Source organism: Erwinia sp. HR93, from assembly GCF_034555055.1.
GTDB classification, from domain to species: domain Bacteria; phylum Pseudomonadota; class Gammaproteobacteria; order Enterobacterales; family Enterobacteriaceae; genus Apirhabdus; species Apirhabdus apintestini.
Genome location: NZ_JAXUDP010000001.1, coordinates 112,735 through 343,420, shown reverse-complemented (window position 1 = coordinate 343,420; position 230,686 = coordinate 112,735). Strand labels below are relative to the sequence as shown.

Here is a 230,686-nt window from a genome sequence, read left to right as displayed (position 1 = left end):
CACGCTGCAGGAGAAAGGGCGCGGGAATGTGAAATGGCGGACTATGCTGGAAGAGATGCTGCGTCGCGGTGGCCCGCGTTTGTATCAAAAGCCAGCGGTAATGCGCAATGGGCGAGTGCATCATCGTGAAATTATGTGCCGGATTTTTGATGGCGAGCAGGAAGTCGTCTCCGCTGAATACATGCCCCTTGTTCAGCAGTTTGGACTGGCAGAGCAGTACGATAGACTAATGGTCTCGCGCGTAATAGCGCTATTGCAATATTGGCCTGAAGAGACGCTGGCTATCCCGATAACGGTAGAATCGCTGATTCGCCAGCCTTTTCAGCGCTGGTTGCGCGATACGCTAATGCAGTGTGAGAAATCGATACGCCAGCGAATTCTTTTTGAACTTGCAGAGGCGGATGTTTGTCAACATATCGGTCGTTTACAATCGACCGTACGTTTGATCAAGGTGCTTGGGGCCAGAGTGGCGGTGACGCAGGCGGGATTAACCGTAGTCAGCACCTCCTATATTCACATTCTGGACGTCGAATTGGTCAAATTACATCCCGGCCTGGTGCGTAATATTGATAAGCGTACAGAAAATCAGCTATTTGTTGAAAGTCTGGTTGCTGCGTGCAGCGGCTCCCGGGCGCAAGTTTTTGCGACCGGTACGCGAACCCGCGGCGAATGGCAGACATTAATTGAGAAAGGTGTTGCGGGCGCGCAAGGTGATTTTTTCGTAGGATCGCGCCCTCTGGACAGTAATGTGAAAAAATATTCGCAAAGATATCCGGTTTAACCTGTCGTTTAGCTGGTTTTTACGTAGAATATCGCGCGCTGCTTTCCGGAAGTATCGCATCAGTGCGGGCCGGGAAAAGCAGTACATTAACGCCAGTTTAGTCATTACATGAATCGTTGCAGCGTAATAATTCACCTTCAGTACATTTAGCGCGAGCTTTTCGCCAGATGTGCCAAACTGTTAATGGTGAAACGAACTGCATTATTTTTCACCGAAGCAGAACGTTTTTTGTGCCTTGTCGCTGCTTCATGTGGTTGGTAAAGTAAGCGGATTTTGTTTTCCGCCCCAGCTTTCAGGATTATCCCTTAGTTATGTTGAAAAAATTTCGCGGCATGTTTTCCAATGACCTGTCCATTGACCTGGGTACTGCGAATACCCTTATTTATGTAAAAGGACAAGGCATCGTACTGAATGAGCCCTCCGTTGTGGCCATTCGCCAGGATCGTGCTGGTTCTCCAAAAAGCGTTGCGGCTGTGGGCCATGATGCTAAGCAGATGCTTGGCCGTACGCCTGGCAATATTGCGGCCATTCGCCCAATGAAAGACGGCGTTATTGCCGACTTTTTTGTGACGGAGAAAATGCTGCAGCACTTTATTAAACAAGTGCATAGCAACAGTTTTATGCGTCCCAGCCCGCGCGTGCTGGTTTGCGTGCCGGTAGGCGCGACCCAGGTCGAACGTCGCGCTATCCGCGAATCGGCCCAGGGCGCAGGCGCCCGCGAGGTATTTCTTATTGAAGAACCTATGGCGGCAGCGATTGGTGCAGGCCTGCCTGTTTCTGAAGCCACCGGTTCAATGGTGGTCGATATTGGCGGTGGTACTACGGAAGTTGCCGTCATTTCGCTTAACGGCGTCGTATATTCTTCTTCTGTGCGTATTGGGGGCGATCGCTTCGATGAGGCCATTATCAACTATGTGCGTCGTAACTACGGTTCTCTGATTGGTGAAGCGACGGCTGAGCGCATCAAGCATGAAATCGGTTCCGCTTATCCTGGCGATGAGGTTCGCGAAATCGAAGTGCGCGGGCGTAATCTGGCGGAAGGCGTTCCGCGCGGCTTCACGTTGAATTCCAATGAGATACTGGAAGCGCTGCAGGAACCTCTTACCGGCATCGTTAGCGCTGTAATGGTGGCGCTTGAGCAATGTCCGCCTGAGCTTGCGTCTGATATCTCCGAGCGCGGCATGGTATTGACGGGCGGTGGCGCGCTGCTGTGTAATCTCGATCGCCTGCTTATGGAAGAGACGGGCATTCCGGTTGTTGTTGCTGAAGATCCGTTAACCTGCGTGGCCCGCGGTGGCGGTAAGGCGCTGGAAATGATTGATATGCACGGCGGCGATTTGTTCAGCGAAGAGTAATTCGCAACAGAAAAGGGGCGTCAGCCCCTTTTCCGGAGCCGGGATATGCATAATCTATGAAGCCTATTTTTAGCCGAGGCCCGTCGCTGCAGATCCGCCTGATTTTGGCGGTAATAGTGGCGCTTGGCGTGATTATTGCTGACAGCCGTTTAGGTGCGTTTAGCCAAATCCGGACCTATATGGATACCGCCGTCAGCCCATTCTATTTTATTTCCAATGGCCCTCGTGAATTGCTCGACAGCGTGTCTCAGTCGCTCTCTTCCCGCGATCGTCTGGAAAAAGAAAACCGCACGCTACGTCATGAGTTGCTCATGAAAAATAGCGATTTAATGCTGCTTGGGCAATACAAGCAGGAAAACGCGCGCCTGCGTGAGCTGCTGGGCTCTCCGCTGCGGCAAGATGAACAAAAAATGGTCACGCAGGTCATTTCTACGGTTAACGATCCGTATAGCGATCAGATTGTCATCGATAAAGGCAGCGTAAATGGCGTGTATGAAGGCCAGCCGGTCATTAGCGATAAAGGCGTCGTTGGGCAGGTTATTGCCGTTGCGAAACTGACCAGCCGGGTATTAATGATTTGTGACGCCACACATGCGCTGCCGGTACAAGTGCTGCGCAACGACATTCGGGTGATTGCGGCAGGCAGTGGATGTACCGACGATCTTCAACTGGAGAATCTGCCGGCGAATACTGATATCCGCGTTGGCGATGTCCTGGTGACATCCGGTCTTGGCGGTCGTTTTCCTGAAGGTTATCCGGTCGGCGTGGTTTCCTCGGTTCGCGTGGATAACCAGCGGGCCTATACGGTTATTAAGGCGCGCTCAACCGCCGGGCTGCAGCGGTTACGCTATTTGCTATTACTCTGGGGCGCCGATCGCAATGGGCTAAATCCTATGACTCCGGAAGAGGTTCATCGCGTTGCTAATGAACGCTTAATGCAAATGATGCCGCAAGTGTTGCCTGCTCCGACAACTATGGGACCGCCCGCTCCGCTTCCTGCACCGACCACCGGCGACGCCTCTCCCTCTAATAGTGCTGCGCCGTACCCCCAGGCATCACCGCCGCAGGGGAATTCGCCCTCGTCAGTCAACCGCCCGCCAGCGTCGATGGCACCAGGAGGTCGTTAGTGGGCAGCTATCGTAGCCAGGGGCGCCTTATCATTTGGTCTTCTTTCCTGATTGCGCTACTGCTACAGGTGATGCCATGGCCGGATAACCTTATGGTATACCGGCCAAATTGGGTATTGCTAATCCTGATATACTGGATACTTGCGCTGCCGCATCGGGTTAACGTTGGTTCCGGCTTTATATTGGGCGTAGTGCTGGATTTGATAGGCGGTTCGATTTTGGGCGTACGCGCGCTGGCTATCAGTGTGGTTGCTTATTTAGTTGCGCTGAAGTTCCAGCTGTTACGTAACCTGGCGCTCTGGCAGCAGGCGCTGGTCATTATGCTGCTTTCGCTGGCGGTTGACGTTATCGTGTTCTGGTCAGAATTTCTGGTAATTGATGTCGCGTTCCGCCCGGAAGTGTTCTGGAGCAGCGTTGTCAGCGGCGTTCTCTGGCCGTGGCTGTTTTTGCTCATGCGAAAAATCCGCCATCAGTTTTCCGTGCAATAAGGTAATTCATGAATCCAATTTGGCTGGCATCGGGATCGCCGCGCCGCCAGGAACTCCTGGCGCAACTGGGTATTCCATTCGAGCGTATTGTGCCGAATATTGAAGAAGTCCGCCGTTACGATGAAGATGCCCGGACCTATGTTCGCCGGCTAGCGCAGGAAAAAGCGCGCGCAGGAGTAGCGCTGGCTCCCCGAGATTTGCCGGTGCTGGGAGCGGACACTATCGTTGTGCTGCACGGTGAGATTCTGGAAAAACCGCGCGACGCGGAGCACGCCGCACAAATGCTGGGGCAGCTTTCCGGGCAGACGCATCAAGTTATCACCGCTGTCGCCGTTGCAGACAAGTGGCATATGCTGGATTGCATTGTGGCGACGCAGGTGAGTTTCTGTACGCTGTCGCCGCAGGATATTGCGGATTATGTCGCCAGTGGCGAACCGATGGATAAAGCAGGCGCCTACGGCATTCAGGGCGGCGGCGGTTGCTTCGTCAGAAAAATAGATGGCAGTTATTATGCCGTGATGGGCCTGCCGCTGGTTGAAACGCGCGAATTGCTCAGCAACTTTACTGCGTTACGGGATGAACGAGGGCAACATGACGGCTGAACTTCTGGTAAATATGACTCCATCGGAGACGCGGGTTGCGTATATCGATGGCGGTATTCTTCAGGAAATCCATATTGAGCGAGATGCGCGCCGGGGAATTGTAGGAAATATCTACAAGGGTCGAATTAGTCGCGTGCTGCCGGGCATGCAGGCGGCTTTTGTAGATATTGGCCTGGAAAAAGCGGCTTTTCTGCACGCTTCAGACATTATGCCGCATACGGAGTGCGTTGCCGGGGACGAACAGAAGAATTTCACCGTGCGGGATATCTCCCAACTGGTACGCCAGGGGCAGGATTTAATGGTGCAGGTGGTGAAAGACCCGCTCGGGACGAAGGGCGCACGTTTAACCACCGATATCACACTGCCATCGCGCTATCTGGTTTTTATGCCCGGGGCGTCTCATGTCGGCGTTTCCCAGCGTATTGAGAGCGAGGAAGAGCGCGAGCGGCTAAAACGCATTGTCGCTGACTATTGCGACGATCAGGGAGGATTTATTATTCGCACCGCGGCGGAAGGCGTGCGCGATAACGCCCTTGCTGCCGATGCCGCTTATCTCAAGCGCGTGTGGAATAAGGTCATGGAGCGCAAAAAGCGCCAGCAAACCCGCTGTAAACTGTATGGAGAGTTGGCGCTGGCGCAGCGCGTACTGCGCGATTTTGCCGACGCAGCGCTCGATCGTATTCGCGTGGACTCGCGGCTTACTTATGAGAGGCTGCTTGAGTTTACCGGCGAATATATTCCTGAAATGGCCAGCAAACTGGAACATTACAGCGGGCGTCAGCCGATTTTCGATCTGTTTGACGTAGAAAATGAAATTCAGCGCGCGCTGGAGCGCAAAGTGGAACTGAAGTCTGGCGGTTACCTGATTATCGATCAAACCGAGGCGATGACGACGGTGGATATTAACACCGGCGCTTTTGTCGGGCATCGCAACCTGGACGATACGATTTTTAACACTAACATTGAAGCTACGCAGGCGATAGCGCGCCAGCTTCGGCTGCGCAATTTGGGTGGGATTATCATCATCGATTTTATCGATATGAACAGTGACGATCACCGTCGGCGCGTACTGCATTCCCTTGAGCAGGCGCTTAGCAAGGATCGCGTAAAAACCAGTATTAACGGATTTTCACAACTGGGGCTGGTAGAAATGACGCGCAAGCGCACGCGTGAAAGCCTGGAACACGTACTGTGCTTTGATTGTCCTACCTGCCAGGGGCGTGGAACGGTAAAAACCGTCGAAACCGTGTGTTATGAAATCCTGCGTGAGATTGTGCGTGTGCATCACGCTTATGACTCCGATCGTTTTTTGGTGTATGCGTCCCAAACCGTGGCAGATGCGCTTAAAAGCGAAGAGTCTCACTCGCTGGCCGAAGTGGAGATCTTTGTCGGTAAGCAGGTGAAAGTTCAGGTAGAACCGCTCTATAACCAGGAGCAGTTTGACGTTGTGATGATGTAATGTGGCCTGCGCCGCATACTGGCATCCGCTGCGGCGGTTAACAAGGAGTCAAGAGTGAGGCGACTGCCGGGCATTTTGCTACTCACGGGCGCAACGCTTATCGTTATTGTCGCACTGATAGTGAGTGGTTTGCGTCTGGCGCTGCCGCATCTGGACCGCTGGCGCCCTGCGATACTCACGCAGATTGAGCGCGCCACCGGTACTCCTGTTTCGCTACAGCACATCCGGGCCAAATGGCGCAATTTCGGGCCGCAGATTGAGATGCGCGACCTGAATATTGGGCTTGAAGACGGCGGGCATCTGAACGCATCCCGCGTCACGCTGGCGCTGGATGTCTGGCAAAGCCTGCTGCATATGCGCTGGCAGTTTCGCGACCTCACCTTTTATCAGCTATATCTACGCTTAAATCAGCCGATTGCTCAGCGCAGCGGAAAAGGGATTTCCTCCGATCGCGCAACCGATCTCTTTCTAAATCAATTCGACCATTTTACTTTGCGCGATAGCCGCGTGAGCTTTCTTACGCCCTCCGGGCAGCGCGCGGAAATCGCTGTCCCTCAGCTTACCTGGCTGAATACTTCCGGGCGCCACCGCGCGGAAGGGCAAATTAGTATGACGAGCTTTACCGGCCAGCACGGCGTGGTACAAATGCGCATGGATCTCAGGGATAACGGCGGCTTATTAAGCCACGGCCGCGTATGGATGCAGGCGGATGACGTTGATGTAAAGCCGTGGCTTAGCCACTGGTTGAATGAAAAAATCGATTTGCATGAAGCGCGCTTTAGCCTGCAGGCGTGGATGCAAATTAAAGACGGGCTTCCCACCGGTGGCGATTTGTTTTTGCGCCAGGGCGGGGCCGCCTGGGCCGGAGAGCAGGATAGCCTGCATCGCCTTAACGTCGATGGGCTAACGGCGCACGTCAATGCGCTGCAAAACGGATGGCAAATAAGCATTCCAGATACCCGGATTGACATTGACGGGCGGCGCTGGCCCGCCGGAGCGCTCAGCCTGGCGTGGCTTCCTGAACAAAGCGTGGGTGGTATAAACAACGAGCGTAGCGCGGAACTGCGGGTACGCGCGGGGAATCTGCGGCTGGAAGATCTTCTTCCTTTACGCACCATCGCGCAGAAATTTGCGCCGACGTTGAGTGACGTCTGGAAAAACCTGCGCCCGCAGGGACATTTACAAAAACTGGCGCTGGATATCCCGCTGCAGCAGCCGGAGAAGACGCGTTTGCAGGGGCGCTGGCGCGATCTGAGCTGGCAGCAGTGGAAACTGCTGCCCGGCGCGCAGCATGTATCCGGAGATGTTGCAGGCAGTCTTGAAGACGGCCTGCTTCATCTCAATTTGCACGATGCCGTGATGCCTTATAGCGGCGTTTTCAAAGCGCCGCTTGAGATAGTGCACGGGGCGGGTGCGTTCCACTGGCGGCACAGTGCGGATGGGTTTTCCCTGCTCGGCCAGCAACTGGACGTGCAGGCAAAAGCGCTGCGCGCGCGCGGTGATTTTCGCTATAGCCAACTTAATAATGACGCTCCGTGGCTTGGCATTGTTGCAGGCATTAGTACTACCGATGCCGGGCAGGCGTGGCGATATTTCCCGCATAATCTGATGGGGAACAAACTGGCGGACTATCTCTCCGGTGCGATTCAGGGAGGAAAAGTAGATAACGCAACGCTGGTGTACGGGGGAAACCCACGTCTGTTTCCCTACAAACACAATGAAGGGCAATTTGAAGTACTGGTACCGCTGCGCGGTGCCACGTTTGCTTTCCAGCCAGGCTGGCCTGCACTACAAAATCTCGATATGGAACTGGATTTTATTAACGACGGTTTATGGATGAAGGCACCGCAGGTGAAACTGGGCGGCGTGACCGGGCGAAATTTACGGGCGACTATCCCGGATTATTCGCGCAGCAAATTGTTAATAGATGCAGATATCAGTGGGCCTGGTGAGGCGGTGGGCCCTTATTTCCAGCAAACGCCGCTGAAGAGTTCGTTGGGCGCGACGCTGGAACAATTGCAGCTTAGCGGCGATGTAAAAGCGCGGCTAAATCTTGATATTCCGCTCGACGGGGAAACGGTGCTGGCAAAAGGTGATGTGCAGCTACGTAATAACCGCCTATTTATCAAGCCGCTCGATTGTGAACTGGACAGCCTGAGCGGTGATTTTCATTTTGCGAATGGTTATCTAACAAGCCAGCCGCTTAACGCCCGCTGGTTTCATCAGCCGGTTGCTCTGCGCTTTGAAACGCGGGAAGGGGCGAAAGAGTATCAGGTCGGCATTAATCTGAATGGGCGCTGGAATCCGGTCGCGATGGGCATACTACCGAAACAGTTAGATGACGTCGTAGCCGGCGTCGTGCCCTGGCAAGGCGACGTGGCAATTACATTACCCTATCGCGGCGGTGCCCGGTATCAGGTTAATCTTGCGGGGGATTTAAAAGAAGTAAGTAGTCACTTACCATCGCCGTTAGATAAGTCCGCAGGCGAGCCTTTACCGGTAAAAGTTAACGCTAATGGCGATCTTACGCATTTTGACCTCAACGCCAGCGCCGGCGGGCAAAGTCACTTTGCCAGCCGTTGGTTATTAGGCAATACCCTGGAGCTGGAGCGCGGGATTGTTACCACTAAGACGACCAAAAGCCCGGCATTGCCTTCAGCGGCGGGACTGGAGTTGAATCTGCCAGCGCTTAACGGCGAGGCGTGGCTGGCGCTGTTTCAACGCAAACCGGCGCCGTCGACGACAGCGAAGCTGCGTCTGCCGGAGGTTACTCGCCTGTCGACGCCGGCCTTGACGCTGGGAGGGCAGCAGTGGCGGAACCTTCAACTAAACGCTCAGCCTTTTTCTGATGGCATGCGCGTCACCGCCCGTGCCAGAGAACTGGATGGCGATTTGACCATGAGTAACGGAGCCCCCTGGCAGGCGCAAATTCGCTATCTTTACTATAATCCGCAGCAAAAAAGGCGCGCCGCAGATGATAAAACTGCGCCTGCGCCGCTGGCTGATACGCCTGAGCATATTGATTTCCACGGCTGGCCGGACATTGCTTTGCGCTGCGCGGAGTGCTGGCTGTGGGGACAAAAATATGGCCGCATTGACGGTGATTTTGCCGTGAAGGGAAGTACGTTAACGCTGCGTAATGGGCTGGTTGACGCCGGGTTTGCCCGACTGACTGTCAATGGTGAATGGATAAACCAAGCCGACGCGCCGCGCACCTCGCTAAAAGGCGAGCTGGTGGGCAAAAAAATAGATGCTGCTCTTGGTTTTTTTGGGCTGACAACGCCGGTGAAGGGGGCGCCGTTCGATGCAAAATATGATTTGCACTGGCGCGATGCGCCTTGGCGGCTGGATGAACGGTCGCTAAACGGCATTATTCATAGTCGGCTTGGGAAAGGGCAGATTGATGATTTTGGCGCGGGCCATGCGGGGCAGCTTCTGCGGTTAATCAGTTTTGATGCGCTGCTGCGTAAACTGAAACTGGATTTCAGCGATACCTTCGGCCAGGGATTCTATTTTGACTCCGTGCGCAGTACTGCGTGGATAAAAGATGGTGTACTGCATACCGATGATATGCTGGTTGATGGGCTGGAGGCCGATATTGCGATGAAAGGTCGCGTGGATTTCGTGCGGCGAGAGCTAAATCTCGACGCAACGGTAACGCCTGCGGTCTCTGCGACAGTCGGCGTTGCGACCGCTTTTGCGGTTAACCCGATAATCGGTGCCGCCGTGTTTGCCGCAAGCCAGGTGTTAAGCCCGCTGTGGAATAAAATTTCAGTTCTGCGCTATCACATTTCCGGCCCCATCGATAAGCCGCAAATAAACGAAGTGCTAAGGCAGCCGCGGCGCGAAAAAGCGCAATGATTGACGCGCGCCGGGAATTGCCTCAAGCTCACTGAATAAACCCGTATGCGCCGGACAGCCGGCGCGGAACGCATGAGTAATCATCAATGACCCTTAATCTTGTCAGTGAGCAGTTACTTGCTGCTCATGGTCTGAGCCATCAGCATCTGTTTTCTATCCTTGAACAGCTATCCGAGCGCCGTCTTGATTACGGCGACCTTTATTTTCAGTCCAGCTACCATGAGTCGTGGGTACTGGAAGATAAAATTATTAAAGACGGTTCCTGGAATATTGACCAGGGCCTCGGCGTGCGTGCGGTAAGCGGCGAGAAAACCGGCTTTGCCTATGCAGACCAGATAAACCTGCTATCGCTGGAGCAAAGCGCGCAGGCTGCGCGCAGTATTGTGCGGGAACAGGGAAATGGAAAAGCCCGAGCGCTGGTAGGGGGTGAACATAAACCTTTATATATGGCGATCGATCCGCTTCAAAGTATGACGCGTGAAGAAAAATTGAATATTCTGCGCCGGGTGGATGCGGTGGCGCGGGCAGAAGATACGCGCGTTCAGGAAGTGAACGCCAGCCTGAGCGGCGTCTATGAACTGATTCTGGTCGCCGCCACGGACGGTACGCTGGCGGCGGATGTTCGCCCGCTGGTGCGTTTGTCCGTGAGTGTCCAGGTTGAGGAAGATGGTAAGCGTGAACGCGGTTCAAGCGGCGGCGGTGGACGCTTCGGCTATGAATGGTTTTTGGCACCGGTAAACGGTGAGGTGCGCGCTGAAGCCTGGGCGAAAGAGGCGGTACGTATGGCGCTGGTCAATCTTTCCGCCGTCGCGGCACCGGCCGGAACATTGCCCGTGGTTCTCGGCGCCGGCTGGCCTGGCGTTTTACTGCATGAGGCGGTTGGCCATGGGCTGGAAGGTGATTTTAATCGCCGGGGGACGTCGGTATTTAGCGGGCAGATGGGCGAGCTGGTGGCTTCACCGCTGTGCACCGTTGTTGATGATGGCACAATGACCAATCGTCGCGGTTCACTCGCCATCGACGATGAAGGGGTTCCCGGCCAGTATAATGTGCTGATTGAAAATGGCATCCTGAAAGGTTTCATGCAGGATAAGCTAAATGCGCGCCTGATGGGTTTGCAGCCTACGGGTAACGGGCGTCGTGAGTCTTACGCGCATCTGCCAATGCCGCGAATGACCAATACGTATATGCTGGCAGGTGAATCCACGCCGCAGGAAATTATTGAATCCGTTGACTACGGCCTGTACGCACCTAATTTCGGCGGTGGGCAAGTGGATATTACCTCCGGGAAATTTGTCTTTTCAACCTCAGAAGCCTATCTGATTGAGAAAGGGAAAGTGACGCGCGCGGTGAAAGGCGCGACGCTGATTGGCTCCGGAATCGAAGCCATGCAGCAGATATCCATGGTGGGAAATGACTTAGCGCTGGATAACGGCGTGGGCGTTTGTGGTAAAGAGGGGCAAAGTGTGCCTGTCGGCGTGGGCCAGCCTACGCTAAAAGTCGATAAACTGACCGTCGGCGGTACGGCATAAACTTTCTTCCGGCGGGGCGGGAAGTTAGCGCTCGCTTCGCCTGCCACTGCTGCCTCTGCGCATATCCTGATAAAGCTGCGCGACTTTCACGAAATAATCGCTCAGATAGTTGATACAAACCTGCACTTTAAGCGGCAGCTTGTCTTTTTCGGTATAGAGCGCGTAAACCGGTCTGGGTGCAGACTGATAGCGCGGGAGCAAAACTTCCAGTTCACCGCTGTTTACACCGTTAATTACCCACATCAGCGGCACATATGCGATGCCCGCGCCGACGGAAATCCAGCGCGTCAGCGTCATCGGGTCATTCGTGACAAACCGGCCTTTTGGCGTCAGCCGCGTTGAAATTCCTTCCGGAGCGACCAGCTCGAACTCATTGTCAGGGCGAACGCTATAGGCTATCCAGGAATGATTGACTAAGTCCGTCGGTTTTTCCGGCGTGCCATATTGGGCTAAATAGCCCCGCGAGGCACAAACCACCATGGGCATTGCGCCCAGTTTACGTGAGAACAGGCTGGAGTCTTGCAGTGATCCAACGCGGATAACCAGATCCAAACCATCGGCAATCAGATCCGGTGCGGGGATGCCGGTCACTAAATTGACCGTGAGGCCCGGATATTCTCGCAGCATATCGGCGGTCATACTCGCCAGGATATTTTGCGCCATCGTTGAAGAACTGCCGATGCGTAACGTGCCGGTAGGCGTGTTATTAAATGCATAAAGCTGTTCATGAACCGCGTGCGCTTCCTGTAGCATTTTTCGGCAGCCCTGATAATAGATTTTCCCGGCTTCTGTCAGGCCAATGCTGCGCGTACTGCGGTTAAGCAGTTTAACCTGTAGCTCGTTTTCCAGTTGAGATATGGTCTGACTAATTGAGGATACGCTCATTTGTAGCTGGCGCGCGGCTGCGGTAAACGAGCCAAATTCCACAACGCTTGCAAACACGGACATGTGTTTTAATCGATTCATTATTCACTCTGGCTTAAAAGTGATTTAGATCACAAGTAATAGATAACAGGTTAACAGTTACGTTAATATACTATTTTTAACAAAACCAACGGCGCGATTTCTCCCTCGCACCTTCCGCCATTCTCTTCGTGGCGCCGCTGGTAAACAATAAACGGTCACCTGCTTGTACTTCCAGGATTAACATGAGTTTATTTCCGGTTATCGTGGTTTTCGGACTTTCGTTTCCACCGATATTCGTTGAGCTGCTTCTTTCACTGGCGATTTTTTGGCTGGTGCGGCGCGTGCTTACCCCTACGGGGATCTATGATTTTGTCTGGCACCCGGCGCTGTTTAATACGGCCCTGTACTGCTGCCTGTTTTGGTTGATATCGCGCTTGTTTGTTTGAGGTTGATGTGAAAACGCTAACAAGAAAATTGCTCCGCACCGGCGTGACGCTGGTGCTGGTTCTTATTGCCATCATTGCTATTTTCCGTATCTGGAGCTTTTATACGGAGTCGCCATGGACGCGCGACGCGCGTTTTACCGCCGATGTTGTCGCTATTGCCCCCGATGTTGCAGGGCTGATAACGGACGTACAGGTTCATGATAATCAACCGGTGCGAAAAGGGCAGATATTATTCACCGTGGATAAACCGCGCTACCAGCAGGCGCTGGCGCAGGCTGAGGCGGACGTCGGCTATTATGAAGCGCTGGTGAATGAAAAGCGGCGCGAAGCCGGGCGACGTAATCGCTTAGGCATCCAGGCCATGTCTCGCGAAGAGATAGAACAATCGAATAATGGTTTGCAGACTTCGCTGCATCAGTTAGCTAAGGCCCAGGCGACGCGCGATTTGGCAAAGCTGGACTTAGAACGCACGACCGTTCGCGCGCCGTCTGACGGATGGATAACCAATCTTAATGTTTACGTCGGCGAGTTTATTACGCGCGGCTCCACCGCAGTTGCGTTAGTAAAAAAAGACTCATTTTATATTCTGGCTTATATGGAAGAGACTAAGCTTCATGGGATTAGGCCGGGCTATCGTGCAGAGATCACGCCGCTCGGTAGCAACCGCGTATTGAAAGGCACCGTTGAAAGTATCTCCGCCGGGGTGACTAATGCCAGCAGTAAAAATGACAGTAAAGGCATGGCGACGGTGGACTCCAATCTGGAGTGGGTTCGCCTGGCACAGCGTGTTCCGGTGCGTATCCGCCTGGATGAGCGGGTCGGTAATTTGTTCCCTGCTGGCACTACGGCGACTATCGTGATAACCGGCGCCCGCGATCGTCGTGAACAGCAGCACTCTCCCTTCATGCGGTTACTGCATCGTCTGCGTGAGTTTGGCTAAGCGGGTATGGGCTTTCTGACGATTTCACACCTGCATTTACGCTTTGCGGTCAAGCTGGCCACGGCCGTATTGCTGGCGCTTTTTATCGGTTTCCATTTCCAACTGGTCACGCCGCGCTGGGCGGCGCTAACTGCGGCGATAGTCGCTGCCGGACCAGCGTTTGCTGCAGGTGGAGAGCCATACTCCGGCGCAATCCGCTATCGCGGTATGTTAAGGATTGCCGGTACTTTTATTGGCTGTATCGCCGCGCTGGTTATTATCACATCGCTGATCCGCGCGCCGGTAGTGATGCTGCTGGTGGGCTGTATCTGGGCAGGATTTTGTACCTGGATCTCTTCACTGGTGCGCATTGAGAACTCTTATGCCTGGGGGCTATCCGGCTATACGGCGCTGATTATTATCATTAGCATCGAACATGCGCCACTGACCGCGCCGCAGCTTGCTATTGAGCGCTGTAGTGAGATTGTCATCGGGATTATCTGCGCCATAGTGGCTGATTTGCTGTTTTCCCCGCGCTCTATTAAGCAGGAAATCGATCGCGAGCTTGATGGATTATTAGTCGATCAGTACAAACTGATGCAGCTTTGCCTCGCCCATGAAGACGCTGAAGCGGTAGACAATGCGTGGAGCAGCCTGGTACGGCGTACCACCGCATTAGATGGAATGCGCAGCAATTTGAATATAGAGTCGTCGCGCTGGCGGCGCGCCAATCGCCGTTTGCAGGTGATTAACACACTGTCGCTGACGATGATCACTCAGGCCTGTGAAAGTTTTTTGATTCAAAATACCCGCCCTCAGGCTTTCCCTCATGAGTATAAGGCGCTTTTTTCACAGCCGGCGGAAACCGCGCTGGAAGTCCATAACCGGCTGAAGGCGGCTCGCCAGGTTTTTGCCGGCGCCGGACAAAAAGATATTCCGGTGACGCTCTATAGCTGGGTCAGTAGCGCGACGCGCTATCTGCTGTTAAAACGCGGCGTGCAGGGGAATACGCGCATCAGCGCTATCGAGAATGGAGTACTGACTGGTGAAACAATTATTAAACCGGTTTCTGCCGAGCGGCATCATGCGATGGTCAATTTCTGGCGTACAACCTTGGCCAGCGCGCTGGGGACACTGTTTTGGCTATGGACCGGCTGGACATCGGGCAGTTCGGCAATGGTGATGATCGCTGTTGTAACCTCTCTGGCGATGCGTCTGCCTAACCCTAAGATGGTCGCAATCGATTTTCTATACGGCATGATTGCCGCGTTGCCCATTGGAGCATTCTACTTTCTGGTGGTGCTGCCTTCGACGCAGCAAAGCATGCTGTTGCTATGCCTGAGTATGGGGCTATTTGCGTTTTTTATCGGTATTGAAGTGCAAAAACGCAGGCTGGGAACTCTTGGCGCGATGGCCGGAACGATTAACACGCTGGTGTTAAGCAACCCAATGACTTTTCAGTTCAATATGTTCCTGGATAGCGCGCTGGGGCAACTGGTCGGCGTGGCGCTGGCGCTGCTCGTCATTTTGCTGGTACGCGATAATTCCCGGGAATATACCGGGCGCACCCTGTTAAATCAGTTTGTTTCTGCGGCCGTGTCGGCGCTAACCACCAATAAAGCGCGCCGCAGAGAAAACCATTTGCCTGCGCTTTATCAGCAGCTTTTCCTGCTGCTTAACAAGTTCCCCGGGGATATCGCAAAATTTCGGCTGGCGCTGACGTTGATTATTGCGCATCAGCGCCTGCGAAACGCGCCGATTCCAGAGAATGACGATCTATCAGCTTTCCACCGGATACTCAGGCAAACGGCGGATCGCGTTATTTCGGCATCCAGTGATGCAAAGCGCGCGCTCTACTTTCACCAGCTTCAGGAAGAACTTGAAATTTATCAGGATAAGCTGCGGTTCTGGGAAGCACCGCTGCAGGTAACGGAGCCGGTGCGACGATTAGCTTATATTCTGAATAAATATCAGCACGTGCTTACAGAAAGCTAACCCGGCGGCATTCCGTGGTTGATAGCGGGGTGCGCCAAATACCCGCCTGACTAAATTAGTTGCGATAGATTTCTCCAGCCGGCCGCTTTGCGCCGGCTTTTCTATACTTACCTCTTTGATGTGAATACAGGAGGTGAATATGACCGGGACGGCAATAACGGAACATGAACTGTTCCGCCACGGATATTTTGTGGGTGGCAAATGGCTATCGCTAGCTGACACTTTTGATGTGCTTAATCCCGCGACCGGCGAGGTGATAGCGCAAGTGGCGAAAGCGGGACGTCGTGAGACTGAGGCAGCCATTGCTGCTGCATCTGACGCTTTTCCTCAGTGGCGGGCGCAAACGGCGAAAGCGCGGAGTGAAATTCTTTATCGCTGGTATCACCTGATAATCAGCCATAAAGCGTGGCTGGCGCGTCTGATGACGGCGGAACAGGGCAAACCGTTAAAAGAGGCGGAAGGAGAGGTCGAATACGCCGCCAGTTTCATCCAATGGTTTGCAGAACAGGCCAAGCGCGCAAACGGCGAAATTATTCCCCCGGCGCAGGCGGGGACGCGGATTTTGGCGACCCGGGAACCCGTTGGCGTTGTGGCTGCGATTACCCCATGGAATTTCCCGGTGGCGATGCTAACCCGCAAACTTGGTCCGGCGCTGGCGGCCGGCTGTACGGGCATCATCAAACCTGCGAATAATACCCCGCTGAGCGCCTTTGCGCTGCTAGCGCTGGCGCAAAAAGCGGGGGTGCCGGAGGGGGTGCTGAACGCCGTGGCTGGTGACACTTCTTCAATCAGTGATGCAATCATGGAAAGCCCGGTAGTACGCAAAATCTCTTTTACCGGCTCAACGCGCGTCGGAAAAATGTTGATGCGTCGCTCGTCGGAAACGCTAAAAAAAATCTCGCTGGAACTCGGTGGTAATGCGCCTTATATCGTATTTGATGATGCGGATATTGACGCTGCCGTTGCCGGCGCAGTTGCCAATAAATTCCGGAATGCCGGGCAGGTGTGCGTTAGCGTAAACCGATTTTTTATTCAGTCAGGCATTTATGATGACTTTACCAAACGCCTTGCGCAGGCCGTGGCTAAGTTAAATGTGGGCGATGGAATGGAAGAAGGCGTTGTGGTTGGCCCGCTGATAGAACCTGCGGCGCTGGAGAAAGTAAAGGAACACATTGATGATGCGGTTAATAAAGGCGCTCGCGTGCTCACCGGAGGAAAACCGCACTCGAAAGGGGGGAATTTCTGGGCGCCAACGGTATTGGCGGACGCCAGCGATGATATGGCGCTGGCTCAAGAGGAAACCTTTGGTCCCGTAGCCGCCTGCTTTCGATTTACCAGTGAGGAAGAAGTCATTAAGCGTGCCAATAATACGCCCTATGGCCTTGCCGCCTATTTTTACACTCAGGACATATCGCGGATTTTCCGCGTTTCCGGGCAGTTAGAAAGTGGGATGGTCGGAATTAACGCCTGCACGGTCTCGACGGAGCTCGCTCCTTTTGGGGGAGTGAAGGCGTCCGGATTGGGGCGTGAAGGATCGGTGCTGGGGCTTGAAGAATATATGGAGGTGAAAGCACTGCACTGGGGAGGCCTTTCGTAGCGCTTCTCTGGTTAAATTTACCTGAGGTCAGAGAGGCATAAAAAAGCCCCCGCGGATGCGGGGGCAAGTCGTCGGACACGACGACGAGGGTTTATTTGTAAAGCTGTGCAGTTGCGTGCCAGTTACTGCCTTGATGTAATTCAGTGATAAGGTAGCCGTTAGCGCCTTCCTTTTCGGCTTTATGCGCCAGTTCGCTGCGAATAGCCATCGGTGAACCGCCCACGTGGGAAACCGATACGCTGCCCATGGCCTGCATTTGTTGCGCATCCTGATTACTTATGTTTTTTACCGCGGCATTAGCGCCAAAAGACAGGGCAAATGTGGTTGCCAGCCCGAAAGCGGCGAGCGTGAGTATTATATTTCTCATTATCTCTACCCCTGAAACAAAAGGCACAGCGCAACCCATCGAGGGTTAGCGCTGGTGCCTAAAACCAATTTGGTCAAACGGCATTATTTATAAAGCTCTGCTGTCGCATGCCAGCTCCCGCCCGTACGAGCTTCGATAATTCGATAGGCAGATGCGCCCTGCTCATCCGCTTTTTTGCTCAGTTGCTGATTCATATCCATTGGCGTGCTACCTATTTGACTCACTGAAACAGTCCCTATTGTCTGGCGTTCTTGCGCTTGATCGGCATTAATAGAAGTAGCTGCGAAAGAGCCAAATGACAGCATAGATAATAGGCTAAGAGCGACAATATTAGTTTTAGTATTCATTATTTCACCTCGTCGAATTCTTTTGTTTTGGGTCACGATGTGTGACCTTCATCACGAAAACGAGTATACACTAATAACTGTAAAAATTAATACCACGCTAACTATAATCAATGAAACTTTATGCTAATGAAATGGTTTTTTTATTCCATTGAGTTATTAAAAATTCGTATTTATTGTGAAAGGAGATTGGTTTGCTTTTTAAATCAATATGATAAGTCAATTTAACTATTTATGCGTTTGTTTTAGGTATTAAAAGCCATTAATGGAATTAATGATGGTGCTTTTATCTGGTCAGAGTGGTTTCAATAGTGTTGTATTGGGTGGTGGGCGCAGGGCGCACCCGCGCATGACCGGAATAGGGGATTATTGGGTAAAGATGAGTCAGGGTCGCTAACAATGGATTAAAAAGATAAGTCTGACGGTGAGTAGTGTTAGCGTCCTGCAGGTTTATAGCTCCTGATCGAACAGGACCAGAATAGCTTCGTGGAGTTGTTGCACTGTAAAACCGCGAGATGGCGTGGTGAAAATAGTATCGTCACCGGCAATCGTACCGAGAATGCCTTCCGCTTTCCCCAAAGAATCAAGAAGGCGAGCGATAAGCTGTGCTGCGCCAGGGCTGGTGTGAATCACTACCACCGCGTCGTTGTAGTCGATATCTAAAACCAGGTTTTTTAAGGGACTTGAGGTAGTGGGGACGCCTAATTCAGCCGGAAGGCAATATACCATCTCCATTTTGGCATTGCGTGTACGCACGGCGCCAAATTTGGTGAGCATGCGAGATATTTTTGATTGATTGATATTTTCAAAACCCTGCTCCTGCAGTGCCTGAACTATCTCGCCCTGAGAGCTGAATTTTTCTTCTTTAAGCAGCGCTTTAAACGCTTTTACTAATTCTTCTTGTTTAGCAGAAGTGCGCATAAATGGTCACCTGTCTGGCTGTCATGCAGGATAATACTATGCATTTAAGTGAATTTTTATGCAAATTAAATGCTGTGGCCAAATTTAAAATTATTTTATAAAAGCGCGTAATTCTATCAGAAATTGTTATCGAGAAACATGTCTATATCACAGCATATAAATATCCTTAAAAGTAAAATATATGTTATCAAAATGATGTTGTTTGGTTGGTTGTGTGGGTGTAATGTAGCTACCTGTCATTATTGATTGCGGGTAGCTCCGGCATGACTGAGCGGAATATAAAGAGGCGATTGCATATCTAAGCTATTGGATATGTTTACATAATAATTATGGAGTGATTGTAATTTTCGGCATCCTGAATTATGGTCGCCCGCTACGCAAAACCCGCATAACTTCGCTAACTATAATTAAGGAGTTTAGGATGAAAGTTGCAGTCCTCGGTGCGGCTGGCGGTATTGGTCAGGCGCTGGCGCTTTTATTAAAGACCCAATTGCCTTCAGGTTCAGAACTCTCACTTTATGATATCGCGCCCGTAACTCCAGGCGTGGCGGTGGATTTAAGTCATATCCCTACCGATGTTAAAATTCAGGGTTTTTCCGGCGAAGATGCGTCTCCCGCGCTGCAGGACGCTGATATTGTCCTGATCTCTGCAGGCGTCGCCCGGAAGCCGGGCATGGATCGCTCTGATTTATTCAATGTGAACGCGGGCATCGTAAAAAATCTTATTGAGCAGGTTGCAAAAACCTGTCCAAAAGCCTGTATTGGCATTATTACCAACCCCGTAAATACCACCGTGGCCATTGCTGCAGAAGTGCTGAAAAAGGCCGGTGTGTATGACAAAAACAAATTGTTCGGCATTACCACGCTGGACATCATCCGCTCTAATACCTTTGTTGCCGAACTGAAAGGTAAACAGGCGTCTGAGGTTAATGTCCCCGTTATTGGCGGGCATTCGGGCGTGACGATTTTGCCTTTACTGTCTCAAGTTGCGGGCGTCACGTTTAGTGAACAGGAAGCGATAGATTTAACTAAACGAATCCAGAACGCGGGAACGGAAGTGGTTGAGGCGAAAGCCGGAGGAGGCTCTGCTACGCTATCAATGGGACAAGCGGCGGCACGTTTTGGTCTGGCGCTTGTGCGAGCATTGCAAGGGGAAGCGAATGTGGTTGAGTACGCTTATGTAGAAGGCGATGGCAAATATGCCCGCTTTTTCTCTCAGCCTTTGTTATTGGGTAAGAACGGTATCGAAGAGCGCCGCGCTATCGGCGCACTAAGCGCTTTTGAGCACCAGGCGCTGGAAGGCATGCTGGATACGCTAAAGAAAGATATTGCGCTGGGTGAAGACTTCGTCAAATAAGTGATTAAACCCGCGGTTAACCATAATTATTAGGGAAGGCGTCAGCCTTCCTTTTTTTGCGTATCGGAATATCACTTCCGTAGCGGTGCTTAGCAATACCGGCATATTACTTGGGGTTAACATCAAACCGACAGAAGGTGATTTTTAACCCGCTTCGGGAAAAAATAATACGCCTTGTCATGCGGCTTTTTATTATCAGAGCCTGAATGGCATACTTACCGTTTCCGCGTAAGCGTTAATTCTCCGGCGTATGCGCGCTATTCACCCGCCTGGCCGTTTTATCTTATATGAGGTTAGGGAGCGCCGCCGAAGTGCATAATCACTGCGGCGAAACGCTTAGTTTGTGACGGGGTATTCCTGCACCGTCACCTGGAAGGTAAGTTTACGCTCATCGCGCATAACTTCGACGGGAACCACGGAACCGGGGCGAATCTCAGCAACCTGGTCCATCGTTTCCAGCGCAGAAATGGCCGGTTTACCGTTGACGGAAGTAATAACATCGTTTGGCTGAATCCCCGCCCGTGCTGCCGGTCCGTCAGGCGCGACGTCATTCACGATAATTCCCTGAATCTGATCTAATCCCGAGGCGGGGCCGTGCGAGGAGGGGCGCCCTGTTATGCCAATATAACCGCGAATAACGCGCCCGTCGCGAATGAGTTTGTCCATAATCCGGTTAGCCAGTTGCACTGGTATGGCAAAACTTATGCCTTCCGGAGTTTCACCATCGTTACTTTTATCAAAAGATAGCGTATTAATGCCCATCAGTTCGCCCAGTGAATTGACCAGCGCTCCGCCGGAATTGCCGTGGTTGATGGATGCGTCGGTTTGCAGGAAACTTTGCCGGCCTGTCGGGTTCAGGCCGATACGCCCGGTCGCGCTGATTATGCCCTGAGTGATGGTTTGCCCGAGGTTATAGGGATTGCCAATCGCCATTACGACATCACCGATATGCGGCGTGCGCCTATCGTTAATAGGGATAACGGGCAAATTAATGGCATTAATTTTTAGTACCGCAAGATCGGTAAGCGCGTCAGAGCCGACCAATAGCGCTTCAAAAATTCGCCCATCTTGCAGCGCGACGATAATCTGATCTGCATTATTTACAACGTGCTTGTTGGTGATGATATAACCGCGCTTATCCATAATAACGCCAGAGCCGACGGTGCGAATTTCTAGCTGATTATGTGAAGAAGCACTGGCACTGCGATTGTAGACATTCACCACGGCGGGAGCCGCCCGTCGCACGGCCTGGTTGTAGCTTACGGGAGCGTCGTCTGCGCTATCCAGCCTGGGCGCCGGAAAAGGGTTATGCTGCCGCAGCGACGGTATAAACGCCAGCAGCAATATGGCGACAATTAATCCCAATAAGATGGGACGTAACATTCTCAGCAACATGGATGCGCAATAACCCAACAGGAAAACGCAGGAAGGATAACATGAGTTAAACGGACATCCCATGCGGGATACCCGTTGAAGTTTGTTTTATCGCAATAGCAGGTAAATATTTCCCGTCCCGCGTACCACATTGAGCGCGATAATGGCCGGTTCAGAGGCCAAAAATTTACGCATCTCCGCGATAGAGCGCACGCGTTCGCGGTTTACTCCAATGATAATGTCGCCCTTTTGTAGCCCTGACTGAGCCGCAAGGCTGCCTTTTTCAATATCGTTGACCTGAATACCCTTCGTTACGCCGTCTTTCAGCGTACCGTCACTGAGATTAGCGCCGCGTAGCGCCGGAGAAATAAGCTCGGCGTTGGCGGCTGATGAGGTATTTTTATCCAGCGTCACTTCGACATCCATCTGTTTGCCGTTACGCAGTAGCCCCAATCTTACTTTAGCGCCGGGCTCTGTGGTAGCGACGCGCGTGCGTAGCTCTGCAAAACTATTTAGCGGCCTGCCGTTCATTGAGGTAATAATATCCCCTGCCTTAATGCCGGCTTTAGCCGATCCTGAATTAGGGAGGACTTCGCTGACGAATGCGCCGCGCTGGGTATTCAGATGAAACGCTTTTGCGATATCGGCGCTCATTTCGGTGCCTTTAATGCCGAGTAGACCGCGCTTGATTTCACCAAACTGAATTAATTGTTTTGCCAACGCTTGCGCCATATTGCCCGGAATTGCGAACCCGATACCGACATTACCGCCTCCGGGAGCAAGGATAGCCGTATTAATGCCGATTAATTCGCCACGTAAATTCACCAGCGCACCGCCTGAGTTTCCGCGATTAATCGAGGCATCCGTCTGAATAAAGTTTTCGAGGCCTTCAATGTTCAGGCCGCTGCGTCCCAGCGCTGAAATAATCCCGGAGGTTGCGGTCTGGCCAAGCCCAAAAGGGTTACCCACGGCGACGGCAAAATCGCCCACTTTTAGGTTATCTGAGTCAGCGAATATTATTTCGGTTAATTTACTGGCATTTTGAAGCTGCAATAAGGCGATGTCGCTTTGTGTATCGCTACCAACGAGCTTTGCGGTAAATTCACGCCCATCATCTAGCTGTACGGCGATTTTATCTGCCTGATTAATAACGTGATTATTAGTCAGAACATAGCCTTTCTCAGCATTGATGATGACCCCGGAACCCAGCCCTTCAAAAGGCCGTGATTGTTGCTTCGGCAGCCTGTTACCAAAATATCGTTTTAACTCTTCCGGAAGCCGTGGTGTTTGCGCTGCGCTGCCCTGAACTTTGATACTCACGACGGCGGGAAGGACTTTCTCCAGCATTGGAGCCAAACTTGGAGTCGACGGCTGGCCGGGAACCTGCGCTGGCAGGGCAGCGTTGGCTGTAAAAAACGTCGGGAGGGTAAGCCCAATGCTCAGTGCTAATGCGCTCAACAGCAGTTGTGGTTTTTTCATCGGTGCTGGCTCTCGCAACAAAAAAGTGAAAGTAAATATTAAAGGAATAGATAGTATTGAATTCCGGGGCAAGGCTCAATGGTGCATCGGGGCGCCATCCGGAAGCGAAAGGATCCAGAGAAAAATGGAGCGCCGGGCGCTCCGAAATGGCTCACTCTTAGTTTCGTTTGCTGCGGTCTGCGCGTAACAGGCCGGAAGCACTCTCAGAATAATCGCGTGGCATTTGTACCGGTGCCTGATCGTTCCCGGCCTCAGATTCACCCAGCCGATTACGGAATGGATTAGTTTGCTCTGACATTTCCGGCAGCAGGCTGCTGGAGCTTTGCGCCATATGCTGATAAAGCTGGCGATAATCCGTCGCCATGTTATCCAGCAGCTCAGCGCTGCGGGCAAAATGGCTGACTAACTCTTCACGCCATGTTTCAAGCTCGGTTTTTTTCTGCTCAAGTTCGTATTGCAGAGCCTGCTGTTGGCGCAATTTGCGGTTGCCAAAACGCATCGCGACGGCGCCGATGATAATACCGACGACTAACCCAATAATCGCGTATTCCCAGGTCATGAACGACTCCCGTTATCTTGTGATTCCGTAGGGGGTTAATGGCGCGGGTTTTTCACGCTGTTCGCGCCCACGCTGTGAGGCCAATATTGTTTTCAATGCGTAAATGATACGCAGAAAGAAAGCGGCCCGCTGCCACTATAACCGTTAATTCAGCAGAAGTGGAATCCTGTGCACGCATCGCGTAATGTAGACCGCGCTTTTTTTCATCACCTGTGTATCACAATCATAAAATAAACGATTATTATGCAAATCCTTTCTCCCGCATTACGTTATCAGCAGGCTCTGAGCGAGAGCGGCTATCAGCCCGATGTCATACAACAAGAAACCATATTCAGACTGGATGCTATCTGGCGAGAATTTTGCGCGCATCAATCTGGGGCGGTTGAAAACCGAGGGATGTTTACCCGGTTTAAGCAGTTTCTCGGTAAACCCCGGGTTACAGAAACCGTGCGCGGGTTATATATGTGGGGCGGCGTTGGACGCGGTAAGACCTGGCTAATGGATCTCTTTTTTGAAAGTATTCCCGGCGAACGTAAACTGCGGCTGCATTTTCATCGCTTTATGATGAAAGTACATGAAGCGCTGGCTGCGCTTGAAGGTCAAAGCGACCCACTGCTGCGCGTGGCAGATGATTTTAAGGCACGCACGGATATCATATGTTTCGATGAGTTTTTTGTTTCTGATATCACGGATGCAATGCTGTTAGGTAACCTGATGCAGGCCCTATTCGAGCGCGGAATTACGCTGGTTGCCACGTCGAATATCCCACCGGATGAGCTTTATCGTAATGGTCTACAGCGGGCTCGTTTTTTACCGGCAATTGACGCTATTAAGCGCCATTGCGATGTAATTAACGTCGATGCGGGTATTGATTATCGGTTACGCACGCTTGTACAGGCGCATTTATGGTTGTCGCCGCTTAGCGATGAGACAGAAAAGCAAATGCTCCGGTTATGGCAGTCACTAACCGGCGGTGAAGCTCAGAAACAGCAAACGCTGGAGGTTAATCACCGCCCGTTGCTGGCAATCGGCTGCGCTCATCAAACGCTGGCGGTAACTTTTCATACGCTATGCGCGCAGGCGCGCAGTCAGGTTGACTATGTTGCACTGACCCGGGATTACCATACGGTGTTGCTTTATCATGTTCCCGTTATGGGGCCGCGCAATGAAAGCGAGGCGCGGCGGTTTATTGCTCTGATTGATGAATTTTATGAGCGCCGCGTCAAACTTATCGTCAGTGCAGAAGCGCCATTACTGAACATTTACTGTGGTGAGCGCCTGACATTTGAGTTTCAGCGCTGCCTGTCTCGCTTGCAGGAGATGCAAAGTGAAGAATATTTACACCAGTCGTATATGCCTTAGATACGTTTATCATCCATGATAAACGCGCGAGCGTGGCCGTAATATTCAAAATTAGCAAATACTCTGCCTTCCTCCAGATTGCCCCTTTTGCCTGTAAAAAGGGGTCGACCTTTGCCCCTGACTTCTCTATAATCCTGTGACCCCACGTTACAACGAAGTTTTTTTCCCGAAACTTTGTATGCCGGTGAAACATATCCGAGGGGGTAGGTTTACTGGACAATGTCGCGTGAACCTCAACTGATTTTAAGCGTTTGGGTGTTCACCAACGTGTAACTATTTATTTGGGTAAGCTTTTAATGAAAACTTTTACAGCTAAACCAGAAACCGTAAAACGCGACTGGTACGTTGTTGACGCGACCGGTAAAACTCTGGGCCGTCTGGCTACCGAACTGGCTCGTCGCCTGCGCGGTAAGCACAAAGCGGAATATACTCCGCACGTTGATACTGGTGATTACATCATCGTCCTGAATGCAGAAAAAGTTACCGTTACCGGTAAAAAGCGTTCTGACAAAGTGTACTACCACCACACTGGCCACATCGGTGGTATCAAAGAAGCGACCTTTGAAGAGATGATTGCCCGCCGTCCTGAGCGTGTAATTGAAATCGCGGTTAAAGGCATGCTGCCGAAGGGCCCGCTGGGTCGTGCAATGGCGCGCAAACTGAAAGTTTACGCGGGCAATGAGCACAACCACGCGGCACAGCAACCGCAAGTTCTGGACATCTAATCGGGATTATAGGCAATGGCTGAAAATCAATACTACGGCACTGGTCGCCGCAAAAGTTCCGCTGCTCGCGTGTTTATCAAACCGGGCAACGGCAAAATCGTTATCAACCAGCGTTCTTTGGAACAATACTTCGGTCGCGAAACCGCTCGCATGGTCGTTCGCCAGCCGCTGGAATTGGTTGATATGGTTGAAAAACTGGATCTGTACATCACCGTTAAAGGTGGTGGTATCTCTGGTCAGGCAGGGGCTATCCGTCATGGGATCACCCGCGCTCTGATGGAGTACGATGAGTCTCTGCGCGCCGAACTGCGTAAAGCTGGCTTCGTCACTCGTGACGCTCGTCAGGTTGAACGTAAAAAAGTGGGTCTGCGCAAAGCACGTCGTCGTCCGCAGTTCTCCAAACGTTAATTGTTTTATACAATTTTCGAAAACCCGGCTTACAGGCCGGGTTTTTTATGCGTATCGATGCAGCAGGCCTGATGGCATTTTACGGATTATGTGAAATCCGTAAAACGCCTCACCACAAGTAGGATAAAATCTGCTAAACTGGCATCCACTTTTCTGCCCAATTTGCGGGCGCTACGCAAGGTGTAAGCAAAGGCTTCATCGGGCATGCGTCAGCGGGAAGGGCGACTCATCATGTCGGCCATGGTTGCGGCTGACAGCAGTATTTTTCTGAATATACCTGGAGGTTTCCATGGCTGTCGCCGCCAACAAACGTTCGGTAATGACGCTGTTTTCTGGTCCTGTTGATATCTATAGCCATCAGGTACGTATCGTTTTGGCCGAGAAAGGCGTCAGCTTTGAGATTGAACACGTCGAAGCGGATAACCTGCCACAGGATCTTATCGATCTGAATCCGAATCAGAGTGTACCGACCCTGGTCGATCGGGAGCTTACGCTGTGGGAATCCCGCATCATCATGGAATATCTTGATGAACGTTTTCCTCATCCGCCGCTGATGCCGGTATATCCGGTTGCACGTGGCGAAAGCCGACTTTATATGCAGCGTATCGAAAAAGACTGGTATTCACTAATGAATGCCATTCAGAAAGGTAGCGCTCAGGAAGCCGATGCTGCGCGCAAACAATTACGTGAGGAGCTGCTGGCAATCGCTCCGGTCTTTACGCAGAAGCCTTACTTTTTGAGCGATGAATTCAGTCTTGTGGATTGCTATTTAGCTCCGCTGCTCTGGCGTTTACCGCAATTGGGCATTGAGCTGAATGGTGCAGGTTCTAAAGAGCTGAAAGGCTACATGACTCGCGTATTTGAGCGCGATTCTTTCCTTGCGTCTCTGACAGAACCTGAGCGTGAAATGCGTTTGCAGGGTCGTATCTGATGGATACCGCTCAATTAACGCCGCGTCGCCCTTATTTACTACGGGCGTTTTATGACTGGCTGCTCGATAATCAGCTTACACCACATCTGGTGGTGGATGTCACGCTGGCGGGCGTTAATGTGCCAATGGAATATGCCCGTGACGGGCAAATTGTCCTGAATATCGCGCCGCGAGCGGTTGGAAATCTGGAATTAGGTAGCGATGAAGTGCGTTTTAACGCGCGCTTTGGCGGTGTGCCTCGTCAGGTATATGTTCCAATGGCCGCCGTGCTGGCGATTTATGCACGTGAAAACGGTGCGGGCACAATGTTTGAGGCCGAGCCAGCGTATGACGGCTATGAGCCATCAGATGATGCCAAATTGGAGGACAACGCGGCATCTCCGTCACCGGAGGTTAATCGCAGCATGATGTCGGTTATTGATGGTGATTGCCCTGATAAACCAGAAGGCGATGACGATCCGGATGATACTCCGCCTCCTGCTCGTGGGAAGCGACCCGCGCTGCGAGTGGTAAAATAATAAAAAAGGCGTCCCAGACGCCTTTTTTATTTATATATAGCCACTGCCATCTGTTAGTACAGATATTTGGACTCGCAAACGCTGTGATCTCCCTTTCGAACAGATAACCTTGTCTTTGGGATAAAATTTATACCCTAATATTCTGTTTCTGCATCCTGACCGCGGTCCTCTATTATTCGCGATGCCTGATGCTAATTTATTCGCAGGACTAGGTTAAAGGCATCTTATGAACGTGCCAATATCTACTATTCATTTTTTTCTGTGTCAGAGCAGAGGCAATAAATATACCCTTGTAGAATAGGATGTTAGTTGAAATCGATGTGTTTTCTATTGAGGGTATAGCAAAGTAGAAATCAAAGGGTGTAATAATAAATATGATGATAGTAAATGATGATTGATAAGGAAATATGAGGCGAGACTAAGGCCTGAGAGAATAATAAAGAGTATCTTATTAGCCACTACAGTTTAGTTTCTTATATTTATTCGATTAAGGAAGACGATTCATGCGAAGCTTAAACAGTAATGAAGTTGAACAGGTATCTGGCGCTGGTTTCCTCAGCTCAATTCTATCCCCTAAATCATCAGGCGCGGCAGCTTCAACTCCGTGTGATGATTTTACTGACGCATTGAATAATTTGCTTTCAGCCGTAGGCTCTGCATTTAATAAAGTTGCTGATATTCTGAATCAATACACTAATATGTTCTCTGGTTCTTCCAAAAAAGGTTAATCTCTCTTTTTCTTTGTTCCGTATTTTTCTTTTCCGTGGCTGTCACCGTGGCCACGGTTTTTTTGATATATTGATTTTCCGCTGATAGAATAAAAAATTCCTTCATGAGCCACCAGCAAAATTCACTTTTTCGCCAGGAAGCCGTCGATAACAATCGCAATAGCTGGACGGGGAGTGTGACGCTTTTTTCGCGCATGCCTGCCTTTATTGTCGCTCTTACTGTTATAACGCTCTTAACTCTCTTTATCTCTCTAATAACATTTGGGCACTATACGCGGCGTATTAATGTTGGTGGGGAAGTCATCATTTATCCTCATCCTGTTGATATTTTTGCAGGTGCGCCAGGTATTGTAGAGCAGCGCTTTGTGGACGTCGGCCAGCGGGTTGATAAAGATACACCTTTGTATCAAATATCGGCTTCACAGGTGACGCAATTTGGTGATGTTAATAAGAAAAAAATAGCCAGCGTTAGGCTGCAGTTAGTAAAAAGTGACAAAATAATTCGGGCGCTGAAGAAGAACAGAGAAAGCATACTGAATAATATTCAGCAACAGATTGGAACATATAATGATGCGCTTAAGCAGTCAAAGATTATGATGACAGACTCTTTGACATTAACGAAAGAGATGCAGCGTGCGCTTAATGAGTATCAACAATATAGCCGATCGCATTTAATTACGAAAGATCAATTGAATAACCAGCGTTATATGTATCAGCAGCAAAAAAGTACTTATAGTAATTTATATTTCCAGAATTTGAGTAATGTGCTTCAACTCGTTAATTTACGCAGCGATTTAGAAATAAAATCTGCAGAGTTTGATGAGCAAATTCTAAAAGCTGAAGCGCAACATGAAAATTTGCAGCGCGAACTGGCTGAGGCTGAGATCAAAGACCGTTTTCTAGTGTTATCGCCTATGGCCGGGCAGGTAGAAAGCCTGGTAGTAACAGAAGGGCAAATGGTTAAAAGCGGCGATACGCTTGCCCAGGTAGCGAATAACAGTGAGCAGGCAGTGTATTCAGTATTTTGGCTGCCGGATCGCGCTCGCCCGTTTGTGAAAAATGGCGATCGCGTTAACGTACGCTTTGAGTCTTTTCCCTATGAAAAATATGGTCAATTTTCGGGCGAAATCATTTCCGTTTCCACTGTTCCGGCGTCGCTTCAGGAACTGGCAAACTATAAAAATAGTCCGGTGAATGGCGAGTCGTCGCACGTGGCGGCGTACTATAAAACCGTTGTCAAATTCGCGCGGGCAAAGCCGTTCTTTCAGGCACACAAACTGTATATTACCGGTGGAATGAAAACGTCTGCCGTTTTCTTCCTTGAGAGACGCCCTTTATACCAGTGGATGTTCTCTCCGCTGTATAAGATACAGGATAGCGTTGCGGAGCACGTCCATGAATAACCCTGCCGCTCTAGTATCTCGGCTGGCGCTTCGCTGGCGCCGGAAGGTTCCGCAAATTATTCAGTCAGAGGTTTCTGAATGTGGGCTTGCCTGCCTTGCGATGATTTCCGGCTATTATCGCCAGCAAATTGATATGACCTCTCTGCGTCGGCGGTTTGGGCTTTCAACGCAGGGCGTGAATCTTAAGCAACTTATGTCGATTGCGACGGCGATGAATTTGCGCTGCCGCCCCCTGCGCCTGGAGCTTGAAGAACTCCCCCAGCTCAAAACACCGTGCATTTTACACTGGGATTTATGCCATTTTGTGGTGCTATTGCGGGCGGGTAAACGTTCGATCACCATTCAGGACCCCGCGATGGGTGAGCGGACGCTAAGTTTATCGACGGTTTCCCGGCATTTTACCGGCGTTGCTCTTGAATTATGGCCGGGTGAGGATTTTACGCGCCAGAAGATGTCGCGCACCTTTCGGCTGCGAGGATTACTTAAAAACATTACCGGATTTCGCGGCTTTTTAGCCAAATTGCTCGCGCTATCCCTGTTGATTGAAGGGATTAACTTATTATTGCCGGTGGGAACGCAGCTCATCATGGATCATGTGATTATCGCGCGAGACAGGCCGCTATTGACGCTCATTTGCTGTGGGCTATTGGCGTTTATTTTACTGCGTACCTTTTCAGGTTTCTGCCGTAGTTGGGTAACACTTGCCGCGAATGCGATGATTGATATTCAATGGCATGAACGCCTGTTCTCTCACCTGCTGCGCCTTCCCTATACCTGGTTTGAAAAGCGCAGACTGGGCGATATCCAGTCGCGATTCACGTCGCTGAGTACCATCCGTAATGTATTAACCACCCAGCTAACCAGCCTTGTTATTGATAGCGTTGTCGCACTGGGTGTGTTAGCGATGATGATCTTTTACGGCGGCTGGCTGGTATGGGTGGTGGTGGCTTTCATGGTTATTTATGTGGCCATGCGGCTGCTGACGTGGCCTCACTATCGACAAATCGCCGAAGAGCAGATTGTGAATGAGGCCCGTGCAAGCTCGCATTTTATGGAAACGCTGCACGGAATGGCGACGATTAAGGCGCTGAGCCTGTCCCATCTGCGTGGAATGCAGTGGTTAACATTAAAGGTGGATGCAATTAACAGCGGTATCCGCATCAGCCGCTTCGATATGGCATTTAGCGGCGCCAGTACGCTGATAGCGACGCTCGACCAGGTGGCTATTCTATGGCTCGGTGCTGGCATGGTCATCGACGGGCATTTATCGCTGGGCATGTTTGTCGCGTTTAATGCTTATCGCGGTGAGTTTTCAATGCGGGTAGCGGATTTAACCAATACCGTACTGCAGCTGCGTATGCTTAATCTGCACATCGAGAGGGTGGCGGATATTGCCGATGAAGATGCGGAGCCAGCCGGCGAAACACTGCCAACGCCTGCTGGAGGGCAGCCCGTCGCCCTGAGCGCGCGTGGGTTACGCTTTCGTTACGATAAACTCTCTGAGCCGGTATTCGATAAACTCGATATTAACGTGGCCGCAGGTGAGTGCGTGGCGTTAACGGGGGCTTCTGGCTGCGGGAAAACGACGCTGATGAAAATCCTGGCGGGTTTAGTGGAGCCAGAGCGCGGCCAGATTATGGCTGACGGCGTGGATATTTATAAAGCGGGCGTAGAAGGTTACCGGGCGCGCATTGCCTGTGTACTACAGGATGACAAACTGTTTGCCGGATCCATTGAGGAAAATATTGCAGGCTTTGATGAGGCGCTGGACAGAGCGCGCGTTGTTGAGTGTGCGAAATTAAGCTGCATTGATGAAGAAATAGCCCGCATGCCAATGGGATATCAAACCCTATTGAGCGAGCTGGGCAGCAGTGTGTCCGGCGGTCAGCGTCAGCGCTTATTAATCGCTCGGGCGCTTTATCGGCAGCCGCATATTTTATTTATGGACGAAGCTACCAGTCACTTGGATTTGGGCAATGAGTCTCGCATTAACGCCGCGATTGCCAGTCTTAACGTGACGCGAATTATTGTTGCGCACAGGCCGTCTACTATCGCTAGCGCCGATCGCATTATTGAGATTGGAGCGCTTATTGAGAAGGAGAAGCGTAGAGAATAAATCCGCTAATGGATGCGGATGCGTTGAATCGTCGGAGATGCGTGGCACCCGCTATGCGCACGCGTCGCTGCGGGCTGGCCAAAATGAAGGTCGGTATATATATCATGATGAGTAAACAACTGAAGTGATGAATCGTAGCGTTTGCCCGCGCACGCCTCGCTGACCCAGATGAAGGCCGGTATATATCATGATGAGTAAACAACCGAAGCGTTGAATCGTAGCGTTTGCCCGCGCACGCGTCGCGGTGGGCTGGCCCAAATGAAGGCCGGTATATATTGTGATGGGTAAAAGTATCCCTCTTTACTGTCCCTGTCCCTAAACCACTTCCTGAATAAGTCGTTATCGATTCTGTAAGGCCATAGCCTGAAGAATGCTGATGCTGGAATATCTCTGCTGACTCTAAAAAGCCACCTTCTGAGAAGGTGGCTTTTGACTTATAACCGGCTCAAAATACCTACACCCGCGCGAGAGGTGGCTTAAACCTCAAGATAGTTCATGATGCCTTCCGCGGCTTTACGACCTTCAGCGATTGCGGTTACCACCAGATCGGACCCGCGCACGGCATCGCCACCGGCGAAGATTTTTGGGTTACTGGTTTGAAACGCATTATCGTTGAACGCAGGCGCGATAATGCGACCTTGTTGGTCCAATTCGACGCTGTGTTCTTCAAGCCAGTGCATCGCGTGAGGCCGGAAACCGAACGCCATAATTACGGCATCGGCAGAAATAATATGCTCAGAGCCTGGAACAATTTCCGCACGCTGGCGGCCGTGCCGATCCGGCTCGCCCATGCGAGTTTGCGCGGCCAAAACACCGCTAACGCCGCCGTGTGCGTTGAGCTCAATGCCCAGCGGCTGCACGTTAAACTGAAATTCAACGCCTTCCTCGCGCGCATTTTTTACCTCGCGCTTTGAACCCGGCATATTTTCTTCATCGCGGCGATAAGCGCAGATAACGTGGCTGGCCCCTTGACGAATCGCGGTGCGTACGCAATCCATTGCCGTGTCGCCGCCGCCCAGCACAACGACACGTTTGCCTTGCAGGTTAACGTAGGGCGCGGCATCGTCGTTGAATCCCATCAGTTGCTTTGTATTAGCAACCAGGAAAGGCAGTGCGTCGTAAACGCCCGCGGCGTCTTCATTATCCAGCCCGCCGCGCATAGACTGATAGGTGCCGACGCCTAAAAATACGGCGTCATATTCCGCCAGCAGTGCGTCAAAAGCGACATCGCGGCCGACGTCAGTATTCAGCTGGAATTCGATTCCCATTGCGGAAAATATTTCTCGCCGCCGTACCATGACCTCTTTTTCTAATTTGAATGACGGAATACCGAATGTGAGTAATCCGCCAATTTCAGGGTGTCTATCGTAGACGACGGCTTTTACGCCAGCGCGGGTGAGGACATCCGCACAGGCAAGGCCCGCCGGCCCGGCGCCGATAACCGCCACGCGCTTACCCGTTGGCTGGACGCCGCTTACATCGGGCCGCCAGCCCATTTCAAAGGCTTTATCGTTAATGTAGCGTTCGATATTACCAATAGTTACGGCACCGAACTCATCATTAAGCGTGCAGGCACCTTCACACAATCTGTCTTGTGGGCAGACACGCCCACAAACTTCCGGCAGCGTGTTCGTCTGATGCGAAAGCTCTGCCGCCTCAATAATTCGCCCCTCATTGGCAAGCTTCAGCCAGTTAGGAATGTAGTTATGAACCGGACATTTCCATTCGCAATAAGGATTCCCGCAGGCGAGACAGCGATCCGCCTGCGCTTTTACCTGCCCGTCGGAAAAGGGTTCATAGATTTCAACGAACTCGATTTTCCGCAGTTTAAGCGGTTTTTTAGGCGGATCGACGCGCTGCAGATCGATAAATTGATATACATTTTGGCTCATAGTCGCCTCCTCCTCACTGCGCCAGTACCCGCAGCTCGGCTGCGGAACGGCTGCGATGGCCCAGTAGCGCGTTGACATCGCTGGACTTTGGTTTTACCAGGGCAAATCGCGCAGCGAAGGCCGGCCAGTTTGCCAGGATCTCTTCGCCGCGCTGGGAGCCAGTGTAATGTACGTGTTCGGTGATAAGCCCGCGCAGGTGCTCTTCATGGATAGCCAGGTCTGCCGCCTGAAGCACCTCAACCAGTTCACTATTAACGCGTTTGCGGAATTCGCCGTCTTCATCCAGCACATAGGCGAAGCCGCCCGTCATCCCGGCGCCGAAATTCACGCCGGTGCGGCCAATAACGCAGACAATGCCGCCGGTCATATACTCACAGCCATTGTCGCCGATACCTTCAACGACGGTGATAGCGCCAGAGTTACGAACGGCAAAGCGTTCACCTGCACAACCAGCGGCGTATAAACGCCCGCCGGTAGCACCATAAAGACAAGTATTGCCGATTATGCTGGCTTCATTAGTACGGAATGCAGAGCCAATTGGTGGTCGTAATGTGATAAGACCGCCGGCCATGCCTTTGCCCACATAGTCATTTGCATCGCCGGTAAGGTGCAGTTCGACGCCGCCGGCATTCCAGACGCCGAAGCTTTGCCCAGCCGTCCCTGAAAAATGCGCTTTAACGGGCGTGCCTGCCAGACCCTGATCGCCGTAATGTTGTGCAATATAACCAGAAAGCGCGGCGCCGACCGCGCGATCGGTATTTCGAATATCAAACCAGAAAGTTTTACTTTGTTGAGCATCGATGAAGGGACGGGCCTGCTCAAGGAGCCGGGCGTTAAGTTCGCCTTTGTCAAAGGGTGGGTTGGTTTCCGTACAATACGGCGCTTTGCCGGACAGCGGTTCAACCGTTTCCAGGAGCGGTGACAGATCGAGCTTTTGCTGCCTGGCCGTATAACCATCAAGGAGCGTTAATAAATCGGTTCGCCCAATCAGGTCGACAAGCCGCTTAACGCCAAGCTGCGCCATTAGTTCGCGCGTTTCCTGAGCGATAAACTGAAAATAGTTGGTCACTTTAAAGGGCAGCCCGTGAAAATGATTTTTGCGCAGCTTTTCATCCTGAGTGGCTACGCCGGTTGCGCAGTTGTTGAGATGGCAGATGCGTAGGTATTTGCACCCGAGCGCGACCATCGGACCGGTGCCGAAACCAAAGCTTTCCGCCCCAAGGATTGCGGCTTTGATAATATCCAGCCCGGTTTTTAAACCACCATCCACCTGCAGGCGGATTTTATGACGTAACCCGTTTGAAACCAGCGCCTGCTGCGTTTCTACCAGCCCCAGTTCCCATGGACAGCCTGCGTATTTGACCGACGTTAACGGGCTGGCGCCGGTGCCTCCGTCGTAACCTGCGATGGTAATGAGATCGGCATACGCTTTAGCAACGCCCGTTGCAATAGTGCCGACGCCCGGTTCCGATACCAGTTTGACGGAAATCATGGCCCGCGGATTGACCTGCTTCAGGTCGAAAATAAGCTGAGCCAAATCTTCAATCGAATAGATGTCGTGATGCGGTGGCGGCGAGATTAACGTGACTCCCGGTACGGAATAGCGCAATTTCGCGATATAAGGCGTGACTTTATCTCCGGGAAGCTGGCCGCCTTCGCCGGGCTTGGCTCCCTGCGCCACTTTAATCTGGATAACATCCGCGCTGGCCAGATAGGAGGGCGTGACGCCAAAGCGACCCGAAGCGACCTGTTTTATCCGGGATACTTTATGAGTGCCATAACGGGCGGGGTCTTCGCCCCCTTCCCCTGAATTGGAGAACCCCCCCAGGTTGTTCATCGCTTCCGCCAGCGATTCATGCGCCTCGGGGCTTAGGGCGCCGATGGACATGGCTGCAGTATCAAAACGCGTGAATAATGCGCTGGATGGCTCTACATCGTCGGAAGAGACGCCTTCTTCTGGCGGAGATAACGCCAAAAGATCGCGCAGCGTAGCCGCAGGCCGCTGGTTCACCAGGCGCGCATAGGCCTTATAGTCCTGATAATCACCGCTTTGTACCGCCTTTTGCAGTGACTGTACGACATCAGGATTGTAAGCGTGGTATTCGCCATTATGGACATATTTTAATAGACCGCCCTGGTCAAGCGGCTTACGTGCCAGCCAGGCGCGCTTCGATAAATTAAGCAAGTCTTGCTGGAAATCGCTGAAGCAGGCGCCGCCTATTCTGCTGACTACGCCAGCGAAGCAGAGATCGCTAACGCTGCGCGACAGTCCAACCGCCTCGAAGAGTTTTGCGCACCGGTAAGAGGCTATTGTCGAGATGCCCATCTTCGACATGATTTTATAAAGCCCTTTATTTATGCCGTTGCGGTAATTGAGCATAACGGTGCGGTAAGGCTTATTAATTGCGCCGCTATCTGCCATCTGGGCCAACGTCTCGTAAGCGAGATAGGGATAGACCGCCGTAGCGCCAAAGCCCAGCAAAACAGCGAAATGGTGCGGGTCGCGACAGCTAGCGGTTTCAACAATAATGTTTGCGTCACAGCGCAGATTTTTGTCAACCAGCCGGGTTTGAATCGCACCAACCGCCATCGGTGCCGGGACGGGTAAACGGTTGGGGGCAATATTGCGATCGGAAAGTACCAGCAGCACGGTACCGTGGTGAACCATGCGCTCTGCTTCATCACAGAGCGCGGTTATCGCTGTGGCAAGAGAGGCTTGTGAGCTATCAAAGGTGATATCCAGCGTATCTGCGCGATAGTGGGTTTCATCCAGAGTGACGAGCTGATGAAAATCTGAGTAGAGGAGTACGGGCGATTTAAAGCTCAGGCGGTGAGCCTGGCCCTCTGCTTCGCAAAAGACGTTCATTTCGCGGCCGATATTTGTCGCAAGCGACATGACATGCGCTTCACGCAGCGGGTCTATCGGTGGGTTAGTTACCTGGGCGAATTGCTGGCGAAAGTAGTCATAGATGATTCGCGGCTGGCTGGAAAGCACGGCAAATGGGGTATCGTCACCCATTGATCCCACGGCTTCCTGACCATTCTCGCCAAGGACGCGAAGGATACTTTCTAATTCTTCGCTGCTGTAATTGAACTGTTTTTGAAAACTTGCCAGGCGATTGTCGTTCATTTCCCGGGCGCCGACGCGATCGTCCGGTAACTCTTCAAAAGGCACCAGCCGACGAACGTTTTTCTCCATCCATGTTTGATAGGGATGGCGGCTTTTTAAGTCGTTATCCGTTTCTGCTGAGTGGAGAATATGACCGGCACGGGTATCGATAACCATCAGTTCGCCGGGACCGACGCGCCCTTTTTCTACCACCTCATCGGGCTGGTAATCCCAGATGCCCACTTCAGAAGCGCAGGTGAGCAATTTATCTTTCGTAATCACATAGCGCGCGGGGCGCAGGCCATTGCGATCTAAGCTACACGCGGCGAAGCGGCCGTCTGAAAGCACAATGCCTGCAGGGCCATCCCAGGGCTCCATATGCATGGAGTTAAAATCAAAGAAGGCGCGCAGTTCTGGGTCCATGTTGGGATTATTCTGCCAGGCCGGTGGTACCAGAAGGCGCATGGCGCGCACGATATCCATTCCGCCGCTAAGCAGCAGCTCCAGCATATTATCCAGCGAGCTGGAGTCCGATCCGGTTTCATTAACGAACGGCGCGGCGTCCTGAAGGTCGGGAATAAGCGGGGTTTTAAATTTATATGTGCGCGCTTTTGCCCACTGGCGGTTGCCGGTAATCGTATTAATTTCGCCGTTATGCGCCAGATAGCGGAATGGCTGCGCCAGCGGCCAGCGCGGCACAGTATTAGTGGAAAAACGCTGATGGAACAGGCAGATGGCCGATTCTAGCCTCAAATCGCCGAGGTCGAGATAGAAGCGCGGCAGGTCTGCTGGCATGCACAGGCCTTTGTAAATATTGACCAGGTTAGACAGGCTGCAGACATAGAAGTCTTTATCATCAATACGTTTTTCAATGCGTCGGCGGGCGATAAACAGGCGCCGCTCCATATCACGCGGGCGCCACCCTGCAGGCGCGTTAACATAGATTTGGGCGATATGGGGAAGTGATGAAAGCGCAATGGTACCCAGCACATCGGTATTCACCGGCACCTCGCGCCAGCCGACGATGGATAGCGTTTCGCGCTGAAGCTCTTCTTCGACAATTTGACGGCACGCCTGTGCAATGGTGTGATCCTGGCTTAGGAATAGCATTCCAACAGCATAGTTTTTCGCCAATCGCCAGCCGTGTTCTTCCGCAATCAGACGAAAAAAACGGTCGGGTTTTTGTAACAGCAAGCCGCAGCCATCGCCGGTTTTACCATCGGCCAAAATCGCGCCCCGATGCTGCATACGAGCAAGGGCGTGAATCGCGGTACGGACAACTTTATGGCTTGGTTCGCCTTCTATATGGGTTATCAACCCAAAGCCACAGTTATCTCTTTCGAGAGACTTATCGTACAACATTGCGGTGAACCTCCCCAGGCTCTGCGGATCTCCGGTGGTGCAGGCAGATGGATGTCTCGGCAGAGCGACAAATAAGCGTGGAGATTGACGCTGATGCTGTCGCTCTGCCTGAGATCATCGCTGCGAGATACAAGCGTTGAGGACTTGTTCCGGGTGATCGAGACTACTGCATAAATATGATGGAGTCGTTTCCCATCTGAATTGCTTCCAGTGAGATCTCAACTTATCGATAAAGCCAATTCAGGTCAAATGGCGTACAGATAAAGCGATGGAAAACATTAATCGCATTAATCTTTTGTTTTTAAATAGGTTTATCCATCTTGGCAGGCTATTTTTTCTTAGGGAACGATGCGGGAGAGTGTGATCGCTCTCACTGTTTAACGGGGGAGTAATTTTATTATCGTGCTGATATTTTCATTAGTAATGGCGGATTATGCTGTTTGTAGCGAACTGATTGTTTTTTGTCTCTGTTTTTAGCGATTACAGAAAATCTTAATGGCGTGAGATGAAGATTAAAAAAAATCATAGTGCATTGTGCATATATAAGCATTTATTTGAGATTTAAATTCATATGGATGTGCGCAGGCTGACGAATATGATCCACGTCATCGCCGATAAAATGAGAAGATGGCAGGCTGGCCCCCCGTTTTACAGGCCAGCGACCAGATTATGCAGTTACAGAAATTAGTCAATATGTTTGGCGGCGATCTCCAGCGGCGCTATGGAGAAAAGGTCCATAAACTGACCCTGCACGGTGGATTTTCGTGCCCAAACCGGGACGGCACGTTAGGGCGAGGAGGATGTACATTTTGCAATGTCGCCTCGTTCGCCGATGAGGCCCAGCAATACCGCTCCATTAGCGACCAACTGGCGTACCAGGCGAGCCGCGTTAATCGCGCCAGGCGCTATCTCGCCTATTTTCAGGCCTATACCAGTACTTTTGCCGAAGTTGAAGTACTACGTGCAATGTATCAGGAAGCCATCGGTCAGGCCGATATTGTGGGGTTATGCGTCGGTACGCGTCCCGATTGCGTGCCCGATAGCGTGCTCGGTTTACTCTCTGATTATCGCGAGCAAGGTTATGAGGTCTGGCTGGAGTTGGGTTTGCAAAGCGCGCAGGATAAAACGCTGCACCGTATTAATCGCGGGCATACCTTTGCCTGTTATCAGGAGGCAACCCGGCGTGCCCGGGCGCGCGGAATAAAAGTGTGTACGCATCTGATTGTCGGTTTACCCGGGGAGCAGCGCCAGCATTGCCTGGAGACGCTGCAGAAAGTGGTTGATACCGGCGTAGACGGTATCAAACTGCACCCGCTACACATCGTTACGGGAAGTATTATGGCTAAGGCCTGGCTAGCCGGGCGTTTACAGGCTATTTCGCTGGATGAGTATACACAGGCGGCGGGAGAAATGATCCGCGCGACGCCCGTTGATGTGGTGTATCACCGGATTTCTGCCAGCGCCAGGCGACCAACGCTACTGGCGCCGCTCTGGTGCGAGAATCGCTGGACCGGTATGGTGGCGCTTGATGCCTGGCTACGTGAGCATGGGGTTCAGGGCGCTGCGCTGGGACAGCCGTGGCGTTTGCCATAAACCATAAATAGTCGGACCATCTCGGATAAGGCGTTGCGTTATGCACTTTAGCTATCTTTAACAGGCAGAGATAGCCGAAATCTGCCGGTTCATGTGTGGGGAATGATTGCAAATCTCTGATTTCGTGATTTCAGCCACCCCTCTATTTTTACCTTTCTGCAACTCCTGCCGATTTCAGTATATGATTGAACTCTGATCGCGGCGCAGGAGCCTTCCATGAAGCAAATACGGAAACTGGCACAATATTATGTGGACCTAATGATGAAATTGGGGCTGGTCCGCTTCTCTTTATTACTGGCCCTGGTGCTGGTAATGCTGGCGATGGTCGTACAAATGGCTGTCACGATGCTGCTTCGGGGGCAAGTTGAAAGCATTGATGTCATACGATCTATTTTCTTTGGATTGCTGATTACGCCCTGGGCCGTTTATTTTTTGTCCATTGTGGTTGAGCAGCTTGAAGAATCACGTCAGCGTCTGTCGCGACTGGTAGAGAAGCTGGAAGAAATGCGTGAACGCGATCTCCGATTAAATGTTCAGTTAAAAGACAATATTACCCAGCTTAATCAAGAGATTAGTGAGCGAGAAAGGGCTGAGGCCGAACGGCATAAGATGTTGGAGCAGTTGCAAGTTGAAATGACGGAGCGTAAAGAAACGCAGATACGCCTTGAACAACAATTCTCTTTTTTACGCTCCTTTTTAGATGCCTCTCCTGATTTAGTCTTTTATCGGAATGAAGATAAGGAATTTTCTGGCTGCAACCGCGCAATGGAGTTGCTGACAGGGAAAAGCGAAAGGCAGCTCATCGGCCTGAAACCGCATGAAGTCTATACGGACGAAGCCGCGGTGAAGGTGATTGAAACGGACGAAAAAGTATTTCGCCATAATGTGTCACTCACTTACGAACAATGGCTGGATTATCCGGATGGCCGTAAGGCTTGTTTCGAAATTCGTAAAGTTCCCTATTACGATCGGGTAGGTAAACGCCACGGATTAATGGGGTTTGGGCGTGATATTACCGAACGCAAACGGTATCAGGATGCTTTAGAGCGCGCCAGCCGCGATAAGACAACGTTCATTTCTACGATTAGCCATGAACTGAGAACGCCGCTAAACGGAATCGTTGGATTAAGCCGCATTCTGATGGATACCGATCTCACGTCTGAGCAGGAAAAGTACCTGAAAACTATCCACGTTTCCGCCGTAACGTTAGGCAATATCTTTAATGATATTATCGACATGGATAAAATTGAACGGCGTAAAGTCCAACTTGATAATCAGCCCGTCGATTTTACCGGTTTTCTGGCGGATCTCGAAAATCTTTCGGGGTTGCAGGCGCAGCAAAAGGGGCTGCGCTTTATTTTGGAAGCTTCCCAGCCGTTGCCGCATAAAATTCTGACGGATGGCACCCGATTGCGTCAGATCCTCTGGAACTTAATCAGCAATGCCGTGAAATTTACCCAGCAGGGCCAGGTTATCGTACGTGTCCGATACGAAAGTAACGGTATTTTGCACTTTGATGTTGAAGATTCTGGTATTGGTATTCCTCAGGAAGAACAGGACAAAATTTTTGCGATGTATTACCAGGTGCACGGTAGTAGCGGTGGAAAACCTGCTACAGGTACGGGAATCGGGCTTGCCGTATCGCGGCGTCTCGCGAAAAGTATGGGCGGGGATATTTTAGTACACAGCCAGCCCGGTCATGGCGCGACGTTTAGTCTTACCGTGCAGGCGCCTCAGATTGCAGAAGATGTCGATGACATGCTGATGGATGACGATATGCCATTACCCGCTCTGCACGTGCTTTTGGTCGAGGATATTGAATTAAATGTGATAGTGGCGCGCTCGGTTCTTGAGAAACTGGGCAATAGCGTTGAGGTTGCTATGACCGGCAGCGCAGCGCTGGATATGTTTACGCCCGGTGAGTTTGACCTTGTACTGTTGGATATTCAGCTACCTGATATGACCGGCCTGGATATTTCACGCGAGCTGCATCAGCGTTATGCCAGTGATGAGCTGCCGCCGCTGGTGGCTTTGACGGCTAATGTACTCAAAGATAAAAAAGAGTATCTCGATGCCGGGATGGATGATGTGTTAAGCAAACCGTTAGCGGTGCCAGCATTGACAGCGATGATTAAAAAATTCTGGGATGTTCAGGCGGAAGCTGCTGAATCAGTTGAAAAATTTCAGGCGCAGTCTGTGGGTGAAAAGCCACAATCACTGCTGGATTTGCCGATGCTGGAGCAATATATAGAATTAGTAGGTCCAAAGTTGATATACGATGGCTTAGAGATGTTTGAAAAAATGATGCCGGGCTATTTAAGCGTTCTGGAATCTAACCTTACAGCGCGCGACCAAAAGGGCATTGTAGAGGAAGGGCACAAAATTAAAGGCGCTGCCGGTTCTATTGGGCTACGTCATTTACAGCAGTTGGCGCAACAGATCCAATCTCCTGATTTGCCAGCATGGTGGGACAAGGTGGGTGATTGGGTTGATGAGTTAAAGCAGGAATGGACGCATGATGTGGCGGTATTGAAACAGTGGGTGGCGGGGGCTGATAAAAAATGACCCCGGCGAGGCCGGGGTGCGCGAATATTGCGCCAACACCAGGGAAATCTTGGCGCTGCTGTTTTATACATTATGGTGTAAGAGTAGCAACGCCTTCACAAGGGGGCTGTCATCCAGCCCATAAGATAGCAGATTCTGAGCGACTTGTTACCCGAATCAGTAAAATATGTGAAGTATAACATCCTAATTAAAAATTTTTATCCGCCTTTTTTTGGTTAGGAAAAGAGGATAAATGTATATCCAGAGTAACGTATTCTACCGCGAAACTCTCTCATATGGCAGCTATTAAGCAGCAAAAAGCAATAAATACTCAAAGAGCAGTCTTTTCTATTCATCTGGGTTAATAGACGCGATCTTTACTGAAACTAAAGGTGGGCTAATCAATTAACTCTAACGGTTCTCATATCTCGAAACCATAACGCCGTGTAGTAAGGTGCTTACGTCAATATTACCCATGTTTTTCTTAACCCAGCCTCATGCGAATAATTTAGATGCGCTAATTATCCGCAATCAGCAAAAACTACTAAGAATCCTAGTCTTTTTGGTGCTGCCGACAGCGAGTGTACCGTAGAACGTCCGCGGGGGGAACCAATTCACATCTTCATCACATAGAAAATCACTAACCAGCTAAGCCCGCTATGAGCAACGGTATTACACATTCCTTGCATGTTGTGCGTCTGATTTTCATGCAAAATAACGCAGGTGGATAATGAAGTATCGGATAATATTGCTATAAAGTAGCACGGTGGGATGGTAGTTGTAGGCCAACCGTGTAGTGCGGAGTAAGAGCATCAGAGGATAGGATAACAGGCCACAATAATGAAGAGACGGCGCGGGGGAGCATATTCCCGTCTAAAGAAGGGTGTTATTTATATATTGCTAAGCATTATTTTGCTTTGGGGGGTCTGTATTGCTGCATTTAGCCTGCTTCCCGTTCCTTTTTCGGCGGTTATGCTACAGAAGCAATTTAGTGCCTGGTTTTCAGGAAATTTTCAATACGTTGCCCATTCCAAATGGGTTGAGATGGATAAAATCTCTCCCTGGATGCCTTTGGCTGTTATTGCCGCTGAGGATCAGTCTTTTCCCTCTCACTGGGGGTTTGATGTTGCTTCAATTCAACGCGTTATAAAAGGCGCTGATGAAGAAAAACGCCTGCGCGGTGCTTCTACACTTTCTCAGCAAACGGCGAAAAATTTAATGTTATGGAACGGACGAAGCTGGGTGCGTAAAGGACTGGAAGCTGGTCTAACTTGTGGTATTGAGCTAGCCTGGACTAAGCGTCGAATCCTAACCGTATATCTTAATATCGCAGAGTTTGGCGAGGGGGTTTTTGGGGTGCAGGCGGCGTCCATGCATTATTTTCATAAGCCTGCAAGCCGCCTGACTCAACCTGAAGCTGCGTTACTGGCGGCGGTATTACCTAATCCGCTGCGCTTTAAAGTTAACCGCCCTTCGGGATATGTACTGCAGCGGCAGCAATGGATTTTACGACAAATGCGCCAGCTAGGCGGGCGGGTTTTCTTAACGCGCAACCGGCTCTGAATATAGCCGGTTGGTGTGTATTATTGCCGTATTAGTTCATGAGGCCGCTGGTGTGAGGAACGTTATCCACTGGCATGGGATTTGAGGCTCCAGGTATAGAAGCCGCATCTCTCAATAGCGGTTCCTTAATAAAACGCTGCCACTGGCGCGCCTGCTTCTTCCTGCAAAACCATCCGGACCAAGTGGCCAGAGGAATAAGCGTCGCTTCACCAATGTTATCAACGACGACGGGAATGATTTCTTTTTCACTGACCCGGCGGCACAGGATATTTTGAGATTTCAGATTCATTGTGACAATGCGATTGCGGGACAGCCAGTATTTCAGCGCGAAGAGTACATTACGTAATGTCCGCGTATCGCCTGTTTCTCGGCACTCCCGGGCAAAGTCGGTCAGAGAAATCGATGGTTTTCCATCATAATCGCGAACAATGTCGTAGACATAACCCGTGCCCAGATCTGTTTCAACGCTACCATGATAAGCAGGAATACCGGACCAGTCTTTAAGCTGTTGCGCCAGACGAGCATAGTATTTGAGTTCGCGCAGTAGTTCTTTGTCTCCTCCACTTTCCTGGTTGTAAACTATCTTGATACAACTCGTGGGATCGGTTGGATGGAGATAGCATTTTCGGTGCCGTCCAGTGCCCAATGGCGTATGGTTTGAGAGTAGGATCATGGTTGCCTTCCTGTCACAATACGTTACAAACTGCTGCGTAATATTCAGTATGGCAAGGGAACTTCAATGGCGGTTCAACGGTCGTGAGGTAGTGAGTGTAAAGGCGCGTTGGGTAGCAAAACCGCACTTTTTCACCAAAATTACTAGCATTTAATGCAAAAAGTGGAGATTTAGAGGCTATTTAATCTTCATCAAATCCCGCATCAAAGAGTGCGATGACGGCTTCCATAACTTCTTGCTCCTGAGGGCCACTGGCTTCAATTTCAATTTGCCCTCCCTGCGCAGAATCCAGCATTAAAAGAGCAATAACACTACTGGCTTCGGCTTCTGTGCCGGCTTCATTGCGTAGAAGAACATTTGCATCATAAGTTTGAACCAATTCAAAGAGTTTCATAGCTGGCCGCGCATGCATGCCAAGGCGGTTAGTAATTTTAACGGTTTTTCTCAAAGTCATGATTTACGTTTTTCCAGTGTACGATGCCGTGATTGTACATTCTTGCCGCGCGATCGGAAGTAATCAGCGAGCTGCTCCGCAATGTAAACAGAGCGATGCTTACCTCCCGTGCAGCCAATGGCGACGGTTAGGTAACTGCGGTTGTTGGTTTCCAGCATTGGGAGCCACAGTTCGAGGTAACTGCGGGTTTGATAGATAAAGTTGTGTACTTCGGTATGACGATCGAGAAAGGCCGCAACGGGTTTATCCAGGCCAGTCATTGGACGTAATTTAGGATCCCAGTGTGGGTTAGGGAGAAAGCGGACATCAAATACATAGTCGGCGTCAATGGGAATGCCGTGCTTAAAGCCAAACGATTCAAAAACCATCGTTAGTTCGCGTTCACGCTTGCCCAGCAGGCGCGTACGCAGCATCTCCGCCAGCTCGTGGACGGACATCTCTGAGGTATCCACGATAAGGTCGGCGCGGGAGCGCAGGGGCTCCAGCAGATCGCTTTCCCTGTCGATTGCACTTTCCAGAGAGAGGTTTTTACTGGATAGGGGATGCAGACGCCGTGTGTCGCTGTAGCGACGAATCAGGGTATTACGATCTGCGTCCAGAAACAGAAGCTGCGGCGAAAATCCTGGGGGCAGATGGCCCATTGCCTGTTCAAATATTTCGGGTGATTCCGGCATATTACGCACATCAATACTGACTGCCGCAGAAATTTCTCGGGTGGCGAGTTCCTGCGCCAGAGCGGGTAGAAGTACGACCGGCAAATTGTCTACGCAGTAAAACCCCATATCCTCCAGCGCGCGTAAAGCCACAGATTTGCCTGAGCCAGAGCGACCGCTGACAATCATCAGCACCATGTGCAATTTCTCCCCAAATGGCCGTCCATCGTATAACCAATACGAATGACAACCTTAACTTAATTCACCGTCATTAATATTATGAATATCTTCAGTAATAATTTGGTATAGCTCTTCATCGCTTTGCGCTGCGCGCAGCCGCTTGCAAATAGCTTTATCTGCCAGACGTTTTGCAACCAGAGAAAGCGTATGCAAATGCGTTTTGGTCTGATCCGCAGGCACCAGTAAAGCAAATAGCAGATCGACAGGCTGATTGTCGATAGCATCGAATGCGATGGGTGTTTCCAATTTAATGAATACCCCGACAGCGCGCAGCGTATCTTCTTCCAGTTTTCCGTGAGGAATGGCGATACCGTTACCGATACCCGTACTGCCCATACGTTCGCGGGTGAGCACTGCATCAAAAACGATTTGAGGCGCCAGCCCAAGCTGTTTTGCCGCCAAATCGCTAACGATTTCCAGCGCGCGTTTCTTACTTTGGCACTGGACATTGTTGCGGGTACATTCCTGGTTAAGGACACTACTCAATTGCAGAGTTAAATCATTGTTTGTCATAATTTCACCTAAGCTTTCTGCGTCTGCGGCCCGTCAGTTTATTCTGACGGGCCGCAGAAGAAGAGATGCCCGGACAATTTAATGTTGTTTTAGTTTATCTTTATGTTTATTTAGCTGGCGCGCCAGCTTATCCAACAAGCCATCCAGTGCGGCGTACATATCCTGCCCTTCCGCGCTGGCATGCAACTCCCCGCCGTTTACGTGTAGCGTTGCGTCAGCAAGGTGCGCCACCTTCTCGACCTTCAACACTATATAAACCTGGTTTATCCGTTCAAAATACTGCTCCAGTTTGCTGAACTTCGTATTAATGAAGCTGCGCAAGGCATCGGTGATTTCGACGTTTTGTCCAGTGATGTTGAGTTGCATAGCGCCTTCCTTATCAGGTTGAGGTCAAACCAGTTGTTTACGCTGGTTGGACGGAGGAATTGATAAAGACTCTCGGTATTTAGCGACGGTGCGACGCGCCACAATGATTCCTTGTTCAGAAAGCATAGCGGTAAGTTTACTATCGCTCAGCGGTCTGGCTGGATTTTCCGCAGCAATAAGTTTTTTTACCAGTGCGCGAATAGCGGTTGACGAAGCCTCACCGCCATTTTCTGTATTCACATGGCTTGAGAAAAAATATTTAAGTTCAAAGATGCCCCTCGGGCTGTGAAGATATTTTTGCGTAGTCACCCGGGAGATGGTCGATTCATGCATATCCACCGCTTGCGCGATATCCGCGAGTACCATGGGCTTCATATGTTCCTCGCCGTGTTCAAAAAAGGCCTGCTGTTGGGCGACGATACATCGGCTTACGCGCAGCAGCGTATCATTAAGGCTTTCCAGGCTTTTTATGAGCCAGCGCGCTTCCTGTAAATTGCTACGGATAAACTGATTATCGCTGGCGTTATGTGAGCTATTACACATTGCGGCATAGTGCTGATTAATGCTTAAGCGGGGCAGGCTATCGTCATTGAGCTCCACCACCCATGCGCCCTGAATTTTGCGCACCAGCACATCGGGAATGACATATTCGGGTTCTGCGGTTTGAATCGACAGCCCTGGACGCGGGTCTAATGCTTGAATGAAATCGACCGCATTTTTGAGCACATCTTCTTTCAGCCGGGTTGCACGCATTAGCGCACGGAAGTCATGGTTTGCCAGTAAAGAAAGGTATTCATCAACGATATGATGGGCTTCTGGCAGATAAGGAGTTTCCGGGCTAAATTGCGATAATTGTACTAACAGGCAGTCACGCAGGTCGCGGGCAGCAACGCCGACGGGATCAAAACGCTGAATTCGCTTAAGAACGGCGGTTACTTCTTCCAGCGTTATTTCGTCGTCACCAATACTGTCGCGAATATCTTCGAGTGAGATAGTGAGATAACCTGTGTCATCTACGGCGTCGACAATGGATGTTGCGATTGCCGCATCCGTTTCAGAAAACGGCGTCAGTGAAACTTGCCACATCAGGTAATCCTGCAGGCTTTGCGTTGTTTCACCCTGATAAATAGGAAGCTCGTCGTCACTGTAGTCGGCGCCTGCACCGGCAGGGGCACCGGCGGTATAAATTTCTTCCCAACTGGTATCCAGGGGGAGTTCATCTGGCATGTCTTTTTGCTCAAGCGCATCAAGGCTATCCAGCGGTTCTTCTTCTTCGCGCGGTTCCTGAATATCTACTTCGCCATTAGGCTCAGATTGCTCCAGAAGCGGGTTGCTTTCCAGCGCCTGCTGAAGCTCTTGCTGTAACTCCAGCGTTGAAAGCTGCAGCAGGCGTATGGCCTGTTGCAACTGTGGCGTCATAGCAAGCTGTTGGCTCAGTTTGAGCTGCAAACCCTGCTTCATATTCAGAGCGAATGTCCTCAGGTTAATGTGTCGTTACGTTAGTCCCTGAAGTCACACCCCCATACTGCACATCGGCGGGGGGATTTGTGAGCGCGTAGAACAGGAACATCTTTGTTACAGTCTGAATTCTTCTCCCAGATAGACGCGTTTGACCTGCTCGTCTTCCAAAATCTCAGCGGGAGTACCGTGCGCAATCAGATGCCCCTGGCTGACGATGTAGGCTCGCTCGCAAACCGCCAGCGTTTCCCTGACATTATGATCGGTAATGAGCACGCCCAGGCCGCTGTCACGCAAGTGTTCGATAATACGCTTTATATCGATAACAGAGATGGGATCCACGCCCGCAAATGGTTCATCAAGCAGTATAAATTTGGGATTAGCCGCTAAAGCCCGGGCGATTTCTACGCGGCGACGCTCGCCGCCGGAAAGTGATTGCCCAATGCTGTTACGGAGATGCTCAATATGGAACTCTTCCATCAATTCTTCCGCGCGGTCAGCTCGCTGCTCTGCGGTAAGATCGTCTCGGATCTGCAGCACGGCCATCAGGTTATCGTAGACGCTCAGGCGGCGAAATATTGAGGCCTCCTGTGGGAGATAACCGATGCCGCGACGCGCGCGCGCGTGTAGCGGTAGCAGGCTAATATCTTCATCATCAATAATAATATTGCCCGCATCGCGGGACACAATCCCGACAACCATATAGAATGTGGTGGTTTTCCCGGCGCCGTTAGGCCCTAACAGCCCAACAATCTCGCCGGACTGTACGGTTAAACTTACATCCTCGACCACTTTACGGCCTTTGTAGGCTTTGGCGAGGTTTTTTGCTGTCAGAGTTGCCATACGCGATCAGTTGCTCTTTTTCTGGGCGGATTTATTTTTGTCCTGGAGCTGAGAAGGTACCAGTACCGTTGTGACGCGTTTGCCTTTTTCACTTGAGGCTTGCATCTTTTGCTCTTTCACCAGGTAGGTGATTTTGTCGCCAGTAATATTGCTATCGAGTTGTTCCAGATAAGCTTTCCCCGTCAGCGTTACGAAATCATTTTGTAATTCGTAACGCATTTTGCTGGCGTGGCCTTTCACCGGTTTGCCATTGTCCTGCATCTGATAGAACGTTGCGGGGTTACCGTATCCTTCGATAACTTCTTTGCCTTGCTCGCCGCCCGGGCGCGTGATGACAACTTTATCTGCATTGATTTTTATACTGCCTTGGGTCGCGATTACGTTTCCCGTAAAGGTCACCACGTTTCCTTCCATATCTAACGACTGTTGATCGGATTCAATATGGATGGGCTTATCCGTATCACCGGTCATAGCGAATACGGGGAGCGAGGCAGCAAAAAGCGCGCTGGCCAGGATGAAGTTAAGGCTGCGTTTGTTTATTCTGTATTTCATAAGAAGTTCTAACCTTTTCAATCAGCTGGGCAGTTTTGCTGCGTAAGTTGCCACGCATTTTCAGGCCGCTGGAATTAAACGTCGTTCCGTAAAGCGTAACCAGGTCGTTAGATGTAACATCCTGTGTCACAAGATTAATTTGAGCGTTATCCGTTGTGATTTTCCGAAGCTGGGCGTCGGCCGTCAGCGCATTAACCTCAACGTGCCCATAGAGATAGAGCATACGATCATTGGTCAGTTTGGCGCGATCCGCGCGGATTGACCAGGTTTCGATTTTGTCCTTGTCATACATAGTCATCACCGGCAGAGTAAACCATGAGATAGCCGGTTCGGAAAAGTATTCGACATGCTGCGCTATCAGGCGATAGTTCAACCCGCCCTGAGGATTGTACACCAGGGTCGTTGAGTGCTCGCTCTTATAAGTAGGTTCGTTATTATCTACCTTTGCAGGCGTATCGCCATCGCGACTGGTAAGGTTCACGCCTATCAGGATCAGTGCGGCCAGCGCCAGTAGGATAATGACCCAACGTCTGGTTTTACTCATATAGATTGTCCTCTGGCGTCATCTAGCTTGCCCCGAGCCAGTAATAAAAGATCGCAAACTTCTCGCACCGCGCCGCGTCCGCCTAAAATATGGGTAATATAATCGGCTCGGGGAAGCAGCAGCGGATGAGCGTCTGCGACGGCAACGCTAAGGCCAACCTGCGCCATAACGGGCCAGTCAATTAGGTCATCACCCATATAAGCAACGTTATCTGGAGATACGGACAGGGTGCTTAGCAACGTTTTAAAAGCGACCGTTTTATCTGATTGCCCTTGATAAAGATGGGTAATGCCCAGGGTTGCGCAGCGGTCTTCCAGCAGTTTTGCCTTACGTCCGGTAATGATAGCGACTTCAATTCCGGACGTGAGCGCGCAGCGAATACCGTAGCCATCGCGGACATTAAAGGCTTTCAGTTCTTCGCCGCTATTGCTCATATAAATGAGGCCATCAGACATTACGCCGTCGACGTCGAGAATCAACAGGCGTATCGCTTTTGCCTTAGCCATAACCTGGGCGCTTACCGGGCCATAACAGGTAGTTAGCATTGCTTCCTGATTGCTCATTAGCGCTTTGTCCTTAACTTATACTACGCCTGCGCGCAGTAAATCGTGCATATGTACAATGCCTAACAGATGATTCCCATCGGCGACCAGTACAGAAGTAATATTGTGTGACTGCATGATATTGAGCGCATCGACCGCCAGGGTGCCTGATTTTACCCGTATGCCGCCGGATGTCATCACGTCAGCGATAGGAAGATTGTTCAAATCGGTTTGCATATCAAAGACGCGGCGCAGGTCGCCGTCGGTAAAAATCCCGGCGATATTCATATCGTCATCGCAGATGACCGTCATACCCAAGTTTTTCCGCGTGATTTCCAGTAGAACGTCGCGCAGCATCGCATCTTTGCCGACGCGGGGAATGTCTTCCCCGCTGTGCATAATATCGTTTACGCGCAGCAATAGTTTCCGGCCTAGCGCGCCACCGGGATGAGAAAGCGCGAAGTCTTCTGCTGTAAAGCCACGCGCTTTCAGTAGTGCCACCGCCAGCGCGTCTCCCATCACTAAGGTGACCGTGGTGCTGGTGGTTGGGGCAAGTCCCAATGGGCAGGCTTCTTGAGGAACGCTGATGCATAAATGAATATCGCTGGCGCGCCCCATCGCGCTGTCCGGGCGCGCAGTAATACAAATCAGAGGTACGCGAAGACGCTTTAGAACGGGGATAAGCGCCAGAATCTCGCTGGATTCGCCCGAGTTAGAAATGGCAATAACGATATCGTTTGACGTCACCATGCCTAAATCGCCGTGGCTGGCTTCCCCCGGATGCACGAAAAAAGCAGGGGTGCCGGTGCTGGCGAAGGTAGCCGCCATTTTACGCCCAATATGGCCAGATTTACCCATTCCCATTACGATGACTTTGCCAACGCACTGAAAAATGGCTTCGCAGGCGCGAGAAAAATCATTGTTAATGTAACGGTCAAGCTGAGCCAGACCCGCACGCTCAATTTCAAGGACTTCTTTCCCCGCCTGCTGAAAGTCAAACCCCGGGGGCACCGTAATCTGCGACATACTTTTTTCCTGATTATCCAATGAGATGAGGCGCCGTGGTACACAGCACAATCATCCATAAAACAAAGCCGCAGATGAACGCCTTCCCGATTCCAGTACCGATACATCGGGGGCGGCGCCAGCAAACAACGGCAAACACTGCGCTAACGAACACCATAATGCCATAATCTCGCGTTGCGGCGAGCGGATCGAACGCGCCGGGCGTCAAGAGCGCCGGCAGGCCCAGCACAATAGCAATATTGAAGATACTGGAGCCTATAATGTTCCCGATAGCAATATCGTCTTCGCCTTTACGCGCACCGGCGATGGCCGTAGCCAGCTCCGGCAGGCTGGTGCCAATGGCAACAATGGTTAGCCCCGGCAGTAACTCGCTAACGCCAAATGCGTTTGCCAGAACGGTAGCGTTATCAACCACCATGCGCGTAGCCACGGGTATTATTAGCAGAGCAACGCCCAGCCATAAAAAAGCAACCGGTAGGCTTCCGCCCTGGGCTACCTCACCTAATTGTTCCCGGGTAAAGGTGTCTTGCCCGTGGCGTTCTGCGGATCGGGCGATTTTAACGATAAATAACAAATAAAGCACGGCGGAGACGAGCAATATGGCGCCATCGCTGCGGCTGAGTTCGCCATCATAAAGTAAAATGCCGCTTAACAGGCACAGGATTAACATTACGGGTAATTCAATGCGCAGGATATCGGAATGTACGGTAAAAGGATGTAAAAGTGCGGCCAGACCGGCGATCAGCAAGATGTTGGTAATATTGGAGCCGAGTGCGGTTCCTACGGCGAGATCGAGCTGGCCGCTAAGCCCGGCCGTGACGGACACGATAATTTCAGGCAAAGATGTGCCAATGCTGACAACCGTAAGCCCTATCACTAAAGGGGGAATTCCGATCGTGCGACATAATATAGAGGCGGCAAAGACGAGGCGATCCGAGCCATAAACCACTAGAAGTAAACCGATTACTAACAAAGCCGTAGCTAAAAGCATGCAGAGTCCTTTAGTCAGGTATAATCACCGGTCCACTGGCCTGAAAGCAGCGGGAGCGCATGCGATTCTGCACTAATGCGTTGAATGCTTAATTTTGACTTTAAGCGCAGAAAAAGTAAAACAAATGCCAGCTTTCGCTAACAGGTCAGCGCTATATTCTGCAAAAATGCCGGGTTTATAGCCCGTTTATGCGCCATGCTGGCGCTTATGTGCGAGTAAAAGGGCGTAACCGACAATGCGTACACAGGAAGTCTATCAATGAACCAGACGCCGATGAATCTGGTCGAAGTGCGAAATGTCACGTTCTCAAGAGGGGGACGGTGCATCTTCGACAACCTCTCTCTATCGGTCCCACAGGGGAAAATTACGGCGATAATGGGGCCGTCCGGCATCGGTAAAACGACGCTATTACGCCTAATTGGTGGCCAGATCGCGCCGGAAAGTGGCGAGATTTTATTCGATGGTGAAAATATTCCCGCGATGTCACGTTCGCGGCTATTTACCGTGCGTAAACGTATGAGCATGCTGTTTCAATCAGGCGCGCTGTTTACCGATCTCACCGTTTTTGAAAATGTTGCCTGGCCGCTGCGGGAGCATACAAAACTGCCAGAGCCTTTGCTGCACAGCACCGTAATGATGAAGCTTGAAGCCGTGGGGCTGCGCGGCGCGGCGCAGCTAATGCCTTCTGAGCTTTCTGGCGGCATGGCGCGGCGGGCCGCACTGGCTCGCGCCATTGCGCTTGAGCCGGAGCTTATTATGTTTGATGAGCCTTTTGTGGGGCAAGATCCCATCACCATGGGGGTGCTCGTTAAATTAATTTCTGAGCTGAATGCTTCCCTGGGCGTAACGTGCGTTGTTGTTTCGCATGATGTGCCGGAAGTATTGAGTATTGCCGATTACGCCTATATCGTTGCCGATCGGTGCGCGATCGCTGAAGGATCGCCGCAGGCGCTGGAGAGTAATCGAGATCCTCGGGTACGGCAGTTTCTGGACGGCGTTGCCGATGGCCCCGTGCCGTTTCGTTATCCCGCCGGGGATTACCGGTATGATCTAACAGGAACAGGGAGTTGAGTCACTCATGCTTTTAAATGCACTGGCGGCATTGGGAAGACGCGGGATTGCTACCTGCGCGTCTTTTGGGCGCGCCGGATTAATGCTGTTTAATGCCCTATTTGGCCGCCCGGAGTTTCATAAGCACGCGCCTTTACTGTTACGTCAATTGTATAACGTTGGCGTGCTTTCAATGCTGATAATCCTTGTGTCAGGCTTATTCATCGGCATGGTGCTGGGGTTACAGGGCTATTTGGTGCTAACCACTTATAGCGCCGAAACCAGCCTGGGCATGCTCGTGGCGCTCTCTTTGCTGCGCGAGCTTGGGCCTGTGGTTTCCGCTTTACTTTTTGCCGGACGCGCCGGTTCCGCGTTGACCGCTGAGATTGGCTTAATGAAAGCGACTGAGCAGCTTTCAAGTATGGAAATGATGGCGGTCGATCCACTGCGCCGCGTTGTGTCTCCACGCTTTTGGGCCGGCGTTATCTCGCTACCGCTGCTTTCTCTCATTTTTGTCGCCGTGGGGATTATTGGAGGAGCGCTGGTTGGCGTTGGCTGGAAGGGAATAGATGCCGGATTCTTTTGGTCTGCAATGCAAAATGCGGTGGACTGGAAGCTGGATTTAGTTAACTGCGTAATCAAAAGCGTTGTTTTTGCCATTACGGTAACCTGGATTGCGCTATTTAACGGCTACGATGCGGTGCCGACGTCTGAAGGCATTAGCAGAGCGACGACGCGCACCGTGGTACATGCCTCACTGGCAGTGTTGGGGCTGGATTTTGTGCTAACTGCACTGATGTTCGGGAATTGAATGCATGCAAACGAAGAAAATTGAAATCTGGGTTGGCGCATTTTTGCTCATTGCGCTAGCCTCCATCGTGTTTCTCTGCCTGAAGGTTGCCAATGTCAGCGCATTGAGCAGCGAGCCGACCTACCGACTATACGCGACATTTGACAATATCGGTGGTCTGAAAGCGCATTCGCCGATACGCGTTGGTGGCGTGGTTATTGGGCGCGTGAACGATATATCGCTGGATACAAAAACGTATTCACCACGCGTTAGCATGGATATTGAGCAGCGTTATAACCAGATACCGGATACCAGTTCGCTGGCTATCCGCACCTCCGGTCTTTTAGGGGAGCAGTATCTGGCGTTAAATGTCGGATTTGAAGATCCCGAGCTGGGAACCGCTATTCTTAAAGACGGCGATACGATTCAGGACACAAAATCGGCGATGGTGTTGGAGGATCTGATTGGTCAGTTTCTTTATAAGAGCAACGGCGATAGCAAAACTCAGAATCAAGGCGATAGCGCGCCGGCTGCTTCAGACAATAATGAAGCGCAAACCGGCACTGAAGTAACGCACTAAATTTCAGGAGAAGAATTATGTTTAAGCGCTTATTAATGATTGCAGTTCTGGCGATTGCCCCGCTGCTCACAGGCACAGCGACCGCGGCGGATCAATCAAATCCTTATCAGCTAATGAATGAAGCGGCGCAAAAAACGTTCGATCGCCTGAAGAACGAGCAGCCGAAAATCCGTCGCGATCCGAACTATTTAAGGGATATCGTTGAGCAGGAGTTATTGCCTTATGTGCAGGTGAAGTATGCAGGTGCGTTAGTATTGGGGCGGTATTATAAAGAAGCGACTCCGGCTCAGCGTGAGGCCTATTTCGCCGCTTTTCGCGAATATTTGAAACAGGCGTATGGGCAGGCGCTGGCAATGTATCATGGTCAGTCGTATCAAATCGCACCGGAGCAACCGCTAGGGAATAACAATATTATTGCGATTCGTGTCACGATAACTGACCCTAATGGCCGTCCGCCTGTTCGGCTTGATTTTCAGTGGCGTAAGAATAGCCAAACCGGCAACTGGCAGGCTTATGACATGATTGCGGAAGGCGTTAGCATGATTACTACTAAGCAAAGTGAATGGAGCGATCTTTTACGCACTAAAGGCGTTGATGGCCTGACGGCGCAGCTGAAATCAATATCCAGCCAGCCAATTACGCTGGACGAGAAAAAATAATGAACGCCGCGCTGAACTGGCGACGCGAGCAGGATACGCTTTACCTGCAGGGCGCGCTGGAAAGCAATACGCTGCTGCCCCTGTGGGAGCAGCGTCGGGCAGTGACCGACAAGCTTTCTATAATTAATATCAAAGCGATAACACGTGTGGATACGGCAGGTCTGGCGCTCCTGATTCAGTTAGTTGCAGATGCGCATCGGCAAGGTGGACAGGCTGTTTTGACTGGAGTAGGGCATAGCGTAAAAACGCTGGCTCAACTCTATAACCTCCCGCATGCCATATTTCCGCTTGAAAATTAAACCTGCTGCATTTTCAGCGTGTTAATCACCTGGCCCTGAAGATTCGTGATTCAGGGCTGTTTTCTTATTTATGCCGACGCCCCTTTCCTCTAAGATGTGGGGCTGTTTGAACAATAACCTGCGTGTAGATCCCATGGAAAATCATGAAATTCAGTCGGCGCTTATGAATGCGCTGCCCCTTCAGGAAGTTCACGTCTCCGGTGACGGTAGCCATTTTCAAGTGATTGCTATCGGAGAGATGTTTGAGGCTCTGAGCCGCGTTAAGCAGCAGCAGGCGGTGTATGCTCCATTAAAGGAATATATTGCTGATAACCGTATTCATGCCGTCTCAATTAAAGCCTACACCCCCCAGCAATGGGATCGGGATCGCAAGTTAAACGGTTTTTAAGCTACCGGCACGTTGCCCGTGGCGACAATAATTATTAGAGAGCTGTTGAATGGATAAATTTCGTGTACAGGGCCCCACCCGTCTTAGCGGGGAAGTCACTATCTCTGGGGCGAAAAACGCCGCTTTGCCTATCTTATTTGCTGCTTTATTGGCAGAAGAACCCGTTGAGATCCGCAATGTTCCCGAATTAAAAGATATTGATACAACTATGAAGCTGTTAAGTCAGCTCGGGACAAAAGTAGAGCGTAATGGCTCCGTATGGATTGATGCTAGTAACGTGAACGTTTACTGCGCACCTTACGAGCTGGTGAAAACTATGCGCGCGTCTATATGGGCGCTGGGTCCGCTGGTTGCGCGTTTTGGCCAGGGGCAGGTTTCGTTGCCCGGTGGCTGCGCGATTGGCGCTCGCCCTGTGGATTTACATATTAGCGGTCTGGAACAGCTTGGCGCTGAAATCACGCTGGAAGAGGGCTATGTTAAAGCTTCTGTCACTGGTCGCCTGAAAGGGGCGCATATAGTAATGGACAAAGTTAGCGTTGGCGCAACTGTTACGGTAATGACCGCAGCGACGTTAGCTGAAGGTACAACGGTAATTGAGAATGCCGCGCGTGAGCCGGAAATCGTTGATACTGCGCTTTTTTTAAATACGCTGGGTGCAAAAATCACCGGTATGGGCAGCGATCGCATTACTATTGAGGGCGTTAAGCGACTGGGAGGTGGCGTATATCGCGTTCTACCCGATCGTATTGAAACGGGAACCTTCCTGGTCGCTGCTGCAGTTTCTGGCGGGAAAGTCGTGTGTCGACATGCGGCCCCGGATACGCTGGATGCAGTGCTGGCTAAATTGCGTGAGGCCGGTGCGGATATTGAAACCGGTGAAGACTGGATAAGTCTGGATATGCACGGCGCGCGTCCTAAAGCCGTAAATATTCGCACTGCGCCGCATCCCGGCTTCCCTACGGATATGCAGGCGCAATTTTCATTGCTGAACCTGGTAGCGGAAGGCACGGGCATCATTACCGAAACTATCTTTGAAAACCGTTTTATGCATGTGCCAGAATTGATTCGAATGGGCGCACACGCTGAAATTGAAGGTAATACGGCGATTTGCCACGGTGTGGAAAAGCTTTCCGGCGCTCAGGTGATGGCGACTGACTTACGTGCGTCTGCGAGTCTGGTTTTGGCTGGATGTATCGCTGAAGGCACAACGTATGTTGATCGTATCTACCATATCGATCGCGGCTATGAGCGTATTGAGGATAAACTTCAGGCACTGGGCGCGAATATCGAACGTATCAAGGGTGAATAATACGGACGCTATCGTACGGTGATAAAGACGCCAGTCTCGCGCCAACACCCCTCAGCCCCATCAAATCTTTGATGGGGCTTTTTTATTCTTAACTAAAAACCACGTCCTGTGGGCGTGGTTATCGGCTTTTTGGCTCTGCTAATAAGGCTACTCATGGGAAAATCCGAATCTGTTATCCCCATTACTGATAAGGGTTTAACCCTGAGTAGGTTCGAAAAAGCATCGCATGTGCTATAGCATTGACAATGCCATATAGACTGGACACCCAAGTGTCGATTTCGAATGCTGAAGAGCAGTGTAGGCGAAGAGATTTTCAGTAAAATCAGGTTATTAAGCCAATAACTTCATATTGAAATAGTGGAGCTAAATATCCAGCTGGATCATGTCCATTTGCCGGTAAAAACCCTACTAAAGCTGTCAGTATCGAAAATGTTGGGTCATCCAGAAAGGCAGAACAGCGATACGACTCTTTAATAAATTTCCATACCTCAGGAAGCATAATTATGGGGAGTCACTTTTGGGCGAAAGGGTATTGTGTGGATACGTAGGAGTGAGTGCAGAAACGATCCGTAGATATGTAAAATATCAGGAGAAACATGAGCATGAAGAAACCCGACTGAGCCTGAATGGAATGTGAGGCGAGGTCCCAACGGGTTAGAACTTAGTACGCCCCTCCGGCGCGCCAAAGCAATGCACCTTCTACGAAGGCGGATTTTTATTTGCGCATAGATAACATTGCCTGAAAGGTAAAAGCGCAGCGTAAATAGGTGGGGTTCGCCTATTGCTATGCTAGTAGACCCCAGCAAACAGGCGTGCTTAACCTTTTAAGAAGCAATGAAACCTGCGTTTTATATGATTACCGATTTATCGCCAGCGGCTGACGCTCGGTGTGAGAATTTTATGTTTACCCAAATTCAAAGAATGGCGGAGCGTTGAGCTATTAGCAAAAGGTGGTTAATGGCGATCTCTGAAATTGTTGGCATAAAAATCCTTGCCATTAATGATATCGATGCCGCTTCCAACAACGGGCGGCATCTGAAAGCGATTTCCTCTACAGATGAGGTATCGGAACTGAGACGAGAGAGGGACTGTTATCAGCGCATTTCCTTTGGAAGATGCAATCGATAGTTATCGCGATCGGATAAGCTGGGTTCTATCGATGAATTCATGAGTTATGGGATCGTGATATCGCGAAGGCCAAATAATCCAGGGGTCGGTTCCCAGTGCACTCGCGATAAGCCATTCCCCTTTTGGCCATGGGCGAGTAAGGGCATTGGCGAGTGTAGAAGAACTAAGACCGGCCTGGCGTGAAACCGCAGCCAAAGAAGTTCCCCGTTTACGCAGTGCGGCGATAATGTCTGCGGGGTGCCAGTCGGCAAATTGACGTTCCATGCGTTCTCCCTGTCAGCAACCTATACGGTAATAATCCTGTTATATTTACCCGCCTTTTATAGCACAAAAAGTTTCATAAACGCTCCAGTTGTTTCGTAAACGATTGCGAAATGTGGCTTACGACACAAAGGATATGTAATTGATGAAAAGGAACAGAAGAAGTGGCCGCTCACAGACCGGGTGAACGGCATAAAGATTAATGATTGCGCTGTACTGCGAGATGAGCCAGCCCGATGAGCGCCTCTTTCCAGTCGCTATCCTGCAGCGGCGCCAGAGCGGCAATGGCTTTATCGGCTTCCTGTTCAGCGCGCTGGCGGGTCCATGTCAGTGAACCACATGCCGCCATCGTTTCCAAAACAGATTCCAGTAAATGACGCCCGTTGCCCTGTTCAATCGCCTGACGAATCAATGCGGCCTGAGCCGGCGTGCCGTGGTGCATGGCATGCAGCAGTGGGAGCGTAGGTTTACCCTCGTTGAGGTCGTCACCCACGTTTTTTCCAAGCGTTTCGCCATCAGCGCTGTAATCTAAGAGATCGTCAATTAGCTGGAACGCAGTGCCCAGATAACGCCCGTAGTCTTGTAGCGCTTGTTCCTGTTCCGGCGTTGCTCCCGCAAGGATTGCAGAACACTGGGATGCAGCTTCAAAAAGACGCGCCGTTTTACTGTAAATTACGCGCAAATAATTTTCTTCGGTGATATTCGGATCGTTAACATTCATTAACTGGAGCACTTCTCCTTCCGCGATGACGTTAACGGCTTCAGACATCACTTCCAGTACTTTTAACGAGCCAAGACTCGTCATCATCTGAAAAGCGCGCGTATAGATAAAATCGCCGACCAGCACGCTTGCGGCATTGCCAAAAGCTGCGTTGGCCGTAGCTTTCCCCCGGCGCATATCGGATTCATCTACGACATCATCATGAAGAAGCGTGGCGGTGTGTATAAATTCAATCAGCGCGGCCAGCGAGATATGGGCATTCCCCTGATAATTAAGCGCGCGCGCCGAAAGCACGGCTATCATAGGGCGAATACGTTTTCCCCCACTGCTCACGATGTAATATCCCAACTGATTAATAAGCTGCACGTCAGAACTGAGCTGCTCGAGAATCGCTGCGTTGACACCCGCCATGTCTTGTGCGGTTAACTGGTTTATATTTTCTAAATTCATCGCAAAGTCTGGCTATCGTCCTGTTTGACCACACATCCGTATGGGATAACGAGAGGGGTTGAACTGATAATGTAGTACAGATTGTACCGGAAAAATGCGTCAGATAAACGGCGTCGTTACGGCTGCGTTTTTTTTCAACGGGGAATGACAATCGGGCTTGTCAAAGCGTTGCGATTTGCGTAATATTCGCGCCCTATTGTGAATATTTATAGCGCGGCCTGCATTGTGATCACGGCATGCGCGGAAGCGGAGTTTTATATGTACGCGGTTTTCCAAAGTGGTGGTAAACAACACCGAGTAAGCGAAGGTCAGACCGTTCGCCTGGAAAAGCTGGACATCGCAACGGGTGAATCCGTTGAATTCAACCAGGTGCTGATGATTGCTAACGGTGAAGATGTCAAAATCGGCATTCCTTTCGTTGATGGCGGTCTCATCAAAGCTGAAGTCGTTGCGCATGGTCGTGGCGAAAAAATTAAAATTGTTAAGTTTCGTCGTCGTAAACACCACCGTAAGCAGCAGGGCCACCGTCAGTGGTTCACTGATGTTAAAATTACTGGCATCAGCGCTTAATACAAGGGGAGCGAATTTAAATGGCACACAAAAAGGCTGGCGGCTCAACTCGTAACGGTCGCGATTCTGAAGCAAAACGTCTGGGCGTTAAGCGCTTTGGCGGTGAAGCAGTTCTGGCTGGTAGCATCATCGTTCGTCAGCGTGGTACTAAATTCCATGCTGGTAACAACGTAGGTTGTGGCCGCGATCATACTCTGTTCGCTTTGGCTGACGGTAAAGTCAAGTTCGAAGTGAAAGGTCCGAAGAACCGTAAGTTTATCAGCATCGAAGCTGAATAAGTTTTACGCATTCCGGATACGGATGGAGCCCCGCAACATGTTGCGGGGCTTTTTATATTCTGCTTCTGGGCTTTTTTATCGATGGCATTAGCTCTGAATAAACCCCCATTCTGGCTATGATGCTGAGGGTGAGTAAGCCATAATTACCGGCATGAATGATGTAAGAATAGGGCGGTTGCCTTATGGGAAGCAGCGCTGATATAGCCATTTTGGTTATGAAACAAGCTGAAACCAGACTAATGCATATCTGTTATATCTTTTAAAGCAAGCCTAACCTGCAGTGTTATAGAAACTGTGCGAGAGATAATCAAACATTAGAGTGCTATAAAGAAAGCCAGGGCTGAGGCGCAACGAACTGTAGTTATGTTGTACACTTTATATACGGCAGCCTGCCTGCACAAAATAAACGTGTGTCATGCTTTGAATGCCCAATGATGCCTAATTGCAGGCTTTAAGGCGTGATAATGAGTGCGATAACACATTAAATTCCGGCATCGTGCCATTAATTAGCACTTAATACCGTTTCCAGAGCAATATATCAGACCATAGCCTTTGACTGGAGCGACAGACGGTAGCGGTTGTTCAGCGCTCGGGCGAATGATTTACGGAGAAGTACAATGAAGTTTGTAGATGAGGCGACAATTTTGGTTGTGGCTGGTGACGGTGGAAATGGTTGCGTGAGTTTTCGCCGTGAGAAGTACATTCCTAGAGGTGGCCCGGACGGCGGTGATGGCGGCGACGGCGGCGACGTATGGCTGGAAGCCGATGAAAACCTGAATACGCTCATTGATTACCGTTTTGAAAAATCATTTCGCGCCGAGCGGGGTCAGAACGGCCAAAGCCGTGATTGTACCGGCAAACGTGGTAAAGATGTCTCAATTAAGGTCCCTGTCGGTACTCGGGTTATCGACCAGGGAACAGGCGAAGTCATGGGCGACATGACGCGGCACGGCCAGCGGCTAATGGTAGCGAAAGGCGGCTGGCACGGATTAGGGAATACGCGTTTTAAATCCTCTGTAAACCGTACCCCACGCCAAAAGACAAACGGTACGCCCGGCGATAAACGCGATTTACAACTGGAATTAATGCTACTGGCGGATGTAGGGATGCTAGGGCTGCCGAATGCGGGGAAATCGACCTTTATTCGGGCTGTTTCAGCGGCAAAACCCAAAGTGGCTGATTATCCTTTTACTACGCTGGTGCCGAGCCTTGGCGTCGTACGGATGGATAATGAGAAAAGCTTTGTCGTTGCGGATATTCCTGGCCTTATTGAGGGAGCCTCTGAAGGGGCCGGTTTAGGGATCCGTTTTCTGAAGCATCTTGAACGCTGCCGGGTGCTATTGCATCTTATCGATCTGGCACCGATAGACGGCACCGATCCGGTTGATAATGCGCTTATTATCGTTGGTGAACTGGAAAAATACAGCGCTAACCTGGCAGAAAAACCGCGCTGGCTGGTATTTAACAAAGTTGATTTGATGGATAAGACAGAGGCAGCAGCAAAAGCGAAGGAAATTGCTGCGGCGCTCGGCTGGGAAGACAATTATTATTTGATTTCGGCCGCCAGCCATGAGGGTGTCAATGCCCTATGCTGGGATGTGATGAATTTCATCATCGAAAACCCGCTGGTCAAGGAAGCAGAGCAGGCCCAGCCGGAAAAAGTTGAATTCATGTGGGATGATTATCATCGCCAGCAGCTTGAAGACGCCGAAGTGGACGACGACCTTCTGGATGATGACTGGGATGAAGATGACGAGGAAGGCATTGAATTCATCTATAAACACTAGCGTTTTTAGTGGTGTTTAGTAGTCTTTTGGAGAAATGCGCTGTAAACGCTGCTGCTAGTTTTTGTTGAGGTCCGGCTTAGCCCGGACCTCAATTTTTTACGCGCCGTGAAACTTACTGAAGCTTTTATCCCGCAGACTAATTATTTTGATAAAGCGCTTTATATAACCGGCTTTCGAAGCGGGCAAGCGGTACGCGGCGGTTTCGTTGTTCGGCTGGTTCAACGGCATATCCGGATAAATACTGGACGAAGGCCAGCCGTTGCCCACTGGCGGCGGTAAGAAAGCCCGCCAAATTATACACGCCCTGCAGCGAGCCAGTTTTCGCAGAAACTTTCCCGTCGACGCCGGCGAGATGCAGGCCAGCACGGTAGCGTAGTGAGCCATCATGACCAGCAAGAGGCAGCATAGAGATAAAATCTAGTTCGCTATCGTGAGCGGCGATGTATTGCAATACCTGCATCATTGTCGCTGGGGAGATCAGGTTGTGACGGGAAAGGCCGGAACCGTCAACTATGAGAGTATTTCCTAAATCGATATTTGCTTTTTGACGCAGCAATTGGCGCACCGCATCTGCACCCGCTCTCCAGGTTCCCTGAACGCCAAAATACTGGCGGCCAATGGTTCGGAATACAGTATCTGCAATCATGTTGTCTGATTTTTTTAACATTGTATGCAGAAGTGCATGCAACGGGGGCGATTGTACACTGGCAATGATCGTACCCGGTGTGGAAGGCTGGGTTTCACGCAAAAGCGTACCGGTGACACGGATCCCGGCTTTTTTAAGTTCTTCCCTGATAATGGCACCCGCATATCCTGCGCCGTCCTGAATAGCGAAGGCAAGCGGTAGCGGATCGCTGCGCTGAGGCAGGCAGCCCGTAAGCGTATAACGATTTAAATCACCGGGTACTACGTCCAGTTCACAGTAGCGCGCTTCCGGCGAGCCTTTAGCCAGCGTTTTGACCTGGCTAAAGACAGTGACTGGATAATAAGATGCAATACGCACAAAGGCGGGTTTATTAGCTTCTGGCGCGCTATAGAGAGATACAGAAAAACAATTACGATCGATAATTGCGGCGGAAGGCGGGGCGCTAAAGCATTGCGTCATATCGTTCCACGGCCAGCCTGGCGCTTTGTCGTGACTGGCAAAAACTGAGGTATCAATAAGAACATTGCCTTTTATTTCACGTACCCCGGTTTTCTTAAGCGCAGCAACAAGGTTAAGAATGCTCTGTCTTTTTAACGTGGGATCGCCGTCAAAACGCGCGATTAAATCCCCGTTGAGAATATCGCCGTTAATATTACCGCGTCGCTCCAGTGTGGTAGTGAACCGATATTCCGGCCCCAACTGGAGCAATGCCGCCAGAGCGGTAATCACCTTTTGAGTGCTGGCAGGCAGGGCCATTTGCTGCCCGTGATAATCGAGCACCGGATTTCCGGCACCGGTCTTTTGGACTAACAGCGCCAGGTTTGAACCGGGCGGCAGTTGCTGCGCGTATTCCTCAATGCTGATAGCCTGAGCGTTCAGTGTAAAGATGCTGGTCAATCCGATGATAAAACTGGAAAATCGCATAAATCTCGCAATGACGGCCTGGAAACGAATAGCCATACTATGGCGCATTGTGCTGAAAAGTAAACGATGACCCCCGATGAACTTCGGGATAAAATGTGCATCAAAATGAAAAATTGTTGCTGGCCTGGGTAACTTCCCGGGTTGGTTTTCTTTTGTTCTCAGTCGGTGGAGGATTGCCACCGAATATAGCGTTGACGCTAGCTGCGATGCGCAATCTCAACAGGACAGTATGAAGAGGTATAACAAATGCAACCTATTCCGATGACCTTACGCGGTGCAGATAAACTTCGTGAAGAGCTGGAACATCTGAAGTCTGTTCGTCGGCCTGAAATTATTGCAGCGATCGCCGAAGCGCGTGAGCACGGCGACTTGAAAGAAAATGCGGAGTATCACGCGGCGCGTGAACAACAAGGCTTTTGTGAAGGCCGCATCAAAGACATTGAAGCTAAATTATCGAATGCCCAGATTATCGATGTGACGAAGATGCCAAATAATGGGCGGGTGATATTTGGTGCGAGCGTGGCGGTTTTAAACCTCGATACCGATGAAGAACAGAACTACCGCATAGTGGGTGACGATGAAGCCGATTTTAAACAAAATCTGATTTCAGTGAATTCCCCTATAGCGCGCGGGCTTATTGGCAAGGAGAAAGACGACGTTGTGGTAATTAAAACTCCGGGCGGTGAAGTTGAGTATGAAATTTTGAAGGTAGAATACCTCTGATTTCTGCTACTCTGAACGCCAGTCACTTTTGTAAAGATAAGAAAAGGCCGCAATGCGGCCTTTTAACGACAATAGGGGCGTGGCATGTTGCTCACGCCCCTGTAGAATAAGCGCCTGGCAATACTGGCATCTATGGTGTCGGTGGCGTATTCAGCGCGGCAGTGAAATTTTACGCTCTTTGGTTGGACGATATAAAATAAGCGTCTTTCCAATAATCTGCACGTTACAGGCTTTGGTTTCTCGCACAATTGCATCTGCAATCAGGATTTTAGTCTCACGATCTTCCGTGGCGATTTTTACCTTGATAAGCTCATGATGTTCAAGCGCTTGTTCAATCTCGGCCAGCACGCCTTCGGTCAAACCATTATTGCCAAGCTGCACGACAGGCTTGAGTGGATGAGCCAGACTTTTCAGGTGCTGTTTTTGTTTAGTACTCAGATTCATTATGTTTTTGCTTAAGTTGGGATTGAAAACGGGGCATTCTACCGCCATCTCTTAACTATAGCCAAGGCGACATCATTTGGCGGCTGCGCGCGATGAATTCAGATGGAATAAAAGATGACAGGTAAAAAGCGTTCTGCCAGCTCCAGTCGCTGGCTACAGGAACACTTTAGCGATAAATATGTCCAGGAGGCGCAGAAAAAAGGGTTTCGTTCCCGCGCCTGGTTTAAACTGGATGAAATACAGAAAAGCGATAAGCTTTTCAAACCGGGGATGACCGTTGTCGATCTCGGCGCGGCGCCCGGTGGATGGTCTCAATACGTCGTAACACAGATTGGTGGTAAAGGGCGTATTATCGCATGCGATCTTTTACCTATGGATCCAATCGTCGGCGTAGACTTCCTTCAGGGCGATTTTCGTGATGAATTAGTGATGAAAGCGCTGCTGGAACGCGTGGGAGATAATAAAGTTCAGGTCGTCATGTCTGACATGGCACCTAATATGAGTGGTACACCCGCAGTGGATATCCCGCGGGCCATGTATCTGGTAGAACTGGCGTTGGAAATGAGTCGTGATGTTCTGGCGCCGGGCGGCAGTTTTGTAGTGAAAGTTTTCCAGGGCGAAGGTTTCGATGAATATCTGCGGGAAATTCGCTCCCTGTTTACGAAGGTGAAAGTTCGTAAGCCGGACTCTTCGCGTGCCCGTTCGCGTGAAGTGTATATTGTAGCGACCGGGCGTAAAGTATAACCGGTGAATTTCGGGCGGCGGTATAGCAATCGTATGGATTCTGAAGGCGTATAACTTTATGCCGAGGGAAGAGGCCAGCGCTGAAGGCACATATCGCAGCTTGAAAGACATTGGATATATAGTATCCTGACGCTGTTTTTAACACAGTTGTAATATGAGGTTAATCCCTTGAGTGACATGGCGAAAAACCTAATACTCTGGCTAGTCATCGCAGTTGTGCTGATGTCGGTGTTCCAGAGCTTTGGGCCCAGCGAGTCGAATGGCCGTAGGGTGGATTACTCTACCTTCCTGCAAGAGGTCAATCAGGATCAGGTTCGCGAAGCGCGTATCAACGGACGTGAAATCAACGTTACCAAGAAAGATAGTAACCGATACACGACTTATATCCCGGTTAACGATCCCAAGCTTCTTGATAATCTCATTACTAAGAATGTCAAGGTTGTTGGCGAACCCCCTGAAGAGCCCAGCCTGTTGGCTTCTATCTTCATTTCCTGGTTCCCAATGCTATTACTGATTGGGGTGTGGATCTTCTTTATGCGCCAAATGCAAGGCGGCGGTGGTAAAGGCGCAATGTCGTTTGGCAAAAGCAAAGCGCGGATGCTAACGGAAGATCAAATTAAAACGACTTTTGCCGATGTCGCAGGGTGCGATGAAGCAAAAGAAGAAGTGGCTGAACTGGTTGAATATCTGCGTGAACCCAGCCGTTTCCAGAAGTTGGGTGGTAAAATTCCCAAAGGTGTTTTGATGGTGGGCCCGCCTGGTACTGGTAAAACGCTGCTGGCGAAGGCGATTGCCGGTGAGGCAAAAGTGCCATTTTTTACCATTTCCGGCTCTGATTTCGTTGAAATGTTCGTTGGCGTAGGTGCATCTCGCGTCCGCGATATGTTTGAACAAGCGAAAAAAGCTGCGCCATGCATCATCTTTATCGATGAAATCGACGCGGTCGGCCGTCAGCGTGGCGCCGGGCTTGGCGGTGGTCATGACGAGCGTGAGCAGACGTTGAACCAAATGCTGGTCGAAATGGATGGGTTTGAAGGCAATGAAGGCATTATTGTTATTGCTGCGACTAACCGCCCCGATGTTTTAGATCCGGCGCTATTGCGTCCTGGTCGTTTTGACCGCCAGGTTGTCGTGGGGCTTCCGGATGTTCGTGGTCGTGAACAAATTTTAAAAGTCCACATGCGCCGTGTACCGCTGTCGCCAGATATTGATGCTGCTATCATTGCTCGTGGCACCCCGGGTTTTTCCGGTGCCGATCTGGCGAACTTGGTTAACGAAGCCGCGTTGTTTGCCGCTCGCGGTAATAAGCGCGTGGTCTCCATGGTTGAGTTCGAAAAGGCGAAAGATAAAATCATGATGGGAGCGGAACGCCGTTCCATGGTGATGACTGAAGCGCAAAAAGAATCCACCGCATATCACGAAGCCGGTCACGCTATTATTGGGCGCATCGTGCCAGAACACGACCCTGTACATAAAGTGACCATTATTCCGCGAGGCCGCGCGCTAGGCGTTACATTCTTCCTGCCTGAAGGTGATGCGATCAGCGCCAGCCGCCAAAAGCTTGAGAGTCAAATCTCAACCCTTTACGGTGGGCGCCTTGCTGAAGAAATTATCTACGGTGTAGAGCATGTTTCGACCGGTGCATCGAATGATATTAAAGTTGCGACAAACCTGGCACGTAACATGGTAACCCAATGGGGCTTCTCTGAGAAACTTGGGCCTTTACTGTATGCGGAAGAGGAAGGCGAAGTATTCCTTGGTCGCAGCGTCGCAAAAGCGAAGCATATGTCTGACGAGACGGCACGTATTATCGATCAGGAAGTAAAAGCGTTAATTGAACGCAATTACAACCGCGCGCGCCAGATCCTGAATGACAATATGGATATTTTACATGCGATGAAAGACGCGCTTATGAAATATGAAACCATTGATGCTCCGCAAATCGACGATTTGATGGCCCGTCGTGAAGTTCGTCCGCCTGCTGGCTGGGAAGAGGCTGCATCATCTGATAATACTGATGATAACGGTAAGCCTCAGGCTCCACGTCCAGTCGATGAACCTCGGACGCCAAACCCAGGTAACACCATGTCTGAGCAGTTCAACGATAAATAAAACCATTTGTCGTAAGCGTTAAATAAAACCCCGGAATTCCGGGGTTTTGCTTTTTCCAATCCTTAACTTATGTCTGAAGCTATTGTTTGGCACCGGCGCGAAATATGGCGTATTCATATTCCATGAGGTATTCGTTTGAAAAGCGTGTTTTCTGTAAGAGAAGCATTGGGCTGCGCTATTTTGCAATAACACATAAAATGGCCAGTTAACGTGCCGTGATATTCCAAAACTATCCTTTCAACGAAAAGAGAATTTCCATGAAACTGCATGCTCAGGGATCTTCACTGGATCTCACCTATCCTCACGTTATGGGGATATTGAATGTTACGCCTGATTCGTTTTCTGATGGAGGACGGCATAACACTCTGGTGGAGGCTATCCGCCATGCGAATGAGATGATCAACGCCGGTGCGACCATTATTGATGTCGGCGGAGAATCGACTCGCCCGGGGGCTACAGAAGTCAGTGCGGAAGAAGAATTGGAACGAGTTGTTCCGGTAATTGAAGCTATAGCCCAGCGCTTTGAGGTGTGGATTTCTGTTGATACCTCAAAGCCGGAAGTCATTACGGAAAGCGCGCAGGCCGGCGTGCATATCATTAATGATATTCGTTCTTTAAGCGAACCTGGGGCTCTGGAGGCCGCGGCGGAATCTGAGCTTCCAGTATGTTTAATGCATATGCAGGGGACGCCCGGGACAATGCAGGAAGCGCCGTCTTATCTGGATGTATGTCAGGATGTCGGTGATTTTTTTACTTACCAAATTGCCCGCTGTGAAGCGGCAGGAATAACAAAAGAGAAATTGTTGCTCGACCCGGGCTTTGGTTTCGGTAAAAATCTAACGCATAACTATCAGCTTCTTGCCAAACTCTCTACATTCCATCGCTTTAATCTGCCGTTATTAGTAGGAATGTCACGGAAATCAATGATAGGGCAGCTTTTAAATGTGGGGCCTGGCCAGCGTTTGAGTGGCAGCCTGGCATGTGCGGTGGTTGCGGCTATGCAGGGTGCACATATACTACGCGTGCACGATGTAAAAGAGACGGTAGAAGCGCTGCGCGTAGTAGAAGCTACGCTCTCAGAGAAGGAAAATAATCATTATGAGTAAGCGGAAATTTTTTGGTACCGATGGTATTCGCGGGCGGGTAGGAGATTCACCGATCACACCAGATTTTGTGCTGAAATTAGGCTGGGCTGCAGGGAAGGTACTGGCGCGTCACGGTTCACGTAAAGTTATTATTGGAAAAGATACGCGAATTTCGGGCTATATGCTGGAATCCGCGCTGGAAGCAGGGCTCTCGGCGGCAGGGTTATCTGCTTCATTTACCGGTCCAATGCCCACACCGGCGATTGCTTATTTGACGCGTACCTTTCGCGCAGAGGCAGGTATTGTAATATCCGCTTCTCATAATCCTTATTACGATAACGGTATTAAGTTCTTTTCCATCGATGGAACAAAATTGCCGGATAACGTGGAAGAAGCCATTGAGGCCGAACTAGAAAAAGAAATTAACTGCGTTGACTCGGCTGAGCTGGGTAAAGCCAGCCGCATAGTCGATGCCGCTGGTCGTTATATCGAATTTTGTAAAGCGACGTTTCCAAACGAGTTAAGCCTGAATGGCCTGAAAATCGTAGTGGATTGTGCAAACGGGGCTACTTATCATATTGCACCAAATGTACTGCGTGAGCTGGGTGCTACGGTGGTGACAATTGGCTGTGAGCCTAATGGCGTTAATATTAACGACCAATGCGGAGCCACGGACGTCCGTATGCTGCAAAACTGCGTTTTGACCGAAAAGGCTGATTTAGGTATCGCGTTTGATGGCGACGGCGATCGCGTAATTATGGTCGACCATGCGGGGAATAAAGTAGATGGCGACCAGATTCTTTATGTTATTGCCAGAGAAGGCCTGCGTCAGGGAGCGTTACGCGGCGGCGCGGTTGGCACGCTAATGAGCAATATGGGGCTTGAGGTTGCATTAAAGCAGTTAGGTATTCCCTTCGAGCGAGCGAAGGTAGGCGATCGTTACGTTCTTGAGAAATTACAGGAGAAAGGGTGGCGTATCGGTGCGGAAAACTCCGGACATGTGATTCTACTCGATCAAACTACGACCGGTGACGGCATTGTCGCTGCCCTGCAGGTGTTAAGCGCAATGGCGCGTAACGCCATGACGTTACATGATTTATGCAGCGGTATGACGCTGTTCCCGCAGGTGCTGGTAAATGTAAGGTATACCGCAGGTAGCCGCGATCCGCTGGAAACTGAAGCGGTTAAACAGGTCGCGAAGGAAGTTGAAGATAATCTTGGTGCTCGCGGCCGCGTTTTACTGCGCAAATCAGGAACAGAACCGCTGATTCGTGTAATGGTGGAAGGCGAGGATGAAGCACAGGTCATCGAGTTTGCTAACCGGATAGCAGATGCGGTTAAAAGCGTTTAGGGGATTCAAACAGTAATCGCGCCTTCGTATGAAGACGCGATTACTTTTATTCTGCAAGATTCATTAAAGCATGGCTTTGCTTGCTTATCAGGATCGCAGAATCTGGGAAAAGTTGGTTACAGCCTTTGGTAATAAAGAGCGTAAGATTCCACTAATGGTTCATCGGACGCTGCTTTTTTCCTCAGTCGGCATCATCATGTAAAATTGCCCTTGCGCGCGGCTACTGCTTTGGTTAGTATTCACACCCGCTTCTGTGGGGAATGAAAAACGTCTTCACAATTATTTGGTTGAAGCAATATAGTGTGCGGAGATCCGCAAGGAACAGGTCAATTATGTACGAAGCTCTTTTAGTTATTTTCCTTATTGTAGCCGTGGCCCTCGTCGGTCTAATTATGCTGCAACAGGGTAAAGGCGCTGATATGGGAGCCTCTTTTGGCGCTGGTGCATCTGCTACGCTGTTTGGTTCAGGCGGTTCCGGGAATTTTATGACCCGCATGACTGCTATATTAGCTACGCTGTTTTTTATCATCAGCCTTGTGCTGGGGAACATAAACAGCAATAAAACCAATAAAGGAAGCGAATGGGATAATTTGACTCAGCCGAAGTCCGAGCAGACTCAACCCGCAGCGCCGGCAAAGCCGTCCAGCGATATCCCTAACTAACAGCTTTGGTTGTTCGTTAAATCCGGGTAATCGTAAATCCGGATATCTTAGTGCCGAGGTGGTGGAATTGGTAGACACGCTACCTTGAGGTGGTAGTGCCCAATAGGGCTTACGGGTTCAAGTCCCGTCCTCGGTACCAATCCTCGTTAAAATTTGCATTTTTAACGCAGCTTGTGTAGCATACGCCACGTTTTCTGACGCGGGGTGGAGCAGCCTGGTAGCTCGTCGGGCTCATAACCCGAAGGTCGTCGGTTCAAATCCGGCCCCCGCAACCACTTTCCTTAAGAGTTCTTTTTCAAATATACTGTAGAGACCGGCAGGTGCCTTTACGAGGTTTTGAAAAAAAATTCTCCTAGAAGGTTATACAGGGTTCAGTTATATAAAGCCCCGATTTATCGGGGTTTTTTGTTATCTGACGAGCAATAACTGGGCTATATGCCCTTTTTTTATGTCCCGGGGGTGGAATTGTCCACATTAGAGCAGAAATTAACAGAACTGGTGGCGGCGCCGGTAGAGGCACTAGGCTACGAGTTAGTCGGCATTGAATTTATCCGCAGCCGCACGTCTACGCTGCGCATCTATATTGATAGTGAGAATGGTATCAATGTTGATGATTGCGCTGATGTGAGTCACCAGGTCAGCGCGGTGCTGGATGTAGAAGATCCTATCAGCGTGGCTTATAACCTGGAAGTTTCCTCGCCGGGGCTAGATCGCCCGCTATTTAACGCCGAGCATTATCGCCGTTTCCTCGGCGAAGAAGTCAGTCTTGTATTACGCATGGCTGTTCAAAATCGCCGTAAATGGCAGGGCATCATCAAAGCCGTTGATGGCGAAATGATTACGCTTACCGTTGAGGGTAGCGATGACGTGTTCGCGCTGAGCAATATTCAGAAGGCGAATTTGGTTCCCCATTTTTAACAGTCTGGATTGAGGCGAAGCCCCTGATGAACAAAGAAATTTTGGCTGTTGTTGAAGCGGTTTCTAATGAGAAAGCTGTTCCGCGCGAGAAAATTTTTGAAGCGCTGGAAAGTGCTCTAGCAACGGCGACCAAGAAAAAATATGAGCAAGAGATCGATGTTCGGGTCAGCATCGATCGCAAAAGCGGCGATTTTGATACGTTTCGCCGCTGGCTGGTTGTTGATGAAGTTACTATGCCTACGCGTGAAATTACGCTTGAAGCAGCACGTTACGATGAACCAGAACTAAACTTGGGCGATTACGTTGAAGACCAGATAGAGTCTGTAACCTTTGACCGTATCACCACGCAAACGGCGAAACAGGTAATTGTTCAGAAAGTGCGTGAAGCCGAACGTGCAATGGTTGTGGAGCAGTTCCGCGACCGCGAAGGTGAAATTATTACCGGCGTTGTTAAGAAAGTGAATCGCGAGAATATCTCGCTTGATCTGGGAAATAACGCGGAAGCCGTGATATTGCGTGAAGATATGCTGCCACGCGAAAATTTCCGCCCTGGCGACCGCGTGCGCGGAGTTTTGTATTCCGTGCGTCCGGAAGCCCGTGGAGCGCAGCTATTTGTTACACGCTCCAAGCCTGAAATGCTGATTGAATTATTCCGCATTGAAGTGCCTGAGATTGGTGAAGAAGTTATTGAAATCAAAGCGGCAGCCCGCGATCCGGGTTCACGCGCAAAAATTGCCGTAAAAACCAATGATAAGCGTATCGATCCTGTAGGCGCCTGTGTAGGTATGCGGGGCGCGCGGGTTCAGGCTGTATCGACAGAACTCGGCGGTGAGCGTATTGATATCGTGCTGTGGGATGACAACCCGGCGCAGTTTGTTATCAACGCGATGGCGCCGGCTGATGTTGCTTCTATCGTAGTGGACGAAGATAAACATACGATGGATATCGCCGTTGAAGCTGGCAATCTGGCGCAGGCGATCGGGCGCAATGGGCAGAATGTGCGTCTGGCATCGCAGTTATCCACTTGGGACCTTAACGTCATGACGATTGAGGATCTGCAGGAGAAACACCAGGCAGAAGCGCACGCTGCGATCGAAACCTTCACAAAGTATCTCGATATTGATGAAGACTTTGCCACGGTGTTAGTGGAAGAAGGCTTCTCTAGCCTCGAAGAATTGGCTTACGTGCCGATGAAAGAGCTACTGGAGATTGATGGCCTTGATGAAACGACCATTGAAGCATTACGTGAGCGCGCGAAAAACGCGCTGACCACGATGGCGCTGGCCCAGGAAGAGAGTCTCGGGGATCAAAAACCGTCGGAAGACTTGCTTAACCTGGAGGGTATGGAGCGCTCGCTGGCCTTTAAACTGGCCGCGCGTGGGATTTGTTCGCTGGAAGATCTTGCCGATCAGGGTATCGACGACTTAGCCGATATCGAAGATCTCACCGATGAGAAAGCCGGTGAGCTGATCATGGCGGCCCGCAATATTTGCTGGTTCGGCGACGAGGCGTAATCAACTGTAGCAGGAAGGAACAGCATGACCGATGTAACCGTAAAAGCGCTGGCCGCTGAGATTCAGACCTCTGTGGATCGCCTGGTACAGCAATTTGCTGATGCAGGGATTCCGAAGTCTGCTGGAGACTCTGTAACGGCGCAAGAGAAACAAACGCTACTGGCCCACTTAAACCGTGAACACGGTTCCGGGCCGGATAAATTAACGCTACAGCGCAAAACGCGCAGTACTCTGAGCATCCCGGGTACCGGTGGTAAGAATAAATCGGTACAGATTGAAGTCCGTAAAAAGCGCACCTTTGTAAAACGCGATCCGCAAGAAGCCGAACGTCTTGCCGCGGAAGAACAGGCTAAGCGTGAAGCGGAAGAGGCAGCCCAGCGCGAGGCGGAAGCAGCCGCTAAACGTGAGGCAGAAGAAAAAGCGAAACGTGAAGCTGAAGAACAGGCCAGGCGCGAAGCCGCTGAAAAAGCAAAACGTGAAGCGGCGGAAAAAGACAAAGTGAGCAATAAACCAACTGACGAAGCGGCAAAAGCCGCACAGTCCGAAAAAGCGCGCAGAGAAGCTGAAGCGGCTGAACTGAAACGCAAAGCGGAAGAAGAAGCGCGTCGTAAACTTGAAGAAGAGGCGCGTCGCGCGGTGGAAGAGGCACGACGCATGGCAGAAAGCCAGAATTGGGATAACAAAGAAACGCCGGCTCCCGTTGAGGAAGATAGTGATTATCATCTCACGACTTCTCAACACGCACGTCAGGCGGAAGACGATAGCGACCGTGAAGTTGAAGGCGGTCGCGGACGCGGGCGTAATGCCAAAGTTACACGTCCGAAAAAAGGCAATAAACATTCTGAAACCAAAGCGGATCGTGAAGAGGCTCGCGCCGCCGTTCGCGGTGGCAAAGGCGGTAAGCATCGCCGCGGCAGTATGCTGCAACAGGGCTTTCAGAAACCTGCGCAGGCAGTTAACCGCGACGTGATTATCGGTGAAACTATTACTGTCGCCGAGCTGGCTAACAAAATGGCGGTTAAAGGCTCGCAGGTAATTAAAGCGATGATGAAGATGGGCGCGATGGCGACCATTAATCAGGTAATCGATCAGGAAACCGCGCAGCTCGTTGCCGAAGAAATGGGGCACAAAGTCACTCTTCGCCGCGAGAATGAGCTGGAAGAGGCGGTAATGAGCGATCGCGACACGGGCGCGAAAGCTGAGCCGCGTGCGCCTGTAGTGACAATCATGGGCCACGTCGATCATGGTAAAACGTCGCTGCTGGACTACATTCGCTCAACGAAAATTGCGTCAGGTGAAGCAGGCGGTATTACCCAACACATTGGTGCGTATCACGTTCAAACGGATAACGGTAGCATTACGTTCTTGGATACCCCGGGGCACGCCGCGTTCACCGCAATGCGCGCGCGCGGCGCTCAGGCGACGGATATTGTTGTGCTGGTTGTTGCCGCGGACGATGGCGTGATGCCGCAGACAATTGAAGCCGTGCAGCATGCTAAAGCCGCTCAGGTGCCGGTTGTTGTGGCCGTCAATAAAATTGATAAACCGGAGGCCGATCCGGATCGCGTTAAAAATGAGCTGGCTCAGTACGGTATCATCCCAGAAGAGTGGGGCGGAGAAAGCCAGTTCGTGCATGTTTCTGCGAAAGCGGGAACCGGCGTTGACGAGCTGCTGGATGCAATTCTGTTGCAGTCAGAAGTGCTCGAACTGAAAGCCGTGCGCAACGGTATGGCCAGCGGTGCGGTTATTGAGTCATTCCTGGATAAAGGCCGTGGGCCGGTTGCTACGGTGCTGGTGCGTGAAGGGACTCTGCATAAGGGCGACATCGTACTGTGCGGCTTTGAATATGGTCGCGTACGCGCTATGCGTAACGAACTGGGTCAGGAAGTGACTGAAGCCGGTCCGTCGATCCCGGTGGAAATTCTTGGTCTGTCAGGCGTTCCGGCAGCAGGTGATGAAGCGACCGTAGTACGCGATGAGAAAAAAGCGCGTGAAGTCGCCCTGTACCGTCAGGGCAAATTCCGTGAAGTGAAACTCGCGCGTCAGCAGAAAGCGAAGCTGGAAAACATGTTCGCTAATATGACAGAAGGCGAAGTGTCCGAAGTCAATATTGTCCTGAAAGCAGACGTTCAGGGTTCTGTCGAAGCCATTTGTGATTCGCTGCTGAAGCTGTCTACCGATGAAGTGAAAGTGAAAATTGTCGGTTCCGGCGTTGGTGGGATTACGGAAACCGACGCCACGCTCGCGGCGGCGTCGAACGCTATTATCGTTGGCTTTAACGTGCGTGCGGATGCTTCTGCGCGTCGGGTTATCGATGCGGAAAGCTTGGATCTGCGCTACTACTCCGTTATCTATCACCTGATAGACGAAGTGAAGCAGGCGATGAGCGGTATGCTGGCGCCTGAGTATAAGCAGCAGATTATCGGGCTTGCTGAAGTTCGCGATGTATTTAAGTCACCGAAATTTGGCGCTATCGCTGGATGTATGGTGACGGAAGGAACGGTGAAGCGCCACAATCCTATCCGCGTTCTGCGTGATAACGTTGTTATCTATGAAGGCGAGCTGGAATCCCTGCGCCGCTTTAAAGATGATGTGAATGAAGTACGTAACGGTATGGAATGTGGCATCGGCGTGAAGAACTATAACGATGTTCGCACCGGCGATATGATTGAGGTCTTCGAGGTTATCGAGATCCAGCGTACTATTAGCTAATCGTTCATCGACATAATTTCGGGGGGCTGCGGCCCCCCTCTTTGTCTGGAGAATTTATTATGGCTAAAGAGTTTGGCCGCCCGCAGCGCGTGGCGCAGGAGATGCAAAAAGAGATTGCCATCATCCTGCAGCGCGAAATTAAAGATCCCCGTCTTGGACTAATGACCACCGTTTCTGGCGTAGAGGTTTCTCGCGATTTAGCTTATGCGAAAGTCTTTGTTACCTTCCTTAATGATGATGATGAAGAGGCCGTTAAGTCAGGGCTTAAAGCCCTGCATGATGCCTCAGGTTTTATTCGTTCACTTTTAGGTAAGGCGATGCGTTTGCGTATTGTACCGGAATTGACCTTCTTCTATGACAACTCACTGGTTGAGGGAATGAGGATGTCAAATCTGGTGTCAAATGTCGTGAAGCGCGATGAGGCGCGCCGCGCGGATAGCGACGATAGCGACAAGGAGGAATAATGAGTCGTCCCCGTCGTCGCGGTCGCGATGTACATGGTGTTTTGCTATTGGATAAACCTCAAGGGGCATCTTCAAACGATGTCCTGCAAAAAGTAAAACGCTTATTTCAGGCTAACCGGGCTGGCCATACCGGCGCTTTAGATCCCTTAGCAACCGGGATGCTCCCTATTTGTCTTGGTGAGGCGACAAAGTTTTCACAGTATTTGTTAGATGCGGACAAGCGCTATCGCGTTATCGCCCGGTTGGGGAAACGGACTGACACGTCGGATGCGGATGGGCAGATAGTTCAGGAGCGGGAAGTTAACTTTACGCCCGCCGAACTTGCCGCTGCACTTGACCGGTTTCGTGGAGAGACGCAGCAGGTTCCCTCAATGTTTTCAGCGTTGAAACACCAGGGGCGCCCTCTATATGAGTACGCGCGCCAGGGGATTGAGGTGGCACGAGAGGCGCGTCCTATCGTCGTGTATGAGTTGCTATTTTTGCGCCATGAGGGCGATGAGCTGGAGCTTGAGATCCACTGCTCAAAAGGCACTTATATCCGCACAATTATTGATGATTTAGGTGAAGTGCTGGGCTGTGGCGCGCATGTTTCTATGCTAAGGCGCCTGGCTGTAAGCCGCTATCCCGTAGAGCGTATGGTGACGCTGGCACAGCTTACTGAGCTGGTTGCGGACGCCGAGCGCCAGAGCGTTCCCTCGTCCACACTGCTGGATCCCTTGCTATTACCGATGGATAGCCCGGCGGCCGATTTTCCGGTGGTGAATTTACTGACATCCGTCGCCAGTTATTTCAGGCAAGGCCAGCCGGTGCGCGCTGCGAATGCGCCATTTGAGGGGCTTGTGCGGGTGACCGAAGGCGAGGAGCAGCGGTTTATCGGTATGGGTATCATCGATGATGAAGGGCGCGTCGCGCCGCGTCGCCTGGTTGTGGAGTATCCGCTGTAAGCTATGTGGTCTCCTTGCGATAACCCGTATAGCCAGTTAGAATAGCTCGGTTTTATCTGGGGGTGGCTGAATTAGAGATCGGCACCCTATATTTTTAATATCTACAGTTGTCTGGAGTAAAGAATGTCTCTAAGCGTTGAAGCTAAAGCAAAAATCGTTTCTGAGTTTGGTCGTGATGCTAACGACAGCGGTTCTACTGAAGTACAGGTAGCGCTGCTGACTGCGCAGATCAACCATCTGCAGGGTCACTTTTCGGAGCACAAAAAAGATCACCACAGCCGTCGTGGTCTGCTGCGTATGGTTTCTCAGCGTCGTAAACTGCTCGACTACCTGAAACGTAAAGATGTTGCGCGATACACTAGCCTGATTGAACGTCTGGGCCTGCGTCGCTAATCATTGCGAGTTTCATAAAAAGGGGCCTTTATGGCCCCTTTTTTCAGTAGGGCAGCAGCAATTAACGATAAACTCATGTATTGTTGCTGTTGGACTGGCAGCATATCAGGATTGTCGTAACCTATTACTGGCAACAGTTTTTGCTGTAACAGCATGACCTGTTCATTTGACGTATTAGTACAGCATTCTGAATGTTTAAGAGCGATCTTACTGCAGAGGTTCGCGCGGCTAATGAGAGGCTTTATCCGTAATTACGGGTTAAGGTTGTCATTAGTCGCGAGGATGCGGATAAGATCGGAGTAAAACGCTGCTCGCGCTGTGGGCGGCTATTGTTAAATAAGTAAGGATATAATTTTGCTTAATCCGATCGTTCAAAAATTCCAATATGGTCAGCATACATTAACGCTGGAAACCGGCATGATGGCTCGCCAGGCAACGGCAGCCGTAATGGCCAGCATGGATGACACGGCCGTGTTCGTGACCGTTGTGGGCGCTAAAAAAGCGAAGCCGGGTCAGGACTTCTTTCCGCTGACCGTCAATTATCAAGAGCGTACCTACGCAGCTGGTCGTATTCCGGGGAGCTTTTTCCGCCGTGAAGGCCGTCCTAGCGAAGGTGAAACGCTAACGGCTCGCCTGATTGACCGTCCCATTCGTCCATTATTTCCTGAAGGTTTTGTTAATGAGGTTCAGGTTATCGCAACCGTAGTTTCCGTTAACCCTCAGGTAAACCCGGATATTGTTGCGATGATTGGCGCCTCTGCCGCTCTGTCTTTATCTGGTCTGCCGTTTAATGGCCCCATTGGCGCAGCCCGTGTCGGTTATATCAACGATCAGTATGTATTAAACCCGACGGCAGATGAGTTGAAAAACAGCCGGTTGGATTTAGTGGTTGCTGGTACCGAAGGCGCGGTGCTGATGGTTGAATCTGAAGCCGAGCTTCTGAGCGAAGAACAAATGCTTGGCGCCGTTGTGTTTGGGCATGACCAGCAGCAGGTCGTTATCCAGAATATTAAAGAACTGGTTGCGAAAGCGGGTAAACCGCGTTGGGACTGGCAGCCAGAAGCGGTTGATGAAGCCTTGAACGCACGCGTTGCCGCACTTGCGCAAGCGCGCCTTAGCGACGCCTACCGCATTACAGACAAGCAGGAGCGCTATGCTCAGGTTGACGCTATCAAAGCGGAAACTATTGCTGCACTGCAGGCTGAACAGCCGGAAGATGCGCAACTGGATGAAAATGAGCTGGGTGATATTCTGCACGCGATTGAAAAAAATGTGGTGCGTTCTCGCGTATTGGCTGGTGAACCGCGCATCGATGGCCGTGAAAAAGATATGATTCGCGGTCTGGATGTACGCACCGGCGTACTGCCGCGTACACACGGTTCGGCGCTGTTTACCCGCGGTGAAACGCAGGCGCTGGTAACCGCAACTCTGGGTACCGCGCGCGATGCACAGACACTGGATGAATTAATGGGTGAGCGTACTGATAGCTTCCTGTTCCACTATAACTTCCCTCCGTATTCTGTAGGGGAAACGGGTATGGTTGGTTCGCCTAAGCGTCGTGAAATTGGTCATGGTCGCCTGGCGAAGCGCGGCGTACTTGCCGTGATGCCGGATGCCGATCGCTTCCCGTATACGGTGCGCGTGGTCTCTGAAATTACCGAATCTAACGGTTCGTCATCTATGGCTTCTGTTTGCGGTGCCTCTCTGGCGCTGATGGACGCAGGTGTGCCAATTAAAGCGGCCGTTGCTGGTATCGCCATGGGGCTGGTAAAAGAAGGCGACAATTATGTGGTTCTGTCCGATATTCTGGGTGATGAAGACCACTTAGGCGATATGGACTTTAAAGTTGCCGGTTCCCGCGATGGTATCTCTGCGCTGCAGATGGATATCAAGATAGAAGGCATCACGCGTGAAATTATGCAGGTGGCTTTGAACCAGGCAAAAGGTGCTCGTTTGCATATTCTGGGCGTGATGGAGCAGGCTATCAATGCGCCGCGTGGGGATATCTCCGAATTCGCGCCGCGCATCCACACTATCAAGATTAACCCTGATAAGATCAAAGACGTTATCGGTAAAGGCGGTTCTGTCATCCGTGCCCTGACTGAAGAAACCGGTACGACAATTGAAATTGAAGATGACGGTACTGTGAAGATTGCAGCGACCGACGGAGAAAAAGCGAAATTCGCGATTCGTCGTATCGAAGAGATCACCGCTGAAGTTGAAGTCGGGCGTATCTATAATGGTAAAGTCACTCGCATCGTAGACTTTGGCGCATTTGTTGCTATTGGCGGCGGCAAAGAAGGCTTGGTGCATATTTCTCAGATTGCGGATAAGCGCGTTGAGAAGGTCACTGACTACTTGCAGTTAGGCCAGGAAACGCCGGTTAAGGTGCTGGAAGTTGACCGTCAGGGACGTATCCGTTTGAGTATCAAGGAAGCGGTGGAGTCAGCTCCTGCTGCAGCGCCTGCTGAGCCTGAAGCTGAGTAACACGTTGACGAAGACTTCCCTTTGCGGGAAGTCTTTCTACGTCAGCTTAATACTCTTATCGCAACCGGTGACAGGACGTCATTCAATCGTTGTCTTCGGGAGTAGGAAATGAAGCCTTTTTTGCGCTGGTGTCTCGTTGCGACGGCACTGACGTTGGCAGGATGCGGCAACTCTGCATGGCGTAAGAATGAAGTTCTGGCCGTACCATTGCAGCCGACCCTCCAGCAGGAGGTGATTCTGGCGCGTATGGAACAGATTCTCGCCAGTCGGGCTTTAACCGATGATGAACGCGCTCAGCTTTTATATGAGCGCGGAGTGTTGTATGATAGTCTTGGTTTGCGAGCACTGGCGCGAAATGATTTTTCACAAGCGCTGGCGATTCGCCCAGATATGCCTGAGGTTTTCAATTACTTAGGCATTTATTTAACGCAGGCAGGCAACTTTGATGCTGCCTATGAAGCGTTTGATTCTGTACTTGAGCTTGATCCAACTTATAACTACGCGCATTTAAATCGCGGTATCGCTCTCTATTACGGAGGCCGTTACCGGTTAGCGCAAGATGATCTGCTGGCGTTTTATCAAGACGATCTCAATGATCCTTTCCGATGCCTGTGGCTCTGGCTTGCTGAAAGCAAGCTAAATGAGAAACAGGCGAAGATGCTGCTTCAGCAGCGTTATGACAAATCGGATAAGTCGCAGTGGGGATGGAACATCGTCGAATTCTACCTTGGCCATATCAGCGAAAACACGCTGATGGATCGCCTGAAGGCAGACGCAACGGATAACACTTCGCTCGCTGAACATCTCAGTGAAACCAACTTCTATTTAGGTAAGTACTACCTAAGTCTGGGGGATAAGAACAGTGCTACGGCGCTGTTTAAGTTAGCGGTCGCCAACAACGTACATAACTTCGTTGAGCACCGTTATGCATTGTTGGAGTTAGCGCTCTTGGGCCAGGGGCAAGATGACCTGGCAGAATCGGACCAGCAATAGCTGACGAACATTTTCAGCCCATAACTTTTGTAAGTCATCATCTTTACGGGTGAGGGCGTTTTTGTTTGTTAATCCATCTAATTTGAGCCGGTTCACACTTTTTAATGAAAATTGCCGAATATTTTCATATTGAGTTATGTAGACTGGCCGCCAAGAATATTGAGGCACACGTACTACATGGCTGATATCGAAACCACTTTCGCCGATCTGGGTCTGAAAACCTCCATCCTTACCGCTCTGAATGATTTGGGCTATGAAAAGCCCTCTCCGATTCAGGCCGCCTGTATTCCACATTTACTGGAAGGGCGAGATGTACTGGGTATGGCACAGACCGGTAGTGGCAAAACGGCGGCGTTCTCTTTGCCGCTGCTGAATAATATCGACCCGGATCTGCGCGCACCGCAGCTTCTGGTGCTGGCGCCGACGCGTGAACTAGCCGTTCAGGTCGCTGAGGCGTGCAACGATTTCTCTAAACATATGCGCGGTGTACAGGTGGTGGCGCTTTATGGCGGCCAGCGTTATGACGTACAGCTACGCGCGCTGCGTCAGGGTCCACAAATCGTTGTGGGAACACCGGGTCGTCTGCTTGATCATCTGAAACGCGGAACGCTGGATCTCTCTAATCTGAGCGGTCTGGTATTGGATGAAGCCGATGAAATGCTGCGCATGGGCTTCATTGAAGATGTTGAAAACATCATGGCGCAAATCCCTGAGGGGCATCAAACTGCGCTATTTTCCGCAACGATGCCGGAAGCTATCCGCCGTATCACTCGTCGCTTTATGAAGGATCCGCAAGAAGTGCGCATCCAGACGAGTATCAATACGCGCCCTGATATCAGCCAGAGTTACTGGACTGTCTGGGGAATGCGTAAAAATGAAGCGCTGGTGCGTTTCCTCGAAGCAGAAGATTTTGATGCGGCAATTATTTTTGTGCGCACTAAAAACGCGACGCTGGAAGTGGCGGAAGCGCTGGAACGTAATGGTTACAACAGCGCCGCATTAAACGGCTATATGAACCAGGCGCTGCGTGAGCAGACGCTGGAACGCTTAAAAAATGGGCGTCTGGATATTCTGATTGCTACCGATGTTGCTGCACGCGGCCTGGATGTTGATCGCATCAGCCTGGTCGTTAACTACGATATCCCGATGGATGCCGAATCCTACGTTCACCGTATTGGGCGTACCGGCCGTGCGGGGCGCGCCGGGCGTGCACTTCTGTTCGTCGAGAACCGTGAGCGCCGGCTGCTGCGCAATATCGAGCGTACAATGAAGCTAACCATCCCTGAGGTCGAGCTGCCAAACGCAGAACTGCTGAGTCAGCGCCGTCTGGCAAAATTTGCCGGTCGCGTCCAGCAGCAGCTTGAAAGCAGCGATCTGGAGCAATATCGCGCTCTGCTGGCGAAGATCCAGCCAGAAGGCGAGTCTGAAATGGAGATGCTGGCTGCCGCGCTGCTGAAAATGGCGCAGGGCGAACGCACTCTTATTCTGCCGCCGGATCCGGTAGTTGAGCGTCGTCCGCGCCGTGAGTTCCGCGAGCGTGATGAGAGCCAGAATCGCAGCGAGCGCCCGCGTCGTGAGCGTCGCAGCGCTGGTGAAATGGAATTGTACCGTATTGAAGTAGGTCGCGATGATGGCGTGGAAGTTCGCCACATCGTTGGCGCCATCGCCAACGAAGGGGATATCAGCAGCCGTTACATTGGTAATATCAAGCTGTTTGCTTCCCATTCGACAATCGAGCTACCGAAAGGTATGCCAGGCGATGTGTTACAGCATTTCACTCGTACGCGTATTCTGAATAAACCGATGAATATGCAACTATTGGGTGATGCACAGCCGCGTGGCGAACGTCGCAGCGGTGGGGGACGTAACTTCAGTAATAACGAGCGTCGCGGCGGCGGTGAAGGTCGTCGTTTTTCCGGTGAGCGCCGCGAAGGCGGCCGTGGTCCGCGTCGGGACGATAACAGCACCGGCCGTCGACGTTTTGGCGATGCCTAATCGGTTGTAACGTTTATGGTACAAAACCCCGATCGTTGATTGGGGTTTTTTTTATCCCTTTTGTACTCATGTACTGGTACAATATTGCACTTCGCCCAATTATTATTACTTTAAGGATATTTGTTTATGTCAGCTTACTGCGTGCCTCGTCCTAATCCTTCGATATTAGGGGGCGTAATGATTATCGGTGGAACCATCATTGGGGCAGGAATGTTCTCTTTACCGGTCGTCATGTCAGGCGCGTGGTTTTTTTGGTCTCTGGCTGCCCTGATTTTCACGTGGTTTTGCATGTTGCATTCCGGTTTAATGATTCTGGAAGCGAATTTAAATTATACGCCGGGCGCCAGTTTTGACACGATGACGCGCGATCTGCTAGGGCGTAACTGGAATGTCATTAACGGCATTTCGATCGCATTTGTGCTGTATATTCTTACCTATGCTTATATTTCAGCCAGCGGCTCTATTTTGCATCACACCCTGCATGAGCTGGCATTTGGTATCCCTGCTCGTCTTGCTGGAACCCTGTTTGCGCTGTTAGTGGCCATCATTGTCTGGATTAGCACCAAAGCCGTAAGCCGCATGACTGCGGTTGTTCTTGGCGCGAAGGTGATTACATTTTTTCTAACCTTTGGCAGCCTGCTAAGTCATGTGAAACCTGCCACGCTATTTAACCTCACTGAAGTAAATCCACAGTACTCTCCCTATCTCCTGATGACGCTGCCTTTTTGCCTGGCGTCTTTTGGCTATCACGGCAATGTACCTAGCCTGATGAAGTATTATGGCCGCGAGCCGCGTACCATTATCCGCTGCCTGTTTTGGGGGACACTCATGGCGCTGGGGCTCTATATCATCTGGTTGCTGGGCACAATGGGAAACCTGCCGCGCCGTGATTTTATTGCCATAGCCCAAAAGGGCGGCAATATCGATGTGTTGGTGCAGTCGCTCAGCGGCGTCCTACACAGCCGATCGCTTAATGTGCTGCTAATTGTTTTTTCGAACTTTGCCGTCGCCAGTTCGTTCCTGGGTGTAACGCTCGGGTTATTTGATTACCTTGCCGATCTGTTTGGCTTTGATGATTCTGCTCTGGGGCGCCTGAAAACCGCGTCTATCACTTTTCTCCCGCCGGTAATTGGCGGGCTACTGTGGCCTAACGGCTTCCTCTATGCGATTGGTTATGCCGGGTTAGCCGCCACAGTGTGGGCCGCAATAGTTCCTGCGCTATTAGCCCGGGCTTCCCGTCGCCGTTTTGGCAGCCCGCGCTATCGGGTATGGGGTGGAAAAGGGATGCTGCTACTAATTCTCATCTTTGGCATTGGCAATGCATTGGTGCACGTGCTGTCCAGCCTGAATATGCTGCCTGTTTATCAATAATGGAACACTCGCAGTAACTTTCAGCGGTAAGGGTAATCGGCGGTCGGTGTGTGAGCTTATCCGGGAAACGAAGCGTTATGGGCAGGGATGCTTTCAGGCAAACCGCGGGATTAACTTACCGCGTGCGGCATGTAATAAATAAGTAAAGCGTTTACACTGCGGGAGAACAATCTGAATAAAAGAGGGGATTCCCGCAGGGTGTACCGTACGCGCCGGAGCCAGTTCCAGGTAGAGAACATCAGTGTAAATGGTGAATTACCTGATTGCTGCTGCCGCGCCAGATAAGTGAGGGATTTTTTAGATCCTGCATAAACTTCCCGTCTATGAGGACATTGATGTACTCCAGAACCTGTAATTGTTCTGAATTAAGTTCATCCAGACGATAGCCTGTCCATACCCAAATATCTTTACCAACGCATTCCGCGCGTACGCGCTGCACCAATCGCAAAATAGCGGGAACGTTTTGCGGATGCAGCGGATCGCCACCGGATAAGGATAATCCCTGGCGTTTGATGCGCGTATCATTCAAATCGGCAATGATCCGATCTGCCACTGCGTCGGTAAAAGGTTTGCCTGAATTAACTCGCCAGGTGCTTTTGTTGTAGCATCCTGGGCATTCGTGAACACAGCCCGAGACAAACAGCGTACAGCGGGTTCCCGGCCCATTGATAACGTCGACCGGATAATATTGATGATAGTTCATATTCGCTCCTTTCCCTTTCTCACAAAGCGTCGGGACGATTTAGCAGCCTGCTCCCGGTGGTATATCCTAAGCCCGAGAGCCTGCTTTTTATCGGGAGGGTTATCCCAGTTGCCCGTTATCCATGTGCTTCACGCGACGCTTAACTTCTTCTTGTTTACCTGCGTTAAAAGGCCGGGCATCCGGGCTACCGAGATAGCCGCACACGCGGCGCGTGACTGAAACACGCGAAGCATCGTGATTACCGCACTTAGGGCAGGTGAAACCTTTACTGGTACATTCGAATTCGCCGGTAAAACCGCACTCGTAGCATTCATCAATAGGCGTATTGGTTCCGTAATACGGCACGTGCTGATAGCTATAGTCCCAAACATCTTCCAGCGCTTTGAGGTTATGCTGGAGATTAGGATATTCGCCGTAACAGATAAAACCGCCATTCGCGAGTGGAGGATAGGACGCCTCAAAATCCAGCTTATCGTAAGGGTTCACCTTTTTCTCAACGTCCAAATGGAAGCTGTTAGTGTAGTAGCCTTTTTCGGTTACGCCGGGAATAACGCCGAACTCTGAGGTATCAAGGCGACAGAAACGATCGCACAGATTTTCGCTGGGCGTGCTGTAAAGGCTGAAACCGTAACCGGTTTCCTCTTTCCAGGCTTCAACTGCATCACGCAATCGTTTGACGATAGCCAGCGCTTTATTGCGCAGCGTCGCGTTATCGAAAACGTGCTGCCCGCCATAAAGGGCATTGATAGTTTCATGAATGCCAATATAGCCCAGAGAGATAGACGCTCTGCCATTCTTAAAAATATCCGCTATGTTATCATCAGGTTGTAGCCGCACGCCGCAGGCACCTTCCATATACAGGATCGGCGCTACGCGCGCTTTTACGCCTTCCAGCCTTGCGATACGCGTCATCAATGCTTTTTTCGCCAGGCGTAAACGTTCATCCAGCAGCGTATAAAACCGTTGTTCATCGCCTTTAGATTCTATCGCGATGCGCGGCAAATTAAGGCTAATCACACCGATATTGTTACGCCCATCGTGGATTTGCTCGCCGTTTTCCTCATATACACCCAGGAAGCTTCGACAGCCCATCGGGGTTTTAAACGATCCCGTCACTTTTACAACCTGGTCATAATTCAGGATATCCGGGTACATACGCTTACTGGCGCATTCCAGGGCCAGTTGCTTGATATCGTAATTTGGATCGCCCAGTTTATGATTCAGGCCATCCCGAATAGCGAATACCAGCTTGGGGAAAACGGCGGTTTTACGGTTTTTCCCAAGCCCTGCGATGCGATTCCGTAAAATAGAGGTTTGAATGAGGCGCGATTCCCAGCTGGTACCCAGCCCAAATCCAAACGTTACGAACGGCGTTTGGCCATTCGCGGTGTGCAGCGTATTGACTTCGTACTCCAGTGACTGAAAAGCGTCGTAGCACTCTTTTTCTGTACGCGAGCGCGCATACTCTTCTGCGTTAGGAATTTCCCATTGGGCAGCGATCTCCCGATGTTTGTTAAAGCTCGCGCTCACGAAGGGCGCCAGAACTTCATCAATACGGTTGATAGTCGTGCCGCCATATATATGGCTTGCTACCTGAGCGATAATTTGCGCGGTAACCGCCGTCGCCGTTGAGATAGATTTTGGCGGCTCAATTTCTGCATTGCCCATTTTGAAGCCGTGGGTAAGCATCCCTTTTAAATCAATAAGCATGCAGTTAAACATGGGGAAGAACGGCGCGTAATCGAGATCGTGATAATGGATCTCTCCGCGTTCGTGCGCCTGCACGACGTCACGCGGCAGCATATGCTGGCGTGCATAGTGCTTGGCGACGATACCGGCTAGCAGATCGCGCTGCGTGGGAATCACTTTACTATCTTTATTGGCGTTTTCATTGAGTAACGCGGCATTTGTTTGCTCAACCAGACCGCGGATTTCCTGATTCAGACGCCCGCGTTTTTCGCGCGCAAGGTCTCTGTCGTGGCGATATTCAATATAAGCGCGCGCCAGGTTTTTGTACGGGCCAGCCATAAGCTGGTTTTCAACGGCGATTTGGATATCGTTGATATCTACCTGTTCCTTGTCCTGCATTTGGCTGCTGACGATTTCCGAGACGGTCGCACAGTAATCGGCATCCTCGATACCTGCGGCTTTAGCGGCGCGAAGTATCGCTTCTTTAATGCGCTCAGGAGCGAAAAACACTTTACATCCGTCCCGTTTCATCACGTGCGGCGTCATAATTTCTCCGTTAAATACAGATTATTTACAGCGGGCCAAATCTGCCTTCGTACATTTACTAAGTGCAATTAGTCACTTACTTACGCTAACGCAGGTTATCTACGTCTCATTCCTGGGTAAGTAACGCGATACGGCAGAGCAACGCTGATAAGTACAATATGTTGGGTTTTTATATATTCTAGTGTCTACATATAGTGATTGCCATCAAAGATGTTTACTGTTTTTTTGATTCAGAACAAAGTAAATCCTGTGTGCCTTAAGCGACGGGGGCTGAATAAAAAGATTAGAAAATACTGAAAAAACTGACCGGTTATTTTTTAAAATTTTCGAGTAAAAAGTCGACAAAGACGCGGGTGCGCGGTGCCAGTTTATGCCCCGCGTATTTCACCCACATTGTTCGCGGGGCGGCCCAGTAATTTTGCAAAACGGGCGTCATTGCCTCCTGGCGAAACAACGATTCCAGATACCAGTCGGATAAGCACACAATTCCCATGCCATTGAGCGCAGCGTCGAGTAGAGCGTCAGGATGGTTACTGATAAGCCAGGGCTCGGGTAGTTCATCTTCCGTTTCCCGGCTCAGCCAGGGTTGGAGCCGCCCGGTATCGGCGTTACGAAATCTCAGGCAGCGGTGCTTCGCTAAATCGGCTGGCGTTTGCGGAGCGCCATATTGCGCTAAATAGGCCGGCGAGGCGGCGATGAGCATACGCGTCGACTGAATTTCACGCATGACAATACGGTTTCCGCTGGAGGTCTGCATGCCAATGGCAACATCGATACGATCGCCTGGCAGGTTTACCGGGCGAGGTTCCAGCGACAAATCCAGACGCACCAGCGGCCAGCGGCGCTGGAACTCATTAAGGAGAGGCAAAAGGCGATATCGAGCGAAACCGGGGATTACGCTCACGCGAACTACGCCAGTGGGTACCGTATCGTGTGGATTTTCCAGCGTCTGTTCCAGTGCCCGCCAGAGCGGCGCGATTTGATCGCGCAGGCGCATGCCCTCCTCGGTCAGAACGACATAGTGCGTATTACGTCGAAACAGCACCATATTGAGGCGTTGTTCCAGCCGGCGCACATTTTTACTCACGGCGGCGGGCGTAATGCCAAGCTGGCGCGCCGCGGCGGAAAAATTTTGGCAGTCTGCCGCAGCTAAAAATGTAGGAAGCAGCCGGTGGAAATCCGTTGTCGTAAACATGCTTTAACTCTTAGTTGAAACAGATGTAACAATGCTGATACTACAGGTTGGCCTTGGAAAGTGGAATGATAAGCACATCGTTTATCGACAATAATGGAGTTTTTTATGAATCGTATTCTGGTGTTATCTGGCCATCAGGACCTTGCGCATTCCCACATTAGCGCTGCCGCTATCGAAGCATTTCGGGGGCTAGAGAATGTGCACGTTCACGAACTAGCGCGTGAGTATCCGGATTTCTCCATTGATGTGAAACGTGAGCAACGTTTGCTGACAGAACACGATATTGTTGTGATGCTATTTCCGTTCTGGTGGTATAGCACGCCTGCAATCCTTAAAGAATGGCAGGACAAAGTACTGGAGCACGGCTTTGCCTACGGCAGCACGGGAGACCGGCTTCACGGGAAACCTTTTATGTTGATGATCTCGACAGGGGGAGATGAACAGGCTTATTCGGCGTCGGGATATAACCACTGGCCGATTGAGGATTTTTTCCTGCCGTTTAAAGCGATGGTGAACCTGACTGGCATGGTGTGGCAACACCCTTCGCTTATCCAGGGGGCCAATCATTTGACCGATGAAAAATTATCTGGAGGAATTGCTCAGTGGATGGCGCGTTTACAGCAACTTAGTACGCTGGCGCTGCCGGTAATAGAATGCGCTAACGTGTGATCGCTATCGCGCCCTTAAGGATAGACCGCCAGATTCGGTGCAGGATGTGCGTTTACACTTGCTCTGTTTTTTTTCTCATGTTAACCAAGGGAGCTTTTATCTCCGCTTGCCGTTTTACAGAAGGAAATTGGAATGAGAAAAACAGCGCGCTGTATCGTTCTGGGGGCAGGGCTAATCGTCAGCCTGTCAGTTCAGGCCGCGCCCGCCGGAGATTTACCGTTAATGCCATGGCCGCAGCGCGTTGAGCGCCTCTCCGGTGAAGGATATCTGCCGCTTAGCAATGAAATCTCAATCAGGGTGCAGGGCGACAGAATGCCCGATACGCTTGATTTGTGGCGTGAGCGTATCGCCAGGCAAACGGGATGGGTATTAAAACCGCAGTCGGATGAGCCGCAGCGGCCCACAATAAACATCATTATTGAACAAAAAGTGGATGCGTTACCGCAGCCTGACAGCGATGAGAGCTACCGTCTTAGCGTTACGGCAGAAGGCGTAAAGTTACAGGCGAAAACCCGCTTCGGCGCTATACGCGGTATGGAAACGCTGTTGCAACTGATCCGGGCCGATGCGCAGCAGGTAGCGATACCTTTTGTCTCTATCGAAGATGCGCCTCGGTTTTCATGGCGCGGGTTACTCCTTGATTCTGCACGCCATTTTATTCCGGTTGATGATATCTTACGCCAGATTGATGGGATGGCGGCGGCAAAGCTCAATGTCCTTCACTGGCATCTGACTGACGATCAGGGATGGCGTTTCGCTTCGACACATTATCCTCGCCTTCAGCACGCGGCGAGCGATGAGCAGTTTTATACCCAGGCGCAAATGCGCGAGGTTGTCCGCTACGCGGCCCAGCGCGGTATTCGCGTTGTGCCAGAAATCGATATGCCCGGCCACGCCTCGGCGATAGCCGTGGCCTATCCCGAAATTATGAGCGCGCCAGGGCCTTATTCAATGGCACGCGAATGGGGCGTACTGAAACCCGTACTTGATCCTACGCGTCAGGTGACCTGGGAGTTCGTCAATGTGTTGATTGAAGAGGTCACTTCTATTTTTCCCGATCCGTGGATCCATATCGGCGGTGATGAAGTGGATACTACGCAGTGGGACACTAACCCGAACATTCAGGCATTTATGCACCAGCATAAACTCAAAAACGGTAAAGCGTTACAGGCCTGGTTTAATCAGCGTCTGGAAAAAGTGCTGGAAAAGCATCAGCGTCGGATGATGGGGTGGGATGAAATACTCAATCCGTCATTACCGAAAACCATCCTCATACAGTCATGGCAAGGGCAGGATACTCTGGGAAAAATAGTGGGGGCTGGCTATCAGGGAATTCTTTCCGCTGGGTTCTATGTGGATCAACCGCAATCAACGGCGTACCACTATCGGAATGAGGTTTTACCTACAACTCAGCCGGACACATCCCCGCCCGGGAAAGCGGAAAGCGCGCAAAGTTGGCATTTTACTATGCCGAGGCTCAAGGGCGACCCGATTGAGGGAAGCTTTACGCTGATTGCCGGGCGTAACGGCCAATGGCGCGGGTTTATTGATTTTCAGGGGAAACCGCGCCGCGCTGTGCGAGATATTCGCTGGTTGGATAGCCGGCAGGTGACATTTAGCGTAGATACCTGGATGGGCGACACCCGACCGGTCGTCTCTGTGAAAAGCAGCGAATTAAGCGGTTACTTTTTAGTAGGCAATACGCGTTATCCCGTTAGCGGCAAAAAGTTGTCGAAAGTGCCGGCAGCGCTAAAAGTAGCGGAGCCGGGTAAAAACAGTGAACGCCAGATACTGGGAGGGGAAGCGGCGCTGTGGTCGGAAAATGTAGTGGCGCCGCTGATGGATATTAAACTGTGGCCGCGCATGTTTGCCGTTGCCGAGCGGCTATGGTCAGCTCAGGATGTCAATGATGTCGACAATATGTATCAGCGGCTGGACAGCGTAGACGCTTGGTCTACCTATTCCGTTGGCTTGCAGCAGCATATGCAGAGCCTGGGGCAAATGATGCGCCTGGCGGGAAGCAGTGAGGTGTTGCCGCTGCAAATATTCTCTCAGGCGCTGGAGCCTGCGCAATATTACACGCGCCAGCACTTAAAATACCGCGCCGGCAATTATCATCAGTTCGAACCGCTTAACCGTCTGGCCGATGTGCTGCCGGCGGAAAGCCTCACGGTACGTCAGATGGATAAATGGGTTGATGCGCTAATAGCCTCTCCAAAAGAGGGGCAAAACGCCGCTGAATTACACCATCTGTTTCGTCGCTGGCAGCGAAATACGGAAGATGTGCTGTCGATAATTGATGGCAACTATCGTCTTAAAGCGTTAAGACCGGTAGCTGAAGACGTGGAGTGGCTGGCGGAATTAGGTATTCGTCTTACCGAGCTAGTGGCGAAGCAAGGGAAGCTAAGCGACACAGAGCGCCAAAACTGGCAGAAAAAACTGGATGACGCCGCACTCGTGCGGGATGAAGTTGTCATTACCGCAGTGTATCCGCTGGAAAAATTGCTGCGCGCCAGCGCTCGCTAACGCGCAGGCGTTGCGCAATGCGCCGCGGCGACATAGCCGCGGCGAGGTCGCTAGCGGCGTACAGCAATAGCTTCTATTTCGATTTTGACATCTTTTGGCAGGCGTGCGACTTCAACGCACGAGCGTGCAGGGAATGCGGCCTGATGCTCAGTGAAGAAGGCTTCATACGTCGCGTTAACGGCTGCGAAGTCATTAAGATCTTTCACAAAAACGGTGGTTTTAACAATATCACTCACCTTCAGGCCGGAGGCTTCAATTACGGCTTTTACATTTTCCAGCGACTGGCGCGCCTGAGCGGTGACGTCTTCTGCGACGCTACCTGTTTTTGGGCATACAGGGATTTGGCCTGAGGTCATCACGATATTGCCAAGATCGACGCCCTGGACATAAGGGCCAATGGCGGCAGGGGCGCGTTCCGTTTTGATTTCGCGAGACATAATTTCTCCTGAAGTTTAATTAATAGCGATAGATGTTATTTGCCATTATAAGGCGGCTCTGTTGCATTGCCAGCGGCTTAGCCGGCAAGAACCACATGATGTGCAAACTCTTTTTCGCAGTATTTGCACTTCAGCACAACCGTGTCCGATCGCATTCTGATATTAAAACTGGATGCAACGGGCTCATTGCGGCTAATACAATTTCCATTTGGGCACGTAAGTACGCCGTCAATACGCTCGGGCAACGCAGGGCGGCTTTTCGCGACAACTTCATAATTATCAATGTGATTAACCGTCGCCTGTGGCGCATAAAGTGCCAGTTGATTCACCTGGGGTTCGGTTAAAAACGTATTTTCGAGTTTTATGAGATCTTTACGCCCCAGCTCTGCAGAGGGCAAGTTAAGGCCTATCGTAATGCGGTTTTGAGTTTCAGTAAGGCGAAAGCGCGTCAGTAGCGTGAAACCCGTATGAGCGGGAATATGATCGATGACGGTACCGCGCTTAATTGCTTCTACCTGGAGTTTCGTTTCATGTGTCATTGGACCGCTCCTTCCTGTAGCGCCGACTCCGGCGTAAGAATAAGGGCCAGCAGCGCCTGGCGCGCATAGATACCGTTTCCTGCCTGTTGAAAGTACCAGGCATGCGGCGTGGCATCGACATCGGTGGTGATTTCATCGATGCGGGGCAGAGGGTGCAGAATCTTCATATTGTGGCGGGCGCCGGTTAAGTTTGCCGCACGTAAAATGAATTGCGCCTTCACGCTGGCGTACTCCGAGGGATCGAGGCGCTCTTTCTGTACCCGGGTCATGTATAAAATATCCAGCTCGGGGAGAACGGACTCAATATTGTTATGCAGGCTCCAGGCTATGCCTTTCTCATCCAGCATATCCAGAATATAGGACGGCATAGCCAGCGCATCCGGGGCGATAAACCAGAAGCGATTCCCGGGGAATTTCGCCAGCGCCTGAACCAGTGAGTGCACGGTTCGCCCATATTTTAAATCGCCGACTACGGCAATATTCAGGTTTTCCAGGCGGCCTTGCGTTTCATAAATAGTAAATAGGTCAAGCAGCGTCTGGGTAGGATGCTGATTGGCGCCATCGCCGGCATTAATAACCGGGATGCCGCCGGAAAACTCTGCGGCCAGCCGGGCGGCGCCTTCCTGAGGATGGCGCATCACGATGGCGTCAACATAAGTACCGATAACCGACATGGTATCCGCCAGTGTCTCCCCCTTTTTCCCAAGAGATGTATTACTACTGTCAGAAAATCCCACGACGGCTGCTCCCAGACGATGGATTGCCGTTTCAAAAGAAAGGCGGGTGCGGGTCGATGCCTCAAAAAAGCAGCTGGCGATGACTTTGTGTTTGAGCAACTCCGGGCGCGGGTTGGCTTTTAGCATCGTGGCCGTCTTTAACACCAGTTCGAGCGTGCTGCGATCGAGATCGTTTATCGAAATCATATGTTGCCGATAAAGGGGGTTAGCCATTGCGTTCTCCTGTTTCGGGCGGTTGGAAAGTGAGAGGCAAAAAAAAGCCCCTCATTGAGGGGCTTTCTAAAAAAAGGGGGGATGCATAACGGGAGAAAAAAGAGCGCTTGCCGCTGCGATGCGGGCCAATACAGACACTGCATGTTTCGTGGTTACCTAACATGATTCCTCCCGGCAAAACGTTCGGCATTATACGGATGCCCGGGGTGGTTACAAGAGATTATTGTCTAATTTTAGCGCTATAATCGGGCTTACGAGAAAACAGAGTACTGCGCGCGGCGAGGAATTTCGCTTTGTTGTTTCACTTATAGCGGCGTAAGCGTCGCGACCATAACGGCTTTAATAGTGTGCATTCGATTTTCCGCCTGATCGAACACAATACTCTGGGGCGATTCGAAAACCTCGTTAGTGACTTCTATGCCGTCAGGAAAGTGATACTCGTCGGCGATTTGTTGGCCCAGTGTAGTTTCAGCATCATGAAAAGCAGGCAGTGCAGGAATTTTACCTCTGGGTTTCCCGTTAACGTGAGCATGGCCTTATTGACCTGATAAGGACGCAATAATGCGATGCGCTCGGCCCAAACGGTTTTCGCTTCGCCCATCGATACCCACACGTCCGTATACAAAAAGTCTGCGCCTTTTACGCCCTCGCTGATATCTTCCGTCAGCGTGATTTTAGCGCCGCGGCGCGCGCCGATTTCCCGGCACTGTTCGACCAGCGCTGCTTCCGGCCAGCAGGCTTTTGGCGCGACCAGACGTAAATCCAGCCCAGCGAGCGCTGCGGCCTCAAGCATAGAGTTGCCCATATTGTTGCGTGCATCGCCCACATACGCCAGCGTCATGCTGTGCAGCGGTTTATCCGGTAAGTGTTCCTGCATGGTGAGCAGATCGGCTAAAAGCTGCGTAGGATGAAATTCATTTGTCAGGCCGTTCCACACCGGCACACCCGCATAGCGTGCGAGGGTTTCAACGATGGTCTGGCTATAGCCCCGATACTGAATACCGTCGTACATCCGGCCCAAAACGCGTGCGGTATCTTTAATCGATTCTTTATGGCCAATTTGACTGCCAGATGGCCCTATCCAGGTGACGCTAGCTCCCTGGTCTGCTGCGGCGACCTCGAAGGCGCAGCGGGTGCGAGTCGAGTCTTTCTCGAAAATCAGGGCGATATTCTTTCCGCGCAGACGCTGAGTTTCCGCGCCGGATTTTTTTTCCTGTTTTAAATTGGCCGCCAGGCCCAGCATTGTATGCAGTTGATCTGATGTGGAATCGAGCAGTCTCAGGAAGTGCCTTTGATAGAGCGCCATCTTCTCTCTCTCGCAGTAAAGTTGAATGAATTAAAATTCAATTTATACGTCTAATTATTCATTTTCAAGGCGGAAAATCTTTTTCTGCGGGAGTGGAGGCAATTCCGGCGCTGTGTGAAAATGAAGATAACTGCCACACACTGAGGAATGCATCATGGCGAACCCTGAATTACTGGAAGAACAGCGTGAAGAAACGCGCCTGATTATCGAAGAACTACTCGAAGACGGCAGCGATCCTGACGCGCTCTATACAATTGAGCATCATCTTTCTGCCGATGATTTTGAGTCACTGGAAAAGGTGGCCGTTGAAGTCTTCAAGCTAGGTTATGAAGTAACGGAGCCTGAAGAACTGGAAGTGGAAGAGGGTGACGTCGTTATCTGCTGTGATGCGCTGAGCGAATGTGCGCTGAATGCGGAACTGATTGACGCACAGGTTGAGCAGCTTATGACTCTCGCTGAGAAATTTGGCGTGGAGTATGACGGCTGGGGCACCTACTTTGAAGGGGACGATGAAGATGGCGATGAAGAAAACGAGGATGATATCGACGAAGACGATAACGGCGTTCGTCATTAAGTTACGCGAATAGTATCAAGCGGCGGCGGTGTGAACCGCTGCCCTGCAAGGATTGCCATCAATGAATTATCAACAGCTACTTGCGCCTGCGCGCCAGTTTTTACACTGCGCCACGCCGCAGACGTGGATTGATGAGGCGCGTCGACCAGAAAATCTTGCGCTATTGCTAACGGATCACATGGTATGTGAGTTAAAAGCTGCCCAGACGGCAATGTTACTGATCCGCAAATACGTGGCGGATGAACGAAGCGCTCAGGCGCTATTAGATGGCCTGAAGCCGTATGAAGATTTTACCTTTCGATCCGGTCCCGAACCAGACTTCGCGGCGCTCCACAAACAGATATCTAAAAGCGCGATGCCGCGCACGAAAGCCCTGTGGGAACAGGCGCTTATCGATAAAATGGTGCCACTGATTAAAGAAGAGTTGCACCATTTCTGGCAGGTTAGAGAAATCATGCTCGCCCGCGATATCCCGTATATCAAAATTACCGCCAGTCGCTATGCGCGCGGTTTATTAACGCAATTACGCACCTGGGAGCCGGCGGCGCTGGTAGATAAACTGATTTGCGGAGCCTATATCGAAGCGCGTTCTTGCGAGCGCTTTGCCGCGCTGGCACCCTATCTTGATGCACAGCTTGAAGCGTTTTATTTATCGTTATTGCGATCGGAAGCGCGCCATTATCAGGATTATCTGGCGCTGGCGCGGTTGATTTCGCCACAGCAAGTGGACGAACGCATAAGTATGATTGGGGCCGCTGAAGCCCGGCTTATTTCAACGCCGGATCCCCTTTTTCGTTTTCATAGCGGCATTCCGACATAAGTTGCCGGTGCGCACGGCGGTAATATTGAATTCAGGCGCGTTGTACGCGATATCCACACCATAGGGAATGTAATGAACGGTCTGTTAAGTATCTACTGCGTCGCCGTATTGCTACTGGCATTCTGGATATGGCGTAAAGGCCATCAGGCGGGAAAGTGGCTGGCGCCATGTTTTATTGCACTGGCCGTGGTGGTGTGGCCGCTGTTAAATGTTTCTCGTTTCCTGCCCATCAGTGAGGGCGGCGATCCGCAGCATCAAGAGGCGCCGTTTGACGTTCTGGTATCGAAAGCGCCGCTATTACAGGCGATTAGAGAAAAGGAACCGGCTATTTTTGCCGCCTTACGCCAGCAGGCGCTGGCACTGGGCAAGCAGGGGAAATCTCAGCGAGCGGTGATAGAAACGCTACAGCCGACCATTCAGGGACTATTGACGGAGCGTTTGCAAAGGGCGCCGGATATCAATGTAGTGCGCTTCATGCAGGCCAGCCTGGAGCAGACGGCGCAGATTGAAAAGTTGGGAGCAGACGCCTGCTTTCGCTTTTTGTTTCCTGCGGTAAAAGGAGGGTTTAACCCTAAAGCGCTGCCTGAGGCAGTGTCTCAGCGTCGAATGGCGGCAGATGCTGAAATGCTGCGCGCGTCATACGGCCCCGGGCAACACACGCCCGCATTGAATGAACAGGCGCGGGCATATCGTGATTTGCAGCCGATTATGGAGGAGCTGGAACAACGCTACGGTAATGCGCTAACGCTAATAACGGCGCCGCAGGAAGCAAAGGGTAAAGAGGCGCAGGTATGTGACATGACGCAGGTTATGTGGCAGCAGGTGCTGAAGCTGCCACAGGAACGGGCTGCGGGGATAATTCGAACATTAGTGGCGATGGGGCATTCGCAGTCAAAGGCGCCTTAAAGATATCCCCGTCTGGCGAATAGCCCCGCTCCACCGCGGTTGGGGCATGCACAGGGCGTAGCAGGAAAAGATAAACGGGGGAGCGGCGCCGTGCGTTTTATCGCTGTCCGGCCATTCACCGCTAGCACAGTCTGTCCGCTCGCCCTGGAAGAGCATTCTGCCTGGCGCTAAATGATTGAAAAACATCTTGGCACCGCTTTGCCGAAGCCGCTGAGCTTCCCGTTGCGGATACTGCCTTTATTTTTCATACCGTCCAGGGCGCTTTCGTACTGTAAATTCATGCCATTTTTGCGAGCCAGCGTTTCTGTGTATCTCGGTCACATCTCACGATGTTTAATCTGCAGAACGCGGGATTACATCATCAAAGAGCGATGCGGATTGCGAGTGCTCAAGAGTGCCAGAAAGCCCGTCACAGCGTTTTCAGCATTCTCACCTCACAGTCCGTATGCCCCGTTTGCCCTAACGGTGTATCTATAAAGTCGAATCCTAATCGCTGATAGAGCGCGATAGCCTGAACCAGCGCGGCGGTAGTCTCCAGGTAGCAGCGCGTAAACCCTTGTTCACGGGCATAATCCAGCGCCGTTAACGCCAGCTTTTTTGCCAGCCCCATACCGCGCGCCTGCGGTAAAAAGTACATTTTCTGCAGTTCGCAAATATCGTCTTTACCACCCGCCAGTGGCGCAATACCGCCGCCGCCGATAACCTGCTGGTGCTGTTCTATCACCCAGTAAGCGTGGCGCGGGCGCTGGTACTGTGTATACAAAATATCGAGATTAGGGTCGGCGACGGTGTAGCCTTTATCGGCGGTAAGCCCAAACTCTGCGGAGACATTGCGGATAACCCGCGCGATAGCGGCATTATCATCGGCGCGCAGCCGACGCATGTGTAATTGAGTGGAGAGATCAACGGAAAGCGTCATACGATTTGGTGTGAGGGTTAGTGTGTCAGTAACGCAACTAATAACACCCGCGACGTGCAGGTGCAAGATATGAACTGAGTGGGAAAGTGGCTTTCCAGAGAGAAATACTCTGGCGGTGAAAATCGAGGTCTCTGGACTGAAGGTGAATGATATTGTTAAAACTACCGTTTTCGTTAAAGATCTTAATGACTCTGCTATCGTTAAGGCAGCGAAAGAGAAAGGGCGCTATTGCGCCCTTTTCGTTACATGCGGCCTTGCAAAAGGGAACGGGTAAATACTTCGCCCGTTCCCCGGAGGATGATGCATTAAAGCGCGGCGATGATCGCCTGCTGCTCGAGTAGTTTCGCTTTTGCTTCTATGTAGCCGTTAAGTTTCTCGCGCTCTTTGGCAATAACGGCTTGTGGCGCACGGGCGACAAAGCCTTCATTAGATAGCTTGCCTTCGATGCGGCTTATTTCCGTCTCAATCTTGACGACTTCTTTTGCCAGCCTGGCCAGTTCTGTTTCTTTATCAATCAGGTCCGCCATCGGGATCAGCAGTTCGGCGCCGTCGATAATTTTCGTCACGGAAACGGGGCCTTTATCATCGGCAGGCAGTAACCTAATGCTTTCCAGGCGCGCCAGCGTTTGCAGGAAGCTGGTATTTTCATTAACCCGGCGAGCGGCGTCGCTGCTGCAGCCGCGCAGTAATAACTCCAGCGGTTTGCCCGGCGCGATATTCATTTCCGCACGAATATTGCGCACGGCAATGATGGCCTGCTTGAGCCATTCGGTATCGGAAACGGCGGCATCGTCAGTCAGCGTGGCGTCATATTCCGGGAACGGCTGCAGCATGATGGTATCTGCCGTAATGCCTTTCAGCACTTTTACGCGCTGCCAGATGGTTTCCGTAATAAACGGAATAATAGGATGGGCCAGGCGCAGCAGGCCTTCCAGAACATTAACCAGCGTATTGCGCGTACCGCGCAGCTCGGATTCACTTCCGCCATTCATTACCGGTTTAGTCAGCTCCAGATACCAGTCACAGAACTGATTCCAGGTAAACTCATACAGAATATTGGCAGCAATATCGAAGCGATAGTTATCCAGCGCCTCGCGGTAGGCTTTAACGGTGCGGTTAAACTCAGCGCGGATCCAGCGATCCGCCAGCGACAGCGTCATATCGCCACCGTTGAATCCACAGTCCTGATTTTCGGTATTCATCAGCACAAAGCGGCTGGCGTTCCACAATTTATTACAAAAGTTACGATAGCCTTCCAGGCGCTTCATATCCCAGTTAATATCGCGGCCGGTTGAAGCTAGCGCAGCCAGCGTGAAGCGCAGCGCATCGGTACCGTGCGGTTCAATACCGTTCGGGAACTGTTTCTCCGTGCGCTTGCGAATTTTCTCTGCCAGCTGCGGCTGCATCATATTACCCGTACGTTTTTCCATCAGGGCTTCCAGCTCGATACCGTCCACCATATCCAGCGGATCGATAACGTTGCCCTTGGACTTGGACATCTTCTGCCCTTCGTCGTCGCGGATAAGCCCGGTCATATAGACAGTATGGAAAGGCACCTGTGGTTTGCCGTTTTCATCTTTGATGAAATGCATGGTCAGCATGATCATGCGGGCTATCCAGAAGAAGATAATATCGAAACCGGACACGATGACGCTGCTCGGGTGGAACTGACGCAGCGCTTCGGTATCTTCCGGCCAGCCGAGCGTGGAGAAGGTCCACAGCCCGGAGGAGAACCAGGTATCCAGCACGTCTTCGTCCTGGCGCAGAGCTACATCGGCGCTCAACTGATTTTCCTGACGAACTTCTGCTTCGCTGCGCCCAACGTAAACATTGCCTTCGCTGTCATACCACGCCGGTATGCGGTGGCCCCACCAAAGCTGGCGCGAAATACACCAGTCCTGAATATCGCGCATCCAGGAGAAATACATGTTCTCATACTGTTTAGGTACGAACTGAATGTCGCCGTTTTCCACTGCTTCAACGGCCGGTTTCGCCAGTACGGCGGCGCGCACGTACCACTGATCGGTCAGCATCGGTTCAATTACCACGCCGCCGCGATCGCCATAGGGCACGGTCAGGTCGTGGGGTTTGATTTGATCCAGCAGACCTAATTCGTCGAATTTTGCAACAATGGCTTTGCGTGCGGCAAAGCGCTCCAGCTTCTGGAATTCATCCGGAATATCGCTGCTATAAACGGTGGATTCTTCCCCGTTAGTGTCGAAGACTTCCGCCGCCGTGCGGATATCGCCGTCAAAGGTCAAGATATTGATCATCGGCAACTTATGACGTTTACCGACTTCATAGTCGTTAAAGTCATGGGCAGGCGTAATTTTTACGCAGCCAGTGCCTTTTTCCATATCGGCGTGCTCATCGCCAACGATCGGAATGCGGCGATTAACGAGGGGCAGTATAACAAATTTGCCGATCAGGTCTTTATAGCGCGGATCCTCTGGGTTGACGGCCACGCCGGTATCACCAAGAACCGTTTCCGGGCGAGTGGTCGCAACTATCAAATAGTCTTTACCGTCGGCGGTTTTTGCGCCGTCGGCCAGAGGATAGCGCAGGTGCCACATGGAGCCTTTAGATTCGCGGTTTTCCACTTCCAAATCGGAGATGGCGGTGCGCAGCTTAGGATCCCAGTTTACCAGGCGTTTGCCGCGATAGATTAGGTCTTCTTTAAATAGCCGAACGAATACTTCTTTAACGGCATTAGACAGGCCGTCATCCATCGTGAAACGCTCGCGTTCCCAGTCGACAGAGTTACCCAGACGGCGCATTTGGCGAGTAATGGTGCCACCAGATTCGGTTTTCCACTGCCAGATTTTATCAATGAACGCTTCGCGGCCATAATCATGCCGTGTTTTGCCTTCTTCAGCGGCGATTTTCCGCTCTACTACCATTTGTGTTGCGATGCCGGCGTGGTCTGTACCGACCTGCCACAGGGTATTTTTCCCCTGCATGCGCTGATAGCGAATCATGGTATCCATGATAGTTTGCTGGAAGGCGTGCCCCATATGCAGGCTGCCGGTGACATTAGGCGGCGGGATCATGATGCAGAAGCTTTCCTGACTCTTATCGCCGTTGGGTTTAAAGTAGCCTTGCTGTTCCCAGTGCTCATAGAGCGGCTGTTCAATATCTTGCGGGTTATATGTCTTTTCCATTTCTGCTGTCATTCCGGGGCCGCCCAGGTGGCCGTAGTCAGATGAAAACCGGCGATGCGATAGGCTTTATAGCGTTCTCGGGCCAGCGGTTTCAGGGATTCGTCGTTAGGTACAAAGTCTATCACTTCATAGAAAGCGGTGGCAAAGTCTGCAAAATCCGGCAATAAACTGATTAGCAGATCGCGCGGTGCGCTATTGCGTTTCTGCGGCCACGCCAGTTCAACCGGCGCCCCGCCGCGTGGACCTTCACCGGCCAGGTTATGCGGGACAAAGCTGTGCGGATCGCGTTCCCACAGCGCTTCGTCCAGGCGGATCGCCTGCGGTTCGTCCTCGCAGGCAATAAGTATGCGCTTACCTGCACGCCAGCGTTCGGCGGCCAGTTCACAGACCAGTTGTTCAACGGCATTCAGGCCGGACGACTGCTCGCTGCTATCCAGAAGGTAGAACGTGGCATTTTTCATGATGATGTGCGCTGATGTCTAACAAGGCTATGGTATAACGGCGCTGATTTCCCGCCTGACGCAATGCGCCGGCGGGTATAAAGGCCGCATACCGTGAAAAAAAGATAATACCAGATGTGCGGCGCTTCGGGGGAGTTATCGCGGGGAGTGGGCGGCGTCAGGCGTCGATGTTTTTGAGCTGTGCCAGAGTATCCTGCAAAATCGCAGCGACCCGGCGCTGGACATCTTCATTACTGTGGTGATGTTCATGAATTTGCGCGCGCAGTGCATGAACGGCTTCCATGAGTTCTGGCGTAAACGGCTGACGCTCTTCTCGCATAGCCTGCGCCACGGAGTCCATTTGGCGGGCGAATTTTTCCAGGCGTTCGATCAGGGCGTCGACAAATGACCGATTGGCCGTGAGATGGGCCGCACCTTCTGGCGCCAGCGCATAGCGTTTACGAGAGCCTTCTGGTTGTACGGTAACGTAGCCGACATCTTCAAGCCATGTCAGCGCCGGATAAATCACGCCCGGGCTGGGCTTATAAAAACCGCCGCTTTTTTCTTCCAGCCGTTTAATTAGCTCATAGCCGTAGCTGTCATTTTCTTTAAGCAGATCGAGTAGCAGTAACTGAAGCTCGTCTGCGCTGAATTTACGTCCGCGCAGAAAAGGCGGTCGCCCCCGATGCCCGGAGAATCCGTCTTCACTCTGTGAATTGCCAAACATTCCACGGCCACGACGGCCTATCATGCGCATCATTGCGTGAACTCCTCGATTACGATGGCCTGGCATATGCATCATCGCAGGGTGATGGAATGCGTGACGATCGTTTTCATCACAGGGTGAATGGCGCATATCGCCGTTATACTGATCCATCATCCCGTGATGATGGAAAGCGAAATGAGCGTCTTCTTCACACAAAAGAGTATGCATATTGTCGTCGTATCGCTCCCGCATTTGCTTCATAAAGTACCGGCAATGCGCATCTCTGTCATGGTGGTCATGATGGTGGCAATGATGATGAGAGTGACGTTTACGTTTTGAGTTGTACATAACGTTTTCCTTATAGGGTAGTTCATTTTTTATATCTTAAGATGCTGTCTTACGATGCATTGCATGCTATATCTTAAGATATAGATGGTCAACAGATATTGTTTCGAAACTTAGGAGAGGAAGAGATTTTTAATATGGCTGCTTCAATAAAAGCTTTTACCAGATGGTTAACCAAGGGTGTGTTATGACGATTTCTTCATCCCATAATGGGCATTATGGCGCTGGATAAGCCTGGGCCTGATTAGCATTCTGGAGTATGTGGTTATTCAGGAGGAAAAGGGGATAACGCGTTTTCTACAATGGGTGGATTTTGAGACGGGGGCTATGCAAATGACGGCGTGAAAAGGGATATATGCGTAGAGAGGGGGTTGTTTTATAACGCGAGTATCGAGATTGGTTTTTTATGTAATAAAAATTAGGGGGCGTATGTTTATATTGGTCGAGGTGAGCGGCAGCGACGGAATTGAAAGACATCCCGCCGCTAGTCAAGAACGACTTATTCTTCGTGCGTGAAACCTGCGCGGTTCAGTAAAAACTGAGATAACAGAGCCACTGGTCGGCCCGTTGCGCCTTTTGCCTTGCCGGAACGCCAGGCCGTGCCCGCGATATCCAGGTGCGCCCAGTTATATTTGCGCGTAAAGCGTGCCAGGAAGCAGCCGGCGGTAATCGCGCCGCCGGGGCGGCCGCCAATATTCGCCATATCTGCGAAGTTTGATTCCAGTTGTTCCTGATATTCATCGCCTAACGGAAGCCGCCAGGCGCGATCGCCCGCCTGTTCAGAGGCGCTAATTAATTCGTGGGCCAGCGGATTATGGTTGGCCATCAAACCGGTAATATGGTGGCCAAGCGCAATAACACAGGCTCCGGTTAACGTTGCGATATCAATAACCACTTCAGGCTCGAAACGCTCGGCGTAGGTTAACACGTCGCATAAAACCAGGCGGCCTTCCGCATCGGTATTCAGCACCTCGACCGTTTGACCGGACATTGTGGTCAATACATCGCCGGGGCGATAAGCGCGCCCGCCGGGCATATTTTCGCAGCCCGCCAGGATGCCGGTAACATTAAGCGGCAGTTGAAGTTCTGCCACCATACGCATTACCCCGTAGACGGCGGCGGCACCGCACATATCGTATTTCATTTCATCCATGCCTTCCGCGGGTTTTAGTGAAATACCGCCGGCATCGAACGTTAACCCCTTGCCTACCAGCACGATTGGGCGCGCATCGGGGTCATTACTGCCGCGATATTCAATCACGGACATAAGCGATTCATTTTGTGAGCCCTGGCCTACGGCGAGGTAGGCATGCATACCCAGCTCTTTCATTTGTTGCTCGCCAATCACGCGGGTAGCAACATTCTGGCTAAATGCATCAGCAAGCTGGCGTGCCTGCGAGGCGAGATAGGCGGCATTACAAATATTCGGCGGCATATTGCTAAGATCTTTGGCAGCCCGAATGCCTGAAGAAATCGCCAGCCCGTGCTGAATGGCGCGTTCGCCGCTGGTTAGTTCGCGGCGGGTAGGGACATTAAACACCATTTTACGCAGCGGACGGCGCGGTTCGCTTTTAATCGTTTTAAGCTGATCGAAGCAATAAAGGGACTCCTTTGCTGTTTCAACGGCCTGCCGCACTTTCCAGTAGGTATTGCGTCCCTTAACATGCAGTTCTGTCAAAAAACAGACTGCTTCCATTGAGCCGGTGTCGTTTAGGGTGTTGATCGTTTTTTGAATAACGTGTTTATACTGGCGTTCGTCGAGTTCGCGCTCTTTGCCGCAGCCAATCAGGAGAATGCGCTCTGACAGGACATTGGGCACGTGATGGAGTAGCAGGGTCTGACCCACTTTTCCTTCCAGCTCCCCACGGCGCAGAAGAGCGCTGATATAGCCGTCGCTGATTTTGTCGAGCTGTTCGGCTACCGGGGACAGGCGACGCGGTTCAAAAACGCCGACAACGACGCAGGCGCTCCGCTGTTTCTCGGGGCTACCGCTCTTTACACTGAACTCCATGCACTACTCTCCTGAATCTTAAAGACAACAGCGGAGGCCGCAGTATAGAATTGTCGACTTACGTGACGCATTTGTCCGCTGTTGTGATGACTTCGTGTTAATCTTGACGAATGTTATAACGGTTTCGGCACGTCAGAACTGTACGGGGCGAAACGGCTAAGTATAGATATCTTAGCGAGGTTTTCGACGATCCATGAGAATAAATGACGTATAAGCGATGAAACAAGTAATTTTCCTGCAAAAAGACTCGTTTTCACAGGCGTATTTAGTGTGATAATCATAAGATATCTTGTCCGGGAGACGCTCAAAAGCCAACTGGCTATCCTTTTTATCCTGTTGCTGATCTTTTTTTGTCAGAAACTTGTCAGGATATTAGGCGCTGCCGTTGACGGCGAAATCCCTACCAACCTGGTCCTTTCACTGCTGGGCCTTGGCGTACCCGAAATGGCTCAGCTTATTTTACCGCTCAGCCTTTTTTTAGGGTTATTGATGACGTTCGGTAAGCTCTATACCGAGAGTGAAATTACCGTTATGCACGCGTGCGGGCTTAGCCGCATTGTACTGGTAAAAGCGGCGATGATTCTGGCGCTTTTTACCGGCATTCTTGCCGCGGTCAACGTCATGTGGGCTGGCCCCTGGTCTTCCCGTCATCAGGATGAAGTACTGGCAGAGGCGAAAGCGAATCCCGGCATGGCAACGCTGGCGCAAGGGCAGTTTCAGCAAACGAAAAACGGCAGCGCCGTTTTGTTCATTGAAAGCGTCTCAGGGAGCCGTTTCCACGATGTGTTCATGGCGCAGCTTCGCCCTAAAGGTAATGCCCGGCCGTCCGTCGTGGTGGCTGATTCCGGTGAACTTTCACTGCGCAAAGATGGTTCTCAGGTGGTAACGCTCAATAAAGGCACGCGCTTTGAAGGCACGGCGATGCTGCGTGACTTTCGCATTACTGATTTTCAGGATTACCAGGCTATTGTCGGCCATCAGGCTGTGACGCTGGATCCTGATGATACCGATCAAATGGATATGTATACGCTTTGGCGTACGGATAACGATAAGGCGCGCGCAGAATTAACCTGGCGAATTACGCTGGTTTTTGCTGTGGTGATGATGGCGCTGATGGTAGTGCCGCTGAGCGTAGTGAATCCGCGCCAGGGGCGCGTTTTATCGATGCTGCCCGCGATGCTGCTATACCTTATTTTCTTCTTACTGCAAACGTCGCTTAAATCCAACGGTGGGAAAGGAAAACTCGATCCCATGATATGGATGTGGGTAGTTAACCTTTCCTACCTTGCGCTGGCTGTGTTGTTGAATGTGTGGGATACGGTGCCAATGCGCAGATTTCGCGCGCGCTTTTTAAAAGGAGCAGCGTAATGTTTGGATTTGGCGTACTCGATCGTTATATCGGGAAAACCATCTTTAATACCATCATGATGACATTATTCATGCTGGTATCGCTGTCCGGCATTATAAAATTTGTCGATCAGTTAAAAAAAGCAGGTCAGGGCGGTTATACGGCGCTGGGGGCAGGTATGTATACGCTGCTGAGCGTGCCGAAAGATATTCAGATCTTTTTCCCAATGGCTGCGCTGCTAGGCGCGCTGCTCGGTTTAGGCATGCTGGCGCAGCGCAGTGAGCTGGTGGTGATGCAGGCGTCTGGCTTTACGCGCATGCAGGTGGCCGCATCCGTGATGAAAACGGCTATTCCACTGGTTTTGTTCACTATGGCTATCGGTGAATGGGTGGCGCCGCAGGGCGAACAAATGGCGCGCAATTATCGCGCACAGATGATGTACGGTGGGTCCCTGCTTTCCACCCAGCAGGGCATGTGGGCGAAGGACGGCACCAATTATGTCTACATCGAGCGCGTGAAGAAGAATAATGAGCTATCTGGCATTAGCATTTATAGCTTTAATAAAGCGCGCCGGCTGGAGTCAGTGCGTTACGCCGCGGCGGCCAAATTTGATGCGCAGGAGAAGGTGTGGAAGCTGTCTCAGGTAGATGAATCCAACCTGCGCGACGGTAAGCAAATTAGCGGTAGCCAAACAATTAGCGGCATTTGGAAGACAAATCTGACGCCGGATAAATTGGGGGTTGTCGCTCTGGATCCGGATGCGCTTTCCATCAGCGGGCTGCACAATTATGTGACCTATCTGAAATCCAGCGGTCAGGACGCAGACCGCTATCGGCTAAATATGTGGGGCAAAATATTCCAGCCGATTTCCGTCGCTGTAATGATGCTGATGGCTCTGTCATTTATCTTCGGGCCGCTGCGCAGCGTGCCAATGGGTGTGCGCGTAGTAACAGGCATTAGCTGCGGGTTTGTGTTCTATGTGTTGGATCAGATTTTCGGGCCGCTCAGCCTGGTGTATCACATCCCGCCGTTACTGGGAGCGATATTGCCAAGCGCGACTTTCCTGCTGATAAGTCTTTGGCTCATGATGAAGCGCGCCTGATGTACTTCTTCCTGAGCGAAAATAACAGCCGGCCAGTAGGCCGGCTTTTTTACGCCCGCCAAACGCCTGTGCGATAAGCTAAATTATTGGCGCTTACAGGGTGCCGTGATGTAAGGAACGCAGCCTGGTGGCATGATGAACTCTGGGATTTATCCAGCTGCGAGGCTGAACAACGCGTATTACCGGCAGTGTTTTTCAGTGGTTGGATATTATTCATCGGGCAGGCGTGCCGTGCGGACGTAAAGACGACAAAGCCGTGGCGTTAGCTAGCCTTTGCCCCTGAAAGCCTGAGCCAAATTATTTATAAACAAGGCGGGTGGGCGTACAGGTAGGATGCAAGCGGTAAAAAAGCAGCTCCGAAGAGCTGCTTAAACAAACTATTGGCGCACGCGGCTGAGCGTATTACGTAGCAGGCGCCACGTACTCCAGACTCCAACGCCGCGTTTACTCCAGCGCATCAGGAAACGAGGGTGGCGTACGCTCCAGATGGCCATTACTCCGCTGCCAGCAACCAGCCAGGCGCGAAGATTCAAGACGCGTTTCCAACCGCGATCGTAAGGCGACATCAGGGCCAGCCAGTCCTGACAGCCTGCGTTAAAATCGAGACGCTGTTGCTGTATACGACTTAACAGCTCTGCGGTGTGCTGCTGGCGTTCTCGTCGGCTACTGCTCACTCCTTTTCCTCCAGAAGTTCGCGATCGTTCTTCAGTTCGTTTCGGGTGTGACGTAACAGCGTGGAGCGGCGAGCTTTACGCAGCGTCCAGATCCCAAGGATCAACGCCAGTAACAGCAGTAGGCCCGTAGTGCCGGCCATAACATATAGCCGGTACTGGGGATCTACGGCCCAGATGATGAGCACCATTAGGCACATAAGGCCAAAAGCGGTGAAAATCATCGTTAGGCCAAGCATCAGCATAATCTGGAGGAGGTTTGACTTTTCTTCCTCCAGCTCCACGACCGCCAGCCTCAGGCGCGTCTCCACCATTCTGACCAAAACGGTCAGAATTCGCTGCCCGGCGCCAAGTACGCTTTTACCTGGGCCGTTTTGTTGGCTGTGGTCAATCATATTAACGGCGCGCCAGCAATACGCCGAGGACAACGCCGACAGCAGCGCCAATGCCTACGCCTGTCCACGGTTTTTCGCGCACATAGTCGTCAGCGCGGGATGCCGCTTCGCGCGTATGGCGGGCGATAGCTTCCCCGGTTTCGCCCAGACGGCGGCGGCTCTCTTTCAGCGCGCGCTCGGCTTTGTTGCGCAGTTTATCCATCTCCTCCTTGGATTTTTCACCGGAAGTGTTCAGCACTTCTTCCAGAGTATCGGCAAGGGTCTGAAGCTCGGCGCGTAAATATTCATTATCTTTAGACATATTCCTCTCCTGTTGGTAATGGTCCTTGTGTTAATAATCCTGTGCTTCTAGCGCTTTGAGTTCACTTTCCGCTTCAGCAAGTTTTTGCTCGCGCTTCGCGATTTTTTTAGTATCGCCTTTGCGATGGGCTTCCGCCAGTTCGTCTTTACGTTCGGCAATTTTCTCACGCTGATGGGCCAATTTTTTCTGGTGATCGGCGAGCACTGTGCTGTTATCACAGTGATCCTGCACTTCTTTTAGTGCCGTTTGTAGCCCGGAAATGCGGTGTGAGTTGTTATGTTGTTTAGCGTAGTCGATTTCACGCTGGATACTCTGTGCCTTATCCTGGCAGGGAGAAGTTGCAGCCTGTGCTGCCACGCCGGTAAGCGAGATGAGCGTTAAGGCGAGTGCGATACGACATTTCATAATAGGAGGCCTTCCATTGTGTATCAGTGCAAAAGATGCCGTAAGATCCTGTCAAAGCAGGGCGACGGTAATGCTGCCGACGCAGCTTAAGCATAGCCAGATTCTTAAAAAAACAAAAGGCGATGGGGATAGGCTGGGTGGGTGGGTTAGCCGAGATCGTGCTGGGGCGAGCGGAAACGCGCCATGAGAGAATGGGCGATACTGTTTTTTTCCGTTTGCGCAATGATATAGCCGCGCGGCAGCGTGCGATTAAGCACTTTTCTGGCCGCCATACTTTGCGCGCTGGAGTCAAAGGTAATGACCAGACCATTATCGACAGGAGTAATACTTTTAAACGCGATGCCATTTGCATCAAGATGGTGCCACACGGAGAAACCGTCTGGCGTGCTGATACCTGCCTGCTGTGCGCGTATTTCCAGAGTGGCTTCCGGCCGGGGGGTTGTTGACCAGGCCAAAAACACCGTTACGGTTAGCAGAGTCGCTAACAAAATAAATCGCAGGTAATGAGTATGACTCCGCATGTAATTACCTTATTCCTGATGATGGGCGCGTTTTTTCTTCCACAGCACCACCAGTGAACCAATAAAGCCGAATACCAGAAGCGCTACCGGTAAAATCATCAGACCCGCCATTAGCTCATCTTCATATTTAAGAAATACCGGCGTTTTCCCCAGCATATAGCCCAGTGATGTGAGGATGACAATCCACAGTAACCCACTAATCCAGTTAAAGATTTGAAAACGGGTACTGTTCAGGCCAGAAAGCCCGGCCATTGTCGGCAGAAGCGTTCGGACAAAGGCGATAAAACGCCCCACCAGCAGTGCGGAAAGCCCGTGTTTATGAAATAAATGGTGTGCACGCTGGTGGTAGTGGGTGGGTAAATGAGAGAGCCATTTTTGAACGATGCGCGTATTGCCAAGCCACCGTCCCTGAATATAACTGAGCCAGCAGCCCAGACTGGCCGCGGTGGTAAGCAGTACGATGGTTTGCGGAAAACCGAGCGCGCCTTTAGCGATTAAAACGCCAACCAGCACCAGCAGGCTGTCACCGGGAAGAAATGCGGCGGGCAGCAGACCATTCTCAAGGAACAAAATAATAAATAGAACGCAGTAAAGCATGCCAATCATGCCGGGATTGGCAAGGGTTTCGAAATCCTGACTCCACAGAGCGCTGAGTAATTGCGTCAATAGTTCCATTCATTTTTTCCTGGGCACTTCTGATAAATCTCTGCGGGACGCAGCAAGCAATAAGGGCATGACGTTGCCAGACTGCTACCTGGGGCGGAGGACGTCGAGATAAGATATGCCGAAAGGCCTCTTTGTCATCCGGTATTAATCGGCAATATTTGCGTCTAATTGTAACAAAGGCGCTCGCCCTGCGTCACAATATTTCGCATTTGTTGAGGATTGATTTTGCTTAGCGGGAAGCAATGTGGCGAGGGCTTTTACAAACGCTGACATTATTCAGGATTTTCCGCCAACCTCGCCGTGACATTGCGCTACTTATTGGGCGGTGCCAGCGCCGTGAGATGAACGACAGGATTGTCATTAAACAGATAGCGATCGGCATTAAATTCAAAATCATCGCTGGTTTCATTAAAAAGCATTTGCCGGGTATTTTCTAAATGCTGCCACATGGCAAGCTTCGCGCCGTGCGGATCTTTACGGATCAGCGCCTTTAAAATCTCGTCGTGATCGGCGCACCAGTGATCGGCGGCGTGGCGGTCAATATGTTCATGGAGCTTCTGCCAATACGGATTATGCGCGCGCTGAGTCCACATTTTTTCTACGATAGCGGCCAGGGCGCTATTCTGAGTCGCCAGCGCGACCTGTACGTGAAATTGCAAATCCCACTCTGAATCCCGAAAACACTTTTCACTGCGGGCTTTTTCCTGAATCTCCATCAGCTTAATAATATCTGGCTTGGTAACCTGCGTAGCGGCAAACTCGGCAATATTGCTTTCAATAAGCTGGCGCGCCTGAAGCAATTCGAAAGGGCCGAAATTTGCAAATTCAAGCCGCTCGTCCGGCTGGCTGCCGTTTCGTGCCTGATTAGCAATCACGTGAATACCAGAGCCTTTACGTACTTCCACGTAGCCTTCTACTTCCAGCATAATAATGGCCTCGCGCACTACGGTGCGGCTGACATTACGCTCTTCAGCGATAAATCGCTCCGCAGGAAGTTTGTCGCCGACCTGATATGTGCCAGTCTCAATACGCTGCTTTAGTTCAGTGGCAAGTTGCTGATACAGGCGGCGAGGCCCGGTTGTTTCCATATTGGCTCCAGAATAAACAGTAAGAACAGCGTTACCTGTTATACCACTTTTCACCGAAAGGCACTACAGAGCGCGGCGCCGTGCGGCCGCCTGAAGCGGCCGTGAAAGATTATAATTGCGTTACGGCATTTGCAGGGTGTTTATCATCTATCTCGCTGGCTGGCTGACTTTTTAGCAGCGTCCAGATAACCACGGCACCGAGAAGATCAAACACGGCAAGTGCGGCAAATAGCGGGCTAAAGCCCAGCGTGTCTGCCAGCGCGCCGACTATAAGTGCGAATAGCGTGCTGGCGGTCCATGCAGCCATGCCGGTTAATCCGTTGGCCGTCGCCACCTCATTGCGGCCGAATACGTCTGAAGAAAGCGTAATGAGTGCGCCGGACAGCGCCTGATGAGCAAAGCCGCCGACACAAAGTAGCGCAATTGCGGTATAAGGGCTGCTAAATAATCCGATGGTGCCAGGGCCTATCATTAATACCGCGCCGAGTGTCACCACGAGCTTGCGTGAAACGATGAGATTAACGCCGAACAGGCGCTGGAATAGCGGCGGCAGATAACCACCGACGACGCAGCCTAAATCCGCAAATAGCATCGGCATCCATGCGAACATCGCGATTTCTTTCAAATTAAAGCCGTAAGCTTTAAACATGAATAGCGGGATCCAGGCATTGAACGTTCCCCAGGCGGGTTCGGCGAGAAAGCGCGGCAGGGCAATCCCCCAGAACTGGCGGTTGCGCAGAATCTGCCCGGCGGTCATTTTTTCTTTATTATTGGTTTGATGATGCGCTTCCTGGCCGGAAAGAATATAGCCGCGCTCTTCCGGCGTCAGGTGTTTTTGATCTTTAGGATGTTTATACAGCCAGAGCCAAAGCATGGCCCAAATAAAGCTTAATACGCCGGTAATAACAAACGCCATTTCCCAGCTATGCCAAACGATAGCCCAAACTACCAGCGGTGGGGCTATCATGGCGCCAATAGAGGATCCGACATTAAAATAGCCGACGGCGATGGAACGCTCTTTTGCCGGAAACCATTCCGAGCTGGCCTTCAGGCCTGCCGGGATCATGGCGGCCTCGGCGGCGCCTACCGCGCCGCGCGCAATAGCCAGCCCTCCCCAGCTCCCTGCCAGTGCGGTAGCACCGCAAAAACCGGCCCATAGCACGGCAAATAGCGCATAGCCCAGCTTGGTACCTAATACATCCAGCACATAACCGGCGACAGGCTGCATGATGGTATAGGCCGCCGAATAAGCAGCGATAATATAAGAGTACTGCTGTGTCGTGATGTGTAGTTGTTCTTGAAGCGTCGGTGCAGCGACGGCGACGGTATTACGCGTGAGGTAGCCAAGTACTGTACCCAGGGTAACCAGCGCTATCATGTACCATCGTAGACCTTTTATTTTTCGCATATCAAAACCTCTATTCGGTGATGCAATGCAACAGGAACAGACCGGAATAAGTGACGCGTCATGCAGTGTCAGGCGCTGCCCGAATACTGCTTAACAATGAATATGATGCCGGTCATGGCAACGTATTGGGGGTAAACGGATAACGACGGCGACACGATAACTTGTCATACAACTTTAAAGGGTGCGGAGTATCACAAAAGTGGTTGTATAGTGAGCTATGCGCTAGTTATGCATATAGTTTTGATATATATGGATTTTTTGTTTTTTAGGCATTGAGGGAGGATAATCTTTGTCTATGTTTTGTGAGCGCTGGCGCAAAATTTCTCATCAGTAGTCATAATTGGTGTGATAACTTTTATTCATCTGACCACGTTGTCATTGATTAATCCCCAACAGGATGATGTCTGATGAATCGTTTTATGACGGAAGATTTTTTATTAGATACTGAATATGCGCAGCGTCTGTATCACGAGCACGCTGAAGCACAGCCTATCTTTGACTACCACTGCCACTTACCCCCGCAGCAGATAGCCGATAACTATCGCTTCACTAACCTGTATGACATATGGCTGAAAGGCGATCACTATAAATGGCGGGCAATGCGCTCCAATGGCGTTCCGGAGCGGCTATGTACCGGCGATGCCGGGGATCGTGAGAAATTTAACGCCTGGGCGGCGACCGTGCCGCATACACTCGGCAACCCGCTGTATCACTGGACGCATCTGGAGCTACGCCGGCCGTTTGGCGTTGTCGGCACGCTACTGTCTCCCGCTACCGCAGATGAAATTTGGAATACGTGTAATGCATTACTGGCGCAGGACGATTTTTCAGCCCGAGGGATTATGCGGCAGATGAATGTCAAAATGGTGGGGACGACCGACGATCCGATTGATTCTCTGAGCCACCATGCGCGTATTGCCGCTGATGAAAGCTTTGATGTTACGGTGCTGCCGAGCTGGCGGCCTGATAAATCGTTTAATATTGGGCAGTCCGGGTTTGCGGCGTATATCGAATCCTTAGGGGGGACGGCGGACGTGCATATTCGCCGCTTTAGCGATTTGCAGGCGGCGCTGGAACGTCGTCTGGACCATTTTGCCGCCCACGGCTGTAAGATTGCCGACCATGGGCTGGACAGCGTGGTGTATGCGCAGGCCAGTTAGGCGGAGCTTGATGCTATCCTGGCGCGCCGGCTGGCGGGAGAAGTGCTGGAACCGAGTGAAATTGCGCAGTTTAAAACCGCCGTGCTGGTATGGCTGGGCGCCCAATACGCTCGCCGCGGCTGGGTGCAGCAATACCATATCGGTGCGCTGCGCAACAATAATCACCGGCTGTTTACCCGTCTGGGGGCTGATATCGGCTGTGACTCCATTAATGATAGTCCCATCGCCGCAGCGCTTTCCCGCTTACTGGATGAACAGGATCGCGCGGGGAATCTACCCAAAACTATTCTGTATTGCCTGAATCCTGGCGATAACGAAGTACTGGCAACCATGATTGGCAATTTTCAGCAGGAAGGTGTGCCTGGAAAAATGCAATTTGGCTCCGGCTGGTGGTTTAACGATCAAAAAGAAGGCATGGAGCGCCAAATGACCCAGTTGGCGCAGCTAGGCCTGTTAAGCCGCTTCGTGGGTATGCTGACGGATAGCCGCAGCTTTTTATCCTACACCCGCCATGAGTATTTCCGCCGCCTGTTATGCCGCATGGTAGGGCGCTGGGTTGAAAACGGTGAAGCACCGGCGGATATGTCGCTACTGGGGCCGATGATTGAGAACATTTGTTTCAATAATGCGCGGGATTATTTCGGGATTACGCTGAAATAGAAGGAAACATAATGTCGGTACCCTGGATTCAGATCCATCCGCAGGATACCGTTGCAGTGGCGCTGGCGCCGCTGGCGGAAGGAATGCCCGTCGCTGCGGGCATCCACTCTTTTCGACTGGGCCAGAACATTGAACAAGGGCATAAATTTGCGTTATGCCCGATTCCAGCCGGAGAAAGTGTTCTGAAATATGGCCTGCCGATTGGGCATGCGCGCTGCGATATTGCCCCGGGTAACCACGTTCACAGCCATAATTTAGCCACTAATCTGCAGGAGAGCGAAACTTATCGCTACCAACCGGCCAGGGTACCCTATCAGCTACGGCTGCCAGATCGCGATATTGCGGTTTACCGGCGCGCATTGGGCGCCGTCGGCATTCGCAACGAACTCTGGATCCTGCCCGGCGTTGGCTGCGTGAATGGTATTTGCCAGCAAATCCGCCAGCGTTTTTTAGCCGCGCACCCGGACCTGACGGACATAGACGGCGTGTATCTATTTACGCATCCCTTTGGCTGTTCGCAACTGGGGGACGACCATCACAACACGCGCACGATGCTGCAAAACATGGTGCGGCATCCGAACGCCGGCGGCGTGCTGGTTGTTGGGTTGGGCTGCGAAAATAACCAAATAGAAGCGTTTCGCGAAACTCTCGGCGCATACGATCCGGCGCGCGTGCGCTTTATGGTGAGTCAACAGTATGACGATGAGGTTGCGGCGGGTGTTGCGCTGCTAGAGCAACTTTACGCAGCCATGCGCCACGATAGCCGGGAGCCGGGTAAGCTCAGCGAACTGCGCTTCGGCCTGGAGTGCGGCGGCTCGGACGGCCTGTCAGGCATCACGGCAAACCCTTTACTGGGACGTTTTTCCGATTATGTTACGGCGCACGGAGGCACAACGGTACTCACCGAAGTCCCTGAAATGTTCGGCGCGGAGACGCTGCTCATGCGCCAGTGCCGCGATATCCAAACCTTTGATAAAACCGTGGCGATGATCGCGTCATTTAAAGCGTATTTCCTGGCGCACGGCCAGCCTGTCTATGAAAACCCTTCGCCGGGAAATAAAGCCGGAGGTATCACTACGCTGGAAGAAAAATCGCTGGGATGCACTCAGAAAGCGGGGCGGGGATACATTATTGATGTTCTGCGCTATGGTGAACGCGTTTCACATCCCGGGGTCAATTTACTCAGCGCTCCGGGCAACGATGCGGTAGCGACCAGCGCACTGGCGGGAGCGGGCTGTCACATGGTGTTATTCACCACCGGACGAGGAACGCCTTATGGCGGGTTTGTTCCTACGGTAAAAATTGCCACCAACAGCGCGCTGGCGGCGCGAAAACCGCACTGGATAGATATTAACGCCGGGGTACTGGTGGAGGGAGTAACCATCGAGGCGCTGCTGGCGCAATTTATTACGGATATTGCGGAAATCGCCAGCGGACGTAAGACGTGTAATGAACGCAATGACTTTCGTGAACTGGCGCTGTTTAAAAGCGGAGTTACACTATAAGCGCGGGCGCGCTGCGTTATCTACGGCGCCCGGTAGCGCCATTGGTGGCTAATCGAACGGGCCACGTCCTGGCTGGCCCGTGCAGGAATAGCGTTAACCGGCGCGGCGCTTGTTTACCCAGAGGTTTATTATCAGGGTCAGGCCCAATATTGCGCCGACCACGCTCAGGGATATCGCGACGGGAATATGATAAAACTCCACGATCAGCATTTTTACACCAATGAAGACAAGAATTGCCGCTAACCCGTATTTTAACAGGCTGAAGCGTTCTGCCACGCCGGCCAGCAGAAAATACATGGCGCGTAGCCCCAGAATTGCGAACAGATTAGAGGTCAGTACAATAAAGGGATCGGTCGTGACGGCAAAAATCGCTGGTATACTATCGACGGCGAAAATCACGTCGCTGATTTCCACTAAAATGAGTACCAGCAGCAGCGGCGTGGCGTAGCGCAACCCGTTCCGGTAGACAAAAAATCTCTCGCCGTCGATAGTTTCCGTCATGCGAAGGTGGCGACGTATCCAGCGGACCAGCGGTTTATCGCCAATATCCGAATCATCTTCTCGCGCCAGCGCCATTTTAACGCCGGTAAACAGTAGAAAGGCGCCAAATACCCACAGCAGCCATTCAAATTGCGAAATGAGCCAACTGCCGGCAAAGATCATCACAGTACGCAGGATAATCGCGCCCAGCACGCCGTAAACCAGCACCCGTCGCTGAAGCGCGGCGGGGACGGAAAAATAGCTGAATAACATCAACCATACGAAAACGTTATCTACCGCGAGCGCTTTTTCAATCAGGTAGCCGGTTAAAAACGCCAGCGCCTGTGGACTGGCGACGGCCCGCCCCTGAGTCTGAGCAAGATACCACCAGAGCGCGGCGCTAAAGAGTAAAGACAGCGCCACCCATAAAACCGACCAGCCGGCGGCCTGCTTCATCGTCATTGCGTGGGCTCCACGCCGCCCCTGAAGCAGCAGATCGATTGCTAACATAACTACCACAACGGCGGCGAACGCGCCCCACAGCAAAGGGGTTCCAACACTATTCATACTCGCACTCCTTATCAACAAAAACGGCCGGTGTCGGAAGACGCCAGCCGTTTTGCTGCGCTAAGGGCATACCTCGCCTTCCGGCAAGGTCTCACTTACGGCATCAGCGCACGCTGTGTGCTGTGTAATGCCGCCCGGCAACCGGAAGCGAGTCGCTTCGTCATGACGATCCACCGGCGGAAAAGTTACTCCCCTTTGCATTACACAAAATAGTTGGGCGCGATGGGTTGGTCAATGCGCTTACGCAGCTTTACGTATTTCCCACCTCTGCGGTATCCGCAGGAAAGATAACGCCGGTTTGGCGCCGAATCTCATCTAATAGCCGGGCGGTGGTTAAGCTAACGTCAAGCGCCGAATGCGTAACCGCCTGCGATGCCACGAGATGCGCGAAATGTTCCGCCTCATAACACATTGTATTGGGCGCCTGCGTCTGATTGAGATCCTGTGCCTCACCGCCGCGCGGAACAAAACGTATCCCCTGACATTGGGAGATTTTGTCGATAAGCAGCGAACCCTGTTCGCCCTGTATTTCACTGGGGATCAGGGAATCACTGACTTTAGAGTGCAGGATGACGACGTCGAAATCGCCGTAATCCATAATCACGCTGCCGTGAGCGTCAACTCCTGACGCCAGTAGTGTTGCTGAGGCTTTAAGCGCGCGCGGTGCGCCCCAGAGTGCCACCGCCGTCGCCAGGCAATAGAAGCCGATATCCATAATTGAGCCATTGGAAAAGCGGGGATTAAAAGTATTAGGATTATCGCCTTTTAGATAAGCCGGGTAGCGAGAGGAATACTGACAATAATTCAATACTACCTTACGCAGTTTACCGACGGCGGGCAGTGCGTCCCGCAGTGCGATAAAGTTGGGCAGACAGGCGGTTTTAAACGCTTCGAAAAGCACCACCTGCTGCTGACGGGCCAGACTGATTGCGGCCTGCGCTTCAGCCAGCGTAGAGGCAAGAGGTTTTTCACAGATAACGTGTTTGCGATGCTGTAAAAAAAGCCGCGTTTGTGAAAAATGCATTGCGTTAGGGCTGGCGATATACACGGCGTCACAGGCGTCGCTTTGCGCCAGCGCTTCGAGAGAGATGAACAGGTGCTCGACGGGATAATCCCTGGCAAATTGCTGGGCCTGCTCAAGGGTGCGGGAATAAACCGCAGTCAGGCGGTATTTCCCGGTCGCACAGGCGGCGTCAATAAACTGCCGCGTTATCCAGTTAGTGCCGACGACGGCAAAGCGAATCATGCATTAATCCTCTGCTAGATGGGCAGTAACGCCCGCACGGCGTTTGTATCCTGCGGGCGTGTCTGAAAATCAGGCGACCCGATTTAGAATTTCCCTGCGTTGCCAGCCGTCAAGGTTGGCGCTCAGGCCGGCTATCAGATTTTTTACGCTATGGGCGCTTGCCCAGCCGATGTGAGGCGTAACTATCAGATTGGGCAGGGTGGAGTCCAGCAGCGGGCTGCCGGCGCGCGGCGGTTCTTCACTCAAAACATCTACCGCTACGCCGCCAAGCGCCTGCTGGCGCAGCGCCTGCGCGACGGCGTGTTCGTCCAGCAGCGGACCGCGCGCGGTGTTAATCAGCAGCGCGCCGGGTTTCATTTTCTGTAGCGACGCTTCATCGATGAGATGACGCGTACTCTCCGTTAACGGGCAGTGCAGCGTCAGAATATCGCTGTGAGCGAGAACATCATCAAAAGGCGTATAGCCCGCGCGCACGGCGGTGGCATGCTTATGCTCGGCGTACAGTACTTTCATCCCCAGCGCCTGAGCGCGAACGGCTACCGCGCTGCCGATATCCCCTTTCCCGATAATCCCGAGCGTGGAGCCATGGATATCCTGGATTGCACTGCCGTGAATACAAAAGTGCGGTGCGTTTACCCATTCCGTCACGGCTTTGTGATGATATTCCAGAAGATGGCGGCGCAGCGCAAAAAGGTAGCCAATCACGGTTTCCGCCACGCCCGTGGTGGAATAACCGGGAACATTACTGACGGCAATACCCAGCTCGCGACATACATCAATATCCACGCAGTCATACCCCGTTGCGGCGACGCAAATATAGCGCAGTGACGGTAGCTGGCGCAGCGTCTCGGCGCGAAGTTTCACTTTATTGGTAATTGCAACTTCCGCGCCCTGCAGCATGGAAACGACCTCATCCGGCGAAGTGGCTCCGCGATAAACCCAGTCGCTGCAAAAGTAGGGCTGTGGGAGAGGAAGAGGTAGGGTATCAGCGTCCAGCGTCACTATTTTCATCATAATTCCTGCGTTGTGGATAAACGGCTGTCGGTCATTAAGCGACCGGAACTGTTTCTACAGCATAAAATAAATGTGAACAGGATGAAAAAGCGTTTTGTTAAATTATGCGCGCCCGGTCGCCAGTGTCTGAGATTGCAGCCACAGACGCGTATCGAATTCCAGCTGATGGTAATCCGGTGCCATATGACAGCAAAGTTGATAGAACGCTTTGTCGTGCGCCTTTTCTTTCAGGTGCGCCAGTTCATGAACCACAATCATGCGTAAAAATGGCTCAGGCGCGTCCCTAAAGACGGTAGCGACGCGAATTTCTGCTTTTGCCTTGAGTCGCGCACCCTGAATGCGCGAGACGCTGGTGTGTAGCCCCAGCGCGTGTTTCATCACGTGAATTTTATTATCGTAAACCACCTTGCTCACCGGCGCTGCGCTGCGCATATAGCGATTTTTCAGGGACTGGGCGTAGCTCCACAGTGCGCTATCGGTGATGATTTGATGGCGGTCTGGATAGCGTGCGGACAGCCAGGCATCGAGACGCCCCTGAGCGATCAGCGTTCTGACCTGCGCCAGCAGCGATTCCGGATAACCCTGTAAATAAGTCAGCGTTGGCATAGTAGTCCGAAAAAAAGGTTTACTGTTATGCGTAATTAAGGGATAAAACGCGCGGATTTTAGCACTCCGGAGGGTGAATGAGCCAGGTTGAATTAGGTGGTCGTGAACTGACGCTACAGCGTTTCCCTGCCACCGATAACGCATCGCCGCTGCAGGCGTGGGACGCGGCAGATGAGTATATATTGCAGCAGGCGTCGCAGCCGGAAGGGCCGGTGTTAGTGTTTAATGACGCTTTCGGCGCATTAACCTGCGCGCTGGCCGATGCTCACCCTGTTACGATAGGTGATTCATATATCGCTCACCAGGCAACGCGGCGCAATTTGCGGCTTAATGGGCTGGATGAATCTGGGGTAGTGTTTCAGGACACGCTGGCGCCTTTGCCGTCGGCTCCCGGCCTGGTGCTGATTAAGATACCGAAGCAGTTAGCGCTGTTAGAGCAGCAGCTTCAGGCTCTGCGCCGCGTCGCGACGCCGCAAACGCGGATCATCGCCGGCGGGAAAACCCGAGATATCCATAATTCAACGCTGGCGCTTTTTGAAAAGATCCTCGGGCCGACGCAAACCACGCTGGCATGGAAAAAATCGCGACTGATTCACTGTACATTCGACGCGCCGCCGCTCGCTGAAACTGCGCCGACGCTGATCTGGCCGCTGGAAGGCACGCCGTGGGAAATCCATAATCACGCCAATGTATTTTCCCGCAGCGGACTGGATATCGGCGCGCGTTTGTTCCTGAAACATTTGCCTGCAGAGATGGACGGCGAGCTGGTGGATTTAGGCTGTGGCAACGGTGTGATTGGCTTAATGCTGCTGGCGCAGAATCCACAGGCCAATATCACCTTTGTGGATGAATCCGCAATGGCGGTGACATCGAGCCGAATGAACGTTGAGGTGAACCTTCCCGAAGCTATCGCGCGCTGCCGCTTTCAGATAAACGATGCGCTGGCGGGCGAAAGCGCTGAATTTTATGATGCCGTACTGTGTAACCCACCGTTCCATCAGCAAAGCGCCGTGACCGATCATATTGCATGGCAAATGTTTCAGGATGCCAGACGCTGCCTGAAATTCGGCGGTGAGCTGCGTATTGTCGGTAATCGTCACCTGGATTATCACCGTAAGCTGAAAAAGATTTTTGGCAACTGCGAGATAGTGGGGAGTAATGCGAAGTTTGTGGTGCTGCGCGCCGTGAAATTACGCAAATCTCGTGCGCGCTAATGCCAGCCTAATATTCCCGGTCAGCCAGCTCTGCCAGCGTGAAGGCGCGCCGGGCGCTGCATCCTGCAGTGCCCTCTCAGCCGTGAAAAATAGTGTAATTCCGCGTACTAATACTCGACCTAAATACTCATTCCCAGTCGGGTTCCCTGAGCGATGGCGCGCCGGGCATCCAGTTCTGCGGCGACGTCGCAGCCGCCGATAAGGTGCAGCGGGCGGCCACATTCGGATAACTCTTGCATCAACGTTTTGCGTGGCTCCTGGCCTGCGCAAATAATAATGTTATCCACTTCCAGGCATTGGGAAACGCCGTCGACGAGAAGATGCAATCCTGCGTCATCAATATACTGATACTGGATGCCAGACAGCATGTTGACGCCGCGCGCCTGTAGCGTGGCGCGGTGGATCCAGCCGGTGGTTTTCCCCAGGTCGGCACCGGGTTTACCCGGTTTGCGCTGCAGCATCGTTATCTGGCGCTCGCTTGACTGCGGTCGGGCGCCTGTGGGGAACAGGCCGCCCGGGAAGCGAAGCTGCGTATCGATTCCCCACTCTTTGCAGAAGGTGGAAATGTTCTGGCTATCAGCGCCGGGCGGCTGGCTCAGATACATGGCGGTGTCGAAGCCGATGCCGCCGCAGCCGATGATAGCGACGCGATTGCCTACGGATTTTTTATCTCTTAACACCGCTAAGTAGCTTAATACGCTGGGATGATCGATGCCGGGAATGGCGGGCAGGCGCGGTTGAATACCGCATGCCAGTATGATTTCATCAAAATCGCCAAGCATCTGCGGCGTCACGAGGGTATTGAACCGTAGTTGAACGCCGGTAAGCGTAAGCTGAACGCGAAAGTAGCGCAGCGTTTCATTGAACTCTTCTTTACCCGGTATTTGGCGGGCGAGGAGAAATTGGCCACCGGCCTCGGACTGGGCGTCAAAAAGGGTCACGCTGTGCCCGCGTTGCGCGGCCTCAAGGGAGAATGCCATTCCGGCAGGTCCGGCACCAACCACCGCCAGACGTTTTGCGTGCGTTGCAGCTGACGGAACATAAAGGGTTTCATGGCAGGCGCGGGGATTGACCAGACAGGAGGTGACTTTGCCCGCGAAAATCCGATCCAGACAGGCCTGATTACAGCCGATACAGGTGTTAATTTCCGCTGCCTTCCCTTGTGCAGCCTTACGGATAAGCGCCGGATCGGCGAGGAACGGGCGAGCCATTGAAATCATGTCCGCATCGCCGGCGGCAACAATCGCTTCGGCAACCTCAGGATCGTTGATTCTGTTCGTCGCGATAACCGGCAGGGAGACCTGCGATTTTAGACGCCGGGTCGCCCAGCTAAAGGCGGCGCGCGGCACCGAGGTAGCGATAGTGGGAATGCGCGCCTCGTGCCAGCCAATCCCAGAATTAAAAAGAGTGATGCCGACGTTTTCCAGCGCGTGCGCCAGGTTTATTGCCTGGTCAAAAGTGGAACCCTCTTCGACAAGGTCCAGCAGTGACAGGCGCCAGATGATGATGAAATCATGGCCCACGCGCTGGCGCACGGCGCGCGCTACTTCCACCGCAAAGCGCATGCGGTTTTCCGCACTTCCCCCCCCAGTCGTCACTGCGTTGATTGGTGCGGGGAGCAAGAAACTGATTAATGAGATAGCCTTCCGAGCCCATGATTTCGACGCCGTCGTAGCCGCTCTCCCGGGCAAGAAGCGCGCAGTGGGCGAAATCCTCAATCAGCGAGTGGATTTGCTGGCGACTTAACGCCTGCGGGACAAAGGGATTGATAGGCGCCCGGAGCGCGGAAGGGGCGACCAGATTGGGTTGATAGCTATAGCGCCCGGTGTGCAGTATCTGCAGCGCGATTTTTCCTCCTTCCCGATGTACTGCATCCGTTACCTGCCGGTGTATGACGATCTGGCTTTTATGATTAAGTACGGCCCCGCCTGCGGTTGTGACTCCGCCGGGAGTAGGTGCTATACCGCCAGTCACAATCAGGGCGACATCATTACGCGCACGCTCGGCATAAAATGCGGCCAGGCGCAGTGGCCCATCCGGATGCTCCTCCAGCCCGGTATGCATGGAACCCATCAATACGCGGTTTTTTAATTGGGTAAATCCCAAATCCAATGGTGAAAGAAGCGATGGATAGCGCATTAGCGTGCTCCAGTAAGTTTTGTCGCGTGGTCCGATGAGTTAACTGTAGTGAGGATTCATTAAACGCGCAGAAAAGGGGCGGGGGTTTGTGATGTATTTCACGGGCCGGTGCTCCGCAGGTGCCCTGAAATGTAGGGTGTCGAAAGATCTTGCACGGTACTATGTAATGTTTTGCTTGTGCAGTGCGTTAATTCAGATTTATTTATCGCATACTGCCACTGTGCGATTCCTCTAGAGTTAGGGTAAAACAGCAGGCTGTAGCATCTGAAGAAAACGCGCATATCATGGCGTGATTGTTATAGTTGATTAACCAGAACGGTGATTCCGTTAAGGGTATGAGTGCGCTATTCAATAGGATGGATACCGCTAATGCCTCTTCATGCCGCCGCCTGATGGGGTACAGAAAACATTAAATAAGATAAGTTCCTACGTCACCAGGGGGCGCAGGCCGGTTGAATGCGTGTCCAGGCAGCGCCCCTGAGGTCTGTTACTCAATTGATAACGGATAATGTCCTTTGTTTACAGGTATAGGCCATGGGGGATTCTCGGCTACGGGCAACGCTCTTGTATTCAAGACTGAAGATTTACTCGCGCTTATTTTCATCTCTTCCTCATTAACATTAGATACTACCCTTTTGCGATTAGAATGGGAAATACAATTATTATTTTATTTTTAATTGGTAATAACTTTTATCTGTGCAGCGATATATCTACTTATATCACCCTTAGAAATTAATTTGTTTATGGTATTAAATAAAGTGAGTCTAAAGATATCACTCAAAGTGAAGAAATTAATTCATAATATTTTCGATCGAATAGTGACCAATAATGTTTTTTTTGTACCTATTTTACAAAAGGTGCGGCCTTAAATAGGTTGATTATCCTTGATTTTTCTGCTTTATTGATCTTTTGTCCTGGTGAGTTTTCTTTGTGTAGACTAAAAAACCAATCCTTGCGTCTGAGTGTAGTTATATATTATTGTGTCTAATTATATGCTTTTGTTGTGTGATGTTTATTATTTAGGAGGGTTTTACGCTAATATATCGCCGAAAATTACGATGTCAGTACTGAGTTTTAATTAATCAGCATGCGATATCTGGGGGATATAAGACGATATAAATATCAGGAAAAAGTACATCCTTGTGGGCATATAGGCGTTTTCCATGTATATGATTTTTATACAGGCGTCTGGTATGAGGAATTGGTATACACCGATATCAATGCCGTCATTGCCTTTTCTAAGAGAATGTAATGATAATTGATGTCGTTATATGGAAGTTGTGACTATGTTGAAGATATCTATTATTACCGATAACGCTTTTTTTAGGTTAGGTATCTGTGCCCTCATTAAAGAGGGGGTATATATTGTGAACAAAAAGGAAGAGTGTGAGTTTACTGAAAAAGTAGATCTAGAGCATAGTGATTTGATTGTAACGCAGTGTCGCCATGGTGCCGAAGCCGTTGTCGTTAATGCGCTTCAGCTTGGTGGTAAGCAGCAGGCTTTTGTATTTCTAGAAAAGCGAGACATTAGAAAGCGTTACTTAGGTGGAGCGCAGTGGCAGTATCAATGCTTTATGATGGATGATCCCGTCCACAAATTTGTGAAGTCATTCACTCTATATCTTCGGCAGAGAAGATATAAGCGTTTGGGTAATGAAATGCCCAGAACATGTGGTTTACTGACCGAGCGTGAGTGGAATTTTATTCATCTATATTGTAGTGGTATTTCATTACAAAGAGTGGGTAAGAATATGGGGTTCTCAGATAAATATGCCAGTCATATAAAAAGAAATATCATGAAGAAACTCCATTTAAGACATGATTCTTTTTTGATTTCTTTTTATCGTGAATATAGACGGCATTACGGCGAAGCAAATTCATTACAATAATATAATGTAGTATCATTTAGATTAAAATTTTAGAACCACCGGGGAATATCGTTAGTTTATATTATTTCGCAATAGATTATCGTAAATTTAGAAGTAACGAGTATAAGAGTATAAGAGTATAAGAGTATAGTAAACATGAAATTATCATAGAAAAAACCACGCCTTACCACGTGGTTTTATTAGTGCTGTGTTTCTTTGCCCGGAATTATGCCATCTGAGATTTAGTTATAACATTGGCTAATTTAATTAACTGAATTCCAGTTGCCATATCACTGATTGTTTTGTTCAGGCGGAATGGATTAAAAATATTATCAATAATCCCACCAATCCCTTGTCCCAAAATAGTACCTGCTGCAATAGTCACTCCATCAGGGTCTTGAATTCCTTTCATAGCATGTTCATTTGCCACCACATTCGCGATTGTTCCGCCAATCTTACTCCCGATGAAAGAGAATAAACCTGCACCAGATACTGTCTGTAATTCATTGCTGTTTAAAGTACGCATAGAAAATTCCTTTTGTAATAAAATAAATAACTTCTTATTCATGGCTTAGGAAGTAGCCATGGAAAGGAATATAGTTCAATGCAGAATATCCTTACAATAGCAATTTTGCTAAAAATGCGTATTCTATTTATCTATAACTTTTTTAAATAAAAGATAACTTAAAATGCCTATGATGCCTGTTAGTGTTATAAGCGAAATAAAGTCAGGATACATATCATTTAATGTATACCCTTTTAGCATAATGCCGCGAACCAGGCGTAGAAAGTATGTTAAAGGAAGCATTTTCCCTAAAAGCTGGGACCAGGCAGGCATTCCAAAAAAGGGATTCATGAATCCTGAAAGCATTGTTGAAAGCAGGAAATAGAATGATGCCAGTTGCATTGTTTGTAACTGACTTTTGGTGATAGTTGAGAATATTATACCGGTGGCAAGGCATAATATTATAAATATACTTAATAATATGCTTAAAGATACCAGGGAGCCTACAATAGGAACCCCCATTGCGTAAATCGAAATTAATAATATCAGGATAGTTTGTACAATACCGATAATGAAGTAAGGAATAATTTTCCCTAACATGATTTCATACGGTAATGCGGGGGATGTAACTATGTGAATGATAGATCCTTTCTCTCTTTCCCTAATGATAGACAGACTTGTCATTAAAATAAGAATGATGGATAACACCACGCCCGCCAGTCCCGGAACAACATTGAGTTTAGTTATCGCTTCTGGGTTATACATTTTATGCAGTACGAGATCGACGAGTTGATTATTATATTTTTTCAACCCGGGAATGTTTTTTATATCGTTGATAAAGACCGTGTTTAACAACGTCATTAATGCCTGTGTCGCATTAGCCGTTGCCGCCGGGTCGGTTGCATCGGTTTGTATGAGAAGCTGCGGTTTTTTTTCTGAAATCATATCCCGGGCGAAATTCGCCGGTATGATAACGACAATTTGCACTTTGCCTTCACGGAAAAGTTTATCTGCTGCTCTTTCACTCTCTATCTTTTCAAGACTGAAGTAACCGGTATTTGCCATCCCGACCATTAATGTTCGGCTCATCGGTGTACTGTCATAATCAATAATTGCCGTGCGTACATATTTGGGATCGGCATTAACCGAAAAACCCAAAATACATAGATTGATAAGAGGAATGGCCAGTATCATCAGCAGGCTGGCACGATCGCGCCGCAGCTCCGAAAATTCTTTAATAATGATGGCCATGATATGCCCGTAAAACTGTTTAAATGTCCTCATACCGGGATGGCCTTTTTCATCAGGTGCGCAAAAGAATCCTCAAGGGTAGTACTGGCTTTCTCAGTGGTATAAACACCAGGAAGTGCGCCGACTAATGTGGTGAGTTTGTCCCTGCATTGCCCGGTAACGTATAGCGTGTTGCTGAAAATAACGGTCTGTTCTACCGCATCGGTTTCATTGAATCGATATTCTAATTCGATAAGATCGGGGCCTTTTATTGCATAGGTTGTCAGGCCCTGGGATTGAATTATATTTTCTGCAGTGCCAGAAGCGAGTAGTTTCCCGTAGGACATCCAGGCAAGGTGATGGCAGCGTTCAGCTTCATCCATATAGTGTGTGCTAACCAAAATCGTGACGCCTTCGCCGGATAAATAATGCAATATTTTCCAGAATTCTCTTCGCGCATAAGGGTCGACGCCAGCCGTAGGTTCGTCCAGTAATATAATTTTAGGGCGATGTAAAATGCTTGCTGCCAAAGAGACGCGCTGCTTCCAGCCGCCGGAAAGGTGCAGCGTTAAAATATGACGGAATCGCTGCAAATCAAATTCGCCGATGAGTTCATCAACGCGACGTTCCGCATCGGGAATGCTACGTAATCGGGCAAGGAATAATAGGTTTTCTGCAACAGTCAGGTTTTCCCATAGCGTAAAGCTCTGGGTCATATAACCGATTAACGGTTTAATTTTGTTCCTCTGTTGGAATATATCGTAATTGAAACATTGCCCTGATCCGGTGTCTGGCCGCAGTAGCCCGCACATCATTCTCATGGACGTTGTTTTTCCGCTACCGTTTGGGCCGAGAAAACCGGTTATTTTTCCGGTAGGAATACGGATTGTAAGATCTTTAACGACGTGTTTGCCGCCAAAATGTTTATTAACATTATTAAGTTCGATGCAGTGGTCCATTATAAACTGACCTCAACGGGCAACCCTAACTTTAATGCTGGCTGTGGTTTCAGTGGAACAGCCTCTATCATGAAAACCATGCGTTTTTTCTGTGCGCTGGTATAGATAACCGGCGGGGTATACTCCGCTTTAGGCGAAATAAAGCGAATCCGTGCCGATATTGATTGTTTTATTCCTTCAACTTTTACGTTGATTTTTTGCTCAAGACGGTAGCGAGGGAGCTGTTCTGCCGGAACGAAAAAGCGGATTTTTACCGCACTATTGGGCAAAAGCGAAAGAATTGGAGTGCCTGGTGACACTACTTCGCCTGGATGATACATCACATCATAAACCTCGGCGGCGCTTGCACTTTTAAGCTGCAATTTATTTAACGTTATTTGGCTTTGTTCTAGTTGCAATTGGGAAGCGGCCGCTTTTTCACGCTGAGCGTCGATTTTGTCTGCGCGCGAAGGGAGTTTTTGACTGGCGAGCTGTGAAGTGAGTTCACGAACGCGTTCTTGTTTAAGATGGTTATCGGTTTGAGCCTGCTCCAACTCGAAATCAGAAACATAGCCTTTAGTTTTGAGCTGCTGATAGCGGCGTAACTTTGATTGAGAAAGCTTTGCATCGCTTTCTGCCTGGGCAATTTGCGCCGCAGTAATATTTAATTCTGTATGACGGCTACCCTTAGTTAAATCATTCAGCGTAGCGATTTCGCTGCTCATATTTTTATTAGCAATTTCATACTGTTTTTTCTCGGTGTTATTATCAAGAATAACCAATGTTTGTCCGGTGCTAACTTGTTGTCCACGGTTAACTAAAACCTGCTCTATTCTGGAGGTGGTTTGTGCGGATATATAGATGAAATCACCCTCAATATAACCCTGGGTTACTTGATTATCATCGTTACGGCAGCCTGACAGGAGAAATATAACAAATAGACCTAAAGGGATGAATATACGTTTTAGTGAGCTTTCCATGTTTATTATCAATATCATCTATGATTGTACGGGTATCGAATGGGTATTGCGTTAAGGCCGTGTAATTACGGGGTTATAATTTCCAAACGAAACACCTCCTGAGCAGAATTATGCGAAGTGCTTAAAGATGCAATTATCTTTTTTTTACAGTAAGGCTCAAGTTAAATAATGTGATTTTACAGCCAAATAGCTGTCTGCTTAGGCTATAATAAATACTTGGTTGTAACCGATTTTTATAAGGTCGTATTAGCCTTAGATTAATAATGGAAAATTACCTGGTATTTTTTACTATTCTTTTCCGTGTTAAATACGAGGAAATAAAAGAGGTTATACGCAATAAAGAGCTCTTAATGGCAGCGCTACCGGTATCAGAATGAATATCTTTTTCTGACATCGGTACGTAGGGAGTCGAGTGATTATTTGTATGTTGTTGTTCATTTTGAATAAGCAGGATATAGCCAACGCCCCTGGCGTTCAGTAACAGGCGATGTGGCTTATCTTTATCATTAAGATAGCTTCTTAGGTTAAAAATAACCTGCCGAATGCTATTTTCTGTGACAAATTTATTTTTCCATACCACCTCCATAATCATGTCTTTTGTAACGACATTACCTTTATTTTCCAGCAATAACATAAGCATGCGGGACTCAGTGCCTCTTAATGAGGCTTCTGAAATTAAATCGCCCGGCTCGCCATTCTTATCAACATTATGTGTTGCAATGGTCGTGAATCCCTGAGCGTGCGTTATTATAAATAAATGGTATTTATTTATAATATGGAAAACCATCTTATCCATGATTGAGCTCCCTTCCATTGGAAACGTAAGTTTGATTGAAGAGGAATAATGACTAGTTTTTTATATTACTCATAACCTATTCCTTTAATCTAAGTCAATCCTTCAGTTAGGGCTATGAACATTTTTGAGTTTATTACCCTAGTAAATGCACGATAAATTAAAAGTCCTCTACCGTGAAGGTGATAATAAATTGGCGATAACCACTTGTAATATCTATTTTTCATGGAGGTATTTACCGACTCGTAAAAAGCAGAATAATCCCTGTTTTGGGTGTTTTTTGTGCTTATTTAGCTCAAAAAGTGGTCGTAATTGCTATGAAATAAGAATTTTCATAGAGACAATGTTTGTCTTTTAGGAATTACAATCAGCCCGGTGAGTTAAGAGAATTAGCTATTTGAATAAGATAACACACTTCAGATGTTCCATGACATACAGTTAATGACTTTATGGCATGCCATGCGAAAGAATCGGTTAATAACGTAGGTTTGTACAGACGCTATACGCTGCCTGGTAGCGACTATTCTGCATTTTATATCGTGCGAGACCCTTAACTGAAGAGCGAAGGTCTGAGCGATTTTAGAACGTCAATAACACGTTGACCAGATAGAGAGATTGGAACGTGAAGGTTTTTAGCATTGGCACCCAAACTGTAATTATAAAGCTGCCGATCGGGTTTTTTGGCTGGCCACGAAATAATTTATCAATTATGGGGATAGTAATAATTTCGGCCAGCCAGCCAGCCTGCCTGCCAGGGCAGAAAGGGTTATGTAGTCTTTGTAACACTCTTTAATGACATTAAAAAATACTCTAAGTCTCTTCTCCCCCCCAGAAGAATGATTCTCTTGTGCACTGGGCTTCTTAATTTTTCCTTTAAGGAATAGTAAGTATCGCTATTAAGAATTACTGGGATTAAGGTGGCGCAGTCTGTTTTTATATTAGGTGTCGACGTTGCATGTTGGTATCAGTGATGTGGAGGAAATCATTGAAAATCAAGGTTAGAAATAATCCTTATTTCCCTGGGTTATGATAAGTATGAATAACAATTGAATAACGTGAGGTGAGTTATTATTGCTCTGTGCTTTTATTATGAATCTGGCTTCATTGCTATTTAACAATCAGGAAATAAAAATTCACTTTGGAATTTTAGGGGTCGTATTTATACTTCGTAAAAAGTCAGGACGGCTACCGTTAGAAAAGCGGTCTTTTCGTTTAACTATACGATTATTTCATGGAATGAGTTTATGCAAACTATGCCTATTGCAATAATGCATCCTTATCCTTTAGTGTTGGGCGCATTATCTTCCTTATTTAATGCCTCAGATAAGTTTAGGGTTGTTCACATTTGCCTTGATTACGAGCAATTGATCAGTGCCGTTGGAATCAGCCACGTTGATTTCGCTATTTTGGATATTGATGCATATGTTCTTGATGAACATGTCCAGAACATGATTCGACGCCTTATTTTTATTCGCCCCAGAATAAAAGTCGTGCTTTATACCGATAAAGTGATGGGCGATGTTATCAATGTGCTAAAGCAGGTTGGTGTCGCGGCCATTGTCAGTAAGAAAGATATGCCAGAGGAGCTTTTATGCGCCTGTGAACAGATTCTGCTGACCAATGAGTTTTATCTTTCGGCGAATATCAAAGAGGCTGAGTCTGCCGCCGGAGATGTGACATTTGGCCTTTCCAACAAAGAGTTTGAAATCATAAAGCTTGTGGTTTCCGGTTATACCCTCGCGGAAATCGCTGAGTTAAAGAATCGTTCTTTAAGCACTATTTCTACGCACAAATATAACGCAATGCGTAAGTTAGGGTTGAATTCTAATACGGAGCTATTGAAATTCGCCTACGAGAACAATTTTTTTCAGAGCATCATTTCTGAATAATATATGTACAAAGGATTGTTCATTCATGAGATACCACCATCTTGGTTTAGCCCTGCTCATGCTACCGGGCTTTGCTAAAGCGGATACATTGCTGGATGCCGTAAAGCACGCTGGGGCAACGAATGCAGAAATGCAGGCTGCAATTTATCAGCAGTTGTCTTCATCGGAAAAAGAGTGGCAAGGCATTGCCGGTTTCCTGCCATCTTTACAGCTTACCGGTTCTTACACCGAGCAGGATCAGCCGAAAGCCGCCTATGCGGCGAAAGTCACCCGGCATGACTGGGGGCTTTCTTTAACCCAGCCGCTATTTGATGTATCAAAATATGCGGATTATCTGCGTGGCAAAGCCATGTCGCAGAGCGGTGAGATCCAGCTATTAAAGACACAGCAAAAAATTATTAATGATGTTTCGGATGCTTACGCGCGCGTGCTTTACCTCCGGGATGTGCTTCATTCCGCGCAGGTGGCCAGTAAGACCTATGAGAAACAGTTAGCACAGGCCCGGGCGGCCATGGATATGGGAGATGTGACGCGCATCGATGTTGATGAAGCTCAGGCAAACCTGGACGTTTCACGTGCGAAAGAGATAGAGGCTGAAAACGAATTAAGCGCAGCGGGTGCGCGATATACACGCCTGACGGGTTTAAGTTATCGGCAAGTTGAACCTATCGCTGCGCAGTGTCTCGTTGCCCGGAAGTCTTTTCAGCGCAACTCGGAAAAGTTATTACTGAATCGCGCTCTCGCTCAAAACGTAGATGTCAGGCTTGCTGAAACGCAAATGGATATCGCGCATAGCGATGTTGTAGCAGCGACCAGCGGCCACCTGCCCGTTGCTCGCCTACAGGCATCCTACGGTACTAACTGGAGTCGGGGGGAAGGTGAGAACCCTCTTGATTCACTGTTTGGAACGACCTCAAAAACGACGAATTCCTACATTGGCGTGCAGGTTACAGTACCTATTTTTAACGGTGGCCTTGCTTTATCTCAGTCCCGTGAAGCCGCCTATAAAAAGGAAGAAGCTCGCTATCAACTCATTGATACCCGACATAAAATTGAAGAGGATTTACATACCGCCCTATTAAATATCAATAATAGTGTGGCGCTGGTTACCTCAACGCAGCGCGTTATTACGTCAGAGAAAAGCAAGGTCGACTCTACGTCACTTGGAAAAGATATGGGCTTGAGAACACAGATTGATGAACTTAATGCTCAGCAGCGTTATTACGAGGCGATAAAAAATAATGCAGAAGCGCGTTTTAAATTATTAAGCGCCAAAATAAACCTTTCTCGCATTATGGGCGATCTTGGTTATAACGTTCTTTCTGACATTACATGCACTAATTAATTTTACTATCATTCTATTTCGGACTTTATTATGACTGACTCTCTTTTCCGTCAGGAAGCACTGGACGCTCAAAAAAATAAGATGATGGGCTCAGTTTCGCTTTATTGCCCCCCTTATCGCTGGTTAGTTATTTTATTAGTTTCTTTTTTTACCATATTAATTATGGGATTTCTTTTCTTTGGGCATTATACAAAGAGAGAAACAGCCAGCGGCCAATTATTGCCAAAAGATGGGGTATATAATGTGACGGCGCCGTCTACCGGCACCGTTACTCGCATGCTGGTAAAAGAAGGCAGTAAAGTAGAAAAGGGAATGCCATTACTGGAGATTTCTTCGGAAATATCAACCTCAATGGGGCAAACCCGTGAGTTTGTTCGCAGCCAGCTCATCATGCAGCAAGCCCGCCTTAAGGCCCAGCTTGAAGGCGTTCAGGAACTGGCTCAGGAAACTTCTCACGGTCTTAAAAACCAACTGACAACATTGGATAGCCAGGTTGGGTTATTGAAGCAGCAGCAATCCCAGCGTCGTCAGCAGCTAACGCTGGCGCAGCGGCAGTTAGAGAAATTGACTGCGATGCGCAATGAAGGTTTCGCCTCTAATCATCAGATAGATGAACAGACCAGCAATGTTCTGGAATCGAATGCGCGCCTGCAGGAGGTTAATCGCCAATCCATGGAGCTGGAGCAGCGAATTTTCTCACTGAAACAGCAGCTTCGTGAACAGCCTTTAAATACTCTGAATCAACAGCGTGAAATTGAACGCAAGCTGGCTGATGTTGAACAATCTCTGGCCGAAAATGAATCTCATCGCGCCATTATTATTCCTGCGACTAGCGCCGGAGTCGTTGGCACCATGCTGGCAAAAACCGGGCAGGTGGTAAATACCGGGCAACCGCTGCTGTATTTACTACCGGAGAATAGCACGCTGCAGGCAAAACTTATGGTCAGCAGCCGGGCGATTGGTTTTATTAACCCAGGCCAGGAAGTTATTTTAAGGTATGAGGCTTATCCCTATCAGAAATTTGGCGTTCAGCGCGGCAAGGTGGCAGAAGTTTCTACCGCAACGCTTTCACCTCAAGAGGTAATGTCATTAACGGGCAATAATAATGTTCAGGAAAAACTGTATCAGGTCACCGTTAATTTAGACAGACAGGATATTTCGCTATATGGAAAAACGGAGCCATTACGTTCAGGTATTAAGCTTGAAGCCGATTTCCTAATTGAGAAACGCCGCATTATTGAGTGGGCATTTGAACCGCTATACGCCCTTGGAAAGCGCCTGTAAATACGCCCGTTTATTACGTAATCATGGAGTTAAATCCAAATGGATTTTTTGAAATCGCTAAATTTTAGCTTTCGCCGACGTTTGCCGGTAATACAGCAATCCCAGGCCGCTGAATGTGGTCTCGCCTGTGTAACGATGATAGTTAATTATTATAATTACCGTATCGACATGGTGACTATGCGCCAGCGTTTCTCGACGTCGCTTAAAGGTGCAACCCTTGGCGATATTATGCTGGTTGCCGGCCATTTGGGAATGACCGGGCGGGCGCTTCGGCTTGAAGTCGAAGAGATGTCAAAACTGAGAACGCCCTGCGTGCTGCACTGGAATATGAACCATTTTGTGGTGCTTAAAAGCGTCTCGAAAACGGGGATTACTATCCACGATCCGGCTCAGGGGCTGCGCGTCGTTCCTTTTGCCGAGGTCTCGCGCTGTTTCTCCGGCGTAGCGCTGGAGCTATTGCCCTCTGCAGAATTTAAGCCAGCCGAATCTCGTCAGTCGATTTCAATGTATCGCCTGATTGGCAGCGTCCACGGGATCCGCTCTGCGCTCAGTCAGGTATTAATTCTGTCGATAGCGCTAGAGCTTTTTGGGATCATTTCCCCTTTTTATATGCAGTGGGTAATGGACCAGGTGTTGGTGTCGGCCGATAGGGACTTGCTGACGCTTTTAAGCGTGGGCTTTATTTTTGTTCTGCTGATGCAAAATGCCATTACCGCGCTTCGTTCCTGGGTTACAACCTGGTTTTCCAGTCTGCTTAACGTACAGTGGACAGCGAATGTCTGCTCACATTTATTAGGACTCCCACTCTCCTTTTTCGAATCGCGTCACGTGGGCGATATTATTTCGCGCTTTGGCTCGATTAACACTATCCAAAGCACGCTGACTTCTCGCTTTATCAGCTCGGTACTGGATGGCGTCATGGCGGTAATTACGCTGGGAATGCTCTTCACTTACAGCGCCACCCTGAGCTGGGTTGTGATGCTGCAATTTGCGCTTTACGGCATTATTCGTTTTACCGCCTATCGTCCTTTCCGCCGGGCTAATGAAGATCAGATTGTCACGGCCGCGCGTGCGGAGACGATTTTGCTGGAGTCGGTGCGTGGGGCAAAAGCGCTGAAGCTTAACAATAAGCAAGATGTCCGGGTGGGAACATATGCGAATGCATTAGTAGAGACCACCAATAAAAACATTGTTATTCAGCGTTTATCCATTGCCTTTAGTACGGTTCACGGCGTTATTTCCGGCGTCGGGCGTATTATTTTAGTCTGGATGGCGGCAACGCAGGTATTAGATGGCCACTTCTCTGCAGGTATGCTGATTGCATTTATGTCGTTTGCCGATCAGTTTATCTCGCGTGGCTCTGGATTAATCGATGCCATGATTGATTTTAAGATGTTAAAACTTCACGGTGAGCGTTTAGCCGATATTGTTCTGACGGAAAGAGAAAAAGACGGGAATCACGAAAAAGTAATTCGGAATACCGCGCTGAGTAATGAACATGCTCCGCGTATTACAATCAAAGATCTTTCATTTCGTTATGCGGAAACAGAGCCACTGGTTTTAAATAATTGTTCTTTTGAGATTAATTCAGGAGAGTCTGTTGCCATAATTGGCCCGTCTGGGCAGGGTAAAACGACGCTGGCAAAACTATTGCTAGGACTTTTAACTCCTGAAAATGGAAGTATTATGATTGACGGTGTTGATATTCAGCAATTAGGATTATACCAATACCGGGAAAGAATAGGTTGCGTAATGCAGGACGATATTCTTTTCGCAGGTTCAATATCAGATAATATTTGTTTTTTTGACGCTGAGCCAGATCAGGAGCGAATTGAAAATGTCGCCAAACTCGCTCAGATACATGATGAAATTATGCGTATGCCAATGGGTTATCAAAGCCTAGTTGGTGATATGGGGTCATCTTTATCTGGCGGGCAGAATCAGCGTGTTTTATTAGCAAGAGCGCTTTACCGTAACCCATCTATTTTGGTTCTTGATGAAGCATCAAGCCATTTGGATGTGGAAAAAGAAATGTTAATTAATAACGCCGTTAGGCAGATGAAAATAACACGTATTATTATTGCACATCGACCGGAAACTATTCGGAGTGCTGACCGTGTTATTGCTCTTAATAATGGTGCTATTCAAGAAATTTATCCTGATATGCTTCCTGGAAGCGTAACTGGTGATAAATAAGTCATAGTTTTATGACTTTGGAACAGTAAATAATCAAAAAATGTAAAGGAATTATCAATGCGTGAACTTAGCATTCATGAAGTAGACGTTGTTGCAGGCGCAAGTTTTGCTTCTCGCCTCGGTGCTGCTGGATTAGGGGCTTTGGTTGGATTATCTTCCGGTACTATGCGCGGCGGCGTAGCTGGCGGTTCTGTGGGCGGGATCTTGGGTTTCGGCCTTATCTCCTCTCTGGTTACCATGGTCTGGGGCGGCGCTTTGGCAACCGTTCACGGCGCTGTTTATGGCCTGGTTAATGACTGGGATAAAACGCTGGAAACCTTTAATAACTATTCAGATCAGTTTGCCGATCTGACTGTTACTACGCCTAAAGTCTAATTCTTCCACGTGTAATACAATATAAAAAAGGAATATTACCATGCGCGAATTAAAAAATAGCGAAATCAATCATGTTTCTGGTGGTAAATTAGATCTGTCTGGTTTCTTCGACGGTTCTTTTGCTAAAGAAGTCAGCGATTTTCTGAATAATACTATCGCTCCGATCTTCAAAAATACTTTCGACGGTATTTCTAAGCTTCTGACTGATGGTTTTGATAACCTGAAAAATACTATTACCGGTATCATCGGTGGTGGTAAAAAAGCATAATCATTGCTGACAAAACGCCGGTATTCTAATGCCGGCGTTTTACTCTATGGAGATTATTATGCGTGAGTTAAACTCCTCTGAACTGCAGGCCGTTTCCGGCGGCGAACTCCCCGCATGGACATCAATTAAAGATTGGTTTGATAAGCTTATAACTTCTGCAAAAGATGTTAATGAGCATATCACATGGGGCGTAAGCGTTAGCGTAGCAGGTTCAATATTAAATATTGCCAAATTCTTTCTAGGGCGCTTCTTACACTAAGCGAATAGGAATTGTAGAATGAAACAATTAAACGAAAATCAACTTTCACAAGTTAGCGGCGGCCTGTCTGTGTCCGGACTTCTCGATTTTATTCGGGGAATAGGCCATTCACGCGATGAAGGTAAAGTAGATTGGACTAATCCGAATACTCAACCTTCAAATGGTTATGGGCTTGGTGACATTGCCGGTGGCGCCGTTGTTGCAATTATTGGTGCGGCTGTTGCTGGTATTAATTATCTTGTTAAATCCAGTCGCGCTAAATAAATAAAATAAAGTTTATACCAAAATATCTAATTCTATTTGGATATATTACGATTGAGACCCTGTCAGGCGGGAAAATATAATTCTACCTGAGATAGTATTTCCATTATCTCACCCCGCCAGAAAGTTCTGGAAAATAACGCTGTAAGAAGAATAAAACTTACAGAGTATTTAAAAAAGGAGTTTTTAAGAATGAAAGCGATTTTCTCTGTTGTTGCTGCATCTCTGCTGATGGCCGGCATTTCTACGGCTAATGCATCTGATGGCACCATCGTTTTTAACGGTGAACTGACTGATGCGACCTGTGACGTTACCGTAAACGGCGGTTCAAACGACGCGACTGTAACGCTGCCGACCCTGTCTGCAACTATGCTGGCTGCCGCTGACGCAACTGCAGGTGATACCGATTTCGTTATCAACCTGAAAAACTGTAACCCGGCAACCGGTAAAGTGCGTGCTTTCTTTGAAGCGGGCAACACCGTAGATATGACTAACGGTCGCCTGAAAAACATGCAGGCTCAGGGCGCAGCTGGCAACGTACAGCTTGAGCTGCTGAACGAAGGTGGTACTTCACTGAAAGTAGGTGATACCGGGCAGCGCGCTAATGCCGCTACTGACCTGAATGCAGGCACTGCCGATCTGCCGTACATCGTTCGTTATCACGCAACAGATAAAACTAGCGCGGGTAAAGTAACTTCTTCTGTTACTTACTCTATCGATTACGAGTAATCCGCCCTAGCTGAGCAGAGGCGACCTCGCGTCGCCTCTTTTCATATCTTTCCGGGGAAGTAATAAAGGGACTTAATTATTATGAGAAAAACAATCGGAATTTTAACGGCAGCGATTCTTTCTTTATGTTTTACGGTTACCACTCAGGCAAGTATTGTAATTAACGGTACCCGAGTTGTTTATCCTTTAGATCAGAAAGATATTTCCGTGCATTTTGATAATCGTGGCAATATTCCGTCGCTCACGCAGGTATGGATCGACGATGGCAATCGTGATACTCCGATTGATAAGCTCAATGTACCCTTTATTATTACTCCGGCTATGTCCCGGGTTGAGCCGGGAAAAGGTCAGACGATAAGAATTATTTATACCGGCAGTGGCACAGCCAAAAATGAAGAAAGTATTTATTGGTTGAATGTCCTGGATATTCCTGGTCTGGCAAAAAAAGCGGTGCCAGATAATTATCTACAGATGGCTATTCGTAGCCGCATCAAACTTTTTTTACGTCCCGCTGGCCTGTCAGCTGATGGATTAATTAAAGCCTCAGAGAAAATTAGCTGGAAGATCGTTAATACCGGTGGAAAGGCACAATTGCGCGCCACCAATAGCTCACCCTATCACGTCACTATTACCGGCATCACTCTGACCAGCACCGGCGGGAAAACTATTGAGATGACGCACGGCGGAATGGCGTATCCCAATAGTACGCTTGATATTGATTTGCCGAAGGCCGCAGGGCAGGTCTCGAAGATTAACTATACCTCTCTCAGCGATAGCGGTGCCGCCCTTAAATTTGAATCTGCTCTGAAGTAATGGGGGGTGTCACGATGCAAAAGAAAAATGCTGCACCCCCGCTATTTTCGCTAAAGCCGATTGCCTTTTCCGTAGGCTGTGCGTTATTTACGGTTCATGGTTACGCGTGGGCCGAGGAGAGTAGCACTGAGACAGCGGCCAGGCAGGAAACCCGTACAGCCGATGACGGTATGCAGGAAGTAGAATTTAACCCGTCGTTTTTATCGGCTTTCCCCGGCAGCCAGCAAACGCTCTCCCAATATAGCCGCGGCAATCCGCTGGTCGTAGGGCGCTATCCTTCGATTATTAGCGTTAACGATCGCAAGCTCGGCAAGCGGGAGATCCGCATTGAGAAGGTTAACGGCAAACCCGCCGTGTGTATTACTTCGCAGATTTTGACGGACTCTGGGATAAACCAGGAAAAGCTGTCGTCGGCAGAGCTAAAGCATTTACAGGACCCGGCCGCCTGCGTGCCCTTTAGCGCTTTAACGCAGGAAGGCCGCGCTTATTATGATATGTCCAGCCTGACGCTGAATTTTGCCATGCCGCAGGCGATGCTATATACCCAGGGACGCGGCTATGTCAGCCCGGAATTATGGGATGGCGGCCAGACGGCGCTGTTATTTAATTACAATACCAACTATTACAACGCGGTCTCACACGGGAAATCGTGGCAGTCTGCCTATGCCGGGCTGAACGTTGGGTTAAACTTTGAAAGCTGGATGTTTCGCCACACCGGGAACCTAAACTGGCGCGATGACTCGGGTTCTAACTATAAATCTAACCGTACCTACGTGCAGCGTGATATCAATGCGTTACGTTCACGTTTAACTATTGGGCGCAATTTTACCAGCGGTGAGCTGTTTGATAGTTTCGGCTATCGCGGGGCTGAACTTGCCTCTGTTGACCAAATGCTGCCGGACTCACTGCGCGATTATGCCCCTATTGTGCAAGGCACGGCGGATACTAATGCGAAGGTCAGCGTGCGCCAGAACGGCGTGACGCTCTATGAGACCGTGGTGCCGCCTGGCCCCTTTGCCATTAACGATCTCTACCCGACCGGCTATGGCGGTGATATTGACGTAACGGTACAGGAATCTGACGGACGGGTTAAAACGTTCAGCGTACCGTTCTCCTCGGTAGCCCAGTTGCTGCGTGCGGGAATGACGCGCTACAGCCTGCTGGCCGGGGAAGTCGATATTCAGAACAACTCCTGGCATCCTAAAATCGCGCACGGCACTATCCAGCACGGTTTCAATAACGTGTTCACCGGCTATGCGGGTGGGCTGACGACGGATGACTACAGCGCCCTGCTGTTAGGCGGTGCGGTGAATACGGGAGTGGGTGCGCTGGCGCTGGATATCACCGGCGCGAAAACACAGCTCAATAACTTCTCGCACACCGGGAGCAGTACGCGGCTTACTTATAGCAAGAGAATAGCTGAGACGCGCAGCAGCATCAGTCTGGCAGCTTATCGTTATTCTTCTTCCGGCTACCTGGATTTAAATAACGCCATGTCGCTGGCTGAATGGCAGCACAACGGCGGCAGCAGTACCAATAACAGTTATAGCTGGCGCCAGCGCAGCCGGTTCTCTGTCACCCTGAACCAGTATTTACAGGACGGCTATGGTCAGTTTTATTTGACGGGCTATAACCAGAACTATTGGGGGCGCTCCGGGAATGATACTCAGTATCAGCTTGGCTACAGTAACAACTGGCGCAGTTTGACCTATAGCCTGGCCGTAAGCCGCCAGCGCAACGCGACCGGTGACAACCAGAATCAGTTCACGCTGACGCTCACAATGCCGCTTGGCCAGGTAAGCGCGCACACGCCGTATCTGTCAATGAGCACCGGCTGGGATTCTGATAATAAGTTGACGAACCAGACCAGCGTTAGCGGGCAGCTCGGTGAATATAATCAGGCCAACTACAGCGTGGGCTACAGCCATACGAAAGACGATGATGCCGGCAACTTATCTGCAGGCTATCGTACGCCGTGGACAATGGTGACCGGTAGTTACGCGCAGGGGAAAAACTACCATTCTTCCTCAGCGGGGCTGACAGGCGCGCTATTGCTACATAAGGGCGGTCTTGTCGCCAGCCCTTATACCGCTAATACCATGGCGCTGGTACATGCGCCGGATGCGGCCGGAGCGCAAATCCTGAGCTACCCGGATATCCATCTGGACAGCCAGGGTTATGCATTGGTGCCTAACCTGCGCCCATATCGGCTTAATGATATTACGCTGGATCCGAAAGGGCTCTCTACTGACGTTGAACTGCTCTCCACTAAAGAGCAGGCGGTCCCCCGTGATGGCGCGGTGGTTGCCGTTAACTTTATGACGGACGTCGGGCGTTCCGTGCTGATTAAGGCGCAGGATAAACATAATAATCCGCTGCCCTTCGGTGCCTCGGTTATCGATCAGGATAATAACCTGGTGGGATATGTCGGGCAGGGCGGAATGGCATTAGTGCGTCTGAAGCAGGATAACTCGCGCTTAAAAGTGATGCTTAACAATAATGCCCTGTGTGCAATGTCGGTGAATTTACCTGCGGCAGAAAAAAATCAATCGCGTCGCTTTGAGAATATAAGCGCGACGTGTGAGTAAAGGATTATTCTATGGTTTTCATGAATAAATATATTTATCTCAAAAGAGAGACAGGGGTTTTATTTTTATTATTGATAAGTTCCTTGTTATTTTCTTTTGCCGCGCGGGCTGATTTACGCTGTGAGGCTGAAGGTGCGACAACCGTAGCTGATATCGGTAATACCGATGCTATTACGGTTTCACGATCGACGCCTATTGGGACCGTCATTTTTTCAAAAACAATGACGGGCTTAAAAGTCAAATGCACCAGTTCGGCATTAACCAAGTCGGATAATCTGTATTTTGTGCGTAAGAACCTAAAAAATATTTTAGGTGCCGGCAGTGGTTTAAGCATGTTTGTCACTTACAAAGGCAACCGTGGCGATACGCCGGTAAATATCCTGCAGGCATCAGATGTCGGTTATTTCGGGCCGCCGGGCACCAGTTTTAACTGGCCCGAGTTTAATCTGTCCGATGTGACCGTTGAAATCGTTAAAACGGGGGAGATGATGGATAAAGTTTCCGTTCCCTCGAATTTAATTACGGTATTTCAGCTCGACAGCTCGCCTTCAGGCGGTAATCCGGCGTCTTTTTTTGTGAAGAATGCGCCAAATATTAACTTTGTGACGGAAACCTGCCGTCCGCTTAACCAGTCGGTAGAGGTACTTATTCCACCTGAGCCGATTAAACCCGGCGGTTTTGGCTCTGGCCCTGGTACTACGTCCGTCAGTAATAAGCCTTTTAATCTGGAGTTCTTCTGTGATGTCAGCGTTTCGGGGAAATTTGATGTTTCGCTGCAAATCGATGGCGTTTCGGCTACGGCAGATCCCGCGCAGGGCGTGCTGAAGCTTGATGAAACCGGACCGGGGAAAGCGACCGGAGCGGGGGTTCAGGTGCTGCATGGCGATACTAACCTACCGGTTAAGTTAGGCACGCCGTGGAAAATCGCCAGTTATCCGAATGCGGCGGACTGCCGACTCACGGTTCCGCTTATCGCGCGCTATTACCAGACGGAAGGCACTGCGACCGGAGGCAAGGTTCACAGTACCGCAACCTTCACGCTGACGTATGAATAATTAAATGCTGTATCGCCCCTCTCCCGGATACGGGGGAGGGGCAGTTTTGTCGTTTTTGTTGCGACGACACCGGTGGTCTCTATAAGGAAATAGGTTATGAAAATATATTCCATTACGCAGTTTTCATGGCGGCATCTGACGGTGCCCGTCGCGTTTAGCATCAACCTCCTTCCTGCGGTCGCGCTGGCGGCGTCGCCCTGGCAGGTTGACGACGGCTCACAGGTCGCAGTGACAAAAGGATATCAAAGCTCAGAAGCGAACGATGTCGCGCTGAAGGCCAGCGGGCAGGGCAGTACGCTGGAGACCAGTCCCGCTATCACATTTAACCTGGCGGGTGATTCCGTACAGGGGGCGAATGCCAGCAACGGCGCTACCATCACGCTGAATAAAAGCCAGACGTTTGCCAAAGGTGCCAACAGCCGCGGCGCTTACGTTGATGGCGCGACGCTCAACGTTAACGGCGGCGCGATGACGGCGGAAGGGAAAAGCGGTATGGCGCTGCAGGGCGTCAAAGGGGCGGTGATTACCCTTAATGACACCACGCTGAATGCAGCGGGGGGCACAGCGTATGGCGCCTCTATGAATAATTCCACGCTCAATATGAATCACAGCGATTTCAATATTCTCTCCGCCACCAACGGCATCAACCTGGTGAGCGACAGCGAAATGAATGTGCTGGACTCTTCGATAACGATTACGGACAGTAATGCGACAGCCGGTATTTTAGTGCGTAAAGCGACGCTGAATGCCGACCAGCTTATTTTGAACTCGCTAGCGAAAAACGGGCTGCGTTTATACGGCTATAGCGATGCGATGATGGCGCAGGCTAATATCAAAAATAGCAACATCATCAGCAGCGGCGAGAGTGCGGTTCTTGCCATGCACGGTAACGGCGTATTCGATAATGTCACTATTTCGAATACTCTCGGTATGGGCATTAACGCCAACGTCAATTCACATCTTGATTTAAACGGCGTGAGGATCGAAACGCTCGGGGATGCGCTGTGGGTTGCCGATGACGCCGCGACGGTAACGGCGACGGGCAGTGAATTTACCACCACGGGTGATAAGGCGCACGCGGTGAGCGCGCAATTTGGTCAGACGCACCTTACGGACTCCACCCTTTCTACCACCGGCGCGGCGGGCTACGGCCTGTATTCCGAAGCATTGGTTGACGCCAATAATGTCCAGGTCACAACGAATGGCGATAAATCGGCGGGCGCTTTCGCCGCGCGCGGCGGTACCATTACTATGACCGACAGCACCGTGCAGACGCACGGCGCGGCCTCTTCCGGGTTAATGACCTACGCTGGCTCCACGCTCAACGCTAACGGTGTTCGCGTTATTACAGACGGCGATAATGCTGCTGCCGCTATGGCCAATGGTGGCACCCAGAATATCACCAATAGCGATTTACACGCCGCAGGGACCGGGCCGATTCTGGCTGCGACTATGGATAACGGCACGATTAATGTGGTTGGTTCCACGTTGACCAGTGATAAAGGCAGCGCGATTCAGGTGAACGGCGCAACGCTCAATGTAGATATGAGCGGCGGGACGACGCTCAACGCCGGAAATAACCTGCTACTGGATGTCATGCAAAACCAGGCGCAGCAGCCAGGCGTAGCTAACGTTGCGGCTCACGGGATGACGCTGCAGGGTGATATCCAGGCGGATAGCGTCAGTGATGCAAACCTGGCGCTGTATGAGCAGTCTATCTGGACCGGCTCGACGCAGTCAGGTGGTCAAATCTTGCTGAACGATAGCCAATGGACGCTGGAGCAAAGCTCCCGCGTGAAAGGTCTGTCGATGGCAAATGGTCATGCGGATCTTTCAAAAACCACGGGATGGAGCACGCTCACAGTGGACGGTAATTTGACCGGCGACGGCCAGTTTACCGTGAAAACCGAACTGGGCGATGACAGCTCCCCGACGGATAAAGTGCTGGTTAAAGGCAGCGCCGACGGCCAGTACCAGGTTGCCGTGGTAAACCAGGGCGGGCGCGGTGCGCAGACGGTTAACGGTATTAACGTAGTGGATGTTCAAGGTGATAGCAGCAAAGCGAACTTTGAGCAGAGCGGGCGTATTGTTGCCGGCCAGTACGAATACAACCTGGTGCGCGGCGCTGCCGCAGATAACGGGCGCTGGTATTTGGTGAGTTCGACGGATGATCCAGCCCCCGACAACGGCGGCGATGATAACGGCAGCGGCGGCACTGATAACGGCAGCGGCGGCACTGATAGCGGCAGCGGCGGCACCGATAACGGTAGCGGCGGCACCGATAACGGTAATAACGGTAACGGCGGCGGCACAATTAAACCGTTCTCACCGCGTTTGCGCCCTGAAGGTGCCAGCTACATCGCCAATATGGAAGCTGCCAATACAATGTTTGTGACGCGTATGCACGATCGTATTGGCGAACCGCAGTTTGATGCGAAGGATAGGCAAAGCAGCCTTTGGTTACGCCAGGTCGGCGGACACAACCGCTGGTATGACGGCAGCGGCCAGTTGCGCACTACCTCTAATCGCTATGTGGTTCAGTTAGGCGGTGATGTTGCGCAGTGGCAGTTTGCGGAGTCCGCGCTGAAACTTGGCGTGATGGCCGGCTACGGCCACAACAAAAGCCATACGACCTCCGGGATTTCTGGCTGGAGTTCTGAAGGGCAGGTAAATGGCTACAGCGGCGGATTGTATGCAACCTGGTTTGCCAACGACGACACGCGTGAAGGGCTATATGTGGATAGCTGGTTGTTGTACAGCCACTTTAAGAACAGCGTTAAAGGTCAGAACCTGGCGGAGGAAACCTATGATTCTCACGGTCTGACCGCGTCTCTGGAATCAGGATATACGCTGCCGCTTGGCGCCTTTACCGGCAGCAAAGGCACCGCGTATCAGGCCTGGTTACAGCCTCAGGCGCAGTTGGTATGGATGGGCGTTCGGGCGCCGGGTCACCGTGAAGATAACGGCACGCGTATGGCGAGTTCCGGCGATGGCAATATTATGAGCCGCGTTGGATTGCGCGCTGCGCTTTCCGGTCACGATGCGTCGGATAACGGAGGCGAAAAAGTGTTCCAGCCGTTCATTGAGGCTAACTGGATCCATAATACGCGTCAGTTTGAAAGCACCGGTGACGGTGTGAAGCTCTCGCAGGCCGGCGCGCTCAACGTTGCCGAGGTGAAAGTCGGCGTGGAGGCGAAATTAACGCGTTCGTTTACCATGTGGGGGAACACGGCGGTGCAGGTCGGCACGCGGGGTTATAACGACGCCAGCGCAATTATGGGGCTGAAATACGCCTTCTAATCGCCAAATCCGGAGCGTGTAGCTAACGCTCCGGATTCGCGCGGTCATCGCGGTCATAAAGGAAAAATAGTGGAATTCATGATGGCGTGAGCCGGAGAAAGCAGGTATTTCATGCAGCTTGCAACGTGCGGCAATTGCCGCGCGGTGGTAATACCGCCCGTGAAAACAGGTTGTCGAACCTGGAATTAATCGGCAATGAAATCATGCTGATTCGCAGGGCCGCGGCCGTTATTTTCACGAGCGACGCTATCCTGACCACGGGGTTTAACCGCCACGCCTGACGCGAATGAAATTACTGACGGCGGTGCAAGACGTTAAATATTGATATTTAGACGGTTGAAATTGGCGCCGGCCTGCGACTGCCCGTTTTCACCGTAGACCATTTGCCCGAGGCTGGTACGGGAGATGACTTTACGAATATCGTTAACGATAGCCATCTGCTGTTCCATTAATTCGCCGTTTTGCATATTCAGCGCTTTCAGCTCCAGCGTAAGCTGGACTATACCCTGCCACAGCTCGCCAAAGTCGGCGTTTTCAGCGTAGGGGGCGATGAGGCGTAAGCGTTTTTCCTCATCCAGACGCAGTTTGTCGTAATAATTCAGCGCGGCCAGCAGGCTATTTTTCTCATCGGTAATTGCCTGCAATACCAGCGGATCGCGCTGAATAACCTGCAACGCATCGTATTCCGCAAGTAACACGACTTTCAGTTTTAGCAGATCTTGCTGGATGCCGCCGAGCGTCTGGGCAAAGTTTTCCATTTAATTTATCGGGCTTGTTCAGTCTGAATGATGAATATTGCTCAACATGGCGTCCGCGATTTTTCCCGCGTCTAAGGTTAATTCGCCACGGCTAAGCGCGTGTTTAATCTGGGCAACGCGATCGGTGTCGATGTCTGCGCTGTCTTCATTTAAATAATCGGCGGCGCGGCTCAGGGTCACCTGGGCGCTGCTTTGTGCAAACGTAGCGTTAGCGTGCTCAGGCGTTTTTTGTGCCGGCGCTTTGGTGACGTTAGCGATATTCTGAGTATCAGTCAGCGGATTAATAGATTTTGCAGTATCAATGCTCATGGATATTGCTCCAGTTCCGGTGCTTGTAAACATAGTATCGGCCAGTTATCTGATAACTTGAATCGAAAAACTACATTGCTATGTAAATAGCGCCGTCCTCACCGACGGTGCCTTTAACCAGCTTTCCTGAAGCGGTACGAACCATGATGCTATCCTGCACGCTGCCGTTACTTAACGCCTCACCCATACTGTGAATACGAAACCCGCTGCCCTGCGCGATAAGCGTGACGCGCTGACGATTACGCACCCGCCAGGGCTTGCGAATTGCCCGATGAATCACCGGCGCGTTTGCAGCTATACGATGTTGCAGCACGTAACCGACGATATCCTCATTTTTGAAGATAATATCAGGCGTCAGTTTCGCGAGATCGCCGCTGCGCAGCTGGATATCTTCAGCGGCGATTGCCTGTCCCGCATTAAGCGGTTTACTGGCCACCCAATAGCTTCCCGTCGCGGCGACTCGCGCCTGAATAAAGCGCATTTTTCCACCGCAATTCAGCAGTACGCTAACATTGCCCGTTAGCCGTTTACTTCCTTCCGCCACGCGCAGGCTTGGGCTTTCGCATTGTAATGCCGGCGTTTTATTGAGCGTAACGTTGAAGTTAATACCTGCACCCTGATGCTGAGCCTGAAGGTAGCCTGCGATTTGCTGCTCCAGCGAGTCTTGACCCCACGATAGCCCGCTCCACGCCAACAGAAGGGCGCACAGCGGCATGCAGTATGTATGAATCCAATTAAATCGTTGTGACACGGGGCGCTCTCATCATGACGCAAGTTTACTGGTGGGGCAGTTTAACGACAGTAATGAAAAGTGAAGGGACTAAATAACGCGAGAATCATGCCCTATTTATCGGATAGTTTTTGCGCGCGCTCACTAATATATGCGCTCAATGACAAACTGACTCCAGAGAAAAAGCGAACGGAAAGGTACGTTTATGCTCGATAAGCTTGACCAGGCGCTGCAATTTCAACAGAACGCACTGCGCCTTTTAAACCAGCGCCAGGAAATTCTGGCTGCAAATATCGCCAACGCGGATACGCCGGGCTACCAGGCGCGGGATATTGATTTCAGCGCAGAACTGGAAAAAGCGGTAGGGAACGCCGGCGGCCCAACGGTAACACCGGTGAGCCTGTCGATGACCTCTGCGCAGCATATTCCCGCCGTAGGTATGCCGGTTGCGGATTCTCAGCTTTTATACCGCGTGCCCGATCAGCCATCTGCGGACGGCAACACGGTGGATATGGATCGCGAACGTATGAACTTCGCGGATAACAGTGTGCGTTATCAATCCAGCCTCACCATTATGGGCAATCAGTTTAAACAACTCACTACCGCGCTTTCGGGCGAGCGGTAATTAGCATATTTGCAACGGAAAAGAAGAGACGATGGCACTTTTTAGCATCTTCGATATTTCAGGCTCCGCGATGATGGCGCAGTCTCAGCGTCTGAACGTGAGCGCCAGCAACATGGCAAACGCCGATAGCGTCGTTGGGCCAGACGGAGAGCCTTATCAGGCAAAACAGGTGGTGTTCAAAGTCGATGCGTCTGCCGGACAGCAAATCGGCGGCGTGCGCGTATCGGAAGTGGTTAACGACCCGACTCCGCCGCGCCTTGAATACGATCCGGGCAACCCGCTGGCCGATGAAAAAGGCTATGTGAAGAAGCCGAATGTGAATGTGGTGAGTGAAATGGCGAACACCATTTCAGCTTCACGTAGTTATCAGGCGAACGTTGAGGTGATGAGCACGACCAAATCCTTAATGTTAAAAACGCTGACGCTGGGTCAGTAATAAAAGGAATCGAATATGTCCGTTTCACCCGTAACGACATCCGCCCCGCAGTCAGGCAGTAATTCGCTGAATGGCATGTCCGCGGATGAGCTGTCTCAGCAGTTTCTGAAGATGATGGTGGCGCAGATGCAAAACCAGGATCCCACAAACCCGATGAACAACAACGAGATGGTTTCTCAGTTGGCGCAGTTCAATATGGCTTCCGGGATAGCATCGCTTAACCAGACCGTGGCAGGCGCTACCAACTCGCTGGTCACCATGAACGCCAGCGATTGGGTAGGGCGCTCTATCATGATAGAAGGAGACCCGTCCGTTTCCGTTCCTTCCGGCGCTACTAATAAGACTAAGAGCGAAAGCAGCACTCAGTCGACCTTCGGCGTCGCGAACCCGGATAAAGTGGATAACCTTACTATCACTCTGACCGGGAAAGACGGCACCGTATACACCCAGACCATCAAAGATGTGGATGGCGGGGTGCACCGCTATGACCTCGGCGATAAAGATTTCAGAAGTAAGTTTACGCCGCCGCTGCCTGAAGATGCAGATACTGCACAGGAAAATGGCCCTTACAAAGTCAAGTTTAGCGCACTGAATGACAGCGGCGATGCGCCGACTGTTGTAGCGCTGAAATCAGCAACGGTGCAGTCCGTTACGCTGGTTAATGGAACGGCGCAGTTCGATCTCGGCATTGATGGCAAAGCTGGGCTTAACCAGATCTATGCCGTTAAATAATTTTACGTTGCAAAAATCACTTTTTTAAACAGGTATAACACATGGGTTTCGCACAAGGTGTAAGTGGTCTGAACGCCGCCTCGCAGGCGCTGGACGTGATTGGTAATAACATTTCTAACTCACAGACTGTGGGTTTTAAATCCGGCTCGGCCTCTTTCGCCGATATTTTTGCCGGTTCGCGTATCGGTCTGGGCGTTAAAGTCGCGGGCATTAACCAGAACTTTAGCGATGGTACTATCGCAAGCTCCGGTAATTCTCTGGATATGGCGCTGCAGGGCAACGGTTTCTTCCGGATGCAGGATGACGCAGGCTCCGTATACTACAGCCGTAACGGCCAGTTCCAGAAAGATAAAGACGGTTATATCGTGAATAACCAGGGTATGTTCCTGACGGGCTACCAGGCAACCGGTACGCCGCCGAAAATTCAGCAGGGTTCTGATGTTGGCCCAATCCGTATCCCAAGCGATGGCATGCCGGCATCCGCATCTACCTCTGGCAAAATCACAGGTAACCTGTGCTCTGAAGATAAGGCAATCGTCGATGATGCGGGCAATCCGATAGCTTTCGATCCGACCAAAGACGATACCTATAACTTTAAGAGCCAGGTAAGCGCTTACGATAGCCTCGGTAATAAACACACCATTAACCTGTACTACCAGAAAACGGGTCCGAATGAGTGGAAAGTCTATAGCTGTGACGCAACCAGCCCGCTGGGCGGCGATGCCAATAACCTGGCTGCTTATAAAACCGTTGATTTAAAATTTGATGCCAGCGGCAATATGACGCCGAAAGACGTCAAAATCCCGGTTGAAGGCGAATCGTATAACGGTGCCAATGCGCTGAACTTTGATACTACGCTGAACTTCACCCAGAACTCAGAAAAAGACGGTACCACGGAAAACACTACCAACGGTTATGCACCGGGCACCATGATTGGCTATCAGATTGATGAAGGCGGTCTGGTCACGGCAAGCTACTCCAACGGTGAGAAGCAGACAATTGCGCAGGTTGTGCTGGCAAGCTTCGCTAACAACGGCGGCCTCGATCCTCAGGGTAATAACTGCTGGAAAGAAACCAGCGCATCCGGCCAGCCGGTACTTGGCCTTTCCGGCACTGGTACGATGGGTACGCTGTACGGTCAGGCGGTTGAGGCCTCAAACGTCGATATGAGCCAGGAACTGGTGAGTATGATGATCCAGCAGCGTAACTACCAGTCTAACTCTCAGACCATTAAAACTCAGGATCAGCTCCTCCAGACGCTGGTTAACCTGCGTTAACGGTAGCCAATTATGGATCGCGCACTATATACAGCAATGGGGGCGGCGAGCGCCGTCCTCGATCAACAGGCCGTGGTATCAAACAACATGGCCAATGCTTCTACGCCGGGTTTTCGCGCGCAGTTGTCCGCTTTTCGCGCGGTTCCGGTGGAAGGGCAAACCATCCCGACGCGTACCATGGTAGCCAGCTCTACGCCTGGCAATGACTTTTCCATGGGCCCGGTGGAACACACGGGGCGCGATCTGGACGTGGCGCTGCAGCAGGACGGCTGGTTAGCGGTGCAGTTGCCAGACGGCGGCGAAGGCTATACCCGTAACGGCAATATTGAAGTGGATAGCGAAGGTCAGTTGCGCGTTGGCGGTTTGCCGCTGATGGGCGACGGCGGCCCGATTGCCGTTCCGCCGCAGTCGCAAATTACCATTGCGCCGGACGGCACCGTTTCAGCCCTTGGCGCAGGCGATGAGGCGAAAGCTATCGCGCAGGTCGGGCGTCTGAAAATGGTTCGCGCCTCCGGCAATGAACTGCAGCACGGCGATGACGGGCTATTTCATGCGCAGGACCAACAGGACGCCTTGCCTAACGATCCCACGCTGCGGTTAATCCCCGGCGCGATTGAAGGCAGTAATGTCAGCCCGGTCAAAGCCATGGTCTCAATGATTGGCAACGCCCGGCAATTTGAAATGCAGATGAAAGTGGTCAGCAACGTTAGCGATAACGCGCAGCGGGCTAACCAGCTTTTAGGCCCTGCGTGATTACACGATTGAGGAACACACTATGATTCGCTCTTTATGGATAGCGAAGACCGGTCTGGAAGCACAGCAGACCAATATGGATGTCATATCCAACAACCTGGCGAACGTCAGCACCAACGGGTTCAAGCGCCAGCGCGCTGTGTTTGAAGACCTGATTTATCAGACGCTGCGTCAGCCTGGCGCCCAGTCATCTGAACAAACCACCATCCCGTCCGGCCTGCAGTTAGGTACCGGTGCGCGTCCGGTGGCGACCGAGCGCATCCATTCTCAGGGCGCGCTGCAGCAAACCAACAACTCAAAAGACGTGGCGATTCAGGGCCAGGGTTTTTTCCAGGTCACCATGCCTGATGGCACTACGGCCTATACGCGCGATGGCTCTTTCCAGGTCGATCAGAATGGTCAGTTGGTTACCTCCAGCGGCTACCAAATCCAGCCTGCGATCACTATCCCTCAGGACGCGCAGACGCTGACTATCGGTAAAGACGGTATTGTCAGCGTGACGGTAGCGGGCCAGACCGGTACTCAGCAAATTGGTCAGCTTACGCTAACGACCTTTATTAACGATTCCGGTCTGGAAAGTCTGGGCGAAAACCTGTATCGCGAAACCCAGGCCTCCGGTGCGCCGAATGAAAGCACGCCGGGCATGAACGGTGCCGGGACGTTACAGCAAAGCTACGTAGAAACCTCAAACGTTAACGTTGCCGAGGAACTGGTCAATATGATCCAGACCCAGCGCGCGTATGAGATTAACAGTAAAGCGGTTTCTACCTCCGACCAAATGCTGCAGCGTCTGACGCAGTTGTAATACCGTCTACCGGGTCGCATCGCGGCCCGGTGTCACTCAGTTCCAGGATAGTCATTATGAGCCGATTTTTTTCACGTGACCTGAAACGCAGGTTTCGGCTGCGTGAGAGCAGACAATTTGCTGCCGTTAGTTGTCTTGTTATTCCCGTTATTCTTAGCGGTTGCGTGTATATGCCGCATCCGCCATTGGTTGCAGGCAGCACGACAGCAGCGCCGGTACCGCCCGCGCCGGCGATGTCCAATGGTTCCATTTATCAGATGGGCCAGGCCATGAACTATGGTTACCAGCCAATGTTTGAAGACCGCCGTCCGCGCAATATTGGGGATACCCTGACCATTATTCTGCAGGAAAATGTGAGCGCCAGTAAAAGCTCATCGGCTAATGCATCCCGTGACGGTTCTACTGGGCTGACCTTTAAAGCAATGCCGCGTTTCCTGTCAGGGTTATTTGGCGGCGATCGCGCGGATACCTCGATAGAAGGTAAAAGCGATTACGGCGGCAAAGGCGGCGCAGCGGCGAAAAATACCTTTAGCGGCACCATTACGGTGACGGTGAAACAGGTGCTGGCGAACGGCAACCTGCAGGTGGTTGGCGAGAAACAAATAGCTATCAATCAGGGAACTGAGTTCATTCGTTTCTCAGGGATAGTGAATCCGCGCACGATAAGCGGCAGTAACACGGTGGTTTCTACTCAGGTGGCCGATGCCCGTATTGAATATGTCGGCAATGGTTATATTAACGAAGCACAGCAGATGGGCTGGTTACAGCGCTTCTTCCTGCAGGCTTCTCCGTTTTGAGTAATAAAGGCAATGAATAACACGATGATTCGGCTATTTTCTCGTTTGCTCTGCCTTGTGCTGGGAACGGTTCTGTCATTTTCCGTGAGCGCGGAGCGTATTCGCGATTTAACCAGCGTCCAGGGTGTGCGCGATAACGCACTCATCGGCTACGGGCTGGTGGTCGGTCTGGATGGGACCGGCGACCAGACAATGCAAACGCCGTTTACCACCCAGGGGCTGAATAACATGTTATCCCAGCTTGGGATAACCGTGCCCCCTGGCACCAATATGCAGTTGAAAAACGTGGCTGCTGTCATGGTGACGGCGAAGCTGCCGCCCTTTGCGCGTGCGGGACAGAAAATTGACGTTGTGGTCTCTTCTATGGGGAACGCAAAGAGCCTGCGCGGCGGTACGCTGCTCATGACGCCGCTAAAAGGGGTGGATAACCAGGTTTACGCTTTCGCACAGGGGAATATTTTAATCTCCGGTGCCGGCGCCCAGGGCGGCGGCAGTAAAGTTCAGATCAATCAGCTTAACGGCGGGCGGATAAACGGCGGCGCGGTGGTTGAGCGCGAAGTGCCGGCTGAATTTAGTAACAGCAGCCAAATCAGCCTGCAATTAAATGACGAAGATTTCTCGCTGGCGCAGAAAATTAGCGACACGATTAATCGCCGTTACGGCAGCGGCATGGCGATGGCTCAGGACAGTAATACGGTGACAATTTCCGTACCGTCCAGCGGGCCGGGCAAAGTACGCATGCTGTCTGAAATCCAGAACCTGACCGTTACCGTTGGCCCGATGGATGCCCGTATCATTATTAACTCCCGTACCGGCTCGGTTGTCATGAACCGCAACGTTACGCTGGATTCCTGTGCTATCGCGCAGGGGGATTTGACCGTGGAAGTGAGCCGCAATAACCAGGTCGTTCAACCGGATACGCCGCTGGCCGGTGGCCAAACTGCGGTGGTGCCAAATACCCAAGTTTCTGTGCGCAATAGCGGCGGATCGCTGCAGCAGGTGAAAGCCAGCGCCAACCTGAGCAGCGTAGTTAACGCGCTGAATTCCCTCGGGGCGACGCCGAACGATCTGATGGCGATTATCCAGTCGATGCAGAGCGCGGGATGTTTACGGGCGAAGGTGGAGATTAACTAGTGGCTGACATCAAGTTCACGCAGGACGCTGCGTTTGATCTCCAGTCGCTGTCGACGCTGAAAAACCAGGTGCAGCGCTCGCCTCAGGCAGGGCTGCGCGCCGTTGCGCAGCAGATGGAAGGGCTTTTCGTGCAAATGATGATGAAAAGCATGCGTGAGGCGCTGCCGGGCGGCAGTATGCTGGATAACGATCAATCGCGGCTCTATACCTCCATGTACGATCAGCAGTTATCGCAGGATCTGTCGAAGAAAGGGCTGGGGTTTGCCGATGTTATCGTGCGCCAGCTTGGCGGTAAGGTAGAGCCTGAGCAGGCGGTGCAGCGCGTTGCAACACCTGAAAGTCCGCTGACGCTCAACCCGGCGGCGGTCCACGCCCAGGGAGAACGCCGGCTGGAGCATATGCTTGAGCAGGCGCTGCCAGATTTCGCCGGACGCGGCGCTAATGCATCCCGTACCGGACCGGTGCGGGAAAACGCAAGCTTTGTTCAGTCGCTGGCGGGTCCGGCCCAGGAAGCGGTGAAAGAAAGCGGTTTGTCGCATCATGTGGTTCTGGCGCTGGCCGCGCTGGAATCCGGCTGGGGCAAGCGCGAGATCCCGACCCACGAAGGGCGGCCCAGCCATAACCTGTTTGGGATTAAAGCCGGCTCTTCCTGGAAAGGAAAAAGTACGGAAATTACCACTACGGAATATATCGACGGCGTGGCGCATAAAGTGCGCGCGCGTTTTCGCGTTTACGATTCCTATAAACAGGCCATGCAGGATTATGTGCAGTTACTGAATTCATCGCCGCGCTACCGCTCGGTAATGCAGGCAGATACGGCGGAACAGGCCGCGAAGGAACTGCAAAAGGCGGGTTACGCTACCGATCCTCACTATGCGAAAAAACTCATCAACGTCATGAAGCAAATTAAGACGATTGGCGAAAAAGTAGTAGAGGAAGGAAAGCAGGCGATTACGTCTTATCAGACCGATTTATCGCAAATATTTTAGGCTGAAGTTTTTTCGCCGTCTGCCGATATATAACGCATATTCCTAAAGAAGCCGCACGTTGGTTAACTTTTCAAGTAAGAGTAGAAGAGCATGTCTAATTTAATGTATCTGGCGCGCAGCGGTTTATCCGCCGGCCAGTCTGCGCTGAATATTATTGGTAACAACCTGGTTAACGCGACCACTCCAGGCTATAACCGCCGCAATATTATGCTGGGCGAGAATGGCGGACTCTCTACTAGCGTCGGTTTTTATGGCTACGGCGCGAAAGTGGACGGAGTCCAGCGCTCGTATGACGCATTTATCAATACTCAGGTGCGCGGCGCGCTATCAAGCTACAGCAACAGCACCGTGCGCTATCAGTCCCTTAGCGGCATTGATAACCTGTTTGCCGATGTCACCAATAACGTATCGACCACGCTTTCCGACGTATTTGAAGGCCTGACGGGCCTGCAGGGTAAACCGGATGACGGCCCTGGGCGCACTAACGTGCTGGCTCAGTTCCGCACGCTGGCTAACCAGTTCAATACCCGCGGTAAAGCGCTGGATGAAGAGCTAAAAAGCAACACCACTAACATTAAAAACACCGTTGACGACATCAATAATATGACGTCTTCGCTGGCTAAGCTGAACCAGGATATCGCGCGTATTCAGGCGACCTCCGGCACTGCGCCAGCGGATCTATTGGATCAGCGCGATACGCTGCTGGAAAACCTGAGCCAGCAGATCAACATCACGGTGAATGAGTCGCCGAACGGCGTTGTTAACGTGACGCTGCAAAACGGCACCCAGCTTGTGGGCGACGACGGCGCCAGCAAGCTGAGCACCCAGCAGGATCCGGGTGACCCGACGCGCTTAGTGCTCATGTGCGAAGATCCGACCGGCAAAGGGCAGAAGCTGAATAGCAGCATTGTCTCCGGCGGCGCGCTGGCCGGTTACCTGAAATACCGTAATGAAGATTTGGTTGATGTGCGTAACCAGCTTAATGATATCGCGCTGCAGATGGCGAATGCTTTCAATGAAGTGAACCAGAAAGGATTTGATAAGAACGGCAATGCCGGTAAACCTATTTATGGTTTTACGCCGCCAAAAGTGAAGCCGAACGCGGATAACACCGGCACCAGCCAGCCGACCATGAGCTATAGCGATATTAGCCAGGTGAAGTCGCAGAATTACAACATCACCTTCAAAAATGGTGCGTGGGAAGTTACCACCGAAGATGGCAGTAAGGTTAACGCGACTATGAACGGCGGCAAGCTTGAGTTCGACGGCGTCTCCGTTGACGTGGGCTCCGGTGCAGCCGAAGGCGATACCTTCCAGCTAAATCCGACGGAAGGTATCGCTTCTTCCATAACCATGGATTTAGATAATGCGGATGAAATCGCCCTTGCCGACAATACTGGTGGAACGGGCAATGATGCGAATCTGCAGGGGTTCCTCGATCTTAAGAATAAGAAGCTGGTGAACGGTTCTACGATTTCTGACGCTTATGGAAGCCTGGTCAGTACTATCGGTTCACGGACCTCAGAAGCGAAAAACGACAGTGAGCGAGACACGGGGATCGTCTCTTCATACGCGCAGCAGAAACAGTCAATGGTCGGCGTAGACTTGAACGAAGAATACATCAATATGCAGATGTATCAGCAGTACTATCAGGCCAATACGCAGATGTTGAACACGGCAAATACGCTGTTTGACTCCATCCTGCGCGCAGTTGGCTAAGCCAGAATAAGGTAAATAATATGATGCGTTTTACCACTTTTTACTCTTACCAGAACAGCGTGAACTATTTTAATAACGCGATGGGCAGAGGGTTTGACCTTAACGAGCACATTTCTGCCGGCATGGCGAATATGCGCCCTTCAGACGCACCGGCGAAAGCCTCTACCGCCGTACAGTTACAGACGGCGTTAGGCCGTATATCGCAGTTCGAAGCCGCCCGTACCGGCGTTAAGGCATCGCTGAGCTTTGAAGAGACGACGCTTAACGGCGTGGTCAATAACATCACGCTGGCGAAAAGTTCGATTGTTAAGGCCGGCAACGCCGATATGATGAGCCAGTCCGATCGCGACACTATGGCGCAGGAACTGCAGTCTTATCGCGATACGCTGATGTCGCTGGCGAACACGCGCGATAGCAACGGCAACTACATCTTTTCCGGGTTTAAGTCGGATACGCCTGCCTTTGCCGCTGACGGCACCTATCAGGGTAGCAATCGCTGCAGCAGCGCTGAGATCGAAGACGGTTATTCGGTTGCCCTCGGCCATACCGGTGACAAAGTCTTTTCCAACGGATCGGACAACGTATTCGACGCGCTGGACCAGGCGATTGCCGCATTACAAAACGGCAATATCGATCAGTCCACGCTGCATAATGCGCTGGATAAGGCCGGTAGCGTGATGGATTCGATGCTGGACAACGTAGCAACGGTACGTTCAGATCTGGGATCGACGTTAAAAACGATCGACGATCTGTCTGCCAGCGCCTCAACCAATACGATTAATATTCAAAAGCGTCTGTCTGAAACCGTGGGCAACGATCCTAAAGCCCAGGTCGGCATGATTTCTCAGCAGAATATGGCTCAGTATTCTCTGCAGGCATCAACGATGGCGTTTCAGTCAATGAACAGCATGAATTTATTTAACCTGTTGAAATAAATTCGCCGCTGATATGGTCAGATGAAAATAAAGCGGGCTATCGTCCGCTTTATTTTTTATTGCCAACTGAAAACCACGGCCTATGGGCGTGGTTATCAACAGGTTTTGGCTCTCCGGTTGTTTTGGGAGTTAAATCTCACCAGACTGCAGAGACTTTTTTAAGGAATTTGGTATGCCCCTCTGGGGCATCAAAACAATGCCGCCTTCTATGAAGGCGGCTTTTTATATAAACGCCGCATACTCATTCTATGCTGATAAAAAATTGGGTATCTGCCATATAGCGAACGAAAAAACAGCCTCCCATTTTGGGCGCTATTTCCGCCATCATACTCACCCCACTTCCCGATAATACCGTAGTAAAAATATATTCCACGCCGCCTGCCTCTTTACGCGGGCGATGAATCGCGCGTTAAGCCGGGCCTTATTCTGAAAGCAGCCTTTGCGTTTCGCCCTTTAAACGTTATGAGCACGTGTTTATTAATATGAATTCCAAATCTTTTTATGAAATAGCGCAGTTGTTTGCACAAAGCGACGCAAAAGTTCTCTCTCTGGACTGCTTCGATACGCTTTTCTGGCGTAAGGTCGCCCAGCCGAAAGATATTTTTTCGCGGATAGGCGAAGGTATTAGCCTTAAGGCTCGTGAAAGGGCTGAAGGAATGGCGCGTCTGCGTAAACGCCGTCTGAGCGATGTGCATGAAGTGACTATTGAAGAAATTTATGCGGAGCTGGAAAAAGGGTTCTCCCCGGAGCAGCAGCGCGCGCTGATTGATAAAGAAATCGCTCTGGAAATTGAACACGGCTTTTTATTTGCCCCGGCGGTAGAGCTGCTGCGCGAAGCGAAGCGCAGAGGCATCCGCACCATTATTGTCAGTGATATCTACTATAGCTCGGAACAATTAACGCATATTCTGCATAGCACGTCGCCCGAATTGGCGACGCTAATTGATAGTGTCTACTGCTCAGCGGATTTCGGCTATGGCAAATATAGCCTGCTGTGGAACCAGATTATTGCGTGCGAAAAAGTCGAGGCGCAGTCCATTTTCCACGTGGGGGATAACCACTATTCGGATTATGTTCGTGCCACGCAGGCCGGTATTAACGCGGTTCATTTTCTGCAAAATGAGGGTAGCGTATGCAAAGCACTGGAGCACCGTATGGCGATTGCCGGCGCTACGCTTCCGGCTTCGCGCATCACTCAGCCAATCCCTTCGCTCTATCACGGGTGCTATTCTCGCGGGCTGCGCGGCGATATTAGTGGCGAAACCTTTATTGGTTGGATGACGCTGGGGCCGACTATGTATACCTTTGCGCGCTTTATTAAGCAGCAGCAGGAAGCTCTGCCGCGCGCGAAAGTCGCTTTCTTGATGCGCGACGGCTATATGCCTCGCCGCGCGTATCAAACGCTGTATCCTGATGCGCAAACCAGCGAACTGCATATTTCACGCCTGACCACCATCCGCGCCTCTTTCCACGATCGTAAGAGTATCGAAGACTACCTGCTGGTAACGTTTAAACATTTGGGTGAGCGTAATGGGACCATTACGCAGTCTGCGGTTGAGCTGATGGGGAAACATATGATGCTCAGCTCTGTACAACTGGAAGCGCTGCTGGATGAAATTGCACGCCGTGGGGGTACGGTCGGGTGTCTGTATGATACGCTGTTAGATAGCAACTTTATGCAGATAATCCTCGATAACTCTGCCCGTTTCCGGGAGCGTTTGCTACAGCATATTCGCAAAGAAACCGGCGTGGAAGCGGGAGAAACCCTGCTGTTAGTGGACATTGGGTATGATGGTACAACGCAAAATCGCCTGAGTCCGTTACTTGAAAAAGCGCTGGGCATAACGGTCAGAGGATGTTATCTCATCGCCAGTTTTGTTGCGGGCTGGCAGGCCAACCGCAGCGGCGTCATTAACCCGAATACGGTTGACGCACGCCTGATTGAGACGCTTAAGCAGTTTATTTCATCGTTTGAGATGCTCTGTTCTTCCCACACCGGGTCGTCCCATGATTACACCGAGGGCGGCGAAGTGATCGTCGAAGAGCATGACGAAGCGCCGTGGCTTTCCAGTATTCGCGCGGCTCAGGACGCAGCCATTGAGTTTATACGCGAAGCCGATACGCTAAATCTGCCGTTAAACCAGGCGATGCGCGACAGCGTGGCAATTGATCTGATTCGATACGCCTATTTCCCGACAATGGAAGAGATTCGGCTTCAGGAGCGCTATACGTTTGATATTAACCTTGGTACCGGCGTATCGGTGGCCGGGGCGAATATTGAGGATGCCGGCCGCTTTATGCGTAAATCTGGCGTTGCCCGCCTGATGCAGGGTGAAAAAGGCAATATGCGTATGAACTACGCCTCCGAAATGCGTTATTACGGGCCGGAGTATGCGACTTCTGCGCTGGCAGCATTGCGTTACGATATTACCTGGAACGTAGCCAGTAGCATTTATCGCCAGCAAACGCTGGATGTAGTGTTCATTAAAGGTGCCAGCTCTGCGGAGCAAAAAGTGAGTGCGTTCCATACCTTCGATGGATTCTACTCGGCCTATATTCCCGTCGCGATGCCGGAAATTGCGCTAATGGCAGGGAAAACGCTGCGCGATATGGAAATCTTGAGTATTGCGTTACTGCCGCCAAACCATATTGGGCAAGGGTCGGAGAATGCAAACGCTTATCCGCTGCAGTTAAATAAAGACTATTTTATTGAAGGCGGCACGGTGGTGAACAATATGATTACTAACCTGACAGATGACGGATTCTTATACTTTAACCTGCAAAATATGCCGGAAAATCTGGTATTAAAACTGGTGTATCGTCCGCTTCAGGAAAAAGCGCGTACTGTTAACGAGTAATACCCCCTTTATCTCTAATTGGTTCGTTATAAAACCGCCTTTGCCCTATGGGCAAAGGCGGTTTTTTATTGTCTGCTAAAGATTATGCATGAACGAGCGTATCTACGCGTGCGATACGCTACAGGCGATTTTCCTGCGCCGGTATGACAGGGTTTGCAGCTTTACAGAGTTGAAATATTTATTGGTGCAGTGGGGCGGGATAATTATTGGGCATGCGTTTCGTATTGGTATCTTATTGGGTGAAATAATAACGACACCTTAATATATTGCGTCAGTTATCTTATGCGATTACGGATGCTAATAGCCCGCATAACTCATTATTACGACGGCTGATAAAGTGAAACCGATCTGTAGAGCAAAGCAGGGAATAACGTTTAACCTGCCTAAAGGCGCGTACGGCGATTAAATCGGCTATTTGCGGATGCGGGAATAGCGTAGGTTTCAATTCGTACTTTATTGATTAAAGCGAAGAGAGAAAGGCGATACGCCAGGCAACAATGCCCGGCCCATACGCTAAAGCAAAGCGATTCATACGGTTTTGCTTCCGCTTTTGAGCAGCGACTATTTTAAACGTAACCGGGTATTGCTGTACCTGTGCGTTATGTCACGATAAATGCATTGTCTTCGTTCGCTGGCGCAGCCTGATATTGCGGCATGCACAAGGGCTTAGCGTATAGTGCTCTCAAACTGAACGTCACGAATAATAAGCGTTCCTGGGCCATGCGCAGCCGGGTCAATTTAGACTCAGTCGCGCACGCAGTCTGTTTACCGCCTGACTATGAAGCTGGCAAACGCGGGATTCACTGACGTTAATCACTGCGCCAATCTCTTTCAGATTCAATTCCTGCTGATAGTACAGATTTAGAATAAGCTGCTCGCGCTCCGGGAGTTTCAATATGGCGTCGATTACCCGGTTACGCAGCTCACCGTCCATTAACTGGGACATTGGGTCCAGCGATCGCTGTTCGTCTTGTTCAAGTTCAGGCGTTTCACCGCGCACTTCAGCCAGCTCTTCCAGTGAGAATAGCTGGCTGGCGTCGCTATCTGCCAGAATCTTGTGGTATTCATCCAAAGAAATACCCATTTCGTCAGCGATTTCCTGTTCGCTGGCACCGGTACCGTTGCGTTGTTCAATTTTTTGAATAGCCGCCGCGACGCTGCGCGCATTGCGGCGCACGCTGCGTGGCACCCAGTCGCTTTCACGCAGTTCATCAAGCATTGCCCAGCGAATGCGCTGTAATACGTGCGTCTTAAAACTGGCACCTGCGGCAGGGTCGAAATTATCGATGGCGTTTAGCAGCCCCATGGCGCCCGCCTGGATAAGATCGTCCAGTTCGACGCTCGCCGGCAGGCGTACCCGCAGGCGCAGAGCCTCGCGGCGGATCATCGGCGCGTAACTGGCCCATAGTGCATTCTTATCCGCCGTAGAACCGCTGGCGGTATAAAGATCCTTGTTCACAGAGTATGTCACCTGGATACTGACTCAATAATAAATGGACGGTTATTATCCTGGGTTGTGCGGGAAGCAATGATGAGAAAAAGCGGTAAATGTGAGGCTGTTTATGGCGGGAGCGAACAACAACAAAAGACCCCGATTGCTCGGGGTCTTGATACTACGCGGTAATTTTGAAAATTAACGCAGCAGAGACAGTACGTTCTGCGGAACCTGGTTAGCCTGGCTCAGTACAGAGGTACCGGCCTGCTGCAGGATCTGGTTACGACCCATTTCAGAAACTTCGGTAGAGAAGTCTGCGTCCAGGATACGAGAGCGAGAAGCGCTCAGGTTGTTAGTGGTGTTGTTCAGGTTGCTAACCACAGACTCGAAACGGTTCTGGATAGCACCCAGGTAAGAACGGTTGGTATCAACCTGGTCGATAGCTCTAGATACCAGGTCGATAGCAGCAGAAGCGCCAGAAGCGGTGCTTACGTCTACTGAACCAACGCCCATACCAGAAGCGCTCATCTGAGTCAGGTTGATTTCGATAGTCTGACCAGTTTTGTCGCCAACCTGAATGCTGATGGTGCCGCTTGCGTTCAGTACGCTTACGCCGTTGAATTCAGTCTGAGCACAGATACGGTCAATTTCGCTCATACGCTGTCTGATTTCGTCCTGGATAGACGTACGGTCGCTGTCAGAGTTAGTACCGTTAGCAGCCTGAGTTGCCAGCGTTTTGATGCGCTGCAGGTTGTTAGTGATTTCAGACATCGCACCTTCACTGGTCTGTGCCAGAGAGATACCGTCGTTTGCGTTACGTGCAGCCTGAGTCAGGCCGTTGATGCTGGAAGTGAAGCGGTCAGAGATCGCCAGGCCAGCTGCATCGTCTTTGGCGCTGTTGATACGCTTACCAGAAGACAGACGCTCCATGGCCGTACCCAGAGCAGACTGTGATTTGTTCAGGTTGTTCTGAGCAACCAGAGACAGATAGTTAGTATTGATTACCTGAGCCATTTTAATTTCCTTACTTATCTAAAAGGGAGTGCCGGAACGCATGTGCCAGCAGAATCGTCGTTTAATAATGCGTAACGCATTCTCTTCGCAAATTAGTTATCGGCGCGTTTTGAGGAAGCTTTATAATAAAATGAATATTTTTTGTAATTCATTGATTATTAAATGATTTATTTTTTAAATTGATTTGTTTTAATCGTTTCAAGGCGGGTTTTTACTATTTCTGTGGATTTTCAATGGCTGGATTTAACAATTCGAGCGGTTAATTAAGCCCATAAAAGAATACGCTGAAATATATGATTGAGATATTCGTCACAAAATAATTGGGGTGTTCGGGTTACGCCTCAATATTTATGTGCGGGAGACGCATGGAGTGAATAAATAGAAAAGATATTTTGAGCTGAAGAGCTGAAGAGCTGAAGAGCTGAAGAGCAACGGTGTAGTTCTGTTCAAGGATCAGTTGAGTGGATTTGCGTTTAAATTCTGCGCTGAAATTTCTTTTTTTCATTGGGACACCTGTATTGTTCTGAGATGCTCTGTTTAGGTGGCCAAATTCAGTAAACCACTTCAAAGAGCTGTCCGTGACGGAGAAAAAAAGCGTATTGGCCATTATCATAGCCAGCCCTGGTAAAAGAAGAGCATCCGCGGCTGCCTGGCGCTGCAGGCCCGCACATGATAATAGCGTGTGTCCCTTTATGAACGGGCACTGCCTGCTCGTAAAAGAAAGTCTTCTTTATAAGGAAGCGTGATTCATACTCTTTATCAGCAACGCGGAAAAACTGTCCGGGAAAGGGGCTATCGCGCCTGAGTGTGTATCAACTCCCGGTATCATGCGGCATAAATGATAAAACAGTCTTTCGTTTTCATCCCCCGCTCCGATTTATTTACCTTAACAAAGTGCCAATCGCCAGATAACCCCACTCAGAGATAGGTTTATTGCGGGAACGGAAAAAAGCCCTTTGCTATAAACTTTTCCTCAATATTGCCGATAGAGCCGTAAGAGAAACGCTCAACTACTTTATATAGAGGATTTGATCTTATGAGTTATGTTCCCTCTTTTAGCCAGATGGGGATCGGTTCTGGCATTAATTTTGACGACATGCTTACTAAGTTAAGGCAGGTTGAGAATAACCGTCTGGTGCCTTACACCAACCAGCAAACCTCATGTAAAAACCAGGTATCGGCCTGGGGAGCGATTAAAAATTCGCTCAACGATTTCCAGAAATCTGTAACCGCGCTGAATGGCTCTGCGTTTAATACTTTTACTGCCAACGATACCAAGGCTTTTTCAGTCACTACAAACAGTAATGCGTTTGAAGGGGTACATAAAGTCATCGTTAAAAACCTGGCAACGGCGGGTTCTGGAATAAGCACAGGCGTAGATGACAGAACTGCCCAAATGGGCTCCTCTGATGCGAAAATTACCATTACGCAGAAAAATGGTGAGCCGCCGCTGGAAATCGATCTGAAGGCCGATGAGACCTCGCTCGATCAGGTGGTGAAAAAGATTAACGGCGCCGGCGGTGATGTGACTGCCAGCGTGGTATTTGGCGATGATGGTAAAGCCGCGCTGAAACTGACGTCTAAATCAACCGGTGCAGACAATAGCATTGACTCTGTCCAGGTGACAGGCAATTCCGATCTTCAATCATTTATGGGCACAGTGAAAACCACTGACGGTGTAGATGCAAAGATAGACATTGACGGTCAGGAAGTTAACAGTGCGTCCAACACCATTAAAGATGTTATCCCTGGGGTAACGCTTACGCTGAAAGCAATGTCTGAAGATCAGACCAACGGCGAGCAACTGGTACTTAACAAGGACAGCTCGGCGGTTAAAGATGCAATTAAAGACTTTGTCGAAAAGTTCAATGCGCTGAATAGCAAAATTAATACCTCGCGCTATTCCGATGTAGCCGCCAATGCTACCAGCGGTAGCAAAAAATCCGATGATGACGATAAAAATAAGGTTCCGGACGGCGCGCTGGTTTCTGACAGCACTATTCGCGACTTGGCATCGGCGCTTTTAGGAACGGCTGCGGGTTCTGTTACCGGTAACGGTAACCATGACGTTATGTCTCTGTCTGACATCGGTATTTCCATTGATGCGAAAACCGGTGAAATGAAGATTGATGAAACTAAGCTGGACACCGTTTTAGAAACCAATGGCGACGATGTACAGAAAATGCTCATGGGCGCGGGCGATAAGCCAGGGCTTGCCGATAGCCTGTTGAAAGATGTGGCTAACAAATACCTTGGCGACAGCGCTAGCGGCACGAAGAGCATTATCGATGACACCACCAAAGGGCTGAATGATAAGCTGAAAACGCTGCAAACTCAGATTGACAGAACTAACGATCTGATAGACAGCCAGATGGATGTCTACACTAAGCAGTTCCAGAACCTTGATAAAATCATGACGCAGATGCAGGGCACCAGTAGCGCGCTGATTGCCGCACTCGGTGGTCAATAATTAATAGCGGCGCCGCCGGGATGGCGGCGCCTGAGAGATAATGTATGAATCACAATCAATACGCTAGTAAAGCATATTCCCAAGTGAGCCTGGAAAGCAGCGTGATGGGGGCGAGCCCGCATCAGTTAATTACCATGCTATTTGAAGGCGCTCACGCATCTCTACTGCGTGCAAAAATCGCCGCCGAAACGGGAAATGTCGCGCTGCGTGGAAAAGAACTTTCCAGAGCCATTAATATTATTGGTAATGGTTTGCAATCTGTTCTCGACCATGAGCGTGGCGGTACCGTTTCTGCTGAATTGGATCGCTTATACAGTTATATGATTCAGTCTTTACTTAAAGCCAATTTAGATAATGATATTGCACTTATCGTGCATATTGATCGTGTATTGTTAAATATTACCGATGCCTGGAAACAAATAGGGTAAATAGAAGAGAAATGAAAACGAATTACGCGAATGAACAAAAAAATCTGATTCAGCACGCTCTACAGTTAAGCAGTGAGATGGTTGATATGGCTGAAAAGCAGGAATGGGATATGCTAATCAACCACAACAGCATTTATCTGCCCGTAGTTGAACGTATTGTGAACGACATCGATACATATACGGAGTGTTCTGAGGAATATGTAGCGGATTCGTTGACTTCTCTTTGCCAAAATGAGAAACATGTAATGTCTCTGCTAAATAATCGGCTGGGAGAGTTACGGAAAAGCGTTATTAACCTTCGGAATAATAAAGAGGGAAATAATGCCTATGCCAATCATTTCATGAAGATTTATTAATGCCGGGAAAGTAACTCTAGGCTATCCGCTGAATTTATAAAAATTAGGACTAATTTTCCTAAATCCGCAAAATTGAGTATTGACCCCCGATCAGATAATGCTCAATAATGCGGTCATTGGAAACGCTCAGCCCTAATTAGTTAATGAAAAGCACTCTGTGATCAGACTCATCTGATTAGATTTTCCGTGCGCAGTTAACAGGGATGAGAAATAAAGGAATAAATTAAGGCAAACGGATTTGTTAATGTTACTTAACAGAGAGTGCCGGAATGATTTATCAAGATGTAACTAAAGCAATCAATAATATTAACCTTTCTTATCTTTTATTGGCACAGAAATTGTACGAGAACGACCCCGCTGTCGCAGGCTTCCGCTTAGGTATGGAAGATGAGACTTTGGCTTATATCTCGAAACTAACGCTGCCTCAGCTAATTAAATTAGCAGAAAGCAATCAAGTCCTGTTTCAGTTCAGACTGGATGATGTCGAGGCACTTCAACGCGTAACTGGCGAATCTCGGGTTGCTGATTTACAGCAAATTCATACGGGTATTCTTTTGTCGACGCAGTTGTTAAATAGTGTTGGTCAATAACGTCTAATTGGATTAAGAATAAATCAAATTATGGTTGCAGAAAAAAGTGTATTACGCGAAGTTAAAGATATTCAACTCGCAGTAGAGTTAATTTCATTAGGTGCCCGTCTACAAATTTTGGAAAATGAAACCAGTTTAAGTAGAGGGCGTTTGCTAAAACTTTACAAAGAATTACGCGGTGCGCCACCGCCGAAAGGAATGCTCCCCTTTTCAACCGATTGGTTTATGATTTGGGAACATAATATTCATTCTTCTATTTTTTATAATATTTATCTTTATTTTCGTAAAAATGAAGAAACATCTTCAATTGTCGCTATCGTTAAAGCGTATCGCCTGTATCTTGAGATTTGCGCTCCGGAAGAAGGCAAGGACCCTGTATTAAGTTTAACTCGGGCCTGGACTTTATTACGTTTTACCAATAGCTCTGTATTACAGCATACGGGATGCACCCAATGCCGCGGTAAATTTATTACTTATGCATATCAGCCGGAAAGCGAATTTGTATGCAGTATGTGCCAGCCGCCTTCACGAGCGGTAAAAAAAGATAAATTTTTCGCGGCTAATGCCGATAACAAATTGGACCTTTCAGGTGTTTATTTGCCATTGCAAATGAAAATGGCCTGATATTCTATCTTTTTGTTAAGCAGGTGCTTTCCTTTTTTGGTTAAAGCGATTTAAGGATATGACGTGTTAGTTATACTGGGATATGCCATTGTTATCGCCACGGTATTTGGTGGCTTCGTGATTTCCGGCGGAAGTTTAGGGGCATTATATCAGCCTACCGAACTGCTTATTATCGGCGGCGCGGGAGTTGGCGCCTTTTTCGTTGGCAATAATGGAAAAGCGGCGCGGGCGACAATGAAAGCGCTGCCGCGTTTATTTCGCGGTTCCAGTTACAACAAAGCGCTATATATGGACCTGATGGCCCTCATGTTCCGCCTTCTTTCCAAAGGCCGCCAACAGGGGCAAATGTCGCTGGAACGTGATATTGAAGAACCCGCAAGCAGCGCAATCTTCAGCGATTATCCGCGTTTAATGGCGGATAAAATGCTGATGGATTTTATCGTCGACTATATGCGCCTTATTTTAAGCGGCAATTTAAATCCGCATGAAATGGAAGCGCTAATGGATGAAGAGATTGAGACCTGCGAGCAGGAAAATGAAGTCCCTGCCGGCAGCTTAAACCAGCTTGGCGATGCATTTCCCGCTTTTGGTATCGTTGCCGCCGTTATGGGCGTTGTCAACGCGCTGGCTGCTGCCGATCGTCCGGCTGCCGAATTGGGTGAACTCATTGCTCACGCCATGGTGGGTACCTTCCTTGGCATTTTATTAGCCTATGGCTTTATTCTGCCGCTGGCGTCTTTACTGCGCCAAAAAAGCTGTGAAAGCATCAAAATGATGCAGTGCATCAAAATTACCCTGCTTTCCAGTATGCACGGATATGCGCCGCAAATATCGGTTGAGTTCGGGCGTAAAACGCTGTACTCCACCGAACGTCCATCATTTATCGAACTGGAAGAACACGTTCGTAACGCTAAGCGTTCTGATGGCAATTCAGCTGAGGCTGGTCAGGCATGAAAAAGCCTCATGTAATCATTATTAAAAAAAAACGGAAGTCGCATGGTCATGGGCACCATGGCGGCTCCTGGAAAATCGCTTACGCCGACTTTATGACGGCGATGATGGCATTCTTTCTGGTGATGTGGTTGCTATCGACAACCACAACCACCGATCGTATGCAGATAGCGGAATATTTCCGCATGCCGCTCAAAGTCGCGCTGGCGAAAGGCGATAAATCCAGCCTTAGCAGCAGCGTTATTCCCGGCGGCGGCGACGATTTTATGAAGCAGGACGGCGAGCAATTCAAAAAGCCGCAGCAGCTGGATGACAGTGATAAACGTCATCGTAAAGAGATGAATGCGCTGCGTCGGCTTCGTGAACGCCTCGATCAGCTCATCAAAAACGATCCGCGTTTGAAACAGCTGGCGCCTAACTTACGCATTACATTATTGGACGACGGGCTGCGAATTCTGATTATCGATAGCCAAAGACGTCCGATGTTCCAGCTTGGCAGCGCGAAGGTTGAGCCTTACATGCGCGATATTCTGCGAGCGCTGGCACCCATTCTAAATGACATCCCCAATCGGTTGAGTATTTCAGGCCATACCGATGACCTTCCGTTTGCTTCCGGCCTGGCTGGCTACAGCAACTGGGAACTGTCAACCGATCGTGCGAACGCCTCGCGCCGCGAACTGATTCAGGGCGGGTTAGGCCCGGAAAAAGTGCTGCGTATCGTCGGTATGGCGGACACGATGAACCTGAAAAACACCCAGGGCGATATCGCGGAAAACCGGCGTATCACGCTGCTTATCCTGACGCACGATAAAGAAGAAAGCATCCTGAAAGAAAATGTGGATGGCGACGAAGTTACCATCGACGGATCGACACAATCATTACAAAAAAGCCTGAGTCCTGAGGCGGCTACCGCACAAGATGCGGCAGCTAAAACTCAGCCTCCGGCGCCCGTGAGTGTGAAGGCCCCGGCTCCGGCCGCTCAGGAAAAAACCGCGGAGCCGGTTAAGCCGTCTGCGGAAACCCCGAAACTTTCTCCGGCAGCCCCAACGCCCGCCGGAGAACCGAAGGCGCCAGATGTCAGCGCGCCTTCTGAAAAACAAAATGCCGGAGCGCCTGCGAAGCAGACGAACGCGGCGCCCCCGAGCAGGCAGGATTAAGGTGCGCGGAAATGGACATTACAGAATTTTACCAAACGTTTTTTGAAGAAGCAGATGAGTTGCTGGCCGATATGGAGCAGCATCTGTTAGAGCTGGATCCGCAGGATCCGGATAACGAAAGCCTGAACGCTATCTTTCGCGCGGCGCATTCAATTAAGGGCGGGGCAGGGACTTTTGGTTTTTCGGTGCTGCAGGAAACAACGCATCTGCTGGAGAACCTGCTCGATGACGCTCGTGGCGGCAATATGGCGCTGAGCGGCGATATCATCAATCTTTTCCTGGAAACAAAAGACGTTATGCAAGAGCAACTTGATGCGTATAAGTCCTCTGTGGAACCCGATCAGAGCAGCTACGAATATATTTGTCAGGCCTTGCGCCAATTAGCCCTTGAGAGTAAAAACGGCGCAGCGCCTGCTGAAACCGCGGCGCCAGCGCCGGTGGCTGAGTCTGCTCCGGCTGCGACTGCCGCTGTTGCATCGTCGGGCCATCTTCGCGTGGAGATAAAGAACCTCAAGGAAAGCGAGCAGAATTTACTGGCCGAAGAGCTGGGTAACCTGGGGCAGATTGTTGAAAAATCATGGGATAACGGCACGCTGAGCGTTACGCTTGCTACCACCGTAGACCAGGATGATATTAGCGCGGTTATGTGCTTTATTGTCGAGCCGGATCAGATAGCTATTTCGCCGGTTGCCGCTCCCGAAGCGCCAATCGCCGCTGCGCCGGCGGTAGAGTCAGCCCCTGAGGCGGCTCCTGTAGCGGCCGCTGCTGCCTCTCAGCCAAAGGCGCCTGCGAAAAAAGAAAAAGCGCCTGCGCGCAACAATACTGAATCCGGCACTATCCGCGTAGCCGTGGGTAAAGTGGACCAGATAATTAACCTCGTGGGCGAACTGGTCATCACGCAGTCTATGATTTCACAGCTCTCTTCACTATTGGATCCTTCGGTCTGCGGCGATCTCCTGAACAGTATGGGGCAGCTTGAGCGCAATGCGCGCGATCTGCAGGAAGCCGTTATGTCTATCCGCATGATGCCGATGGAGTACGTCTTCAGCCGCTTCCCGCGTCTGGTGCGCGATCTGGCCGGCAAATTGGACAAGAAGATTGAGCTTGGTTTAGTCGGCAGCTCGACTGAACTGGATAAAAGCCTGATTGAACGCATCGTCGATCCGCTAACGCACCTGGTGCGCAACAGCCTGGATCACGGTATCGAACCTACTGAAGTACGCCGTCAAAAAGGCAAATCGGAAATTGGACATATCACGATTTCGGCCGAACATCAGGGCGGCAATATTGTTATCGAAATTAAAGATGACGGTGCCGGGCTAAACCGCACCAAAATTCTGGCGAAGGCTCAGTCTCAGGGGATGGACATCCCGGACAATATCAGCGATGACGATGTGTGGAAGCTCATCTTCGCGCCAGGGTTCTCAACCGCAGAACAGGTGACAGATTTGTCTGGTCGCGGCGTGGGGATGGACGTTGTTCGCCGTAACATTCAGGAAATGGGCGGTCATATCGAGATTGAGTCCGTAGCAGACAAAGGCTCGACGTTCCGCATTCTGCTGCCTCTAACGCTGGCGATTCTGGACGGCATGTCAGTACGCGTCGGTGAAGAAATCTTCATTCTGCCGCTGAACGCGGTGATGGAATCTCTGCGGGTTCAGAAAGACGCGCTGCATCCTATGGGCGGCTCGGAATTTGTGCTGCAGGTGCGGGAAGAATATTTGCCGCTGATTGAATTGCATCGCGTGTTTGACGTTAAAAATGCGCATGAAGAGATTACTGAAAGCATCGCCGTAGTGGTGCAAAGCGCCGGTCGCCGTTTTGCCCTGTTAGTCGATCAGTTAATCGGGCAGCAGCAGGTGGTGGTGAAAAACCTTGAGCGCAATTATCGCAAGGTCGACGGTATCTCCGCCGCTACTATCCTGGGCGATGGCAGCGTAGCGCTGATCGTTGATGTCGCCTCTATGCCTCAGTTTTACAATAAGAAATTTTCTGTAGCTGAAAGTATTTAACATTATCTGAAGAGATTTTCATATGTCTAACGCTTGCGAAAATACGATGTCCGTTGAAAATCAGGGTAAAGAGTTTCTGGTTTTTGCTCTGGGGGACGAAGAGTATGGAATTGATATCCTCAAAGTACAGGAAATCCGCAGCTACGATAATGTAACGCGCATTGCGAACGCTCCGGATTTTATTAAAGGGGTTACCAATCTGCGCGGCGTTATTGTTCCGATTGTGGACCTGCGCATTAAGTTTGATCAGGGCGATGTCTCGTATACGGGAAATACCGTCGTGGTGGTATTGAATTTACAGGAACGCGTCGTAGGAATTGTAGTTGACGGCGTGTCTGATGTGCTTTCTCTTACGACGGATCAGATTCGCCCGGCACCGGAGTTTTCCGTTTCGCTGTCAACAGAATTTCTCACCGGGCTAGGTACACTCAATGATCGCATGTTAATTCTGGTTGATATTGAGAAACTACTTAATAGCCGTGAAATGGCGTTAGTCGATCAGGTCGCGTCTGCCTGATGAAATAATAAAGTGGCTGCCTACGAGGATTCAGGCTCCGGAAGTAATTTAATTCCACTTAAGGATGAGAGTTTATTATCGGGAGTTGTTTTTTGAGTGTGCAGATGTAAACCGCATTGCTAGTTGAAGCTATTTTTACAGGTGTACACAAAATAAGATGTCGAAAGCATTATTTTCTCCGCTGGGTGAATCCATGCTCAACGTACAAATGACGTCCGCTGAATTTGAAAAAATTAGAGACCTCATTTATCGGCGGGCAGGGATAGTATTAGCCGATCATAAAAAAGACATGGCTTACAATCGTTTAATGAAGCGCATTCGTGCGCTCAAATTAAATGATTTTTCGCAATATTTACAATTCTTGGAAAAGGATGCCAACGGTAATGAATGGCAGGAGTTTATTAATGCATTAACCACGAACCTGACATCGTTTTTTCGAGAATCGCACCATTTTGATATTCTCGAAAAACATGCCAGAGCGCGTGGCGGTAATTATTGCGTTTGGAGCGCGGCGGCGTCGACAGGCGAAGAGCCGTGCTCTATTGCAATGACGCTGGATCGCACGCTGGGAACTAGCGCCGGCGCGCGAATATGGGCTACCGATATTGATACCCAGGTTTTACAACATGCGCAAAGAGGCGTTTATCGCCTGCACGATGTTTCGTCATTGCCAGAAGAATTAAAGCGCCGTTATTTTTTACGGGGCACCGGGGAACAAAGCGGGCAAGTAAAAATACGCAAAGAAATACTTTCTTCTATTTGCTATCAGTCGCTGAATTTACTTTCCCATAGCTGGAATATTCCTGGGCCGTTTGACGCTATATTTTGCCGCAATGTGATGATCTATTTCGACAAAGATACGCAGCAGCGTATCTTGCGGCGTTTTTCATCTATGTTGAAACCCGGCGGGCTATTATTTACCGGCCATTCAGAAAACTTTAGTCAGGTGAGTGAGGACTTTTACTTAATCGGTCAGACAGTCTATGGATTAGTGAAGGACAGGCGATGAATAAAATAAGAGTGCTGTGCGTTGATGATTCCGCATTGATGCGGAAACTTATGACTGAAATTATTAACAGTCAGCCAGACATGGAAGTAGTCGCGACGGCGCCGAATCCAATTATCGCCCGTGATCTTATAAAGCAACATTCTCCGGATGTGCTAACGCTTGATGTTGAAATGCCGCATATGGACGGCCTGGATTTCCTTGAGCGTTTAATGCGTTTGCGCCCAATGCCGGTGTTAATGATTTCTTCATTAACGGATAAAGGCTCGGAAGTCACTCTGAAGGCGCTGGAACTGGGCGCGGTTGATTTTATTACCAAACCGCAGGCGCAATTACGCAGCGGAATGATGGAATACAGCCATCTTATCGCCGATAAAATTCGCGCGGCGAAAAAGGCGCGCGTGAGTCGGTTAAATCCGCTGCGTCCGAAGGCGGTGACGCTGCGCGCGCCGCTATTAAGCAGTGAAAAAATTATCGCCATCGGCGCCTCAACCGGCGGTACGGAAGCGATCCGCTGTATTTTAACGGAATTACCCAACAACACGCCGGCGCTGGTTATTGCTCAGCATATGCCTGCGGGATTTACGCGTTCTTTCGCCGAACGGCTAGATAAGCTGTGCCAAATTAGGGTGAAAGAGGCGGAAGACGGGGAACGGGTTCTGCCCGGGCATGCCTATATCGCGCCCGGCGATTTTCATATGGAACTCGTGCGAAGCGGCGCTAACTATCAGGTTCGCCTGACTCAGGAAGCGCCCATCAATCGCCATCGTCCTTCCGTCGATGCGCTGTTTTACTCCGTTGCCAAAAACGCAGGTAAAAACGCAACGGGCGTTATCCTGACGGGAATGGGGGCCGATGGCGCAGCCGGTTTGCTGGCGATGCGTCAGGCGGGCAGTAAAACGCTGGCGCAAAATGAAGAAAGCTGCGTGGTGTTTGGTATGCCAAGAGAAGCTATTGCCATCGACGGGGTGTGTGAAGTCGTGGCGCTGGCAGATATGAGTAAACGAATGCTCCAGTGCGTTGGAGAACGGGCATTAAGAATTTAATGCCGGGCATTAAATAGAACAGTCAGTACGGAGAATGAAGTATGGCCGATAAGAACTTACGCTTTTTAGTGGTTGATGATTTTTCAACAATGCGTCGCATTGTGCGCAACCTGCTAAAAGAGCTGGGATTTAACAACGTTGATGACGCTGAAGATGGTCAGGCTGCGCTGAGCCGCCTGCGTGAAGCGGAATTTGATTTTGTTATCAGTGACTGGAACATGCCGGTAATGGACGGCCTGGAACTGCTCACGCAAATTCGTCAGGATGACGCGCTTAAAGCGCTGCCGGTACTGATGGTGACCGCAGAAGCGAAAAAAGAAAACATCGTTGCTGCCGCGCAGGCTGGCGCTAGCGGCTATGTCGTAAAACCGTTTACGGCGGCGGTGCTGGAAGAGAAGCTAAACAAAATCTTTGAGAAACTTGGGTGGTAATAGGTAATGAGCGAACAGCATTCCGGTATAGCTGACGTTCAGGCGCCAGAGGCAACGGATATTATTTCGCGTATCGGTAGCCTGACGCGCATGCTGCGCGACAGCCTGAAAACATTAGGCCTCGATCAGGCAATTGCCCAGGCGGCGGAAGCAATTCCTGACGCCCGGGAAAGGCTTAGCTATGTGGTTAATAAAACGGCTCAGGCCGCAGAATGTGCGCTGACCTGCGTAGAGATAGCACAGCCGCTGCAAACCGAAATGAGCGATCGCGCGGAAGGGCTTACCTCACGGTGGGATGCGTGGTTCGAAAGTCCGGTTGAGCTTAGCGATGCCCGTGAACTGGTCAAAGACACTCGCTGTTATCTGGCCGATGTTCCGCCGATGGCGAAAAAAACGCACGAGCAGCTTATGGACATCATGATGGCGCAGGATTTCCAGGATCTTACCGGTCAGGTAATCAAGCGTATGATGGCCGTGGTGCAGGAAATTGAAAAAGAACTGGTTCAGGTACTGCTGGATAATCTACCGGAAGGCACGATTATCAATAAAGGCGAGGTGCAGAAAGGGGATGAACTCCTTAATGGGCCACAAATTGATGCCGGGCGCGCTGGCGTGGTCGCCACGCAGGAGCAGGTTGACGATCTGCTGGAAAGCCTCGGATTTTAACCCCCGCTATACTTCGCTACCGGCCTTTCCGATTCAAGAAAGCGCCGGTAGCATCACGTATTATAAGATTAACCCGCAAATTTACCCTCTTCTTTCCCGATGAATTGCGCAAACTTTTGTCATCCTATGCGCCTTGCGTATTAGGTACCTGACTTAGGATAAGGCTTTGTCTGAAGAGAGCGACCAGGATAAAACAGAAGACCCCACACCCCACCGATTAGCGGAAGCGCGTAAAAAAGGGGATATTCCCCGATCGCGAGAACTCACTTCTATGTTGATGTTGACCTGCGCTTGGGGGCTACTGTGGATCGGCGGCGGCCATATCGCCGGCGCGCTCAGCGAAGTGTTCCACGGCGGACTGCTGTTTGACCGCGGCATTGTCGACGATGAAAAGCAGCAAATGATGCGCATCGCGCGGCTGGTCATGACCTGTTTAGGCGCCTTACTTCCTATTTTTGGTGGGCTGTTTGTTATCGCTATTATTTCACCGGCGATGATCGGGGGCATCTCCCTAAAGCAGGATACGTTCAAGTTTGATTTGAAAAAGATGAATCCGATTTCCGGCATTAAGCGTTTATTTTCGCTGAAGATTGTTCCGGAAATGCTGAAGTCGATTTTAAAGGTTGTGCTAGTGGGCGTGACCGTTTCGCTTTATCTCTATAGCCGCTGGGCAGAGATAGTTCGGCTGTTGTATCAACATTCATTTATCGCCATTAGTGAAGCGATGGCCATTATGGCGCACTGTTCACTGTTGGTTGTGCTTAGCCTGCTTCCGATGGTGGGCTTTGACGTGTTTTACCAGCTCATGAGCTATCGCAAAAAACTGCGTATGACAAAGCAGGAAATTCGCGACGAATACAAACAAAACGAAGGCGATCCGCACATTAAAGGGCGCATTCGCCAACAGCAGCGTGAAATGGCGAGCCGGCGCATGATGGCGGCGGTGCCCTCGGCGGACGTCGTGATTAACAACCCGACGCACTACTCCGTCGCGCTGCAGTATAAAGAAGGCATCATGGCAGCGCCGACCGTGGTGGCAAAAGGCGCCGGCGAGGTGGCATTAAAAATTCGCGAGCTGGCCTCTGAACATCGAATTCCTATGCTGGAAGCCCCGCCGCTGGCGCGTGCGCTTTATCGTCATGCGGAGCTGGATCAGCAAATTCCGGCCACGCTTTATAGCGCCGTAGCGGAAGTGCTGGCTTGGGTTTATGGCTTAAGGCGCTGGCGCAAAGAGGGCGGAGTATTACCTCCGCGCCCGCGTAATATCGCGGTACCTGCATCATTAGATTTTGGTCAAGAGAGTAACGATTAATGGCAAATATGGCGGCAAAACTCAGGTTGCCTGATTTTAAAAATACGCAGTGGCAGGCGTTAGCCGGTCCGGTATTAATAATGATGATTCTGGCAATGATGGTATTGCCATTGCCTCCATTTATGCTGGATCTGCTGTTTACCTTCAATATCGTGCTATCAATCATGATTTTGCTGGTGGCGATTTTTACCCAGCGGGTTCTTGATTTCGCGGCGTTTCCGACGGTACTGCTGTTCTCAACGCTGCTGCGACTGGCCCTGAACGTGGCTTCGACGCGTATCATTCTGATGCAGGGGCATCAGGGCGGCGGCGCGGCGGGCCGGGTTATCGAAGCATTTGGCCACTTTCTGGTGGGCGGTAACTTTGCTATCGGTATTGTGGTATTCGCCATCCTGGTCATCATTAACTTTATGGTTATCACCAAGGGCGCCGGGCGTATCGCGGAAGTGGGCGCTCGCTTTACCCTTGATGGAATGCCAGGCAAACAGATGGCGATTGATGCCGATCTTAGCGCTGGGCTGATCGGCGAAGATGACGCCAAACGCCGCCGTCAGGAAGTTACCCAGGAAGCGGACTTCTACGGCTCGATGGACGGTGCCAGTAAGTTTGTGCGCGGCGACGCCGTTGCCGGCCTGATGATCATGGCTATCAACATTGTCGGTGGCCTGATGGTCGGGGTTATGCAGCACGGGCTATCGCTGGGAGATGCCGGAACGACCTACACTCTGCTGACTATCGGTGATGGCCTGGTCGCACAGATCCCGGCGCTGGTCATCTCTACAGCGGCGGGGGTTATCGTCACGCGCGTGGCGACGGATCAGGACGTCGGCGAGCAGATGGTAACGCAGCTCTTCAGCAACTCTCGCGTAATGCTGTTGAGTGCAGGCGTAGTAGGGCTGTTGGGGATAATTCCCGGCATGCCGAACTTCGTGTTTCTGTTATTTACCGCGCTACTGTTATTACTCGCATGGTGGGTTCGTGGGCGCGAAATGGCGGGTAAAGCAACGTTTGAAACCTCAGAAACCGACGATAAGAGACAGCGCGAAGCCAGCAGCGCCGGTGAAGCAAGCTGGGCTGACGTACATCTGGAAGATACGCTGGGGCTGGAGGTTGGCTACAGGCTGATCCCCATGGTCGACGGTAACCAGAGCGGTGAACTACTTGGGCGTATTCGTGGTATTCGTAAAAAGTTTGCGCAGGAAGTGGGCTTTTTGCCGCCATCGATTCATATTCGCGACAATCTTGAACTGCAGCCCACCGCCTATCGTATCTTGCTAAAAGGCGTGGAAATTGGCGGCGGCGAGATTGTCCCTGGCAAATGGATGGCGATAAACCCAGGCAGCGCGATTGGCGAGCTTGAAGGTGATAAGTGCGTAGAGCCAGCCTTTGGCCTTGAGGCCTGCTGGATAGATGAAGTTCTGCGGGAACAGGCGCAAATCCAGGGCTATACCGTGGTTGACGCCAGCACCGTGGTTGCGACGCATCTCAACCATTTAGTGATGAAGTTCTCAAGTGACCTCTTTGGGCGCATTGAAGCCCAGCAGTTACTGGATAGGGTTAACCGCGATATTCCGAAGCTGACGGAAGATTTAATCCCCGGCGCGATTTCACTGACGACGCTACACAAAGTGCTGCAGAATTTGCTGACGGAAAATGTGTCTATTCGCGACATGCGCTCCATTATTGAAGCGATGGCGGAGGCGCCGACGCAGCAGCAGGGAGATCCTGAAGAACTGACGGCGCTGGTACGAATTCGTCTTGGACGTGCGATCACTCAGCAGTGCTTCCCGGGGCGCAGCGAGCTGTGTGTGATTGGGCTGGATACCACGCTGGAACGCATTTTGTTACAGGCTGTACAGAGCGGCGGTGGCGTGGAGCCGGGCGTGGCGGAACGGCTCTTGATTCAAACCGACAGCGCGCTGCAAAACCAACTGGCGATGGGGGAACCGGGCGTTCTGCTGGTAAACCATGCGCTGCGCGCTATGCTGTCGCGCTTCCTGCGTCGCACACTGCCGCAGCTAACCGTGCTGTCGAATATGGAAATTACGCAGGATAGAACGGTACGTATGACCTCAATGGTAAAAGAATAATGATGATGCTGAAGCGAATGATATGCGGTGCGTTACTGGCAGGTATTAGCGCGGCGGCTTTCGCCGGCGCCGGTTCCTGGAGCGCCGACGGATATGGCGGCCAGACTCAGTTTGGACGCCAGGCATTTTCAGGGCGCACGCTGGAAGCCCCGGCCGCAGAGTCGCTTAGCGGCGCGCGCGTTACCTCAGTGGCGTGGTCGATAAGCGCTTCATCCGCCGACGTGACGGTAAAACTGTGCGCCAGCGGGGCAAACTGTCTCACTTTGCCCGGTGTTTCTGGCACAATGACGTGGCCGGAAAGCGCCGCACCGCGCGCTGGAGACAGCTTCCGCTTTGTTTATCTGGTCAATCAGCCGGGCAGACTGGCGAAGCCATTCTCGGTGAATAACAACGCGTTAACCGTAAACTACGCGAAATAGCGTTTTGGGCCCGCGCTCAGCGGGCCGCATTAACCGGGCCGGGCGCGGCGCTCGCGCGCGTCATCAAGAATGTTACCCACTTGTATTTTCTACAGCGAAAACGTTACCAAACGGTATGCGGAGCTGCCCTCGGTTTGCCAAAGGCACGAGGATTCGCCACTTTACTTTCCTCTTTCTTCCTTTGAATACGCAAAATAACGCTAAAGTATTTATCAGGATGTACTCTAGCGGGAAGATGATGTGATAAACAATTTGTTACGCAGCGGCCAGCTCGCCGATTTTCAGGCGATTGGCGAGAACGGGTTACCGGTCTTCGAAATGGCGCTGCAGTTACGCGAAGCGCTGCGCCTGCGTCAGCAACAGCAGATTGCCGACTGTCTGGCAATTCCTCAAATCAACGACGATGGCGATAAAATCGACTGGTATTCACCGGTGCCGGGGCGCGCAAAAAGCTGGATCGCCGCCGATGCGCATGAGCGTGAGCAGGCGCTGAACGCGCTGGCGGATATTCTGAGCGCGGTACAGACATTAAGCCAGCGCAGCCTGCAGGCGGAAAACCCGGCAATGCGCCTGTTTGGTAAGCTATTGCCGCTAGCGCTTCAGTTTCCCGCACAAAACCATTTATATCTGGTAGCCGGTAAGCCCGTCATCACGTTCTGGGGCTTCGTCAATCTACACGAAAATATTCGTGAAGATGTGCTGGATTGTCTACGGGTTGTAGAAACACCAGAGCCAGAGGAATTTGAGCAAACCGATGCGCTAACTGCCTCTGAGATACGGGAGCAGGGCGAGCTGGAAACTCAGGCTCAGGAATCGAATATTCAAGAACCCGACGCCGAGCCGCCGCTCACTTACGCGCCTCCGTCACCGCAGCCCACCGTTGCGCCGCCCCTCATTGAAGATATCGCCGTTGAAAGCGAGGAGAGCAATGAGGATGAAGACGGCGACGCCGCAGTCGTTACATTAACTTCACCCCGGCGGCGGCTATGGGTCATTCCGGCTCTATTACTGCCGGTTGTCGCAGTTAGCGCCGCCGCCTGGTTTGCGTGGAACACGCACGCTGCATCGCAGATGGCGCTGCAGGCGCATCGACACACCGCGGAGATACGGCCCGTCAGAGCGCCTTTGGTACTCAAAAAGACGCTGCCGCTTATGAAAGCGGTGGTTGTACCGGCAGAACCCGCTGTGCCGACGCCGACTACGGCGCTGGCACCAGCGCCATCGCCGGCTGTCGCATCATCAACGCTGCCGCTTGATGCGGCGGTGATTGCACCGGTTTCGGCGGCGGAGAAAAAGCCCGTGGCTGAAACACAAGAGAAGCCGGTATCTACGCCCGCGCCCGCGCCGAAAAATGCGCTTATCATGAGTGAAGATGAGCTGCGCGTAGGAACAACGCGCTTTTTAAACGGTAACTGGCGGGCGGCGGTGGACTTTTCCAGCCCGGTCACCGGTAAGCCGCCGGTATTGCGCTATCAAATCAAAGACAATAAAGGCAGCGTCCGGCTGACGCTCAGCGGCGGCGTAGTGTGTAAAGCCGATGTTTATTCCGGGCTACACGCCAGCGGCGTGCTAATGATTAAATCGCGCGGCGCGGCGCGCTGTTCCGACAGTTCGCGCTATCCGCTGCCTGAAATTTCATGTAAAGCCGGTGCAAACGATGTGGCCGAGTGTAGCGGCGCCTACGGCGCAGACACCGTTGTCCCTGTGACCTTTAAGAAAATAAGCGACTGATTCTTTATGCTAGTAACTCTGTGCGACTATAAACAAAACGTCACTCTGATTGAAAATAGCGGGATTCAGTTCCTCGACTTTGGCGTGACGCCGCAAGACACTCCCCACGGCGGCCGCTTCGTTCGTAAAACGGCGAACGGTCCGCTGCTGCGCCTGGATTACGACGAGGCGCAGCAGAAATATACGCTGCCGTCCGACGGCGGCCCGGAGTTAGTAAAACCGGAAAATGTATGCAGCATGGCACAGTCGCTGGCGCTGCTGGATGGCGTTTGGCTACCGTTTCCGCTGCTACGCGTGAATGCGCCGCGCGCATTTGTCGGCGGCCCGGATAACTGGGCGCGCATTCAGATAAACCGGCTGGATATACCGGATGAGTCGGGGTACACGCACCGCGTCACGGTAGCAATTGATACGCGTCTGATGGACGATAGCGACAGTTTGCTGGCGCCGGGGCCGCGCGATGTGAGCAATGGTTCCCGCTTTGCGGTGGCATGGCGCGATGAGGACGTCGGTGACTTTTTAGATCAGACGTGGGTCGATGGCTGGCTGCGGGAGATTTTTACCCAGTATGTCAGTCGGCATGAAGCGCGCACAGAAGAAGATATCGCACGCGCGCTGAAGTTCTTTGAATATCAGGCCCACTGGTTGAATGTCATGTCGCTTATCGGAACTCAGGTCCGCGTGCCGGACGTGCGCCTGGTGGCGGCGGAAACGAACGCGATTGCGATAGATTTAACGCTGGATGTGGGCAACACGCACACCTGCGGCGTATTAATAGAAAATGATATTCATGCGGAGGACGGCCTGTCGCGAACCACCGCGCTGCGGGTGCGCTCCCTGAGCGAACCCTACCGCCTGAGCGCGCCGCTTTTCAGTAGCCGGGTTGAGTTCAGCCAGGCGAATTTTGGTAAACAGGCGTTTTCCGTTGAAAGTGGGCGTGAAGACGCGTTTATCTGGCCGTCTCTGGTGCGGGTAGGCGATGAAGCCAGTTGGCTTGCCGCCCGCCGCCAGGGAAATGAAGGCAGCAGCGGGCTATCCAGCCCGCGGCGCTATCTGTGGGATGATGCCCCGGCAATTGCCGACTGGCGCTTCAATCACCCGGAGCGTGAAGCTCCGGCCACGGCGCGGCCGCTGATGCTATTAATGAACGATGAAGGTGAGCCGCTTTACCGTATTCCGCCTGCGCTGCGTTTACCGGTATTTAACCCCCGCTATAGCCGCAGCTCCCTGATGACGCACATGCTATGCGAACTGCTGGCCCAAATTATTTCTCAGATGAACAGCGTGGCTCATCGTCTACAAATGGGCGATATCAATGCGCCGCGCTATTTACGCTCACTTATTCTGACGCTGCCGTGCGCCATGCCTAAGCAGGAACGCGATATTTTCCGCCTGCGAATGCAGGAGGCTATCGCACTAGTCTGGAAAGCGAACGGCTGGCATCCACAGGACGCTGATTTTACCGGCGCCGCCGGGCTTGCGCAGAGCAAAGTACCGGTTCCTGAAATTAAGATGGAATGGGATGAAGCGAGCTGTGGGCAACTGGTGTGGCTCTACAACGAAGCAATGGTCACTTACGCCGGACAGCCGGCGCGGCTGTTTGCCGATTTAGCTCGCACCGACGCTGTGCCAGATGCGGCAGAGGTAGCGGGACGTTCGCTGCGCGTGGCTTCTCTGGATATCGGCGGTGGTACGATGGACCTGGCGATTACGCGCTATTCCCTGGAGACCGGCGGCAGCGGTGCGAAAATCCGGCCGGAACTGCTGTTTCGGGAAGGATTTAAAGTCGCCGGTGATGATATTTTGCTGGAGGTTATCCAGCGAGCGGTATTGCCTGCTATTGAGCGCGCGCTGCATAACGCCGGGGTTAGCGATACCGCTGCGCTGATGATGGCTCTGTTCGGCGATGCCGGGCGGATGACCAGCCAGAGCGTGCTGCGCCAGCAGTTAACTCTGCAGCTGTTGATTCCTGCGGGGCTGGGCGTGCTACGCGCCTGGGAACAGAGCAATCCCGCCGATGCCAGCGATGGCCTTCACACGCATTTAGGTGCGCTGTTAACTCATCCCCTGACGGGCGGCGTCCAGGAATATCTTCAGCAGGTTATCCGACCCGCGCTAAGTGATGATGCGATACGTTTTGATATTTTGGCTACGCCGCTGCAGGTGGATTTCTCCGCGCTCAATCAGGCGGTGCAGGAAGAGCGCTTCTGTATTAATCAGCCGCTGCACGCTATGTGTGAAGCTATTTCCCACTATGACTGCGATATCTTACTGGTCACCGGGCGACCAGCCGGGCTTCCCGGCGTGAAGCTGTTGCTTAATCAGCTACAGCCCGTGCCCGCCAGCCGTATTCGCTGGATGAATCATTATCAGCCTGGTGAATGGTACCCGCTGCGAGATAAAGGCCGGATTGGCAACGCGAAGTCGACGGCGGCGGTTGGGGCAGCCCTGTGCTGCCTGGCGCTGGATCTTCGTCTGCCTCGCTTCAATTTGAAGGCAGCGGATATCGGCGCCTATTCCACGGTGCGGCATCTGGGGGAACTGGATGCCCAGGAAAACCGGCTGTCTGAGGAAAATATTTGGTATCGGGATATCGACCTTGACGATCCTGAGGCGCAGTTGGACGCTGAGTTGACTTTTCCGCTGCGCGGCGGTGTGACGCTGGGCTTTCGCCAGCTTGATAACCCGCGCTGGCCAGCGACGCCGTTATATACGCTTGGGATCCGTTCCCCGGAGCTGGCGCGCACGCTGGCGGGTGACGGCGTGTTGAATGTGCGCCTGAAGCTGGTGCATGCGCAGGGCGAGGAAGAGGCGTGTACTTTTGAACTGGCGGAGGCTGCGCTTCAGACGGGCGAGCGCGTCGGGCTGGATGCGCTGGCATTAAAACTCAATACGCTGGCGGATCGCCGTATTAACGGTCAGCACTATTGGATCGACAGCGGGAGCGTGTATCTGAAATGAAATCCACTTTTTACCCAGAAACGGCCATTACCGCTCTAGTTGAGTGGGTGAACGCTCACCGGCAGACTTCGGCGCTGCTCGATGCGCAGGCGGACGCGCTGTTATTGCGTCTGTGGCAGGCCAGCGCGCGCAGCGCGGCGTTAAACGCGGCGGAAAGTTCGCCGGGCGCGCTGTGTTTGTATGGGCATGGCCACGCCAGTAAGCGTCATTTACTGAATACGCTGAATATTCCGGCGCCGCATATGCGCCCCGCCGGGCGCGTGGGATTTACCAGTGGATGCGCGCTGCGCTATAGCGCCGATCCGGATATGCGCCCGACGGCGTTTCCTTTACGTTTACGCCTGCTGCGTGAATGTGAGTTGGTACAGCTTTTTATTAGCCACTTTTTAGAGCAGGGCGGCATCGTTGCCGGGATTAACGAACGCCTGCGCGAGCGCCTCACCACGCTTGGCGCGCGTCGGCAGACGCAGGCCAGCGAGGCGCTTACGGAGCAGGACGTCGCGCTGGTGGTTGATTACTGGCAGCGCGTATGTGGGCTACAGGGTGAAACGGGCAGCGCCGCTTTGTGGCAGGAGTTTGCGCAGTTAATCCCGCATTTAAATTTACGCGAGCGGGCGAGCGCCTGGGCGCTGCTGTGGGACGATCGTCGGGCATTAACGGAAAGCTGGCTCGATTTTGCGACTACGCTGGAGCGTCTCGGGTATCACACACTGGTGATGGCGCCGGAAACGCTGCTGGAGGCGCCGGTTTCTGCGCCAGCGCAGACTGTTCTGGTCAAGCCGCCCCGGCTAACGCCGGTGAATATCTCTTTGGATGCGCTAACGCTATTGTGCATTGAGGTGGAGTTTTCCGGCCACTGCCCTTACGGCGATGTGCTGGATATGCCGGGTTATCCGTCTGCGCATACTCCAACTCTGGCGCAGAGTAAAATACGCTTTTTGCCCGATGTGTATCGTCAGCGCCAGCAGCCTGATTTATTGCTGATGTGTGATGTAGTCGAGGATCGCGGCGATATTCCGGCGATTGCTCGCCAGCTTGAACGCTGGGTGCAACAGTGCTGTGCCAGAGATGCCGGTCAGGAACCGGGAATGATCTGGGCGATTACGCCTTTTGATACGCGTTTTCATAACGGGGAGCACGTTGATGAAGGGCTACAGCAGTTATGCAGCCGTTTGTCGCTCGCATGGGGAACCCTGCAAACGTTAGATGAGCGCGGCATTGCGCAAATGGCCGAATGGCTGTCCCGCTCTCAGGCGCCAGCGGTGAGGGCGCAGCATTATGCTACTCTGCGTCAGCGGCTCCATGAGTCCCTTCGCGCCGCGTTTACGCCGCTATTACGCGAGCAGGCGCAGACCGAAGCTGAAATAGAAGAGATTGTGCGGGCGCTGCAGCACAGCGCGCCGCGCCACGGCGATTTGCTGGAGGCGCTACGCCCTTCTGCCGACTGGTTTCTGACACCTGAAACCGCGACCGCGCAGCCCCGGGGGATTTTTGACGCGTCTTTAGATTTGTTCAGCCGTCAGGGCGAAGAAAAAACCGGTGTGGGCGCGGGTCCTGGCCTCACGCTGTATCGCTGCTGGGCGTCTTATCTGCGGGAAAAAACGCAGGATGCTCGTCTGGCCCATTCGCTAGGGCTGCGCGCTGAAACGCTGAGCGATGTGGGTGAAATTTTGGTGATGACGGGCTATCGCCTGGATCTGCCTGCCGAATTTGGACGAGCAGCCGTAGAGGAGGGTGCCGGTGGGGCGGAAATCGCCCGTATGGCGGAGAACTTCATGTGCTGGCTAGGTTATGCCCGAGCGCCGCTGGAGGAGCGTCCCACCAGTATTATTTCTCAGGGGCCGATTTTTGCTGCACCTGAACCTGAGCGTGCCGTTGGGCGATTAACGCGTTTGCCGGAGAAACCCGCGCACGCGGGCGCGCGCTATGTGTATGACTGGCTGGTGGCGCTTTATGTGCGCGGTTGTGAGAATCGCGATTATCGCCACCCCGAGGATATTAGCGTTAGCGCACGCCAGCATTTGCAGCGTTTATTAACTACTCCGGTGCGCTAGCTGTTCTGCGCGCAGCTCCCGCCGTGAAGGCGGGAGAATGCGTTTACTGCAATCTTTTGCCTGCTCCAAAGGCGGTCTATTGCCCTGGCAGCGGTGTCGAGTTTATAGCGCAGGCGCTGTGAGCGTACCGCCGCGATGTTACGGCGGTAATAAAGCCTCTGTTTAGGCTTCCGCTGGCTGTGCGCTGCTTTCTTCCAGCGCAACGTTGCCCACATTAAATTTCTCCATTAGTTCGGAAAGGTGGTGCGCCTGTCGGTCCAGGTTACTCGTGCTGGCGACGGACTCTTTTACCATCGCCGCATTGCGCTGTGTGACGGTATCCATTTGCGTGATTGCCTGAGCTACCTGATGAACACCGGTGCTCTGTTCAGCGGATGCGGAAGAAATATTGCCCATAATGTCGCTGACTTTCGCCGTGGAAAGTACTATTTCGCTCATGGTTTCCCCGGCGCGTGAGACGAGTCCCGTACCCTGGGCAACATTATCGACCGTCTGGCTAATCAGTTTATTAATCTCTTTTGCCGCATCTCCGCTGCGTGCTGCAAGCTGGCGGACTTCCGCTGCCACGACGGCAAATCCCCGGCCCTGCTCCCCGGCGCGGGCAGCTTCAACGGCGGCGTTTAGCGCCAAAATATTGGTCTGGCTGGCGATGCCATTGATCACATTATTGATATCAGAAATGTTTTTCGCGCTCAGCTCTATTTGCTCCATATTACTGACCACCTCAGCCATCACTTTGGTGCCACCCATTGCAATTTCATTTGTATGAGAAGCCAGTTGGTTTGCCTGTGCCGCATTTTGCGCGTTATTTTCTACCGTGGTTTTTATTTCTTCCATACTGGCGGCAATTTGCTGAAGCGCACCGGCTTGCTCTACGGTACGGGAAGAAAGATCCTGATTTTCTGTCACAATCTCCTGCGTAGTGTGAGAAATATGATCGGTGGATTGTTTTACCGATGAGATCATTATTTGCAAGGAGCTCTGCATGTCCTTGAGTTTAGACAGTAATGAGCCTATTTCATCGCTGCCGTAAACGTGTACATCGGACGTTAAATCGCCGTTGCTAATTTTCTCGAATACTTTTCCAATAAAAACAATACTGCTAACTAAGCGACGTTTTATCCACAGCGTCGCGCCCAGCACGCAGACGATATAGAGAATGAAAACTATCGATGAGATGATGAGTGAGCTATTTTTGTGCTTACTGGCATCCTTTATGGCACGTTCGTAAGCTTTTTCGTTTTGAATACGAAAGCTTTTAATTGCGCTGTCCAGGTTTTTTAATGCCTGGCTCATATCTTTATCCTTAAAGGTTCCGTCAAGGACGTGAGGAAGAACATCTTCAAAAAAATCCACGACCAGGTAAGCGTCCCGTTCTATTTGGCCTATCCTTTGAGCATTTTCTTCTGGGTTAAGAGCTTTAAGTTCTTTTAGATCGGAGCGAATGGCGGTAAACAGGCTGCGCATCTCTTTAACCTGCGCCGGGCTTACCGGTTGGTTCATCACTTTCACCAGCGCGATTGCATTCATCTGACCGCGAGTCATTGCGATGTTATAATTTAATCGATTAAGGTAATCAATATTGATTTTTGCCTGGTTAATACCCATGACATTATCGAAGTTATTTTAGAAAAGAGCGTAGCGTTCAGAAACAAGAATACAAAGAAGACGAAGAATAACATCATCATGATTGATGATTTTCTTGAAATACTCAAGTTGTTCACATTTTACCCCGTTAACGAGTATGATTTTATTTTTCTCTGTTAGCATCGGCAAAAGTAAATATTTCTTAAGCAGATAGTCAGGATTAATTATTTTATTTTTATGCTGTTTTAATAATATACGCTTTGCTTTCAGTTGTTTGCCTTTTTATATATTTGAAGTTTACGTTGGTCCGTATTATGAGCTGTGAAAACGCTTAATCGCAAAAAATGATTTTGAAATTTATAGCGTAAGCGTGTATAGGGTATAAATTATATGGGTTCTACTATGCTACTTATTTTGACAAAAATAATTTTCGGCAAAATTGCAAGCGATGGCCGCTGGGTGCGGCTTACGGGTAGTATTGGGTAGTGAGGTTTTTATTGTAAATAACGTGAGGATGATATTAACAGAGATTTTAGGAAGTGTTTCGCTTACTCTTTCAAGATGAAAGTAGGCTGTTATTTATTAATGGTTGGTTATTATTTCGAATGTTTATTTTTTGTGAACTCAAAATTTCATTTTTTGTGATAGATATTTTATTTTAACTATGTGGAATGTGGATGTTCTCCATTTTTTCCGGGATACCGATTTAGTATTAACTTGGTCATGGTATTTCTATGGTCATTGATTGCATAATATTAAGAACGGGAGGGTAATAATGGATAAGATATCGATTGAAACCGCCGTATCTCTTTTGAGTGGAAACCGCAGATGGTAATACGCGGATGAATCGGGCTGAGGCTGGTTTTCTCATCGCTTTGCCATATTAATGACTGATTAACCATACTACTTTTGTTATTTTCATGAGCCATTTTCTTATAGTGGATACGTGATGTAATGCACTAATTTCAAATGAGTAGTAAGCAGTAAAGTAATATCCGGGCTTTATTTAGTGTCATCACACTTTTTTAGCGAGTGTGCAATCTCTTCGCAGGTTTTCTTGCATGGTTATTATTCACAGCATTCCACGGTAAATATCCCGCAGAGGGCTGGAAAACCGACATCATCAAACCTCACTGATGCCAATGCAACCATGCGCTGTCGCAGGATATTTGGTGCCTGTTCGGTAGAATGTGAGACCGGCGACTTTTTTGTTTTGACATTGCTTTAAAATCAGAGAGTTAACGCTCTTTGATTTGGATGTTTTATAGCCAATCTTTTGGTGGAAATAGAAAGGCCTATAAAGTTAAGTTTAAACAATGGGTTATGATTAGTGTGTTCCCCGCACATGCGGGGATAAACCGCGGGCTTTATCGTTAGGTTGAGTAACGATGTAGTGTTCCCCGCACGTGTGGGGATAAGAAGCGGTGTATTTAGCGCGTTGAGCAGGGCCAGGGTTAACCGGACATTATATAGCTGGAAGGGCAATCACCGGGAGGTGAGAAAAAACACCGCCATTTTATCGCCTCTCAACATCAGGGTAACAAAAAAGCCACTCTTCCGAGTGGCTTAATTATATGATTCTAATGCTAAAATTTGGTGGCCCCTGTTGGGTTTGAACCAACGACCAATCGATTATGAGTCGACTGCTCTAACCACTGAGCTAAGGGGCCGAGGCGGGAGATTATAATGTAACTCGGCGGGGCAATCCAGCACCCTTGAATGCGTATGCTGTTTTTCTAAACAGCGGCTTAGTCCCGGTTTATACTGAGACGACTAAGTACAGGGAGAGCGTAATGATTGATGATATTGTCGCGCCCGGGCTGCGGGTGCTGTTTTGTGGCATTAATCCGGGAAAATCATCGGCTCATACTGGGTATCATTTTGCACATCCGGGGAACCGTTTCTGGAAAGTGATTCATTTGGCGGGCTTTACTCCGAGCCTGCTCAGACCAGCTGATGAACACCAGCTTTTAGCGTCGGACTGCGGTATTACCATGCTGGTGGCTCGGCCTACCGTTCAGGCGGGCGAGCTACAGCGCGAGGAGTTACGCTGCGGTGGTGAAGCGCTGACGAAGAAAGTCATGCGCTGGCAGCCGCAGTCGCTGGCGGTGCTGGGGAAGCAGGCCTATGAGCAGGCATTTGGCGAGCGCAACGTTAAGTGGGGGCTACAGGCGCGGCGCATTGAAGAGACCGCTGTCTGGGTACTGCCTAATCCAAGCGGTCTCAATCGGGCATCTCTGGCAGAGCTGGTAGAGGCTTATCAGGTGCTCAACCGTTCACTGGACGTGCCGACTGAAGGTGATTAATTATCCGGGTCGTTGCTATCACTCTATTCGTAAGGCGATGCTGAATAGCCTGCACGTTAAAAAATCTTTGCCTGTACGGTAAATACGAGGCTAATGATAATACGCAGCGCTAAAAGCGGTGCCAGCCACGCTGAATCAGGCTTTCAGGCAGCCATAAAAAAGCCCCGGGCCTAAGCGCGGGGCTTCTGGTTAATGCTAGTGTTAAATAACGTTAATCGTCCAAAAAGCTGCGTAGTACTTCGGAACGGCTCGGATGGCGTAGTTTACGCAGCGCTTTCGCCTCAATCTGGCGAATACGTTCGCGGGTTACGTCAAACTGTTTGCCGACTTCTTCCAGCGTGTGGTCGGTATTCATGTCGATACCGAAACGCATACGCAGGACTTTAGCTTCACGCGCCGTAAGGCCAGCCAGCACGTCGTGCGTTGCCGCACGCAGGCTTTCAGTGGTCGCTGAGTCCAAAGGCAGTTCGAGGGTGGTGTCCTCGATAAAATCGCCCAGATGCGAATCCTCGTCATCGCCAATCGGCGTTTCCATGGAGATAGGCTCTTTAGCGATTTTCAGCACTTTACGAATTTTATCTTCCGGCATTAGCATACGCTCCGCCAACTCTTCCGGCGTAGGCTCGCGCCCCATCTCCTGTAGCATTTGGCGGGAGATGCGATTGAGTTTGTTGATAGTCTCAATCATATGTACCGGAATACGTATAGTGCGCGCCTGGTCTGCGATAGAGCGGGTTATCGCCTGGCGAATCCACCACGTTGCGTAAGTCGAGAACTTATAGCCGCGGCGGTATTCAAACTTATCTACCGCTTTCATCAGGCCGATATTGCCTTCCTGAATCAAATCCAGGAACTGCAGACCTCGGTTGGTGTACTTTTTCGCAATAGAGATAACCAGACGCAGGTTAGCTTCAACCATCTCTTTTTTCGCGCGGCGGGCTTTTGCTTCACCGATAGACATACGGCGGTTGATATCTTTTACCTGCTCAATTGTCAGGCCGGTTTCTTCTTCAATCTGCTGCAGTTTCTGCAGGCCGCGCTGAACATCTTCTGCAACGATATGCAGTTTTTCAGACCACGGCTTATTCATCGCGAGCGCGGCGTTAAACCAGGTATCGCTGGTTTCATTACCGGTGAATAACGTGATGAAGTTTTTCTTCGGCATTTTGCATTGTTCAACGCACAGCTTCATGATGAGACGTTCCTGGGTACGTACGCGATCCATCATGGTTCGCATGTTGTTAACCAGATAGTCGAACTGTTTCGGCACGAGGCGGAACTGTTTAAAAACGTCGGACAGTTTCTGGATCTCATCCTGCGCCGCGGCGTGGCTGCGGCCTTTGCTTTTGATGATATCGCGCGTTACTTCGTACTGCGCGCGCAGTTCACCGAATTTCTCGCGAGCCAGTTCAGGATCGATGCTATTGTCATCGTCGCTGCTATCATCGTCGCTGTCGTCCTCTTCGTCGTCGTCGTCGTCACGGTCTTCTTCCGAAAGTTCGGAACCGACGTGGGTCGCGGTGGGCGCCATATCTTCTTCAGCGTTCGGATCGACAAAGCCGGTGATAAGATCGGAAAGACGCGCTTCTTCCGCTTCGACGCGATCGTACTGTTCCAGCAGATAGGTGATTGCTTCCGGGTATTCAGCAACCGAGCACTGCACTTGGTTAATGCCATCCTCGATGCGTTTTGCGATATCTATCTCGCCTTCACGCGTGAGCAGCTCAACGGTACCCATTTCGCGCATGTACATGCGAACCGGGTCCGTGGTGCGTCCAATCTCGGATTCTACGCTGGATAATACTTGGGCGGCGGCTTCAGCGGCATCTTCGTCTGCGGTGTTTTCGGCCAGCATCAGATCGTCGGCGTCCGGTGCTTCTTCCATCACCTGGATGCCCATATCGTTAATCATTTGGATGATGTCTTCGATCTGATCGGAGTCGATGATATCTTCCGGCAGATGGTCATTGACCTCGGCATAGGTCAGATAGCCTTGCTCCTTACCACGTGTGACAAGAAGTTTAAGCTGTGACTGCGGGTTTTGCTCCATAAGACGGTATCCACACTTATTTAGGGTTGGTGTCGGTCGGCGAAACCGCCAACAAGAACGTATGCGGGCTGTTTTGTTTTCGTGCCGCTGCCCATCTACGCGGCCTTCGGGCTGTCCCGAGGATATATCGGCAGTTAAGCCGCTAAAGTCATTTATTTTTTTGCGCGTGCTAATGTGATGACACGAACTTCTTCGCGTTCGGCGGGCGTCAACCCTTGCGTGCGCGAGCGTGCGATCAATTCCGTAAGACGCATTTCCAGCACTGAATCGAATAAATGGTCCAGTGCGTCAGTGAACGTTTTTTCCGCAATATCCTTATCTGCTATATCGTCCCACATTGAGAGTTTTTCAAGGGTAACCGCTTCTTTTGTGCCACGGTAATGCTCTAAAAGCTGCCCGGTCGTAAGACCCGGGTGCGCAGAGCATTGCTCTACCAGTGCATTAAACAGCGCCAAACCGGGCAGTTTACTGGGATCGAGCGCATTTAATGGCGGTACCAATGGCGCAAGCTCCGGGTTTTGCACCAGCAACCCTATTAGTATACGCATGGTTGTGCGTTTTAGCTGGGGTAAAGCACGCTGTGCGCCATTTTCAGCTAATTTCGGCATTAATTTTTCAAGCTGGCTATCGTCGAGGATACCCAGTTTATTGCCGAGCTCCTGGCGTAGATAAATCCTTAACGTTTCGCCTGGCACCTGAGTTATCAGCGGCAGCGCAAGCGTACTCAGCTGCGCGCGGCCGTCCGGCGTACTCAGATCAACCCGCGGCAACAGGCTGTTAAATAAAAACATAGATAGCGGCTGAGCGGACTCCATGCGCGCTTCAAATGCTTCTTTTCCCTCTTTACGCACGAGGGTGTCCGGGTCTTCTCCGTCCGGCAGGAACATAAAGCGTAACTGGCGGCCATCCGTCATATACGGCAGCGCCGTTTCAAGCGCGCGCCACGCCGCGTCGCGTCCTGCTCTGTCGCCGTCATAGCAACAAATGACGCTGTTTGTGGTACGAAACAAAAGCTGGATATGATCCGCCGTCGTGGATGTTCCCAGCGAGGCTACGGCATAGTTAATGCCATATTGCGCCAGCGCGACGACATCCATATAGCCTTCTACCACTAACAGGCGCTGCGGCTCGGATGCATGCTCCCGGGCTTCGTAAAGACCATAGAGCTGGCGGCCTTTATGAAAAATATCGGTTTCCGGGGAGTTCAGATATTTTGGCTGCCCGTCGCCCATTACGCGGCCGCCGAAGCCGATGACACGTCCGCGCTTATCGCGAATAGGGAACATAACCCGTTCACGAAAGCGGTCGTAGCTGCGTCCCCGATCGTTGGTAACCAGCATTCCCGCGTCGGTTAAGGCCTGACGATTTTCCTGATTTCCGCCAAAACGTCGAAGTACGTTATCCCAGCCTTCCGGTGCGTAACCAATAGAAAAACGAGCGATTACTTCGTCGCTCAGGCCTCGCTGCTGCAGGTAACTGCGTGCACCTTGCGCCTGAGGCTGTGTTAATGCCTGCTGATAAAAGGCGTTTAGGCCATCCATCAATTGATACAGGCTTTGCCGCTGGTGACGTTCAATCTGACTGGGGCCGTTGCCCGCCTCAAAGGGAACATCTAAATTATGCATGGACGCCAGTTCTTCAACGCATTCGACAAATTCAAGTTTGTCAAAGTTCATTAAAAAGTCGATGACGTTGCCATGGGCGCCGCAGCCAAAACAGTGATAAAACTGCTTTTCGCCGTTTACGGTAAAAGAGGGGGTTTTTTCATTATGGAACGGGCAGCACGCGTGATAATTCTTACCCTGCTTTTTTAGCTTCACACGCGCGTCGATAAGATCGACGATGTCGGTGCGCGCCAGCAAGTCGTTGATAAAAACGCGTGGGATACGTCCAGCCATAGGCCCCGATTTATTAGCTCATAAACGAGAACAAGCCGCGCATTCCTTTCGGAAGCACGGCCTTGTCACTATAACTCTGTCTGAGTCACGAGGGGCTATCCCCTCCCGAAATTAATACAGACGAGTACGGCGTGCGTTTTCGCGAGCCAGTTTCTTAGCGTGACGCTTCACGGCAGACGCTTTAGCGCGCTTACGTTCAGTCGTTGGTTTTTCATAAAACTCACGACGACGAACTTCCGCCAGGATGCCTGCTTTTTCGCAGGAACGTTTGAAGCGACGCAGTGCTACGTCGAACGGCTCGTTTTCACGTACTTTAATTACCGGCATGTGCCTCTCACCTTTGATTAATTCGGTTTGCCGCTGGCATCAGACGCCAGCCTATTTCAAAATGGTGCGGAATTTTACTGCAATTGCCGCCGCGTTGTAAAGCGCAAGCCAGCCAGAAATTCGCTTTTTAGCAAGAATCCTTTTGGCGTGGAAGTATACACCAGCGCCGGGCATAAAGTGAGCGAAGATTTACCGATGGATGTGGGCAGGCGCGCGTGAAATTAAGGCAGGCGATGGCGCTTTATTGCTAGGAAGTGAGTGCCGCACGGGCGGTTGGCTTTGGCGTGACAGGTATTTACCGTGTGTGTTGCCAATTGGAGCGCACGAAAACGACCGTCTATGGCACCACAATTTTACTTCACGCGCGCGCGCGCATACACTGCGCCCAGTCAACAGCGAAGAAAGTTTAATGTTATGCGTGTACTGGGAATTGAGACATCCTGCGATGAAACCGGCATTGCTATTTACGATGACAATGCGGGGCTTCTCGCTAATCAACTGTATAGCCAAATAAAACTGCATGCCGATTACGGCGGTGTGGTTCCAGAACTTGCTTCGCGCGATCACGTGCGTAAAACGGTGCCGCTTATTCAGGCCGCGCTAAAAGAGGCGAATCTACAGGCAAATGACATTGATGCCGTTGCGTATACCGCCGGGCCGGGGCTGGTGGGCGCCCTGTTGGTTGGCGCCACGATAGGGCGCTCGCTGGCTTTTGCCTGGGATGTGCCCGCCGTGCCGGTACATCACATGGAAGGTCATTTATTAGCGCCGATGCTGGAACCCCAGCCGCCGGCGTTTCCCTTCGTCGCGCTGCTGGTATCCGGCGGGCATACGCAGCTTATTAGCGTGACGGGAATTGGGCAGTATGCGCTACTTGGCGAGTCCATTGACGACGCCGCCGGTGAGGCGTTTGATAAGACAGCGAAGTTGCTCGGGCTGGATTACCCGGGCGGGCCGCGGCTGTCGCAAATGGCCGCGCAGGGCGTGCCGGGGCGCTTTACTTTCCCGCGCCCGATGACGGACAGACCCGGCCTGGATCTGAGTTTCTCCGGGTTAAAAACTTTTGCTGCAAATACTATTCGCGACAGCGGCGAAGATCCGCAGGCACGCGCTGATATCGCGCGTGCGTTTGAAGACGCCGTGGTGGATACGCTAATGATTAAATGCCGGCGCGCGCTGGAGCAAACCGGCTTTAGCCGTTTAGTGGTTGCCGGTGGCGTAAGCGCTAACCGAACGCTGCGTGAGAGGTTGGCACAGATGATGGCGAAGCGCCGCGGCGAAGTATTCTACGCGCGGCCGGAGTTTTGTACCGATAATGGTGCGATGATAGCGTATGCCGGGTTGATTCGTTTAAAAGCGGGTAATGTAAGCGGCCTTGAAGTAAGCGTTCGGCCCCGCTGGCCGCTGGCGGATTTGCCCGCGGCGTGAAGTTCTGGTTTGCGCCACCTGCGTCCGACTCGCAAATGAATGTCGTTGCCGCTGGCTAGAAACCACGCCCTTTAGGCGTGGTTTTTTGTCAGGAATTATTGGTGCGGTCAGAAGCCGCTTTTTAGAAGGCATTATGCGGCTATTTTACTGATTTTCCTGCGAGAGTGGGTTTTGCTCCGGTGAGTAGGTGACTAACGCGTTTACTCTTTGTTTTTTGAGCGTTTGCGCAGGCGTTTCCAGATTTTTGGCTCCTGCCCGCGCCACAGGCGCTGAATATTATCGTGATGGCGCAGCAGAATCAGGCAGGAAAGCATCGCCACGGGAAACGTAAACTGAGGCTTAAACCACCACACGTAAAACGGCGCGATTAATGCACTAATAATGGCGCCAAGGGATGAATAGCCGCTGAGCAGCACGGTGATAAGCCAGGTTATCGTCATTACCCCGGTTAAATCCCAGCCGATGGGCGCGATAGCGCCAAATGCGGTCGCAACGCCCTTTCCGCCGCGGAAACCAAAAAATATCGGCCAGATATGCCCAAGGCAGGCGGCTATTGCGATAAGGCCCAGCCACAGCGGCGTGACGCCCAGTGCCCAGGCGGCCCATACCGGTAACATACCTTTTAAAACATCGAACAACAAAACGGCGATAGCCGCGCCTTTCCCGCCGAGGCGCAGTACATTGGTGGCGCCGGGATTACCGGAACCGTTTTCACGCGGATCGGGCAGTCTGGCGATGCGGCACACCAGAATAGCGCTGGAGATAGAGCCACACAGATAAGCGAGGACGACCATTACAGGCGCGATTGCACTCATAACGCGGTTCCATTTTGAAAAAATCGTTTTATTCTCTGCATCCGTGGATAATACGCATATTTCACGGCAAGTGGTATCCCTCTTGCGGGCGCTTCGCCCTAATAGAACACAGTGTGAGACGCGTAACATTTTACCAAGTCACGCACCCACCGATGGTATTCAGGCGGCTCTCGTCTGTGACACAGCGCTTGCGATAAACGCTCGCGTCCGAAGTGAACAGAGAATGACGGCAGGTAACGATGGATAAAGTATTTATAGAGCAACTTTCAGTGATTACCACTATTGGCGTGTATGACTGGGAGCAGACCATTGAACAGCAATTAGTGTTCGATATCGAAATGGGATGGGATAACCGACGCGCGGCGATGAGCGATAACGTCCAGGACTGCCTGAGCTACGCCGACGTTAGTGAAGCGGTAGTCGCACATGTCGCAGGCGGGCGTTTCGCTCTGGTAGAGCGCGTGGCGGAAGAAGTAGCGACGCTGCTATTAAACCGCTTTTCTACTCCATGGGTGCGAATTAAAGTCAGTAAACCGGGCGCGGTGGCGCGCGCGGCGCGCGTAGGGGTAATCATTGAGCGTGGGGTTATTCCGAAAGCGCCCACAGCGTAATATTCCAGTAAACGAATTGCCCGTTCGCTAGTCATAAGCTTGATTGTTTCCGGCCGCAAGGCCGTTTTTATTTTAGGGATTGCATAGAGGGTGTCGTTAATGAGCGATGTACATTCGCTGATGGTTGCTGCCATTCTTGGCGTGGTTGAAGGACTGACGGAATTTCTACCCGTCTCCAGCACCGGGCATATGATTATTATCGGCCATTTATTGGGCTTTCGCGGTGATAAAGCGGAAACCTTTGAAGTCGTCATTCAGCTAGGATCGATTCTTGCCGTGATAGTGATGTTCTGGCGCCGTCTGTTCGGGCTTATTGGCATTCATTTTGGTCCGCAGCCGCATGAAGGCGAAGGTACCGGTCGACTGTCATTAATTCATATTCTTTTAGGCATGGTGCCGGCAGTAGCTCTGGGCCTGATATTTCATCATGCGATTAAGGATCTATTTACTCCGCTAAATGTGGCGTATGCGCTAATTGCTGGTGGCATTCTGCTGCTCGTCGCGGAGTGGTTCAAACCTAAAACGCCGCGCGCGGTAGGGCTGGATGATATGACCTACAGGCAGGCATTTGCTATTGGCTGCTTTCAGTGTCTGGCGCTATGGCCGGGGTTTTCACGTTCCGGTGCCACAATTTCTGGCGGCATGCTAATGGGAGTTAGCCGCTATGCGGCGTCAGAATATTCTTTCCTGCTGGCGGTGCCTATGATGATCGGCGCGACGGCGCTCGACCTATATAAGAGTATTGGTTTCCTCTCACTGGTGGATTTACCGCTGTTTGCCGTCGGTTTTGTGATGGCATTTTTGGTTGCGCTGCTGGCCATCAAAACCTTTCTGCAACTCATTAAGCGAATTTCGTTTATTCCCTTCGCTATTTATCGTTTTATCGTTGCGTTCGCGGTATATATGGTCTTTATGTAAGCCACTGGCTTAAGAGTGAGGGCCGTGCAGTGCTTTCCACCGGGCTACGGCGCAGATACGCCGCCGCCGCAGTTCTTCGCGGATGGCTGGCCCCTGGAAACCTGCATCGATAACCTCACGGGTGGGGACGCTTTGCGCCGCCTGCCAGGCGCTGCGCAGCCAGCGCCCTTGCGGATAATCGCTGTGTTCAAAACCCGTGCGTCCACGAGCGTCGGCTTCGCTGGTGATAGCGATTTGTTCAATTCTCTGGGGCTTGCGCCACGCATCGATGTCATCGAACAGCTTAACCAGCGTTTTAGGCTGCAATACGGCAAATGTGTGGATGAGATCGTGATACCGGGCCACCAGTTTTGCTAAGTCCCGAATATCATTAGGAACGCGCAGACGCTGGCACAAATTCTCAATCAACCTGACGCCAGCCGGTCCGTGCCCGTGATGGCTGGGCCACAGGCGCGGCGGAGTTAAGCCCTTGCCCACATCGTGCGTCAGCGCGGCGAAACGTACATCTACAGCCGGGCTGAGCCGGGAAGCCATATGTAGTGTCATCAGGGTATGAACCCCGGTATCGATTTCTGGATGCCATTTAGCCGGTGCTGGCACGCCAAATAGCGCGTTGATTTCAGGGAACAGCGTAGCAAGGGCGCCGCAATCGCGTAATACCTGAAAATAGACGTGAGGGCTTTGAGTGCCGAGCGCACTTTCTGTTTCTTTCCAGACCCGCTCGGGCGTGAGGTGCTCAAGTTCGCCGCGCGCGGCCATGTCACGCATTAGCGACATGGTTTCTGGCGCTATCTGAAAATCCAGATGCGCATAGCGGGCCGCGAAACGTGCAACGCGTAAAACGCGCAGTGGATCTTCGGTAAAGGCGGGGGAGACGTGACGTAGCGTGCGCTGAAGAATATCCTCCTGGCCGCCGAAGGGATCGATATAATCCTCCGCTTCGCCGAGTGCGATGGCGTTGATGGTCAAATCCCGGCGCAGCAAGTCTTGTTCCAGGGTGACGTCTGGCGCGGCGTGGCAAATAAAGCCGGTATATCCTTGTCCTGACTTACGCTCGGTGCGCGCCAGCGCATATTCTTCCTGAGTTTGAGGGTGTAGAAAAACCGGAAAATCACGGCCGACCTGCCGGTATCCGGCATTCAGCATTTCCTGCGGCGTTGCGCCGACCACGACCCAGTCTTTATCTTTTACCGGCAGATTCAATAACGCATCGCGAACGGCGCCGCCGACCAGATAAATCTTCACGCTCACACTCCTGAGAAAATGAAAAACGCATCATACGTAAGTGTAGAGAAGAAGGCGAAAGAAAGGTGGTGATGTCAGAACTAACGGGCGCCAGGCGCCCGTTATTGAGAAAGGGGGTTAGTTCATCCAGCGGTCTTTGCGCTTGCGGCTGGGGATCATGTGCGGTAACAACAGACCCAATAGCAGGCCCACGCCTGCAACGCCGCCGCCGTACATAAACCATTGCATAATAATGGTGCGCTGTTTGTCATTAAGCTGTAGGTTTGCTGCATTAACCTTTTTCTGCGCCACCACGAGCTGATTTTTAAGCTGTTGATTTTCAGCTTTCAGGCCGTTGATCACACTGTCGCTTTCAGCGACCTTTTTCTGCATTTCGGCCGTTTTCTGATTCCAGGTGCCGTCAATATTATTCAGTTTATCGGTTAACGTTTTTACCTGGTTTTCCAAATCCGGTACGCGCACGTGCAGGCTGGGCGTGTTACGCAGTTCATCCAGCATTACCCAGGCCGTCCGGCCGCTATTATCACGGATCTGGCCGTATTTACCGCTGCTTTGCAGAAGCGTTACTTTTTCACCTGCATTGATGGTGCCGACCAGACGGTAATTATCTCCAGGGCCGCTGCGTACCCAGGTAGTTAAATCGTCTGAAACATAACGGTTCTCTTCCGCGTGGGCCACGGCCCCGGCGCCGAGAGAGAGTAAAATAAAGGTAATCAGGCGTAATTTCTGCATTAGATCGTCGTTATTGTCATAAAGCGTGGAACAGTCATAGTGGACTCAGTCTGACGAGGGGCTGATAAAACCTGAATGAGAATCATCCTGGTAATCCCGCCGCTCGCCGTAGCCACTGGTTCAGGTTTTACGCCCGTCAAATCGTCACAGCGTGGCAATTTGGCGCAAAATATTATTTACTGACACATATTTACCGCGTTAGTTCGCCAGAAATTTTATCAGACTCTGACAAAACGATATACAAACAAAGCTATGACACAAGAAATCGAAATCAAATTCATCGTCAGACCCGAAGTTATTACGTCACTGCGTGAAGACTTGAATGCGCTGTCTAATGAGCGCCAGTCTGGCCGAAAACTCGTGAATATCTACTACGAAACGCCGGATTTATTGCTGCGTCGCCATGATATGGGACTGCGCGTGCGCGGGGTGGACGGGCGCTTTGAAATGACGATGAAAACCGCGGGTAAAACCCTTGGTGGATTGCATCAGCGCCCGGAATACAACGTCCCGGTTGAGCATCCGGTGCCGGAACTTGCGCGCTTCCCTGCCGACATGTGGCCGGCGGGCCTTGATGCCGCCCGGCTGGAGCAGGCGGTTAAGCCGCTATTTCGCACAGATTTCACGCGCGAGACGTGGGTGGTCACTTTCGAGCAGGCCCACATGGAGATTGCTCTGGACAATGGGAGCGTCGATGCAGACGCGCGCAGCGAACCGCTATGTGAGCTGGAACTGGAGCTACTGGACGGCGATGTATCCGCGTTACTGAAATTCACCGAGCGCTATATATTGCGCGACGGTATTCGTCAGGGCGGCCTAAGCAAAGCCGCGCGCGGCTATGCGCTGGCCCAGGCGCGCGCCGTGGGTGAAGTAAAAGCATTTTCCGCTGAGAACATGCCTGCCGGCGCAACGCTGGAGCAGGGGTTGGTCGTGGCGCTGGAAAGCGCGCTATCGCACTGGCAGTATCATGAAGAGCTGTGGGCGCGCGGCGTAGCCGATGCCGCCAGTGAAGTGTATCTCGCAATCAAGCGGTTACAGCACGCGCTGGCGCTTTTCGGTGCGGTAATTCCAAGAAAAGCGAGCACCCACTTACGTGAGCAGCTTGCCGACTATGAGCAGCAGTTGATATCCCCTGCGCGGGAGCAGAGCGTCCTCTGGAGCGCGACGGCAAATGCACCTAAGTTAGCACTCACTGACTTCATGGTGACCTGCGGCTGGCGCCCGTATCTTGACGAAGCAGCGAAAAAGCAGCTACAGGGTTCACTGAAGCGTTTTGCCGACACTCAGTTAGGGCGTATCAGCGCGGAACTGAAAAAAACATTTCACGCGCCGCCGTCCGACTATCCGGCGCAGTTGCCGCGCTTACAACGCGCGGTGGATATGGCGCAGATTCTGGCGGGCGTATATCCCCCCGCGCACAGCGCCGTATGGATTGCGAACTGGCAGGCGCTGGAGGGTGCCGTGGCGGCGCAGCGCGCAGCGGACTATGAAAAATTGCGCAAACTGGCGATAAAAGAAGCGCCGTTCTGGCGTCATAGCGGGCGCTAATTTCCCCCTTATTAAGGACGCTTATATGCAGCTTTCCCCGGCGTTACGGCAGCACTGGCAAAGCGTAGCGGCGCGCCTGGCACCTACGATAGCGCCAGAAATGCTCTCTTCTGATGCGCGGTCGGTGCTGTGTTTCAGCGAATTCTTCAGTAATGAAGCGCTGCGTGAGCCGGGCTACCTTGAAGACCTGCTGCGCTCCGCGCCCACGGCGGATGAGTGGCGAGATTATGCTCACTGGCTGACCTGTGAGCTGGAGAATGTGCATGAGGAAACTGCGCTTATGCATACGCTGCGCCGTTTTCGCCGCCGTATTATGACGCGCATTGCGTGGAGCCAGACGCTAAACCAGGCATCGACACAGCAGACGTTAAAACAGCTTAGCGTTCTGGCCGAAACGCTCATAATCGCCGCCCGAGACTGGCTATGGGAAGCCTGCAGCCGTGAATGGGGGACGCCCTGTGACGCCAGCGGGAAACCCCAGCCGCTCCTGATTCTAGGGATGGGGAAGCTCGGCGGTGAAGAGCTGAATTTTTCTTCTGATATCGATTTGATTTTTGCGTGGCCGGAACACGGTGTAACGCGCGGTGGGCGTCGCGAACTGGATAATGCGCAATTTTTTACTCGCCTGGGGCAGCGGTTAATTAAAGTACTGAGCCAACCCACGCAGGACGGTTTCGTTTATCGTGTGGATATGCGATTAAGGCCGTTCGGCGACAGTGGGCCGCTGGCGCTAAGTTTTGCGGCGCTGGAAGAGTACTATCAGGAGCAGGGGCGCGACTGGGAGCGTTATGCGATGGTGAAAGCGCGCCTGCTGGGGGCAGATGCAGAACTTTGGCGTCCGGCGCTGCATACCTTATTGCGGCCCTTCGTTTTCCGCCGGTATATCGATTTCAGCGTTATTCAGTCGCTGCGTAACATGAAGGGTATGATAGCCCGGGAGGTTCGGCGACGCGGCCTGACGGATAATATTAAGCTTGGCGCCGGTGGGATCCGGGAAATTGAGTTTATCGTACAGGTTTTCCAGTTGATACGCGGCGGGCGTGAGCCGCAGTTACAGCAGCGGGCGCTATTGCCGACTCTGGAGGCGCTGCAAGCGCTTCATCTATTAAGCGAAGAAGAAACCTGCGCCCTGCGTGAAGCCTACTTATTCTTACGTCGCCTTGAGAACCTGCTACAAAGTATTCGCGATGAACAAACCCAAACGCTACCGGAAGATCCGCTGGATCGCGCGCGGCTGGCCTGGGCTATGCAACAAGACGACTGGCCCGCGCTTCAGGCTTGCCTGCATACGCATATGGCGCGCGTGCGGCGCATTTTCAATGCGCTTATTGGCGAAGAAGATCAACCGGGTGGAGGCGATGAGGCGCTCAATGAGATTGGGCGAGCGCTATGGCTGGATAGCGCCAACGGTAATGACGAATTCGGCGTGCTGGCGCATTTAACGCCCGAAGCGTGCCAGCATGTACTGGCGCGAATAGAGGATTTTCGCCGCGATCTCGACCGGCGGACCGTCGGGCCGCGCGGGCGCCTGGTGCTCGATCGGCTGATGCCGCATTTACTCAGCGAAGTCTGCGCGCGCGAGGATGCGGCGGTCCTGCTGGCGCGGATTACTCCTTTACTGACAGGCATCGTATCGCGAACCACATACCTTGAATTGTTAACCGAATATCCCGGCACACTGCAGCATCTGATTCGGCTGTGCGCCGCGTCGCCAATGGTGGCGGATCAACTGGCGCGCTATCCGTTATTGCTGGATGAGCTGCTTGATTCTAATACGCTTTATCATGCGACGGCCGTCGACGCTTATCGCGATGAATTGCGGCAATATTTACTCCGGGTACCCGATGACGACGAAGAGCAGCAGCTAGAGGCGCTGCGCCAGTTCAAACAGGTGCAAATGCTGCGCATTGCCGCTGCGGATATTGCCGGCACCCTGCCGATAATGCAGGTCAGTGACAGGCTTACCTGGCTGGCGGAAACCATGATTGATGCGGTGGTACGCACGGCGTGGCAGCAAATGGTGGCGCGCTACGGGCGCCCTGAACACCTGAATGAGGAGCAAGGCGAAGGGTTCGCCGTAGTGGGTTATGGCAAGCTGGGTGGCTGGGAGCTAGGCTACGGTTCGGATTTAGATTTGGTCTTTTTGCACGATTGCCCCGCAGATGCGATGACGGACGGGCCGCGCGTGATTGACGGGCGGCAGTTTTATTTACGGCTGGCTCAGCGCGTCATGCACTTGTTTAGCACGCGCACGACCTCAGGCATTTTGTATGAAGTCGATGCGCGTTTACGCCCGTCCGGCGCGGCGGGTTTACTGGTAACGCCGGTGCAGGCATTTGCCGATTATCAGCGTAACGACGCGTGGACCTGGGAACATCAGGCGCTGGTGCGCGCTCGCGTAGTGTATGGATCTCCGGCGCTCAGGCAGGCTTTTGATAGCGTGCGCCATACGATACTGACGCAGCGCCGTGACGAGACTTCGCTTTGCGCTGAGGTGCGTGAGATGCGGGAAAAAATGCGCGCTCACCTCGCCACGCGTCAACCCGGGCTATTTGATATTAAAGCTGATGCGGGTGGGATAACGGATATTGAGTTTATTGCGCAATATCTGGTGCTGCGTTTTGCAAACCGCGCGCCGGCGTTAACGCGCTGGTCCGATAATGTGCGCATTTTCGAACTGCTGGCGCAAAATTGCCTGATGTCGCAAAGCGAAGCAATGGCGCTAACCCAGGCATATGTAACGCTGCGCAATGAATTACACCGTCTGGCGCTGCAGGCGCTCCCCGGTCGTATTGCCGAACCGGCATTTAGCACCGAGCGTGCGCAAGTGATTGAGAGCTGGCATTCGTGGATTGACGCGCCGTAGCCGTGCGGCTATCCCTAAATATGGTATTATCGCGCACAGATTTTGTTACTCCCCGGAGAGTCAGGAATGAAAGTAACGCTGCCAGAATTTGGGCGAGCAGGCGTCATGGTCGTGGGCGATGTGATGCTGGATCGTTATTGGTACGGTCCTACAAATCGCATCTCCCCTGAGGCGCCGGTGCCGGTAGTAAAAGTCGATACGGTGGAAGAGCGCCCCGGCGGTGCGGCGAATGTGGCGATGAATATCGCTTCGCTGGGCGCGGAGTCCCGCCTTGCCGGGCTGACCGGTATCGATGATGCGGCGCGGGCGCTGGGCCAGGCGCTGAGCGATGTCAGCGTTAAGTGTGACTTTGTTGCCGTACCGACACACCCCACAATCACGAAACTGCGCGTGCTCTCGCGCAATCAGCAGCTTATTCGCCTCGACTTTGAAGAAGGGTTTGACGGCGTCGATCCACAGCCGTTACATGAGCGCATTAGCCAGGCGCTGCCGCACGTAGGCGCGCTGGTGCTGTCTGATTACGCTAAAGGCGCGCTGGCCAGCGTTCAGCAAATGATTGCACTGGCCCGCGCGGCGGGAGTCCCGGTTTTAATCGATCCGAAGGGCGCTGATTTTGAACGCTATCGCGGTGCGACGCTGCTAACGCCGAATTTGTCAGAGTTTGAGGCGGTAGTAGGGAAATGTCGCAGCGATGAGGAGCTGGTAGCGCGCGGGATGCAGCTTATTGCGACGTATGAACTGGCGGCGCTGCTGGTGACGCGCTCTGAGCACGGGATGACGCTGTTACAGCCCGGAAAACCGCCGCTTCATCTGCCTACGCTGGCGCAGGAGGTTTATGATGTTACCGGCGCGGGCGATACGGTCATTGGCGTTCTGGCGGCGACGCTGGCCGCCGGAAATACGCTGGAAGAAGCATGTTACTTCGCCAACGTCGCTGCTGGTGTAGTGGTTGGTAAGCTTGGCACCTCTACGGTCACGCCGGTAGAACTCGAAAATGCGGTGCGCGGTCGTTCGGAAACAGGGTTCGGGGTCATGAGCGAAGCCGGGTTGCAGCAGGCCGTTGCCGCAGCGCGTCAGCGCGGTGAGAAAATTGTGATGACCAACGGCGTGTTTGATATTTTGCACGCCGGACACGTCTCATATTTGGCAAACGCGCGTAAGCTTGGCGACCGCCTGATTGTCGCCGTTAACAGCGATGCATCTACCCGCCGTCTGAAAGGCGATACGCGCCCGGTTAACCCGCAGGACCAGCGTATGATAGTGCTCAGCGCGCTGGAGTCCGTTGACTGGGTGGTGCCGTTTGAAGAGGATACGCCGCAGCGTTTGATTGCGCAGATCCTACCTGATTTGCTGGTAAAAGGCGGCGATTATAAGCCTGAAGATATCGCCGGTAGCAAAGAGGTGTGGGATAACGGCGGCGAAGTGAAAGTCCTTAATTTTGAGGACGGCTGTTCTACCACTCTTATTATTAATAAAATTCAGGGTGATAAACTGTAGTCGCCTTTGGCAATGCCTGAATTGTAGAAAACCGGTCTTTGGGGCCGGTTTTTTTGTCAATATTAAACCCCCTCCCGGGGAGGCGGCGCTCGTTTATGTGGGGCTTTGCCCGTGGCATGCGCATGCTAAATACTGCCCCGATTTGTTACCAGTAAATCAGGGAGTCAATAGCATGAGCAGACGGCAATCCGCCTGCCACGTATTCTGTCGCTGTCAGTATCATCCCGTATCGACCCCGAAGCACGGATACAAAATCCTCAACGGCAATCCCGGTAAAGCGCTTTACCGTGGTATTTACCTTTGCTGCAGCATGAAGAAATGCACGGCCGTGGCGTTAAATGTACGGATTGCTCATGTTCCTCTGGTAGTGAGAACGCCGGCGGGTTTGCGTGTCCCGGAGCTAATGGGATTAGTGAAAGGGCGAGCGGCCATTAGGCCGTTTGCGAAGTATTCTTATCTCAGGAAGCACAAACCAGGGGGGAATCCCATCTGGCAAAGAGGATATTTTGTGGACCCGGCGGGGGCAAACGAAGAAATAATCCGACGGTATGTGCGGTACCGGGACAAGGTCGCGAAAATTGCATTTGCAGCCTCACGCAGCAAACTCAACTCGTCCAGCAGTGTCTTTTCATATTCACGCACCGCTTCAAGAGGTCGCTGCCGCCGGCCATCCGGCAGAAGAAGAACGGCAAATCCAGCCCGGTGTGGAAGGGCAGTAAGCCCCCTTTAAGGGGCTGTGTCAAAGCCGCCTGCTGTGCAGGTGGATTATTTACTGCACCACGCTCTGTGGGCGTGGTCATCAACAGGTTTTAGCTCTGCCTGATTATTGTGCGGGGATTCAAAACTTACAGGACCGGCGGAAACTTCTTTTTAAGGGGATTGGTACGCCTCCTGGTGCGCAATCAACGCCGCCTTCTATGAAAGCGGTAATGAGCTTGTTTACCCGGCGGCGCAATCGACGCTGTTTTAGCGGGGTTTTGTTTGCTTCAGTATTATTTTTATATAACGGACAATGCTTTTTTAGCGCTTTTAAACTGGCGTAATCAGTAAAAAATGCTGGCAGATTTCAGGAACTGCTGCGAAATCAGATGAATTGGATACGCATTTGTCGGCCTTGCCTCTGGAATGTGTTGGCGGATAAACAGCGCGACTGACAACGAGGTATTTTGCCGGGTTATGGCAGTGTGCTGATTGCCTGGGATGCTGATTAAGCCGAAGTCATAGAGGCAGCGAAATTTTACTGCGGTTAATTACCCACTACGGGCCTTTATTGATTGGGATAAATACGGTCTTAACGCGCCGGGGATGCTAAGGCGCCTGGAGCCAGGCGCCTTTATTGCGTATTACTGATCGTCAGAGGCAGGCGCGGGGCTTTGGGTCTGAGTTTCCAGCGCGTTCAGACGCTGCTCCAGCGCGGTGAGCTTTTCGCGGGTGCGCAATAAAACTTGAGTCTGTACATCGAATTCTTCACGACTGACTAAATCCAGGCGCCCAAGCTGCGCCTGTAAAATTTGGCGCAATTTTTTCTCCATATCCTCTCCGAACTCACGGATCCCCTGCGGCATCGACTCGTGGATTTGGCGGGCGATTTGTTCGATTTTTTTCGGGTCAATCATCGTAATTTCTCTGAAGCGATAAGGGTTATTCCGTTAATTGTAATGCGTGGCGGGCGGGGGATAAACCAGAATTGTACAGGCTTGGGCTGCCAAAGCCCGAAAACAGAGGCCGGTATCAAACGGTGAATACTGCTGCATGAGAGCCTTAGAATGTTAACCTGCTGTTATTAAGCTTATTTTATGCTGTTTTGGCAGGTCAGGTTTGAATCATCGTTGCCGGAGAAAATAATTGGCGTTATAGTTTATATGCTTATTCTCAGGGCGGGGTGTAATTCCCCACCGGCGGTAAATCAGCACAGGCTGAAAGCCCGCGAGCGCTTCGAAGCTACTGTTTTGAAGGACAGCAGATCCGGTGAAATTCCGGGGCCGACGGTAATAGTCCGGATGGGAGAGGATAACAGTCATGACGGGCGTTAAGCCCTGCCACGTTCTTGTTATAGCCTGTACAGGCACTCCTAAGACCGCCCTGATTCTGGTAATCCATATTATTAATGAGGTTAATTTACCATGAATCAGACGCTACTTTCTGCTTTTGGCACACCCGAAGAACGCGTTGAAAATGCGCTGACCGCTTTACGCGAAGGCCGTGGCGCGATGGTGCTTGACGATGAAGATCGTGAAAACGAAGGTGACATGATCTTCCCGGCTCAGACAATGACCGTGGAGCAAATGGCGCTGACTATTCGCCACGGCAGCGGAATTGTTTGCTTATGCCTGACCGACGAGCGCCGTAAACAGCTCGATTTGCCGATGATGGTCGAAAACAACACCAGCGCGTTTGGTACCGGTTTTACCGTGACGATTGAAGCAGCGCACGGCGTTACGACCGGCGTCTCCGCCGCAGATCGCTTAACCACCGTTCGCGCGGCGATCGCCGATGAGGCAAAACCTTCCGATCTGAACCGGCCCGGGCACGTATTTCCACTGCGTGCGCAGCCCGGCGGCGTGCTGACGCGCGGCGGCCATACGGAAGCCACCATTGATTTAGTCACTCTGGCTGGCTTCAAACCTGCTGGCGTACTGTGTGAATTGACCAATGATGACGGCACTATGGCGCGCGCGCCGGAGTGTATTGAATTTGCCCGCCAGCACAATATGGCGGTCGTTACTATTGAAGATTTGGTCGCTTATCGCCAGTCGCACGCGCGTAAAGCCGGATAAGGTATACACGCTGGCGCTATAGCGGTTTCTTCGTCTTATTAAATACCCGGCATTTTAGCGCCGGGTCTTTTTATCTGAATAACATCGCTTATCGGGCATAAGTGGTATCTGCAGGTATGTTAAATAGCGTGGGCTCACCCGAGTTTCCCGTTAACCCATATCACTCAGCTGGAGCAGCGTCAGGCTGAGACCCATTGTTGCCATTCCGCACAGCACTCCATAACTCGGGTTATTCACCGGATCGATTTCTTTTGCTAACGGCATAAGTTCATCGACCGAGAGGGCAACCATAATCCCGGCGACCGCCGCCATAATAGCCGCCATAACCATTGGAGAAATCAGTGTGCCCAGCACCAGCCATGCCAGCACGCCGCCTGCGATTTCAGCGCAGCCGGAAAGGCCAGACCACAGCAGCGCACGGCCTCGGGAACCCGTAGCGGCGTAGACAGGCCCGGCTACGGCAAGGCCTTCAGGAATATTATGTAAGGCGACGGCTAATGCTATTCCCAACCCTAATTCTAAATCCTGACTGGCGGTCACATAAGTCGCAATGCCTTCGGGAAAATTATGCAGGCTGATGCCTAGCGTGAGTAACATCGCGGTGCGGCGCAGCTGCGGCTTGTGCTCCATGGCGCCGACGGATAAATCCTGCGGATGAGCGTGCGGCAGCAGGTGGTCCAGCGCGAAATAGCCCAACAATCCGATAATAAACATTCCGTAACCTACTATCGGTGGCATTGACGGCGTTGCCAGAGCGGCGGGCAGCATCTCCATCAGTGATATCAGTAACATAATGCCAGCGGCAAAGCCGAGAGAAAAAGCGAGCACGCGATTTGACGGCTTTTTGCCTGGCAGGCTTAACAGCGCGCCGATAAAAGTGGCGCTGCCCGCCAGCAGTGTCAGGAGCAAAGGGGCTGACATAGCGTTCTCCTTTGATAGGGATTATCATTTAACCAATTGAAATTTATCTAAAAACGAAGCTTAGCGCGTGGGCTTTACGGGCTTTTTACATTCAAATTTACTGACAGTCTTAGTCACGGTTATCCGCCTGTAAATAGTCGGCATAAGCGATAAGGTATCATTATTACCCCGAGATACCGGATCTTTGTATGCCAACTCTACGACGTATGCCCGCGCTGTTCCTGGGGCACGGCAGCCCGATGAATGTCCTTGAGAATAACCGATATACTCAGACGTGGCGGCGCCTGGGAGAACAGCTCCCCAGGCCGCAGGCGATTTTAGCTATTTCGGCTCACTGGTATACGCGCGGCACCCGCGTTACCGCAATGGTGCAGCCGCCGACTGTCCATGATTTTCACGGTTTCCCACGGGCACTGCATGAAACTGTGTATCCGGCGCCGGGTTCCCCGCGGCTGGCCCGCCGTATTAGCGAGCTGCTGGCGCCGCAGACTCCGGTGGTTTTGGATGATGATTGGGGGCTCGATCACGGAAGCTGGAGCCTGTTACTGGCTATGTATCCGCAGGCGGATATCCCGGTGGTACAGTTAAGTATTGACGGTACTTTGCCTGTCAGCGGGCACCTGGAGCTTGGCCGCAAACTGGCTGTGCTGCGCGATGAGGGCGTCTTAATTGTTGCCAGCGGTAATGTGGTGCACAATCTGCAACTGGCGAGTTGGAGCGAGCCGCTACGGGTTTATCCGTGGGCGCAGGCATTTAATGATTTTGTGAAGGATAACTTGCGCTGGCGCGGCGCTGCGGGGCAACATCCGCTGGCAAACTATCTTCTCGCTGAAGGCGGTGCGCTGGCGTGCCCAACACCTGAACATTTCCTGCCGCTGCTGTACACGCTGGGAGCGTGGGAGGGTACCGAGCCGGTGACATTGCCGGTGGAAGGCATAGAAATGGGTTCGCTGAGCATGCTGTCCGTGCAGGTAGGTGGTTAGGGTAAAGCGGAGTTCGGGCGGTATCTGCGCCCGAACTCTGGGGTTATTCGAGGAAAATATGCGGATAGAAGCGCGACAGATCCTGGGTAATCAGCGCTTTGTCTTCCCGCAGGCCGATACCCGCAGGTTCACCGTCGATTAGCCAGCTTCCAATCAGCGTGTAGCTGTCGCCATACGCGGGAAGGGGGTGGAATTGCTGAATGATATAGCCTTCTTCACCGTAGGGGCCTTCGACGCCGGCGATTTCCTGCCCGCGTTCAATGATGCGCACATTGGCACCCTCGCGCGAGAACAGCGGTTTGACGACGTATTTTTCCAGTTCAGGATGAGGTTCATCGGCAAACCACGCCGGTAGCAGGTTTGGGTGATTGGGAAACATTTCCCAAAGCATTGGCAGCAGCGCTTTATTTGAAATAATGCTTTTCCACGCGGGTTCCAGCCAGCGAACTCCCGCATCTTCAAGCTTGGTGGAGAAGTTTTCACGCAGCATGAACTCCCATGGATAGAGCTTGAATAGATTGCTAATCACCCGATCGCTGAGGTCGGTAAACTGCCCTTTTTCGCCGAGCCCGATATCTTCGATAAACAGAAACTCACTGGGAAGCCCCGCTTCAGCCGCGCAGTCCTGTAAATACTGAACGGTGCCGCGATCTTCTTCGCTATCCGTGCAGCAGGTAAAGTGCAGCAGATTAAAGCCGTGTTTTTCCTGCAGCTGAGTAAAACGAGCGATGAGCTTTTCCTGCAGACTATTAAACTGATCGCTATTGGCGGGCAGGCTGCCCGACTGGATGCAGTCTTCCAGCCAGATCCACTGAAAAAAGGCTGCTTCATATAAGGATGTTGGCGTATCGGCGTTATTTTCTAAAAGCTTGGGTTCGCCGCTGCCGTCCCAGGCTAGATCCAGTCGGGAATAGAGTGAGGGCTGATGGGTGCGCCACGACTGGCGTACAAATTCGCGCGTGTGTTTGGGGATCCGGAAGCGATCCATAAGCGTATCGCTTCCGGTTACTTTTTCTACAACTTCCAGACACATTTGATGAAGTTCGGCGGTTACTGCTTCTACCTTTTCTACCTGCGCGAGCGTCAGTTGATAATAAGCGTCTTCGCACCAGTAAGGTTCGCCATACAGCGTGTGAAAGTTAAACCCGAATTCGGCCGCTTTCTCCCGCCAGTCCGGGCGCTCGCGAATAGCGATACGTTCCATCAGTCAGCCTCCAAAAGAGCGCGAATGGGAGCCGGCCGAGCTGCGGTGCATCGTGGATTGGCGGGCGACCGTTTCGCCAAATCCGCCGCGGGTAATGGTATTCGTGGTAGCAGCCTTTGGCGTCATGGCGCTTTTCGGCACGTTTATCGAGCGCCCTGCCTGGGCCGCGCCGTAAATTTTGCCGCCGGCGTCGGTATATTTTCCATAGGCCGGGCTGGCGGGATTTCGTGAGGTAAATAGCGGCTGTTGCGCAAAGCCGCCGCCCATCATGCGTCCCATCATATAGCCCGCCAGCATCGGCATCCAAAACCCGCCGGAGTGCGCCTGAGCCTGCGCGTTCTCTCCGCCCGCCATACCCGCCTGGGCAGGCGCCTGCTGGCACTGACCTTCGCCAAATTCAGCTACGCAATCTTCCCGAGTTGCGTACTTCGGTGCGGTGCGCGCGGCTTCCTGCTGCGCTTTTTGCCAGGCGGCGGTACATTCCGCGCTTTTTCCTGGATTAGCCTGTGAGCAATCATCGGCATTTTGATAAAGAGAGACTGTTTCATCGCTTTGCTCACACCCTGAAAGCGCGAAAATGGCGGCTACGGCCAGCGCGACCGGCGTTAGATGGCGGGCGCTCCAGTTTTTACGGAAAGCAGCGCGATTGATCATTTTTGTCCGTTTCATTTTCATCTTCCTGGTATCAGAGGTACGACCAATAAAATGTAGACTGCAAGGCGCAGAGGCTACAGACCTGTTCAAAGATAAGCATGTCGGTAAGGATAGGGGATGGCTGGTTGAATTTGAAGCAAAAGTCAGCGCTGGCGTGATGATATTTACGTTGTCTTACGCAGAGGGCGCCATATAGCGCCCCCCGGGAAAGTTTAGTGACTGAATGGATTACGACCGGAGCGAGTCGCCGGGCTTTCATGACGCTTGGAAACCGGAGTTGGAGAGGCAGTATTAGCCGTATCATACCCATCGGCATTTGCATTTTGGCGCGGGGTTTCCGGCGCGACGCTTTCCGGGTTAGTCGACACAGGTTTACCCAGCGTGGCATTTAACTGCTGAAGATCCTGCTCATTCAGAGTACCGAGCGCATACTTGATATTTAGCTGGTTAATCAAATAGTTGTAGCGCGCGTTGGAAAGCTGTTGTTTAGCGTTATACAGCGTGGTAGTCGCGTCCAACACATCGACGATGGTACGCGTTCCCACCGAGTAACCGGCTTCCATCGCATCCAGCGAGCTTTGTGAGGAGACAACCAGTTGTTCGTAAGCTTTGATATTGCTGATGGACGCACTGACGTTGTTATAGGAAGAACGTACCGTTTGGACCATATTGCGATGCGCGCTTTCAAGCTGTTCGCTGGAACCGACAAAAGCGTATTGAGCCTGTTTTACCCGTGAATTAACTGCGCCGCCGCTGTAAATTGGCAGAGAGAAATTCAGCCCAATTGAATTTTGGCCAATATGCTGGTTTCGACCCAGAGAACTGCCTTTGTAGTTGTAGTCGCTGTCTGAAATGCTGGAGGACGCACTCAGCCCGAGCGTTGGCAGGTGGCCATCCTGCGCCTGGCGAATTTGCTCGCGGGACATATCCTGATTCAAACGCGCCTGTAACAGAGACAGGTTACGTTTTTCCGCTTCTTTTAGCAGGTTATTTACCGAGTCCGGGCGCGCGGATTTAAAGCTGCTGACATTCAGCGAGGCCAGTTCAGGCCAGGCATTTCCGGTTATCTGGCGTAAATCTTCCAGTGCGTTATCTAAATCGTTGCGCGCCGTCACTTCATTTGCCAGCACGCTGTCGTATTGTGCGCGGGCGTTCTGAACATCGGTTATCGCAACCAGCCCAACGTTAAAGCGCTGCGTTGTCTGATCCAGCTGACGGTAAATCGCCTGTTTTTGGGCTTCAATATAAGACAGAGTATCGATGGCGCTCAGCACTTTAAAATAAGCGGTAGAGGTGTTTAACATCAGCGTTTGCTGATCGACCTGATAGGAGACATCCTGAATGCCGGCCGCTTTTTCCTGTAGGGTTAAACCACGCCATTTTGACATATCAAAAATGGTTTGCGTCAGCGAGAGATTGGCTCCGGTAGAGTTATAGTCCACGCCGCTAGCATCGCGGTAGCCGCGGTTATAGCTATAGTCTGCACCAAGGTTGAGCTGCGGCAGCAAAGGGCTGCGGGCTTCGTTAATTTTTTCGAACGCTGCGTCACGGTCAGCGGCAGATTTACGTAATTCGGGGTTGCTCAGTCGAGCCTGCTGATAAACCTGCAGCAGGTTCTCGGCCTGACTCATGGCGCTGAACCCTGTCAGGCCCAGGCCGATTAGAATGGGGAGCAGTTTCTTCATTTGCATTCCTTGTTGTGAAGCAGCAATGTTTTTTGGCGCTGACAATTTTGAAAATGATCGCCGATTCTACCAGAGTTAGCCAACCGCAGCGGTTGGCGTAATGTGCCATCGGCCTTTTGGGGCCACAATCTATCACACAGTCGATGAAACAACAGCCAAACGGCTTAATAATGGCGATTTTACCACCTTAATAGATGGGCAATATTATGAGCAAATCGATGCAATCTAACAAATATGCCGTCACTTTCGGACGCAAAGACGTAGAAATTATTGCACGGGAAACGTTATACCGTGGTTTTTTTTCACTGGAGCGCTATCGATTTCGCCATCGCTTGTTTAATGGCGAAATGAGCGGAGAAATCCAGCGCGAAATTTTTGAGCGTGGCCACGCCGTTGCGCTTTTACCATATGACCCGGTGCGTGATGAAGTTGTCTTGATTGAGCAAATTCGTATCGCCGCCTGGGAAACGAGCGCATCTCCCTGGCTGCTTGAGCTGGTGGCAGGCATGATTGAGCCGGGAGAAACTCATGATGAAGTAGCGCGCCGGGAGGCGCAGGAAGAGGCGGGCATTGAAATTGGGCGGATGCGCCCGGTGCTGAGTTACCTCTCAAGCCCCGGCGGCACCAGTGAACGGCTGGCGGTGTGGGTTGGCGAAGTGGATGCGCGCCTGGCGCAGGGGATTCACGGGCTTGAGCAGGAAAATGAAGATATTCGGGTACGCGTAGTTAGCCGTGAACAGGCCTATCGCTGGGTTGAGGAAGGTCAAATTGATAACGCTGCATCTGTGATTGCGCTCCAGTGGCTGGCGCTGCATCATGAAACGCTACGAGATGAATGGCGTAACTAAAGGTCGTCAGACCATTAAAGAAAGTGCAGTGCGGTATTGGTAATACGTTGACGGCCAAAAACGCTAAGATATAGCTTCGGTCTGGTCGTCTAAACGCATCACGACCTCACGAGGTTGGCTTGAGCAACAGGATAGATTTTTATGATAAAGCGCTATACGCCCGATTTTCCGGAAATGATGCGCCTGTGCGAAACCAATTTCGCGCAGTTGCGTCGCCTGTTGCCGCAGAATAACGCGCCGGGAGAAACGGTAAGTTACCAGGTAAGCGGCGCACGCTATCGGATAACGATAGTTGAAGCTACGCGCTACACCACGCTGATTGAGATAGATCAGACCTGGCCTGCGGTGAGCTACTGGAGCTTGCCGTCAATGACCGTTCGTTTATATCACGACGCACTGGTCGCGGAAGTGTGTTCGAGCCAGCAGATATTTCGCTTTAAAGCACGATATGATTATCCGAATAAGAAGTTGCATCAACGCGATGAGAAGCATCAAATTAACCAGTTCCTTGCTGACTGGCTGCGCTACTGTTTGGCGCACGGGGCAATGGCGGTTCCGGTTTGTTAACGCTGACTTGACACCTAAGGACACCATTTGGAAAGCCTGTTAACTCTTCCCGTGGCCGCCGGGGCCGGGATCAGGATATTACAAATTACCGACACGCACCTCTTCGCGGATAAATGCGAGACGCTGTTGGGAATAAATACCTGGGATAGCTATCAGGCTGTGATAGCGGCGATACAGGCGCAGCGGCGCGCCTTTGATCTTATCGTCGCGACGGGGGATTTGGCGCAGGATCAAAGCGCGCTGGCTTACCGGCATTTTGCACACGGGGTTGCCGCGCTGAGAACGCCCTGCGTATGGCTGCCGGGCAATCATGATTTTCAGCCTTTCATGTTCAGCGCGCTGCAGGATGCGGGTATATCATCGGTAAAGCGCGTTTTTGCCGGCGATCGCTGGCAGATAATCTTGTTGGATAGCCAGGTATTCGGCGTACCGCACGGCGAGCTTAGTGAATATCAGTGCCAGTGGCTGGAAACTGCGCTGGCTCAGGCGCCCGAGCGCAATACGCTGCTGCTGTTGCATCATCACCCGCTCGCGGTAGGCTGTCGCTGGCTCGATCAGCACAGCCTGCGCAATGCACCGGATCTAGACTGTATTCTGCGCCGCTGGCCTCGGGTCAGTACTTTGCTGTGTGGGCATATACATCAGGAAGTGGACGTTGACTGGAACGGGCGCCGATTACTGGCGACTCCGTCGACCTGTATTCAATTTAAACCCCACTGCACCAATTTTACGCTGGATACCGTTGGTCCTGGCTGGCGCTGGCTAACGTTACAGCCAGACGGCAGCGTTGAAACTGAAGTATGCCGCCTGGCCAGCGGCGCATTTAGCCCGGATACCACCTCGGAAGGTTATTAATGTCGACGCTGCTTTATTTACATGGATTTAATAGTTCTCCGCATTCTGCAAAAGCCACGGCGCTAAAGAGCTGGTTGAAGCAAACCTACCCGAATATTGAAATGCTGGTGCCGCAATTACCCCCTTTTCCCGATAAGGCCGCAGAAGTTCTTGAAACACTGATACTTGCGCACGGCGGTGCACCGCTGGGGATTGTCGGCTCTTCTCTGGGCGGCTACTATGCGACTTGGCTTTCCCAGTGTTTTATGCTGCCCGCTGCGGTTGTGAATCCGGCCGTACGGCCTTTTGAACTATTAATGGATTATTTAGGGCCTAACGAGAATCCCTGGACGGGGCAGGAATATGTGTTAGAGTCTCGCCATATTTACGATCTCAAAGTGATGCAAATTGAGCCGCTGGAAGCGCCGGATCTCATCTGGCTGCTGCAACAGACTGGCGATGAGGTATTAGATTATCGTCAGGCGGTGGCGTACTACGCGGCGTGCCGCCAGACCGTAGAGCCAGGCGGAAATCACGCCTTTGCTGGCTTTGAGGATCATTTCCCACAGATCGTTGATTTTCTTGGGCTGAACCAGCCCGGAAAGCAGAACGATTTCGCTATCTGAATGAATAAGTCATGACGCAATCCTATAACGCAGATGCCATTGAGGTATTAACCGGGCTGGAGCCCGTTCGCCGCCGTCCGGGAATGTATACGGATACCTCACGCCCGAACCATCTTGGGCAGGAAGTAATTGATAACAGCGTAGATGAAGCGCTGGCGGGCCATGCCAAACGCGTGGACGTTATTTTACACGCCGATCAGTCACTGGAAGTGATCGACGATGGCCGCGGCATGCCGGTGGATATCCATCCGGAAGAGGGCGTCACTGCGGTGGAACTGATCCTGTGTCGGTTACACGCCGGCGGGAAGTTTTCTAACAAAAATTATCAGTTTTCCGGTGGCCTGCACGGCGTGGGCATTTCCGTGGTCAACGCGCTGTCTAAACGCGTTGAAGTCACCGTTAAACGCGATGCGCAGGTGTATCGCATCGCGTTTGAAAACGGTGAAAAGGTCCAGGAATTGGAAGTCATCGGCACCTGCGGAAAACGCAGTACCGGCACCAGCGTGCATTTCTGGCCAGACGCTTCATTTTTTGATAGCCCGCGCTTTTCTGTCTCACGGCTAACGCATTTATTAAAAGCCAAGGCCGTGCTTTGCCCGGGTGTAGAAATCACTTTCAAAGATGACGTGAATAATACCGAGCAGCGCTGGTGCTACCAAAATGGCCTGAATGATTATTTATGTGAAGCGGTTAATGGCCTGCCAACGCTACCGGAACAGCCGTTTATCGGCAACTTTGACAGTGAGACGGATGCGGTCGACTGGGCGCTACTGTGGCTGCCGGAAGGCGGCGAACTGCTGACGGAAAGCTATGTCAATTTGATCCCGACGCTTCAGGGCGGCACCCACGTAAACGGCTTGCGCCAGGGGCTTCTGGACGCCATGCGCGAGTTTTGTGAATACCGCAATATTTTGCCGCGCGGAGTGAAGCTGACGGCGGAAGATATTTGGGAGCGCTGTGCCTATGTGCTGTCCGTGAAGATGCAGGACCCGCAGTTTGCAGGGCAAACCAAAGAGCGCCTGTCTTCGCGCCAGAGCGCAGCATTTGTCTCCGGAGTAGTTAAAGATGCCTTCTCTCTGTGGCTCAATCAAAATGTGCAGGCCGCAGAGCAGTTAGCGGAAATGGCGATTGCCAGCGCTCAGCGTCGTCTGCGTGCGGCGAAAAAAGTCGTGCGTAAAAAGCTCACCAGTGGTCCGGCGCTGCCCGGCAAATTGGCGGATTGCACTGCGCAAGACTTGAATCGTACGGAACTGTTTTTAGTGGAAGGGGACTCCGCGGGCGGTTCTGCCAAGCAGGCGCGCGACCGTGAATATCAGGCAATTATGCCGCTGAAGGGTAAAATCCTGAATACCTGGGAAGTGTCACCCGACGAGGTTTTAGCCTCTCAGGAAGTCCACGATATTTCTGTTGCAGTGGGTATCGACCCGGACAGCGAAGATTTAAGCCAGCTACGCTACGGCAAAATTTGTATTCTGGCGGACGCCGACTCTGACGGGCTGCATATCGCCACGCTGCTGTGTGCGCTGTTTGTGCGCCATTTCCGCGCGCTGGTTAAACATGGGCATGTTTATGTTGCGATGCCGCCGCTGTATCGCATCGATCTCGGTAAAGAGGTGTACTACGCGCTGGATGAAGAAGAAAAGGCTGGCGTACTGGAACAACTTAAGCGCAAGCGGGGTAAGCCTAACGTGCAACGTTTTAAAGGGCTGGGGGAGATGAACCCGATGCAGCTACGAGAAACGACGCTCGATCCCAATACCCGCCGCCTGGTGCAGTTGACCATCAGTGATGAGGATGAAAAGCAAACTACGGCTATCATGGATATGCTGTTGGCGAAAAAACGTTCGGAAGATCGCCGTAATTGGCTGCAGGAAAAAGGTGATATGGCGGATATCGACGTCTAATGTTCAATAAACCCTGAGGCGCGCTTTGGGGTTGATTGCTTCACGCCGGGCGCTGCTGGCTGAAGGTAGAAAAGACGATATTGCGGCCAGTTATATCTGACGGCTAATTTACCCCGCTGCGTACTGCGGGGTTTTTTATGATTACATCTTATATCAAAGGGTTATATCTGCCACTGGCAGTTGAACTCTGTTCGGGAGAAGGCAGCTGTGCTTTTGCCAGCAATAGGGGCAAAACGAGTGGCGGTCTATCCGCACGGGTTATCTCTGCTGCTCGCGTTTGGCTATACAGAGGAGATGGTATTGCGTTGAAATAGCCAGAGGAAAACTATACAGGCTGGAGCAGCGATGTGGCGTTTAGCCTCTGCAATGCGAAGGGAACACAGCCGGCTTAGCGTAATCCGGGCTAAGCGATGAGAAAGATGAGAATAGGGCGATAAGCCATACCGAAGTATCGCTTATCGCTAAACCTTATAAGGCAACTTCCAAAATCCGAATCCGCGTCTCTAGCACGTGCTCTTTAACTTCTGCGGACCAGGCCTGCATGTGCGGGGTGGCAATGTGCGCCTGAAGATGCTCGATGCTTTCCCAGTGCTCCAGCATAGTAATGGCATCTGGTACACAGGTTTGAAACTCAACCCCGGCGTTGTTATCAACCAGCGGGGTATAGCCGTGGCAGCCAGCTTCCTGAAGTACCGTAGGGATGATGCCGGCAAAGGCGTCTAAAACGGCCTGGCGATGATGCTGGCCAGGGCGGGTGCGGATATCCGCAATCACTGTAATCATGATGACTCACTCCTTTCCGTGAATTCGTTATATGCTGCGGGCCTGTGCGGCAGTGTGCTCAACGAGCATACCGGGCGCAAAGCGCCCGGTAATGGTAATGGTGTCGACGCACGCGTTTTCGCGCAGCCGTTAGACTATGCAGAATGAAAACCGGTCTACAGTTAAGCAAAAATCTCGCTAAGATGCTTGCGGTATTCTTCGATATAGCGAGGCACATCGGGCATTTTAATAACGTCATTCGCGATGTAAGTGGGCAGCGCTTCCATACCGAGGAACTGATTTGCTTTATGGAAAGGCAGATACACGCCGTCAACGCCTACGCCGTGGAAAAACTGCGCTTTATCATCGAACGCTTCCATCGGTGCATTCCAGGTTAGCGACAGCATATATTTCGTTCCTTGCATCAGACCGCCTGAGCCATATTTTTTAGAGGCATCTTTACGTGTGCGGCCATCGCTGGCATACAGAGTGCCGTGCCCTTCGGTAAAAACGTCGTCCATATATTTTTTAACGGTCCACGGCGCGCCCATCCACCAGCCGGGCATTTGCCAAATAATAACATCGGCCCACTGGAACTTTTCGACTTCCGCGTTAATGTTGTAATCAGCGTCCGCGCGGGTGACCTGTACGCTATGGCCTGCGTCGCGCAGGTAAGACTCCGCGACTTCAGTCAATGTATCGTTAAGCTGGCCGTTGGAATGGGCGAATTTTTTTGCGCCGTTGATAATCAGAATGTTGCTCATAATCGGTTAACTCCTCGTAATCTATGGGGCTTATTCTAATAGGTTGAGCAACGCTAATATATGTTAGAAATGCGCAAAGTCTTTTGCGGTAAGCGCAATAATTGCCCTTCCCTGTGATTCCACAAGGTAGATCCTGTATTATCCCCGGCAATATTGCCGTTTCGCCTACGGTGGACAGACTGTCTGAGGATTAATTAGCAATGAGTGATGTGACTCAGGAGGGTGCAGAGCGTCTCGCGCTGCATAAATTTACCGAGAATGCGTACCTTAATTATTCCATGTACGTCATCATGGACCGCGCGCTGCCGTTTATCGGCGATGGCCTGAAGCCGGTACAGCGCCGCATTGTCTATGCGATGTCGGAACTGGGTTTGGATGCGCGCGCTAAGTTTAAAAAGTCCGCCCGCACCGTTGGGGACGTGCTCGGGAAATACCATCCGCACGGCGACAGCGCCTGCTATGAGGCGATGGTGCTGATGGCCCAGCCTTTCTCATATCGCTATCCGCTGGTGGACGGCCAAGGCAACTGGGGCGCGCCGGATGACCCTAAATCCTTTGCCGCTATGCGTTATACCGAATCGCGGCTATCAAAATACGCGGAAGTGCTGCTGGGTGAACTGGGGCAGGGCACCGTCGATTATGTGCCTAACTTCGACGGCACATTGAATGAACCGAAAATGTTACCCGCCCGGCTGCCGAATATCCTGCTTAATGGCACTACGGGCATTGCCGTTGGGATGGCGACTGACATCCCGCCGCACAATTTAAAAGAAGTGGCGCAGGCGGCAATTACGCTGATCGATGCCCCGGAAACCTCGCTGGATTCACTGCTGGACATTGTGCGCGGCCCGGATTACCCCACCGAGGCGGAAATCATTACTCCGCGCAGCGAAATTCGTAAAATTTATCAGAACGGTCGCGGCTCGGTGCGTATGCGCGCAGTCTGGAAAAAAGAAGACGGTGCCGTTGTCATTACTTCCCTGCCGCACCAGGTTTCCGGCGCGCGGGTTCTTGAACAAATCGCCAGCCAAATGCGGGCGAAAAAACTGCCGATGGTCGACGATTTGCGCGATGAATCCGATCATGAAAACCCTACGCGACTGGTTATCGTTCCGCGTTCTAACCGGGTGGATGTGGAACAGGTGATGAATCATTTGTTCGCGACCACCGATCTGGAAAAAAGTTATCGCGTTAATCTCAATATGATAGGCCTGGACGGGCGGCCTGCGGTGAAGAATCTGCACGAGATCCTCACTGAATGGCTGGTGTACCGCCGTAGCACGGTGCGCCGTCGCCTGAATTATCGTCTGGAAAAGGTGCTTAAGCGCCTGCATATCCTGGACGGTTTGCTAACGGCATTTTTGAATATCGATGAAGTGATTCATATCATCCGCTCAGAGGATGAACCTAAGCCGGTGCTGATGTCCCGTTTCGCCCTGAGCGACACCCAGGCGGAAGCCATTCTGGAACTCAAATTGCGCCATCTCGCTAAACTGGAAGAGATGAAAATTCGCGGCGAGCAGGGCGAACTGGAGAAAGAGCGCGACTGGCTGCAGGCGACGCTGGGTTCAGAGCGCCGCATGAATACGCTGTTGAAAAAAGAGCTGCAGGCCGATGCGGAAGCCTATGGCGATGAGCGCCGTTCGCCGCTGCACGAGCGCGAAGAAGCGAAGGCGATGAACGAGCATGACATGCTGCCTTCTGAGCCGGTCACTATTGTGCTGTCACAAATGGGCTGGGTACGCAGCGCCAAAGGGCATGATATCGATCCGGGCGGACTGAATTATAAAGCCGGCGATAGCTTCCTCGCTGCAGCGAAAGGGAAGAGCAATCAACCAGCGGTGTTTATTGATTCGACCGGGCGCAGCTATGCTATCGATCCTATCTCGCTGCCTTCCGCCCGCAGTCAGGGAGAACCTATCACCGGGAAACTGACGCTGCCGCCGGGCGCCGTGGTTGAACAGGTGCTGATGGCGCCGGAGGACTGCAAATTGCTCATGGCGTCTGATGCGGGATATGGTTTTGTCTGCACCTTTAGCGATCTTGTTGCGCGTAACCGTGCCGGTAAAGCTCTGATTTCTTTGCCGGAAAATGCGCGCGTGCTACCGCCTCTGGAACTGAACGGCGATGACGATATGCTGCTTGCGATTACGGCGGCGGGGCGTATGCTTATGTTCCCGGTAGGTGACCTTCCGCAGCTATCGAAAGGTAAAGGTAATAAAATCATATCGATACCAGCAGCAGATGCCGCAAAAGGCGATGACCGCCTGGCGTGGCTGACGATATTGCCGCCGCAGAGTGCGATAACGATTCACGTTGGTAAACGTAAGCTAAAACTTCGCCCTGAGGAACTGCAGAAGGTGCGCGCTGAGCGCGGGCGCCGCGGTACGCTGATGCGCGGGCTACAGCGCATCGATAGAATCGACGTTGAGTCACCGCAAAAGCGCGGCGAAGACGAGGCATAATACGAGCCGCCCTTTCGCTGACGGGAGGGCTGGCACGCCTGCGGTAGGATTATTTCCATTAAAGTCATTGTTTGTCGTTGCGATGCGCATAAAAGTCATGGTTTCAGATTGCCCTGGCGCTTACGTACATCGCGTAAAACCGGCTTTCGCCGACGGGCCGGACTTCAGAGGTTGTTATGCTAGCTATTATTCGCTTTATCATTGTGGTTATTTACAGCATTTTAGTCTGCCTGTTGGGATCGGTCTGGTGTCTGTTTAGCCCGAGAAATCCGCGCCACGTCGCCACATTTGGCCACCTTTTTGGGCGCTTAGCCCGGGTTTTTGGTTTGAAAGTGGAAACCCGCCTTCCAGAGGGCGCGGAGCAGTTTGGCAACGCTATTTATATTGCAAATCACCAAAATAACTACGATATGGTAACTGCGGCCCGTATTGTATTGCCGCCAACCGTTACGGTAGGAAAGAAGAGCCTGGTATGGATACCTTTCTTTGGGCAGCTATACTGGCTTACCGGAAACCTACTTATCGACAGAAATAATCGCACGAAAGCGCATAGCACCATTGCCGAAGTCGTTAACCAGTTCCGCAAACGTAAGATTTCTATCTGGATGTTCCCTGAAGGGACGCGCAGCCGCGGTCGCGGCCTGCTGCCGTTTAAAACCGGCGCGTTTCATGCGGCTATCGCCGCCGGGGTGCCGATTATTCCGGTGTGCGTCTCGAATACCAGCAATAAAATCAAACTGAACCGCTGGAATAACGGATTAGTCATAGTGGAAATGCTGCCGCCGGTAGATACCCGTAATTACGGTAAAGATCAGGTGCGAGAACTGGCGGCGCATTGCCGGCAAATTATGCTGGATAAAATTGACGCGCTAAACCATGAAGTCGCCGATCGTGAAGGCGCCGACGCCGTCACAAGGAAGCAGACGAATTAACTTTTCCGAATGACTGTCCTCATTCGGCCTATAGGGAGCCACGATGTCACTTAGCCGGCGTCAGTTTATGCAGGTTTCAGGGATGGCGGTTTGCGCTGGCGCGCTGCCGCTGCGCGTTCAAGCGGCCAGCCAGCGCCCCTCTTTGCCACTGCCGCCTTTACTGGAGTCTCGGCGCGGGCAGCCCCTGTTTCTGACTCTTCAATCCGCGCACTGGTCGTTTACCGGCGGAGCAAAAGCGCAGGTTTGTGGATTTAATGGCGGTTATTTAGGGCCGACCATTCGCGTCTGGAACGGCGATGACGTAAAGATGATTTACAGCAATCGCCTGCAGGAAAATGTGGCAATGACCGTCGGCGGCCTGTTGGTTCCCAGCCCGCTGCTTGGCGGCGCGGCGCGCATGATGAAGCCGGGTGCGGACTGGGCGCCGATACTGCCGATCCGCCAGGCTGCGGCTACATTATGGTATCACGCCAATACGCCTAATCAGGCCGGCGAGCAGCTTTATAGCGGCCTCGCGGGCATGTGGCTGATTGAAGATGAGGTCAGTAAAGGGCTACCTGTACCGAATCACTACGGCGTTGATGACTTCCCGGTCATTATTCAGGACAAGCGTCTGGATAATTTTGGTACACCGACCTATCGCGAACAGGAAGACGGCTTTCTGGGTGATACGCTATTGGTTAACGGTGCACAAAGCCCGTGGGTTGAAGTATCCCGAGGCTGGGTGCGACTGCGCCTGTTAAACGCTTCAAATGCGCGCCGCTATCAGCTTCAGTTTAGCGATGGTCGTCCACTGCACGTGATTACCAGCGATCAGGGGTTTTTACCTGCGCCAGTTTCGGTTAAGCAGCTTTCTCTGGCCCCGGGCGAACGTCGGGACATCCTTGTGGATATGACGGATGGTGAAGAGGTATCGCTGACCTGCGGCGAAGCGGCCAGCCTGGTCGATCGTATTCGCGGCTTTTTTGAGCCATCCTCTCTATTGATCTCCACTTTAGTATTGACGCTGCGTCCCGGTGGGCTGCTACCGCTGGTCACGGATAAGCTGCCGCAGCGCCTGCTGCCTGATGAAATCATTAACGGCACGCCGGCGCGCAGCCGCGATATTACGCTCGGTTCAGAACCCGGTATTAACGGGCAGCGCTGGGACAGCCAGCGGATTGACATAACGGTGCAACAGGGAACCTGGGAGCGCTGGACCGTGCGTGCGGATACGCCTCAGTCGTTCCATATTGAAGGCGTGCGTTTCCTCATTCGCGATGTGAACGGCGCGGCGCCTTTTCCTGAAGATCGCGGCTGGAAAGACACGCTGTGGATTGATGGTCAGGTCGAGCTGTTGGTCTATTTTGAACAGCCGTCGTGGGCGCATTTCCCATTTTTGTTTGGCAGCCAAACGGTTGAATTAGCCGATCGGGGATCGCTGGGGCAGATACAAGTGAATGCGGCGCCTTAGGGCTTTCTCGCCACCGGGGGCTGCAAAAGTAAAAAGCGCGCCGGCAGTCGGAGATGATGCAGAGGTATCCCGGCCGGTTGGCGCATTTCTAGTAAACCAATAATATGTGGATATCTTCACCGGGCTGGTGACAGGGCGTTGGTAAAGTAGCCACACCACGTCGCGGCGGCACCTGATGCGGGTGCGGATACCGCAGGCTCAACCTGCGGGTGCCACAATAACGCTCGATGAGTCAGGCGGTTACCCATACGGTGTGGCCTCGCACAGGGCGTTGGTAAAGTAGCCACACCACGTCGCGGCGGCACCTGATGCGGGTGCGGATACCGCAGGCTAAACCTGCGGGTGCCACAATAACGCTCGGTGAGTCAGGCGATTACCCATACGATGTGGCCTCGCACAGGGCGTTGGTAAAGTAGCCACACCACGTCGCGGCGGCGCCTGATGCGGGTGCGGATACCGCAGGCTAAACCTGCGGGTGCCACAATAACGCTCGGTGAGTCAGGCGATTACCCATACGGCGTGGCCTCGCACAGGGCGTTGGTAAAGTAGCCACACCACGTCGCGGCGGCGCCTGATGCGGGTGCGAATACCGCAGGCTAAACCTGCGGGTGCCACAATAACGCTCGGTGAGTCAGGCGGTTACCTTTACCTTGCGGTGTAGCTCAGCCCGCTAGCTGAATAACGCGTCGATTTGTGCGGCGCGAGAGCGTATAATCCCCCGCCTTTTATCCTGTTTTTCACCCGCAGTGGAATGATTATGCGTTCTCAATCTCTGATCCAGCCCGACAGAACCCTTTTTTCCTGGCCCCGCTACTGGGCTGCCTGTTTTGGACCGGCGCCGTTTTTACCGATGTCGCGGGAGGAAATGGATGCGTTAGGCTGGGACAGTTGCGACGTTATTCTGGTTACCGGCGATGCGTATGTCGATCATCCGAGTTTCGGGATGGCGATTGTCGGGCGCATGCTGGAAGCGCAGGGGTTTCGCGTCGGGATTATCGCCCAGCCCGACTGGCGCGATAAAAGCGCATTTATGCGGCTGGGCAAGCCCAACCTCTTTTTTGGCGTCACTGCGGGCAACATGGACTCAATGATTAACCGCTATACCGCGGATAAAAAGCTGCGCCACGACGACGCTTACACGCCTGATAACGTCGGCGGGGCGCGGCCCGATCGCGCAACGCTGGTTTACACGCAGCGCTGTAAAGAAGCCTGGAGCGATGTCCCGGTGATTCTTGGCGGCATTGAAGCCAGCCTGCGGCGCACCGCGCACTATGATTACTGGTCTGACACCGTGCGGCGTTCTGTGCTGATCGATGCGAAAGCGGATATGCTGATTTTTGGCAACGGCGAACGGCCGCTGGTGGAAGTTGCGCATCGCCTGGCGAGAGGCGAAGCGATTGCGGATATTGTGGATGTGCGTAATACGGCGATTATCCGTAAGGAGGCGCTGGTTGGCTGGAGCGGCGTGGATTCCACGCGGCTCGACGCACCTGGCCGCATCGATCCTATTCCGCATCCCTACGGTGAGGATTTACCGTGCGAAGACGCGCAGCCTGAGGTTAAGGCAAAGCCCGTGACGGTGCAGGCGCCGCGCCCTAAACCGTGGGAGAAAACTTACGTGCTGCTGCCCTCTTATGAGAAAGTCAAAGGCGATAAGGTGCTCTATGCGCATGCGTCACGGATCCTGCACCATGAAACTAACCCCGGCTGCGCCAGAGCATTAATGCAAAAGCACGGCGATCGCTATATCTGGATAAACCCGCCGGCAATACCGCTATCGACGGATGAAATGGACGCCGTTTTTGCACTCCCTTATCAGCGCGTTCCGCACCCCGCCTATGGGAAGCGGCGCATTCCCGCCTATGAGATGATTCGTTTTTCCGTGAATATTATGCGCGGCTGTTTTGGTGGCTGCAGTTTTTGCTCAATTACCGAGCACGAAGGGCGTATTATTCAGAGCCGCTCGCAGGATTCGATTATTAACGAGATCGAAGCGATCCGCGACTCAGTTCCTGGATTTACCGGCATTATCTCCGATCTTGGCGGCCCGACCGCGAATATGTACATGCTGCGCTGTACTTCGCCGCGGGCGGAACAAACCTGTCGGCGACTTTCCTGCGTGTATCCGGAAATTTGTTCGCACATGAATACGGATCACCAGCCAACCATCGACTTATATCGCCGGGCGCGGGCGCTGAAGGGCGTGAAAAAGATCCTGATCGCCTCGGGCGTGCGCTATGACCTGGCGGTTGCCGATCCGCGCTATATCAAAGAACTGGCGACGCATCACGTTGGCGGTTACTTAAAGATAGCGCCGGAACATACTGAAAAAGGGCCGCTATCGAAAATGATGAAGCCCGGAATGGACAGCTATTACCGCTTTAAAGAGCTGTTTGATACCTGGTCGAAGCAGGCAGGGAAAGAACAGTATCTGATTCCCTATTTTATCTCCGCGCATCCCGGCACGGCGGATGAAGATATGGTGAACCTGGCGCTTTGGCTTAAGCGTCACCGCTTTCGCCTCGATCAGGTGCAGAATTTCTATCCATCGCCGCTCGCGAACTCAACCACAATGTATTACACCGGGCGTAACCCGCTGGCGAAAATTGACTATAAGAGTGAAGAAGTGGTGGTTGCGCGCGGTGAGCGCCAGCGCCGCCTGCATAAGGCGCTGTTGCGTTATCACGACTCGGCAAATTGGCCGCTAATCCGCACCGCGCTGGAGTCGATGGGGAAAAAACACCTGATTGGCGCGCGGCGCGAGTGCCTGGTGCCTGCGGCAACGCCGGCAGAAATGCGCGAAGCGCGGCGGCAAAACGCCGGAAACAAGACGGCGCTAACCCGCCATACGCCGATGAAGCAGCAGCGCCCCAGCGCGGTGCGTAAACGTCCACGCTGATCTTAATATTTATCCTTTGAATTCAAGTCCATTCCCCACCAGCGCGGATTGCCGCGCCGGTGGGTATTTTCTGCAGCCAGCCATTGCACTGTAATCAGACACTCGTCGCCATTTAAATCCAGCAAACCTTTCCGCTTTGGTGCCGGCATTCTTGAAAATAGATATCGCCAGAAGGGCGCAGAGAGCCTGCGCGCTGCCAGCGGCGGCCCGATAAAGCGAGCCGCCAAATAGCGGTATTTAACCGCTGAAGGTGCTGGGATCTGGCCCCAGACGCTTGCTGCTATCCAGTTTGGCAATACTTGCCAGCTCTTCTTTATCAAGCCGGAAGTCCCATACGTCAAAGTTTTCCTGAATGCGGGAGGGGGTTATTGATTTAGGGATCACCACAAGGCCGGAGTCCAGATGCCAGCGAATGACAATTTGCGCCGACGTTTTGCCGTATTTTTCCGCCAGGCCGCGGATTTCTGGCCGATCAAAAACGCCTTCTCCGCCCTGGGCCAGCGGGCTCCATGATTCTGTCTGTATATTATGCGTTGCGTTCCAGGCATGAAGCTGGCGCTGCTGGAGTAAAGGATGCAGCTCAATTTGATTTATCACCGGAGCGACGCCGGTTTCATCTATCAGACGCTGTAAGTGTTCGATATTGAAATTACACACGCCAATACTCTTGATAAGCCCCTCTTGCTGGAGAGCTATCATGCCCTGCCAGGCCTCGACGTAACAATCCTGCTCCGGAACCGGCCAGTGCATAAGATATAGGTCAAGATAATCGAGCCGGAGCTTTTCTAGGCTTGCTTCCAGCGCCTGACGCGGCTGCTTTTGCGCGTCGTTCCATAACTTAGTGGTGATAAACAAATCGCTGCGAGGGAGACTGGCTTCCGCCAGCGCCTTCCCCACGCCTTCCTCATTTTTATAGGCGCTTGCGGTATCGATAGAACGATAGCCGACTTCCAGTGCTTTGCGCACGGCAGAGGCCGCCTCATCGGGGCTGGCTTTCCATACGCCCAGCCCGAGCTGTGGCATAAGGTTACCGTCCTTAAGTTTTATGAGCGTTGCATCTGTCATCTGTGCCTCCTTTAGGGATGAAACGTTAAAACCATCATAACGGTTTTGCGGTGTAGCTAAAGTCTGGACGATATTATGAAAAACGAAAGTTTAGATAGCCGGGAATGGCACAGAGTGCCTCATATCTCCCCCCGCGTGCCGCATGAGAAAAAGGGAAGGTGCAGAATGCCGAAATCGGATTGCCCGCCGGAAGCATAAGGCTTTTAACGACAGTTTTAATATGGTTTTCTCACGCGCTGAGTTACGTAAATTCCTATGGTGGCCTGTGTTAAATTGCCTGCTCTTGGGCTGTAAAACAATGCAGGTTTAACATTTATTGAAAGGGGATGATGTAGAGATTAGGTTAAATCATTCTTAGAAAGTATTTTAAATTCAAATGGATGGAAGATTATTACATGATGTTTGTCGGTAACCCAAGCGTTCATGTTGGTAGAATGAAACCTC

General features: G+C 51.4%; 199 protein-coding genes, 3 tRNA genes, 7 pseudogenes and 1 riboswitch (1 of these 210 cut by a window edge). Of the genes and pseudogenes, 130 read left to right on the top strand and 79 right to left on the bottom strand.

What is annotated here, in order from left to right; all coding sequences use genetic code 11:
• From csrD to tldD, 8 genes and pseudogenes are all read left to right on the top strand, one after another.
• A pseudogene (gene csrD / locus SFA31_RS01610) lies at positions 1-781 on the top strand (RNase E specificity factor CsrD) (it extends 1,160 nt beyond the left edge of the window).
• 311 nt (positions 782-1,092) lie between these two features.
• Complete coding sequence (mreB, locus tag SFA31_RS01605; protein WP_079945497.1) at positions 1,093-2,136, top strand: rod shape-determining protein MreB; 1,044 nt, start codon at positions 1,093-1,095, stop codon at positions 2,134-2,136.
• A 56-nt stretch (positions 2,137-2,192) separates the two neighbouring features.
• Positions 2,193-3,263 (top strand): rod shape-determining protein MreC, encoded by a 1,071-nt coding sequence (gene mreC, locus SFA31_RS01600; RefSeq protein WP_322836422.1) that lies wholly within the window; start codon positions 2,193-2,195, stop codon positions 3,261-3,263.
• Positions 3,263-3,751 (top strand): rod shape-determining protein MreD, encoded by a 489-nt coding sequence (gene mreD / locus SFA31_RS01595; RefSeq protein WP_322836421.1) that lies wholly within the window; start codon positions 3,263-3,265, stop codon positions 3,749-3,751. Before mreC ends, mreD begins: the two co-directional genes overlap by 1 nt.
• 8 nt (positions 3,752-3,759) lie before the next feature.
• Positions 3,760-4,353, top strand: coding sequence for a nucleoside triphosphate pyrophosphatase (locus tag SFA31_RS01590; RefSeq protein ID WP_322836420.1), 594 nt, complete (start codon positions 3,760-3,762; stop codon positions 4,351-4,353).
• A complete protein-coding gene (rng, locus tag SFA31_RS01585; protein ID WP_322836419.1) occupies positions 4,343-5,812 on the top strand; it encodes a ribonuclease G in 1,470 nt (489 codons plus the stop codon). Before SFA31_RS01590 ends, rng begins: the two co-directional genes overlap by 11 nt.
• A 54-nt stretch (positions 5,813-5,866) precedes the next feature.
• On the top strand, positions 5,867-9,673 hold the full coding sequence (yhdP, locus tag SFA31_RS01580) for an AsmA2 domain-containing protein YhdP (RefSeq protein ID WP_322836418.1): 3,807 nt from the start codon (positions 5,867-5,869) through the stop codon (positions 9,671-9,673).
• 86 nt (positions 9,674-9,759) lie between these two features.
• Entirely contained in the window at positions 9,760-11,205 is a 1,446-nt protein-coding gene (gene tldD, locus SFA31_RS01575) for a metalloprotease TldD (RefSeq protein ID WP_322836417.1), read from the top strand.
• 24 nt (positions 11,206-11,229) lie between these two features.
• Here the strand turns inward: tldD and aaeR are convergent, their stop codons facing one another.
• Entirely contained in the window at positions 11,230-12,171 is a 942-nt protein-coding gene (gene aaeR, locus SFA31_RS01570; RefSeq protein WP_322836416.1) for an HTH-type transcriptional activator AaeR, read from the bottom strand.
• Positions 12,172-12,353: 182 nt separating this feature from the next.
• Here aaeR and aaeX point away from each other — a divergent pair, with 182 nt between their 5' ends.
• The 4 genes from aaeX to SFA31_RS01550 all read left to right on the top strand — a co-directional run bounded on the left by aaeX (position 12,354) and on the right by SFA31_RS01550 (position 17,068).
• Positions 12,354-12,557 carry a p-hydroxybenzoic acid efflux pump operon protein AaeX gene (aaeX, locus tag SFA31_RS01565; RefSeq protein ID WP_322836415.1) on the top strand — a complete coding sequence of 68 codons (204 nt, stop codon included), beginning with the start codon at positions 12,354-12,356 and terminating at the stop codon, positions 12,555-12,557.
• 7 nt (positions 12,558-12,564) lie between these two features.
• Positions 12,565-13,497, top strand: coding sequence for a p-hydroxybenzoic acid efflux pump subunit AaeA (gene aaeA / locus SFA31_RS01560; RefSeq protein ID WP_322836414.1), 933 nt, complete (start codon positions 12,565-12,567; stop codon positions 13,495-13,497).
• Between the two features lie 6 nt (positions 13,498-13,503).
• Positions 13,504-15,471, top strand: coding sequence for a p-hydroxybenzoic acid efflux pump subunit AaeB (gene aaeB, locus SFA31_RS01555; protein WP_322836413.1), 1,968 nt, complete (start codon positions 13,504-13,506; stop codon positions 15,469-15,471).
• 139 nt (positions 15,472-15,610) lie between these two features.
• Positions 15,611-17,068, top strand: a complete 1,458-nt coding sequence (locus SFA31_RS01550) for an NAD-dependent succinate-semialdehyde dehydrogenase (protein WP_322836412.1) — start codon at positions 15,611-15,613, stop codon at positions 17,066-17,068.
• Between the two features lie 91 nt (positions 17,069-17,159).
• On the opposite strand, the gene SFA31_RS01545 is transcribed toward SFA31_RS01550, so the two are convergent.
• The 3 genes from SFA31_RS01545 to argR form a co-directional block, all read right to left on the bottom strand.
• Complete coding sequence (locus SFA31_RS01545) at positions 17,160-17,435, bottom strand: YdgH/BhsA/McbA-like domain containing protein (RefSeq protein WP_322836411.1); 276 nt, start codon at positions 17,433-17,435, stop codon at positions 17,160-17,162.
• An 83-nt stretch (positions 17,436-17,518) separates the two neighbouring features.
• Positions 17,519-17,782 (bottom strand): peroxide/acid stress response protein YhcN, encoded by a 264-nt coding sequence (gene yhcN, locus SFA31_RS01540; protein ID WP_322836410.1) that lies wholly within the window; start codon positions 17,780-17,782, stop codon positions 17,519-17,521.
• A 447-nt stretch (positions 17,783-18,229) separates the two neighbouring features.
• Positions 18,230-18,700: a transcriptional regulator ArgR gene (argR, locus tag SFA31_RS01535; RefSeq protein ID WP_322836409.1), complete on the bottom strand. Its 471-nt coding sequence runs from the start codon at positions 18,698-18,700 to the stop codon at positions 18,230-18,232.
• A gap of 421 nt (positions 18,701-19,121) precedes the next feature.
• Between argR and mdh the strand changes: the two genes are divergently transcribed.
• On the top strand, positions 19,122-20,057 hold the full coding sequence (mdh, locus tag SFA31_RS01530; protein ID WP_322836408.1) for a malate dehydrogenase: 936 nt from the start codon (positions 19,122-19,124) through the stop codon (positions 20,055-20,057).
• Positions 20,058-20,393: 336 nt separating this feature from the next.
• Here mdh and degS read toward each other — a convergent pair whose 3' ends face one another.
• From degS to zapG, 3 genes are all read right to left on the bottom strand, one after another.
• Positions 20,394-21,452 carry an outer membrane-stress sensor serine endopeptidase DegS gene (gene degS / locus SFA31_RS01525; RefSeq protein WP_322836407.1) on the bottom strand — a complete coding sequence of 353 codons (1,059 nt, stop codon included), beginning with the start codon at positions 21,450-21,452 and terminating at the stop codon, positions 20,394-20,396.
• Between the two features lie 87 nt (positions 21,453-21,539).
• Positions 21,540-22,910: a serine endoprotease DegQ gene (gene degQ / locus SFA31_RS01520; RefSeq protein WP_416208311.1), complete on the bottom strand. Its 1,371-nt coding sequence runs from the start codon at positions 22,908-22,910 to the stop codon at positions 21,540-21,542.
• Positions 22,911-23,067: 157 nt separating this feature from the next.
• Positions 23,068-23,469, bottom strand: coding sequence for a Z-ring associated protein ZapG (gene zapG / locus SFA31_RS01515; RefSeq protein WP_322836406.1), 402 nt, complete (start codon positions 23,467-23,469; stop codon positions 23,068-23,070).
• Between the two features lie 243 nt (positions 23,470-23,712).
• On the opposite strand from zapG, the gene zapE reads away from it, so the two are divergent.
• The 8 genes from zapE to SFA31_RS01475 all read left to right on the top strand — a co-directional run bounded on the left by zapE (position 23,713) and on the right by SFA31_RS01475 (position 31,660).
• Complete coding sequence (zapE, locus tag SFA31_RS01510) at positions 23,713-24,831, top strand: cell division protein ZapE (protein WP_322836405.1); 1,119 nt, start codon at positions 23,713-23,715, stop codon at positions 24,829-24,831.
• Between the two features lie 296 nt (positions 24,832-25,127).
• Positions 25,128-25,556 carry a 50S ribosomal protein L13 gene (gene rplM / locus SFA31_RS01505; RefSeq protein ID WP_322836404.1) on the top strand — a complete coding sequence of 143 codons (429 nt, stop codon included), beginning with the start codon at positions 25,128-25,130 and terminating at the stop codon, positions 25,554-25,556.
• A 15-nt stretch (positions 25,557-25,571) separates the two neighbouring features.
• The gene (gene rpsI, locus SFA31_RS01500; protein ID WP_023480836.1) at positions 25,572-25,964 is read left to right on the top strand and encodes a 30S ribosomal protein S9; all 393 of its coding nucleotides are present in this window, start codon (positions 25,572-25,574) and stop codon (positions 25,962-25,964) included.
• 289 nt (positions 25,965-26,253) lie between these two features.
• Positions 26,254-26,895 carry a stringent starvation protein SspA gene (gene sspA / locus SFA31_RS01495; protein ID WP_322836403.1) on the top strand — a complete coding sequence of 214 codons (642 nt, stop codon included), beginning with the start codon at positions 26,254-26,256 and terminating at the stop codon, positions 26,893-26,895.
• Positions 26,895-27,413: a ClpXP protease specificity-enhancing factor gene (sspB, locus tag SFA31_RS01490; protein ID WP_322836402.1), complete on the top strand. Its 519-nt coding sequence runs from the start codon at positions 26,895-26,897 to the stop codon at positions 27,411-27,413. Before sspA ends, sspB begins: the two co-directional genes overlap by 1 nt.
• A 503-nt stretch (positions 27,414-27,916) precedes the next feature.
• Complete coding sequence (locus tag SFA31_RS01485; protein WP_322836401.1) at positions 27,917-28,141, top strand: hypothetical protein; 225 nt, start codon at positions 27,917-27,919, stop codon at positions 28,139-28,141.
• A gap of 104 nt (positions 28,142-28,245) precedes the next feature.
• Positions 28,246-29,544 (top strand): HlyD family secretion protein, encoded by a 1,299-nt coding sequence (locus tag SFA31_RS01480; RefSeq protein WP_322836400.1) that lies wholly within the window; start codon positions 28,246-28,248, stop codon positions 29,542-29,544.
• Positions 29,537-31,660 (top strand): peptidase domain-containing ABC transporter, encoded by a 2,124-nt coding sequence (locus SFA31_RS01475; RefSeq protein WP_322836399.1) that lies wholly within the window; start codon positions 29,537-29,539, stop codon positions 31,658-31,660. Before SFA31_RS01480 ends, SFA31_RS01475 begins: the two co-directional genes overlap by 8 nt.
• Before the next feature lie 476 nt (positions 31,661-32,136).
• On the opposite strand, the gene SFA31_RS01470 is transcribed toward SFA31_RS01475, so the two are convergent.
• Both SFA31_RS01470 and gltB read right to left on the bottom strand, forming a co-directional pair.
• A complete protein-coding gene (locus SFA31_RS01470) occupies positions 32,137-33,552 on the bottom strand; it encodes a glutamate synthase small subunit (RefSeq protein WP_322836398.1) in 1,416 nt (471 codons plus the stop codon).
• 13 nt (positions 33,553-33,565) lie between these two features.
• Positions 33,566-38,023, bottom strand: coding sequence for a glutamate synthase large subunit (gene gltB / locus SFA31_RS01465; protein ID WP_322836397.1), 4,458 nt, complete (start codon positions 38,021-38,023; stop codon positions 33,566-33,568).
• A 669-nt stretch (positions 38,024-38,692) separates the two neighbouring features.
• Between gltB and SFA31_RS01460 the strand changes: the two genes are divergently transcribed.
• From SFA31_RS01460 to mtgA, 3 genes are all read left to right on the top strand, one after another.
• A complete protein-coding gene (locus tag SFA31_RS01460) occupies positions 38,693-39,616 on the top strand; it encodes a TIGR01212 family radical SAM protein (protein ID WP_322839270.1) in 924 nt (307 codons plus the stop codon).
• Positions 39,617-39,832: 216 nt separating this feature from the next.
• A complete protein-coding gene (arcB, locus tag SFA31_RS01455; RefSeq protein ID WP_322836396.1) occupies positions 39,833-42,181 on the top strand; it encodes an aerobic respiration two-component sensor histidine kinase ArcB in 2,349 nt (782 codons plus the stop codon).
• Between the two features lie 819 nt (positions 42,182-43,000).
• Complete coding sequence (gene mtgA / locus SFA31_RS01450) at positions 43,001-43,723, top strand: monofunctional biosynthetic peptidoglycan transglycosylase (RefSeq protein ID WP_322836395.1); 723 nt, start codon at positions 43,001-43,003, stop codon at positions 43,721-43,723.
• Positions 43,724-43,754: 31 nt separating this feature from the next.
• Here the strand turns inward: mtgA and yrbL are convergent, their stop codons facing one another.
• The 12 genes from yrbL to SFA31_RS01390 form a co-directional block, all read right to left on the bottom strand.
• Complete coding sequence (yrbL, locus tag SFA31_RS01445) at positions 43,755-44,396, bottom strand: PhoP regulatory network protein YrbL (protein WP_322836394.1); 642 nt, start codon at positions 44,394-44,396, stop codon at positions 43,755-43,757.
• 181 nt (positions 44,397-44,577) lie between these two features.
• Positions 44,578-44,850 carry a PTS phosphocarrier protein NPr gene (gene npr / locus SFA31_RS01440; RefSeq protein WP_322836393.1) on the bottom strand — a complete coding sequence of 91 codons (273 nt, stop codon included), beginning with the start codon at positions 44,848-44,850 and terminating at the stop codon, positions 44,578-44,580.
• On the bottom strand, positions 44,847-45,701 hold the full coding sequence (gene rapZ / locus SFA31_RS01435; protein WP_322836392.1) for an RNase adapter RapZ: 855 nt from the start codon (positions 45,699-45,701) through the stop codon (positions 44,847-44,849). Before rapZ ends, npr begins: the two co-directional genes overlap by 4 nt.
• Before the next feature lie 54 nt (positions 45,702-45,755).
• On the bottom strand, positions 45,756-46,256 hold the full coding sequence (ptsN, locus tag SFA31_RS01430) for a PTS IIA-like nitrogen regulatory protein PtsN (protein WP_322836391.1): 501 nt from the start codon (positions 46,254-46,256) through the stop codon (positions 45,756-45,758).
• 78 nt (positions 46,257-46,334) lie between these two features.
• Positions 46,335-46,622 (bottom strand): ribosome hibernation promoting factor, encoded by a 288-nt coding sequence (gene hpf / locus SFA31_RS01425; protein ID WP_322836390.1) that lies wholly within the window; start codon positions 46,620-46,622, stop codon positions 46,335-46,337.
• Positions 46,623-46,646: 24 nt separating this feature from the next.
• On the bottom strand, positions 46,647-48,083 hold the full coding sequence (gene rpoN, locus SFA31_RS01420) for an RNA polymerase factor sigma-54 (protein WP_322836389.1): 1,437 nt from the start codon (positions 48,081-48,083) through the stop codon (positions 46,647-46,649).
• Positions 48,084-48,197: 114 nt separating this feature from the next.
• Positions 48,198-48,923 (bottom strand): LPS export ABC transporter ATP-binding protein, encoded by a 726-nt coding sequence (lptB, locus tag SFA31_RS01415; RefSeq protein WP_322836388.1) that lies wholly within the window; start codon positions 48,921-48,923, stop codon positions 48,198-48,200.
• A gap of 6 nt (positions 48,924-48,929) precedes the next feature.
• Positions 48,930-49,475: a lipopolysaccharide ABC transporter substrate-binding protein LptA gene (gene lptA, locus SFA31_RS01410; protein WP_322836387.1), complete on the bottom strand. Its 546-nt coding sequence runs from the start codon at positions 49,473-49,475 to the stop codon at positions 48,930-48,932.
• Positions 49,444-50,019 (bottom strand): LPS export ABC transporter periplasmic protein LptC, encoded by a 576-nt coding sequence (gene lptC, locus SFA31_RS01405; protein WP_322836386.1) that lies wholly within the window; start codon positions 50,017-50,019, stop codon positions 49,444-49,446. Before lptC ends, lptA begins: the two co-directional genes overlap by 32 nt.
• Positions 50,016-50,582, bottom strand: a complete 567-nt coding sequence (gene kdsC / locus SFA31_RS01400; RefSeq protein ID WP_322836385.1) for a 3-deoxy-manno-octulosonate-8-phosphatase KdsC — start codon at positions 50,580-50,582, stop codon at positions 50,016-50,018. Before kdsC ends, lptC begins: the two co-directional genes overlap by 4 nt.
• Positions 50,583-50,600: 18 nt before the next feature.
• Positions 50,601-51,587, bottom strand: coding sequence for an arabinose-5-phosphate isomerase KdsD (gene kdsD, locus SFA31_RS01395; protein ID WP_322836384.1), 987 nt, complete (start codon positions 51,585-51,587; stop codon positions 50,601-50,603).
• Positions 51,588-51,600: 13 nt separating this feature from the next.
• Positions 51,601-52,578, bottom strand: coding sequence for a calcium/sodium antiporter (locus SFA31_RS01390; protein ID WP_322836383.1), 978 nt, complete (start codon positions 52,576-52,578; stop codon positions 51,601-51,603).
• A 258-nt stretch (positions 52,579-52,836) separates the two neighbouring features.
• On the opposite strand from SFA31_RS01390, the gene mlaF reads away from it, so the two are divergent.
• The 8 genes and pseudogenes from mlaF (at position 52,837) to tnpA (SFA31_RS01350) (ending at position 58,290) form a co-directional block, all read left to right on the top strand.
• A complete protein-coding gene (mlaF, locus tag SFA31_RS01385) occupies positions 52,837-53,649 on the top strand; it encodes a phospholipid ABC transporter ATP-binding protein MlaF (protein WP_322836382.1) in 813 nt (270 codons plus the stop codon).
• 7 nt (positions 53,650-53,656) lie between these two features.
• Positions 53,657-54,439, top strand: coding sequence for a lipid asymmetry maintenance ABC transporter permease subunit MlaE (gene mlaE / locus SFA31_RS01380; protein ID WP_322836381.1), 783 nt, complete (start codon positions 53,657-53,659; stop codon positions 54,437-54,439).
• A 4-nt stretch (positions 54,440-54,443) separates the two neighbouring features.
• Entirely contained in the window at positions 54,444-54,998 is a 555-nt protein-coding gene (gene mlaD / locus SFA31_RS01375; RefSeq protein WP_322836380.1) for an outer membrane lipid asymmetry maintenance protein MlaD, read from the top strand.
• 17 nt (positions 54,999-55,015) lie between these two features.
• Complete coding sequence (gene mlaC / locus SFA31_RS01370) at positions 55,016-55,657, top strand: phospholipid-binding protein MlaC (RefSeq protein WP_322836379.1); 642 nt, start codon at positions 55,016-55,018, stop codon at positions 55,655-55,657.
• The gene (gene mlaB / locus SFA31_RS01365; RefSeq protein ID WP_322836378.1) at positions 55,657-55,956 is read left to right on the top strand and encodes a lipid asymmetry maintenance protein MlaB; all 300 of its coding nucleotides are present in this window, start codon (positions 55,657-55,659) and stop codon (positions 55,954-55,956) included. The genes mlaC and mlaB overlap by 1 nt, the downstream gene beginning before the upstream one ends.
• Positions 55,957-56,089: 133 nt before the next feature.
• Positions 56,090-56,344: a BolA family iron metabolism protein IbaG gene (gene ibaG, locus SFA31_RS01360; protein WP_322836377.1), complete on the top strand. Its 255-nt coding sequence runs from the start codon at positions 56,090-56,092 to the stop codon at positions 56,342-56,344.
• Between the two features lie 49 nt (positions 56,345-56,393).
• Entirely contained in the window at positions 56,394-57,653 is a 1,260-nt protein-coding gene (murA, locus tag SFA31_RS01355) for a UDP-N-acetylglucosamine 1-carboxyvinyltransferase (RefSeq protein WP_322836376.1), read from the top strand.
• Positions 57,654-57,854: 201 nt separating this feature from the next.
• Positions 57,855-58,290: pseudogene (gene tnpA, locus SFA31_RS01350) on the top strand (IS200/IS605 family transposase).
• A gap of 491 nt (positions 58,291-58,781) precedes the next feature.
• On the opposite strand, the gene sfsB reads toward tnpA (SFA31_RS01350), so the two are convergent.
• Both sfsB and ispB read right to left on the bottom strand, forming a co-directional pair.
• Positions 58,782-59,045: a DNA-binding transcriptional regulator SfsB gene (gene sfsB, locus SFA31_RS01345; protein WP_322836375.1), complete on the bottom strand. Its 264-nt coding sequence runs from the start codon at positions 59,043-59,045 to the stop codon at positions 58,782-58,784.
• A 196-nt stretch (positions 59,046-59,241) separates the two neighbouring features.
• Positions 59,242-60,213 carry an octaprenyl diphosphate synthase gene (gene ispB, locus SFA31_RS01340; protein WP_322836374.1) on the bottom strand — a complete coding sequence of 324 codons (972 nt, stop codon included), beginning with the start codon at positions 60,211-60,213 and terminating at the stop codon, positions 59,242-59,244.
• A 258-nt stretch (positions 60,214-60,471) separates the two neighbouring features.
• On the opposite strand from ispB, the gene rplU reads away from it, so the two are divergent.
• The 3 genes from rplU to cgtA all read left to right on the top strand — a co-directional run bounded on the left by rplU (position 60,472) and on the right by cgtA (position 62,848).
• Complete coding sequence (rplU, locus tag SFA31_RS01335; protein ID WP_322836373.1) at positions 60,472-60,783, top strand: 50S ribosomal protein L21; 312 nt, start codon at positions 60,472-60,474, stop codon at positions 60,781-60,783.
• Positions 60,784-60,803: 20 nt separating this feature from the next.
• A complete protein-coding gene (gene rpmA / locus SFA31_RS01330; RefSeq protein ID WP_046894268.1) occupies positions 60,804-61,061 on the top strand; it encodes a 50S ribosomal protein L27 in 258 nt (85 codons plus the stop codon).
• A gap of 617 nt (positions 61,062-61,678) precedes the next feature.
• Complete coding sequence (cgtA, locus tag SFA31_RS01325) at positions 61,679-62,848, top strand: Obg family GTPase CgtA (protein ID WP_322836372.1); 1,170 nt, start codon at positions 61,679-61,681, stop codon at positions 62,846-62,848.
• Positions 62,849-62,984: 136 nt separating this feature from the next.
• Here cgtA and dacB read toward each other — a convergent pair whose 3' ends face one another.
• Positions 62,985-64,418 carry a serine-type D-Ala-D-Ala carboxypeptidase gene (gene dacB, locus SFA31_RS01320; protein WP_322839269.1) on the bottom strand — a complete coding sequence of 478 codons (1,434 nt, stop codon included), beginning with the start codon at positions 64,416-64,418 and terminating at the stop codon, positions 62,985-62,987.
• Between the two features lie 246 nt (positions 64,419-64,664).
• Here dacB and greA point away from each other — a divergent pair, with 246 nt between their 5' ends.
• Entirely contained in the window at positions 64,665-65,141 is a 477-nt protein-coding gene (gene greA, locus SFA31_RS01315; protein ID WP_322836371.1) for a transcription elongation factor GreA, read from the top strand.
• A 150-nt stretch (positions 65,142-65,291) separates the two neighbouring features.
• Here the strand turns inward: greA and yhbY are convergent, their stop codons facing one another.
• Entirely contained in the window at positions 65,292-65,585 is a 294-nt protein-coding gene (gene yhbY / locus SFA31_RS01310) for a ribosome assembly RNA-binding protein YhbY (protein WP_322836370.1), read from the bottom strand.
• Between the two features lie 114 nt (positions 65,586-65,699).
• Between yhbY and rlmE the strand changes: the two genes are divergently transcribed.
• The 13 genes from rlmE to rpsO all read left to right on the top strand — a co-directional run bounded on the left by rlmE (position 65,700) and on the right by rpsO (position 78,484).
• On the top strand, positions 65,700-66,329 hold the full coding sequence (rlmE, locus tag SFA31_RS01305; protein ID WP_322836369.1) for a 23S rRNA (uridine(2552)-2'-O)-methyltransferase RlmE: 630 nt from the start codon (positions 65,700-65,702) through the stop codon (positions 66,327-66,329).
• Between the two features lie 177 nt (positions 66,330-66,506).
• A complete protein-coding gene (ftsH, locus tag SFA31_RS01300) occupies positions 66,507-68,441 on the top strand; it encodes an ATP-dependent zinc metalloprotease FtsH (protein WP_322836368.1) in 1,935 nt (644 codons plus the stop codon).
• A gap of 257 nt (positions 68,442-68,698) precedes the next feature.
• Positions 68,699-69,547: a dihydropteroate synthase gene (gene folP / locus SFA31_RS01295; RefSeq protein WP_322836367.1), complete on the top strand. Its 849-nt coding sequence runs from the start codon at positions 68,699-68,701 to the stop codon at positions 69,545-69,547.
• Positions 69,540-70,877, top strand: a complete 1,338-nt coding sequence (glmM, locus tag SFA31_RS01290) for a phosphoglucosamine mutase (protein WP_322836366.1) — start codon at positions 69,540-69,542, stop codon at positions 70,875-70,877. Before folP ends, glmM begins: the two co-directional genes overlap by 8 nt.
• A 332-nt stretch (positions 70,878-71,209) precedes the next feature.
• Entirely contained in the window at positions 71,210-71,539 is a 330-nt protein-coding gene (gene secG, locus SFA31_RS01285; RefSeq protein ID WP_322836365.1) for a preprotein translocase subunit SecG, read from the top strand.
• Positions 71,540-71,591: 52 nt separating this feature from the next.
• Positions 71,592-71,678, top strand: a tRNA-Leu gene (locus tag SFA31_RS01280).
• Positions 71,679-71,737: 59 nt separating this feature from the next.
• Positions 71,738-71,814 (top strand) — tRNA-Met (locus SFA31_RS01275).
• 190 nt (positions 71,815-72,004) lie between these two features.
• A complete protein-coding gene (gene rimP / locus SFA31_RS01270; protein WP_322836364.1) occupies positions 72,005-72,457 on the top strand; it encodes a ribosome maturation factor RimP in 453 nt (150 codons plus the stop codon).
• Between the two features lie 26 nt (positions 72,458-72,483).
• Positions 72,484-73,971 carry a transcription termination factor NusA gene (gene nusA / locus SFA31_RS01265; RefSeq protein WP_322836363.1) on the top strand — a complete coding sequence of 496 codons (1,488 nt, stop codon included), beginning with the start codon at positions 72,484-72,486 and terminating at the stop codon, positions 73,969-73,971.
• Between the two features lie 24 nt (positions 73,972-73,995).
• On the top strand, positions 73,996-76,683 hold the full coding sequence (gene infB / locus SFA31_RS01260) for a translation initiation factor IF-2 (protein WP_322836362.1): 2,688 nt from the start codon (positions 73,996-73,998) through the stop codon (positions 76,681-76,683).
• Positions 76,684-76,742: 59 nt separating this feature from the next.
• Positions 76,743-77,147 (top strand): 30S ribosome-binding factor RbfA, encoded by a 405-nt coding sequence (gene rbfA / locus SFA31_RS01255; protein WP_322836361.1) that lies wholly within the window; start codon positions 76,743-76,745, stop codon positions 77,145-77,147.
• Positions 77,147-78,091, top strand: coding sequence for a tRNA pseudouridine(55) synthase TruB (truB, locus tag SFA31_RS01250; protein ID WP_322836360.1), 945 nt, complete (start codon positions 77,147-77,149; stop codon positions 78,089-78,091). The genes rbfA and truB overlap by 1 nt, the downstream gene beginning before the upstream one ends.
• 123 nt (positions 78,092-78,214) lie before the next feature.
• Positions 78,215-78,484: a 30S ribosomal protein S15 gene (gene rpsO, locus SFA31_RS01245; RefSeq protein ID WP_138094190.1), complete on the top strand. Its 270-nt coding sequence runs from the start codon at positions 78,215-78,217 to the stop codon at positions 78,482-78,484.
• On the opposite strand, the gene SFA31_RS01240 is transcribed toward rpsO, so the two are convergent.
• Positions 78,481-78,639, bottom strand: a complete 159-nt coding sequence (locus SFA31_RS01240) for a hypothetical protein (RefSeq protein ID WP_322836359.1) — start codon at positions 78,637-78,639, stop codon at positions 78,481-78,483. The two genes, rpsO and SFA31_RS01240, sit on opposite strands and share 4 nt — an antisense overlap.
• 199 nt (positions 78,640-78,838) lie before the next feature.
• On the opposite strand from SFA31_RS01240, the gene pnp reads away from it, so the two are divergent.
• The 5 genes from pnp (at position 78,839) to mtr (ending at position 85,330) form a co-directional block, all read left to right on the top strand.
• Complete coding sequence (gene pnp, locus SFA31_RS01235; RefSeq protein WP_322836358.1) at positions 78,839-80,971, top strand: polyribonucleotide nucleotidyltransferase; 2,133 nt, start codon at positions 78,839-78,841, stop codon at positions 80,969-80,971.
• Between the two features lie 108 nt (positions 80,972-81,079).
• Positions 81,080-81,964: a lipoprotein NlpI gene (nlpI, locus tag SFA31_RS01230; RefSeq protein WP_322836357.1), complete on the top strand. Its 885-nt coding sequence runs from the start codon at positions 81,080-81,082 to the stop codon at positions 81,962-81,964.
• Positions 81,965-82,068: 104 nt separating this feature from the next.
• Positions 82,069-82,149, top strand: a complete 81-nt coding sequence (gene yrbN, locus SFA31_RS01225; protein ID WP_322839268.1) for a protein YrbN — start codon at positions 82,069-82,071, stop codon at positions 82,147-82,149.
• Positions 82,142-83,959 (top strand): DEAD/DEAH family ATP-dependent RNA helicase, encoded by a 1,818-nt coding sequence (locus tag SFA31_RS01220; protein ID WP_322836356.1) that lies wholly within the window; start codon positions 82,142-82,144, stop codon positions 83,957-83,959. The genes yrbN and SFA31_RS01220 overlap by 8 nt, the downstream gene beginning before the upstream one ends.
• A 126-nt stretch (positions 83,960-84,085) precedes the next feature.
• On the top strand, positions 84,086-85,330 hold the full coding sequence (mtr, locus tag SFA31_RS01215) for a tryptophan permease (RefSeq protein ID WP_322836355.1): 1,245 nt from the start codon (positions 84,086-84,088) through the stop codon (positions 85,328-85,330).
• A gap of 238 nt (positions 85,331-85,568) precedes the next feature.
• Here the strand turns inward: mtr and nrdG are convergent, their stop codons facing one another.
• The 3 genes from nrdG to SFA31_RS01200 all read right to left on the bottom strand — a co-directional run bounded on the left by nrdG (position 85,569) and on the right by SFA31_RS01200 (position 89,463).
• Positions 85,569-86,033: an anaerobic ribonucleoside-triphosphate reductase-activating protein gene (gene nrdG / locus SFA31_RS01210; RefSeq protein WP_322836354.1), complete on the bottom strand. Its 465-nt coding sequence runs from the start codon at positions 86,031-86,033 to the stop codon at positions 85,569-85,571.
• Positions 86,034-86,132: 99 nt separating this feature from the next.
• Positions 86,133-88,268, bottom strand: coding sequence for an anaerobic ribonucleoside-triphosphate reductase (gene nrdD, locus SFA31_RS01205; RefSeq protein WP_322836353.1), 2,136 nt, complete (start codon positions 88,266-88,268; stop codon positions 86,133-86,135).
• Between the two features lie 310 nt (positions 88,269-88,578).
• Positions 88,579-89,463 (bottom strand): LysR family transcriptional regulator, encoded by an 885-nt coding sequence (locus SFA31_RS01200; protein ID WP_322836352.1) that lies wholly within the window; start codon positions 89,461-89,463, stop codon positions 88,579-88,581.
• Between the two features lie 105 nt (positions 89,464-89,568).
• On the opposite strand from SFA31_RS01200, the gene SFA31_RS01195 reads away from it, so the two are divergent.
• Both SFA31_RS01195 and SFA31_RS01190 read left to right on the top strand, forming a co-directional pair.
• Positions 89,569-90,132, top strand: a complete 564-nt coding sequence (locus SFA31_RS01195; protein WP_322836351.1) for an NAD(P)H-dependent oxidoreductase — start codon at positions 89,569-89,571, stop codon at positions 90,130-90,132.
• A 132-nt stretch (positions 90,133-90,264) separates the two neighbouring features.
• Positions 90,265-92,658 (top strand): beta-N-acetylhexosaminidase, encoded by a 2,394-nt coding sequence (locus SFA31_RS01190; protein WP_322836350.1) that lies wholly within the window; start codon positions 90,265-90,267, stop codon positions 92,656-92,658.
• 50 nt (positions 92,659-92,708) lie between these two features.
• Here SFA31_RS01190 and ridA read toward each other — a convergent pair whose 3' ends face one another.
• From ridA to argF, 4 genes and pseudogenes are all read right to left on the bottom strand, one after another.
• Positions 92,709-93,095 carry a 2-iminobutanoate/2-iminopropanoate deaminase gene (gene ridA, locus SFA31_RS01185; RefSeq protein WP_322836349.1) on the bottom strand — a complete coding sequence of 129 codons (387 nt, stop codon included), beginning with the start codon at positions 93,093-93,095 and terminating at the stop codon, positions 92,709-92,711.
• Between the two features lie 77 nt (positions 93,096-93,172).
• A complete protein-coding gene (pyrI, locus tag SFA31_RS01180; protein ID WP_322836348.1) occupies positions 93,173-93,634 on the bottom strand; it encodes an aspartate carbamoyltransferase regulatory subunit in 462 nt (153 codons plus the stop codon).
• Positions 93,631-94,584, bottom strand: coding sequence for an aspartate carbamoyltransferase (gene pyrB / locus SFA31_RS01175; protein WP_322836347.1), 954 nt, complete (start codon positions 94,582-94,584; stop codon positions 93,631-93,633). Before pyrB ends, pyrI begins: the two co-directional genes overlap by 4 nt.
• A gap of 305 nt (positions 94,585-94,889) precedes the next feature.
• Positions 94,890-95,890 (bottom strand): annotated as a pseudogene (argF, locus tag SFA31_RS01170) (ornithine carbamoyltransferase).
• A 154-nt stretch (positions 95,891-96,044) separates the two neighbouring features.
• Between argF and rraB the strand changes: the two are divergent.
• The 3 genes from rraB to SFA31_RS01155 all read left to right on the top strand — a co-directional run bounded on the left by rraB (position 96,045) and on the right by SFA31_RS01155 (position 98,190).
• Positions 96,045-96,464 (top strand): ribonuclease E inhibitor RraB, encoded by a 420-nt coding sequence (gene rraB, locus SFA31_RS01165; RefSeq protein WP_322836346.1) that lies wholly within the window; start codon positions 96,045-96,047, stop codon positions 96,462-96,464.
• Between the two features lie 61 nt (positions 96,465-96,525).
• Positions 96,526-97,284, top strand: a complete 759-nt coding sequence (gene miaE / locus SFA31_RS01160) for a tRNA isopentenyl-2-thiomethyl-A-37 hydroxylase MiaE (protein WP_322836345.1) — start codon at positions 96,526-96,528, stop codon at positions 97,282-97,284.
• 72 nt (positions 97,285-97,356) lie between these two features.
• Positions 97,357-98,190, top strand: a complete 834-nt coding sequence (locus tag SFA31_RS01155) for a topoisomerase II (protein WP_322836344.1) — start codon at positions 97,357-97,359, stop codon at positions 98,188-98,190.
• Between the two features lie 409 nt (positions 98,191-98,599).
• Here the strand turns inward: SFA31_RS01155 and SFA31_RS01150 are convergent, their stop codons facing one another.
• Positions 98,600-99,109, bottom strand: a complete 510-nt coding sequence (locus tag SFA31_RS01150) for a GNAT family N-acetyltransferase (protein WP_322836343.1) — start codon at positions 99,107-99,109, stop codon at positions 98,600-98,602.
• Positions 99,110-99,230: 121 nt separating this feature from the next.
• Between SFA31_RS01150 and SFA31_RS01145 the strand changes: the two are divergent.
• A pseudogene (locus SFA31_RS01145) lies at positions 99,231-99,326 on the top strand (reactive intermediate/imine deaminase); the annotation flags it as partial.
• Between the two features lie 88 nt (positions 99,327-99,414).
• On the opposite strand, the gene SFA31_RS01140 reads toward SFA31_RS01145, so the two are convergent.
• The 4 genes from SFA31_RS01140 to pepA all read right to left on the bottom strand — a co-directional run bounded on the left by SFA31_RS01140 (position 99,415) and on the right by pepA (position 105,772).
• Positions 99,415-102,270, bottom strand: coding sequence for a valine--tRNA ligase (locus SFA31_RS01140; protein WP_322836342.1), 2,856 nt, complete (start codon positions 102,268-102,270; stop codon positions 99,415-99,417).
• Between the two features lie 8 nt (positions 102,271-102,278).
• Positions 102,279-102,731, bottom strand: coding sequence for a DNA polymerase III subunit chi (locus SFA31_RS01135; protein ID WP_322836341.1), 453 nt, complete (start codon positions 102,729-102,731; stop codon positions 102,279-102,281).
• 157 nt (positions 102,732-102,888) lie between these two features.
• Positions 102,889-103,764 carry a PadR family transcriptional regulator gene (locus tag SFA31_RS01130; protein WP_322836340.1) on the bottom strand — a complete coding sequence of 292 codons (876 nt, stop codon included), beginning with the start codon at positions 103,762-103,764 and terminating at the stop codon, positions 102,889-102,891.
• 496 nt (positions 103,765-104,260) lie between these two features.
• Positions 104,261-105,772, bottom strand: coding sequence for a leucyl aminopeptidase (gene pepA, locus SFA31_RS01125; protein WP_322836339.1), 1,512 nt, complete (start codon positions 105,770-105,772; stop codon positions 104,261-104,263).
• A 270-nt stretch (positions 105,773-106,042) separates the two neighbouring features.
• Here pepA and lptF point away from each other — a divergent pair, with 270 nt between their 5' ends.
• Positions 106,043-107,140, top strand: a complete 1,098-nt coding sequence (gene lptF, locus SFA31_RS01120; protein ID WP_322836338.1) for an LPS export ABC transporter permease LptF — start codon at positions 106,043-106,045, stop codon at positions 107,138-107,140.
• A complete protein-coding gene (gene lptG / locus SFA31_RS01115; protein ID WP_322836337.1) occupies positions 107,140-108,222 on the top strand; it encodes an LPS export ABC transporter permease LptG in 1,083 nt (360 codons plus the stop codon). Before lptF ends, lptG begins: the two co-directional genes overlap by 1 nt.
• 377 nt (positions 108,223-108,599) lie before the next feature.
• Here the strand turns inward: lptG and SFA31_RS01110 are convergent, their stop codons facing one another.
• The 8 genes from SFA31_RS01110 to SFA31_RS01075 all read right to left on the bottom strand — a co-directional run bounded on the left by SFA31_RS01110 (position 108,600) and on the right by SFA31_RS01075 (position 113,677).
• Positions 108,600-108,896: a YqjK-like family protein gene (locus SFA31_RS01110; protein ID WP_322836336.1), complete on the bottom strand. Its 297-nt coding sequence runs from the start codon at positions 108,894-108,896 to the stop codon at positions 108,600-108,602.
• Positions 108,893-109,288 (bottom strand): phage holin family protein, encoded by a 396-nt coding sequence (locus SFA31_RS01105; RefSeq protein WP_322836335.1) that lies wholly within the window; start codon positions 109,286-109,288, stop codon positions 108,893-108,895. Before SFA31_RS01105 ends, SFA31_RS01110 begins: the two co-directional genes overlap by 4 nt.
• A 1-nt stretch (position 109,289) precedes the next feature.
• Positions 109,290-109,589 (bottom strand): YqjD family protein, encoded by a 300-nt coding sequence (locus SFA31_RS01100; RefSeq protein ID WP_322836334.1) that lies wholly within the window; start codon positions 109,587-109,589, stop codon positions 109,290-109,292.
• A 30-nt stretch (positions 109,590-109,619) separates the two neighbouring features.
• Complete coding sequence (locus SFA31_RS01095; protein WP_322836333.1) at positions 109,620-109,994, bottom strand: DUF1090 domain-containing protein; 375 nt, start codon at positions 109,992-109,994, stop codon at positions 109,620-109,622.
• A 146-nt stretch (positions 109,995-110,140) separates the two neighbouring features.
• Positions 110,141-110,515 carry an EnvZ/OmpR regulon moderator MzrA gene (gene mzrA / locus SFA31_RS01090; protein ID WP_322836332.1) on the bottom strand — a complete coding sequence of 125 codons (375 nt, stop codon included), beginning with the start codon at positions 110,513-110,515 and terminating at the stop codon, positions 110,141-110,143.
• A 9-nt stretch (positions 110,516-110,524) separates the two neighbouring features.
• Entirely contained in the window at positions 110,525-111,190 is a 666-nt protein-coding gene (gene yqjA, locus SFA31_RS01085) for a DedA family general envelope maintenance protein YqjA (RefSeq protein ID WP_322836331.1), read from the bottom strand.
• 302 nt (positions 111,191-111,492) lie between these two features.
• Complete coding sequence (gene exuR, locus SFA31_RS01080; protein ID WP_322836330.1) at positions 111,493-112,269, bottom strand: transcriptional regulator ExuR; 777 nt, start codon at positions 112,267-112,269, stop codon at positions 111,493-111,495.
• A 109-nt stretch (positions 112,270-112,378) separates the two neighbouring features.
• Complete coding sequence (locus tag SFA31_RS01075; RefSeq protein WP_322836329.1) at positions 112,379-113,677, bottom strand: MFS transporter; 1,299 nt, start codon at positions 113,675-113,677, stop codon at positions 112,379-112,381.
• Between the two features lie 407 nt (positions 113,678-114,084).
• Between SFA31_RS01075 and uxaC the strand changes: the two are divergent.
• Both uxaC and SFA31_RS01065 read left to right on the top strand, forming a co-directional pair.
• Positions 114,085-115,497: pseudogene (gene uxaC / locus SFA31_RS01070) on the top strand (glucuronate isomerase).
• Positions 115,498-115,508: 11 nt separating this feature from the next.
• Complete coding sequence (locus SFA31_RS01065; RefSeq protein WP_322836328.1) at positions 115,509-117,002, top strand: altronate dehydratase family protein; 1,494 nt, start codon at positions 115,509-115,511, stop codon at positions 117,000-117,002.
• 93 nt (positions 117,003-117,095) lie between these two features.
• Here SFA31_RS01065 and SFA31_RS01060 read toward each other — a convergent pair whose 3' ends face one another.
• The 4 genes from SFA31_RS01060 to SFA31_RS01045 all read right to left on the bottom strand — a co-directional run bounded on the left by SFA31_RS01060 (position 117,096) and on the right by SFA31_RS01045 (position 120,915).
• Positions 117,096-118,049, bottom strand: a complete 954-nt coding sequence (locus SFA31_RS01060; protein WP_322836327.1) for a TerC family protein — start codon at positions 118,047-118,049, stop codon at positions 117,096-117,098.
• A gap of 250 nt (positions 118,050-118,299) precedes the next feature.
• Positions 118,300-119,295: a Gfo/Idh/MocA family oxidoreductase gene (locus SFA31_RS01055; RefSeq protein WP_322836326.1), complete on the bottom strand. Its 996-nt coding sequence runs from the start codon at positions 119,293-119,295 to the stop codon at positions 118,300-118,302.
• 69 nt (positions 119,296-119,364) lie between these two features.
• Positions 119,365-120,306: a D-2-hydroxyacid dehydrogenase gene (locus SFA31_RS01050; RefSeq protein ID WP_322839267.1), complete on the bottom strand. Its 942-nt coding sequence runs from the start codon at positions 120,304-120,306 to the stop codon at positions 119,365-119,367.
• Between the two features lie 105 nt (positions 120,307-120,411).
• Positions 120,412-120,915: a M48 family metallopeptidase gene (locus tag SFA31_RS01045; RefSeq protein ID WP_322836325.1), complete on the bottom strand. Its 504-nt coding sequence runs from the start codon at positions 120,913-120,915 to the stop codon at positions 120,412-120,414.
• Between the two features lie 77 nt (positions 120,916-120,992).
• On the opposite strand from SFA31_RS01045, the gene rlmG reads away from it, so the two are divergent.
• Positions 120,993-122,129 (top strand): 23S rRNA (guanine(1835)-N(2))-methyltransferase RlmG, encoded by a 1,137-nt coding sequence (gene rlmG / locus SFA31_RS01040; protein ID WP_322836324.1) that lies wholly within the window; start codon positions 120,993-120,995, stop codon positions 122,127-122,129.
• A gap of 119 nt (positions 122,130-122,248) precedes the next feature.
• Here rlmG and SFA31_RS01035 read toward each other — a convergent pair.
• Positions 122,249-124,268, bottom strand: a pseudogene (locus SFA31_RS01035) (FAD-dependent oxidoreductase).
• A gap of 1,286 nt (positions 124,269-125,554) precedes the next feature.
• On the opposite strand from SFA31_RS01035, the gene SFA31_RS01030 reads away from it, so the two are divergent.
• On the top strand, positions 125,555-126,157 hold the full coding sequence (locus SFA31_RS01030; protein WP_322836323.1) for a hypothetical protein: 603 nt from the start codon (positions 125,555-125,557) through the stop codon (positions 126,155-126,157).
• 205 nt (positions 126,158-126,362) lie between these two features.
• Here the strand turns inward: SFA31_RS01030 and SFA31_RS01025 are convergent, their stop codons facing one another.
• From SFA31_RS01025 to SFA31_RS01005, 5 genes are all read right to left on the bottom strand, one after another.
• Positions 126,363-126,662, bottom strand: a complete 300-nt coding sequence (locus SFA31_RS01025) for a hypothetical protein (RefSeq protein ID WP_322836322.1) — start codon at positions 126,660-126,662, stop codon at positions 126,363-126,365.
• A gap of 123 nt (positions 126,663-126,785) precedes the next feature.
• Positions 126,786-127,892 (bottom strand): ABC transporter permease, encoded by a 1,107-nt coding sequence (locus SFA31_RS01020; protein ID WP_322836321.1) that lies wholly within the window; start codon positions 127,890-127,892, stop codon positions 126,786-126,788.
• Positions 127,893-127,921: 29 nt separating this feature from the next.
• Positions 127,922-128,833, bottom strand: a complete 912-nt coding sequence (locus SFA31_RS01015; protein WP_322839266.1) for an ABC transporter ATP-binding protein — start codon at positions 128,831-128,833, stop codon at positions 127,922-127,924.
• Complete coding sequence (locus SFA31_RS01010) at positions 128,830-129,789, bottom strand: HlyD family secretion protein (protein WP_322836320.1); 960 nt, start codon at positions 129,787-129,789, stop codon at positions 128,830-128,832. Before SFA31_RS01010 ends, SFA31_RS01015 begins: the two co-directional genes overlap by 4 nt.
• Before the next feature lie 271 nt (positions 129,790-130,060).
• Positions 130,061-130,585, bottom strand: a complete 525-nt coding sequence (locus SFA31_RS01005; protein ID WP_322836319.1) for a helix-turn-helix domain-containing protein — start codon at positions 130,583-130,585, stop codon at positions 130,061-130,063.
• A 1,241-nt stretch (positions 130,586-131,826) separates the two neighbouring features.
• Here SFA31_RS01005 and SFA31_RS01000 point away from each other — a divergent pair.
• The 11 genes from SFA31_RS01000 to SFA31_RS00950 all read left to right on the top strand — a co-directional run bounded on the left by SFA31_RS01000 (position 131,827) and on the right by SFA31_RS00950 (position 142,589).
• A complete protein-coding gene (locus tag SFA31_RS01000) occupies positions 131,827-132,471 on the top strand; it encodes a response regulator transcription factor (protein WP_322836318.1) in 645 nt (214 codons plus the stop codon).
• 25 nt (positions 132,472-132,496) lie between these two features.
• Entirely contained in the window at positions 132,497-133,816 is a 1,320-nt protein-coding gene (locus SFA31_RS00995; RefSeq protein WP_322836317.1) for a TolC family outer membrane protein, read from the top strand.
• Positions 133,817-133,846: 30 nt separating this feature from the next.
• Entirely contained in the window at positions 133,847-135,100 is a 1,254-nt protein-coding gene (locus SFA31_RS00990; protein WP_322836316.1) for an HlyD family secretion protein, read from the top strand.
• Positions 135,101-135,139: 39 nt separating this feature from the next.
• Positions 135,140-137,296 (top strand): peptidase domain-containing ABC transporter, encoded by a 2,157-nt coding sequence (locus SFA31_RS00985; protein WP_322836315.1) that lies wholly within the window; start codon positions 135,140-135,142, stop codon positions 137,294-137,296.
• 57 nt (positions 137,297-137,353) lie between these two features.
• The gene (locus tag SFA31_RS00980) at positions 137,354-137,671 is read left to right on the top strand and encodes a hypothetical protein (RefSeq protein WP_322836314.1); all 318 of its coding nucleotides are present in this window, start codon (positions 137,354-137,356) and stop codon (positions 137,669-137,671) included.
• A gap of 40 nt (positions 137,672-137,711) precedes the next feature.
• The gene (locus tag SFA31_RS00975) at positions 137,712-137,939 is read left to right on the top strand and encodes a hypothetical protein (protein ID WP_322836313.1); all 228 of its coding nucleotides are present in this window, start codon (positions 137,712-137,714) and stop codon (positions 137,937-137,939) included.
• A gap of 58 nt (positions 137,940-137,997) precedes the next feature.
• On the top strand, positions 137,998-138,198 hold the full coding sequence (locus SFA31_RS00970) for a hypothetical protein (RefSeq protein ID WP_322836312.1): 201 nt from the start codon (positions 137,998-138,000) through the stop codon (positions 138,196-138,198).
• An 18-nt stretch (positions 138,199-138,216) separates the two neighbouring features.
• The gene (locus tag SFA31_RS00965) at positions 138,217-138,462 is read left to right on the top strand and encodes a bacteriocin (RefSeq protein ID WP_322836311.1); all 246 of its coding nucleotides are present in this window, start codon (positions 138,217-138,219) and stop codon (positions 138,460-138,462) included.
• 189 nt (positions 138,463-138,651) lie between these two features.
• Positions 138,652-139,188 (top strand): fimbrial protein, encoded by a 537-nt coding sequence (locus SFA31_RS00960; protein ID WP_322836310.1) that lies wholly within the window; start codon positions 138,652-138,654, stop codon positions 139,186-139,188.
• A gap of 81 nt (positions 139,189-139,269) precedes the next feature.
• Positions 139,270-140,001: a molecular chaperone gene (locus SFA31_RS00955; RefSeq protein WP_322836309.1), complete on the top strand. Its 732-nt coding sequence runs from the start codon at positions 139,270-139,272 to the stop codon at positions 139,999-140,001.
• 14 nt (positions 140,002-140,015) lie between these two features.
• The gene (locus SFA31_RS00950) at positions 140,016-142,589 is read left to right on the top strand and encodes a fimbria/pilus outer membrane usher protein (protein WP_322836308.1); all 2,574 of its coding nucleotides are present in this window, start codon (positions 140,016-140,018) and stop codon (positions 142,587-142,589) included.
• Positions 142,590-142,623: 34 nt separating this feature from the next.
• On the opposite strand, the gene SFA31_RS00945 is transcribed toward SFA31_RS00950, so the two are convergent.
• Positions 142,624-142,923, bottom strand: coding sequence for a hypothetical protein (locus SFA31_RS00945; RefSeq protein ID WP_322836307.1), 300 nt, complete (start codon positions 142,921-142,923; stop codon positions 142,624-142,626).
• On the opposite strand from SFA31_RS00945, the gene SFA31_RS00940 reads away from it, so the two are divergent.
• Positions 142,922-143,644: a fimbrial protein gene (locus SFA31_RS00940; protein WP_322836306.1), complete on the top strand. Its 723-nt coding sequence runs from the start codon at positions 142,922-142,924 to the stop codon at positions 143,642-143,644. The two genes, SFA31_RS00945 and SFA31_RS00940, sit on opposite strands and share 2 nt — an antisense overlap.
• A 96-nt stretch (positions 143,645-143,740) precedes the next feature.
• The gene (locus SFA31_RS00935; protein ID WP_322836305.1) at positions 143,741-146,944 is read left to right on the top strand and encodes an autotransporter outer membrane beta-barrel domain-containing protein; all 3,204 of its coding nucleotides are present in this window, start codon (positions 143,741-143,743) and stop codon (positions 146,942-146,944) included.
• A gap of 314 nt (positions 146,945-147,258) precedes the next feature.
• Here the strand turns inward: SFA31_RS00935 and SFA31_RS00930 are convergent, their stop codons facing one another.
• The 3 genes from SFA31_RS00930 to flgA form a co-directional block, all read right to left on the bottom strand.
• Positions 147,259-147,702 carry a flagella synthesis protein FlgN gene (locus SFA31_RS00930; RefSeq protein WP_322836304.1) on the bottom strand — a complete coding sequence of 148 codons (444 nt, stop codon included), beginning with the start codon at positions 147,700-147,702 and terminating at the stop codon, positions 147,259-147,261.
• 18 nt (positions 147,703-147,720) lie between these two features.
• Positions 147,721-148,011 (bottom strand): flagellar biosynthesis anti-sigma factor FlgM, encoded by a 291-nt coding sequence (gene flgM, locus SFA31_RS00925; RefSeq protein ID WP_322836303.1) that lies wholly within the window; start codon positions 148,009-148,011, stop codon positions 147,721-147,723.
• Between the two features lie 70 nt (positions 148,012-148,081).
• The gene (gene flgA, locus SFA31_RS00920) at positions 148,082-148,726 is read right to left on the bottom strand and encodes a flagellar basal body P-ring formation chaperone FlgA (RefSeq protein WP_322836302.1); all 645 of its coding nucleotides are present in this window, start codon (positions 148,724-148,726) and stop codon (positions 148,082-148,084) included.
• Positions 148,727-148,946: 220 nt separating this feature from the next.
• On the opposite strand from flgA, the gene flgB reads away from it, so the two are divergent.
• From flgB to SFA31_RS00855, 13 genes are all read left to right on the top strand, one after another.
• On the top strand, positions 148,947-149,366 hold the full coding sequence (flgB, locus tag SFA31_RS00915; protein WP_322836301.1) for a flagellar basal body rod protein FlgB: 420 nt from the start codon (positions 148,947-148,949) through the stop codon (positions 149,364-149,366).
• Between the two features lie 31 nt (positions 149,367-149,397).
• On the top strand, positions 149,398-149,802 hold the full coding sequence (gene flgC / locus SFA31_RS00910) for a flagellar basal body rod protein FlgC (RefSeq protein ID WP_322836300.1): 405 nt from the start codon (positions 149,398-149,400) through the stop codon (positions 149,800-149,802).
• Positions 149,803-149,817: 15 nt separating this feature from the next.
• Positions 149,818-150,534: a flagellar hook assembly protein FlgD gene (locus tag SFA31_RS00905; protein ID WP_322836299.1), complete on the top strand. Its 717-nt coding sequence runs from the start codon at positions 149,818-149,820 to the stop codon at positions 150,532-150,534.
• Positions 150,535-150,575: 41 nt separating this feature from the next.
• Positions 150,576-151,811 carry a flagellar hook protein FlgE gene (flgE, locus tag SFA31_RS00900; protein WP_322836298.1) on the top strand — a complete coding sequence of 412 codons (1,236 nt, stop codon included), beginning with the start codon at positions 150,576-150,578 and terminating at the stop codon, positions 151,809-151,811.
• Between the two features lie 12 nt (positions 151,812-151,823).
• The gene (locus SFA31_RS00895) at positions 151,824-152,564 is read left to right on the top strand and encodes a flagellar basal body rod protein FlgF (RefSeq protein ID WP_322836297.1); all 741 of its coding nucleotides are present in this window, start codon (positions 151,824-151,826) and stop codon (positions 152,562-152,564) included.
• A 22-nt stretch (positions 152,565-152,586) separates the two neighbouring features.
• Positions 152,587-153,369: a flagellar basal-body rod protein FlgG gene (gene flgG, locus SFA31_RS00890; protein WP_322836296.1), complete on the top strand. Its 783-nt coding sequence runs from the start codon at positions 152,587-152,589 to the stop codon at positions 153,367-153,369.
• A gap of 56 nt (positions 153,370-153,425) precedes the next feature.
• On the top strand, positions 153,426-154,166 hold the full coding sequence (locus SFA31_RS00885) for a flagellar basal body L-ring protein FlgH (RefSeq protein WP_322836295.1): 741 nt from the start codon (positions 153,426-153,428) through the stop codon (positions 154,164-154,166).
• 12 nt (positions 154,167-154,178) lie between these two features.
• Positions 154,179-155,300, top strand: a complete 1,122-nt coding sequence (locus SFA31_RS00880; RefSeq protein ID WP_416208310.1) for a flagellar basal body P-ring protein FlgI — start codon at positions 154,179-154,181, stop codon at positions 155,298-155,300.
• Entirely contained in the window at positions 155,300-156,289 is a 990-nt protein-coding gene (flgJ, locus tag SFA31_RS00875; protein WP_322836294.1) for a flagellar assembly peptidoglycan hydrolase FlgJ, read from the top strand. Before SFA31_RS00880 ends, flgJ begins: the two co-directional genes overlap by 1 nt.
• A 90-nt stretch (positions 156,290-156,379) precedes the next feature.
• Positions 156,380-158,008, top strand: a complete 1,629-nt coding sequence (gene flgK, locus SFA31_RS00870; protein WP_322836293.1) for a flagellar hook-associated protein FlgK — start codon at positions 156,380-156,382, stop codon at positions 158,006-158,008.
• Positions 158,009-158,028: 20 nt separating this feature from the next.
• Positions 158,029-158,943: a flagellar hook-associated protein FlgL gene (gene flgL / locus SFA31_RS00865; protein ID WP_322836292.1), complete on the top strand. Its 915-nt coding sequence runs from the start codon at positions 158,029-158,031 to the stop codon at positions 158,941-158,943.
• 482 nt (positions 158,944-159,425) lie between these two features.
• Positions 159,426-161,801, top strand: a complete 2,376-nt coding sequence (locus tag SFA31_RS00860; RefSeq protein WP_322836291.1) for a hypothetical protein — start codon at positions 159,426-159,428, stop codon at positions 161,799-161,801.
• Between the two features lie 88 nt (positions 161,802-161,889).
• A complete protein-coding gene (locus SFA31_RS00855; RefSeq protein ID WP_322836290.1) occupies positions 161,890-162,063 on the top strand; it encodes a hypothetical protein in 174 nt (57 codons plus the stop codon).
• 471 nt (positions 162,064-162,534) lie between these two features.
• Here the strand turns inward: SFA31_RS00855 and SFA31_RS00850 are convergent, their stop codons facing one another.
• From SFA31_RS00850 to SFA31_RS00840, 3 genes are all read right to left on the bottom strand, one after another.
• The gene (locus tag SFA31_RS00850; RefSeq protein ID WP_322836289.1) at positions 162,535-163,260 is read right to left on the bottom strand and encodes an RNA polymerase sigma factor FliA; all 726 of its coding nucleotides are present in this window, start codon (positions 163,258-163,260) and stop codon (positions 162,535-162,537) included.
• Positions 163,261-163,434: 174 nt separating this feature from the next.
• The gene (locus SFA31_RS00845) at positions 163,435-164,250 is read right to left on the bottom strand and encodes a flagellin (protein WP_322836288.1); all 816 of its coding nucleotides are present in this window, start codon (positions 164,248-164,250) and stop codon (positions 163,435-163,437) included.
• 334 nt (positions 164,251-164,584) lie between these two features.
• Complete coding sequence (locus SFA31_RS00840; RefSeq protein WP_322836287.1) at positions 164,585-164,857, bottom strand: transposase; 273 nt, start codon at positions 164,855-164,857, stop codon at positions 164,585-164,587.
• A gap of 429 nt (positions 164,858-165,286) precedes the next feature.
• On the opposite strand from SFA31_RS00840, the gene fliD reads away from it, so the two are divergent.
• The 19 genes from fliD (at position 165,287) to SFA31_RS00745 (ending at position 187,071) form a co-directional block, all read left to right on the top strand.
• Positions 165,287-166,720 (top strand): flagellar filament capping protein FliD, encoded by a 1,434-nt coding sequence (gene fliD, locus SFA31_RS00835; RefSeq protein ID WP_322836286.1) that lies wholly within the window; start codon positions 165,287-165,289, stop codon positions 166,718-166,720.
• A 44-nt stretch (positions 166,721-166,764) separates the two neighbouring features.
• Positions 166,765-167,148 (top strand): flagellar export chaperone FliS, encoded by a 384-nt coding sequence (fliS, locus tag SFA31_RS00830; RefSeq protein ID WP_322836285.1) that lies wholly within the window; start codon positions 166,765-166,767, stop codon positions 167,146-167,148.
• Positions 167,149-167,159: 11 nt separating this feature from the next.
• Positions 167,160-167,504 carry a flagellar protein FliT gene (gene fliT, locus SFA31_RS00825; protein ID WP_322836284.1) on the top strand — a complete coding sequence of 115 codons (345 nt, stop codon included), beginning with the start codon at positions 167,160-167,162 and terminating at the stop codon, positions 167,502-167,504.
• Positions 167,505-167,773: 269 nt separating this feature from the next.
• Complete coding sequence (flhD, locus tag SFA31_RS00820; protein WP_322836283.1) at positions 167,774-168,094, top strand: flagellar transcriptional regulator FlhD; 321 nt, start codon at positions 167,774-167,776, stop codon at positions 168,092-168,094.
• A gap of 30 nt (positions 168,095-168,124) precedes the next feature.
• A complete protein-coding gene (flhC, locus tag SFA31_RS00815) occupies positions 168,125-168,718 on the top strand; it encodes a flagellar transcriptional regulator FlhC (RefSeq protein ID WP_322836282.1) in 594 nt (197 codons plus the stop codon).
• Between the two features lie 63 nt (positions 168,719-168,781).
• A complete protein-coding gene (gene motA, locus SFA31_RS00810; protein ID WP_322836281.1) occupies positions 168,782-169,672 on the top strand; it encodes a flagellar motor stator protein MotA in 891 nt (296 codons plus the stop codon).
• The gene (gene motB, locus SFA31_RS00805) at positions 169,669-170,826 is read left to right on the top strand and encodes a flagellar motor protein MotB (protein WP_322836280.1); all 1,158 of its coding nucleotides are present in this window, start codon (positions 169,669-169,671) and stop codon (positions 170,824-170,826) included. The genes motA and motB overlap by 4 nt, the downstream gene beginning before the upstream one ends.
• An 11-nt stretch (positions 170,827-170,837) precedes the next feature.
• Positions 170,838-172,838: a chemotaxis protein CheA gene (gene cheA / locus SFA31_RS00800; RefSeq protein ID WP_322836279.1), complete on the top strand. Its 2,001-nt coding sequence runs from the start codon at positions 170,838-170,840 to the stop codon at positions 172,836-172,838.
• A gap of 22 nt (positions 172,839-172,860) precedes the next feature.
• Positions 172,861-173,355 carry a chemotaxis protein CheW gene (gene cheW / locus SFA31_RS00795; RefSeq protein WP_322836278.1) on the top strand — a complete coding sequence of 165 codons (495 nt, stop codon included), beginning with the start codon at positions 172,861-172,863 and terminating at the stop codon, positions 173,353-173,355.
• Positions 173,356-173,512: 157 nt separating this feature from the next.
• Positions 173,513-174,364, top strand: coding sequence for a CheR family methyltransferase (locus SFA31_RS00790; protein WP_416208309.1), 852 nt, complete (start codon positions 173,513-173,515; stop codon positions 174,362-174,364).
• The gene (locus tag SFA31_RS00785; protein ID WP_322836277.1) at positions 174,361-175,407 is read left to right on the top strand and encodes a chemotaxis response regulator protein-glutamate methylesterase; all 1,047 of its coding nucleotides are present in this window, start codon (positions 174,361-174,363) and stop codon (positions 175,405-175,407) included. The genes SFA31_RS00790 and SFA31_RS00785 overlap by 4 nt, the downstream gene beginning before the upstream one ends.
• Before the next feature lie 41 nt (positions 175,408-175,448).
• A complete protein-coding gene (cheY, locus tag SFA31_RS00780) occupies positions 175,449-175,838 on the top strand; it encodes a chemotaxis response regulator CheY (protein WP_322836276.1) in 390 nt (129 codons plus the stop codon).
• Between the two features lie 6 nt (positions 175,839-175,844).
• Positions 175,845-176,504: a protein phosphatase CheZ gene (gene cheZ / locus SFA31_RS00775; RefSeq protein WP_322836275.1), complete on the top strand. Its 660-nt coding sequence runs from the start codon at positions 175,845-175,847 to the stop codon at positions 176,502-176,504.
• A gap of 166 nt (positions 176,505-176,670) precedes the next feature.
• Positions 176,671-177,816 carry a flagellar biosynthesis protein FlhB gene (gene flhB / locus SFA31_RS00770; RefSeq protein WP_322836274.1) on the top strand — a complete coding sequence of 382 codons (1,146 nt, stop codon included), beginning with the start codon at positions 176,671-176,673 and terminating at the stop codon, positions 177,814-177,816.
• Positions 177,816-179,906, top strand: coding sequence for a flagellar biosynthesis protein FlhA (gene flhA / locus SFA31_RS00765; RefSeq protein ID WP_322836273.1), 2,091 nt, complete (start codon positions 177,816-177,818; stop codon positions 179,904-179,906). The genes flhB and flhA overlap by 1 nt, the downstream gene beginning before the upstream one ends.
• The gene (locus SFA31_RS00760; RefSeq protein ID WP_322836272.1) at positions 179,906-180,325 is read left to right on the top strand and encodes a flagellar protein FlhE; all 420 of its coding nucleotides are present in this window, start codon (positions 179,906-179,908) and stop codon (positions 180,323-180,325) included. The genes flhA and SFA31_RS00760 overlap by 1 nt, the downstream gene beginning before the upstream one ends.
• A 240-nt stretch (positions 180,326-180,565) precedes the next feature.
• Positions 180,566-182,056: an SrfA family protein gene (locus tag SFA31_RS00755; RefSeq protein ID WP_322836271.1), complete on the top strand. Its 1,491-nt coding sequence runs from the start codon at positions 180,566-180,568 to the stop codon at positions 182,054-182,056.
• A 6-nt stretch (positions 182,057-182,062) separates the two neighbouring features.
• Positions 182,063-185,017 (top strand): virulence factor SrfB, encoded by a 2,955-nt coding sequence (locus SFA31_RS00750; RefSeq protein ID WP_322836270.1) that lies wholly within the window; start codon positions 182,063-182,065, stop codon positions 185,015-185,017.
• Positions 185,014-187,071, top strand: coding sequence for a virulence factor SrfC family protein (locus SFA31_RS00745; RefSeq protein ID WP_322836269.1), 2,058 nt, complete (start codon positions 185,014-185,016; stop codon positions 187,069-187,071). Before SFA31_RS00750 ends, SFA31_RS00745 begins: the two co-directional genes overlap by 4 nt.
• A 162-nt stretch (positions 187,072-187,233) precedes the next feature.
• On the opposite strand, the gene SFA31_RS00740 is transcribed toward SFA31_RS00745, so the two are convergent.
• Together SFA31_RS00740 and SFA31_RS00735 are read right to left on the bottom strand one after the other, a co-directional pair.
• Positions 187,234-188,679: a methyl-accepting chemotaxis protein gene (locus tag SFA31_RS00740; RefSeq protein ID WP_322836268.1), complete on the bottom strand. Its 1,446-nt coding sequence runs from the start codon at positions 188,677-188,679 to the stop codon at positions 187,234-187,236.
• A 1,573-nt stretch (positions 188,680-190,252) separates the two neighbouring features.
• Positions 190,253-190,328 (bottom strand) — tRNA-Ile (locus SFA31_RS00735).
• 123 nt (positions 190,329-190,451) lie between these two features.
• Here SFA31_RS00735 and mug point away from each other — a divergent pair.
• Positions 190,452-190,964 carry a G/U mismatch-specific DNA glycosylase gene (gene mug, locus SFA31_RS00730; RefSeq protein ID WP_322836267.1) on the top strand — a complete coding sequence of 171 codons (513 nt, stop codon included), beginning with the start codon at positions 190,452-190,454 and terminating at the stop codon, positions 190,962-190,964.
• A 211-nt stretch (positions 190,965-191,175) separates the two neighbouring features.
• Here mug and rpoD read toward each other — a convergent pair whose 3' ends face one another.
• From rpoD to rpsU, 3 genes are all read right to left on the bottom strand, one after another.
• The gene (gene rpoD / locus SFA31_RS00725) at positions 191,176-193,014 is read right to left on the bottom strand and encodes an RNA polymerase sigma factor RpoD (RefSeq protein ID WP_322836266.1); all 1,839 of its coding nucleotides are present in this window, start codon (positions 193,012-193,014) and stop codon (positions 191,176-191,178) included.
• A gap of 152 nt (positions 193,015-193,166) precedes the next feature.
• Complete coding sequence (dnaG, locus tag SFA31_RS00720) at positions 193,167-194,912, bottom strand: DNA primase (protein ID WP_322836265.1); 1,746 nt, start codon at positions 194,910-194,912, stop codon at positions 193,167-193,169.
• Positions 194,913-195,023: 111 nt separating this feature from the next.
• Complete coding sequence (rpsU, locus tag SFA31_RS00715; RefSeq protein WP_005295814.1) at positions 195,024-195,239, bottom strand: 30S ribosomal protein S21; 216 nt, start codon at positions 195,237-195,239, stop codon at positions 195,024-195,026.
• A gap of 414 nt (positions 195,240-195,653) precedes the next feature.
• On the opposite strand from rpsU, the gene tsaD reads away from it, so the two are divergent.
• Positions 195,654-196,667 carry a tRNA (adenosine(37)-N6)-threonylcarbamoyltransferase complex transferase subunit TsaD gene (gene tsaD, locus SFA31_RS00710; RefSeq protein WP_322836264.1) on the top strand — a complete coding sequence of 338 codons (1,014 nt, stop codon included), beginning with the start codon at positions 195,654-195,656 and terminating at the stop codon, positions 196,665-196,667.
• A 200-nt stretch (positions 196,668-196,867) separates the two neighbouring features.
• On the opposite strand, the gene plsY is transcribed toward tsaD, so the two are convergent.
• Positions 196,868-197,482, bottom strand: a complete 615-nt coding sequence (gene plsY / locus SFA31_RS00705; RefSeq protein WP_322836263.1) for a glycerol-3-phosphate 1-O-acyltransferase PlsY — start codon at positions 197,480-197,482, stop codon at positions 196,868-196,870.
• Between the two features lie 239 nt (positions 197,483-197,721).
• Between plsY and folB the strand changes: the two genes are divergently transcribed.
• Both folB and bacA read left to right on the top strand, forming a co-directional pair.
• Positions 197,722-198,093 (top strand): bifunctional dihydroneopterin aldolase/7,8-dihydroneopterin epimerase, encoded by a 372-nt coding sequence (gene folB, locus SFA31_RS00700; RefSeq protein WP_322836262.1) that lies wholly within the window; start codon positions 197,722-197,724, stop codon positions 198,091-198,093.
• A gap of 99 nt (positions 198,094-198,192) precedes the next feature.
• Positions 198,193-199,011 carry an undecaprenyl-diphosphate phosphatase gene (bacA, locus tag SFA31_RS00695; protein ID WP_322836261.1) on the top strand — a complete coding sequence of 273 codons (819 nt, stop codon included), beginning with the start codon at positions 198,193-198,195 and terminating at the stop codon, positions 199,009-199,011.
• A 9-nt stretch (positions 199,012-199,020) separates the two neighbouring features.
• Here bacA and SFA31_RS00690 read toward each other — a convergent pair whose 3' ends face one another.
• A complete protein-coding gene (locus SFA31_RS00690) occupies positions 199,021-200,256 on the bottom strand; it encodes a multifunctional CCA addition/repair protein (RefSeq protein WP_322836260.1) in 1,236 nt (411 codons plus the stop codon).
• A gap of 117 nt (positions 200,257-200,373) precedes the next feature.
• A complete protein-coding gene (locus SFA31_RS00685; protein WP_322836259.1) occupies positions 200,374-200,988 on the bottom strand; it encodes a TIGR04211 family SH3 domain-containing protein in 615 nt (204 codons plus the stop codon).
• Positions 200,989-201,240: 252 nt separating this feature from the next.
• Here SFA31_RS00685 and SFA31_RS00680 point away from each other — a divergent pair, with 252 nt between their 5' ends.
• The 4 genes and pseudogenes from SFA31_RS00680 to tnpA (SFA31_RS00665) form a co-directional block, all read left to right on the top strand.
• Positions 201,241-202,536 carry an inorganic triphosphatase gene (locus SFA31_RS00680; protein ID WP_322836258.1) on the top strand — a complete coding sequence of 432 codons (1,296 nt, stop codon included), beginning with the start codon at positions 201,241-201,243 and terminating at the stop codon, positions 202,534-202,536.
• A gap of 25 nt (positions 202,537-202,561) precedes the next feature.
• Positions 202,562-205,402: a bifunctional [glutamate--ammonia ligase]-adenylyl-L-tyrosine phosphorylase/[glutamate--ammonia-ligase] adenylyltransferase gene (glnE, locus tag SFA31_RS00675; RefSeq protein WP_322836257.1), complete on the top strand. Its 2,841-nt coding sequence runs from the start codon at positions 202,562-202,564 to the stop codon at positions 205,400-205,402.
• A gap of 66 nt (positions 205,403-205,468) precedes the next feature.
• Positions 205,469-206,899, top strand: a complete 1,431-nt coding sequence (gene hldE / locus SFA31_RS00670; protein ID WP_322836256.1) for a bifunctional D-glycero-beta-D-manno-heptose-7-phosphate kinase/D-glycero-beta-D-manno-heptose 1-phosphate adenylyltransferase HldE — start codon at positions 205,469-205,471, stop codon at positions 206,897-206,899.
• Positions 206,900-207,071: 172 nt separating this feature from the next.
• Positions 207,072-207,476 (top strand): annotated as a pseudogene (tnpA, locus tag SFA31_RS00665) (IS200/IS605 family transposase); the annotation flags it as partial.
• Between the two features lie 766 nt (positions 207,477-208,242).
• Here the strand turns inward: tnpA (SFA31_RS00665) and ubiK are convergent.
• On the bottom strand, positions 208,243-208,515 hold the full coding sequence (ubiK, locus tag SFA31_RS00660; RefSeq protein WP_322836255.1) for a ubiquinone biosynthesis accessory factor UbiK: 273 nt from the start codon (positions 208,513-208,515) through the stop codon (positions 208,243-208,245).
• A 248-nt stretch (positions 208,516-208,763) separates the two neighbouring features.
• Positions 208,764-208,915: riboswitch (FMN riboswitch) on the top strand.
• A 107-nt stretch (positions 208,916-209,022) separates the two neighbouring features.
• On the opposite strand from ubiK, the gene ribB reads away from it, so the two are divergent.
• Positions 209,023-209,676, top strand: coding sequence for a 3,4-dihydroxy-2-butanone-4-phosphate synthase (gene ribB, locus SFA31_RS00655; RefSeq protein WP_322836254.1), 654 nt, complete (start codon positions 209,023-209,025; stop codon positions 209,674-209,676).
• Between the two features lie 150 nt (positions 209,677-209,826).
• On the opposite strand, the gene zupT is transcribed toward ribB, so the two are convergent.
• Positions 209,827-210,597 carry a zinc transporter ZupT gene (gene zupT / locus SFA31_RS00650; RefSeq protein WP_322836253.1) on the bottom strand — a complete coding sequence of 257 codons (771 nt, stop codon included), beginning with the start codon at positions 210,595-210,597 and terminating at the stop codon, positions 209,827-209,829.
• 206 nt (positions 210,598-210,803) lie between these two features.
• On the opposite strand from zupT, the gene ygiD reads away from it, so the two are divergent.
• Complete coding sequence (ygiD, locus tag SFA31_RS00645) at positions 210,804-211,580, top strand: 4,5-DOPA dioxygenase extradiol (protein ID WP_322839263.1); 777 nt, start codon at positions 210,804-210,806, stop codon at positions 211,578-211,580.
• Positions 211,581-211,623: 43 nt separating this feature from the next.
• Here ygiD and SFA31_RS00640 read toward each other — a convergent pair whose 3' ends face one another.
• The 3 genes from SFA31_RS00640 to tolC form a co-directional block, all read right to left on the bottom strand.
• A complete protein-coding gene (locus tag SFA31_RS00640; RefSeq protein WP_322836252.1) occupies positions 211,624-212,784 on the bottom strand; it encodes a glutathionylspermidine synthase family protein in 1,161 nt (386 codons plus the stop codon).
• Between the two features lie 3 nt (positions 212,785-212,787).
• On the bottom strand, positions 212,788-213,453 hold the full coding sequence (locus SFA31_RS00635) for a DUF1190 family protein (RefSeq protein ID WP_322836251.1): 666 nt from the start codon (positions 213,451-213,453) through the stop codon (positions 212,788-212,790).
• A gap of 197 nt (positions 213,454-213,650) precedes the next feature.
• On the bottom strand, positions 213,651-215,129 hold the full coding sequence (gene tolC / locus SFA31_RS00630; RefSeq protein ID WP_322836250.1) for an outer membrane channel protein TolC: 1,479 nt from the start codon (positions 215,127-215,129) through the stop codon (positions 213,651-213,653).
• Positions 215,130-215,329: 200 nt separating this feature from the next.
• Between tolC and nudF the strand changes: the two genes are divergently transcribed.
• The 5 genes from nudF to parE all read left to right on the top strand — a co-directional run bounded on the left by nudF (position 215,330) and on the right by parE (position 219,902).
• The gene (gene nudF / locus SFA31_RS00625; RefSeq protein ID WP_322836249.1) at positions 215,330-215,971 is read left to right on the top strand and encodes an ADP-ribose diphosphatase; all 642 of its coding nucleotides are present in this window, start codon (positions 215,330-215,332) and stop codon (positions 215,969-215,971) included.
• A gap of 144 nt (positions 215,972-216,115) precedes the next feature.
• On the top strand, positions 216,116-216,538 hold the full coding sequence (locus tag SFA31_RS00620; RefSeq protein WP_322839262.1) for a DUF1249 family protein: 423 nt from the start codon (positions 216,116-216,118) through the stop codon (positions 216,536-216,538).
• Between the two features lie 27 nt (positions 216,539-216,565).
• Positions 216,566-217,393 (top strand): 3',5'-cyclic-AMP phosphodiesterase, encoded by an 828-nt coding sequence (cpdA, locus tag SFA31_RS00615; protein WP_322836248.1) that lies wholly within the window; start codon positions 216,566-216,568, stop codon positions 217,391-217,393.
• Positions 217,393-217,998 carry an esterase YqiA gene (gene yqiA, locus SFA31_RS00610; protein ID WP_322836247.1) on the top strand — a complete coding sequence of 202 codons (606 nt, stop codon included), beginning with the start codon at positions 217,393-217,395 and terminating at the stop codon, positions 217,996-217,998. Before cpdA ends, yqiA begins: the two co-directional genes overlap by 1 nt.
• Before the next feature lie 11 nt (positions 217,999-218,009).
• Positions 218,010-219,902, top strand: a complete 1,893-nt coding sequence (parE, locus tag SFA31_RS00605; RefSeq protein WP_322836246.1) for a DNA topoisomerase IV subunit B — start codon at positions 218,010-218,012, stop codon at positions 219,900-219,902.
• Positions 219,903-220,370: 468 nt separating this feature from the next.
• Here parE and SFA31_RS00600 read toward each other — a convergent pair whose 3' ends face one another.
• On the bottom strand, positions 220,371-220,685 hold the full coding sequence (locus SFA31_RS00600; protein ID WP_322836245.1) for a putative quinol monooxygenase: 315 nt from the start codon (positions 220,683-220,685) through the stop codon (positions 220,371-220,373).
• Between the two features lie 161 nt (positions 220,686-220,846).
• On the bottom strand, positions 220,847-221,428 hold the full coding sequence (locus SFA31_RS00595) for an NAD(P)H-dependent oxidoreductase (protein WP_322836244.1): 582 nt from the start codon (positions 221,426-221,428) through the stop codon (positions 220,847-220,849).
• Between the two features lie 200 nt (positions 221,429-221,628).
• Here SFA31_RS00595 and parC point away from each other — a divergent pair, with 200 nt between their 5' ends.
• From parC to SFA31_RS00575, 4 genes are all read left to right on the top strand, one after another.
• On the top strand, positions 221,629-223,893 hold the full coding sequence (gene parC / locus SFA31_RS00590; protein WP_322836243.1) for a DNA topoisomerase IV subunit A: 2,265 nt from the start codon (positions 221,629-221,631) through the stop codon (positions 223,891-223,893).
• Positions 223,894-224,069: 176 nt separating this feature from the next.
• Positions 224,070-224,825: a 1-acylglycerol-3-phosphate O-acyltransferase gene (locus SFA31_RS00585; RefSeq protein WP_322836242.1), complete on the top strand. Its 756-nt coding sequence runs from the start codon at positions 224,070-224,072 to the stop codon at positions 224,823-224,825.
• A 43-nt stretch (positions 224,826-224,868) separates the two neighbouring features.
• Positions 224,869-226,278, top strand: a complete 1,410-nt coding sequence (ftsP, locus tag SFA31_RS00580; protein ID WP_322836241.1) for a cell division protein FtsP — start codon at positions 224,869-224,871, stop codon at positions 226,276-226,278.
• Between the two features lie 757 nt (positions 226,279-227,035).
• Positions 227,036-229,177: a YgiQ family radical SAM protein gene (locus SFA31_RS00575; protein WP_322836240.1), complete on the top strand. Its 2,142-nt coding sequence runs from the start codon at positions 227,036-227,038 to the stop codon at positions 229,175-229,177.
• A gap of 237 nt (positions 229,178-229,414) precedes the next feature.
• Here SFA31_RS00575 and dkgA read toward each other — a convergent pair whose 3' ends face one another.
• Entirely contained in the window at positions 229,415-230,242 is an 828-nt protein-coding gene (gene dkgA, locus SFA31_RS00570) for a 2,5-didehydrogluconate reductase DkgA (RefSeq protein ID WP_322836239.1), read from the bottom strand.
• Positions 230,243-230,686: the final 444 nt, after the last annotated feature.

Coding starts and splice junctions, on each gene's coding strand:
- SFA31_RS01460 (WP_322839270.1), top strand. CDS start 38,693: ATGCAGTTACAGAAATTAGTCAATATGTTTGGCGGCGATCTCCAGCGG.
- infB (WP_322836362.1), top strand. CDS start 73,996: ATGACCGATGTAACCGTAAAAGCGCTGGCCGCTGAGATTCAGACCTCT.
- SFA31_RS01055 (WP_322836326.1), bottom strand. CDS start 119,295: ATGATTCGCTTTGCCGTCGTCGGCACTAACTGGATAACGCGGCAGTTT.
- yhcN (WP_322836410.1), bottom strand. CDS start 17,782: ATGAATACTAAAACTAATATTGTCGCTCTTAGCCTATTATCTATGCTG.
- mreB (WP_079945497.1), top strand. CDS start 1,093: ATGTTGAAAAAATTTCGCGGCATGTTTTCCAATGACCTGTCCATTGAC.
- SFA31_RS00960 (WP_322836310.1), top strand. CDS start 138,652: ATGAAAGCGATTTTCTCTGTTGTTGCTGCATCTCTGCTGATGGCCGGC.
- mzrA (WP_322836332.1), bottom strand. CDS start 110,515: ATGCGGAGTCATACTCATTACCTGCGATTTATTTTGTTAGCGACTCTG.
- mtr (WP_322836355.1), top strand. CDS start 84,086: ATGTCAGCTTACTGCGTGCCTCGTCCTAATCCTTCGATATTAGGGGGC.
- murA (WP_322836376.1), top strand. CDS start 56,394: ATGGATAAATTTCGTGTACAGGGCCCCACCCGTCTTAGCGGGGAAGTC.
- SFA31_RS00965 (WP_322836311.1), top strand. CDS start 138,217: ATGAAACAATTAAACGAAAATCAACTTTCACAAGTTAGCGGCGGCCTG.
- SFA31_RS01390 (WP_322836383.1), bottom strand. CDS start 52,578: ATGCTTTTAGCTACGGCTTTGTTAGTAATCGGTTTACTTCTAGTGGTT.
- cheA (WP_322836279.1), top strand. CDS start 170,838: ATGGACATTACAGAATTTTACCAAACGTTTTTTGAAGAAGCAGATGAG.
- SFA31_RS00885 (WP_322836295.1), top strand. CDS start 153,426: ATGAGCCGATTTTTTTCACGTGACCTGAAACGCAGGTTTCGGCTGCGT.
- rapZ (WP_322836392.1), bottom strand. CDS start 45,701: ATGGTGCTGATGATTGTCAGCGGTCGCTCTGGCTCAGGCAAATCTGTG.
- fliS (WP_322836285.1), top strand. CDS start 166,765: ATGAATCACAATCAATACGCTAGTAAAGCATATTCCCAAGTGAGCCTG.
- SFA31_RS00940 (WP_322836306.1), top strand. CDS start 142,922: ATGTTTGTCACTTACAAAGGCAACCGTGGCGATACGCCGGTAAATATC.
- SFA31_RS01045 (WP_322836325.1), bottom strand. CDS start 120,915: ATGCCAACGCTGACTTATTTACAGGGTTATCCGGAATCGCTGCTGGCG.
- SFA31_RS00895 (WP_322836297.1), top strand. CDS start 151,824: ATGGATCGCGCACTATATACAGCAATGGGGGCGGCGAGCGCCGTCCTC.
- SFA31_RS01590 (WP_322836420.1), top strand. CDS start 3,760: ATGAATCCAATTTGGCTGGCATCGGGATCGCCGCGCCGCCAGGAACTC.
- lptC (WP_322836386.1), bottom strand. CDS start 50,019: ATGAGTAAAACCAGACGTTGGGTCATTATCCTACTGGCGCTGGCCGCA.
- glmM (WP_322836366.1), top strand. CDS start 69,540: ATGAGTAAGCGGAAATTTTTTGGTACCGATGGTATTCGCGGGCGGGTA.
- SFA31_RS00840 (WP_322836287.1), bottom strand. CDS start 164,857: ATGGCCAATACGCTTTTTTTCTCCGTCACGGACAGCTCTTTGAAGTGG.
- motB (WP_322836280.1), top strand. CDS start 169,669: ATGAAAAAGCCTCATGTAATCATTATTAAAAAAAAACGGAAGTCGCAT.
- SFA31_RS01030 (WP_322836323.1), top strand. CDS start 125,555: ATGTTGAAGATATCTATTATTACCGATAACGCTTTTTTTAGGTTAGGT.
- aaeB (WP_322836413.1), top strand. CDS start 13,504: ATGGGCTTTCTGACGATTTCACACCTGCATTTACGCTTTGCGGTCAAG.
- SFA31_RS00985 (WP_322836315.1), top strand. CDS start 135,140: ATGGATTTTTTGAAATCGCTAAATTTTAGCTTTCGCCGACGTTTGCCG.
- yqjA (WP_322836331.1), bottom strand. CDS start 111,190: ATGGAACTATTGACGCAATTACTCAGCGCTCTGTGGAGTCAGGATTTC.
- SFA31_RS00740 (WP_322836268.1), bottom strand. CDS start 188,679: ATGGGTATTAACCAGGCAAAAATCAATATTGATTACCTTAATCGATTA.
- folB (WP_322836262.1), top strand. CDS start 197,722: ATGGATAAAGTATTTATAGAGCAACTTTCAGTGATTACCACTATTGGC.
- SFA31_RS01140 (WP_322836342.1), bottom strand. CDS start 102,270: ATGGAAAAGACATATAACCCGCAAGATATTGAACAGCCGCTCTATGAG.
- SFA31_RS01135 (WP_322836341.1), bottom strand. CDS start 102,731: ATGAAAAATGCCACGTTCTACCTTCTGGATAGCAGCGAGCAGTCGTCC.
- nrdD (WP_322836353.1), bottom strand. CDS start 88,268: ATGACGCCGCACGTGATGAAACGGGACGGATGTAAAGTGTTTTTCGCT.
- yhbY (WP_322836370.1), bottom strand. CDS start 65,585: ATGAATCTGAGTACTAAACAAAAACAGCACCTGAAAAGTCTGGCTCAT.
- ubiK (WP_322836255.1), bottom strand. CDS start 208,515: ATGATTGACCCGAAAAAAATCGAACAAATCGCCCGCCAAATCCACGAG.
- zupT (WP_322836253.1), bottom strand. CDS start 210,597: ATGTCAGCCCCTTTGCTCCTGACACTGCTGGCGGGCAGCGCCACTTTT.
- SFA31_RS00935 (WP_322836305.1), top strand. CDS start 143,741: ATGAAAATATATTCCATTACGCAGTTTTCATGGCGGCATCTGACGGTG.
- ftsP (WP_322836241.1), top strand. CDS start 224,869: ATGTCACTTAGCCGGCGTCAGTTTATGCAGGTTTCAGGGATGGCGGTT.
- mlaE (WP_322836381.1), top strand. CDS start 53,657: ATGCTTTTAAATGCACTGGCGGCATTGGGAAGACGCGGGATTGCTACC.
- folP (WP_322836367.1), top strand. CDS start 68,699: ATGAAACTGCATGCTCAGGGATCTTCACTGGATCTCACCTATCCTCAC.
- exuR (WP_322836330.1), bottom strand. CDS start 112,269: ATGGAAACAACCGGGCCTCGCCGCCTGTATCAGCAACTTGCCACTGAA.
- rng (WP_322836419.1), top strand. CDS start 4,343: ATGACGGCTGAACTTCTGGTAAATATGACTCCATCGGAGACGCGGGTT.
- rpsU (WP_005295814.1), bottom strand. CDS start 195,239: ATGCCGGTAATTAAAGTACGTGAAAACGAGCCGTTCGACGTAGCACTG.
- degQ (WP_416208311.1), bottom strand. CDS start 22,910: ATGAAAAAACCACAACTGCTGTTGAGCGCATTAGCACTGAGCATTGGG.
- degS (WP_322836407.1), bottom strand. CDS start 21,452: ATGTTGCTGAGAATGTTACGTCCCATCTTATTGGGATTAATTGTCGCC.
- SFA31_RS00995 (WP_322836317.1), top strand. CDS start 132,497: ATGAGATACCACCATCTTGGTTTAGCCCTGCTCATGCTACCGGGCTTT.
- SFA31_RS01190 (WP_322836350.1), top strand. CDS start 90,265: ATGAGAAAAACAGCGCGCTGTATCGTTCTGGGGGCAGGGCTAATCGTC.
- SFA31_RS00945 (WP_322836307.1), bottom strand. CDS start 142,923: ATGCTTAAACCACTGCCGGCACCTAAAATATTTTTTAGGTTCTTACGC.
- SFA31_RS01010 (WP_322836320.1), bottom strand. CDS start 129,789: ATGGAAAGCTCACTAAAACGTATATTCATCCCTTTAGGTCTATTTGTT.
- fliD (WP_322836286.1), top strand. CDS start 165,287: ATGAGTTATGTTCCCTCTTTTAGCCAGATGGGGATCGGTTCTGGCATT.
- SFA31_RS01220 (WP_322836356.1), top strand. CDS start 82,142: ATGGCTGATATCGAAACCACTTTCGCCGATCTGGGTCTGAAAACCTCC.
- mlaF (WP_322836382.1), top strand. CDS start 52,837: ATGAACCAGACGCCGATGAATCTGGTCGAAGTGCGAAATGTCACGTTC.
- SFA31_RS00745 (WP_322836269.1), top strand. CDS start 185,014: ATGAAATCCACTTTTTACCCAGAAACGGCCATTACCGCTCTAGTTGAG.
- flgG (WP_322836296.1), top strand. CDS start 152,587: ATGATTCGCTCTTTATGGATAGCGAAGACCGGTCTGGAAGCACAGCAG.
- SFA31_RS00930 (WP_322836304.1), bottom strand. CDS start 147,702: ATGGAAAACTTTGCCCAGACGCTCGGCGGCATCCAGCAAGATCTGCTA.
- cheZ (WP_322836275.1), top strand. CDS start 175,845: ATGAGCGAACAGCATTCCGGTATAGCTGACGTTCAGGCGCCAGAGGCA.
- rpsI (WP_023480836.1), top strand. CDS start 25,572: ATGGCTGAAAATCAATACTACGGCACTGGTCGCCGCAAAAGTTCCGCT.
- yrbN (WP_322839268.1), top strand. CDS start 82,069: ATGAAAATTGCCGAATATTTTCATATTGAGTTATGTAGACTGGCCGCC.
- rpmA (WP_046894268.1), top strand. CDS start 60,804: ATGGCACACAAAAAGGCTGGCGGCTCAACTCGTAACGGTCGCGATTCT.
- parC (WP_322836243.1), top strand. CDS start 221,629: ATGAGTGATGTGACTCAGGAGGGTGCAGAGCGTCTCGCGCTGCATAAA.
- SFA31_RS00750 (WP_322836270.1), top strand. CDS start 182,063: ATGCTAGTAACTCTGTGCGACTATAAACAAAACGTCACTCTGATTGAA.
- tolC (WP_322836250.1), bottom strand. CDS start 215,129: ATGCAAATGAAGAAACTGCTCCCCATTCTAATCGGCCTGGGCCTGACA.
- flgM (WP_322836303.1), bottom strand. CDS start 148,011: ATGAGCATTGATACTGCAAAATCTATTAATCCGCTGACTGATACTCAG.
- SFA31_RS01240 (WP_322836359.1), bottom strand. CDS start 78,639: ATGCTGTTACAGCAAAAACTGTTGCCAGTAATAGGTTACGACAATCCT.
- rraB (WP_322836346.1), top strand. CDS start 96,045: ATGGCGAACCCTGAATTACTGGAAGAACAGCGTGAAGAAACGCGCCTG.
- SFA31_RS00790 (WP_416208309.1), top strand. CDS start 173,513: ATGTCGAAAGCATTATTTTCTCCGCTGGGTGAATCCATGCTCAACGTA.
- SFA31_RS01075 (WP_322836329.1), bottom strand. CDS start 113,677: ATGCGAAAAATAAAAGGTCTACGATGGTACATGATAGCGCTGGTTACC.
- hldE (WP_322836256.1), top strand. CDS start 205,469: ATGAAAGTAACGCTGCCAGAATTTGGGCGAGCAGGCGTCATGGTCGTG.
- SFA31_RS01200 (WP_322836352.1), bottom strand. CDS start 89,463: ATGTTTACGACAACGGATTTCCACCGGCTGCTTCCTACATTTTTAGCT.
- SFA31_RS00905 (WP_322836299.1), top strand. CDS start 149,818: ATGTCCGTTTCACCCGTAACGACATCCGCCCCGCAGTCAGGCAGTAAT.
- rlmG (WP_322836324.1), top strand. CDS start 120,993: ATGAGCCAGGTTGAATTAGGTGGTCGTGAACTGACGCTACAGCGTTTC.
- SFA31_RS00575 (WP_322836240.1), top strand. CDS start 227,036: ATGCGTTCTCAATCTCTGATCCAGCCCGACAGAACCCTTTTTTCCTGG.
- sspA (WP_322836403.1), top strand. CDS start 26,254: ATGGCTGTCGCCGCCAACAAACGTTCGGTAATGACGCTGTTTTCTGGT.
- fliT (WP_322836284.1), top strand. CDS start 167,160: ATGAAAACGAATTACGCGAATGAACAAAAAAATCTGATTCAGCACGCT.
- pyrI (WP_322836348.1), bottom strand. CDS start 93,634: ATGACACATGAAACGAAACTCCAGGTAGAAGCAATTAAGCGCGGTACC.
- zapE (WP_322836405.1), top strand. CDS start 23,713: ATGCAAATCCTTTCTCCCGCATTACGTTATCAGCAGGCTCTGAGCGAG.
- nusA (WP_322836363.1), top strand. CDS start 72,484: ATGAACAAAGAAATTTTGGCTGTTGTTGAAGCGGTTTCTAATGAGAAA.
- yrbL (WP_322836394.1), bottom strand. CDS start 44,396: ATGATCCTACTCTCAAACCATACGCCATTGGGCACTGGACGGCACCGA.
- glnE (WP_322836257.1), top strand. CDS start 202,562: ATGCAGCTTTCCCCGGCGTTACGGCAGCACTGGCAAAGCGTAGCGGCG.
- SFA31_RS01060 (WP_322836327.1), bottom strand. CDS start 118,049: ATGAATAGTGTTGGAACCCCTTTGCTGTGGGGCGCGTTCGCCGCCGTT.
- aaeX (WP_322836415.1), top strand. CDS start 12,354: ATGAGTTTATTTCCGGTTATCGTGGTTTTCGGACTTTCGTTTCCACCG.
- SFA31_RS00760 (WP_322836272.1), top strand. CDS start 179,906: ATGATGATGCTGAAGCGAATGATATGCGGTGCGTTACTGGCAGGTATT.
- lptG (WP_322836337.1), top strand. CDS start 107,140: ATGTTTGGATTTGGCGTACTCGATCGTTATATCGGGAAAACCATCTTT.
- flgC (WP_322836300.1), top strand. CDS start 149,398: ATGGCACTTTTTAGCATCTTCGATATTTCAGGCTCCGCGATGATGGCG.
- arcB (WP_322836396.1), top strand. CDS start 39,833: ATGAAGCAAATACGGAAACTGGCACAATATTATGTGGACCTAATGATG.
- SFA31_RS01095 (WP_322836333.1), bottom strand. CDS start 109,994: ATGAAATGTCGTATCGCACTCGCCTTAACGCTCATCTCGCTTACCGGC.
- ftsH (WP_322836368.1), top strand. CDS start 66,507: ATGGCGAAAAACCTAATACTCTGGCTAGTCATCGCAGTTGTGCTGATG.
- SFA31_RS01155 (WP_322836344.1), top strand. CDS start 97,357: ATGAACGGTCTGTTAAGTATCTACTGCGTCGCCGTATTGCTACTGGCA.
- sspB (WP_322836402.1), top strand. CDS start 26,895: ATGGATACCGCTCAATTAACGCCGCGTCGCCCTTATTTACTACGGGCG.
- rpsO (WP_138094190.1), top strand. CDS start 78,215: ATGTCTCTAAGCGTTGAAGCTAAAGCAAAAATCGTTTCTGAGTTTGGT.
- nlpI (WP_322836357.1), top strand. CDS start 81,080: ATGAAGCCTTTTTTGCGCTGGTGTCTCGTTGCGACGGCACTGACGTTG.
- zapG (WP_322836406.1), bottom strand. CDS start 23,469: ATGACCTGGGAATACGCGATTATTGGGTTAGTCGTCGGTATTATCATC.
- pyrB (WP_322836347.1), bottom strand. CDS start 94,584: ATGGCTAACCCCCTTTATCGGCAACATATGATTTCGATAAACGATCTC.
- rpoD (WP_322836266.1), bottom strand. CDS start 193,014: ATGGAGCAAAACCCGCAGTCACAGCTTAAACTTCTTGTCACACGTGGT.
- SFA31_RS00855 (WP_322836290.1), top strand. CDS start 161,890: ATGAACGAGCGTATCTACGCGTGCGATACGCTACAGGCGATTTTCCTG.
- cheY (WP_322836276.1), top strand. CDS start 175,449: ATGGCCGATAAGAACTTACGCTTTTTAGTGGTTGATGATTTTTCAACA.
- SFA31_RS00785 (WP_322836277.1), top strand. CDS start 174,361: ATGAATAAAATAAGAGTGCTGTGCGTTGATGATTCCGCATTGATGCGG.
- SFA31_RS00600 (WP_322836245.1), bottom strand. CDS start 220,685: ATGATTACAGTGATTGCGGATATCCGCACCCGCCCTGGCCAGCATCAT.
- SFA31_RS01475 (WP_322836399.1), top strand. CDS start 29,537: ATGAATAACCCTGCCGCTCTAGTATCTCGGCTGGCGCTTCGCTGGCGC.
- SFA31_RS00955 (WP_322836309.1), top strand. CDS start 139,270: ATGAGAAAAACAATCGGAATTTTAACGGCAGCGATTCTTTCTTTATGT.
- miaE (WP_322836345.1), top strand. CDS start 96,526: ATGAATTATCAACAGCTACTTGCGCCTGCGCGCCAGTTTTTACACTGC.
- mreC (WP_322836422.1), top strand. CDS start 2,193: ATGAAGCCTATTTTTAGCCGAGGCCCGTCGCTGCAGATCCGCCTGATT.
- SFA31_RS00685 (WP_322836259.1), bottom strand. CDS start 200,988: ATGCAGAAATTACGCCTGATTACCTTTATTTTACTCTCTCTCGGCGCC.
- truB (WP_322836360.1), top strand. CDS start 77,147: ATGAGTCGTCCCCGTCGTCGCGGTCGCGATGTACATGGTGTTTTGCTA.
- ibaG (WP_322836377.1), top strand. CDS start 56,090: ATGGAAAATCATGAAATTCAGTCGGCGCTTATGAATGCGCTGCCCCTT.
- plsY (WP_322836263.1), bottom strand. CDS start 197,482: ATGAGTGCAATCGCGCCTGTAATGGTCGTCCTCGCTTATCTGTGTGGC.
- flhC (WP_322836282.1), top strand. CDS start 168,125: ATGGTTGCAGAAAAAAGTGTATTACGCGAAGTTAAAGATATTCAACTC.
- rplU (WP_322836373.1), top strand. CDS start 60,472: ATGTACGCGGTTTTCCAAAGTGGTGGTAAACAACACCGAGTAAGCGAA.
- SFA31_RS01130 (WP_322836340.1), bottom strand. CDS start 103,764: ATGTACAACTCAAAACGTAAACGTCACTCTCATCATCATTGCCACCAT.
- dacB (WP_322839269.1), bottom strand. CDS start 64,418: ATGCGATTTTCCAGTTTTATCATCGGATTGACCAGCATCTTTACACTG.
- flgA (WP_322836302.1), bottom strand. CDS start 148,726: ATGCCGCTGTGCGCCCTTCTGTTGGCGTGGAGCGGGCTATCGTGGGGT.
- lptB (WP_322836388.1), bottom strand. CDS start 48,923: ATGGCAACTCTGACAGCAAAAAACCTCGCCAAAGCCTACAAAGGCCGT.
- SFA31_RS01195 (WP_322836351.1), top strand. CDS start 89,569: ATGAATCGTATTCTGGTGTTATCTGGCCATCAGGACCTTGCGCATTCC.
- flhD (WP_322836283.1), top strand. CDS start 167,774: ATGATTTATCAAGATGTAACTAAAGCAATCAATAATATTAACCTTTCT.
- SFA31_RS01065 (WP_322836328.1), top strand. CDS start 115,509: ATGTCGGTACCCTGGATTCAGATCCATCCGCAGGATACCGTTGCAGTG.
- gltB (WP_322836397.1), bottom strand. CDS start 38,023: ATGTTGTACGATAAGTCTCTCGAAAGAGATAACTGTGGCTTTGGGTTG.
- ribB (WP_322836254.1), top strand. CDS start 209,023: ATGAATCAGACGCTACTTTCTGCTTTTGGCACACCCGAAGAACGCGTT.
- SFA31_RS00980 (WP_322836314.1), top strand. CDS start 137,354: ATGCGTGAACTTAGCATTCATGAAGTAGACGTTGTTGCAGGCGCAAGT.
- SFA31_RS01005 (WP_322836319.1), bottom strand. CDS start 130,585: ATGGATAAGATGGTTTTCCATATTATAAATAAATACCATTTATTTATA.
- SFA31_RS00990 (WP_322836316.1), top strand. CDS start 133,847: ATGACTGACTCTCTTTTCCGTCAGGAAGCACTGGACGCTCAAAAAAAT.
- SFA31_RS00680 (WP_322836258.1), top strand. CDS start 201,241: ATGACACAAGAAATCGAAATCAAATTCATCGTCAGACCCGAAGTTATT.
- ispB (WP_322836374.1), bottom strand. CDS start 60,213: ATGAATTTAGAAAATATAAACCAGTTAACCGCACAAGACATGGCGGGT.
- secG (WP_322836365.1), top strand. CDS start 71,210: ATGTACGAAGCTCTTTTAGTTATTTTCCTTATTGTAGCCGTGGCCCTC.
- mlaC (WP_322836379.1), top strand. CDS start 55,016: ATGTTTAAGCGCTTATTAATGATTGCAGTTCTGGCGATTGCCCCGCTG.
- mlaD (WP_322836380.1), top strand. CDS start 54,444: ATGCAAACGAAGAAAATTGAAATCTGGGTTGGCGCATTTTTGCTCATT.
- flgK (WP_322836293.1), top strand. CDS start 156,380: ATGTCTAATTTAATGTATCTGGCGCGCAGCGGTTTATCCGCCGGCCAG.
- SFA31_RS00635 (WP_322836251.1), bottom strand. CDS start 213,453: ATGAAACGGACAAAAATGATCAATCGCGCTGCTTTCCGTAAAAACTGG.
- rplM (WP_322836404.1), top strand. CDS start 25,128: ATGAAAACTTTTACAGCTAAACCAGAAACCGTAAAACGCGACTGGTAC.
- SFA31_RS01480 (WP_322836400.1), top strand. CDS start 28,246: ATGAGCCACCAGCAAAATTCACTTTTTCGCCAGGAAGCCGTCGATAAC.
- SFA31_RS00860 (WP_322836291.1), top strand. CDS start 159,426: ATGAATTCCAAATCTTTTTATGAAATAGCGCAGTTGTTTGCACAAAGC.
- npr (WP_322836393.1), bottom strand. CDS start 44,850: ATGACTTTGAGAAAAACCGTTAAAATTACTAACCGCCTTGGCATGCAT.
- kdsC (WP_322836385.1), bottom strand. CDS start 50,582: ATGAGCAATCAGGAAGCAATGCTAACTACCTGTTATGGCCCGGTAAGC.
- lptA (WP_322836387.1), bottom strand. CDS start 49,475: ATGAAATACAGAATAAACAAACGCAGCCTTAACTTCATCCTGGCCAGC.
- dnaG (WP_322836265.1), bottom strand. CDS start 194,912: ATGGCTGGACGTATCCCACGCGTTTTTATCAACGACTTGCTGGCGCGC.
- SFA31_RS01000 (WP_322836318.1), top strand. CDS start 131,827: ATGCAAACTATGCCTATTGCAATAATGCATCCTTATCCTTTAGTGTTG.
- SFA31_RS01545 (WP_322836411.1), bottom strand. CDS start 17,435: ATGAGAAATATAATACTCACGCTCGCCGCTTTCGGGCTGGCAACCACA.
- flhA (WP_322836273.1), top strand. CDS start 177,816: ATGGCAAATATGGCGGCAAAACTCAGGTTGCCTGATTTTAAAAATACG.
- ygiD (WP_322839263.1), top strand. CDS start 210,804: ATGCCCGCGCTGTTCCTGGGGCACGGCAGCCCGATGAATGTCCTTGAG.
- mug (WP_322836267.1), top strand. CDS start 190,452: ATGATTGATGATATTGTCGCGCCCGGGCTGCGGGTGCTGTTTTGTGGC.
- SFA31_RS01485 (WP_322836401.1), top strand. CDS start 27,917: ATGCGAAGCTTAAACAGTAATGAAGTTGAACAGGTATCTGGCGCTGGT.
- pepA (WP_322836339.1), bottom strand. CDS start 105,772: ATGGAGTTCAGTGTAAAGAGCGGTAGCCCCGAGAAACAGCGGAGCGCC.
- SFA31_RS01020 (WP_322836321.1), bottom strand. CDS start 127,892: ATGGCCATCATTATTAAAGAATTTTCGGAGCTGCGGCGCGATCGTGCC.
- SFA31_RS00845 (WP_322836288.1), bottom strand. CDS start 164,250: ATGGCTCAGGTAATCAATACTAACTATCTGTCTCTGGTTGCTCAGAAC.
- flgB (WP_322836301.1), top strand. CDS start 148,947: ATGCTCGATAAGCTTGACCAGGCGCTGCAATTTCAACAGAACGCACTG.
- nudF (WP_322836249.1), top strand. CDS start 215,330: ATGAGCAAATCGATGCAATCTAACAAATATGCCGTCACTTTCGGACGC.
- parE (WP_322836246.1), top strand. CDS start 218,010: ATGACGCAATCCTATAACGCAGATGCCATTGAGGTATTAACCGGGCTG.
- cheW (WP_322836278.1), top strand. CDS start 172,861: ATGTCTAACGCTTGCGAAAATACGATGTCCGTTGAAAATCAGGGTAAA.
- SFA31_RS01150 (WP_322836343.1), bottom strand. CDS start 99,109: ATGACGCTTTCCGTTGATCTCTCCACTCAATTACACATGCGTCGGCTG.
- flgL (WP_322836292.1), top strand. CDS start 158,029: ATGATGCGTTTTACCACTTTTTACTCTTACCAGAACAGCGTGAACTAT.
- tsaD (WP_322836264.1), top strand. CDS start 195,654: ATGCGTGTACTGGGAATTGAGACATCCTGCGATGAAACCGGCATTGCT.
- SFA31_RS01470 (WP_322836398.1), bottom strand. CDS start 33,552: ATGAGCCAAAATGTATATCAATTTATCGATCTGCAGCGCGTCGATCCG.
- SFA31_RS00950 (WP_322836308.1), top strand. CDS start 140,016: ATGCAAAAGAAAAATGCTGCACCCCCGCTATTTTCGCTAAAGCCGATT.
- SFA31_RS00640 (WP_322836252.1), bottom strand. CDS start 212,784: ATGGAACGTATCGCTATTCGCGAGCGCCCGGACTGGCGGGAGAAAGCG.
- SFA31_RS01025 (WP_322836322.1), bottom strand. CDS start 126,662: ATGCGTACTTTAAACAGCAATGAATTACAGACAGTATCTGGTGCAGGT.
- SFA31_RS01100 (WP_322836334.1), bottom strand. CDS start 109,589: ATGTCTAAAGATAATGAATATTTACGCGCCGAGCTTCAGACCCTTGCC.
- SFA31_RS00975 (WP_322836313.1), top strand. CDS start 137,712: ATGCGCGAATTAAAAAATAGCGAAATCAATCATGTTTCTGGTGGTAAA.
- argR (WP_322836409.1), bottom strand. CDS start 18,700: ATGCGCACTTCTGCTAAACAAGAAGAATTAGTAAAAGCGTTTAAAGCG.
- mlaB (WP_322836378.1), top strand. CDS start 55,657: ATGAACGCCGCGCTGAACTGGCGACGCGAGCAGGATACGCTTTACCTG.
- greA (WP_322836371.1), top strand. CDS start 64,665: ATGCAACCTATTCCGATGACCTTACGCGGTGCAGATAAACTTCGTGAA.
- sfsB (WP_322836375.1), bottom strand. CDS start 59,045: ATGGAACGTCAATTTGCCGACTGGCACCCCGCAGACATTATCGCCGCA.
- SFA31_RS01105 (WP_322836335.1), bottom strand. CDS start 109,288: ATGATTGACCACAGCCAACAAAACGGCCCAGGTAAAAGCGTACTTGGC.
- bacA (WP_322836261.1), top strand. CDS start 198,193: ATGAGCGATGTACATTCGCTGATGGTTGCTGCCATTCTTGGCGTGGTT.
- dkgA (WP_322836239.1), bottom strand. CDS start 230,242: ATGACAGATGCAACGCTCATAAAACTTAAGGACGGTAACCTTATGCCA.
- nrdG (WP_322836354.1), bottom strand. CDS start 86,033: ATGAACTATCATCAATATTATCCGGTCGACGTTATCAATGGGCCGGGA.
- rlmE (WP_322836369.1), top strand. CDS start 65,700: ATGACAGGTAAAAAGCGTTCTGCCAGCTCCAGTCGCTGGCTACAGGAA.
- SFA31_RS00970 (WP_322836312.1), top strand. CDS start 137,998: ATGCGTGAGTTAAACTCCTCTGAACTGCAGGCCGTTTCCGGCGGCGAA.
- hpf (WP_322836390.1), bottom strand. CDS start 46,622: ATGCAACTCAACATCACTGGACAAAACGTCGAAATCACCGATGCCTTG.
- SFA31_RS01550 (WP_322836412.1), top strand. CDS start 15,611: ATGACCGGGACGGCAATAACGGAACATGAACTGTTCCGCCACGGATAT.
- SFA31_RS00595 (WP_322836244.1), bottom strand. CDS start 221,428: ATGAGCAACATTCTGATTATCAACGGCGCAAAAAAATTCGCCCATTCC.
- cgtA (WP_322836372.1), top strand. CDS start 61,679: ATGAAGTTTGTAGATGAGGCGACAATTTTGGTTGTGGCTGGTGACGGT.
- SFA31_RS00880 (WP_416208310.1), top strand. CDS start 154,179: ATGAATAACACGATGATTCGGCTATTTTCTCGTTTGCTCTGCCTTGTG.
- ptsN (WP_322836391.1), bottom strand. CDS start 46,256: ATGACAAACAATGATTTAACTCTGCAATTGAGTAGTGTCCTTAACCAG.
- kdsD (WP_322836384.1), bottom strand. CDS start 51,587: ATGTCGCAGATTACGGTGCCCCCGGGGTTTGACTTTCAGCAGGCGGGG.
- rbfA (WP_322836361.1), top strand. CDS start 76,743: ATGGCTAAAGAGTTTGGCCGCCCGCAGCGCGTGGCGCAGGAGATGCAA.
- rpoN (WP_322836389.1), bottom strand. CDS start 48,083: ATGAAGCAGGGTTTGCAGCTCAAACTGAGCCAACAGCTTGCTATGACG.
- tldD (WP_322836417.1), top strand. CDS start 9,760: ATGACCCTTAATCTTGTCAGTGAGCAGTTACTTGCTGCTCATGGTCTG.
- flgE (WP_322836298.1), top strand. CDS start 150,576: ATGGGTTTCGCACAAGGTGTAAGTGGTCTGAACGCCGCCTCGCAGGCG.
- yqiA (WP_322836247.1), top strand. CDS start 217,393: ATGTCGACGCTGCTTTATTTACATGGATTTAATAGTTCTCCGCATTCT.
- mdh (WP_322836408.1), top strand. CDS start 19,122: ATGAAAGTTGCAGTCCTCGGTGCGGCTGGCGGTATTGGTCAGGCGCTG.
- aaeR (WP_322836416.1), bottom strand. CDS start 12,171: ATGAATCGATTAAAACACATGTCCGTGTTTGCAAGCGTTGTGGAATTT.
- mtgA (WP_322836395.1), top strand. CDS start 43,001: ATGAAGAGACGGCGCGGGGGAGCATATTCCCGTCTAAAGAAGGGTGTT.
- ridA (WP_322836349.1), bottom strand. CDS start 93,095: ATGTCTCGCGAAATCAAAACGGAACGCGCCCCTGCCGCCATTGGCCCT.
- SFA31_RS01050 (WP_322839267.1), bottom strand. CDS start 120,306: ATGAAAATAGTGACGCTGGACGCTGATACCCTACCTCTTCCTCTCCCA.
- SFA31_RS00585 (WP_322836242.1), top strand. CDS start 224,070: ATGCTAGCTATTATTCGCTTTATCATTGTGGTTATTTACAGCATTTTA.